Annotated in this window: 259 protein-coding genes, 6 tRNA genes, 2 pseudogenes and 3 riboswitches (1 of these 270 only partly in view); of the genes and pseudogenes, 58 read left to right on the top strand and 209 right to left on the bottom strand. The window is 45.4% G+C overall.

Translation table 11 applies throughout. The annotated features are described in order from the left end of the window. Window positions 1-440, bottom strand: the beginning of a protein-coding gene (locus HFE01_RS02595) for a hypothetical protein (RefSeq protein WP_017426617.1). The gene continues 1,579 nt to the left of window position 1, outside the view; 440 of the gene's 2,019 nt are visible here — the first part of the coding sequence; the start codon lies at window positions 438-440; its stop codon lies off the left edge, out of view. A 359-nt stretch (window positions 441-799) separates the two neighbouring features. On the opposite strand from HFE01_RS02595, the gene HFE01_RS02590 reads away from it, so the two are divergent. Continuing rightward, a complete protein-coding gene (locus HFE01_RS02590; protein ID WP_017426616.1) occupies window positions 800-1,558 on the top strand; it encodes a DUF2087 domain-containing protein in 759 nt (252 codons plus the stop codon). 155 nt (window positions 1,559-1,713) lie between these two features. Next, window positions 1,714-2,055, top strand: a complete 342-nt coding sequence (locus HFE01_RS02585; protein ID WP_016820599.1) for a GIY-YIG nuclease family protein — start codon at window positions 1,714-1,716, stop codon at window positions 2,053-2,055. 2 nt (window positions 2,056-2,057) lie between these two features. Here the strand turns inward: HFE01_RS02585 and HFE01_RS02580 are convergent, their stop codons facing one another. From HFE01_RS02580 to HFE01_RS02525, 12 genes and pseudogenes are all read right to left on the bottom strand, one after another. After that, window positions 2,058-2,618: a GNAT family N-acetyltransferase gene (locus HFE01_RS02580; protein WP_025364380.1), complete on the bottom strand. Its 561-nt coding sequence runs from the start codon at window positions 2,616-2,618 to the stop codon at window positions 2,058-2,060. A 30-nt stretch (window positions 2,619-2,648) separates the two neighbouring features. Continuing rightward, complete coding sequence (locus HFE01_RS02575; RefSeq protein ID WP_019686628.1) at window positions 2,649-3,206, bottom strand: hypothetical protein; 558 nt, start codon at window positions 3,204-3,206, stop codon at window positions 2,649-2,651. Window positions 3,207-3,485: 279 nt separating this feature from the next. Next, a complete protein-coding gene (locus HFE01_RS02570) occupies window positions 3,486-4,430 on the bottom strand; it encodes a class I SAM-dependent methyltransferase (protein ID WP_107733944.1) in 945 nt (314 codons plus the stop codon). A gap of 114 nt (window positions 4,431-4,544) precedes the next feature. Next, complete coding sequence (locus HFE01_RS02565; protein ID WP_107733945.1) at window positions 4,545-5,756, bottom strand: rhamnogalacturonan acetylesterase; 1,212 nt, start codon at window positions 5,754-5,756, stop codon at window positions 4,545-4,547. 60 nt (window positions 5,757-5,816) lie between these two features. Then, window positions 5,817-6,298: pseudogene (locus tag HFE01_RS02560) on the bottom strand (ribosomal maturation YjgA family protein). Window positions 6,299-6,490: 192 nt separating this feature from the next. Continuing rightward, the gene (locus HFE01_RS02555; protein ID WP_107733947.1) at window positions 6,491-7,078 is read right to left on the bottom strand and encodes a GNAT family N-acetyltransferase; all 588 of its coding nucleotides are present in this window, start codon (window positions 7,076-7,078) and stop codon (window positions 6,491-6,493) included. Further along, the gene (locus tag HFE01_RS02550; protein WP_107734135.1) at window positions 7,075-7,788 is read right to left on the bottom strand and encodes an HAD family hydrolase; all 714 of its coding nucleotides are present in this window, start codon (window positions 7,786-7,788) and stop codon (window positions 7,075-7,077) included. The genes HFE01_RS02555 and HFE01_RS02550 overlap by 4 nt, the downstream gene beginning before the upstream one ends. 34 nt (window positions 7,789-7,822) lie before the next feature. Beyond that, window positions 7,823-7,993, bottom strand: a complete 171-nt coding sequence (locus HFE01_RS02545) for a hypothetical protein (RefSeq protein WP_016820608.1) — start codon at window positions 7,991-7,993, stop codon at window positions 7,823-7,825. A 55-nt stretch (window positions 7,994-8,048) separates the two neighbouring features. Continuing rightward, entirely contained in the window at window positions 8,049-8,606 is a 558-nt protein-coding gene (locus tag HFE01_RS02540; protein WP_107733948.1) for an SMI1/KNR4 family protein, read from the bottom strand. A gap of 58 nt (window positions 8,607-8,664) precedes the next feature. Continuing rightward, complete coding sequence (locus HFE01_RS02535; RefSeq protein ID WP_013370043.1) at window positions 8,665-9,060, bottom strand: hypothetical protein; 396 nt, start codon at window positions 9,058-9,060, stop codon at window positions 8,665-8,667. Window positions 9,061-9,206: 146 nt separating this feature from the next. Further along, a complete protein-coding gene (locus tag HFE01_RS02530; protein WP_107733949.1) occupies window positions 9,207-10,292 on the bottom strand; it encodes a saccharopine dehydrogenase family protein in 1,086 nt (361 codons plus the stop codon). Further along, a complete protein-coding gene (locus HFE01_RS02525; protein WP_107733950.1) occupies window positions 10,279-11,094 on the bottom strand; it encodes a class I SAM-dependent methyltransferase in 816 nt (271 codons plus the stop codon). The genes HFE01_RS02530 and HFE01_RS02525 overlap by 14 nt, the downstream gene beginning before the upstream one ends. Window positions 11,095-11,268: 174 nt before the next feature. Between HFE01_RS02525 and HFE01_RS02520 the strand changes: the two genes are divergently transcribed. After that, window positions 11,269-12,360, top strand: coding sequence for a LuxR C-terminal-related transcriptional regulator (locus HFE01_RS02520; RefSeq protein ID WP_107733951.1), 1,092 nt, complete (start codon window positions 11,269-11,271; stop codon window positions 12,358-12,360). A 75-nt stretch (window positions 12,361-12,435) separates the two neighbouring features. Here the strand turns inward: HFE01_RS02520 and HFE01_RS02515 are convergent, their stop codons facing one another. The 18 genes from HFE01_RS02515 to HFE01_RS02430 form a co-directional block, all read right to left on the bottom strand. Further along, complete coding sequence (locus HFE01_RS02515; protein WP_013370039.1) at window positions 12,436-12,615, bottom strand: hypothetical protein; 180 nt, start codon at window positions 12,613-12,615, stop codon at window positions 12,436-12,438. A 77-nt stretch (window positions 12,616-12,692) separates the two neighbouring features. Next, window positions 12,693-13,694, bottom strand: a complete 1,002-nt coding sequence (locus tag HFE01_RS02510; RefSeq protein ID WP_167438206.1) for a diacylglycerol kinase catalytic domain-containing protein — start codon at window positions 13,692-13,694, stop codon at window positions 12,693-12,695. After that, window positions 13,691-14,752 carry an SPFH domain-containing protein gene (locus HFE01_RS02505; RefSeq protein WP_090887899.1) on the bottom strand — a complete coding sequence of 354 codons (1,062 nt, stop codon included), beginning with the start codon at window positions 14,750-14,752 and terminating at the stop codon, window positions 13,691-13,693. The genes HFE01_RS02510 and HFE01_RS02505 overlap by 4 nt, the downstream gene beginning before the upstream one ends. 233 nt (window positions 14,753-14,985) lie before the next feature. Beyond that, complete coding sequence (locus HFE01_RS02500) at window positions 14,986-15,756, bottom strand: alpha/beta hydrolase (RefSeq protein ID WP_045243999.1); 771 nt, start codon at window positions 15,754-15,756, stop codon at window positions 14,986-14,988. Between the two features lie 118 nt (window positions 15,757-15,874). Further along, on the bottom strand, window positions 15,875-16,897 hold the full coding sequence (locus tag HFE01_RS02495) for a FecCD family ABC transporter permease (protein ID WP_107733953.1): 1,023 nt from the start codon (window positions 16,895-16,897) through the stop codon (window positions 15,875-15,877). After that, window positions 16,890-17,897: a FecCD family ABC transporter permease gene (locus HFE01_RS02490; RefSeq protein WP_107733954.1), complete on the bottom strand. Its 1,008-nt coding sequence runs from the start codon at window positions 17,895-17,897 to the stop codon at window positions 16,890-16,892. Before HFE01_RS02490 ends, HFE01_RS02495 begins: the two co-directional genes overlap by 8 nt. Window positions 17,898-17,907: 10 nt before the next feature. Next, a complete protein-coding gene (locus HFE01_RS02485) occupies window positions 17,908-18,888 on the bottom strand; it encodes an ABC transporter substrate-binding protein (protein ID WP_107733955.1) in 981 nt (326 codons plus the stop codon). 167 nt (window positions 18,889-19,055) lie between these two features. Next, the gene (locus HFE01_RS02480) at window positions 19,056-19,739 is read right to left on the bottom strand and encodes an HD domain-containing protein (protein WP_107733956.1); all 684 of its coding nucleotides are present in this window, start codon (window positions 19,737-19,739) and stop codon (window positions 19,056-19,058) included. A gap of 44 nt (window positions 19,740-19,783) precedes the next feature. Then, window positions 19,784-20,512: a HEAT repeat domain-containing protein gene (locus HFE01_RS02475; RefSeq protein WP_107733957.1), complete on the bottom strand. Its 729-nt coding sequence runs from the start codon at window positions 20,510-20,512 to the stop codon at window positions 19,784-19,786. Window positions 20,513-20,709: 197 nt separating this feature from the next. Further along, entirely contained in the window at window positions 20,710-21,744 is a 1,035-nt protein-coding gene (locus HFE01_RS02470) for an NAD(P)/FAD-dependent oxidoreductase (RefSeq protein WP_016820622.1), read from the bottom strand. A gap of 152 nt (window positions 21,745-21,896) precedes the next feature. After that, window positions 21,897-22,400: a DUF1572 family protein gene (locus HFE01_RS02465; RefSeq protein ID WP_107733958.1), complete on the bottom strand. Its 504-nt coding sequence runs from the start codon at window positions 22,398-22,400 to the stop codon at window positions 21,897-21,899. Window positions 22,401-22,424: 24 nt separating this feature from the next. After that, the gene (locus HFE01_RS02460; RefSeq protein WP_107733959.1) at window positions 22,425-22,874 is read right to left on the bottom strand and encodes a hypothetical protein; all 450 of its coding nucleotides are present in this window, start codon (window positions 22,872-22,874) and stop codon (window positions 22,425-22,427) included. 25 nt (window positions 22,875-22,899) lie between these two features. After that, window positions 22,900-23,421, bottom strand: coding sequence for a GNAT family N-acetyltransferase (locus HFE01_RS02455; RefSeq protein WP_107733960.1), 522 nt, complete (start codon window positions 23,419-23,421; stop codon window positions 22,900-22,902). Between the two features lie 57 nt (window positions 23,422-23,478). After that, complete coding sequence (locus tag HFE01_RS02450) at window positions 23,479-23,970, bottom strand: 8-oxo-dGTP diphosphatase (RefSeq protein WP_045244005.1); 492 nt, start codon at window positions 23,968-23,970, stop codon at window positions 23,479-23,481. Between the two features lie 88 nt (window positions 23,971-24,058). Continuing rightward, entirely contained in the window at window positions 24,059-24,520 is a 462-nt protein-coding gene (locus HFE01_RS02445; protein WP_044785840.1) for a hypothetical protein, read from the bottom strand. A gap of 11 nt (window positions 24,521-24,531) precedes the next feature. Next, window positions 24,532-24,960, bottom strand: coding sequence for a GNAT family N-acetyltransferase (locus HFE01_RS02440; protein WP_107733961.1), 429 nt, complete (start codon window positions 24,958-24,960; stop codon window positions 24,532-24,534). A 217-nt stretch (window positions 24,961-25,177) separates the two neighbouring features. Further along, entirely contained in the window at window positions 25,178-25,537 is a 360-nt protein-coding gene (locus HFE01_RS02435; protein WP_044785838.1) for a FlxA-like family protein, read from the bottom strand. A gap of 315 nt (window positions 25,538-25,852) precedes the next feature. Continuing rightward, window positions 25,853-26,461, bottom strand: coding sequence for a hypothetical protein (locus tag HFE01_RS02430; protein ID WP_243208119.1), 609 nt, complete (start codon window positions 26,459-26,461; stop codon window positions 25,853-25,855). Window positions 26,462-26,748: 287 nt separating this feature from the next. Between HFE01_RS02430 and HFE01_RS02425 the strand changes: the two genes are divergently transcribed. The 3 genes from HFE01_RS02425 to HFE01_RS27685 all read left to right on the top strand — a co-directional run bounded on the left by HFE01_RS02425 (window position 26,749) and on the right by HFE01_RS27685 (window position 28,173). Beyond that, entirely contained in the window at window positions 26,749-27,324 is a 576-nt protein-coding gene (locus tag HFE01_RS02425) for a class I SAM-dependent methyltransferase (RefSeq protein WP_107733962.1), read from the top strand. Between the two features lie 15 nt (window positions 27,325-27,339). Then, a complete protein-coding gene (locus HFE01_RS02420) occupies window positions 27,340-27,945 on the top strand; it encodes a DedA family protein (protein ID WP_016820632.1) in 606 nt (201 codons plus the stop codon). 138 nt (window positions 27,946-28,083) lie between these two features. After that, window positions 28,084-28,173, top strand: a complete 90-nt coding sequence (locus HFE01_RS27685) for a putative holin-like toxin (protein WP_305954445.1) — start codon at window positions 28,084-28,086, stop codon at window positions 28,171-28,173. Window positions 28,174-28,416: 243 nt separating this feature from the next. Here HFE01_RS27685 and HFE01_RS02415 read toward each other — a convergent pair whose 3' ends face one another. From HFE01_RS02415 to recQ, 3 genes are all read right to left on the bottom strand, one after another. Next, the gene (locus HFE01_RS02415) at window positions 28,417-29,727 is read right to left on the bottom strand and encodes an alkaline phosphatase (RefSeq protein ID WP_167438207.1); all 1,311 of its coding nucleotides are present in this window, start codon (window positions 29,725-29,727) and stop codon (window positions 28,417-28,419) included. Window positions 29,728-29,910: 183 nt separating this feature from the next. Beyond that, window positions 29,911-31,767, bottom strand: coding sequence for a B12-binding domain-containing radical SAM protein (locus HFE01_RS02410; protein ID WP_016820634.1), 1,857 nt, complete (start codon window positions 31,765-31,767; stop codon window positions 29,911-29,913). Window positions 31,768-31,817: 50 nt separating this feature from the next. Beyond that, window positions 31,818-33,716, bottom strand: a complete 1,899-nt coding sequence (recQ, locus tag HFE01_RS02405; RefSeq protein ID WP_025364353.1) for a DNA helicase RecQ — start codon at window positions 33,714-33,716, stop codon at window positions 31,818-31,820. A 224-nt stretch (window positions 33,717-33,940) separates the two neighbouring features. On the opposite strand from recQ, the gene HFE01_RS02400 reads away from it, so the two are divergent. Further along, window positions 33,941-34,954, top strand: a complete 1,014-nt coding sequence (locus HFE01_RS02400) for an RluA family pseudouridine synthase (protein ID WP_017426584.1) — start codon at window positions 33,941-33,943, stop codon at window positions 34,952-34,954. Between the two features lie 84 nt (window positions 34,955-35,038). On the opposite strand, the gene HFE01_RS02395 is transcribed toward HFE01_RS02400, so the two are convergent. After that, window positions 35,039-35,887 (bottom strand): hypothetical protein, encoded by an 849-nt coding sequence (locus HFE01_RS02395; protein WP_044785831.1) that lies wholly within the window; start codon window positions 35,885-35,887, stop codon window positions 35,039-35,041. Between the two features lie 573 nt (window positions 35,888-36,460). Here HFE01_RS02395 and speD point away from each other — a divergent pair. Both speD and HFE01_RS02385 read left to right on the top strand, forming a co-directional pair. Beyond that, window positions 36,461-37,267 carry an adenosylmethionine decarboxylase gene (gene speD, locus HFE01_RS02390; protein ID WP_058711818.1) on the top strand — a complete coding sequence of 269 codons (807 nt, stop codon included), beginning with the start codon at window positions 36,461-36,463 and terminating at the stop codon, window positions 37,265-37,267. Window positions 37,268-37,516: 249 nt separating this feature from the next. Continuing rightward, complete coding sequence (locus HFE01_RS02385) at window positions 37,517-38,935, top strand: NAD-dependent malic enzyme (RefSeq protein WP_107733964.1); 1,419 nt, start codon at window positions 37,517-37,519, stop codon at window positions 38,933-38,935. Window positions 38,936-39,017: 82 nt separating this feature from the next. Here HFE01_RS02385 and HFE01_RS02380 read toward each other — a convergent pair whose 3' ends face one another. Together HFE01_RS02380 and HFE01_RS02375 are read right to left on the bottom strand one after the other, a co-directional pair. Further along, window positions 39,018-39,698, bottom strand: coding sequence for a protein kinase family protein (locus HFE01_RS02380; protein ID WP_016820640.1), 681 nt, complete (start codon window positions 39,696-39,698; stop codon window positions 39,018-39,020). Between the two features lie 137 nt (window positions 39,699-39,835). Further along, the gene (locus HFE01_RS02375) at window positions 39,836-40,567 is read right to left on the bottom strand and encodes an HAD family hydrolase (protein WP_107733965.1); all 732 of its coding nucleotides are present in this window, start codon (window positions 40,565-40,567) and stop codon (window positions 39,836-39,838) included. Between the two features lie 360 nt (window positions 40,568-40,927). On the opposite strand from HFE01_RS02375, the gene HFE01_RS02370 reads away from it, so the two are divergent. The 3 genes from HFE01_RS02370 to HFE01_RS02360 all read left to right on the top strand — a co-directional run bounded on the left by HFE01_RS02370 (window position 40,928) and on the right by HFE01_RS02360 (window position 43,105). Next, complete coding sequence (locus HFE01_RS02370; RefSeq protein ID WP_025364351.1) at window positions 40,928-41,785, top strand: hypothetical protein; 858 nt, start codon at window positions 40,928-40,930, stop codon at window positions 41,783-41,785. A 109-nt stretch (window positions 41,786-41,894) separates the two neighbouring features. After that, a complete protein-coding gene (locus HFE01_RS02365; protein ID WP_013370006.1) occupies window positions 41,895-42,650 on the top strand; it encodes a threonine/serine exporter family protein in 756 nt (251 codons plus the stop codon). Between the two features lie 20 nt (window positions 42,651-42,670). After that, window positions 42,671-43,105, top strand: coding sequence for a threonine/serine exporter family protein (locus HFE01_RS02360; protein ID WP_017426578.1), 435 nt, complete (start codon window positions 42,671-42,673; stop codon window positions 43,103-43,105). Window positions 43,106-43,204: 99 nt separating this feature from the next. On the opposite strand, the gene HFE01_RS02355 is transcribed toward HFE01_RS02360, so the two are convergent. Then, window positions 43,205-43,714 (bottom strand): GNAT family N-acetyltransferase, encoded by a 510-nt coding sequence (locus HFE01_RS02355; protein WP_016820645.1) that lies wholly within the window; start codon window positions 43,712-43,714, stop codon window positions 43,205-43,207. 200 nt (window positions 43,715-43,914) lie between these two features. Between HFE01_RS02355 and HFE01_RS02350 the strand changes: the two genes are divergently transcribed. After that, window positions 43,915-44,643: an MBL fold metallo-hydrolase gene (locus HFE01_RS02350; RefSeq protein ID WP_459539966.1), complete on the top strand. Its 729-nt coding sequence runs from the start codon at window positions 43,915-43,917 to the stop codon at window positions 44,641-44,643. 64 nt (window positions 44,644-44,707) lie between these two features. Next, window positions 44,708-45,796: a M24 family metallopeptidase gene (locus HFE01_RS02345; RefSeq protein ID WP_167438208.1), complete on the top strand. Its 1,089-nt coding sequence runs from the start codon at window positions 44,708-44,710 to the stop codon at window positions 45,794-45,796. A gap of 66 nt (window positions 45,797-45,862) precedes the next feature. Here the strand turns inward: HFE01_RS02345 and HFE01_RS02340 are convergent, their stop codons facing one another. The 5 genes from HFE01_RS02340 to HFE01_RS02320 all read right to left on the bottom strand — a co-directional run bounded on the left by HFE01_RS02340 (window position 45,863) and on the right by HFE01_RS02320 (window position 52,808). After that, window positions 45,863-46,561, bottom strand: coding sequence for a queuosine precursor transporter (locus HFE01_RS02340; RefSeq protein WP_016820648.1), 699 nt, complete (start codon window positions 46,559-46,561; stop codon window positions 45,863-45,865). A gap of 254 nt (window positions 46,562-46,815) precedes the next feature. Next, entirely contained in the window at window positions 46,816-48,213 is a 1,398-nt protein-coding gene (locus HFE01_RS02335; protein ID WP_016820649.1) for an L-cystine transporter, read from the bottom strand. Window positions 48,214-48,454: 241 nt separating this feature from the next. Beyond that, window positions 48,455-50,356 (bottom strand): beta-glucoside-specific PTS transporter subunit IIABC, encoded by a 1,902-nt coding sequence (locus HFE01_RS02330; RefSeq protein ID WP_045244011.1) that lies wholly within the window; start codon window positions 50,354-50,356, stop codon window positions 48,455-48,457. A 166-nt stretch (window positions 50,357-50,522) separates the two neighbouring features. Further along, a complete protein-coding gene (gene licT, locus HFE01_RS02325; RefSeq protein WP_016820651.1) occupies window positions 50,523-51,356 on the bottom strand; it encodes a BglG family transcription antiterminator LicT in 834 nt (277 codons plus the stop codon). Window positions 51,357-51,560: 204 nt separating this feature from the next. Beyond that, a complete protein-coding gene (locus HFE01_RS02320) occupies window positions 51,561-52,808 on the bottom strand; it encodes a PTS transporter subunit EIIC (RefSeq protein WP_167438209.1) in 1,248 nt (415 codons plus the stop codon). Between the two features lie 502 nt (window positions 52,809-53,310). On the opposite strand from HFE01_RS02320, the gene HFE01_RS02315 reads away from it, so the two are divergent. After that, window positions 53,311-55,014, top strand: a complete 1,704-nt coding sequence (locus tag HFE01_RS02315; RefSeq protein WP_167438210.1) for a methyl-accepting chemotaxis protein — start codon at window positions 53,311-53,313, stop codon at window positions 55,012-55,014. Window positions 55,015-55,113: 99 nt separating this feature from the next. Here the strand turns inward: HFE01_RS02315 and HFE01_RS02310 are convergent, their stop codons facing one another. The 10 genes from HFE01_RS02310 to cobD form a co-directional block, all read right to left on the bottom strand. After that, window positions 55,114-56,733, bottom strand: coding sequence for a cobyric acid synthase (locus tag HFE01_RS02310; RefSeq protein WP_167438211.1), 1,620 nt, complete (start codon window positions 56,731-56,733; stop codon window positions 55,114-55,116). 38 nt (window positions 56,734-56,771) lie between these two features. After that, window positions 56,772-57,641, bottom strand: a complete 870-nt coding sequence (gene cobS / locus HFE01_RS02305; RefSeq protein WP_167438212.1) for an adenosylcobinamide-GDP ribazoletransferase — start codon at window positions 57,639-57,641, stop codon at window positions 56,772-56,774. Then, window positions 57,638-58,198 carry a bifunctional adenosylcobinamide kinase/adenosylcobinamide-phosphate guanylyltransferase gene (cobU, locus tag HFE01_RS02300; protein WP_164964818.1) on the bottom strand — a complete coding sequence of 187 codons (561 nt, stop codon included), beginning with the start codon at window positions 58,196-58,198 and terminating at the stop codon, window positions 57,638-57,640. Before cobU ends, cobS begins: the two co-directional genes overlap by 4 nt. Continuing rightward, window positions 58,195-59,265 carry a nicotinate-nucleotide--dimethylbenzimidazole phosphoribosyltransferase gene (cobT, locus tag HFE01_RS02295; RefSeq protein WP_167438213.1) on the bottom strand — a complete coding sequence of 357 codons (1,071 nt, stop codon included), beginning with the start codon at window positions 59,263-59,265 and terminating at the stop codon, window positions 58,195-58,197. The genes cobU and cobT overlap by 4 nt, the downstream gene beginning before the upstream one ends. A 40-nt stretch (window positions 59,266-59,305) precedes the next feature. Continuing rightward, on the bottom strand, window positions 59,306-60,142 hold the full coding sequence (locus HFE01_RS02290) for an ABC transporter ATP-binding protein (protein WP_167438214.1): 837 nt from the start codon (window positions 60,140-60,142) through the stop codon (window positions 59,306-59,308). Then, entirely contained in the window at window positions 60,139-61,185 is a 1,047-nt protein-coding gene (locus tag HFE01_RS02285) for a FecCD family ABC transporter permease (RefSeq protein WP_019686597.1), read from the bottom strand. Before HFE01_RS02285 ends, HFE01_RS02290 begins: the two co-directional genes overlap by 4 nt. Further along, window positions 61,182-62,189, bottom strand: a complete 1,008-nt coding sequence (locus HFE01_RS02280) for an ABC transporter substrate-binding protein (protein WP_019686596.1) — start codon at window positions 62,187-62,189, stop codon at window positions 61,182-61,184. Before HFE01_RS02280 ends, HFE01_RS02285 begins: the two co-directional genes overlap by 4 nt. Window positions 62,190-62,398: 209 nt before the next feature. Next, window positions 62,399-62,614, bottom strand: a riboswitch (cobalamin riboswitch). 95 nt (window positions 62,615-62,709) lie between these two features. Then, on the bottom strand, window positions 62,710-63,462 hold the full coding sequence (locus HFE01_RS02275) for a histidine phosphatase family protein (protein WP_019686595.1): 753 nt from the start codon (window positions 63,460-63,462) through the stop codon (window positions 62,710-62,712). A gap of 14 nt (window positions 63,463-63,476) precedes the next feature. Then, the gene (gene cbiB / locus HFE01_RS02270) at window positions 63,477-64,448 is read right to left on the bottom strand and encodes an adenosylcobinamide-phosphate synthase CbiB (protein ID WP_019686594.1); all 972 of its coding nucleotides are present in this window, start codon (window positions 64,446-64,448) and stop codon (window positions 63,477-63,479) included. Then, entirely contained in the window at window positions 64,438-65,538 is a 1,101-nt protein-coding gene (cobD, locus tag HFE01_RS02265; protein WP_029514925.1) for a threonine-phosphate decarboxylase CobD, read from the bottom strand. The genes cbiB and cobD overlap by 11 nt, the downstream gene beginning before the upstream one ends. A 161-nt stretch (window positions 65,539-65,699) precedes the next feature. Here cobD and lplA point away from each other — a divergent pair, with 161 nt between their 5' ends. Together lplA and HFE01_RS02255 are read left to right on the top strand one after the other, a co-directional pair. After that, complete coding sequence (gene lplA, locus HFE01_RS02260) at window positions 65,700-66,701, top strand: lipoate--protein ligase (RefSeq protein ID WP_016820664.1); 1,002 nt, start codon at window positions 65,700-65,702, stop codon at window positions 66,699-66,701. 162 nt (window positions 66,702-66,863) lie between these two features. Beyond that, window positions 66,864-67,664, top strand: coding sequence for a Cof-type HAD-IIB family hydrolase (locus tag HFE01_RS02255; protein WP_019686592.1), 801 nt, complete (start codon window positions 66,864-66,866; stop codon window positions 67,662-67,664). Between the two features lie 138 nt (window positions 67,665-67,802). Here HFE01_RS02255 and HFE01_RS02250 read toward each other — a convergent pair whose 3' ends face one another. Further along, window positions 67,803-68,714 carry a DMT family transporter gene (locus HFE01_RS02250; RefSeq protein WP_167438215.1) on the bottom strand — a complete coding sequence of 304 codons (912 nt, stop codon included), beginning with the start codon at window positions 68,712-68,714 and terminating at the stop codon, window positions 67,803-67,805. Between the two features lie 132 nt (window positions 68,715-68,846). Here HFE01_RS02250 and HFE01_RS02245 point away from each other — a divergent pair, with 132 nt between their 5' ends. Next, window positions 68,847-70,355, top strand: a complete 1,509-nt coding sequence (locus tag HFE01_RS02245) for an aminotransferase-like domain-containing protein (protein WP_016820667.1) — start codon at window positions 68,847-68,849, stop codon at window positions 70,353-70,355. A 14-nt stretch (window positions 70,356-70,369) separates the two neighbouring features. Here HFE01_RS02245 and HFE01_RS02240 read toward each other — a convergent pair whose 3' ends face one another. Beyond that, complete coding sequence (locus HFE01_RS02240; protein ID WP_019686590.1) at window positions 70,370-71,140, bottom strand: MBL fold metallo-hydrolase; 771 nt, start codon at window positions 71,138-71,140, stop codon at window positions 70,370-70,372. A gap of 150 nt (window positions 71,141-71,290) precedes the next feature. Beyond that, window positions 71,291-72,352: a sulfate/molybdate ABC transporter ATP-binding protein gene (locus tag HFE01_RS02235; RefSeq protein WP_013369979.1), complete on the bottom strand. Its 1,062-nt coding sequence runs from the start codon at window positions 72,350-72,352 to the stop codon at window positions 71,291-71,293. Window positions 72,353-72,571: 219 nt separating this feature from the next. On the opposite strand from HFE01_RS02235, the gene HFE01_RS02230 reads away from it, so the two are divergent. Further along, on the top strand, window positions 72,572-72,973 hold the full coding sequence (locus HFE01_RS02230) for a secondary thiamine-phosphate synthase enzyme YjbQ (protein ID WP_013369978.1): 402 nt from the start codon (window positions 72,572-72,574) through the stop codon (window positions 72,971-72,973). A 175-nt stretch (window positions 72,974-73,148) separates the two neighbouring features. On the opposite strand, the gene HFE01_RS02225 is transcribed toward HFE01_RS02230, so the two are convergent. The 3 genes from HFE01_RS02225 to HFE01_RS02215 all read right to left on the bottom strand — a co-directional run bounded on the left by HFE01_RS02225 (window position 73,149) and on the right by HFE01_RS02215 (window position 75,872). After that, window positions 73,149-73,730: a TetR/AcrR family transcriptional regulator gene (locus HFE01_RS02225; RefSeq protein WP_013369977.1), complete on the bottom strand. Its 582-nt coding sequence runs from the start codon at window positions 73,728-73,730 to the stop codon at window positions 73,149-73,151. 5 nt (window positions 73,731-73,735) lie between these two features. Further along, window positions 73,736-74,368: a YigZ family protein gene (locus tag HFE01_RS02220; protein WP_167438216.1), complete on the bottom strand. Its 633-nt coding sequence runs from the start codon at window positions 74,366-74,368 to the stop codon at window positions 73,736-73,738. A gap of 148 nt (window positions 74,369-74,516) precedes the next feature. Beyond that, the gene (locus HFE01_RS02215; protein WP_013369975.1) at window positions 74,517-75,872 is read right to left on the bottom strand and encodes a glucose-6-phosphate isomerase; all 1,356 of its coding nucleotides are present in this window, start codon (window positions 75,870-75,872) and stop codon (window positions 74,517-74,519) included. Window positions 75,873-76,123: 251 nt separating this feature from the next. On the opposite strand from HFE01_RS02215, the gene HFE01_RS02210 reads away from it, so the two are divergent. After that, window positions 76,124-77,023, top strand: a complete 900-nt coding sequence (locus HFE01_RS02210; protein WP_017426559.1) for an NAD(P)-dependent oxidoreductase — start codon at window positions 76,124-76,126, stop codon at window positions 77,021-77,023. 108 nt (window positions 77,024-77,131) lie between these two features. On the opposite strand, the gene ppnP is transcribed toward HFE01_RS02210, so the two are convergent. From ppnP to HFE01_RS02190, 4 genes are all read right to left on the bottom strand, one after another. Continuing rightward, window positions 77,132-77,446: a pyrimidine/purine nucleoside phosphorylase gene (gene ppnP, locus HFE01_RS02205; protein ID WP_016820673.1), complete on the bottom strand. Its 315-nt coding sequence runs from the start codon at window positions 77,444-77,446 to the stop codon at window positions 77,132-77,134. 290 nt (window positions 77,447-77,736) lie between these two features. Then, window positions 77,737-79,782, bottom strand: coding sequence for a transketolase (gene tkt / locus HFE01_RS02200; protein WP_016820674.1), 2,046 nt, complete (start codon window positions 79,780-79,782; stop codon window positions 77,737-77,739). A gap of 406 nt (window positions 79,783-80,188) precedes the next feature. After that, window positions 80,189-81,088, bottom strand: coding sequence for a formyltetrahydrofolate deformylase (purU, locus tag HFE01_RS02195; protein WP_025364333.1), 900 nt, complete (start codon window positions 81,086-81,088; stop codon window positions 80,189-80,191). A 22-nt stretch (window positions 81,089-81,110) separates the two neighbouring features. Continuing rightward, window positions 81,111-82,238 (bottom strand): deoxyribonuclease IV, encoded by a 1,128-nt coding sequence (locus HFE01_RS02190; RefSeq protein ID WP_016820676.1) that lies wholly within the window; start codon window positions 82,236-82,238, stop codon window positions 81,111-81,113. A 295-nt stretch (window positions 82,239-82,533) separates the two neighbouring features. Here HFE01_RS02190 and HFE01_RS02185 point away from each other — a divergent pair, with 295 nt between their 5' ends. Further along, entirely contained in the window at window positions 82,534-83,448 is a 915-nt protein-coding gene (locus HFE01_RS02185; protein ID WP_167438217.1) for a TIGR01777 family oxidoreductase, read from the top strand. 208 nt (window positions 83,449-83,656) lie between these two features. On the opposite strand, the gene HFE01_RS02180 is transcribed toward HFE01_RS02185, so the two are convergent. The 15 genes from HFE01_RS02180 to HFE01_RS02110 form a co-directional block, all read right to left on the bottom strand. Further along, on the bottom strand, window positions 83,657-85,441 hold the full coding sequence (locus tag HFE01_RS02180; protein ID WP_107733979.1) for a DUF6382 domain-containing protein: 1,785 nt from the start codon (window positions 85,439-85,441) through the stop codon (window positions 83,657-83,659). Between the two features lie 61 nt (window positions 85,442-85,502). Then, on the bottom strand, window positions 85,503-86,015 hold the full coding sequence (locus tag HFE01_RS02175) for an A24 family peptidase (protein WP_013369967.1): 513 nt from the start codon (window positions 86,013-86,015) through the stop codon (window positions 85,503-85,505). A gap of 87 nt (window positions 86,016-86,102) precedes the next feature. Continuing rightward, entirely contained in the window at window positions 86,103-87,098 is a 996-nt protein-coding gene (locus HFE01_RS02170; protein WP_107733980.1) for a TadE/TadG family type IV pilus assembly protein, read from the bottom strand. Next, on the bottom strand, window positions 87,067-89,283 hold the full coding sequence (locus HFE01_RS02165; RefSeq protein WP_107733981.1) for a DUF5702 domain-containing protein: 2,217 nt from the start codon (window positions 89,281-89,283) through the stop codon (window positions 87,067-87,069). Before HFE01_RS02165 ends, HFE01_RS02170 begins: the two co-directional genes overlap by 32 nt. Window positions 89,284-89,323: 40 nt before the next feature. Beyond that, window positions 89,324-89,992, bottom strand: coding sequence for a TadE/TadG family type IV pilus assembly protein (locus tag HFE01_RS02160; protein WP_107733982.1), 669 nt, complete (start codon window positions 89,990-89,992; stop codon window positions 89,324-89,326). After that, window positions 89,992-90,186, bottom strand: a complete 195-nt coding sequence (locus tag HFE01_RS02155; RefSeq protein WP_016820682.1) for a Flp1 family type IVb pilin — start codon at window positions 90,184-90,186, stop codon at window positions 89,992-89,994. Before HFE01_RS02155 ends, HFE01_RS02160 begins: the two co-directional genes overlap by 1 nt. Before the next feature lie 10 nt (window positions 90,187-90,196). After that, window positions 90,197-91,081: a type II secretion system F family protein gene (locus tag HFE01_RS02150; protein WP_107733983.1), complete on the bottom strand. Its 885-nt coding sequence runs from the start codon at window positions 91,079-91,081 to the stop codon at window positions 90,197-90,199. Between the two features lie 6 nt (window positions 91,082-91,087). After that, complete coding sequence (locus HFE01_RS02145; protein ID WP_016820684.1) at window positions 91,088-91,879, bottom strand: type II secretion system F family protein; 792 nt, start codon at window positions 91,877-91,879, stop codon at window positions 91,088-91,090. Beyond that, entirely contained in the window at window positions 91,876-93,123 is a 1,248-nt protein-coding gene (locus HFE01_RS02140; protein ID WP_107733984.1) for a TadA family conjugal transfer-associated ATPase, read from the bottom strand. Before HFE01_RS02140 ends, HFE01_RS02145 begins: the two co-directional genes overlap by 4 nt. A 13-nt stretch (window positions 93,124-93,136) precedes the next feature. Continuing rightward, entirely contained in the window at window positions 93,137-94,309 is a 1,173-nt protein-coding gene (locus tag HFE01_RS02135) for an AAA family ATPase (RefSeq protein WP_107734137.1), read from the bottom strand. A gap of 530 nt (window positions 94,310-94,839) precedes the next feature. Next, window positions 94,840-97,167 carry a histidine kinase gene (locus tag HFE01_RS02130; protein ID WP_167438218.1) on the bottom strand — a complete coding sequence of 776 codons (2,328 nt, stop codon included), beginning with the start codon at window positions 97,165-97,167 and terminating at the stop codon, window positions 94,840-94,842. A gap of 219 nt (window positions 97,168-97,386) precedes the next feature. Further along, window positions 97,387-98,274 (bottom strand): metal ABC transporter permease, encoded by an 888-nt coding sequence (locus tag HFE01_RS02125; protein WP_016820689.1) that lies wholly within the window; start codon window positions 98,272-98,274, stop codon window positions 97,387-97,389. Continuing rightward, entirely contained in the window at window positions 98,271-99,200 is a 930-nt protein-coding gene (locus tag HFE01_RS02120) for a metal ABC transporter permease (protein ID WP_025364323.1), read from the bottom strand. The genes HFE01_RS02125 and HFE01_RS02120 overlap by 4 nt, the downstream gene beginning before the upstream one ends. Before the next feature lie 5 nt (window positions 99,201-99,205). Next, window positions 99,206-99,970, bottom strand: a complete 765-nt coding sequence (locus HFE01_RS02115; protein WP_013369953.1) for a metal ABC transporter ATP-binding protein — start codon at window positions 99,968-99,970, stop codon at window positions 99,206-99,208. Between the two features lie 14 nt (window positions 99,971-99,984). Continuing rightward, entirely contained in the window at window positions 99,985-100,956 is a 972-nt protein-coding gene (locus tag HFE01_RS02110) for a metal ABC transporter solute-binding protein, Zn/Mn family (RefSeq protein WP_167438219.1), read from the bottom strand. Between the two features lie 236 nt (window positions 100,957-101,192). Between HFE01_RS02110 and HFE01_RS02105 the strand changes: the two genes are divergently transcribed. Beyond that, window positions 101,193-101,981, top strand: a complete 789-nt coding sequence (locus tag HFE01_RS02105) for a DUF3153 domain-containing protein (RefSeq protein WP_107733989.1) — start codon at window positions 101,193-101,195, stop codon at window positions 101,979-101,981. Here the strand turns inward: HFE01_RS02105 and HFE01_RS02100 are convergent. The 3 genes from HFE01_RS02100 to HFE01_RS02090 all read right to left on the bottom strand — a co-directional run bounded on the left by HFE01_RS02100 (window position 101,978) and on the right by HFE01_RS02090 (window position 103,398). Further along, entirely contained in the window at window positions 101,978-102,403 is a 426-nt protein-coding gene (locus tag HFE01_RS02100) for a thiol-disulfide oxidoreductase DCC family protein (RefSeq protein ID WP_031463118.1), read from the bottom strand. The genes HFE01_RS02105 and HFE01_RS02100 overlap by 4 nt on opposite strands. Before the next feature lie 125 nt (window positions 102,404-102,528). After that, the gene (locus HFE01_RS02095) at window positions 102,529-102,855 is read right to left on the bottom strand and encodes a hypothetical protein (protein ID WP_044785801.1); all 327 of its coding nucleotides are present in this window, start codon (window positions 102,853-102,855) and stop codon (window positions 102,529-102,531) included. 123 nt (window positions 102,856-102,978) lie between these two features. Further along, window positions 102,979-103,398 (bottom strand): organic hydroperoxide resistance protein, encoded by a 420-nt coding sequence (locus HFE01_RS02090; RefSeq protein WP_013369947.1) that lies wholly within the window; start codon window positions 103,396-103,398, stop codon window positions 102,979-102,981. Window positions 103,399-103,833: 435 nt separating this feature from the next. Between HFE01_RS02090 and HFE01_RS02085 the strand changes: the two genes are divergently transcribed. The 3 genes from HFE01_RS02085 (at window position 103,834) to HFE01_RS02075 (ending at window position 107,320) form a co-directional block, all read left to right on the top strand. Beyond that, window positions 103,834-105,153 (top strand): Nramp family divalent metal transporter, encoded by a 1,320-nt coding sequence (locus HFE01_RS02085; RefSeq protein WP_019686568.1) that lies wholly within the window; start codon window positions 103,834-103,836, stop codon window positions 105,151-105,153. A 402-nt stretch (window positions 105,154-105,555) separates the two neighbouring features. Then, on the top strand, window positions 105,556-106,098 hold the full coding sequence (locus tag HFE01_RS02080) for a PadR family transcriptional regulator (protein ID WP_016820697.1): 543 nt from the start codon (window positions 105,556-105,558) through the stop codon (window positions 106,096-106,098). Window positions 106,099-106,111: 13 nt separating this feature from the next. Beyond that, window positions 106,112-107,320 carry an MFS transporter gene (locus HFE01_RS02075; protein ID WP_107733990.1) on the top strand — a complete coding sequence of 403 codons (1,209 nt, stop codon included), beginning with the start codon at window positions 106,112-106,114 and terminating at the stop codon, window positions 107,318-107,320. A 131-nt stretch (window positions 107,321-107,451) separates the two neighbouring features. On the opposite strand, the gene kdpC is transcribed toward HFE01_RS02075, so the two are convergent. The 5 genes from kdpC to HFE01_RS02050 all read right to left on the bottom strand — a co-directional run bounded on the left by kdpC (window position 107,452) and on the right by HFE01_RS02050 (window position 112,761). Further along, a complete protein-coding gene (gene kdpC, locus HFE01_RS02070) occupies window positions 107,452-108,180 on the bottom strand; it encodes a potassium-transporting ATPase subunit KdpC (protein ID WP_107733991.1) in 729 nt (242 codons plus the stop codon). A 19-nt stretch (window positions 108,181-108,199) separates the two neighbouring features. Beyond that, window positions 108,200-110,230 carry a potassium-transporting ATPase subunit KdpB gene (kdpB, locus tag HFE01_RS02065; RefSeq protein ID WP_107733992.1) on the bottom strand — a complete coding sequence of 677 codons (2,031 nt, stop codon included), beginning with the start codon at window positions 110,228-110,230 and terminating at the stop codon, window positions 108,200-108,202. Window positions 110,231-110,282: 52 nt separating this feature from the next. Further along, complete coding sequence (gene kdpA / locus HFE01_RS02060) at window positions 110,283-111,959, bottom strand: potassium-transporting ATPase subunit KdpA (RefSeq protein WP_107733993.1); 1,677 nt, start codon at window positions 111,957-111,959, stop codon at window positions 110,283-110,285. Between the two features lie 145 nt (window positions 111,960-112,104). Further along, window positions 112,105-112,182 carry a K(+)-transporting ATPase subunit F gene (gene kdpF / locus HFE01_RS27735; protein ID WP_080561203.1) on the bottom strand — a complete coding sequence of 26 codons (78 nt, stop codon included), beginning with the start codon at window positions 112,180-112,182 and terminating at the stop codon, window positions 112,105-112,107. A 183-nt stretch (window positions 112,183-112,365) separates the two neighbouring features. Beyond that, window positions 112,366-112,761 (bottom strand): hypothetical protein, encoded by a 396-nt coding sequence (locus tag HFE01_RS02050; RefSeq protein WP_016820703.1) that lies wholly within the window; start codon window positions 112,759-112,761, stop codon window positions 112,366-112,368. 113 nt (window positions 112,762-112,874) lie between these two features. Beyond that, window positions 112,875-113,046: riboswitch (cyclic di-AMP (ydaO/yuaA leader) on the bottom strand. Between the two features lie 463 nt (window positions 113,047-113,509). On the opposite strand from HFE01_RS02050, the gene HFE01_RS02045 reads away from it, so the two are divergent. Continuing rightward, window positions 113,510-113,995, top strand: a complete 486-nt coding sequence (locus HFE01_RS02045; protein ID WP_016820704.1) for a glutathione peroxidase — start codon at window positions 113,510-113,512, stop codon at window positions 113,993-113,995. 149 nt (window positions 113,996-114,144) lie between these two features. On the opposite strand, the gene HFE01_RS02040 is transcribed toward HFE01_RS02045, so the two are convergent. Then, window positions 114,145-114,227 (bottom strand) — tRNA-Leu (locus tag HFE01_RS02040). A 263-nt stretch (window positions 114,228-114,490) separates the two neighbouring features. Between HFE01_RS02040 and HFE01_RS02035 the strand changes: the two genes are divergently transcribed. Both HFE01_RS02035 and HFE01_RS02030 read left to right on the top strand, forming a co-directional pair. After that, complete coding sequence (locus HFE01_RS02035) at window positions 114,491-115,228, top strand: urease accessory protein UreF (RefSeq protein WP_107733994.1); 738 nt, start codon at window positions 114,491-114,493, stop codon at window positions 115,226-115,228. Window positions 115,229-115,518: 290 nt separating this feature from the next. Beyond that, the gene (locus HFE01_RS02030) at window positions 115,519-115,740 is read left to right on the top strand and encodes a Rha family transcriptional regulator (RefSeq protein WP_013369935.1); all 222 of its coding nucleotides are present in this window, start codon (window positions 115,519-115,521) and stop codon (window positions 115,738-115,740) included. 116 nt (window positions 115,741-115,856) lie between these two features. On the opposite strand, the gene HFE01_RS02025 is transcribed toward HFE01_RS02030, so the two are convergent. From HFE01_RS02025 to HFE01_RS02000, 6 genes are all read right to left on the bottom strand, one after another. Continuing rightward, complete coding sequence (locus tag HFE01_RS02025) at window positions 115,857-116,240, bottom strand: helix-turn-helix domain-containing protein (protein ID WP_107733995.1); 384 nt, start codon at window positions 116,238-116,240, stop codon at window positions 115,857-115,859. Window positions 116,241-116,327: 87 nt separating this feature from the next. Beyond that, window positions 116,328-116,702, bottom strand: a complete 375-nt coding sequence (locus HFE01_RS02020) for a helix-turn-helix domain-containing protein (RefSeq protein ID WP_016818372.1) — start codon at window positions 116,700-116,702, stop codon at window positions 116,328-116,330. 186 nt (window positions 116,703-116,888) lie between these two features. Beyond that, window positions 116,889-117,344 carry a MarR family winged helix-turn-helix transcriptional regulator gene (locus HFE01_RS02015; RefSeq protein WP_017426529.1) on the bottom strand — a complete coding sequence of 152 codons (456 nt, stop codon included), beginning with the start codon at window positions 117,342-117,344 and terminating at the stop codon, window positions 116,889-116,891. A gap of 165 nt (window positions 117,345-117,509) precedes the next feature. Continuing rightward, window positions 117,510-117,592 (bottom strand) — tRNA-Leu (locus tag HFE01_RS02010). A gap of 15 nt (window positions 117,593-117,607) precedes the next feature. After that, window positions 117,608-117,683 (bottom strand) — tRNA-Lys (locus HFE01_RS02005). Between the two features lie 86 nt (window positions 117,684-117,769). Continuing rightward, window positions 117,770-117,841, bottom strand: a tRNA-Glu gene (locus HFE01_RS02000). Window positions 117,842-118,087: 246 nt separating this feature from the next. Between HFE01_RS02000 and HFE01_RS01995 the strand changes: the two genes are divergently transcribed. Then, the gene (locus HFE01_RS01995) at window positions 118,088-118,849 is read left to right on the top strand and encodes a DeoR/GlpR family DNA-binding transcription regulator (RefSeq protein ID WP_017426528.1); all 762 of its coding nucleotides are present in this window, start codon (window positions 118,088-118,090) and stop codon (window positions 118,847-118,849) included. A 72-nt stretch (window positions 118,850-118,921) separates the two neighbouring features. After that, the gene (locus tag HFE01_RS01990) at window positions 118,922-119,797 is read left to right on the top strand and encodes a Cof-type HAD-IIB family hydrolase (protein ID WP_019686561.1); all 876 of its coding nucleotides are present in this window, start codon (window positions 118,922-118,924) and stop codon (window positions 119,795-119,797) included. A gap of 168 nt (window positions 119,798-119,965) precedes the next feature. On the opposite strand, the gene HFE01_RS01985 is transcribed toward HFE01_RS01990, so the two are convergent. The 3 genes from HFE01_RS01985 to HFE01_RS01975 form a co-directional block, all read right to left on the bottom strand. Next, window positions 119,966-120,054: transfer RNA gene (locus tag HFE01_RS01985), tRNA-Ser, on the bottom strand. A gap of 1 nt (window position 120,055) precedes the next feature. Continuing rightward, a tRNA-Asn gene (locus HFE01_RS01980) sits at window positions 120,056-120,131 on the bottom strand. A gap of 44 nt (window positions 120,132-120,175) precedes the next feature. Further along, complete coding sequence (locus HFE01_RS01975) at window positions 120,176-120,688, bottom strand: SprT family protein (protein WP_016821162.1); 513 nt, start codon at window positions 120,686-120,688, stop codon at window positions 120,176-120,178. Window positions 120,689-120,830: 142 nt separating this feature from the next. On the opposite strand from HFE01_RS01975, the gene cmpA reads away from it, so the two are divergent. Further along, the gene (cmpA, locus tag HFE01_RS01970) at window positions 120,831-120,965 is read left to right on the top strand and encodes a cortex morphogenetic protein CmpA (protein WP_167438761.1); all 135 of its coding nucleotides are present in this window, start codon (window positions 120,831-120,833) and stop codon (window positions 120,963-120,965) included. Between the two features lie 102 nt (window positions 120,966-121,067). On the opposite strand, the gene HFE01_RS01965 is transcribed toward cmpA, so the two are convergent. From HFE01_RS01965 to HFE01_RS01940, 6 genes are all read right to left on the bottom strand, one after another. Next, on the bottom strand, window positions 121,068-123,275 hold the full coding sequence (locus tag HFE01_RS01965) for a Tex family protein (RefSeq protein WP_481856235.1): 2,208 nt from the start codon (window positions 123,273-123,275) through the stop codon (window positions 121,068-121,070). Window positions 123,276-123,468: 193 nt separating this feature from the next. Continuing rightward, entirely contained in the window at window positions 123,469-123,819 is a 351-nt protein-coding gene (locus tag HFE01_RS01960; RefSeq protein WP_007429335.1) for a type II toxin-antitoxin system PemK/MazF family toxin, read from the bottom strand. 6 nt (window positions 123,820-123,825) lie between these two features. Then, window positions 123,826-124,107 carry a CopG family ribbon-helix-helix protein gene (locus HFE01_RS01955; protein ID WP_007429334.1) on the bottom strand — a complete coding sequence of 94 codons (282 nt, stop codon included), beginning with the start codon at window positions 124,105-124,107 and terminating at the stop codon, window positions 123,826-123,828. Window positions 124,108-124,400: 293 nt separating this feature from the next. Next, window positions 124,401-125,597, bottom strand: a complete 1,197-nt coding sequence (gene alr / locus HFE01_RS01950) for an alanine racemase (protein WP_029514400.1) — start codon at window positions 125,595-125,597, stop codon at window positions 124,401-124,403. Window positions 125,598-125,864: 267 nt separating this feature from the next. Next, window positions 125,865-127,142 carry an outer membrane lipoprotein-sorting protein gene (locus HFE01_RS01945; protein WP_017426524.1) on the bottom strand — a complete coding sequence of 426 codons (1,278 nt, stop codon included), beginning with the start codon at window positions 127,140-127,142 and terminating at the stop codon, window positions 125,865-125,867. Window positions 127,143-127,252: 110 nt separating this feature from the next. Then, on the bottom strand, window positions 127,253-127,885 hold the full coding sequence (locus HFE01_RS01940; RefSeq protein WP_045244041.1) for a LysE family translocator: 633 nt from the start codon (window positions 127,883-127,885) through the stop codon (window positions 127,253-127,255). 234 nt (window positions 127,886-128,119) lie between these two features. Between HFE01_RS01940 and HFE01_RS01935 the strand changes: the two genes are divergently transcribed. Both HFE01_RS01935 and HFE01_RS01930 read left to right on the top strand, forming a co-directional pair. Then, entirely contained in the window at window positions 128,120-129,091 is a 972-nt protein-coding gene (locus HFE01_RS01935; RefSeq protein ID WP_107733997.1) for an ABC transporter substrate-binding protein, read from the top strand. Window positions 129,092-129,200: 109 nt separating this feature from the next. Further along, a complete protein-coding gene (locus HFE01_RS01930) occupies window positions 129,201-130,922 on the top strand; it encodes an ABC transporter substrate-binding protein (protein WP_107733998.1) in 1,722 nt (573 codons plus the stop codon). A 27-nt stretch (window positions 130,923-130,949) separates the two neighbouring features. Here HFE01_RS01930 and HFE01_RS01925 read toward each other — a convergent pair whose 3' ends face one another. Both HFE01_RS01925 and HFE01_RS01920 read right to left on the bottom strand, forming a co-directional pair. Next, a complete protein-coding gene (locus HFE01_RS01925; protein WP_107733999.1) occupies window positions 130,950-132,581 on the bottom strand; it encodes a formate--tetrahydrofolate ligase in 1,632 nt (543 codons plus the stop codon). Window positions 132,582-132,856: 275 nt separating this feature from the next. Continuing rightward, complete coding sequence (locus HFE01_RS01920; RefSeq protein WP_107734000.1) at window positions 132,857-133,345, bottom strand: DUF6933 domain-containing protein; 489 nt, start codon at window positions 133,343-133,345, stop codon at window positions 132,857-132,859. Between the two features lie 306 nt (window positions 133,346-133,651). On the opposite strand from HFE01_RS01920, the gene HFE01_RS01915 reads away from it, so the two are divergent. The 6 genes from HFE01_RS01915 to HFE01_RS01890 all read left to right on the top strand — a co-directional run bounded on the left by HFE01_RS01915 (window position 133,652) and on the right by HFE01_RS01890 (window position 140,661). Further along, window positions 133,652-134,359, top strand: coding sequence for a response regulator transcription factor (locus tag HFE01_RS01915; RefSeq protein ID WP_107734001.1), 708 nt, complete (start codon window positions 133,652-133,654; stop codon window positions 134,357-134,359). 1 nt (window position 134,360) lies between these two features. Then, window positions 134,361-135,305 carry a sensor histidine kinase gene (locus HFE01_RS01910; protein ID WP_107734002.1) on the top strand — a complete coding sequence of 315 codons (945 nt, stop codon included), beginning with the start codon at window positions 134,361-134,363 and terminating at the stop codon, window positions 135,303-135,305. A gap of 102 nt (window positions 135,306-135,407) precedes the next feature. Next, the gene (locus HFE01_RS01905) at window positions 135,408-136,331 is read left to right on the top strand and encodes an ABC transporter ATP-binding protein (protein WP_107734003.1); all 924 of its coding nucleotides are present in this window, start codon (window positions 135,408-135,410) and stop codon (window positions 136,329-136,331) included. Further along, on the top strand, window positions 136,324-137,016 hold the full coding sequence (locus HFE01_RS01900; RefSeq protein ID WP_016821175.1) for an ABC transporter permease: 693 nt from the start codon (window positions 136,324-136,326) through the stop codon (window positions 137,014-137,016). Before HFE01_RS01905 ends, HFE01_RS01900 begins: the two co-directional genes overlap by 8 nt. Window positions 137,017-137,140: 124 nt before the next feature. Continuing rightward, a riboswitch (FMN riboswitch) is annotated at window positions 137,141-137,285 on the top strand. 171 nt (window positions 137,286-137,456) lie between these two features. Then, window positions 137,457-138,404, top strand: a complete 948-nt coding sequence (locus HFE01_RS01895) for a DMT family transporter (RefSeq protein ID WP_107734004.1) — start codon at window positions 137,457-137,459, stop codon at window positions 138,402-138,404. 226 nt (window positions 138,405-138,630) lie between these two features. After that, on the top strand, window positions 138,631-140,661 hold the full coding sequence (locus HFE01_RS01890; RefSeq protein WP_107734005.1) for a methyl-accepting chemotaxis protein: 2,031 nt from the start codon (window positions 138,631-138,633) through the stop codon (window positions 140,659-140,661). A gap of 140 nt (window positions 140,662-140,801) precedes the next feature. Here HFE01_RS01890 and HFE01_RS01885 read toward each other — a convergent pair whose 3' ends face one another. Together HFE01_RS01885 and HFE01_RS01880 are read right to left on the bottom strand one after the other, a co-directional pair. Beyond that, window positions 140,802-142,283 (bottom strand): carboxylesterase/lipase family protein, encoded by a 1,482-nt coding sequence (locus HFE01_RS01885; RefSeq protein WP_167438786.1) that lies wholly within the window; start codon window positions 142,281-142,283, stop codon window positions 140,802-140,804. A gap of 152 nt (window positions 142,284-142,435) precedes the next feature. Then, window positions 142,436-142,999 (bottom strand): GbsR/MarR family transcriptional regulator, encoded by a 564-nt coding sequence (locus HFE01_RS01880; protein WP_019686546.1) that lies wholly within the window; start codon window positions 142,997-142,999, stop codon window positions 142,436-142,438. Between the two features lie 514 nt (window positions 143,000-143,513). Between HFE01_RS01880 and HFE01_RS01875 the strand changes: the two genes are divergently transcribed. Together HFE01_RS01875 and HFE01_RS01870 are read left to right on the top strand one after the other, a co-directional pair. After that, window positions 143,514-144,737, top strand: a complete 1,224-nt coding sequence (locus HFE01_RS01875) for a quaternary amine ABC transporter ATP-binding protein (RefSeq protein WP_017426515.1) — start codon at window positions 143,514-143,516, stop codon at window positions 144,735-144,737. Next, complete coding sequence (locus HFE01_RS01870; protein ID WP_167438763.1) at window positions 144,712-147,306, top strand: glycine betaine ABC transporter substrate-binding protein; 2,595 nt, start codon at window positions 144,712-144,714, stop codon at window positions 147,304-147,306. The genes HFE01_RS01875 and HFE01_RS01870 overlap by 26 nt, the downstream gene beginning before the upstream one ends. Before the next feature lie 89 nt (window positions 147,307-147,395). On the opposite strand, the gene HFE01_RS01865 is transcribed toward HFE01_RS01870, so the two are convergent. From HFE01_RS01865 to HFE01_RS01840, 6 genes are all read right to left on the bottom strand, one after another. Continuing rightward, window positions 147,396-148,619, bottom strand: a complete 1,224-nt coding sequence (locus HFE01_RS01865) for an ABC transporter permease (protein WP_167438764.1) — start codon at window positions 148,617-148,619, stop codon at window positions 147,396-147,398. Between the two features lies 1 nt (window position 148,620). Continuing rightward, on the bottom strand, window positions 148,621-149,985 hold the full coding sequence (locus HFE01_RS01860) for an HlyD family secretion protein (protein WP_167438765.1): 1,365 nt from the start codon (window positions 149,983-149,985) through the stop codon (window positions 148,621-148,623). Between the two features lie 24 nt (window positions 149,986-150,009). Next, window positions 150,010-150,594, bottom strand: a complete 585-nt coding sequence (locus HFE01_RS01855) for a TetR/AcrR family transcriptional regulator (RefSeq protein WP_016821184.1) — start codon at window positions 150,592-150,594, stop codon at window positions 150,010-150,012. Between the two features lie 255 nt (window positions 150,595-150,849). Further along, window positions 150,850-152,217, bottom strand: coding sequence for an ABC transporter substrate-binding protein (locus HFE01_RS01850; RefSeq protein WP_167438766.1), 1,368 nt, complete (start codon window positions 152,215-152,217; stop codon window positions 150,850-150,852). A gap of 117 nt (window positions 152,218-152,334) precedes the next feature. After that, complete coding sequence (locus HFE01_RS01845) at window positions 152,335-153,156, bottom strand: carbohydrate ABC transporter permease (protein WP_107734009.1); 822 nt, start codon at window positions 153,154-153,156, stop codon at window positions 152,335-152,337. Continuing rightward, window positions 153,153-154,118 (bottom strand): carbohydrate ABC transporter permease, encoded by a 966-nt coding sequence (locus HFE01_RS01840; RefSeq protein ID WP_016821187.1) that lies wholly within the window; start codon window positions 154,116-154,118, stop codon window positions 153,153-153,155. The genes HFE01_RS01845 and HFE01_RS01840 overlap by 4 nt, the downstream gene beginning before the upstream one ends. A gap of 193 nt (window positions 154,119-154,311) precedes the next feature. On the opposite strand from HFE01_RS01840, the gene HFE01_RS01835 reads away from it, so the two are divergent. After that, window positions 154,312-154,632 carry a hypothetical protein gene (locus HFE01_RS01835; protein WP_019686540.1) on the top strand — a complete coding sequence of 107 codons (321 nt, stop codon included), beginning with the start codon at window positions 154,312-154,314 and terminating at the stop codon, window positions 154,630-154,632. A gap of 117 nt (window positions 154,633-154,749) precedes the next feature. On the opposite strand, the gene HFE01_RS01830 is transcribed toward HFE01_RS01835, so the two are convergent. Next, window positions 154,750-155,124: a hypothetical protein gene (locus tag HFE01_RS01830; RefSeq protein WP_019686539.1), complete on the bottom strand. Its 375-nt coding sequence runs from the start codon at window positions 155,122-155,124 to the stop codon at window positions 154,750-154,752. 366 nt (window positions 155,125-155,490) lie between these two features. Here HFE01_RS01830 and HFE01_RS01825 point away from each other — a divergent pair, with 366 nt between their 5' ends. Beyond that, complete coding sequence (locus HFE01_RS01825) at window positions 155,491-156,279, top strand: polysaccharide deacetylase family protein (RefSeq protein WP_117288603.1); 789 nt, start codon at window positions 155,491-155,493, stop codon at window positions 156,277-156,279. Between the two features lie 201 nt (window positions 156,280-156,480). Here the strand turns inward: HFE01_RS01825 and HFE01_RS01820 are convergent, their stop codons facing one another. From HFE01_RS01820 to HFE01_RS01785, 8 genes and pseudogenes are all read right to left on the bottom strand, one after another. Beyond that, window positions 156,481-157,806: a prolyl oligopeptidase family serine peptidase gene (locus HFE01_RS01820; protein ID WP_113050690.1), complete on the bottom strand. Its 1,326-nt coding sequence runs from the start codon at window positions 157,804-157,806 to the stop codon at window positions 156,481-156,483. A 100-nt stretch (window positions 157,807-157,906) separates the two neighbouring features. Then, window positions 157,907-158,788 (bottom strand): AraC family transcriptional regulator, encoded by an 882-nt coding sequence (locus HFE01_RS01815; RefSeq protein ID WP_113050689.1) that lies wholly within the window; start codon window positions 158,786-158,788, stop codon window positions 157,907-157,909. A 268-nt stretch (window positions 158,789-159,056) separates the two neighbouring features. Next, a pseudogene (locus HFE01_RS01810) lies at window positions 159,057-159,131 on the bottom strand (phage terminase small subunit-related protein); the annotation flags it as partial. A gap of 64 nt (window positions 159,132-159,195) precedes the next feature. Next, the gene (locus HFE01_RS01805; RefSeq protein WP_113050688.1) at window positions 159,196-159,819 is read right to left on the bottom strand and encodes a LysE family translocator; all 624 of its coding nucleotides are present in this window, start codon (window positions 159,817-159,819) and stop codon (window positions 159,196-159,198) included. Between the two features lie 57 nt (window positions 159,820-159,876). Then, complete coding sequence (locus HFE01_RS26940; RefSeq protein ID WP_243208118.1) at window positions 159,877-160,104, bottom strand: hypothetical protein; 228 nt, start codon at window positions 160,102-160,104, stop codon at window positions 159,877-159,879. Between the two features lie 140 nt (window positions 160,105-160,244). After that, complete coding sequence (locus tag HFE01_RS27510) at window positions 160,245-160,952, bottom strand: BclA C-terminal domain-containing protein (RefSeq protein ID WP_167438767.1); 708 nt, start codon at window positions 160,950-160,952, stop codon at window positions 160,245-160,247. A 249-nt stretch (window positions 160,953-161,201) separates the two neighbouring features. Then, the gene (locus HFE01_RS01790; protein WP_016821195.1) at window positions 161,202-161,825 is read right to left on the bottom strand and encodes a LysE family translocator; all 624 of its coding nucleotides are present in this window, start codon (window positions 161,823-161,825) and stop codon (window positions 161,202-161,204) included. A 320-nt stretch (window positions 161,826-162,145) separates the two neighbouring features. Next, entirely contained in the window at window positions 162,146-162,400 is a 255-nt protein-coding gene (locus HFE01_RS01785; RefSeq protein WP_181955908.1) for an oxidoreductase, read from the bottom strand. Between the two features lie 71 nt (window positions 162,401-162,471). Between HFE01_RS01785 and HFE01_RS27730 the strand changes: the two genes are divergently transcribed. Beyond that, on the top strand, window positions 162,472-162,696 hold the full coding sequence (locus tag HFE01_RS27730; RefSeq protein WP_414004470.1) for a helix-turn-helix domain-containing protein: 225 nt from the start codon (window positions 162,472-162,474) through the stop codon (window positions 162,694-162,696). 260 nt (window positions 162,697-162,956) lie between these two features. On the opposite strand, the gene HFE01_RS01775 is transcribed toward HFE01_RS27730, so the two are convergent. The 5 genes from HFE01_RS01775 to HFE01_RS01755 all read right to left on the bottom strand — a co-directional run bounded on the left by HFE01_RS01775 (window position 162,957) and on the right by HFE01_RS01755 (window position 165,109). Further along, complete coding sequence (locus HFE01_RS01775; protein WP_167438768.1) at window positions 162,957-163,349, bottom strand: LytTR family transcriptional regulator DNA-binding domain-containing protein; 393 nt, start codon at window positions 163,347-163,349, stop codon at window positions 162,957-162,959. A gap of 14 nt (window positions 163,350-163,363) precedes the next feature. Beyond that, window positions 163,364-163,510 (bottom strand): cyclic lactone autoinducer peptide, encoded by a 147-nt coding sequence (locus HFE01_RS01770; RefSeq protein ID WP_167438769.1) that lies wholly within the window; start codon window positions 163,508-163,510, stop codon window positions 163,364-163,366. Continuing rightward, window positions 163,488-164,042, bottom strand: a complete 555-nt coding sequence (locus HFE01_RS01765) for an accessory gene regulator ArgB-like protein (protein WP_167438770.1) — start codon at window positions 164,040-164,042, stop codon at window positions 163,488-163,490. Before HFE01_RS01765 ends, HFE01_RS01770 begins: the two co-directional genes overlap by 23 nt. Next, window positions 164,020-164,652, bottom strand: coding sequence for a hypothetical protein (locus HFE01_RS01760; protein WP_181955907.1), 633 nt, complete (start codon window positions 164,650-164,652; stop codon window positions 164,020-164,022). Before HFE01_RS01760 ends, HFE01_RS01765 begins: the two co-directional genes overlap by 23 nt. Window positions 164,653-164,776: 124 nt before the next feature. After that, entirely contained in the window at window positions 164,777-165,109 is a 333-nt protein-coding gene (locus tag HFE01_RS01755) for a YolD-like family protein (RefSeq protein WP_167438772.1), read from the bottom strand. A gap of 161 nt (window positions 165,110-165,270) precedes the next feature. Here HFE01_RS01755 and HFE01_RS27140 point away from each other — a divergent pair, with 161 nt between their 5' ends. Further along, a complete protein-coding gene (locus HFE01_RS27140; protein ID WP_243208117.1) occupies window positions 165,271-166,155 on the top strand; it encodes a DUF3862 domain-containing protein in 885 nt (294 codons plus the stop codon). A gap of 27 nt (window positions 166,156-166,182) precedes the next feature. Here HFE01_RS27140 and HFE01_RS01745 read toward each other — a convergent pair whose 3' ends face one another. The 3 genes from HFE01_RS01745 to HFE01_RS01740 all read right to left on the bottom strand — a co-directional run bounded on the left by HFE01_RS01745 (window position 166,183) and on the right by HFE01_RS01740 (window position 167,122). Then, entirely contained in the window at window positions 166,183-166,455 is a 273-nt protein-coding gene (locus HFE01_RS01745) for a hypothetical protein (RefSeq protein ID WP_167438773.1), read from the bottom strand. Window positions 166,456-166,722: 267 nt separating this feature from the next. Then, window positions 166,723-166,836 carry a putative holin-like toxin gene (locus HFE01_RS27135; protein WP_010347020.1) on the bottom strand — a complete coding sequence of 38 codons (114 nt, stop codon included), beginning with the start codon at window positions 166,834-166,836 and terminating at the stop codon, window positions 166,723-166,725. Window positions 166,837-166,960: 124 nt separating this feature from the next. Beyond that, window positions 166,961-167,122, bottom strand: coding sequence for a hypothetical protein (locus tag HFE01_RS01740; protein WP_167438774.1), 162 nt, complete (start codon window positions 167,120-167,122; stop codon window positions 166,961-166,963). Window positions 167,123-167,246: 124 nt separating this feature from the next. On the opposite strand from HFE01_RS01740, the gene HFE01_RS27505 reads away from it, so the two are divergent. From HFE01_RS27505 to HFE01_RS01725, 5 genes are all read left to right on the top strand, one after another. After that, complete coding sequence (locus tag HFE01_RS27505; protein ID WP_256704534.1) at window positions 167,247-167,381, top strand: hypothetical protein; 135 nt, start codon at window positions 167,247-167,249, stop codon at window positions 167,379-167,381. A gap of 107 nt (window positions 167,382-167,488) precedes the next feature. Beyond that, window positions 167,489-167,614 carry a hypothetical protein gene (locus tag HFE01_RS27500; RefSeq protein ID WP_258012385.1) on the top strand — a complete coding sequence of 42 codons (126 nt, stop codon included), beginning with the start codon at window positions 167,489-167,491 and terminating at the stop codon, window positions 167,612-167,614. 261 nt (window positions 167,615-167,875) lie between these two features. Next, window positions 167,876-168,310 (top strand): hypothetical protein, encoded by a 435-nt coding sequence (locus HFE01_RS01735; RefSeq protein ID WP_167438775.1) that lies wholly within the window; start codon window positions 167,876-167,878, stop codon window positions 168,308-168,310. A gap of 133 nt (window positions 168,311-168,443) precedes the next feature. Next, window positions 168,444-168,647 carry a hypothetical protein gene (locus HFE01_RS01730; protein WP_167438776.1) on the top strand — a complete coding sequence of 68 codons (204 nt, stop codon included), beginning with the start codon at window positions 168,444-168,446 and terminating at the stop codon, window positions 168,645-168,647. Between the two features lie 12 nt (window positions 168,648-168,659). Continuing rightward, window positions 168,660-168,860, top strand: a complete 201-nt coding sequence (locus HFE01_RS01725) for a hypothetical protein (RefSeq protein WP_167438777.1) — start codon at window positions 168,660-168,662, stop codon at window positions 168,858-168,860. Window positions 168,861-168,906: 46 nt separating this feature from the next. Here the strand turns inward: HFE01_RS01725 and HFE01_RS01720 are convergent, their stop codons facing one another. Continuing rightward, window positions 168,907-169,332, bottom strand: a complete 426-nt coding sequence (locus HFE01_RS01720; RefSeq protein ID WP_279287971.1) for a NucA/NucB deoxyribonuclease domain-containing protein — start codon at window positions 169,330-169,332, stop codon at window positions 168,907-168,909. A 233-nt stretch (window positions 169,333-169,565) separates the two neighbouring features. Here HFE01_RS01720 and HFE01_RS01715 point away from each other — a divergent pair, with 233 nt between their 5' ends. Further along, on the top strand, window positions 169,566-170,447 hold the full coding sequence (locus tag HFE01_RS01715; RefSeq protein ID WP_167438778.1) for a hypothetical protein: 882 nt from the start codon (window positions 169,566-169,568) through the stop codon (window positions 170,445-170,447). A gap of 25 nt (window positions 170,448-170,472) precedes the next feature. Here HFE01_RS01715 and HFE01_RS01710 read toward each other — a convergent pair whose 3' ends face one another. Beyond that, on the bottom strand, window positions 170,473-170,706 hold the full coding sequence (locus tag HFE01_RS01710; protein WP_167438779.1) for a hypothetical protein: 234 nt from the start codon (window positions 170,704-170,706) through the stop codon (window positions 170,473-170,475). A 188-nt stretch (window positions 170,707-170,894) separates the two neighbouring features. After that, window positions 170,895-172,304 (bottom strand): helix-turn-helix domain-containing protein, encoded by a 1,410-nt coding sequence (locus HFE01_RS01705; protein WP_167438780.1) that lies wholly within the window; start codon window positions 172,302-172,304, stop codon window positions 170,895-170,897. A gap of 243 nt (window positions 172,305-172,547) precedes the next feature. Between HFE01_RS01705 and HFE01_RS01700 the strand changes: the two genes are divergently transcribed. Further along, the gene (locus HFE01_RS01700) at window positions 172,548-173,000 is read left to right on the top strand and encodes a hypothetical protein (RefSeq protein WP_167438781.1); all 453 of its coding nucleotides are present in this window, start codon (window positions 172,548-172,550) and stop codon (window positions 172,998-173,000) included. A gap of 119 nt (window positions 173,001-173,119) precedes the next feature. On the opposite strand, the gene HFE01_RS01695 is transcribed toward HFE01_RS01700, so the two are convergent. Continuing rightward, entirely contained in the window at window positions 173,120-173,566 is a 447-nt protein-coding gene (locus HFE01_RS01695) for a NucA/NucB deoxyribonuclease domain-containing protein (RefSeq protein WP_167438782.1), read from the bottom strand. 138 nt (window positions 173,567-173,704) lie between these two features. Beyond that, window positions 173,705-174,049 carry a hypothetical protein gene (locus tag HFE01_RS01690; RefSeq protein WP_167438783.1) on the bottom strand — a complete coding sequence of 115 codons (345 nt, stop codon included), beginning with the start codon at window positions 174,047-174,049 and terminating at the stop codon, window positions 173,705-173,707. A 298-nt stretch (window positions 174,050-174,347) separates the two neighbouring features. Here HFE01_RS01690 and HFE01_RS01685 point away from each other — a divergent pair, with 298 nt between their 5' ends. Continuing rightward, complete coding sequence (locus tag HFE01_RS01685) at window positions 174,348-175,043, top strand: hypothetical protein (protein ID WP_167438784.1); 696 nt, start codon at window positions 174,348-174,350, stop codon at window positions 175,041-175,043. A gap of 44 nt (window positions 175,044-175,087) precedes the next feature. Here HFE01_RS01685 and HFE01_RS01680 read toward each other — a convergent pair whose 3' ends face one another. The 30 genes from HFE01_RS01680 to HFE01_RS01535 all read right to left on the bottom strand — a co-directional run bounded on the left by HFE01_RS01680 (window position 175,088) and on the right by HFE01_RS01535 (window position 198,356). Next, entirely contained in the window at window positions 175,088-175,636 is a 549-nt protein-coding gene (locus HFE01_RS01680) for a phage holin, LLH family (RefSeq protein WP_167438785.1), read from the bottom strand. A gap of 2 nt (window positions 175,637-175,638) precedes the next feature. Beyond that, window positions 175,639-176,589: a GH25 family lysozyme gene (locus tag HFE01_RS01675; RefSeq protein WP_167442846.1), complete on the bottom strand. Its 951-nt coding sequence runs from the start codon at window positions 176,587-176,589 to the stop codon at window positions 175,639-175,641. Window positions 176,590-176,601: 12 nt separating this feature from the next. Further along, on the bottom strand, window positions 176,602-177,069 hold the full coding sequence (locus HFE01_RS01670) for a phage holin family protein (RefSeq protein ID WP_167438225.1): 468 nt from the start codon (window positions 177,067-177,069) through the stop codon (window positions 176,602-176,604). A gap of 158 nt (window positions 177,070-177,227) precedes the next feature. Further along, on the bottom strand, window positions 177,228-177,434 hold the full coding sequence (locus tag HFE01_RS01665; RefSeq protein WP_142611826.1) for a hypothetical protein: 207 nt from the start codon (window positions 177,432-177,434) through the stop codon (window positions 177,228-177,230). 16 nt (window positions 177,435-177,450) lie between these two features. Further along, window positions 177,451-177,936 carry a hypothetical protein gene (locus tag HFE01_RS01660; protein WP_167438226.1) on the bottom strand — a complete coding sequence of 162 codons (486 nt, stop codon included), beginning with the start codon at window positions 177,934-177,936 and terminating at the stop codon, window positions 177,451-177,453. Window positions 177,937-177,949: 13 nt separating this feature from the next. After that, entirely contained in the window at window positions 177,950-180,490 is a 2,541-nt protein-coding gene (locus HFE01_RS01655; RefSeq protein WP_167438227.1) for a hypothetical protein, read from the bottom strand. Between the two features lie 13 nt (window positions 180,491-180,503). After that, window positions 180,504-181,145: a hypothetical protein gene (locus tag HFE01_RS01650; protein ID WP_167438228.1), complete on the bottom strand. Its 642-nt coding sequence runs from the start codon at window positions 181,143-181,145 to the stop codon at window positions 180,504-180,506. Beyond that, entirely contained in the window at window positions 181,129-182,316 is a 1,188-nt protein-coding gene (locus HFE01_RS01645) for a baseplate J/gp47 family protein (protein ID WP_167438229.1), read from the bottom strand. Before HFE01_RS01645 ends, HFE01_RS01650 begins: the two co-directional genes overlap by 17 nt. Further along, window positions 182,306-182,674: a DUF2634 domain-containing protein gene (locus HFE01_RS01640; protein WP_167438230.1), complete on the bottom strand. Its 369-nt coding sequence runs from the start codon at window positions 182,672-182,674 to the stop codon at window positions 182,306-182,308. The genes HFE01_RS01645 and HFE01_RS01640 overlap by 11 nt, the downstream gene beginning before the upstream one ends. A gap of 11 nt (window positions 182,675-182,685) precedes the next feature. Beyond that, entirely contained in the window at window positions 182,686-183,084 is a 399-nt protein-coding gene (locus tag HFE01_RS01635) for a Gp138 family membrane-puncturing spike protein (protein ID WP_167438231.1), read from the bottom strand. Continuing rightward, a complete protein-coding gene (locus tag HFE01_RS01630) occupies window positions 183,081-183,869 on the bottom strand; it encodes a phage protein (protein WP_167438232.1) in 789 nt (262 codons plus the stop codon). The genes HFE01_RS01635 and HFE01_RS01630 overlap by 4 nt, the downstream gene beginning before the upstream one ends. Next, window positions 183,862-184,194, bottom strand: coding sequence for a phage baseplate plug family protein (locus HFE01_RS01625; protein ID WP_167438233.1), 333 nt, complete (start codon window positions 184,192-184,194; stop codon window positions 183,862-183,864). The genes HFE01_RS01630 and HFE01_RS01625 overlap by 8 nt, the downstream gene beginning before the upstream one ends. Window positions 184,195-184,206: 12 nt before the next feature. Further along, complete coding sequence (locus HFE01_RS01620) at window positions 184,207-184,746, bottom strand: phage baseplate protein (protein ID WP_167438234.1); 540 nt, start codon at window positions 184,744-184,746, stop codon at window positions 184,207-184,209. After that, window positions 184,746-187,325: a phage tail tape measure protein gene (locus HFE01_RS01615; RefSeq protein WP_167438235.1), complete on the bottom strand. Its 2,580-nt coding sequence runs from the start codon at window positions 187,323-187,325 to the stop codon at window positions 184,746-184,748. The genes HFE01_RS01620 and HFE01_RS01615 overlap by 1 nt, the downstream gene beginning before the upstream one ends. Window positions 187,326-187,365: 40 nt before the next feature. After that, window positions 187,366-187,557 (bottom strand): hypothetical protein, encoded by a 192-nt coding sequence (locus tag HFE01_RS01610; RefSeq protein ID WP_147288162.1) that lies wholly within the window; start codon window positions 187,555-187,557, stop codon window positions 187,366-187,368. Beyond that, on the bottom strand, window positions 187,520-187,831 hold the full coding sequence (locus HFE01_RS01605; RefSeq protein WP_019686502.1) for a hypothetical protein: 312 nt from the start codon (window positions 187,829-187,831) through the stop codon (window positions 187,520-187,522). The genes HFE01_RS01610 and HFE01_RS01605 overlap by 38 nt, the downstream gene beginning before the upstream one ends. Before the next feature lie 33 nt (window positions 187,832-187,864). Continuing rightward, entirely contained in the window at window positions 187,865-188,263 is a 399-nt protein-coding gene (locus tag HFE01_RS01600; RefSeq protein WP_019686501.1) for a phage structural protein, read from the bottom strand. A 14-nt stretch (window positions 188,264-188,277) separates the two neighbouring features. After that, complete coding sequence (locus HFE01_RS01595; RefSeq protein ID WP_167438236.1) at window positions 188,278-189,279, bottom strand: DUF3383 family protein; 1,002 nt, start codon at window positions 189,277-189,279, stop codon at window positions 188,278-188,280. A gap of 5 nt (window positions 189,280-189,284) precedes the next feature. Then, entirely contained in the window at window positions 189,285-189,761 is a 477-nt protein-coding gene (locus tag HFE01_RS01590; RefSeq protein ID WP_167438237.1) for a phage neck terminator protein, read from the bottom strand. Then, window positions 189,721-190,095 carry a hypothetical protein gene (locus HFE01_RS01585; RefSeq protein ID WP_167438238.1) on the bottom strand — a complete coding sequence of 125 codons (375 nt, stop codon included), beginning with the start codon at window positions 190,093-190,095 and terminating at the stop codon, window positions 189,721-189,723. Before HFE01_RS01585 ends, HFE01_RS01590 begins: the two co-directional genes overlap by 41 nt. 10 nt (window positions 190,096-190,105) lie before the next feature. Further along, entirely contained in the window at window positions 190,106-190,576 is a 471-nt protein-coding gene (locus tag HFE01_RS01580; RefSeq protein WP_167438239.1) for a phage virion morphogenesis protein, read from the bottom strand. Window positions 190,577-190,585: 9 nt separating this feature from the next. After that, window positions 190,586-191,128: a phage head-tail connector protein gene (locus HFE01_RS01575; RefSeq protein ID WP_167438240.1), complete on the bottom strand. Its 543-nt coding sequence runs from the start codon at window positions 191,126-191,128 to the stop codon at window positions 190,586-190,588. Then, on the bottom strand, window positions 191,103-191,435 hold the full coding sequence (locus tag HFE01_RS01570; RefSeq protein ID WP_167438241.1) for a hypothetical protein: 333 nt from the start codon (window positions 191,433-191,435) through the stop codon (window positions 191,103-191,105). The genes HFE01_RS01575 and HFE01_RS01570 overlap by 26 nt, the downstream gene beginning before the upstream one ends. Window positions 191,436-191,483: 48 nt before the next feature. After that, window positions 191,484-192,890, bottom strand: a complete 1,407-nt coding sequence (locus HFE01_RS01565; RefSeq protein WP_167438242.1) for a phage major capsid protein — start codon at window positions 192,888-192,890, stop codon at window positions 191,484-191,486. Then, the gene (locus HFE01_RS01560; protein WP_167438243.1) at window positions 192,891-193,742 is read right to left on the bottom strand and encodes a head maturation protease, ClpP-related; all 852 of its coding nucleotides are present in this window, start codon (window positions 193,740-193,742) and stop codon (window positions 192,891-192,893) included. Continuing rightward, window positions 193,739-194,995, bottom strand: coding sequence for a phage portal protein (locus HFE01_RS01555; RefSeq protein WP_167438244.1), 1,257 nt, complete (start codon window positions 194,993-194,995; stop codon window positions 193,739-193,741). The genes HFE01_RS01560 and HFE01_RS01555 overlap by 4 nt, the downstream gene beginning before the upstream one ends. Before the next feature lie 172 nt (window positions 194,996-195,167). After that, the gene (locus tag HFE01_RS01550) at window positions 195,168-196,931 is read right to left on the bottom strand and encodes a terminase large subunit (protein ID WP_167438245.1); all 1,764 of its coding nucleotides are present in this window, start codon (window positions 196,929-196,931) and stop codon (window positions 195,168-195,170) included. Further along, a complete protein-coding gene (locus tag HFE01_RS01545) occupies window positions 196,924-197,547 on the bottom strand; it encodes a P27 family phage terminase small subunit (RefSeq protein ID WP_090887593.1) in 624 nt (207 codons plus the stop codon). Before HFE01_RS01545 ends, HFE01_RS01550 begins: the two co-directional genes overlap by 8 nt. A gap of 114 nt (window positions 197,548-197,661) precedes the next feature. Beyond that, window positions 197,662-197,928: a hypothetical protein gene (locus tag HFE01_RS01540; RefSeq protein WP_167438246.1), complete on the bottom strand. Its 267-nt coding sequence runs from the start codon at window positions 197,926-197,928 to the stop codon at window positions 197,662-197,664. A 68-nt stretch (window positions 197,929-197,996) separates the two neighbouring features. Further along, window positions 197,997-198,356 carry an HNH endonuclease gene (locus tag HFE01_RS01535; protein ID WP_167438247.1) on the bottom strand — a complete coding sequence of 120 codons (360 nt, stop codon included), beginning with the start codon at window positions 198,354-198,356 and terminating at the stop codon, window positions 197,997-197,999. A gap of 103 nt (window positions 198,357-198,459) precedes the next feature. Here HFE01_RS01535 and HFE01_RS01530 point away from each other — a divergent pair, with 103 nt between their 5' ends. Further along, window positions 198,460-198,657: a hypothetical protein gene (locus HFE01_RS01530; RefSeq protein WP_167438248.1), complete on the top strand. Its 198-nt coding sequence runs from the start codon at window positions 198,460-198,462 to the stop codon at window positions 198,655-198,657. 184 nt (window positions 198,658-198,841) lie between these two features. Here HFE01_RS01530 and HFE01_RS01525 read toward each other — a convergent pair whose 3' ends face one another. The 34 genes from HFE01_RS01525 to HFE01_RS01360 all read right to left on the bottom strand — a co-directional run bounded on the left by HFE01_RS01525 (window position 198,842) and on the right by HFE01_RS01360 (window position 214,381). Further along, the gene (locus HFE01_RS01525) at window positions 198,842-199,708 is read right to left on the bottom strand and encodes a S1 family peptidase (protein ID WP_167438249.1); all 867 of its coding nucleotides are present in this window, start codon (window positions 199,706-199,708) and stop codon (window positions 198,842-198,844) included. A gap of 149 nt (window positions 199,709-199,857) precedes the next feature. After that, on the bottom strand, window positions 199,858-200,109 hold the full coding sequence (locus tag HFE01_RS01520) for a hypothetical protein (protein WP_167438250.1): 252 nt from the start codon (window positions 200,107-200,109) through the stop codon (window positions 199,858-199,860). A gap of 299 nt (window positions 200,110-200,408) precedes the next feature. Then, window positions 200,409-200,804, bottom strand: a complete 396-nt coding sequence (locus tag HFE01_RS01515) for a hypothetical protein (protein ID WP_167438251.1) — start codon at window positions 200,802-200,804, stop codon at window positions 200,409-200,411. A 12-nt stretch (window positions 200,805-200,816) separates the two neighbouring features. Beyond that, window positions 200,817-201,029: a hypothetical protein gene (locus tag HFE01_RS01510; RefSeq protein WP_167438252.1), complete on the bottom strand. Its 213-nt coding sequence runs from the start codon at window positions 201,027-201,029 to the stop codon at window positions 200,817-200,819. Window position 201,030: 1 nt separating this feature from the next. Beyond that, window positions 201,031-201,858, bottom strand: coding sequence for a BRO family protein (locus HFE01_RS01505; protein WP_167438253.1), 828 nt, complete (start codon window positions 201,856-201,858; stop codon window positions 201,031-201,033). A 142-nt stretch (window positions 201,859-202,000) separates the two neighbouring features. Next, window positions 202,001-202,468, bottom strand: a complete 468-nt coding sequence (locus HFE01_RS01500; RefSeq protein ID WP_181955906.1) for a hypothetical protein — start codon at window positions 202,466-202,468, stop codon at window positions 202,001-202,003. Continuing rightward, window positions 202,465-202,707 (bottom strand): hypothetical protein, encoded by a 243-nt coding sequence (locus HFE01_RS01495; RefSeq protein ID WP_167438254.1) that lies wholly within the window; start codon window positions 202,705-202,707, stop codon window positions 202,465-202,467. The genes HFE01_RS01500 and HFE01_RS01495 overlap by 4 nt, the downstream gene beginning before the upstream one ends. A 367-nt stretch (window positions 202,708-203,074) precedes the next feature. Further along, window positions 203,075-203,233 carry a hypothetical protein gene (locus HFE01_RS01490; RefSeq protein ID WP_167438255.1) on the bottom strand — a complete coding sequence of 53 codons (159 nt, stop codon included), beginning with the start codon at window positions 203,231-203,233 and terminating at the stop codon, window positions 203,075-203,077. 44 nt (window positions 203,234-203,277) lie between these two features. After that, complete coding sequence (locus HFE01_RS01485; RefSeq protein WP_167438256.1) at window positions 203,278-203,625, bottom strand: hypothetical protein; 348 nt, start codon at window positions 203,623-203,625, stop codon at window positions 203,278-203,280. Continuing rightward, the gene (locus HFE01_RS01480; protein ID WP_167438257.1) at window positions 203,618-203,803 is read right to left on the bottom strand and encodes a hypothetical protein; all 186 of its coding nucleotides are present in this window, start codon (window positions 203,801-203,803) and stop codon (window positions 203,618-203,620) included. Before HFE01_RS01480 ends, HFE01_RS01485 begins: the two co-directional genes overlap by 8 nt. Before the next feature lie 41 nt (window positions 203,804-203,844). Beyond that, window positions 203,845-204,099 carry a hypothetical protein gene (locus HFE01_RS01475; RefSeq protein ID WP_019686469.1) on the bottom strand — a complete coding sequence of 85 codons (255 nt, stop codon included), beginning with the start codon at window positions 204,097-204,099 and terminating at the stop codon, window positions 203,845-203,847. A 31-nt stretch (window positions 204,100-204,130) separates the two neighbouring features. Beyond that, window positions 204,131-204,298 carry a hypothetical protein gene (locus HFE01_RS01470; RefSeq protein ID WP_167438258.1) on the bottom strand — a complete coding sequence of 56 codons (168 nt, stop codon included), beginning with the start codon at window positions 204,296-204,298 and terminating at the stop codon, window positions 204,131-204,133. Window positions 204,299-204,341: 43 nt separating this feature from the next. Then, window positions 204,342-205,538 carry a phosphoadenosine phosphosulfate reductase domain-containing protein gene (locus tag HFE01_RS01465; RefSeq protein WP_167438259.1) on the bottom strand — a complete coding sequence of 399 codons (1,197 nt, stop codon included), beginning with the start codon at window positions 205,536-205,538 and terminating at the stop codon, window positions 204,342-204,344. Window positions 205,539-205,572: 34 nt separating this feature from the next. Then, on the bottom strand, window positions 205,573-205,908 hold the full coding sequence (locus HFE01_RS01460) for a hypothetical protein (protein WP_064963064.1): 336 nt from the start codon (window positions 205,906-205,908) through the stop codon (window positions 205,573-205,575). A 34-nt stretch (window positions 205,909-205,942) separates the two neighbouring features. Then, window positions 205,943-206,158 (bottom strand): hypothetical protein, encoded by a 216-nt coding sequence (locus HFE01_RS01455; RefSeq protein ID WP_167438260.1) that lies wholly within the window; start codon window positions 206,156-206,158, stop codon window positions 205,943-205,945. A 36-nt stretch (window positions 206,159-206,194) separates the two neighbouring features. Then, on the bottom strand, window positions 206,195-206,617 hold the full coding sequence (locus tag HFE01_RS01450; protein WP_167438261.1) for a RusA family crossover junction endodeoxyribonuclease: 423 nt from the start codon (window positions 206,615-206,617) through the stop codon (window positions 206,195-206,197). Beyond that, window positions 206,614-206,802, bottom strand: coding sequence for a hypothetical protein (locus HFE01_RS01445; RefSeq protein ID WP_144390575.1), 189 nt, complete (start codon window positions 206,800-206,802; stop codon window positions 206,614-206,616). The genes HFE01_RS01450 and HFE01_RS01445 overlap by 4 nt, the downstream gene beginning before the upstream one ends. A 25-nt stretch (window positions 206,803-206,827) precedes the next feature. Next, window positions 206,828-206,995 carry a hypothetical protein gene (locus HFE01_RS01440; RefSeq protein ID WP_167438262.1) on the bottom strand — a complete coding sequence of 56 codons (168 nt, stop codon included), beginning with the start codon at window positions 206,993-206,995 and terminating at the stop codon, window positions 206,828-206,830. Then, window positions 206,992-207,321 carry a hypothetical protein gene (locus HFE01_RS01435; protein ID WP_167438263.1) on the bottom strand — a complete coding sequence of 110 codons (330 nt, stop codon included), beginning with the start codon at window positions 207,319-207,321 and terminating at the stop codon, window positions 206,992-206,994. Before HFE01_RS01435 ends, HFE01_RS01440 begins: the two co-directional genes overlap by 4 nt. A 28-nt stretch (window positions 207,322-207,349) precedes the next feature. After that, entirely contained in the window at window positions 207,350-207,589 is a 240-nt protein-coding gene (locus tag HFE01_RS01430) for a hypothetical protein (RefSeq protein ID WP_167438264.1), read from the bottom strand. Between the two features lie 36 nt (window positions 207,590-207,625). Next, window positions 207,626-207,784 (bottom strand): hypothetical protein, encoded by a 159-nt coding sequence (locus HFE01_RS01425; protein WP_167438265.1) that lies wholly within the window; start codon window positions 207,782-207,784, stop codon window positions 207,626-207,628. Beyond that, entirely contained in the window at window positions 207,781-208,122 is a 342-nt protein-coding gene (locus HFE01_RS01420) for a BC1872 family protein (RefSeq protein ID WP_243208115.1), read from the bottom strand. Before HFE01_RS01420 ends, HFE01_RS01425 begins: the two co-directional genes overlap by 4 nt. 63 nt (window positions 208,123-208,185) lie before the next feature. Further along, complete coding sequence (locus HFE01_RS01415; protein ID WP_167442845.1) at window positions 208,186-208,983, bottom strand: ATP-binding protein; 798 nt, start codon at window positions 208,981-208,983, stop codon at window positions 208,186-208,188. Further along, on the bottom strand, window positions 208,970-209,929 hold the full coding sequence (locus HFE01_RS01410) for a DUF4373 domain-containing protein (RefSeq protein ID WP_167442844.1): 960 nt from the start codon (window positions 209,927-209,929) through the stop codon (window positions 208,970-208,972). The genes HFE01_RS01415 and HFE01_RS01410 overlap by 14 nt, the downstream gene beginning before the upstream one ends. Before the next feature lie 11 nt (window positions 209,930-209,940). Further along, complete coding sequence (locus HFE01_RS01405) at window positions 209,941-210,261, bottom strand: hypothetical protein (RefSeq protein ID WP_164964727.1); 321 nt, start codon at window positions 210,259-210,261, stop codon at window positions 209,941-209,943. Between the two features lie 18 nt (window positions 210,262-210,279). Continuing rightward, window positions 210,280-210,705 (bottom strand): single-stranded DNA-binding protein, encoded by a 426-nt coding sequence (ssb, locus tag HFE01_RS01400; RefSeq protein WP_167438268.1) that lies wholly within the window; start codon window positions 210,703-210,705, stop codon window positions 210,280-210,282. Window positions 210,706-210,718: 13 nt separating this feature from the next. Beyond that, window positions 210,719-211,519: a PD-(D/E)XK nuclease-like domain-containing protein gene (locus tag HFE01_RS01395; RefSeq protein WP_167438269.1), complete on the bottom strand. Its 801-nt coding sequence runs from the start codon at window positions 211,517-211,519 to the stop codon at window positions 210,719-210,721. Further along, the gene (locus HFE01_RS01390; RefSeq protein ID WP_167438270.1) at window positions 211,506-212,384 is read right to left on the bottom strand and encodes a hypothetical protein; all 879 of its coding nucleotides are present in this window, start codon (window positions 212,382-212,384) and stop codon (window positions 211,506-211,508) included. Before HFE01_RS01390 ends, HFE01_RS01395 begins: the two co-directional genes overlap by 14 nt. 23 nt (window positions 212,385-212,407) lie before the next feature. Then, window positions 212,408-212,644, bottom strand: a complete 237-nt coding sequence (locus HFE01_RS01385) for a hypothetical protein (RefSeq protein WP_167438271.1) — start codon at window positions 212,642-212,644, stop codon at window positions 212,408-212,410. After that, a complete protein-coding gene (locus HFE01_RS01380; RefSeq protein WP_207714825.1) occupies window positions 212,592-212,816 on the bottom strand; it encodes a hypothetical protein in 225 nt (74 codons plus the stop codon). The genes HFE01_RS01385 and HFE01_RS01380 overlap by 53 nt, the downstream gene beginning before the upstream one ends. A 129-nt stretch (window positions 212,817-212,945) precedes the next feature. Next, a complete protein-coding gene (locus HFE01_RS01375) occupies window positions 212,946-213,101 on the bottom strand; it encodes a hypothetical protein (RefSeq protein WP_167438273.1) in 156 nt (51 codons plus the stop codon). Between the two features lie 26 nt (window positions 213,102-213,127). Next, a complete protein-coding gene (locus HFE01_RS01370; RefSeq protein WP_167438274.1) occupies window positions 213,128-213,832 on the bottom strand; it encodes a Rha family transcriptional regulator in 705 nt (234 codons plus the stop codon). Between the two features lie 13 nt (window positions 213,833-213,845). Then, on the bottom strand, window positions 213,846-214,079 hold the full coding sequence (locus tag HFE01_RS01365; protein ID WP_152380804.1) for a helix-turn-helix domain-containing protein: 234 nt from the start codon (window positions 214,077-214,079) through the stop codon (window positions 213,846-213,848). A gap of 20 nt (window positions 214,080-214,099) precedes the next feature. Then, the gene (locus tag HFE01_RS01360) at window positions 214,100-214,381 is read right to left on the bottom strand and encodes a hypothetical protein (protein WP_019686451.1); all 282 of its coding nucleotides are present in this window, start codon (window positions 214,379-214,381) and stop codon (window positions 214,100-214,102) included. Window positions 214,382-214,558: 177 nt separating this feature from the next. Between HFE01_RS01360 and HFE01_RS01355 the strand changes: the two genes are divergently transcribed. Both HFE01_RS01355 and HFE01_RS01350 read left to right on the top strand, forming a co-directional pair. Continuing rightward, the gene (locus HFE01_RS01355) at window positions 214,559-215,485 is read left to right on the top strand and encodes a helix-turn-helix domain-containing protein (protein WP_167438275.1); all 927 of its coding nucleotides are present in this window, start codon (window positions 214,559-214,561) and stop codon (window positions 215,483-215,485) included. 15 nt (window positions 215,486-215,500) lie between these two features. Further along, window positions 215,501-216,697: a tyrosine-type recombinase/integrase gene (locus HFE01_RS01350; RefSeq protein ID WP_167438276.1), complete on the top strand. Its 1,197-nt coding sequence runs from the start codon at window positions 215,501-215,503 to the stop codon at window positions 216,695-216,697. Window positions 216,698-216,763: 66 nt separating this feature from the next. On the opposite strand, the gene groL is transcribed toward HFE01_RS01350, so the two are convergent. The 7 genes from groL to HFE01_RS01315 all read right to left on the bottom strand — a co-directional run bounded on the left by groL (window position 216,764) and on the right by HFE01_RS01315 (window position 222,046). After that, entirely contained in the window at window positions 216,764-218,392 is a 1,629-nt protein-coding gene (gene groL / locus HFE01_RS01345; RefSeq protein ID WP_016821196.1) for a chaperonin GroEL, read from the bottom strand. Between the two features lie 73 nt (window positions 218,393-218,465). After that, entirely contained in the window at window positions 218,466-218,747 is a 282-nt protein-coding gene (groES, locus tag HFE01_RS01340; protein WP_007429271.1) for a co-chaperone GroES, read from the bottom strand. 288 nt (window positions 218,748-219,035) lie between these two features. Continuing rightward, window positions 219,036-219,803: a twin-arginine translocase subunit TatC gene (gene tatC, locus HFE01_RS01335; RefSeq protein ID WP_016821197.1), complete on the bottom strand. Its 768-nt coding sequence runs from the start codon at window positions 219,801-219,803 to the stop codon at window positions 219,036-219,038. 112 nt (window positions 219,804-219,915) lie between these two features. Then, on the bottom strand, window positions 219,916-220,167 hold the full coding sequence (locus HFE01_RS01330) for a twin-arginine translocase TatA/TatE family subunit (protein WP_044785777.1): 252 nt from the start codon (window positions 220,165-220,167) through the stop codon (window positions 219,916-219,918). A 102-nt stretch (window positions 220,168-220,269) separates the two neighbouring features. After that, entirely contained in the window at window positions 220,270-220,752 is a 483-nt protein-coding gene (locus tag HFE01_RS01325; RefSeq protein WP_013369877.1) for a MogA/MoaB family molybdenum cofactor biosynthesis protein, read from the bottom strand. 113 nt (window positions 220,753-220,865) lie between these two features. Next, window positions 220,866-221,354, bottom strand: coding sequence for a cyclic pyranopterin monophosphate synthase MoaC (moaC, locus tag HFE01_RS01320; protein WP_017426496.1), 489 nt, complete (start codon window positions 221,352-221,354; stop codon window positions 220,866-220,868). A gap of 38 nt (window positions 221,355-221,392) precedes the next feature. Next, complete coding sequence (locus HFE01_RS01315) at window positions 221,393-222,046, bottom strand: 5-formyltetrahydrofolate cyclo-ligase (RefSeq protein WP_044785776.1); 654 nt, start codon at window positions 222,044-222,046, stop codon at window positions 221,393-221,395. Between the two features lie 269 nt (window positions 222,047-222,315). Here HFE01_RS01315 and HFE01_RS01310 point away from each other — a divergent pair, with 269 nt between their 5' ends. Then, window positions 222,316-224,280 (top strand): ABC-F family ATP-binding cassette domain-containing protein, encoded by a 1,965-nt coding sequence (locus HFE01_RS01310; protein WP_044785774.1) that lies wholly within the window; start codon window positions 222,316-222,318, stop codon window positions 224,278-224,280. A gap of 544 nt (window positions 224,281-224,824) precedes the next feature. On the opposite strand, the gene tsaD is transcribed toward HFE01_RS01310, so the two are convergent. Genes tsaD through tsaE form a run of 4 tightly spaced genes read right to left on the bottom strand, consistent with a single transcriptional unit; the run spans window position 224,825 to window position 227,737 of the window. Beyond that, window positions 224,825-225,889: a tRNA (adenosine(37)-N6)-threonylcarbamoyltransferase complex transferase subunit TsaD gene (gene tsaD, locus HFE01_RS01305; protein WP_019686444.1), complete on the bottom strand. Its 1,065-nt coding sequence runs from the start codon at window positions 225,887-225,889 to the stop codon at window positions 224,825-224,827. Continuing rightward, complete coding sequence (rimI, locus tag HFE01_RS01300) at window positions 225,886-226,401, bottom strand: ribosomal protein S18-alanine N-acetyltransferase (protein WP_013369872.1); 516 nt, start codon at window positions 226,399-226,401, stop codon at window positions 225,886-225,888. The genes tsaD and rimI overlap by 4 nt, the downstream gene beginning before the upstream one ends. Window positions 226,402-226,417: 16 nt before the next feature. Beyond that, entirely contained in the window at window positions 226,418-227,254 is an 837-nt protein-coding gene (tsaB, locus tag HFE01_RS01295) for a tRNA (adenosine(37)-N6)-threonylcarbamoyltransferase complex dimerization subunit type 1 TsaB (RefSeq protein ID WP_044785772.1), read from the bottom strand. A 3-nt stretch (window positions 227,255-227,257) separates the two neighbouring features. Then, window positions 227,258-227,737 carry a tRNA (adenosine(37)-N6)-threonylcarbamoyltransferase complex ATPase subunit type 1 TsaE gene (gene tsaE, locus HFE01_RS01290; RefSeq protein WP_107734015.1) on the bottom strand — a complete coding sequence of 160 codons (480 nt, stop codon included), beginning with the start codon at window positions 227,735-227,737 and terminating at the stop codon, window positions 227,258-227,260. Between the two features lie 135 nt (window positions 227,738-227,872). Here tsaE and HFE01_RS01285 point away from each other — a divergent pair, with 135 nt between their 5' ends. Continuing rightward, window positions 227,873-228,403 carry a cysteine hydrolase family protein gene (locus HFE01_RS01285; RefSeq protein ID WP_107734016.1) on the top strand — a complete coding sequence of 177 codons (531 nt, stop codon included), beginning with the start codon at window positions 227,873-227,875 and terminating at the stop codon, window positions 228,401-228,403. The last annotated feature ends 216 nt before the right edge of the window (window positions 228,404-228,619 follow it).

Raw genomic sequence — 228,619 nt, 5'->3', positions numbered from 1 at the left:
GCTCCATTATTCTCATTAATATAAAAGTAGTAGACTGTTATTGCATTATTGGAAGATGCAGAAGCACTGTAAAGTTTAGCCGATAATGCAGCCCCAAGATCCTTAGAATAGATGACAACATTGTTGCGAGTCAGGCTTATGTAATAAGAATTCGCCTGTACATGTACAATCGAACCATCCGACAACGTTACAGTTTCATGGGTAGATGATGGTTCTGAAGGCGTTGGCTTTTCTTCAGGAGGTCCAATTGATCCTCCCCGGTCTGGTGGTGGATAAAAGTCTGGTATCCCACCCGTAAATGCTGCTGACACTACTGCTTGAGGAAGCACAGCTACGCTCCATGGAGATAAAAAAACAAATAAACCAAGCATTGTTAAAATGAATGGCCTAGCAGTCTTTCCCTTCCCTCGCTGCCTCACTTCGTTTATAAAAAATTTCATTTTTAAAATCATCCCCTTGTATATAGTGATAATGCCTAGTTAGAAGAATATTAAAAATAAAAACAATTTATAAATAAACCACATTCCGCCTTCTTTCCAAAAAATATATTTTGATTTACATATGATAACAATGTCGTATTAAATTTGTATATAGCGAAGATTGTCGAAATTAAGAAAAGTATATAAATATTTATAAATTGCCATAAATTATGTTTAAAATAATAACCTTCTTTTTTATACATTATATAAATTTGAATAGTGAAAAACGTCCTCACACTCATCCCATCCATTGATTTAAAATAAACAAAATGTTATATTGTCTATAAAATAATCGTCATTCAATTGAGGTGTTTGCTAAAATGGACCATTCCGAACTATTCTGGAATGCTGGTATCGAAGAACTGAAGCGTGGATATATTCGCCAAGGGGAGCAGGTAATTTGCCTCTTGGACGGACAACGATATGAACAAGGCATCATATATCAGGATCAAGGGGTATTTTATGACGCGGAACGGTATATGCGTCTTCACATTGAGCGGACGTACGGTTCGGTCTTTGACTATTTGATCGGTCTGGACAAAAAGCTGACCGGACTGACGGATCACCAGAATCGGTTACTTCAGTTATTTTATCAAGGCATGGGCGATGCGGACATTCAAAAGGAAACCGGAATCGGCAGCGCATCCACCATACGCAATCATCGCTTTGGTCTCAAGGAAAAAGAACGACAGGCCAAAGTATTTCTCACATTAATGGAACTGTTAAAGGAGAAAGACCATCACGCTCCCGCCATGGTAGACGTACCCGTACGAGCACGGATGGTAGATGAACGCTACAACATTACGGAAGACGAGAGGCAAAAGGTACTCACGAAGTATTTTCCGAAGGGTACAGACGGGCGCCTAAAGACCTTTAAAATGCAAGAAAAGCACAAGCTGATTGTGCTGCGTGAAATTGCAGACCGTTTTGTAAAGGGACAAATATATCATGAGAAAGATATCAATGCGATTTTACAGGAAGTATATGACGATTATGTCACGGTGCGAAGATATATGATTGAATACGGTCTATTGGATCGCAAACCGGATGGCAGTGAATATTGGTTGAAGGAATCTTGAAGCTAGGCGCTTATAAAATCAGCATTTTGCATAATTCGATTCTCGACGCTCGTAGGTACAATATATAGACGAACTAAAGCGTTTCGATCTATACATTGCTGATTTGAAAACGCTCTTGGGATTTATGCAAAATGCTCAAATAGGAGGATTGGACAATGGATCGAAGAAAAGAACTAGTTCAGCAATACATGGAGATGAAGACAGAGGCAGGAATCTATTGTATTCGCAATACACGCAATGGGAAAATTTTTGTCGCTTCCACGCCGAATTTAAAGTCGCTGAATGGACGGCGTTTTGAGCTGCAAATGGGTGGATTTAAGAACAAACCACTACAACAGGAATGGAATGAATATGGCGAAGATTCGTTTGAATTTGAAGTGCTGGACGTTTTGAAGAAAAAAGATTCGGAATTCTTTGATGTCAAAGATGCACTGGCAAAGCTGGAGCAGACCTGGCTTGATCGACTCCAGCCTTACGGAGACAAAGGATATTTATAAACTTACTGCTTTACGGGAAACTCCGTCCGAAGATAGCCAAAAACAACAGCGTCAACAAACTGACCTTTTTCATAGAAGTAATCTCTCAGGTGACCCTCTTTAGTAAAGCCACTTTTGAGCAGCAGCCGTCTGGAGCCTTCGTTATCTGGATCAATGAAGGCTTCTATACGGTGAACCTGCGGCAATTGAAAGCCATAATCCACTACCGCTCTCAACGCTTCTGTCATCAGCCCTTGTTGCCAATATTCCGGCGCCAGCTCATAGCCAATTTCAATACGAGAGTGCTCCTTCTGCCAGTTATGAAATCCAATTGTACCCACCACCTGCTCAGGAGCTTCTTTTAACGTAATTCCCCAACGAAAACCCGCTTGCTTCTCGTATCTGGTTAGCATGGAACGAATAAATTTCTCAGCTTGCTCTACCTCCGTAAAACTTTCCAAATCATAATATTTTGTGACCTCATCTCTGGAAAAATAGGCAAATACATCCCTCGCGTCTCCTAATGTAAGCTGTCTTAAACGAAGCCGATCGGTTTCCAGAATCGGAAACGTTTCCATTGTCATCATTCATCTCCTCCTTCACATTCACAGAACCTACCTTGTCAACCACCAGCCGATCCCCACCATCAATCCATTGATGAAGAATAATGCGATACATGCTCTCCACTTGTTGATTTTACTTGTTTGAAAAAAGCTGGTTACCGTACTACGGCACATAAACAATGTAAACAATAAATTCCAAATAATACGCATACCATATTTAACGTAGTATAGAGCAGGGCTTAGCTGCACACCACCTAACATTGGGGAGACATCGGGAATAAACAGAATTGCACACGCATAACGCATGGTCTCATATGTAAAATAAAATAATGCCAGCCACCAAGCCCACTTCTTACCGAACAACATACCAATACCGGCAGCCGTTCCTGCCAAGCCAAGCAACGCGATAAACCCTTGAAACATGCCTCTGCACATGCCTAATAACGTAGAAGCCTCATTTAGTGCATTGAGCGTCAATAGCTGTGTCACCAACAGGAGTGCTCCATTAAAAATTAGTAAAATAGCTGCAATGCTTACACCTAAAGGTCGTTCGAAAACCACGTTCGTTACATAATCTTCTACTTCTTTTTTCGTATACAAATCGGACACTTCTTCTACTCTCCTAACCCAATTATATACCTCCATTTTGCGGCGGGCATAATAACAGTGTGTTCTCGCCTCATTTCCATATATCGGCTTTTAGGAAAATATGGTTTAATCTTCCCTGAAAAATTCCGTTATCTATACAATAATTTATTATTCAGGGCAACTATGCTATCAAATTAACGTCATGGGAATCCCGATCATTAACAGAATCCCAAATAGAGTAATATCTATCCTTATACTACCATTCCAAGAGTGAATCTGACAAATGATTGATACTAGCACTTATGAATGTATACGCGTTATTTTCGTAGCTCTGTAACCTTTAGAGGACTCGATATACTCTACTTGATACCCCATTCGGGCATCCAAAAGCTCTTCCATGAATAGGAGACATGGACTGTAAATAAAGCTCCCTCCTGGCCGAATGGCTCTAAGCAATTCCATATATTTATGAGCGTACTCATGAATATTACCGTCTGTCTTCAGATGATGATGTATAAAATGATTGGAGAATGCCATATGTGAAACGATCGTTCCCCATGTACTTTCTTCATAAGTAGTCGCTAACCAATCTCCTCGGGTGATACAACCGTCTGTTTCAGCCAGCCGATCTGTTCCGTATGCCTCAATTCCATAGGCACGTAAATAAGTAACCAACCGTGCCTCTGATCCGCAGCCAACATCTAGAACAGGCTCTTGCAAACGAGCAATGTCTAATCCTAGCAGATTCGCTTGCAACTCCGGTGTATATTCCTCACAAGGTACCCAAAAGGTATATTCATTCTCTGCATACTTAGCGAACACTTCACGTCCATTGGTACGAGTTAAAAAATCTCTCAAATGCCTATAATGCTGCTGGAGCAGTAAGTCCAGAGTTGCCCCTGCTATAGACTTCTTTTGGAACAGCTTTTCAATCCGGGTGAAGAATCGATCATACAGCTCCGTAAGCTCCCTCGCATGATCTGTGTGAAAATGTAGATACTGATTGGTATTTACAAACTGGGACAGTATTTGGGCCGCTACATCCTTCACAAAAACATGATACGTATGCTGGCGCTTCAAGCTTTGAAGCATGAGGATCAGTTCCGAGCTTCGCTGCGTCAGCCAGTACGTGATTTCCGTTGATGGTCCTAACAGAACAGAGCCCTCGCGCATATAAAATAAACTCCGATGCTGATTATGCAGGAGTTGACCGTTGATAAGATTATGAAGTTGAGCTACTGTCATACTACTTCCTCCTTAAAGTCCAGAACATTAAAGCCCCACCCAAGCCTAAATCATGCTGGGTTTGGGTAGGGCCAGCTTATTTTCTGAGTATATCATGGTTATGGAAATTCGGTGCTATTGCAGATTCTCCGTCTTTACATTTGAGGATAAAGGAATATTCAAGTCACGAACCCCTTGGGCTACCAAGCGGGCTATTTGCTCCGCACCATACTCCTGAAAATGTGTATCATCCTTCACGCCATCAGGAAATGCAGGATACACACCTGGCTCCAAATGTAAAAACAGTGGAAGTGTTCCTTCCAGGCCTAGTGTATCATAGTAGGCTACACTCAATTGACTAAGATCGACCAGTGCAACACCCGTCTCTGATGCTGTTTCCTTCATCGCCTGCACATATTCCGGGAAACTGATCCGAAACGATGCACCTGCTGCATCATAATCGCGGCGGCCTACAGGAGTAATTAGCACAGGGACCGCACCGCGTTGGGTGGCTCCTTGGATGTACGTTTTCAAGTAAACTTTATAATCGGCAGGTGAAACATAGCGCTCCTGATTATTGATCGCGGCATCATTATGCCCAAACTGTATGAACAGATAATCTCCTGGACGGATATTCCGTAAAATATCATCTAACCGCCCTTGAACCAAAAAGGTCTTCGTGCTACGTCCACCAATAGAACGGTTCACAAAAATAGTCTCATTTGTAAAAAACGGAGCAATCATTTGCCCCCAGCCCGCCTGAGGCTTCATCGAGGATTTGTAGGTTTGAACCGTAGAATCTCCCGCAAGGTATACGGAAGGATGTTCTCCAGCCGTTCGAGCTTTATTGGGAGTGATAACCAAGGCGTTAATCTTCGCTTCATCTCCCGAAAAATACAATTCGAGCTGACCGTCGATGAGTGCTAGCTCAAACCCAGCCTCGACAAATTGTCCTGCTGTTTTGGCGGTACGCTCTACTTTAACAATGGATTCGGCTTTAACCGTAATATCCGTGTTTCCGGCAGTATCTCCGGCAATTAGAGAAAGCGTGTAATCCGCAGGTGGTAAATTGACGACAAAGGATGAGCCTTGAACACGCACAAAATCTGAGCGGATAGCATCACTTCCACCACGGTTCTCTTCATTTACCTTGGAAAGATCGGTAAATCCATAGCCACGCTCAGGCGTGTAAGCATCCTTAGCAGTGACCTGGGTGTAGCCGTCTGCTACATCCCCAGGGCCAAAATCAAAACGAAGAGGCGCTGCAAGCTGCTTTTCGGCTAATGCCTGCCCTGGAATAAGTATGGTTGCAAACAACAAGCTGAACCCTGCGCATAACCCAACCATCTTACCGAACAACCTGTGACGCTTTCTCTTTTGTTTCAAGCGCAACCCTCGCTTCTCAGATTATTTGAGTGGTTTGTCATCGTCTAACGTTTATTGATCCCCGCCAGCCTTTGGCAGCCTTGGTCCAGTGCCCAGGATATCATAATACCAACCGTGTACCTGATCAGATCCACGGTCAGAAACCCTTTGCCCAGCACTAGGCCGCCCAGGGTCGTCGCCCGGATGTGGTTAATCCAGGGAGCTTGGTACATTTGACTGAACTCAATAGCAAAGCAAAACAGCAAACTGCCCCAAAGGGCTACAGACAACCGACGATTCACCCACAACATTCTCAGCCCAAAATAAATCATGCACGCCCACAAGGCATCCCCAAAGTGATTGGCAACGAATGCAGGTAACCGGGTGGAGAAAGCTCTGCTTCCCAAGCCCAACAAGATCATGACCAGCACGGCAACCAGATACGCAGCGCGGGTCTTCCAGTGGAACTTTCCCTTTATTTCCCGATTAATTTCCCAATTGCTGCTCTTACGAAGTTTTCTCATACTAAACTACCTTTCCTGACACTGGAAATCTCCGCAATACTGCTGTAAACTTTGTCAATCCTTCTTTTGGGATAGCGCTTGCAAGATTGCTGAACCTTAAGCTGCTGTCATATTGTATGCACACCAACTTGTCTGTATTTTTCGTCATATCATGAATCATAATAAGCCCCCGCAATATCATACAATCGCTTGCTAAAATTCAACACCACGCACCTTGGCAAAAACCATTTGGTGTGCCATGCTTCCCTCTTCATCATACTCGACGTTTCTTAAAATTCCCTCCAGTGTAAAACCTGCCCGTTCTGCTACCTTGGCGCTGCGCGTGTTTCTAGAATCACAACGAATCTCCACCCGATTGGCATGCAAATGCTGTATGGCAAAATCCGTAATACCGTGCACGGCCTCGGTTATAATACCTTTTCCGGTCCATGATGTTCTGAGCCAATATCCAATTTCAAATCTTCGTGCATCCCAATCAATACGATGCAGACCGCTGCTGGCTACAAATTGTCCCGAAGCCGTATCAAATATATACAGCACCATGTCGGATCGATCCAGGAATTTAAGTCTGGCTTGGCGTGAACGGATTTCAGATTCCTCTACCGTAGGGAGATTTCTCGCAAAAGGAAGCCAGGGCCGCAGTTCATGTACACTCTCGCGTATCGCCTCATTGACCGCCGCACCATCGCCCCATTGTGGAGCGCGTATGGTCAATCGCCCTGTCTGGAATTGTTCAGGGAACGATAATAGAATGGGATTCGGTTGCTGCTCCATACTCATGATGCCCCCTCCTCCATATTCGATGGATAGCTGAGACGATCCAGCCAGCCAGTGATTTCACGTAGACTCCCAATCTGATGATCCGGTACAATGTCCATTTCATTCCACGTCATAAAGCCTTCCAGCCAGATGGTATGCAGCCCTGCACTTTGCGCACCACGAATATCATTCGTCGGATGATCGCCTACGTAACAGGCATGACCAGGTTCGGCAATGTCCAGCTCTTTCAGTGCCAACTCGAAAATACGAGGATTAGGCTTCTCGACGTTGACTCCGCCTGATACAATAATGGAATCCACATAATCTCTCAGCATCACTCGGTCAATCTTCGCCTGCTGTGTACGGAGTGAACCGTTGGTAATCATACCAAGCTTCAAGCCCCGAGACCGCAGTTCAGACAGCACTTCCTTCGCTCCGTCCATCAGTACCGTAAATTTATGAAATTCACCATACCAAAAGCCCAGCATCTCCTGTACTGTCGTATCGGGATTTTTCAGTTTCAGGTCTGCATGCAGCTCCGTATACAGCTCCCTTTTATCCCGGTAGCCGTCCTGATCTGCCAGACGCATTCGTTCAACGACCGCCGCACGGCTGGCCTGTTCTTCTGCCACAATAAATCGTTCTATAAAGCGCTCCGTATATGCCGCGAATGCCTGTTTGCGGTGAATCAGTGTATTATCCAGATCAAAAATAATGGCTTCTATAGACATAACAAGTTCCTTTCTGTCCGTAAATTTATACCGATCAGCTCGAAACAAATTGAATAACTCCGATCATAATAAGCAAGAAAAAAATGGACAGGAAAATGATGATCATGTACTTTAAGATTTTGCTGGAAGTCGACTTTTGTTCCAGTTTGGTCTCGATCTGGGTCAACCTTTCTTTGATTTCTTCCAAATCCTGCTCCAACTTCACCTTAGTCTCTCCTTCCTTTATCTCGACTTATTTAATTTCCTAACGATTCGGCGATTCAGCTACATAAATCACTCCAAAAGCGAACTGTTTTTACCGCCTCAAAATTAATCTGTTCGTAAGTCTTCTCCCCAAATTCCAGCTTGAAATACTCCTGCAAACTTTCTCCATACACGATAATATCCGTTTGATACACTGAAAATACCGGATTTCCTTCTTCACATGGCTGCTCTGGGATATATCGGTGACCATAGACGGGGATCAGCTTGGGCACGCGCAAAAACTCACGTTTACATATGTCCACGGCTTCCTGCAAATCTGTTGGTCTTTCTCCCCATTCGGAAGGCCAGAACATATTCTGTTCTACATCAAAAATCATACCTTCAAGCGGCCAATTCAGCCTTTGCCGAATGACACCCATCCGCTGTGGTGACGTATCTCTCCATGGGATGAAGCTTTTACCGACTGGAAGAACGTTCATCAGCAGCTCTCTTAAGTCGGGCGGAAATTGAATATCATACCTGTCTTCGACCTCAGTAATCTCCTGGGTGGATAAGCCTGGGGTTAAGGTTACATCGTCTTTACGTAATAAATCGATAATATAAGCGATATCCATCTTGGCTTGAACACCTCCATTCGCTGTCTGACTGCACCTTCTGATTGATTTCTAGCAGTTAGTCTAGCGGATTGGTCAAGAGGCCTACCAGACTTGTAACTTCAACTTCACCGACTCGGCGTGGGCCTTCCATAAAATATCCCCTGGTTCCTACATGTATCCGGTGTCGGTGTACCTTTTCCCTCATTTCTCCAAACAAAATCCACATTCTTGCCTGACCTTCCCGGTGAACCGGGTGCCTGGTATCCATGATCAATTGACCCTCTTCATCTTCAAACTCAGGATGTATTGCATAAATTCCCGTTGTTGTAATATCGTCGCCCTCATAGGAAAAATCGCAGCGATAACCCTGAATAGGCAGTTGTTTCCTGCCTCCTTCTTCCGGTGTGTAAAATCGATATTCTACTATAAAATCGTGCGGATGCTGCCTACTATGTTCATAGGGATTCCACATTTCATATCATCCCCTCTGGTCTTTCCCAAAAATATGTACTTCTTTCTAGTGTAATCCAATAGGAAAAGAAATCCAAGACCTATCCGCAAGGCGTTGCTGAATAAGCTTGGATGATATGAGAGTCTTTTTTTCAGAATATATGACTTTTATACTTGCTGTCCGTTCACCTGAATATCTACGTCTACCTGCTCTCCCAGCCAAGCCCGCATGCGATCCCACGAAAAAACCTGCTCCATGTGAAAAACACCATATGGAAGTTCTGAGCGATACAGAGCAAGCGCTGCAAAGACGGCGGCTTTAGCAGTTAAATCAGACTGATGATGTCCCCTTAGCCTGCATTCGACCCTCGTCTCCTTACCATTAAGAGTTCCTTTGGCGTCTACCTTGACCGCTACAGCATTTCCTCCAAAATGCACCTTGCCAAAGCTGCGAACTACTGCCTCACGAACCGTTGGCTGTCGGAGCAGACCTGATATTCCTATTGTCCGAAGCCCTGCCAGAAGCCGGGTGGTCAAACGCGAATCGAAGCACAGGCGTGTGCTGACCGTAGGAACATCAAGTGTACGTGGAAGTGTCTGTTGATCCGAAAAGGGAAACCGATACGCCCGATGACGACCCACTCCTGCACCAAAGTCTGCCACTATGCCGTCGGTAAAGCTTCTTCGAGTCACTGGGCGTCCCTGTTCTATCACCTCCAAGTCGGTATGAATCTGATCTACAGTCCACTCAATCGCAGCCTGACCGTGTCGATCACCCAAACCCAGCATCAATGATATGTTCAGTTCATCCGTCTGATCCATGAGCTGTGTCGCTTGCAATGCCAATAGATTAGTGAGCCCTGGAGCTAATCCTACACTTAGCAGCGCAGTGGCCTGATAAGCTCGGGCCTCCTGATGACACTGCTCCACCTGACTCAAAAAGGCCGCATTCGCAGTAATATCCATGTAATGCACCCCATGCTGAAGACAGGTGCGTACCAAGGCTGTATTGTCCTGATCCAGACACATAATAACCATTTTGGCTTGCTTTAATATCGACGAGTCCATCGGCTCATGAATATTAAGCTGCAAGGGTCGTATCTTGCCATTCGATTGTTGGCTGAATGCAGTGGCACGTTCCAGACTGCGGCCTGCGGCAAATACCTTGCCGGGGAACATTTCACTTAACTCTGTACATACAATTTTTCCAACATGGCCATACCCGCCAATAATGATGATGTTATCCTTTGTCATAAGCCGTCTCTCCCTCTTTAACCGCAAACCATGCATTTACTAAAAAAGCACCATAATACCGGGTGATGTGGGTAAAGCCTGCATCTATCAACAGTTCCTGAATTGCTGCATTGGACACCGGGTTTGACTCGCGACCGATGGAAGCAGCGAATCGCTCCCAATCCTCCAGTGAAATGCCCTGACTCAGCATATGACCTTTCCATGCCTGCATTTGGATGGAAAAAGAAGGCTCCTGCGGATTCCCATTAATAGAAGCTAGACAAAAAGGTGCACCCGGCTTGAGTCGAGCGGATATCTGGCGCAGCAATGCCTGTTTACTTTCCAAGCTCTGAAGAAAATGAAGCACCAGCAGGCAGGTAGCAGCGTCATAGACTGGTTCATCGGATAATTCTTCGCAGTACTTTTCGTGCTGTTCTTCAGGCGATTCTCCAGACAACTCTTCCAACGTGCCTGTAACAAATGATATTTGTGAACCGATGCCCGCTTGTGTCACACGTTGACGTGCCAAGTCCAGCATGTGCTCAGAGGGATCAACTGCCGTAAAGGACCATGCCTCATGCCGCCCTCCGAGCGTAATCAATTCCTGACCGCCCCCAGCTCCGACAATCAGCACGTGCGGATCGATATTCCTGTTATGAGCCTGCGCTTCAAGCTGTGCGGTTATCAAACAATCTGTCATCTCATACAGATGGGTATATCCAGGTATTTTTAAAGAAATCATATCCGCATATTTATGTACATTCGGATGATTCCAGCTCATAGGTTGATTTGAGTCGGTATTTCCAATATGGGGTTGTTTCATATATGCTCTCCTCCAAACATTTAGCCTTGATCTTCAACGACCATTCATTTATTGTAGATTTAATTAAGAATCATTCTCAATTATAAAGACAATACGAATATCCACCATCCCATAAATAGGGGATTTAGGAAGAGGCACTTTAAGAATCTCCAGCTTTCACGATAGGAGTAAACGATGAACGCACATTATACTAAATTTGCACAGCTTAAGAATGATCAACAACCAATCATGGAAATGGGAAATAAATCACCCTCCTCTCCTACATACAAGCACACGCTAATCGACCGCTTGCGTACTCAGATTTCTTTTGATGCGGCATGCTGTACCTCAGTAGATCCGCGAACGCTGCTTTCCACGGGTGCATTTACGGAGTCGGGTGTAGAGGACATTCATAGCAAACTGCTAGAATACGAGTATCTGCACGATGATATCATGAAATACGATCAATTGGTGCGAGAAGGACAGCCTATCGCGACGCTTCATGGATCTACACAAGGCCAGCCGGATCGCAGCACACGTTTTAGAAATGTTTTGCAGCCCGCTGGATTCGGCGATGAGCTGCGTATTCCATTTATGTACAAAGGAAGCTGCTGGGGATTTCTTACGTTGTTCCGCCACTATGGAAAGCCTGTATTCAGCGCGGAAGAGCAACAACTGCTTGAAGCGTTAGCGCCATCCATAGCCTACCATCTGCGTCAAACCAGTGTCGGTGTATCTCCAGCCCCCGCTATGGCTATGGAACATGAACTTGAGCCAGGTGTTCTGACGCTTTCCGCTCAACTAGAACCCCTCTCGTCCAATATAGTAGCAGAACAGTGGCTAAAGCTGCTTCGGCAGCAGGAGGGAATCCATGAGGACGAGCTGCCGGCCTCTGTTCGGGCGGTAAGCTTGCGAGCGCTATCCACTTCTACTGCACCAGCCAGACTATGTATCCCTTCCGCAGACGCTGAAACTCCTTGGGTCACGATCAGAGCCACTCTCCTGCAAGGCGGACGCGAGCATATGGGCGAGAAGCAACTGGCCGTATGGTTTGAGCCTGCTAAAGCAACGGACATGTTGCCGCTTATGGCTGAGATCTACTCATGGACTGAACGAGAGAGACAGCTTGTCCGGCTCATTGTCCAAGGCTTTTCTACCAAGGAACTGGCAAGTGCACTTCATATTACGGCCTACACGGTGCAGGATCATCTGAAAGCCATTTTCTTGAAAACAGAGGTAAGCAGCCGTCGTGAGCTAGTATGGAAGGTATATTCCAGATTCAATTAATTATGTAAAAAAGACAGATGACCCGGTTAAGGATCATCTGTCTTTGCATCACTGCTCTATTGAGACGCAAGAGTCTTATTTCTGCGAAGAGGATTTCGTATCATCGTATGATACTGGTGAGGGCTTCGCAATCCATTCATCAGCCTCAGGCTCGATATCCACGCCATTGTCCAGCTTCGTTTTCTCCATCAAGGAATCTCCGTCCTCGTTCTTCTTGTTGCGGATTTTCGCTTCGTCTTGAGTGTGGTCGCTCATGTTGATTCCTCCTTTTTTAATTTCATCTGATGGTTGTACCTTACTCATAATTACCCATTGCCGTCCTGTACAAACCTCTACACCACCAGATGCCCTTTTTTATCCGCCGGTCCAATGGTCGCCTCAATGCCAGCATTAAACTCCAGAAAGTCGCTCTCTACTCCATCACTAAAAATAACTCCATTCTCCGGCATCTGCGAAGCAATTCGCAGCGGTCTTTCAACGGCCACCTGTCCAAACACCAGCTCCGCAGCAGTCGTCCGACTGGGGAATGGTTCTCTCACTGTAAAATAAAGCGAAGGCGAGCTCCAGGTTGCACGATGATCATGCCCCATTCCTTCTACTGTCCCTTCCTGGCTGAAAGCAGCATCTGACATCAGGTGATCTGGAGTCAGCGAGACCGGATGCCGTGTAGCACTGCCGACAATCCCGGCCGCTCCAGCCAGCACACTGGTCAGCCAGCCCGTCGCCCCCAACCCGGTAGAAACAATAATACCGCTGGACGATTGCTGCTCTACCTGATCCTCCAATCTCAGCTCATATCTCGCAGAAACATGAGTTTTGCGCCCGATGAACAAATCGTTCACAGCATATATGGATTGGCCATCATTTAGTTGGGCCTTAGCCAGTGTAACCTCCTTAATCGGCCGTCTGTGCACGAACACATCCGGCACCACCCAGCGCAGATCAGATACAGTAAACGGCAGCAATACCCCATCCCAGCGCAATGGATCTGGATTTACGCCGATTAGCGGCTGCTCGGTCAAATATTTTAACGTGTTGGCTACCAGCCCATCCTGACCCAGTACCACCACCGTATCCTGCTCACCAAAAATAAAGTTCGGCACATGTTCCCGCTCCACAATCTGGACACGCCCCAAGGCCGATAACTCGGACGTCGCCGTTGCCACCGCCCTGCGGTAATTTTCATCCTCCAGCACATAATCACTAAAATCCGCACCCAGCCGTTCCATAAAGAAGCGAGCCTGCTGCACCGTATTGTAACGAACAATCAGTTCCTCCAGTCGCGTTTTACGCTTCACCAAAATAATCTTCTGCTCAGTCATTCGGCTGCTCATCGTGATCTTCCTCCAGACCCTCTCGATCCTGCTGATCCACTTGTTCCCGTATCTGACATGAGACCTTGCAGCAGATCAGGCGTAATATTCAACTGACCAATTTTCCCTGCATTTTCTGCTAGCTCCTGAAAGGCGATCGCAATCAGCTTATCCGGGCTCATATCCATGTTGGCCATAGCTTGAAGTACGTTAGGCTCGACATCTTGCAACGATTTCATCACCGCTGTCAGCTCATAGGCCTTGGCATCAGCTTCGGCCTTTTTATTCGTTACGGTCAGCTCAATCAGTTCGCGCTTTTTCTCTTCCAAGGCCGTGTCAAACCGTAGCTGCTCCTCCTTCATCTCACTTTGCTTTTGCTTTACGGAACGCTCGGCATCCAGTTGGGTTTCGCGAATCTGTCTCTTTTTCGTCTCCACCGCAATTTCCGTATTCAGCTCATTTTCCTTCACACGCCGCTCCTGCTCTATGGATGCGTTACGACGCTCGTACAAAGCGTGATCCGCACTGCGAAGAATTTCCTCTCTCGCCTGCGCCTCCAGTGCTCTCATCGTCTCCTTATTGGGTAAAATTGCCAAAATGGACAGCCCCATGACCTCAATACCCAGTTTCTCCATTTCTGTATGCTGAGCAATATCCTTCGTCATATTTTGAGCCAGACGTTCACTGGACTGAACCGCTTCTTTGAGTGGGACACGTTCCAAATACTTTTTGGTAAGCACCTTGGCAATGTTAATCACCCGTTGGGCCAGCTTGCTTGGATCGTCCGAAATGTAGCGTCGTTCCTTCAAATCATACGTGTAGTTTAAAATCTGCGTCGTTCTGCGGTAATCCACGATCCGATAAGTCAGTTGCCCCTGCACGGTCACCGCCTGGAAATCATTTGTCATATCTTCAAACATAAACGGTACATCAATGGAAGAGACAGGCACGACAACGACCGAGGTGGTCGGCGCGTAGTAATAAAAAGATAACCCAACACCCTCTCGAACCACCTTCCCGTTCTTCACCTTCATGACATACTCACTGGGCTGAAATTTAACAAAATTAAATCCAAACATTAGCGCTTCCTCGCTTTCTTTACAGTATTTATTTTTTGTTATTTCTATATTGTTATTATCAATTTGTTATTAACAATAAAATAACACAGATAATCCATAATATCAATATGACATTTACAAAAAAAATAAAGGCCGCTTCCTCTCCGATACGCTCGGTTAAAGGAAACAGCCTCAGATTTCTTGCAATTTATTTTATAAGTACACTTTCAAAAATTTTATACCTAACTGCATATTTAAATGGAATCAGCAGCAAAACGAACCGCTCTGCTAACTAAAACAGGCAGCACGGATATATGACCTTCATCTGTAAATTCTCGGTACTCTACGTGTAGTCCTAGATCGTCCCTAGTCGTTAAACGCGTAGCTAAGTCCCTGGCCTTTTCCTGCATGCCAGTAAAATGTCCAGTCTCTAACTCCCCTACAGCAATCAGCAGCTTTTTATTCCAATGCTTCTGCGCAATGGAAGCTACAAACTGCTTCTCTTCAGCCATAATAACTTGTCCTCCCCAGTGTATAGACGGACTTCCCGCCACATACACCTGAAAAGAGTCTGGTCTTGTAAACAGGGTATGCAATACGAACAGTCCTCCAAGCGAATGCCCGAAGATCGTCTGTCGGTTGCGGTCGATAAGAAAATCACGCTCGATCATTGGCTTAAGCTCATCTTCAATAAATGACAAGAAATGCTCGGCGCCCCCGCTTTCTTTGGAGGCATCTTCATTTGGCTTTACCGGAAGCTCCACAGCCGTCCCGGGCAGTGTAAGATCGTAATATCGTGAAGGATGAAAGGGAGCCTCTGTTGGATAGCCTATTCCTACAATGATAGCTGGAACAACCCCCGTTTTGTCAGGTCGTCTCCCCTGAACGCGCACCGCTTCCACCATGGTTCCAAAAACAGAATTGGCATCCAGCACATAAATAACGGGATAGCCAGATACAGGAGGTTCCTCGGCAGGAATGGCAATATAAATATGGTACTCACGGTTTTCAGCCTGCGAGTACATTACTCGATGCTGACTGCGAGGAACATACACAGCTCCATGTGCATCGCTGGAATGATAAGCTTGCGTAGATAGATCTTTAATGGGAACAACCTCCTTTAGAGCCCGAATTCGAATGAAATTAGGCCGTTTTTTTCATAAGCAAGACTACAAAATAAGGGACCCCGATCACCGCAATAATCAGTCCAACGGGAATTTCCGCAGGCGCAACCACCGTTTTGGCAACAAAATCAGACAACAGCACCAGTACCATACCGACCATACCACATACGGGAATCACAAAACGATGATGAAGGCCAACAAGCCTTCTGGCGATATGAGGAGACAATAAGCCTACAAAGCCTATTCCTCCAGAAACAGACACACAGGCACTCACCAGTCCAATGCTGGACAGCAAGAGAATAGACTTTTCCTTTTCGGTCGCAACGCCAAGACTTTTAGCTGTATGTTCATGTAATTGAAATAGATCCAGCACATACGATTTCAACCAAATAACAGGAATTAATATGACAAGCCATGGAATTACGGCAGCAACCAGCTTCCAATCAGCACTCCAAATACTGCCCGACATCCATACTGTCGCCATCTCGAAATCCGAGGCTTTCATTTTCAGCGACAGATATAAGCTTAAGGAACCGAAGCCAGAGCCAATCGCGATACCTACAAGTAGCAGTCGCTGCGAATCCAGACGTCCTGCTTTCCAAGCAAATAAATAGATCAGCAGCGCAGCTACCAAACCTCCAATCAAGCCGAAAAAGGGCATAGCCAGCGCCGCAGTCCAGCCTGTCGTCTCCATCTGTCCCTGGTAAAAGAACATAAATATGACGATTGCTGCCCCTGCCCCTGCGTTAATGCCTAAAATGCCGGGATCGGCCAAACCATTCCGTGTAACTCCCTGTACCGCCGCCCCAGCTATCCCCAGACCTAAGCCGACCAAGGCCGCAATCACAATACGCGGTAGCCGAAAATCAAAAATCACCAAATCCAGCTGCGGAGTAGGGTGGATACGGAACAATGTCTGAATTACTTCCTGAAGGGTCATGTCGAACTCTCCATGGGTCAGACTAACATAGGAGGCTGCTAAAATAAGTGCAGCCCCACCTGAAAATACGAACCACAGCCGTTTCACACTAATTTTACGCATGCTCTCCCCCTCCTTTTCTACGTATTAAGTACAGAAAGAAAGGGATGCCAATGACCGAGGTAACCACTCCAATAGGCGTTTCAAACGGATAATTAAGAAAACGGCTCAACACATCAGACATGCCCAAAAAAATACCACCGATCAAACCAGAGCATGGAATGACCCAACGGTAATCTACTCCGATTAAATATCGGGTAATGTGCGGAATCAACAAGCCAACAAAAGCAATTTTCCCTGCCAGCGCAACAGAAACACCTGTCAGCAATGCTACACAGAGCATCGCCCCCAACTTGACTGGTAATGCCCGCTGTCCCAGACCTGTGGCCACGTCGTCGCCCAAAGACAGTAGTGTTATTGGCTTGGCCAGCAGCATTGCTCCTACAATTGCCACAAGAGCAAAGGGAATTGCCAATTGAATCATCCCGGGGTCCATTTGGTGCAGACGAGCGTTAAACCAGAAGCTTACATTTTGCGATACATTAAAATAAATGGAGAGAACGGCCGACAGGCTGCTTAAAAACGTGCCAATGATCGTTCCCAAAATGGCCATACGAACCGGGGCAAGACCGCCGGGAATCATCCAGGCTAAACCGAACACAATAGCCACCCCCAGAGCAGATCCCACAAAAGAACTTCCAATCAGGCCCATCGAAGTGGAATTCGGTGCAAGGATCATCATTAAGGTGATCACAAACGCCGCCCCATCCGACACCCCCATAATTGAGGGTGAAGCCAAGAAATTCCGCGTCATTCCTTGCATAATGGCTCCTGAAATCGCGAGAAAAGCACCGATTAATATAGAGCCGACCGCTCTAGGCAGACGCGAGTTTAGAACGACCTGATGGTCCACGTTTCCAGCATCAAAATGAAAAAAGGTAGCAGTTACCGTCTCCCATTCTATCGTCTTGGCTCCGTACATCACAGACAGCAGTAATGTTAGTACGATAAACAAGGGAGAGACGAAGATTACAAGGTAAGGAGAGATCAACTTTTTTCCCATGTTCCTACCTTTACTGCGAAAGTCGGTTCATAACCGCTTCCAAAAAGGCAAGTTTGCTCCATGAAGTACCACCTTGAGCATTGGGATCTACAATGTTGACGAAGGTTTTCCCATTCTTGACGGCATTGATGCTGCTCCAAATCGGATTCTTCTCCAAATCTGCCAATGCCTGCGGCTGGTCCTTGTTCTCTCCTTCGGAGAATTGCACGAACAGATAATCGGGGTTCATATCAGCCAATTTCTCCAGAGAAACCGCCTCTTGTGCTTTAACTGTATTTAACTCTTCCGGTACCTTAGCTCCTAGATCAGCATACAGCGAAGGATTGAAATATACATCCGCAGGGTATGCATACAGATTGCCTGTACGAATCCGTACCATGAGTACCTTTTTATTTCCCCATATTGGTTTGAGCTTCTGTTGGGCCGCCTCCGCATCTTGCTTGTACTTGTCGAGGATCTCCTTCGCCTTCGCCTCTTTGCCTGTAAGCTGTCCCAACATTAATAGATTCGCTTCCCAGTTCGTTGAAATATGGGATACTGGAACCAATGGAGCGACCTTCCCTAGCTGTTCTGCCACCGCAGGCCGAAATTTAGAACTCCCAAGAATCACATCTGCCTTCAGTTTCAGGATCGTTTCAGCGCTAGGTTGCATTCGGTCACCAACGTCTGCGGCTCCTTCCATCGCTTTTTCCATGAACTCAGGAAATTTTCCGCCCGAAGTAACCGCCCCAGTTGGTTTCACTCCCAGGACAGCTGCATCTTCCATCGCTTCCAGACTAGCTATAATAATATGATCCGTCTTGGCCAGCTTATAAGTCTTATCTAGATATGTAATCGTCTTGGCACTTTCTACGTCAGAAACAGACGTTTGTGTCGATGCATTGGTATTCTTTTGAGCTGAGCTATCCACCTCCTTCACCTTTCCACCACATGCCGTCAACAGCAAACTTGCCGATAATAAGGTACACATCCATACTGCAAACTTCTTCATAAACTGAAAGACTCCCCTCTACCTACTTGAATTTACAGATAATAATTATCATTATCATTGATAACTATTATCAATAGTAGGAGAGAAATCGGCGTATTGCAATATTTTTTCTAATATTTATTAAAAAGAGGGCTCTCTTCCCCTGGAATCATTGCAATTAGGAAGTATCAGCCTCCCCTGTTTTGTTGGATATCATTCACATTCCATTCTTTATAAAACTGCTCCAAATACATTTCCATCCATTGATGCCGAACCTTCGCCAGTTCTCGGGCATACGGGGTATTCATTAAATCCTTGAGCTTGAGCAGCTTTTCGTAAAAATGATATATGGCACTTTTACCTGCGGCGCGATAATCATATTGTGAATAGTCTTGATCCGGATCGTGCATGATACTGCCTTTTGAGCCTGCATACATAAAGGTTCTTGCAATCCCAATCGCTCCCAGAGCATCCAACCGATCTGCATCCTGCACAACCTGACCTTCCAGCGTTTCCATAGGCGGATTTTGTCCACCATTGTAGGACATTGTAGCAATAATGCTCATCACGTGTGTGATCACATCCGCATCGTTTACATGCAGATGCAGCCACTGATCAACTTTATCCAGCCCCGCTTGTTTGGATTCATTTAATTTTTCATCCGCTACATCATGCAGCAGTGCTGACAGCTCGCACACGAACGGATCTGCACCTTCTTTTGCAGCAATTTCAACAGACAGCTTCCTCACCCGGTCAATATGCCACCAATCATGACCACTGTGGTCATGCTCCAACTGCTGCTGCACATACGGCTCTGCCTTTTGAATAATATCTTCCATCATCGCTTCCTGCTGCTCTGTTCGTCTCTTCATAAGTCACCTTTCCATCCCGTCCATATTTGCTATGTGAGGTTGGTTTATTTTTTTATATGCTTGTCCATTTGCTTAGCGCGAATCATCGAGAGCGCCTTACGGGCTGCTAGCTTCCCATTAGGGCTTCCATGCTTCACTACTTCTTTTAACAATTCGGTCGCGGGTCCATACCCATGATATCCCAATAGAATACATGCACGTTCCTGTACATACATATCTTCATCATCCACATAAGGAAGCAATGAATCCACCTCACTAACAGGTGTAATCGCCATTAAGCTGTAAAGAAGCTGGCACCTCACATCATCCTCCATTGATGAATCCTTTTCTAGTATAGCCTGCATTTCATGCATACAGCGAATATCTTCTGCTAGTTGTTCGGTGCTTATGTCGTTGTCAGACGGGTAATCCTTACGCAGCTGTTCCCAATCCAGCTCTGGGTTTTGCTCCAACTCTGCAATCAGCGAAGCTGTACTTCGGTACCTGGGTGACAAATCTGTTTCCTCGTGATTGATGTAACATAATTTATATGCTAGTGGCCCCTCTACATATAGACCTACATAATTAGAATGTTCATCCGTCCATAGAGGAATGATATATTTGAATACCTCGATCTGCGCAATCCACTCGATACTCTCGGCAAGCTCCTGTTCACTTAGCAATCGTAGCTGAACCTTCTGCCCTTCCTGCTTCTTGCTATGGATTAGTAAAGCTTCCAGCGTATCGTCAGGTAGATCAATCGCTTGGCGTTCAAGCACCTCTTGTAAGCTCATTTTTCCACACTCCTAATCTTTTCTACTCCAAATCTATTATCTAATCCCTGAAAAGGACAGGCTATCTCCATTTTATTCTATATGTGTATGGTATCCAACCTTAGGTCGACAAGTCCGTAACTATGCAAAAAAAAGAACCCCCTTAACCACATCAGCTGTAGTTAACGGAAGTTCTTTATTAAACTGATCCCCTTATTTTATTCCACGACACCAAGCTCGCGGTTTTTTTCCTTGAAGCGGCTGTTGTGAGAAGATACATATGCGGCTTTATCAGCTGTCGGATCAATGTACAACTTGGCGCTGTTGAGGGCAAGAGCAGCATCTGTGAACGTACCTGCAATCAGATACAGCTTGCTTCCGTACTCGACAAAATCGCCTGCAGCAAAAATCCCCGGTAGATTCGTTTCCAGCTTGTCGCTTACGCGGGCATGCCACTCTCCCATATCCAGTCCCCAATCTCGCAGCGGGCCGAAATCGGATTTTAGGCCATGATTTACGATAACTGCATCAACATTCAGCATCTCTATTTCGCCCGTATCTACATGATTGATCGTCACCTGCTCAATCGTCTCTCCGTTGTTGCTATGTAACTGACTTACCGCATAAGGTGTGAGAACACGGACCGAAGAGGACTTCATACGGGCTACATTTTTCTCATGTCCGCCAAAATGATCCCGACGATGTACAACTGTCACACTCGCCGCAATAGATTCCAGCTCATTCGCCCAATCTACCGCTGAGTTGCCTCCACCGGAAATCAGGACATGCTTGTCCCGGAACGGCTCCAGCTCTTGTACGGTATAATGCAGGTTTGTAACCTCGTAACGGTCAGCACCTTCAATCTCCAGTTTAGCCATTTTGAGAATACCATAACCTACAGCCAGAACGATCGTACGCGTCCAATGCTGTTCCCCTGTGGCTGAAGTCAGCAGGAACGTACCATCTTCTTGCCGATCCATCCCTGTAATCTGTTGTCCCAATACAATGGTAGGCTCGAACGTTCGTGCCTGCTGCTCCAGCTGGTCAATCAGCTTTTCACATAAAATCGGAGTTACCCCGCCAACATCCCATATCATCTTCTCCGGGTATATGCGCATCCGTCCGCCTAGCTCATGCTTGGCTTCGATCAGCTTGGTTTTCATATCTCTCATGCCACTGTAAAACGCAGTATACATACCGGCAGGACCGCCGCCGATGATCGTTACATCATATAATTCCAAGGACTCTGTCAATCTGCAACTCTCCCTATCATAGCGTATTATGTCTGCTTCTATTATAAGTGATAATAATTATCAATATCAATTAAGAAATAAAAACATATCTGTGACAGAGGTATTAGTGACTTTGGAACTACGTTTATACAGTTATTTGGCTACTGCTTTCGTTAATCTTGTGGATTAGGCAGGGATTGCTGCACTATTGCACGCAATGCTTTTTCATTCAGCCCAGTCTGTACAAATTGAAAACGGTGACCTGCCAGCCTCTGAACTCGATCTATGATCTGACCCAGATGATAAGCCGTATGCTCCACCACATGGTAAACGTCATACATATTTATATCGCCTGTGTTGTCCAATGCTGCACAGAAGGAAGAAAAAGCATCTTCAACTTCCTCCATAAGCTGTTCTTTGTTTTGCACTGAAGGCTTGAAGCTATCCTCCATACCTTGCTTGTATGTAATCGTCGAATCCATGAGTTTGACTGCATTTCTACGCACATGCACCATTATATGATGGACAATTCCTCCAATACTGTTCTGTTCCGCTTCACCAGTGCCCCATAACATGGTTTCATCCAAAAGCTGGATGCATGCCCGCAGCTTAACCAAGTATTGATCGTACATTCTGTGCTTGGATATGATCTTAAATTCATGCATGGAAGAATTCATATGTTCATTTCCTCCTTTATCTTTTCAGGTGTATTTTTTGAAAAAGTCACTTCCGTGGATCATCCAATATCGTTCAGCAGGAGGGACCTCTTCCAAAAAGTTCAGATATTCCCCTTTCCACCCCACCGGGACATAGTGTTCGAAAGAAGCTGGCTCTGGAAATAGGGAGTAGAGAACTTTCTGGTCAAAATCAACATACAAAGCAGGACAGAATTCCAACACTTCATCCTTATGCTGGATTGCTTCATCTAGCATTTGGAGCATTGTAGTGAGTTCTCCCGCAGCCACCTTATATTCACAGATGTGTTCCAAAAATGCTCCGGCTGTGGTCTCATCCAAAATAGCGATGCCAAACCGTTCCTCCATCTCGGTATTCAAAAACCAATACTCTCTTTCCGTCACATACCAATTCCATTGTCCCTGAAACATGACACCGACAATGATATTTTGCGCATATTCAGGCCATATTTTCATGAGTTTTTGCGTTCCCCTCCCTCACTTACAGCTCGATCCAAAACCGGTTTACACAGTTGCCATCTTCCTCTATGTAATCCTTGTCCGGTATTCCGCCGTTTCGCAGAATCGTTCTTTTGGAACTGATATTATCGGAGTCGCATACGACGAGGGCTTTGGAAATACCCAACTCTTTTGCTTTCCCCAATGCTAAGGCCAGCATAGTCACAGCATACCTGTTCCCTCGTGCAGAAGGACGGATACCATAACCGATATGACCGCCAGCGTTTAACAGATGCTCATTAAGATCATGACGGATATTCACTGCTCCGACGACCTGATCATCTGCATCCACCAGCCAGTAGGTCGAACTTTTAATCCAGCCTTCAGACAAGCCAATTCCATTTTTCTGGTGACTTAAAAGCGTCAGCATACCTTCAAAATCATACGGTTCTATAGAAATCACCCAAGGCACCATATGCTCCTGGTTTTTTTTCCATTCCTCATAAAATGAAAGATAAGCATCCTTCCAGCGCCGATCCGGCTCAACCAATCTGATGGCCTGCATCCTACTCACCGCCCCCTCATTAAGCACTCCATGTATCTACTAATGGTCTCGTCATCTCTACACCCCATAGTTCTTCATCGTTGCTTCCAATGTTTCATCCGTCTCTGCCAGCCACACGGAACTAACCTCAAAGGTTCCCGGCTTGAAAAACAATGGGAATCTCCGCTTAAACCAATCCTGCATCGGCAAATGTAGTGCTTCCTTCATATCCACCCACAGTAGTTCTCCCTCAGGAGGATTTTTTAATAGCTCACCTTCCGTTGCTGTAGCCAAATAATTAAAGACCATATATCTCAGCCCTTGGTTTGGATCACAATATTCGTCGATTCCTTTAAAAACAATTTCCGTAACCGTTAAGCCTGTTTCCTCTTTTACTTCGCGAATGGCTCCATTCACAATGCTCTCTGGGAACTCTACTTTTCCTCCTGGAGCAATATAACCCGGAAACCCCTTTCGATTGGGTCTGTTCATTAGCAATACCTTGTTTCCATCTTGAATCATGCACATGGTATATATTTTGTGTGTCACTTCTGTACTCAATCCGATCATACCTTTCTTTATTCACATGCTCTATGATCTAGCTTTTAACTTTCTCACCGACATATCTTGGTTGAATATGGTATTCACCATAGAACGATTACAGTCCCTCGTCAAACAACTGTAGACCTATGATTTCAAAGGCGACACCGTCACCCGCTTTAACGTGGATATCACCATTCAATTCGTCAGAATCCAAAACAAACGTAGCCTCTCCTACAACAATCTCCAAACAGTCTATCCCGCCTGCTTCGCCTTGTATCACTTGTTGTATCATCCCTTGAATCCAATAGTCACCTAGCTTTGGTTGAGGTTGAACAATGCCTGTCTTTTCCGTAGGCCTCAGTCTTCTGAACCCTTCTATACTGGATGGAGAAGTCTCGACCGAAATGACACAGCCGGGAATTAACTTTTCCAAGCTTTGTTCATACGGAACAACATACGCATATCCCGAGGTCAGTTCATGCCGAAAATATGTCCAGTAGCCGTATATCTTTTCCTCGCCAATATTACGAATGATAATCTTTTCATCTTGATTTACTTCCTTGATCTGTACGCGCATTTATGAAGTCCTCAGTAGATATTTTTCTTATAATAATAATGTTTAAAGCCTCTAGGAGCCTCATCAATGACACCGACTACTTCATACCCCTGCTTTTCATAGAATTCAGGTGCTTGAAAAGAAAAGGTATTCAGTTGTATCAAAGTACATCCTTTATCTCTAGCGATTTGTTCAATTCCACTAAGTAATTGCGAACCGTAGCCCTTTCCTCTATGACCCTGATCTACCCACAAAATATCAATCTCCACCCAGTTCCAACAAAGTACACTTAGAAGACCACCGATGACCTGACCTTCTCCATTTTTGAGCGTGAGATTAATCTCTTCATATTGGGTTTGAATATCTGCCGGGACGTGTTTTGCATTAAACTCAATCAACTTGTTTCTGACGAAACGAGCTTCATCCCTACTACTTCGACTCCATTGAGGTTCCAATGTCATGACTTAAATCCTCCAATTAGAAAGTATAACAATCTATAAAATACTAAAGTTAAAAGCCTTCCATCTGCCCACTGTTATTTATTGTAATACTTTTTTAGGTTTAGTCACATGATTCATTTTGAACTACTATAAAACGCGAAAGCAGGCTCCCTATGTAACAGAGAGCCTGCTGTCTTTTCTATCCATCGTCTGTCTTGCAGGAGAAGAGATAGGATGACTAAATAGAAATATCCAGTGATTTTCCAACCCCAGTAATATCACTGCCATTCGAGCTGCTGGTACGAGTCATTTCCATATTGCTTGGAGCGGACTTTTCCATTTTTGGTGTTGACGTGCTGCTGGATTGAGAACTTTGCTGTGCAATCTGAGCTTCAATTTGCTTAATTTGCTGCTGAAGCTGCTTCATTTTCGTTTCTTTTGTATCCTTATTATCTTTGCTTTGCTGGACCTTATTGTACTCTGCTTCAAGCTGGGCTTTTTGCTTTTCCAAACTGGCTGTATCGTTGGTACTGGATGAAGATGAAGTTGAAGTATTGACAATAGATATAGAGCTACTAGATGTAGTTGAAATATTCACAGAAGGATTCTCCTTTTTAAAAGCTAAGTTTGAGTTACAAGTGTGGGCTAAGCGTTTTTAAGGTATGCTATGGCACCCTCAAGATTATGACGAAGACGATACAGATTGTTCAAAAATCTTAGCGATTTTATCGAATAAAACTGATACTTCTTCATCTGTCGCATTCGATTCATCTGTGTTTCCCCAAGCGTTTTTTAATGCAGAAATCAGGTCTGTTTGCGGGTCTGTTTCTAAAGATATGGAGCCGGATATAAGCTCGGAACTCAGGACGTTTTGCAAATCACTCAGTAAGGATCTTTTTTCATCTACGGTAAGCTATTTTTCAGATGTAGTGGTGTTATCCTCTTGATTGGTGGTCTCCTGAATATTCCATGCAAATGGGGGCATAATTCCACCCATCGCCTGCATCATTGGAGGCAGACCGCTGCTATCAACCTCAGGTCGGAATGAGTCACCTTCAGGCGACGGTGCAGGGCGGTTATTCTGGATCGTTTCAGCTACTTTATCGAATAAATCTGATACTTCCTCATCTGTTGCTGTCGAAAGATCCACCCCGGATAACAAGTCGCTGACTGTAGCCAAAGGATTGTTTGTACTGTTATTGATTTTATTCGTTTCAGATAAAGCACTTGAAGACGTCAAGTAACTTTGTAAATCTGACAATAACGCTTTCTGTTCGTCCATAGTCAGCGCCACAGTATCCTGGTCGTATTTGTAGCCATAACTGTAGTTTTCCGTAGGAAGCGGAGCCTGCATACCTCCGGCGTATTCCATAAATTCCGCACTTAATTCGAGTGAATCGCTGGATTTCTTGTGTGTGGTATGCCCCGCGTTATTTAGTCCATTCTCATTTGACTTCAGCGTATTCGAGTTTTCGTAGGAAGTCGAAGTCGTGATGAGATGCCTGTTGATGGATAATGACAAAGTAGATCCCCTCTCAGTGTACATAATGTTTTTAGCTGCCTACCTCTCTTTCATCGGTTGTAAAACTGAAGGCAGCCTGAGAGAATGCTGAATGATAACTGAATGAATTCGGACTGTCCCATACTGCACTCCTTTTCTTTCTTCCTAGACTATAGTCAAGGAAAATCCCCTCCGCAGGACGGGGAACCGAGCCCTACTCCAGACAGGAGCAAGTAAAGGGATAATTTGTTACTCTTAGCAGAGAATAAATGAACGCATTTTGAAATTTGAAGGTAGGGGAAAGAAGTATGATCCGTATTAGTCATTTAGTTCACGAGAGACTTATGTTCCTATTCAAATTTTTGTACTCGCCTGCATATGTGGGTAGCGTAACACCCAGTTCCAGATTTTTAGCTAAAAATATGATAGAATCCATTCCATGGAGTGATGTTCATGCCGTGGCTGAGCTTGGGGCTGGAACAGGCGCAATTACCCAATACATCCCGTCTACGACAAAAATTCAACCTAAGGTTTTGCTCTTTGAGAAGGACCCGACCATGCAGCAGAGTTTAAAAAGAAGATTCCCGAATTATCTGTGCTATTCCGACTCGCGCGAGCTTCAGCATGCTATGAAAAATGCTCAAATTGAACAGCTTGACTGTATAATCAGCGGGCTGCCATTCTTCAACTTTCCACAAGCGATGCGAGATCAAATCGTAGAACAAATTCATCGGTCACTCAGGGATGGAGGGATGTTTGTCGCCTTTCAATACTCTAAACAGATGAAACAGCAGTTAGGTGAATGGTTTGATATTGAAGAAATCAAGTTTGTACCTATGAATGTTCCACCCGCATTCGTGTATGTATGCCGAAAGAAAGCTTAAGAAAGGAGTATGGGGATGGATGTTGAATATTTGATTTCCATTATCGAACAATATGGCTATGCAGCATTATTCTTCTCTCTATGGCTCGGAATTGTGGGACTGCCCATTCCAGACGAAGTTATAGTGATGACTGGCGGGGCCGTAACAAGCATGGGGATACTTCATCCGTTACCTGCTTTTTTAATTGTATATCTCGGGGTTGTATCAGGCCTATCCTTAGGTTATGTGTTGGGGAGAAGCTTGGGTACACCCATTTTGGATCGTTTGCGCCGAAAGAAGAAAATGGACAAGTACATTACTTTTTCAGAAAATTTAGTACATAAGTATGGAAACTTCACGATATGCATCAGCTACTTGCTACCGATCGTTCGCCACATTGTCCCTTATATTGTGGGGATCAATAAAATGAGTTTTAAGCGCTACGCTCTATTCTCTTATTCAACGGGCTTGATTTGGACGCTGATCTTCTTTTTGCTCGGACGTCTCTTTGGCGATCATGTACAAGCAGCAGGAGAATTGATTCATCGTTATGGCTTGCAGGTGGCATTGCTTCTCATCATGCTGACAATTATATTTTTTATAATGAAATTTGTGTGGGGGAAGAAAACAACGGAGGATTAGTCTGAGATAAAGCTCACCAAAGTCAAAAAGACGTTTTTAAGTATTTTATCACTTTGATTATTCCTTATTTATGGTATACTTTTCTAATACAATATGCGGCTATAAAGGGCGGTCGGCTAGTCTCCCAGAAGGGAGGTGATGCCCATGGAGGTCAAAGATGCTATCTCCTTAATGATCATGTTTGGTATGTTCATTTTGGCGTTACTTACCTACATGAAAAAGAAATAGACCGCCCTGACCAAAGGTAAACGGTCTATTCTCGACCATATCTTACGCGGCCAACTGCTCTTTATGCAGTTTCTTTATGCAGTTATTGTATGGTGGAGTCGTGTTAGCGCACGGCTCCTTATTTATTCTTACCTTATTATAACCGATTTTATTACGTAATTACATGTCTTTGTTACTCGAATTTCTAAATTAATGGATTAATTAAGGGTTCATACTGCGATGAATAAGCCCTCTCACCCTAGGCTATTTTTTAAATTGAAGCAGCTTAACCAGCTTATCATGAATGGCCGTATTCGGGTAATTCCCGCTAAATTGGGAGGAACCCGGACCCATTGCGGTTAGCGCTACATCAACGGATGTATGCCCTCCTGTGGTCCAGTCGATATAAAACTTCTCATCAGAGCCTTTTACGGTAAAAGGACCGTCTTCTTTGGAAATACCTTCACCGGATTCATCCTCTGCATCTTCGCCTTCAATGGCCAAACCGCCTGTTTCATGGTCTGCCGTCACTAACACCAAAGTATCTGGATGCGCTTTGGCATAGTCCTTAGCTACTTTGACAGCCTTATCCAGCTGCTGCCCGGCTTTAATGGTTAATTCACCTTCATTGTCGTGCGCCATCTCATCCGTTCCTTCTTCCTCTACCATCAGGAAAAAGCCTTTTTTGTTTTTGGACAGAACATCAATCGCTTTCGCTGTCATATCCGGTAAAGAAACCGTTGGGTTGTAAGAATTGCCTAGTTTGTTGTGAGCTTGGAACATTTCTTCATTGGCGAACAGCCCTAGTAATTTAGAGCCTTTGGCTGCTTTCATTTCAGCCTGGTCTGTCACATAGCTATAGCCCAACTTCTTCGCTTGTTCCACCAAATTTCCTTGAGTTCCCTTACTAGCTTCCTCAGGATCTTCTGCCGGTGCATCTGGATGTTTGCCTGCTGTTCCTGCAGGGTACCAGAAATCCTCACCCCCGCCCAGAATCACATCCAGCTTGCTTTTCTCAATATACTGCTTGGCAATCTCGCTTTGAGCAGAACGCTTCTCAACATGCGCACCAAAGGCAGCGCCCGTCGCATCTGTCACTTGGCTTGTCGTCACTACTCCTGTAGACATGCCTGCTTTTTTAGCCAGCTCCATAATGGTTGTCACTGGTTTTTTATTCAAATCCATTCCGATCGCGCCGTTATACGTTTTCACACCTGTTGCAATGGCAGTCGCAGCGGCGGCAGAATCTGTAACCAGGTTGTCCCCTGAACTCGTGCTAACGAGGCCTGTTACAGGCATCTTGTCCATTTCAAGCAATCCTGATTTCCCAACCGTTGCTAAGCGAATCGCGTTGCGACTGGCTTCCCCCATACCATCACCGATAAAAAGAATGACGTTTTTAGGAGTATCCGCTTTAGCTGATACAGCCTTCTGTGCCTTGGACTCTGCGACAGTGGACTTCGTAGGAGCCGCGGCTGCAAAAGCTTTAGGGATATCAGCAGATAATAAGGGTACAGTCAAAACAGTCACAGCACTCAACGCAAGGATACTCTTTTTCATGGAACGCTTTTTCACAAGGTCACACTCCAATAAATTTAATATTCATATATGATAAATTCATCATATATTGGTTTTGTAAAAAATCGTAAAGCACTAGGTTTCCCGAATGTAAAAAATTGAAGTGGTCATCTATATTTTATAAAAAAAGAAGACATCGACTCCTGGTATTCCAAGAGTTGATGTCTTCTGGTGTTTATATTAAATCGCGGCGATATTTTTGCCGATGGGCATGGTGTAGTATAGCGGTTTTTGCTGTCCGTTTTGCTGATAAACTACAAGCAACAGTGTGCGGCCTTCGGCTGTTAATGGGCTACCACCACTCAGGATATGATCCAGACTGAACGGCAGGACATCCAGCACAGCGTGCTTTTGCAGTTCCTTTTCACCCAGCTTCAAGGAAGCAAAGGCTGGGATCATCTCGCGGTATGGCTGCGGCTGTTGGCTAGCCACATCCATCTCACCCGTGCTTTCCTCGCCCACATCTGCCACCGCAGGTGACAACAGCGCATCCGGGTGCTGAAGGGCCATTTTCATATAGCTGGACCAATCGTCCTTCTCCAGGGTATGTTCCCACCAGATTTTACGCGGCTTATATTTATGGTTTAAGAAATAATCAAGCTTCATCAGCCCAAGTACCATTTCCATTCGCTTGGTTCCCCGCGATTCCAAAAAGGACTGGAGACGCGTAAACAGGTCTTCGAGCTGATGTCCGATTTTTTGCCAGCCCTGTCCTTCCCAGTAGTCTCCAAATTCCTGAAAGAAATCAAAGGCGGACGAGAATTCACGCTCAATCAGGTAGCTCACCGTATGGTCCATACGATGAGAGTTCCAGTATTTCTCCAATACATCTTCCAAGCGTTTGAGCCTCACAATGTCGGCAAAGGAAAGGACGTCATTGCTCAACATTTCATACGGCGCAACATCCATATAGGTATAGTTATACTTATCGGCGTCAATGCGTAGACCTGTACCACGCAGCATTTTGAGGAAGCCAAGCTGAAGCTCTTCTGGACCAAGCGCAAAAACGTCATTAAATGTTTTACGGAATGTATTGTAGTCCTCCAATGGCAATCCAGCAATCAGATCCAGATGCTGGTCGATTTTCCCGCTTTGCTTGACCTTTGTAACGGTGCGGGAAAGCTTGGTAAAGTTCTGGCGGCGCTTAACCAGTTCATTGGTGGGATCATTCGTTGATTGGACACCGATCTCAAAGCGAAATACCCCCGGTGGTGCATTCTCCGCCAAATAATCCAACACCTCGGGACGCATAATATCTGCCGTAATCTCAAACTGGAAGACACAGCCACGGTGATTTTCAATCAAAAACTTGAACATTTCCAGCGCATAATCGCGTTTAATATTAAAGGTTCGGTCCACAAATTTAATCAATTTAGCCCCATTGTCAATCAGATACAGAATATCCGACTTAGTGCGCTCAATATCGTAATAACGCACCCCGACCTCAATGCTGGACAAACAAAATTGGCAACTGAACGGACAGCCCCGGCTCGTTTCAAAATAGACAACCCGTTTCCCGAGCTCCGGGATATCCTCTGCAAAACGATATGGAGACGGCAGCTCGTTCAAGTCCGCTTTTGGTCGACCCGGCATGATAATAACCTCTTCTCCCTTACGGTAAGCCAATCCATATACAAAATGAAACTTGCGATCTCCTTCCAGTTCCTGCAGCAGTTGATGGAAGGTTTCCTCTCCCTCACCAACAACAATAAAATCCACATTCGCCAAGCGCTTCATCCAGTGCTCCGTATCGTAAGATACCTCCGGGCCACCCAAAACAATTTTGACCTCGGGCATAATCTTTTTCAACACATCAATGACTTTAATCGTCTCTTCAATGTTCCAAATATAACAGGAAAAACCGATGACATCTGCTCCCCGTTGAAACAGATCAGATACGATGTTCATCACCGGGTCCTTAATTGTATACTCCGCCAGCTCGATATCAAAATCCTTTTCACTGTAGGCTTTGAGGCATCGGATGGCCAGCGAGGTATGAATGTATTTTGCGTTTAATGTTGATAAAATGACTTTCATAGGTCACAACCTTCTATAAATTTGCACGGACTTTTATATCCTTAGTATAGCTATTCAAAATCCTCGTACACATCGTCTACAAAAATCTCGTCCTCGCTCACCATTCCGCCGGTATTCCCCTGATTTTGAAAGAAATCAAGAAACGGCTTGCCATACTTGCGGAACTTCACTTCACCAACACCCTTGATCCGCAGCATGTCTGCTTCGGATTGCGGACTCGCTACGCTCATCTCTCGCAGCGTGGCATCATTGAAGATGATATAAGACGGTACATGCTCCTGAGCGGCCAGATCGCGACGGATTAAGCGCAATTGCTCAAACACAGTTTCGTTAACTGCGGCAGGATAGGTGTCGCGTCCCTTTCGTCCGCGTGAACCTGCTCCACCTGCAAATGCTGTGGCATGCCGCACCACACGCTGCATAACTTCGCGCTGCCCTCTCAGCACTTCAGCAGCAAGCTGTTGCAAGCGGACGACTGGATATTGCCCCTCGGACAGCATCAGATAGCCTTCCGAAACAAGAACATTGATAATTTCAGCAATTTCTTTCTCCGTTCGGTTGCCCATCACGCCATAGGTTGGCAGGCTGTCAAAACCATACTGCAGCACTTTTTTGTTACGCGAGCCTTTCAACACCGAGGCCACCATCGAAACCCCATACCTCTCCCGCATACGATGAATGCACGAAAAAATCTTTTGCGCATCTATAGTCATATCGACCAGTTCCCGCTCGTCAGTACATGAACTGCATATGCCGCAGGCTTCATGCTCCTCCGCTTCTCCGAAATACTCCAGCTGTGCTGAACGTAGGCAGCGAGTCGTGTAACAATAGTCAACCATCTGCTGGAGCTTGCGGTAGTCGTTGCGCTTACGGTCTTCATCCTGAGGATTTTGCTCAATCAGGAACTTCTGGGTCACAATATCTTGCGGTCCGAACAGCAAAATACATTGACTCGGGTCGCCATCACGTCCTGCGCGTCCCGCTTCTTGTACGTACGCCTCCATATTTTTAGGCATATTGTAATGAATGACATAGCGTACGTTTGATTTATCTATGCCCATACCGAAGGCATTGGTTGCGACAATGACACGGATATCGTCGTACAGAAACCCTTCCTGGCTATCTGCACGTTCCTGATCTGTCATTCCTGCATGATAACGTCCGGCTGCCATGCCAGCGTCGCGCAGGCGTTGATATAAATCATCCACGTCCTTACGTGTCGCCGCATAAATAATGCCCGATTCACCCTCATGTTCACGGGCATAATTCAGTAAAAAGCTGCGTTTGTCCTCCCCTCGCAGCACACTGAACGCCAAATTCGGCCTTCCAAGCCCCGTAACGAACGTTTCCGGTGAGCGCAGACGAAGCAGGCGTACGATGTCATCCATAACCTGTGGTGTAGCCGTCGCCGTAAACGCAGCTACGATTGGACGTTCATACAGCCCGTCCACGAATGGAGCCACAGCCAGATAGCTGGTACGAAAATCATGCCCCCACTGGGATACGCAGTGAGCCTCATCTACCGCAACGCAGGAAATCGGTAACTGAGCCATCTCATCACGGAACCAATCCAGTTCCAGTCGTTCAGGGGCGACATACAGCAACTTCAAATCTCCGTTCCGTGCGGCGCGTATACGGTCATTGACTTCTCGACCGCTCAACGTGCTATTAATGTAGGCAGCTGCAATCCCCATCGTGGTCAGCGCATCCACCTGGTCTTTCATTAACGAGATCAGTGGTGACACAACAATGGTCAGCCCCTCATGCAACAACGCGGGAATCTGGTAGCATATCGATTTTCCGCCACCTGTCGGCATGATGCCCAGCGTATCGTTGCCTTCCAGCATACTGGCCACAATTTTCTTTTGTCCCTCCCGGAAATCGGGATAGCCATAAAATTTTTGCAGCAAGTCCTGCGCCCGTTCCAATGTTGGTGCTTGTACACTCATAGTTTCAAAACTCCTCATATTTCTAGCGTCCTCGACGCATATCGGCTTTTCTTTCGTTACCTTATAGTTTACCGGGGTTAAGGGCAATGTTCAACCGCTGGAAGTCTGTCCATCGGGTTTTAGTCTCTTATGGCATTCGCTGTTTTCTCATGATATAGTGAACACGGTGCCGCAAATGGTCCACAACTATGAAGAGATACGGCTCCAAGAAGGAGAAAGAACCCATGAATAATCGGAAACCTCAAAGGAAAAATCATACAAAATCAACTTCAAACACAAGCCACTCCAGACGCAATCACAAACCCGCCGGAAAATCTGGCTCCTATAGACCGGAAGCTCAACGGAAAACCCATACTTTGGATAAATCCCCTGCCAAAACATACATCGTTCAGGAACCTGCAGAGCTATTGAGCTTTTTAGTTGAGCATGTGACTGGCATGGGTCGTAATTCCATTAAATCGGCATTGGCGCGTGGGCAAGTTTCCGTCAACGGTACTCCTCGTACTGTGCATAATTTTCCGCTGGAGCAAGGACAGACTGTCGCGCTCTCCAAGGAAAAGGTAGCTCCTGTGGTGCCGCTAACCGGGCTGCGTATTTTGCATGAGGACGAAGCTATTATCGTTATCCATAAAGATGCTGGGCTACTTTCTGTCGCTTCTGCGCAGGAACAGGAAGTCACAGCCTATCGCCAGCTTACAGCCCACGTACGACGCGAGCATCCGTATAACCGTATTTTTGTACTGCATCGTTTGGATCGTGATACATCAGGAGTGATGATGTTTGCGAAAAGCGAAGCCATACAGCAGGAAATGCAACAAGCGTGGAAGGAAGTTGTGTATGAACGAACATACATTGCTCTCGTAGAAGGACAGGTTAAAAAAGACGCGGGCACAATCACCTCATGGCTGAAAGAAAGCAAGACGCTGAAAATGTACTCCAGTCCTTATCCGAATGACGGCCAGCATGCAATCACTCACTACAAGCGGCTTCAGGCCAATCGGCATTTTTCTTTGCTGGAAGTACGTTTGGAGACCGGACGCAAAAATCAAATTCGCGTGCATATGGAGGATATCGGTCATCCGATTGTTGGAGATAAAAAATACGGTTCCAAGAGCAAGTCGATTGGGCGCCTTGGTCTGCATGCACAGGTATTGTCGTTTATTCATCCCGTCACCGGAGTATTGCTGCGTTTTGAATCCGACATTCCTAAAAGCTTTTTGAATCCGTTTCGGGAGTAGACTGGAGCAAAGCACACGAAGAAGAGTGTAAAAATACAAAGGGAAATTAGGGGGCTGTAAAAAAACAGCCCCTTTTTTTGTTGGTTAAGCGGTATGCCTCCGAACACCATCAGCCATTTTCATCAACTCATCCCATATGTATATGGGTGAATTACACACTGGACATTCTACCCAACCGTTTAAGTAAGGTAACTGGGCAAGAAGTAATTTCTCATCTATTTTTTGAGCATATTCGTATAGCCACTGTATATCGGCACCTCTATGGTCCAATGAACGGGGGCGAATCGGATAGGAGATTAGATTGCCTGAACTGACAGGGTCTTTATCATAGACAACGAGAGTGTCACCCTGTTCATCAGGCCAAATATAGAGCGGGGTACCGCAATGGGGACAATCCAGCATATATTCGTCACCTGTATCAAAAGTTTGTAGCATATAGGCTACGCAATGATCCCCCTCAAAGGCGGCAGCCGCAGCGAGAACATAGCGCTTGCCGACATCTTCTTCGTGTTCTTTCGCATAGAGCACCATTTCTTCCGTCAATTCTGCAAGGCGAACGATGGCACTTCGATATTGCGTATAAATATATTCTGCCAGGCTAGAATCCACTTCCACCTGATCCCTTGCAAATTCCAACGGGATTTTAGTATGTAAGGGATTATTATTTTTCGCTTCAAATATTCCACAAATGGTATATATATCTGCCCGAATCTCTATATCAGAACTTTTTAGCGCAATGTCTACTAGGTAAGGTACAGCCGCAAAAGTACAAGTATACAACGTATTTTGGTGATACAATTCCTCCCAATACAAGGTGTCAGCCATTTCGCCATCATATCCGGCTTGGAGCTGTTTTAACATTTCTGGAACGTATTGAGAAGAACCGTAGGGGCCTTGGAGCAGAGTCCAGGCCGGATCGGACAAAGCCAGCATCTTGATACTCCTTCCACCGTTTTTCTTACAGTCATGAGATAAGTTTATAAAATGAGTTTGCGATCAAAATTCATTTTAACTTCATAATTCTTAGCTTGTTACGTTTATTTCATTATACGCATAACAGTGGCTGAAGTTGCTTTTCTCATTTTATGCAATGTACAAAATCACTATTTTTCAGGGCCTATAATCATATTCGGTTAAGCTTTCAGCATTATGAAGGTAACATACATTAAATTCATGAATTACGAACCTAGATCTTTTGTTGTACTACGAACCTTCTGCCAATTCCGTTCCCTTCCTGTATACATATATACATAGTCCACATTATAAGCTCTGTTACTTAAAAATTGCTGAGTAAGAAATAAAGTATATTAACGTTTAATTCCCATACATGTAAAATCGAGAGGATCTCAAGTAAATCTGCCTGTTTTTAATGATACCAAACGGGTAAAACATACATGTTCAAGTCTTTATTTTATCCGCTACAAAGCTGATTTTATGAATCGGTATATGAAAAGGCGTACTGGGAATATTACGTATGAATACTGCGACTATAAGGGGAAATAGCCTATGACCATAACACCGGAACAGCGGATTACCCTGCACGGATTTAACAATTTGACCAAATCATTGAGCTTTAATATGTACGATATTTGTTACACCAAAACCAAAGAAGAACGCGAGGCCTATATTGAATATATTGATGAACAATATAACTCGGATCGACTGACAGCTATTTTAAAAAATGTATCCGATATTATCGGCGCCCATGTACTCAATGTTGCTCAGCAGGATTATGTCCCTCAAGGAGCGAGCGTGACAGTGCTTATATCAGAAGGGCCGATTGTGGAGGTACCGAATGAATCGTATGCAGAATCACCAGGTCCCCTACCTGAGTCTGTCGTGATACAGCTGGATAAAAGTCATATTACGGTTCACACCTACCCTGAATATCATCCAGACGAGGGGATCAGCACGTTTCGTGCAGATATTGATGTTTCTACCTGTGGGGAAATCTCCCCGCTCAAGGCACTTCACTATCTGACTCATTCTTTTGACACTGACATTATGACGATTGATTACCGGGTACGCGGCTTTACACGTGATACGAATGGTCATAAGCTTTTTATCGACCACGACATTGCCTCGATTCAAAACTATATTCCCGACGAAGTGCGCAATCAGTATGACATGATCGACGTAAACGTGTATCAGGAAAATATTTTCCATACCAAATGCAAGCTAAAACAATTTGATCTGGACAACTACCTGTTCGGCTACACAAAAGAAAGTCTGAGTGAAAAAGAGCAACAAAATATATCAACACGACTCAAAATCGAAATGGACGAAATTTACTACGGCAAAAATATGACGTAAACCAAAAATGGATCATTTCGTTATACAAAGGACGATTGCTTAGACTGGAATTCAGCCGGGCTTTCGTCTTTTTTGGATACAAGATCATATATATTACTCAGCTTGATCTGTACAAGTGGAAGAATGTTCACTATGATAGGGGAAGAAACCACTAATTTAAACTATCAGCCTAGATCTTAGACTTGCTCCCGATTGTAAGCGCAATCAATTGATCACTATTTTGTTTTAAAAGACAAAGGAGGAATTTGCATGCAAGGCGGTATTGGCGGTAAAAATATTATTTTACGACTGGAAATTTCCACCGAGCACATCCAGTTTGGTCAATTGATTACGTTGGTAAACGAACATGGCGGAGATGTCATCGCCATTGACGTCATCCGCACCTCTGAGAAGGCCACTGTGAGAGATATTACAGTCACCATTGCTGATCCAGCAGAAATCGACCGAATGATCGCCCGGATTAAAAAAGCACAAGGTGTAAAGGTACTGTCCATCTCTGATCGCACCTTCCTCTTACATCTCGGGGGCAAGATTGAAATGCAGCCTAAGGTCCCGATTCAAAACCGCGATGACTTATCCCGGGTATACACTCCTGATGTGGCACGCGTATGCATGGCAATTCATGAGGAGCCAGACAAAGCTTTCCGATTAACAATTAAGCGTAACACCGTCGCTGTCGTCTCTGACGGAAGCGCTGTCCTCGGACTCGGCAACATCGGCCCGTATGCAGCCATGCCGGTTATGGAAGGCAAAGCCATGCTGTTCAAGCAGCTTGGGGCCGTCGATGCCTTCCCCATCTGCCTGGATACGCAGGACACGGAAGAAATCATTAAGGCCATTAAGCAACTGGCCCCAGCCTTTGGCGGTATTAATCTGGAGGATATTTCATCGCCACGATGCTTTGAAATTGAACAGCGATTACGTGACGAGCTGGATATACCTGTTTTTCATGACGATCAGCATGGCACAGCTGTTGTTTTATACGCAGGGCTGATTAATGCGCTCAAGGTGGTCGGCAAAGCTCTGTCTGACGTCAAAATTGTCGTCTGCGGTATCGGGGCTGCAGGTGTCGCCTGTACCAAAATCTTGCTATCTGCAGGGGCAGTGAACATTATTGGTGTAGACCGTCACGGTGCGCTTACAGCTGATGAAACCTATGAGCATCCGATGTGGAACTGGTATGCGCAGCATACCAACCCTGAACGGCTGTCCGGCACGCTATCTGAGGTTCTGAAGGGCGCAGATGTGTTTATCGGTCTGTCGGCAGGCGGAATATTGCAACGAGAAGACGTGAAGCGTATGAAGGAAGCTCCTGTCCTGTTCACCATGGCGAACCCGGTTCCGGAAATTAACCCAGAGGATGTCGAGGATATTGCAGGGGTCATCGCCACCGGACGTTCGGACTATCCTAACCAGATTAACAATGTACTTTGCTTCCCTGGCATATTCCGAGCAGCACTGGACTGTCGCGCCCGTGAAATTAACGAAGAGATGAAGCTGGCAGCTGCAGAAGCCATCGCAAGCACAATCCGTCCCGATGAATTAAACAAACTGTATATTATCCCGGGTGTATTTAACGAGGGCGCCGTACAACAGGTGCGTAAAAAGGTGATTCAAGCTGCGATTGCGAGCGGTACAGCCAGAAGAGTTCCTAGAGATTTCAGATAGAAGAAAAGGATTGCTCCCGTAAAATGGGTGCAATCCTTTTGTATAGAAGGCTAGGTCTGTATTTCGATGCCCTTCACAGCAGTTATGACTTCCATTTAGAAAACAATTGACTGGCACGCTGGGCAAACTCCTCCAGGTTGATGCTGGAGTTGTCCAGCTTGTAATACCATTTTTTGATCGTATCTAAAATCCATGAAGGAACCTTAACCTCGGAGAAACCGGAATAGAACGTATGATACGCCCACACCAAATGCTCCCAACGCTTGTCATCGCCTTCTTTTACATATTCAGATACGTCTAATACCTTGGCGCGTCCGTCTTGCATGAGTACATTCTTGAGATGAATATCACGGGGATTCAGTCCCCTGGACCGAACAAATTCCCTCGCCTTTTCCACGTCCAAAATGACCTGCTCCGGCACCGGAATTCCTTGCAGCAGGCAATCTAGCAACGTAACACCAGATTCGTAACTAATGACAATATACTTATCGCCTTTTCCGTAATAATGAGGAAAAAAATCAGACCCTTGCAAACGCTCATATACATCGGCTTCTGCATCTTTTTTTTCGATCGCCATGTCTGAATACACCTTGAACGCGTAGCCTGGCAACGTATCGAGTGTAAATACAGCCGCATCTGTCCCAATGCCAATACAGCGTACGCCTTGGGTGGCTGTTTTAATGGTAACTGGGTCATTATCCTCCGTACTATATACGGTCACTTGACTTATGATGTCGTCTGCCTGCCTCCATGGTTCTACCATGCGCGGGTCCCTCCTTCTCTGTTCTACCCATTTCAAATGAAGTTAGATTTATAACAGATAAATAGTATTACGGACCAGCTTTTGAAATAGCTTCAAAATAGGTTAGATTCTTTTGGATAACACGATATGTACCGTGTCTAACGTGCGTCTGGCAGGAGCAGCCTTCTTAACTCTGTGTAACTTGCCGCGGTTTTATAAGCCCCCGACACATCAGATTCCGGGAAAGCGTTCCTGTGATTGAACCAAATGACCTGCCAATTTGCAGCCATAGCTCCCGCCACATCATTACGCCAGGAATCCCCAATGTAGCAGCAATGCTCTGCTAAAGTTCCTGTCCGTTCGTTCACTATTTCGAAAATGCGCGGATCAGGTTTAGCATAACCAACGGTCCCAGACACAAAAATATGCTCTGCTGCAACATGATTTTCCAGTGTCATGGCTTTAATTTTGCTCATCTGGTGTTCTTCAAGACCGTTCGTAATTAAACCAACCACATAGCCAGCCGAGCTCAATTCATCAATTAACGAAGTAGCCCCCTTAAAAGACTCAATTCGGTACTGACGATCCAAGTATTCTTGTTGGACATGCACTGCCTGCTCACGGGTAATATCTACCCCGAATTCTTGTAGAGCCAGAATAAAACGACCTTCCCTCATCTCATCCAGTTCTTCCTGCCCTGCTTTCCCCTCCAATAGTCCTCCTTTAGCCGATAGTAAATCGCTGTAATAGCGAATACGGTGGTAGACTTCCTCATATGGAAAACGCTCACTTAATCCTAATACTGTACGTAATGCATCACGTGTAGGGTGCAAATGATCGTACATCGTATCATCTACATCAAAAAAAACAGCCTTCTTTTGCAAGTTCATATGCCCACTTCTTTCTGTTAAATCTTTGGATGACACTCCTCTATACCTTGTCCTGATATTATACCCGTTGACCTATTACGTTGCACCCTGACCTACCCAGCCCGTATCTGTCATTCACCCTTCTCAGATAATAACATACACTGAAAAGACTGCATTTTGGCAAACTCACTTTACTTCACTACTGCGCTAACATAGGCATCTTGTCCTAATTTGAACGAAAGCGTTTTATTTTGATAGCACACGGGTAAAAGGTCACATTTTTGAAAATATTCGTCATACAGGTTTACATTTCGTGTAAAATCACGTACCTTTTAGGGATGAACGCTTTACAGATGTACTTGGATAAGGGAGGTATACACAATGGATTCCGGTTCTAACCTAGCCTATGGATCAGCCACACCTTTGATTGAGGCACTTATAGAGTTTGAACAGGAGCTTGAAGCGAACCGGCATTCTCTGAGTTTTGATTTGGGATTGATTATGGAACAAGGCCGCGCTCCGCGATATATGGCTACACCGCCTGATGTTATTCCTTTTGCCCACGCTGGAGTGGACGGGATACATTATGGCTTTTTAACCGATTTTGGTCTTGAAAAGGACCTTTCACAGGCTCCGATTGTATGCGTCTCTCCCGTCGATTGGACGGGGGTATGGGTGGTTGCCCGCCATTTGCAGGATTTTTTAAGCGTTGTTTATACAGAAAACAGTTCATTAAAACGATACTATGCCAGTGGAGCAGACTATTCTGGACATGCTGGTCAGCGTCCTCCGCAGGCTGTGGATGAACGTACCGCGTTTGTACGCGAATGCTTTCGGGAGCGCTTTGGCATTCTGCCGATTCAAGATATGGCCGCCTACATCGACAGCTTGCGAACAGAGCGTAAGCAAAATGAAGTTGCTCCTACACTGAATGGCTTGGGTATTCAGGCACCTTCTTCTTTGAAGCGTAGCTCTTCTATTGAGAGCGACTTCTTGAACGTAACGGAGCCATTCCTTTGGGAACAACAAGGTGAAGCTGTACGTGATTTGTTCCGCAGCGGTTCGCGTGAAGCCAGACTGGCCTTTATTCGGGATGCTCAGACACGGCATCTGTTCACCCATTCAGCCCTTCGAGCTTTTGTAACAGGACAGCTTAGGCTGATGGGCTTGTCTGAGGCCGCAACATACCTAGAGGAGTCCTACTATACCGTTATTCCCGATACGATAGAATCTCGATAAACTCCATAGATTCCCCCAATTTAACCGCCTCTGAAAAGGCGGCTTTTTGTGCTACAATAAATGAAAACAACAGGGTCGAACGACCTGGGGCGCATGAAAGAGAGCGAGCATGAATAATCATTCCTATCCTACTCCTGAAATCATTGAGGTTTGTCTGCTAGCAGGCAAACTGATGATGCAAAATGGAGCCGAGACCTATCGTGTTGAAGATACGATGTCCCGCATTGCTTCAGCCTATGGCATATCCCAGTCCCATAGCTATGTAACACCCACTGGAATTTTTTTTGCCATTAATGATTCGGAACCTGCCAAGCTAATCCGGATCGTAGAGCGGACTACAGATTTGCACAAGGTGACCGAGGTGAACTCCATTTCACGTAAAATCAGCGCAGGCACTTTGTCTCCCAGCGCAGCCGTAAAAGAGCTTTCGGAAATTGAACGTGGTCCCCTCCGCTATTCCAATCGTGTACAACTGATCGCTGCAGCGTTGGCCAGCGGTTGCTTTATGATCATGTTTGGTGGAGTGTGGCGAGATTTCCCCGGAGCTGTGTTGTGCGGCGGTATCGGATTTGCAGCCTTACAATATTTCCACAGGCTCGTTAAGGTTAAGTTTTTCTCAGAATTTTCTGCATCTTTTCTAATCGGCTTGCTGGCGGCTCTGTTAGTGATTGTTGGCGGGGGTCAGATGATGGATAAAATTATCATTGGCTCCGTTATGCCACTGGTGCCGGGCTTGTTAATTACAAATGCTCTTCGGGATTTAATGTCCGGGCACCTAGTCTCAGGGCTTTCCAAAGGTGCAGATGCTTGCTTGACGTCTTTCGCCATTGGTGCTGGTGTTGCAGTTATCATTTCTTATATGTAATTTGGAGGAGATTCAAGCTTATGCTTGCACAATTATTCACAAGCTTTATTGCCACCGCTGCTTTCGGTATACTGTTCCACGCTCCTCGGCGTTCGCTGCTGCAATGTGGTTTTGTCGGTATGCTGGGCTGGCTTGTCTATTATTCAACCACGGATAGCATGGGACCTGTGAGCGCCAGCCTTTTAGCCACGATCCTTATCGGCATCGTCAGTCAAGGTTTTGCTAGACTGTACAAAATGCCTGTGATTATTTTCAGCGTGGCAGGCATGATTCCCCTGGTGCCAGGAGGAATGGCTTATAATGCCATGCGCCAGTTCGTACAACAACATTATCCTCAGGCACTGGAGCTGGCCATGAGCACACTCATGATCGCCGGGGCAATAGCAGTCGGTTTGGTGATCTCTGAGGTGCTTAATCAAATCTTTCACAACGTACGTTTTAAACCTCAGCGTTAAAAACGAAGAAATAACAAAGTAAAAAAGGCTGCTCCCAAAATCGCCACACTGACAGTGTATGAGACGATGGTGGGGACAGCCTTTTTGTGTAGCTCAATATTAATCTACTCGCTTACCTAATATAGCCAGATCTCGCTCTATGCTGTCCAGCACGGCAACACGTGGATAGTATCCCCACTGCTCAAAGCCAAACTTCCGCAGCAGCGCAATACTCGGTTCATTATGACCAAATACAAACCCCAACAACGTTGTAATTCCTAGTCTAGGACATTCATTTAGCAAGTGCTGTACCAGACGGCTTCCAGTGCCGGTTCCACGAGAATCCTCATGGACATAAATGCTAATTTCCGCTGTACCGTTATAAGCTGGACGGCCATAAAAGGACTGAAGGCTGGCCCATCCGGCAATGTTCCCCTTTTGTCTTAGTACCCACAAAGGGCGGTGGTTTTCCTGATGAGCTTCAAACCATGTAATGCGGCTCTCCACTGTCACAGGCTCCAGGTCTGCCGTGACCATACGTCCTGCAATCGTAGAATTATAAATATCCACAATATCGGGAAGATCCTCCCTGCATGCAATTTCAATGGAAAAAGATTGGTCCTTGTTCATTATCGTATCTGCCCCCCTATTGTGGTGATTTATTTATTGTACAGGACAAGCGCTGGAACAGCCATATCGAGTTGTTTTGCGGATTAACCCCAAAGGGTCTTATAATAGAATTTGAAGATAAGCCAGCACTACATTAACCAATTTAACAACATGAGACGGGAGGTATGCTTCGGAATCAAAGGAATCCGAAGCAGCTTAATATGAATATTGGAACTCAAATTTTGATTTTGGAAGTGTCTATGGGACCTTTTTTTGGACATTCGATCATTCATCCTGTACTGCTCAAGGACGAGGATGGACTTACATTGATAGACTCGGGCATGCTTGGCCAATTGGAGCCTCTGCGCAAGGCTATTTCAGATGTGGGTGAGGATATAAGCCGTCTGAAAAGAATTATTATAACGCATCAGGATATTGACCATATCGGAAATGTTCAAGCACTGCTGGACTTGCTACCGAACACTGCCCTGCTGGCCCATAAGGATGACATTCCATATATGACAGGAGAACGACCATTTATAAAGCTGACGCCGGAACGCATCAATCTGATGGAGCCTGCACTCAAGCAACAAGCAGAGGATATGATTCGCCGCCTGCCAGATTTGCGCTTTGCTCATATGCTTGAGGACGGTGAACATCTGCCTTATGGTGGAGGCATACAGATTATTCATACACCTGGTCACACGCCCGGACATATCAGCTTGTATGTGCCTGCACACAAGCTGCTGTTGGCAGCAGATGAACTGCGTGTAGTCGAGGGTGAGCTGGTCGGTCCCGCTGAGTCGGCTACGCCGGATATGCCGTTGGCTCTGAAGAGCCTCGATAAACTGACCGTATTGGATGTAGATAAGGTACTCTGCTACCATGGTGGTTACTATGATCAGAATGTGCAGGCACGTCTGCAAGCATTAAGTCAGTCAAGAGAATAAGCCATATAAATTATGATGTAATAAGAGCTATAATGAATAAATGGACAGAAAGGAATGAGACTCTATGAATGATAAAATTACCAGATTGTATGATGAACTGAAGTCACAAGCTTGGGATGGCCTACTTGTGACCGATCCCAAACATATTTACTACCTGACAGGCTTCGCCAGTGATCCGCATGAGCGTTTTCTAGGGCTCGTGCTGCTTCGTGACCAAGAACCAGAACTAATTGTACCAGCCCTGGACGCAGAAGCTGCCCAAGCTTCTTCCTCGGTGACGCGTATATCCACCCACACCGATACGGACAATCCGTATGATCTGTTACGCCAACGCACAGGTACCGGAGTGAAAGCATTCGCACTGGAAAAGGAACACGTCTCCGTCCTCCGTTACGAACAACTACATACTGCCATTGGCGCTGCTCAATATGTTGACTTGGGTCCGGTGCTTCAAGACATGCGCGTGAGAAAAACTCCTGAGGAAGTACAACGTTTGAAGCATGCAGCTCGTTTGGTGGAAGATGCTCTTCGTCACGGCCTAACCCATGTTCGCGAAGGGGTGACCGAAGTCGAGTTGGTAGCCGAAATCGAATACCAGATGAAAAAACTCGGTGCAGATGGTCCATCCTTTGACACTACAGTGTTGTCTGGACCCAAAACAGCCTTGCCACATGGTGTCCCAGGGACCCGCAAGCTGCAACACGGCGATCTGCTCATGTTTGATATGGGTGTATATTCCGATGGTTATGCTTCGGATATTACACGCACTTTTGCCTTTGGCAAGCTTTCGACTGAGCTGGAAACGATATATAATACGGTTCTTCGCTCAAATGAAGCCGGAATTGCCGCCATTCGCCCGGGAGTTTCCTGCGCATCCGTAGACCAGGCAGCTCGAGCCGTTGTTGAAGCCGCTGGATATGGCCCTGCTTTTAACCATCGGGTTGGACACGGTCTTGGTATGAGTGTTCATGAATACCCATCTGTACATGGAGGCAATAGCGATCTGCTTCATGAAGGGTTTGTGTTCACGATCGAACCCGGCATCTACCTACCAGGTCTTGGGGGTGTGCGGATTGAAGATGACGTTCTGGTCACCTCTGAGGGTGTTGAAGTGCTGACTTCTTTTCCGAAGGAACTGACCGTGCTGGGGTAATCTATTGCTATTCTTTATATTGATATGTTAAAAGTACAAAAAAAAAGAGGGGCAACCCCAAGCCAATTAAGGCTTGAGGGTTTGCCCCTCCTCTTCTATCAAACGGAAATTACGTGCGATGTATAAAATCGGTGTACCTGCCGCAGTCAGTACAAATTTTAAGATGTAGGTGGTGAACAGCAGTTCGATCCATATCCCCCACGCATAGCCGTAAAAGGCAATGCTACAGAAAATGAGGGTGTCTATAAACGAGCTGATCATCGTGCTGCCATTGCCGCGAATCCAGAGCTGATGACGCTCCGGGAAAAACTTGCGAATCCAGGCATATAGACGCACGTCCAGCAATTGACTGACCGCATAGGCTGTCAAGCTGGCAAGCGCAAGCCTTGGCAACAATCCGAAGAGCTGTTGCATCGGTGTCTGGGCAAAATCGGTTGCAGTAGGCTCAAATAACAGCACCATCTGCATCGTGATCGTCGTCATAATCAGAGTAAAAAAGCCAAACCACACAGCTTTTCGCGCCTCTTTAGGCCCATATTTTTCATTTAGTAAATCGCTGGCCATATACATAGAAACATACATTGTATTTCCCAATGTCGTGGTAATGCCGAGCAGATCAATGGTTTTGGTTACCTGAATATTGGCCAAAACAGTAGCAACGCCAATCCAGGCGTATAGCCCTTTTTTACCAAACAACCGATAACATAGCAAAAAGAACATAAAATTGACGAGGACAAATGCTGCCCCCCATAACAGATTAAACATGAAATCCTCCTAGTTTTGATAGCGCGGGATGGTTGCGAACCGCGGTTCATCCGAACAAGCCGGAAAAACATTATTTTAATGTATCATAGATTAGGATTTGTGAACAGCTATAATTTACACTGCCACCAGCCCAAAATAAAGAGCCGACCTTAGGGTCGGCTCTGAGTATGGAGGCGCACACTGCATGTGTTACATATACATATGCGATAAATGCGATATGAGGCTGCAGTGTATACCATTCGTCTATCTTTTACTTAAGAGTGTGCCGCTGCATCCAGATCCGTGCCATGGTTGTTGAACACGTCTTGATCGTTCTCCTTGAGTACTTTGCCAGAGATAAGACCTGCGGTAATAGAATCATTAACATTCAACGCGGTACGGCCCATATCAATTAACGGTTCAACCGAAATGAGCAATCCTGCCAAGGCCACGGGAAGGTTCAGGGTAGAAAGCACGATCAGGGAAGCGAAAGTGGCACCCCCGCCTACACCTGCCACACCGAACGAGCTCACCGTAACAACCAGAATAAGTGTGAGGATAAAATCCCAGCTTGTAGGATCTATGCCCACCGTTGGAGCAATCATGACCGCCAGCATGGCAGGATAAATACCCGCACAGCCGTTTTGCCCAATGGTTGCACCCAGGGTCGCGGACAGATTTGCGATGCCGTCGGACACACCAAGCTTTTTCGTTTGTGTTTCAACATTTAATGGAATGGTCGCTGCACTGGAACGAGACGTAAAAGCAAAAACCAGCGTAGGCAATACCTTTTTCACATATGTCACTGGATTATAACCGAACAAGGCCAGCAAAATAAGATGAATAACGAACATGACCAATAAAGCCACATAAGAAGCAAGTACAAACTTGATCAGCTTCAAGATTTCATCCGGATTTGTCGTAGCTACAACTTTCGTGATCAGTGCTAAAATACCGTAAGGCGTCAATCTTAGCACCAGCGTTACAATCCGCATCACTACAGCGTACACTGCGTCGATCACTTTGCGGAAGGTTTGCGCCTGCTCCGGTTTTTTACGATCCAATCCGAGTACTGCCACCCCGATAAAGGCTGAGAAGATAACCACTGCCAACGTCGATGTACGGCGTGCCCCTGTCATATCTTCAAAAGGATTCGAAGGAATAAATTCCAGCACCTGCTGTGGAATAGTCATATCCTGAACTGTTCCCAGGCGTTCTTCCATCTTCAGTCCCTGCGCTTGCTCCTTTTCACCACTTTGAATCTCAATTGCTTTTAGATCAAAAGACAGGCTGGTTACAATACTTACTGAAGCTGCAATCGCCGTTGTAATCAGTAGCACTGCAATAATGGACACGCTTATTTTGCCTAGGTTCTGTCTTCCCTTCAAATTCATAATAGCCGAAATAATCGACACCATGATAAGCGGAATAACGACCATTTGCAGCAAACGGACATAACCATTACCTGCAAGGTTGAACCAATCGACCGATTTGGTAATGACCTCTGAGCCAGCCCCATAAGCGTACTGAAGAATAGCCCCGTAGATCAGTCCGAAGCCGAGCCCGGTAAAAACTCTTTTTGTAAAAGAGATGCGCTTTTTCTGCATCCAGACCAACACGCCGAGCAGTGCAAGCAGCACGATAACATTTAAAATAATAAAGAAGGTATCCATATATCTTTTCCTCCAAACTTAAACGTAAGATGTTTTCTAAAGTGACCCTTCAATCCGAAGATTACTATATCACAAAGCCAACTATTTTTGTAGGTTTTATTGAAATAAAAATAATAAAACTGCTTCAGCCTTAGATTTTATGAAAACGACAAACAGCAAGCCTTCGTAAGATGAAGGCTTGCTGTTTGTTATCCTGAACACAACAATTCGTTTTCAATTTATACGTAGATTTTTTTAGCTGTTAGACGATCACTGTATATAACAATTCCTGTTCCTTAACGACTTTATGCTGATTCCCTGCGGGCTCCAATTCGCTAAACTGATCTACATTTGTAACAATAACAGGCGTTATCGTTTCATATCCAGCCTTGCGGATTTCCACCAGATCAAACTCCAGTATAAGATCGCCTACCTTTACGCGATCTCCTGCTTTAAGATGAGGTGTAAAATGAAGTCCTTTTAGTTTAACAGTGTCCATCCCTACGTGAATGAGCATTTCAAGTCCTGAATCACTCACCAAACCTACAGCGTGCCCACTTTTGGAAATGGAGAACACTGTGCCCTCAACTGGGGAAACAACCCGACCTTCGGAGGGTTCAATAGCCCATCCTCTACCCATAATTTCTTGAGAAAATGCAGGATCATTGACTTCACTGAGCGGTTTAACTTCACCCACAATTGGGCTGAATACCGGGATTTTCTCACCTTTTGGCAGTGAGCTCATCGCAGATTGTGCTACTTCCTCAGTAGAGATCTCGCCAGCAGCATCTGCTGCTTGTGTCGCTTCTTCGTTCTTTTCATCTGTAAAACCGATCACATAGGTAACAATCGCAGCAACCACAAATGCAATAATAAGACCAAGAATTGCGTACAAGAAAGTCGGTCCAATAAACATAGCCAGACCAGGCAAACCAACGAGTCCCCCAACGACGTACGCTTTTGTACCAAACAAACTCATGAAGCCCCCACCGACAGCTCCGCCGATCAACGCTGCCGTAAACGGTTTTTTAAACCGCATATTCACACCATACATTGCAGGCTCGGTTACACCCATAATAGCTGTCAAGCTCGTGGAGAAGGCCACTGTTTTGACTTTGGCATTTTTGGATTTCAAGAATACGCCAAGTGTTGCACCAGCCTGAGCCAAGTTAGCTGCTCCCATAATTGGAATCATGTAATCATAGCCCAACGTTGCAATCGATCCGATCATAATAGGAACCAACGCGTAGTGCATGCCTGTCATAATGATCAGGGAAAAGGTACCGCCCAGCAGCAGACCTGCAAGCGCACCTGTATTTTCAAACAACCAAGATATCCCCCCTGACAGGCCATTACCAATAATGGAGCCGAGCGGCCCTACAGCAATCAACGTCAAAGGTACGATAATCAATAGAGTCAGTGTTGGAACAACAAGCAACTTCAGTGATGCATGAGTATACTTATCAATGAATTTTTCAACATAGGATGCCAGCCAGATCGCGATAACAATTGGAATAACGGTCGACGAATACGTGGCCGCTGTTACCGGAAGGCCAATAAAGCTAACCTTCACATTCGAAGCCAGTAATGCTGTAATGTCTGGATGTAAAATTGAAGCACCAATTGCCGCGCCAATAAACATATTGCTACCGAGTTTTCTAGCCGCACTCACAGCCAAAATAATCGGCAGGAAATAGAACGCACCGTCACCTATTGCGGCTAAAATCGTATAGGTTTGACTCTTGTCAGACATCCAGTGCATAGCTACCAGTAGGGCAATAATCCCTTTGATCATACCTGCCCCGGTGATCGCCGGCAAAATAGGTGTAAACATACCTGCAATAAAGTCGAACAGTTGGCTGATCGGGTTTTGTTTTTTCTTGGATGCAGTGCTTGCGCCTGTTTCACTTTGCGGTGCCTTGGACATGTTACTCACCAATGATTTATATACATTAGCTACATCATTTCCGATAATCACCTGAAACTGGCCGCCACTCTCCATGACTCCCATGACACCATCCGTTTTTTGCAACTGCTCTTTTTGAGCTTTCTTATCATCATGAAGGTTGAAGCGCAAGCGCGTCATGCAGTGAATGACCTGCTCTACATTTTCTTCTCCACCGACCAATGTAAGTATCTCTTTGGATAATTGATTTCGATCCATGAGGCATTCCTCTTTTCTATTTAAGGTATATAGTGTGAAATTTGGGAATAAAAAAAACCTGAATACAGAAAGCAGACAGCTTTATAAAAGCCAATCTTCTTTCAGCATTCAGGTTTTGCCTTCTTGTTTAGAAGTAGCAATCCTAAATCCCTGATCATCCGTAAAATCATTGATTCTTAATGATGCGTTCGATGTGAATCGTGAGATACAGCATCTCATCCTGGGATAAGCTTCGACCATAGATCTTAGACGTATAATCTCTTATTTTTTCCGCACAAGCATAAGCGTCCTTATATTGTACCTTAACCATATCATGAAGCGAATTATCTGTATTTTGTACAGGAGTTCCGTTCATAACCCGTTGGGCAAAAAATTTGAGATGTGTAATAAAGCGGTAATAGCTTAACGACTCTTCATCCAGCTCCATTACAAAAAAGCGGCTTACAATGTTTATGATATCCTTGACGATATTAGTCAGGGTTATCGTTTCGCGCATTTCACTGTTCAGCTGTGCATTCACCAAATGTAAGGCAATAAACGCCCCTTCATCATCTGGGAGTGTAACCCCCAACTTGTCCTGAATCATGTGCAATGCTTTGGTCCCAATCGCGAACTCCTTGCGGTACATTCGTTTGATTTCCCAGTAAAGTGCATTCTTGATGTCCATACCCAAACGGTAACGCTCTATGGCAAAATGGATATGATCTGTCAGCGAAATATAGATGCTGTCATGCAACTCTACACCAAGTATCGTTTTGGCATACTGGATGATTTCATCAGAAAGTTCAACATACTCAATAGGGATATCAGACATCAGGGTCATCAATTTACGGGAAACCTCGGTACTTTCAAGCTTGAAAATTTTCTCGATTTTCCCCTCTTCAATCTCATCGCCTGTGTTTTTTTTAAAAGCAATTCCTCTTCCCATAATGACTAATTCTTTCTGCTGTTCATCAATGACCGTTACGACGTTATTATTCAGCACCTTTGCTATCTTCATTCCATCACCTTAAGCCGCTTGGAGTAGTAAAAAAAGGCAATACCAAAACTGACACATAGTGTCTGTTTATGGTTTTGCCCGATATGGTAACAATCCATGATTGTGCAGTTTTGATTAACTGTCATCATAGTATCATATAAACACTGAGCTGACAAGATTTTTTTGTAAACACTTACATGAGGTAATTAGCCGTTGCGTTGCACCTTAATTGTTAGAGCTCTTTTCCACATTCAATTCCGAGGAAGCACGAATACGGGATGCGGATGCAATTTTTGATGGCTCCTCTTTATCGTCCACAAAGCCCATAAAATACGTAATTACACCAGCCGTAACAAACGAAATCAGCATGCTCAAAATGGCGTAAACAAATGTAGTGTCGGAAAACAGGGGTAAGCTAAGCAAGCCAGATAAGGCTGCAAAAGCAGTCAACTTCACTTCAAACAGACACATACACGCCCCACCAATAGCCCCGCCGACCAGTCCCGCGATAAGCGGTTTTTTGAAACGCACATTAACGCCGTATAATGCCGGTTCAATGATTCCAAACATAGCTAACAGGCCTGTGGAAGCAGCAAGTATTTTGACTTTGGCATTTTTGGATTTAACACATACACCGAAGGCCGCGCCTGCCTGAGCCATGACTGCCGCCGCAACAACAGGGGTAATAGAATCATAGCCAATCGTAGCCATGGATTCTATTATGTTCATCGACATCATATATTGCATACCCGCAAAGTGGAGCACAGGTATTGTCCCACCAAACAGCAGACCTGCAAATACGTCCGCATCGTCAAACAATGAAGCAAAACCATCCGACAAATGATGTGCCAGGGTCGTCCACAGCGGACCAAAAACAAACAGCAATAAAGGCACAATCAAGATAAGCGTCAATGTAGGAACGACCAGTAGTTGAATTGAATAACGGTCGAACCTACTCAATCCCTTTTCAATCTTCGATGCAAGCCAGACAACAATAAGAATCAGTATAAAAGAAGCAACATACTGTGGCTCCACCACGGGTAAATCGTCTGAATTCATTTTTAGGCCGGATTGCAGTAGTTCCATAATACCAGGATGAAATGAGCAGGCCCCAATTGCCGCCGCAATAAATAAATTGCTACCAAGCTTTCTTGCCGCATTTACCGCTATCATAATGGGCAAAAAATAAAATATGACACCACCAATGTACCCTAAAGCGGTAAAGACTTGAGTATCAAAAAAATCTAAGAACAAGAAAACAGTCGCAATCCCCTGAATGATTCCTCCAGCAATTAGCAATGGCAAGAGCGGAGTGAATACGCCTGAGATAAAATCAAACAGGCGGCTCAACGGATTCCCTCCTCTATTCGCTTTATCTTGATCTTGATCTTGATCTTGATCTATAGTCGGTTCCTGATTATCTTCTCCCTCTACCTCCAAATTTATTTCCTTAGAAAGCAATTCCCGATCCATAACTGCCTTTGCCCCTTTTATATGTATATTGAAGACCACATTCGAACTTATTAAAGCAAGCTTAAAAGAAGCTTGTAAAAAGTGGCATTCCTTATACTACTTATATTCCTTCTTTTTTACAATAGTTATAAAAGCACGGGTAAAGCTTTTTAATTTCCTACTCCTGATAATTTACATCAAACTTACATCTAAACACCCAAGACCATAGTTATATATTTTTTGTTTGTTTTTGGGCAAATATGACTATTCAACCGTCTGTTAATTATGTAAAATAGGTCTAACCTACTTTTTAGTAAATCATGGATTACTTCCCTTTCTCATATCTTGTGTCCTTGAATACAGCTGAAATATACATAGAATCCGAACATTTTCAGTCTTTTCTTCAAGCAAAGAAAGGAAAACAAGTAGATCATGGCGTGTCTAGTATCTCATTGGACAAGCGGCCTACATCAAGCAGGGCAATTCGTCTGTTTTATCACCATCATGTGAGAGGAGAATTTTCATGAAGCGTTTTAATCGTTCCCTTGGCGCAAAGCTACGAATTATGTTTTTGCTGATTCAGCTCTTTGCGTCTCTTCTGTTCAGCATCAGTTTTTATGCAGTTTCCATGAGTATCATTAATAGCAGTGTCATGCCTCAAGTAGACCAATTGCTAGAAACTGGGGCTAAAAATGTGTATCAGGATCTCAATATTTCCTTAGCCGTTCAAGCTGGGCAAGGAAGTGGGTCTGGTTCCAGCTCTGCTATGCAGATGGAAGCTTATCTTCAGGACAAGGTCGACACCCTCAAATTAGAATCCGCATATATTGCGGTGCTGAAGGATGATGGTAAGGCCGAAGTTGTCGCACGAAACGTAAAATCAGCATATAAGGTCAAGGATACCCTTGTTCCTGTTGAGGATATTAAAAAAGCCAAACAAGGCGAGATGAATATCAGTGACATTTACAGCGACTCGCATGGAGTACACAAAACCGCCTTCTTTGCCATATCAGGCAGTAATCTGATTCTTGGCGTGAACGAAGATGTTGGATTCGTACAGGAAAAATCCCAACAAATCCTATGGATTTGCATTGGTATTACACTGGTAACACTTATACTGGGCGGAGTTATTTCTACCCTTGTCATTCGTAAAGTTGTACAGCCCATTGCTGAATTGGTTCGTCATAGCGAAAAAATTGCCCAAGGGGATCTTTCGCAAGATACAAAGGTTCAAGGAGTTAATGAAATTGCTCAACTTGCCCGCAGCTTCCAATCTATGTCTCTTAACTTGAAAGAAATGATCGGCCATGTGCTTACTACATCAGGTGCAGTTGTTAAAGGGTCGGACGAGTTGCTTCGTCGAACTGAGGCTATGAGTGTAAAAGTCCAGGACTCTACAGCTGCCGCTGAAGAAGTAGCCAAGGGCAGCAACAGCATCGCTTCTGCTGCTGCTGAAAATGCACAGGCTATGGAGGAGATTGCTCAAGGTGTGCAGCATATCGCTTCCTCTGCCAATGATGTATCTGACCAAATCAGTGAAGCAACGAAAGAAACGGTTAACGGGAATACGCTTGCTCAAAAAGCTGTAGCTCAAATGTCACAGGTAGGACATGCTGCTGATGAGTCGCTTCGATACATACATAGTATGAATGAACGCTCAGAAGCTATTGGTAGCATCGTTTCTGCAATTTTCGATATTACAAAGCAGATTCAAATGTTGTCCCTGAATGCCTCCATTGAGGCTGCCCGCGCGGGCGAGCATGGACGGGGCTTCGCTGTAGTTGCCGGGGAAGTTCGCAAGCTCGCAGAGCAATCCAAAGCAGCAACACAGGAAATTTCGGACTATTTGGTTACCATTCAGGAAGTATCTCAGCAATCTGTGGACTCAGTGACTCAGGTTAGTCGTGAGATTCACTCGGGAACGGAAATGGTTCAACAGGCGAGTTTTGCTTTTAACCAGCTAAGTGAGCTCATGCAAAAGATCAACGCTACGATTCAAACCGTATCCGCAGCAACGGAGCAAGTATCCGCCAGCTCGGAGGAAGTATCTGCTTCCGTGGAGGAGACAGCTCTCATTGCTGCAAACGCACAACATACGATTCAGGAGATCGGTTTAAATGCCGATGAGCAACTGAATGAAATGGAAAGCCACAGTGAGGTTGTTCGTCAATTAAGCCAACAAGCAACTGAGCTCCAAAAGGCGGTTCAAAAATTTAAAATTAAGTAAGCTGATCTGCTAAAAAAGGTATCTCTCAGTCACAAAAATGACTGTAGAGATACCTCTTTATTTTTTAAAAGCTTTTTAAAGGATCTTCCATGAAGAAGTTTATGAATCCATCCCGAGAATGCGGTAAATTTGTCCCATATCCAAATGAGCGCGTACCACCTCTGCAACACGGTCAAATTCTTGTTCCTTGGCTTCACGTACAGTAAAAGTGCTATCCAAAGCTGGCAAGCCCTTGGCTTGTCTCAGTCCATCCAACCAGGACCGGCGAAAACGGTCATTATCAAACACACCATGCAAGTAGGTTCCCCATACCTTACCGTCTGTCGTACCCCAACCTTCCTCAAAGGCAGTCCCTTCCCCACGCTGAATCTGGAATAATGTTTTCATTTTCGTTGAGTCTGGAGTCCTGTCTATAGATACATGTGGTTCCGTGACATACTCTGTAACACCCATATGTATTTCATATCCTTCAATGACTGGCTTGGAGGTAGAACCCGAATCAAGTGCAGTGCTTAGCAAAAGTGGGCAATGATTAGACAGGGTTCCTTGAACGCGCACGGTTTGCTTTTCCTTTAAGAAGGTCGTGGATAGAGCTAGCCAACCTAACCCATCTGCCTGCTGCGGCAACCCAGATTCGACGGCATCGGGGTCAAATAACGCTGTACCCAGCATTTGATAGCCCCCACAAATACCAACCAGTTGCGTGCGTCCTATCTTCACGGCCTCTCGAATGTCATCCTCTAGCCCTCTTTCACGCAATTCCAGCAGATCTCCGATGGTGTCTTTGGTTCCCGGTAAGATAATGGCATCCGGTACGCCCAATTGTCCGGCCTCTGTGACATAACGCACGCTCACATCCGGCTCTGCGGCCAAAGCATCCGTGTCCGTAAAATTGGAAATACGCGGATAACGTATCACCGCAATGTCCAATTCTTTATCCTTTGCTGACCGCTTAGGCTTCTTGTCCAGTACGACCGAATCTTCTGCTTCAATGCGAATGTCCGGTAAATAGGGCAGTACACCGAGTACAGGAATGCCTGTCCGTTCTTCCAGCCAGTCCAATCCTGGTTGAAGCAGGGACAAATCGCCTCTGAATTTGTTAATGATAAATCCACGGATACGCTGTACTTCATGGGGTTCCAGCAACTCAATAGTCCCTACCAGAGAGGCAAAGACACCCCCCCGGTCAATATCCGAAATCAGCAATACTGGGGCATCCGCCCAGCCTGCAAGGTTCATATTTACAATATCGCGGTCCTTTAAATTAATTTCTGCCGGGCTGCCTGCCCCTTCCATAAGCACAATATCATAGGTATCGCGCAGCCGATTTAGCGCATCCATAACGGTGTGCTTGGCTTGTGGCAAAAAATCCTTTCGGTAATCGGAAGCGCTCATATAGGCATAAGGTACACCGTGTACAACAATTTGTGAGTGCATATCCTTGACCGGCTTAATCAGAATCGGATTCATGTCGGTCGTCGCCTCAATACCACAAGCTTCGGCCTGTACTCCCTGTGCACGTCCAATTTCCTTGCCGTCCTTGGTAACATAAGAGTTTAATGCCATATTTTGTGACTTAAACGGTGCGGGACGGTAGCCGTCCTGCAGAAAGATCCGGCACAGCGCGGTCGTCACCACGCTTTTGCCCACATCCGACGCTGTTCCTTGAAGCATTAAGATAGCTGCCGGGTTCGTGCGGGACGGTTCGAAAGTTGACAATTGCCTCTTCCCCTTTAACGAATTCATTTCAAATTTGATCACAACCCGTACAAAATGACAATAAACAGCAACAAAACAGTCTCCAGCAATTCGTTCAAAGCTCCGTATATATCTCCCGTAAGTCCCCCAAGACGGCGATTAATACGGTTTGCTGTAAAGGTTCCAACTCCGTAAGCCAAGAGCGGAAGCAACGCAAAGCCTATCCAGATTGAAAGGCTTTCAGAATACGAAAGGAGCGTCTGTAAGTGTGTCCCTGCTAACGACAGGTTTCCTGATCCCTCTGTTGCTGTAGCTGGTCCTGCAAGTATATACTGGCCTGCGGCAGCACCTAGAGTCACGACTACAGCCCAAAATACGGCCAGTCTGGTACGTCCACCACTCATATCAGCAAAACGCGCAGCCAGTCCATCATCGTTACGGGCTTTAGGCCAGCGCTTCATTGCATGTACCATAAACCAGCGGCTCCAAACCATCGGAAGCAACAACAAGCCAGACACATTTTGTTCAACCAGCACGGTATACAGCAAAGCAGCCTTGAGCATGAGTAGCAGCACACAAGCAATAACCCCCATTGCTCCTACACGGCTATCTTTCATAATCTCCAGCATCCGTTCACGGGACCGGTAGCTGAATAAGGCATCCGCAGCATCCATCCACCCGTCCAGATGCAGTCCGCCCGTCAACCAGACCCAGACTGCAAGGGTAAGAATCGCACACGGCAGCGGTGGCAGCACCATAGCCGTAAGCGCCGCAATGCCCCAGACGATAATACCAATAATCACTCCAACCAGCGGATAATAGCTTGCACTGCGTTTCAGCAGCTCCGGGGAAAAATCCAGCTCCGCCTTGACCGGTAGACGGGTTAAAAATTGAAAAGCCGCAGCAACAGCCTGACGTTCGCGGCTCATAGCTTATATTCCAACTGTTTAAGTTCTACGGGAATGCCCGCCGTCACTAAAAAAACTTCGTCACAAACACGGGCTATCCGCTGATTCATAATCCCGCTCAAATCCCGGTACAGCCTTCCAAGCGGATATTCTGGTACAATACCGTCACCGACCTCGTTGGTTACGATGACGAGCGATCCCGGATACTGCTCCACAGCTGCCGCCAGTTCATCCATGGCGGCTCTGGCCGCAGCTTCGCCGTCCTCACCTGCGGCCAGCAGCACGTTCGACAGCCACAGGGTCAGGCAGTCGACCAGCACCATAGGCGCAGGCTGCGACGCTTGATCGTCGCCAAGCCGCCGCAGCAGCTCCGGCAGCGCCTGCGCTTCCTCCAGCGTCTGCCAGTCATACCCGGCAGAATCGCGCTGGAGCCGATGAAGAGCGATGCGCTCCTTCATCTCCACGTCATAGGCTTGGGCCGTTGCAATATAGCAGGCGCGCGGAGCGCGCGCCATGCATAATCGCTCGGCAAAGCCGCTTTTTCCGCTGCGTGCCCCGCCGGTCACGAGCGCCTTCATCGCTGCGCGGCTCCCTGACCGTCCGATACGCCTGCATCGGCAAAGGTCGCCATTTCGCGCATAATGCGGCACGCCGCATCAATCAGGTGCAAGCTCAGCGCACCGCCCGTGCCCTCACCGAGCCGCATGTCCAGATGGAGCATGGGCTCCAGCTTAAGCTGGCGGAGCACCGCCGCGTGTCCACGCTCGTCCGAGGCGTGCGAAGCAAGCATGTACGCCGCGCTCGCAGGCGCAAGCGCGCGTGCAGCAAGGGCTGCCGCGCCGGAAATAAAGCCGTCCAGCACCACTGGACAGCGATGCGCGGCTGCGCCGAGGATGACGCCTGCCAGAGCGGCAATCTCCAGACCGCCGACCTTGGTCAGCACGTCCAGTGCGTCATTGGCATCCGGCTGATTCACATCCAATGCGCGGCAGACAACGGCTATTTTATGGGTAAGCCCCGCCACATCTACCCCTGTTCCCCGGCCCACGATCACTTCCGGATCAAGTCCGGTGAGCGCACATACAACCGCAGCGCTGGCTGTCGTATTCCCGATGCCCAGCTCTCCGGTAACAAATAGACGTGTGCCACCTTTAACCGCTTCTGCTACGGCTTCAGCTCCGGCCAAAACCGCTTGTTCCGCTTCCGTACGCAGCATGGCTGGCCCTTTAGCCATATTCGAAGTGCCCATACGCACCTTACGATTCACCAAATCCGGGTGAGCAACGTCCGCATTCACGCCAACATCTATTACCTGGACATCAGCGCCTGCATGACGTGCCAGCACATTAATTGCTGCGCCGCCTGACAGCATGTTATACAGCATTTGCTGCGTAACCTCAGCTGGAAAGGCGCTAACTCCCTCTTCACACACCCCATGATCCGCAGCCATGACCATCACCGTTTTATGATCAAATTCAGGCTTGTCCACGCCAGTAATTCCTGCTAGCTGGATGGCCAAACTCTCCAGTTTTCCAAGACTTCCAGGTGGCTTTGTTAATTGGTCCAAATGTGCTGACGCTGCCGAAGCCGCCACTCCATCCGGCTGGGCTATGCTATCGATCAGCTGACGCAGCTTGTCGTTCATACCTTCCACTCCCTGCTCTTTTTAGTATGTTCCCAATCTCCTATTGGTCTGCTGTAGACGCAGAGCTTCTGCGCAGCAAGAGTTGCGGTACGCCGCTATCGGGATGCGGAAGCATCGCAGGCTCCACACCATATACACGCCGAATCCGGTCCTCTGTTAGCAAATCCGATGAACTACCCAATCCTTCAACCATTCCATCCTTAAGTACAAGCAAACTATCGCAAAATTGTGCCGCCAAATTAAGATCATGCAGGACAGCAATGATCGTCACGCCCGTTTCTTGGCGCCATTCTGCCAGCAATTCCATAAATTCAAGCTGATAGCGCAAATCCAAATAGGTCGTGGGTTCATCCAGCAGCAATATTTGTGGCTCCTGCGCCATCACTTTCGCCAAAGCTACACGCTGTCGCTGTCCCCCACTCAAGCGATCCAATGTTCTGTCAGCTAGTGAAGTTAGACTCAATCGCGCTAGGACCCGATCCGTAATCGCCTCCACATCAACTCCCTTTTCCCTGCCTAGCCAGTCCTGATGAGGGAACCGTCCCATTTCTATAACTTCCCTGACCGTGTATCTTACTGGAGGAATCCCCTCCTGTTGGAGTACAGCTACAAGTCGGGAAAGCTCTTTTCTGCTGTAGCTATCGATCTTTTTACCATAGATATGAACACTTCCAGAGGTCGGCTGGTCTACACCAGAAAGCAGATGCAGCAACGTGGATTTACCACTCCCATTCGGACCAATGATCCCCCACCAAGCTCCTTCGTCTACGTTCCAGCTAACATTCTTTAGCACATGGAAATCCCCATAAGCACGGCTCAGGCCCGCTACCTCTAATGCTCGAGCACGCACCTTTAGTAATTCACTTGGTTCGGTCACAGCAGATCCCCCCTGCGCAGCTTCTTGTTCCGGTACAGGAGATATGCGAAGAACGGTGCTCCCACAAAGGCTGTCATCACGCCCAAAGGAATTTCCGTCGGGGCTAACAGCGTACGAGCTGCCGTATCTGCCCAAGCCATAAAAATAGCTCCACCCAGTGCAGACAACGGAACGATCATCCGGTAATCAGGACCTGTCACCAGACGAATGATATGTGGTACAACGAGTCCGACAAAGCCAATGACTCCGCATACTGAGACAGCGGCAGCTGTCAGCAAGGTAGATATGATCAGGACAGATAGCTTCGTCGCATCTACATGAACCCCCATATGAGCCGCTTGACGTTCACCCAAAGCCAGAATATTCAGCACCCGTGCCCGGTTCCATAGAAACACCAACCCAACGATCACGTAAGGTAAAAGAATTCCCGTATATGACCAACCTCGCAGACTAAGACTTCCCAACGTCCAGTACAATATTTCATTGACTGTTTCCTTCGACATGGCTGTCAGAAAAGAAACAATGGCTCCCCCAAAAAATTGCATCACCACACCTGATAAAATGAGGCTTTGGGTCGGAATTTTCCCACCTTCACGCGCCAACGTCAACACCATCCACAGCGTCAGCATGCCGGTTATAAATGCGACTAGCGGAAGGGTCCATATACCCACAAATGAAAATTGAAGCCCCCAATAAATCAGCACTGCCGCTCCTACCGAAGCTCCCGAAGACACTCCCAGTGTATACGGATCAGCCAAAGGATTACGCAGCACACCCTGAAATCCGGCTCCCGCCAGCGCCAGCGCTGCTCCAACCAACATTCCCAGTAACACCCGTGGCAGTCTCACCTTCAAAATAATCTGCTCTGCAGATGTATTCCAATCCGGTGTAAACGTATCACCTAACCACGGTAGGTGGTTGATCAAAATACCTGTGATCTGGCTGACCGGAAGACTGACCGAGCTGATGCCAAGACAGAGCAGCAGCGTCAGCAGCAGCAAGACAAGACCAGTCCCCCCAAAACCGATCAGTCTACGGTTCATTTGAAAATTTCAGGGTACACGCCCTTGGCTACTTCCTTGAGTCCTTCTGTTACGCGTGGACCTGGACGGCTAATCAAATTATCATCCACGGCAAATACACGATTGTTACGAACAGCCGATATTTGATCCCATCCACTACGAGCTTTTATGATATCGCCGAGGGACTGGCCTGTTTTGTCATCCTTCACACTTTTGCTGTATAAAATCACGTCAGGGTTGGCAGCTATAATATTTTCCTCACTGATTTGGTACCAGCCCTTCTGCGTGGCACCCACGTTTTCGCCGCCCGCCAATGTGATCAGTTCGTCCATAAACTCGCCTTTACCCACTGTCCAGCCTGGTGAAAATTCGACGTATACCCGTAGCTTCTGCCCTTTGCCGATATTTTTAACTCCTTCTTTCACTTCCGCTACATCTGCTCTCATCTTGTCGGTCACCGCTCTCGCTTCTTTCTGATGATCGGTGATTTTCCCATACAATTCGATGTTAGCTATGACATCTTCAACGGTCTTCGGTTCCGTTTTAAAAATCATAATTCCCATGTCACGCAGCTTAGTCGTAGCCTGTTCACTAAGTGAAATTCCTGCAAAAACGACATCAGGGTTCGCAGCAATGATCGCCTCTTCGTTCGGTTTCATAATACCGCCCACTTTAGGCTTTTTCGTAGCTGCCTCCGGGTAATCAGAGTAGTCGGATACACCAACAATTTCCTTATCCAATCCGATAGCGAACAACGCCTCGGTTTCTGCCGGGGAGACGGAAACGATCTTGTCCGGTGCCTTTTTAAATGTAAATTCCTGTCCTGTTGCATCCTTAACCGTTAGCGGGTAAACCGTTTTGCCCGGAGGCTCTTGTGCGGTCACGGTCTGTCCCGGCTGCTGTGAAGAAGCTTGGCCCTCTTTATTTTCTACATTTTTTCCATTCGCGCCACATGCACTCAGCACAACTGCCAATATCAGCGCCAATAGACCTGTTGTCCATACCTTTATTTTTTTGCCTGCCATGATTTGCACCCCTTCATACAAAAATCGTTAAGAGCGTTACTTGAACATCATCCGATATTTTCCTCATTCCAGCCTTCTTTTCCTATCAAAAACCCCCGCATCCTCATATCAGGATACAGGGGTCACGTTAGCACAGATCGTGCGCAGGCGGGCAGCTTCTTTCCGCATGGACAGTCACTGCGAACACGTCATCCTTTCCTCGAAGGATTATGGTGACAGGCGGACGGGCAGGTATCCTGACTTATGGAAGAGGCATGCCCTGATATTCTTTCACATGCTTGGCGGCACATGTAACAGGGCTAATGAGCATGTTTCCATTTACAGTGGCGGGACCGCGTCGGACTCACACCGACTTCCCTTTTAACAGCGCAATGAAGAAAAGCAAGTTCCCTCACACGGCGCCGACCTCGTCTGCTGGATATTTGATGTAGTGTAGTCAAGCCGTTCTTTTACTTGATGATTATAGGTTAAAAAGAGTTAGCTTACAACCCAAACAGCTGCTTGATTCGCCACAACTACCCTAGTGAAAAAGCAATTTTGCTATACAATTGTGCAGTCCTGCCAGCCTTAACTGAAGCCTAATCGCTTCTCCCGGTTTTGGATTCAGACTCCAAAAATCATGACCTGGTATCAGCATACAAACCAATTGGCGAATTACTCCACCATGCGTGACAACCAAAACAGAGGGCGGTGCAGCATTCGACTCTATTGGCTGAACCTTCAAAGCAATGCGCCACGCAAACAGAGAGTCAAGGAATTCACGCAGACGATTCACAAAATGGACCCAAGACTCTCCTCCAGGCGGGGTGATTCGTTGCGGCTCATCAATCCAAGCGCGATACAACGCCACATCCTTAAGCATGTCATACGTTTTTCCATCCCACTCGCCAAAGTGAAGTTCTCGCAGACGTGGTTCCATCATGGGAGGCATAGCAGATAGGGAACGTTCAGTCGTCAATGCTGACTCCGGCAAAATGATCTGCAAGGTCTGGCGACATCGCATCAAGTCACTGCAATAGATTTGAGCAAAGGACTGGCCCTGCAATTTTTCCCGCAAAGGCTTTAATTCCTGCTCTGCTCCAGACAGCAAACTCAAATCGGCATGTCCCAGATATCGACGTTCCTTATTCCATGAGGTTGTGCCATGACGAACTAGCACGAGCTCCATGTCCCACTGCAGATCTTCTTTAGCATCATTCGGCTCACTATCCTGTTGTGGGTTCGGACTTAGTGCACATTCTCGCACTCTTTTCCCTTCTGTATTTTGTTTCAAAATAATGTCACTCCTCACCGCATCCATCCCAAGGCAAAACACCCCGCAGCTCCCAACAAACACAACCCTACAAACATAGTGGATACGGCGAACATCAGCCGGATGGTATGCCGGATATCCTTCGACTCCAGTGGTCGTATCTCTTCGCCCATATATGCCCGAAAGGAGCGTACGCCGTGATACACGTTGTAGCCACCGAGACGAATCCCCAAGGCACCTGCCACTGCTGATTCGGGGAAGCCGCTGTTCGGGCTTGGGTGCAGACGGGCATCCCGCTTGACTGTGCGCCAGCTTCTTGCAGCATCCAGCCGATACAACCACGCCGCTATCACAAGCATAACTGCTGTCAGGCGAGCCGGAATGTAGTTAGCTACATCGTCCAGACGTGCCGAGGCCCAGCCTAAATGCAGGTACTTTTCATTTTTGTAGCCAACCATTGAGTCGAGCGTATTTACGGCACGATATGCCAGTGCCAAGGGGGCTCCCCCGATCAGGGCATAAAAAAGCGGGGAAATAATGGCGTCCACGATATTTTCAGCGACTGTTTCGACGGTACCGCGTACAATTTCAGGCTCGTCAAGCTGCTGCGTATCCCTCCCGACAATCATGCCTAGCTCCCGACGTGCCACAGTCAGGTCATTCGCCTGCAACGCTCGGTATACGGCCATCCCTGCGTCCTTTAGTCCTTTGGAAGCAATTGTGGTTGCAACCAGAACAATTTCTACGACGACAGACAACCATGGGTGAATCCAGGCAAGCACACACAATAGCCCCCAAGCAAGCCCAAAGGAGCCTCCTGCCACAATGAGTGGAAGCAGTATACCCGCACGTTTCAATCCCCGGTCACTGCGGACCTTACGACGAATCGCTTTTTCCAATGCTGAAATGGCATGTCCCATCCCGATGACTGGATGTGGCAACCATCTCGGATCGCCGATTAGCCTGTCCAGCAAATAGGCTGCCATGATAACCAAGCTAACGATCACGCCGCTCCTCCTCCAACACTTCACTGAGTGCAGACAGCAGCATATTATTGGCTTCGGCGTCCTTGACTGCAATTCGAAAATGGCTCGCCGACAGCCCCGGATACATGGCACAGCTACGTATAAGAATCCCACGTTGTCCAAGCGCCTGCTGAATAGCCGATGAACTCCACGTTCCCGGCGCCCTTGCTAGCACGTAATTGGCTTCGCCGGGAACGACACCGCAGCCCCATTCCGCTAAGGCAGTCAGCAAGCGACTGCGCTCCGTCGCAATCAGTTCCTGTGTGCGGCGCTCATAAGCTTGCCCACTTCTCAGACACGCCTCTCCAGCCAGCAACGCCAATCCATTAACACTCCAGGTCACCTGTTTGGCCGTCATTTGCCGGATATAGTCCGGATGAGCAATCGCATAGCCCAATCGCAAGCCAGGAATGGCATAAAATTTGGTCATCGATCGGATCAAAATCACATGAGGATAGCGATCCAGCACAGGCAATAATGAGACTTGTCGTTCCAGTGGGATAAAATCAATAAAGGCTTCATCCACCACCAGCACGGTACCCGTTCTGCCAGCCGCTTCTGCCAGTTCGTATAGCTCCTGCACGCCATATTGCACACCGTTCGGATTATTCGGTTGCCCAAGGAACAGTACATCTACCTGCTTCATGAGCTGAAGGATGTCCTCCACGTCTGCCTTCCATTGAAGCGAAGCCTTCCCGTATACCCGGTGGATCTCGGCTCCAAATTTGCCAGCCAGCTCGGCATATTCCGAAAAACACGGCTCCACTGTGCCCACACGCTTGGGAGCCAGGCCCAATAGCAGCAGCGCCATGCTTTCAGCAGCGCCGTTACCGATGCTCAGCGACTCCGGTGGAACGTGCAGCCGCCGTGCCAGCATATTTTTAAAGTGGCGGTGTCCAGGGTCTGGATAGCGAATCACCGTGTCCAATGAGCTTCGCAGTGCCTCAAGCACCTCCGGTGGCGGGCCGAGCGGATTAATATTCGCACTAAAATCCACAAAATCCGCCGCAGCTCCGCCAAATGTCGCGGCAGCCGTTTCCCTGTCCCCGCCATGACCGTAAACCTCTATCATTGCCTCATATCCTTTCCGCCCGTTTTCAATCATTTAGCTCCATTATGAGGCTGCTTTTCGCGTCCCGTCAATGCAAATGAGCTTTTGTACATGGCTCACTTGGGTTACAATAGGGGGAGGCACACATAAAATACACAGTTTGTATATACGGAGGAATGGACATGCTGTTCATCGACAACCAGGGCATACACGATCCAGCCATTAATCTTGCTATTGAGGAATACGCGCTCAAGCATTTACCGCTGGACGACAGCTATCTGCTGTTTTACATTAATCAGCCTTCTATTATTATAGGCAAGCATCAAAACACCGTTGAAGAAATCAATGCTGAGTTTGTGAGAGACAACAATATTCAAGTCGTTCGTCGCCTGTCCGGCGGCGGGGCTGTATATCATGATCTCGGTAACTTAAATTTCAGCTTCATTACCAAGGATAACGGGGAGTCCTTTCATAATTTCCTCAAATTTACGCAACCTGTGATTGACGCCCTCCACCAAATGGGAGTAGAAGCCGAAATGACGGGACGCAACGATCTGCAAGTCGGAGAACGTAAAATTTCAGGAAATGCTCAATTTGCCACACGTGGACGTATGTTCAGCCATGGTACATTGATGTTCAACCTGAATCTGGACAATGTGGCTGCATCGCTGCACGCCAATCCCGAAAAATTCAAATCCAAAAGCACAAAATCCGTCCGTAGCCGCGTGGCTAACATCAGCGAACTGATGGACCGTGAGATGACCATAGAACAATTTCGCGAGGAACTGCTGCGGTCCATCTTTGGTTCAGAATTGGATCAGGTGCCTCAATATAAGCTCACCGATGCGGATTGGGCTAAAATCCATGAAATTTCCAAAGAACGCTATCAATCGTGGGATTGGAACTATGGTCTATCCCCTGAGAGCAATATCAAGCACACACGTAAATTCCCGGTCGGTATTATAGATATCCGCATGGATCTGAAGGAAGGCTACATCCGTGATATTAAAATCTACGGGGATTTCTTCGGTGTAGGTGATGTCGCTGATATTGAAAATATCCTGCGTGGCAAGCGTTATGATGAAGGTGAGGTCCGTCAAGCCTTATCCTCTCTCGATTTGAAGCATTACTTTGGTAATATTGAACTGGACGACTTTGTTGGACTTGTATTTCTGGAAGACTAAGCGTTACTTTTTTCCATGGTTTCAAGCCAATACTTCAGTGGTTATAAGGGGACAGGCTCTTATGGGCGTCGTCCCTTTTTCAATGCGATATTGTCATTTTGAATATTATAAGATACAATTTTAATATTGCCCCATGATAGAGATAAAGGAGAGAATACCGATATGTATAAATTAATTGCCATTGATATTGATGATACTCTCATTAATGACCAGAAAGAAGTTACTCCAGCGACACAACAGGCATTGGAAGCTGCTGTAGCTAAAGGTGTGGTGGTTACTCTCGCTACTGGACGAGCTTATGCCTCCGCGCACAAAATTGCACGCCAAACGGGGTTGAACGTACCGATCATTACGTACCAAGGAGCTTTGGTTAAAAACCTGCTGGACGAAAACGTGCTGTATGAGCGTTATGTTCCACTCGTAGCTGCACGTCGTCTGTATGAATTCTGCGTGGAACGCAATCTGCATTTGCAAACGTATATAGATGACAAATTGTACACTCGTGAAGATAATCAAAAAATTAAAGATTACACCGAGCTGAACAACACGGAATATTTTGTAGAGCCTGTGTTCAGTAAAGTTATAGAGCAACCAGCTCCTAAATTGCTGATTATCGACGAGCCGGAAGTGTTGGACGAATTAATTCCCGAACTTCGCGAATTGCTTGGCAGTGAAGTGCATATTACAAAATCCAAGCCTCATTTCCTGGAAATTATGCATCATGAAGGCACCAAGGGCCACGCTCTTGCCTTCCTTGCAAACCATTTTGGCTGTGATCTGTCGGAGACCATTGCGATCGGCGACTCTTGGAATGACCATGAAATGCTGGAATGTGCCGGTCTTGGCATAGCGATGGAGAATGCGATTCCTGATTTAAAAAAGCTGGCTGATTACATTACTCGCAGTAATAACGAAGACGGTGTAAAGCATGCCATCGACAAATTTGTACTCAATATTGAATAAGCAGAAACTGACTGTACCCATAATACTTAAATAAAGTATTACAACAACAAAGCCTCCAAACGCCGCATGTTTAGTAATATACGGCAGTTTGGAGGCTTTTTCTATCATATTACATCATATTCTAACAACTTCGAAATATCAGGCAGCAGAGCGTACTTTGCGTCTGTTCACCAGACGGATGATTCCGTTATTCATACACATCAACCCGGTCACAATGAGCAGCACCCCTGCCAGCATCCACCAGCTTACATGTTCTCCATACAAAAAAGCACCCAGGCCTACAGCAATTGGTGGTGAAATGTAGAGCCATGTGGTCGGAAACAATGGATTCGTACGCGCCATAAGCCAGTAAAATAGTGTTTGCGCAATCATGGAGCCAAACAGGATCAAATAAAACAGAGAGCCTATGGCAGGCAGCAGATTCCATCCCTCAGAATTCCAAGGCTCAGTGAAAGCCGACAGTACTAGCAGCATCCAACCACCATGGAACATTTGAGCTGCATTTAAGGCAATCGGATTCGTATCACGAAATGCATCCATAACTCGCTTGGAATACAGGGCTCCACCCGAATAGCATAGCTCACCCAGCAAAATGGCTATGCAACCTGCCAACCACAGGCCGCTGATTTGAACCGCTAAGCCGGGCAATACCACCAGCACGACCCCGAGAAAGCTGATTATACAGCCCATGAGCGTAATTCTCGTCGTTTTTTGCCGCAGTATTGCAGACTGCATCAGTACAATCATCATCGGTCCGGTGGCTGACAAAATAGCGCCGATCCCCGAGCTGACATATTGCTCTGCCCAATACAGTGTTGAGAATGTGCCGAAGGTCGTTCCCGTGCCAATCAGCAGCATTTCCTTACTCCATAACAACGACCACCGAACCTTTCCCGACAGCCTCATCGCAATAAACAAGATCGCCCCTGCTGTCATAAAACGTGCTCCTGCCGATAAGAACGGCGGAAGTCCGGCCTCCACTCCCACTTTGATAGCCAAAAATGTGGTGCCAAAAATAAGACACATAACTGTAAAGGCGATGCCAATCATGATACTTCCCTCTCCCTTCTGTTACTCACAAGCATACAAGGAGACATACAGAACAGATGGGCAACCACAGAACAGTTGTATACGTTTTTGAAGTGCTGTATAGTACAATACACACAAAGGAGCGTGGACAGCATGGGCAAGGTTAACAGCGAATTATTGTTTTCAACAGAAAATAACTCGGCCGATCCGAGCTTAAAGCTGTATGAGCAGGTCGTCCATTACGTAAATGTGCGGATTGAGCGCGGGGACTGGCCAGCAGACGTTAAATTGCCGTCGGTGCGAAGTCTGGCTCAGGAGCTGGGTGTGCATCGGTTAACCGTATTCCGGGCATATCAGGAGTTAAAGCAACAAGGACGCATCTATGTAAAAGATAAATCGGGATATTACGCTCATGCTTCCCATGCAGCAGAATTGGGAATATGTACTGCCTATTCGGAACGATCATCCACAAAGCGGATCTTCCAATCGGAATCCACTTACATGGCAGACGACCCGTCTGTTTCCGTCTGGAGGGGGCTGGATGGACTCACCCAGGTTCATGCCGTGAACGCAGACTTCCAATTTTCCAAGGCCCTGATTGATCCCTCTCTCCTGCCTAACCGATACTGGAGAGAATTAATGATGCAGGTGTTTGAAAAGCATCCAAAAATCGCAGCTACCTATTCTTCTGTACAAGGAGACGCTGAGCTTCGTGATGCCATGGCGCAGCATTTTAGCACAGATAAGCATTTTGCAGTATCAACGGACGAAGTACTGATTACCTCCGGCGCACAGCAAGCCATCGATTTGGTTTCCCGATCTCTGATCCGTACAGGAGACCGTGTATTAATCGAACGTCCGGTCTATGGTCCCGCCATGGAAATATTCCGTAGACAAGGCGCCCGCCTAACTGTAACTGATATACGGCCAGAAGGTTATGATATGGATCAGATTGAATGGTGCCTGAAAACGGAAAAACCGCGTCTCTTTTATGTGAATCCGACCTTTCACAATCCGACCGGCTTTACGATCCCCGATGAGCAGCGCAAACGTCTGCCCGAACTGGCCGAGCGCTACGGCTGTCTTATTGTCGAGGATGACAGCACCTATGATATCAGCTTTGGGCAAAAGCCGCCTTCTCCGATTTTCTCCTATGATATCTCGGGGAGCGTCGTCTATATTCGCAGCTACAGCAAATATGTCGCACCCGGTCTGCGAATCGCAGCCGTAACCTGTAGGCCTCAGCTCATGGACAGTCTACTGAGCGTCAAAGCGCTAGTGGACAACGGATCGCCGCTGCTGAATCAAAAGCTGTTTTTACAATACTTTCAATCCCCACGTATGCAGCAGCATATTAAAAAGCTATGTATTGCGCTCCAGATTCGTAAGGAAACGATGGAGACCAGTCTCCGCGATTCCGGCTGGACATGGACCAGCCCGGCGGGAGGACTCAACCTGTGGCTCCAGCTACCTTCTACGATACAACCTAATGAGCTGCTTGCCAAAAGTATACAAGAGTCCGTTTCCTTTGTCCCAGGCAATGTATTTGATCCCATCGGTGCAGAGGGTAAAACGCATATACGGTTGTCCTATTCTTACGCCAATGAGCTGCAAATTAAAGAAGGGATCTCCACACTTCTACGCATCAGTCGAACGATGTAAAGGTAAAACCATCGTTATTCTAACGGCAAACTCATGCCTGTATGTGCCAAACTGATCCCTTCCAGCAACCCGTAGTTGTATGTGATATCCACATCATGGGACATATGTGTAAACACCGTGCTTCCGGGCTTCAGTCTTCCTACAAGTTCCTGAGCCTCCAGCATGTCATATACTGAGCGGGTGGTATACTCCGCTTCCTCATGGTAAAAGCTCGTCCCCAGCACGAGTAAATTCAGATTATGTAAAGGTAAAATTTCCGCCTCATTCAGTCCAATCGAATCCGAACAGTAGGCCCATGAGAAGCCGTCTTTTTCCAAACGATATGCGTAAGCATATCCGTTCTTCCCGTGATTCACACGCCATCCTCGGATGTTCCACCCGCCAAGTTGGACTCCCTGATCTACTGGAATAAGATCCAGGTTTCCAGGGAGCCAGGAAAATTGACGTAAGATCGTGTCGATCACTTCCTGTGGAGCGAACAAGCGCCCTCTATTACCGGTCCAGCGACAGGCATCCGCCCATTCTGGCAATCCTCCAATATGATCAAAATGTGCATGTGTCACGAGGATCGTAGGGATAAAACGCAAACTGCGCAATTCTAACTGTCTACGCCAGTCGGGGCCACAATCAATCATAAAATCCTCTGTCTCGCTTTCGATCAGCACAGACGATCTCAACCTTACATTCGTTCCTATCGTGCGGGCCTCTGTGCACACGAGACAATCACAATATACACGCGGAACCCCCATTGCATCCCCTGTGCCAAGAAAAATAAGCCGATTCATGATTTAACTCCTATCTATCTGGGTGTTTTTACTACTATTATAACGAACATATCAAGTCTGCGTAAATCACCCCAGCGACCAACGACAAAAGGGCATGTCCAAAGCCGTAAAACAGGCCAGACACCCCCCTTATATGTGATCGTTTTATTTTCAAATGATGATAGGCATCGGGTCTTCCTTCAGGCGATTTTCCACCATCCAGCTGGATTCCTCATTATATAGATAGGCCCGATGCACCAACACTCGCACCTGCTGACCAGGTTCCAGCGTAGACTTCTCCAATGAACGGTATGTCATGAGACGCTGGTCCCCAACCTGTACTTCAACCATCCATTCACTCCCGCGAAAATGTAAATGCTTCACAATGCCTTCCTCGGTCGCCGACAGCAACGCAAATTCCTCACTAGGTCCGACATCAATGTACTCCGGACGAATCAAGGCACGTGTTCCCACTCCGGCAGCTTCCTCAAAGCCTCTGAGACTACCCGCCTGTTCAATCACCGTGGATTCCCCAATAAAAGAAGCCACAAACGGGGTCCCCGGTTTTTTATAGATATCCCAAGGCGTTCCCTTCTGCTCCAGTCGACCTTGATTAATCACCATAATTTCATCGGCTACTTCAATCGCCTCATCCTGATCATGGGTGACGAAAATGGAGGTAATACCCACCCTCTCAATCAACTCTCGCAACCAGGTACGCAACTCCTGACGAATCTTGGCGTCAATAGCCGCAAATGGTTCATCCAGCAGCAGTAGTTGAGGCTCCGGTGCCAAAGCACGCGCGAAAGCAACCCGTTGTCGCTGTCCACCTGACAATTGATGCGGATAACGATGCTCAAAGCCTTTGAGCCCCGTGAGTTCGACCAGCTCAGTGACCCTTTCCTTGATGCGGGCTTTGGAGCTTTTTTTCACTTTCAAACCAAAGGCAATATTGTCGTACACGCTCATATGCTTGAACAAAGCATAGTTTTGAAATACAAATCCGATTCCACGCTCCTGTGGTGCCAGCTCGTTTACCCTTTTTCCATGAAAGTGAATCTCTCCTGCATCCGGTTGCTCCAGCCCTGCCAAAATACGAAGAATGGAGGTTTTTCCCCCGCCGCTTGGACCGAGCAAACCAATAAGATGGCCCGTCTGAATATCAAAAGATACGTCCTTTACCGCATGAAAATTACCGAAATGCTTGTTTAACCCTCTTACTTCCACATGCATATCCGTACACTTCCTTTCCGCTTCTGGACCAGTTCAGGAACAGCAGCAGCTTTGCTTACCACAAAGCACGCACCTCATTCGAAAGCATTCAATTATTCCAATAAACTTACTTTGTTTTTCTTATGTGATACTTTATCAAAGGAAAGTAATTTTCGTCAACTCTATATATTATCTTGAGAATGAAAAGGGTAAAGTAATACTTAGAAGGGAGATGGATTTATGTTGCATACTTTCGAATTATCTACTACACGGCGAGATGAAATGCGTGATATTACACGCGAAGTTGCAGCACTCATTGAAAAAAGCGGGGTGCAGCAAGGAACAGCTCTGATTTATTGTCCACACACGACTGCTGGCATCGCCATTAATGAAAATGCCGACCCAGACGTCAAACATGATGTCATTTTAAGGCTGGATGAGGTTTATCCCTGGGAACATCCCCAATATCGCCATATGGAGGGAAATACGGCGTCCCACCTTAAATCCATTACAACAGGCCCCTCACAAACGGTTATCATTCATGATGGAAAGCTGTTGCTTGGACGATGGCAGGGACTTTATTTTTGTGAATTCGACGGCCCACGCAGACGTCAATACCATGTAAAAATTATGAAGGGCTGACGGAGGCATGCAAAAAAAAACAGACGATGATGTTCCCCCGCTGGATACACCATCGTCTGTTAAATTCTTAGTCGCTTTCGCAAAGTACCGTAATGATAAGTCACCGTCATGAAGTGCAAACACCCAAAAAAGCGCCCTACATGTTCATGGCTGAAGCGTGTGAATGCAGGTACGCTCATAGTTGTCTGCACAGCAGCTTTACATGTGCTAAAGCAGCGGGCCTGATCTCTTCAAATGTTAAACCGTCCTGAATATAAAATGACACGAAGCCATGCATGGATAAAAACAGACTTTTCGGTACTCTTGAGCATTCTTCCTCCGAATGTCCCTGACCACTTAATTCCTGGCGAATCATAGACGCAAATAATTCCACACAACGGTTTTGCTCTGTACGACAGTATGCAAATAGTTCTTCATCATGCATCATGAACATAATTTCGTACTGATATGGATTTTCCAAGCCAAAACGGATATATTCCAACATCAGGTACTCCAATCTGCTCAAGCCATCATCAGGCGTGCCTGTTGCTGCTTGCAGTAGAATCCCACGCAATGTATTGAAATCTTCAATCACAATGGCATAGAACAGTTCAGCCTTCTCTTTAAAATGATAGTATAACGAACCATGACTGTAACCCAGATGCTGGCCAATGCTGCGCATTGAAATCGCACGGTAGCCTTTGGTGATAAATAAGTGCCTGGCCGCTTCCAGAATCCGCCCTCTTGACAACTCCTGTTCTACTGCTCTTCTAGCCATATTATTTATTCCCCTTCAATAAAGTAAAGCTGCTCTCCCTCCGACACAAGCGATTGTCCTTGTGTCAAGTCGGTTATCCAGTTGCAGAAGGATTCCGCATCACCAGCCAGCGGCAGACAGGTTAAGGTAACTTTATCCGTAAACATCGTTTCTCCAGTACGGATACTGCGATTACGTAATTCATTTTCCACTTTGCCCAACCAAGTATAATCCAACTCCACAAAAACTTCACGATGCAGCACACGCGTAATCGCATCCCCTGCTTCAATAGCTGCAACAGCACCATCTGAGTATGCACGAATCAGTCCGCCTGCTCCCAGCAAAATTCCACCAAAGTATCGAGTAACCACAATAGCGACATTTTTCAGCTTCTGATTGCGGATTACCTCCAAAATAGGCTTACCAGCCGTCCCACTCGGTTCTCCGTCATCCGATTGCTTTTGGATTTCATCTCTTTCCCCAATCATATAAGCCGAACAATTATGGGTAGCGTTCCAATGCTCTTTTTTGATGCGTTCTATAAAAGCAACTGCTTCTTCCTCATTTTGAACAGGCTGAATATGGCCGATAAAACGGGATTTTCGGATTACAATTTCCTTGTTGCCAGCACCGCGTACGGTTCGGTATTGTTCCAACATACACGTATAACCTTCCTTACTTCATTTTACAAGAAAGCAGTTCCCCGCTTCTGGCAGCTGGTGAACTGCTTTCCTGTACTTAATTGATGCTATACACTATAACGCTTCTGACCGAAAACCCTGTTTCGAATCAGAGATTATAGCTCCCTTATTCAGACAATCTTGCTTCAAGCTCAGCTTTTTCTTTTTCGAAGCCCGGTTTGCCAAGCAGCGCAAACATGTTCTTTTTGTAAGCTTCGACGCCGGGTTGATCGAACGGATTTACGCCCAACAGGTAGCCGCTGATGCCGCAAGCCTTTTCGAAGAAATAAGCAAGGTAGCCAAAAGAGTAAGGGCTCAAGTCAGGAATATTTACAATCAGGTTCGGTACTTGTCCGTCTGTGTGAGCCAGCAATGTACCTTGGAATGCTTTTTTGTTTACAAAATCCACCGTTTTGCCTGCCAGAAAATTCAGTCCATCCAGATCATCCTCATCTGCTTCGATGGTGATGTGACTAGGTACATTTTCTACTTGGATTACCGTTTCGAAAATGTTACGGCTACCTTCCTGAATGAATTGTCCCATAGAGTGCAGGTCTGTCGAGAAGTCAACAGAAGCAGGATAAATGCCTTTATAATCCTTACCTTCGCTTTCTCCGTACAGCTGTTTCCACCACTCGGATACGAAATGCAAAGACGGCTCATAGTTTACGAGAATTTCAATTGCTTTACCTTTGCGGTACAAAGCGTTACGAACGGCTGCATATTGGTAAGCCTCGTTCTCAGCTACATTCGGGTTGCTGTATTCTTTGGAAGCGTCTGCTGCACCTTGCATCATTTCCTCAATGTTGATGCCTGCTGTAGCAATCGGCAACAAGCCTACTGCTGTCAGCACGGAGTAACGGCCACCCACATCATCAGGAATAATGAAGGATTCATAGCCTTCCTCGTTAGCGAGCTTTTTCAGAGCACCACGTTCTTTATCCGTTGTAGCGTAAATACGTTTGCGCGCTTCTTCTTTACCATATTTTTTCTCAAGAGCCGCACGGAATACGCGGAAAGCGATAGCTGGCTCGGTTGTTGTACCTGATTTGGAGATGACATTCACAGAGAAGTCTTTTCCTTCAATCAGTTCCAACAGATGATTCACATATGTAGAGCTGATGTTGTTGCCTGCAAAATAGATAGCTGGACCCTTGCGTTGGTCTTTAGGCAGCGCATTGTAGAAAGAATGCGACAGCATTTCAATCGCAGCACGTGCTCCAAGGTAAGAACCGCCAATACCGATTACAATCAATACCTCGGAATCGCTTTGAATTTTAGCAGCAGCCTTTTGGATGCGCGCAAATTCTTCTTTATCATAATTGGTAGGCAGGTCAATCCAACCCAAGAAATCGGAACCTACACCTGTTTGATTGTGCAGTTGCTCATGAGCCAACTTGATGGGCTCTGCAAAATAATCAATTTCGTGCTGCCCTACAAAGGAGAGCGCTTTAGTGTAATCAAAAATAACTTTTTTAGACATGTTTGGAACCTCCTGTTTGGTATTACTAAGACCATGAATACGAACATAAGGACTTAGGAATAGGATACTTTAATTTGCTGAGCCTGACAAGCTTGCGTTACCTGTGTGTCCTGTGCCTCGACAGACCCTGCTGTAGATAGGGTAGCATGCCCATGCTACAATGAACTGAGAGCAATCTGTTTCAATATTCAATTCAAGCCGAACTCGCATCTGCATCGGACGGCAACTTCCAACAAGAAAGGTGATTAGCAATGAAAAACATCGGATTTATCGGACTGGGCACGATGGGCGCCCCGATGGCATCCAATCTGCTAAAGCAGGGATTCGGAGTCACAGTTTATAATCGTACCGCTTCGCGCTGCGAGCCCTTGGTAGAGCAAGGCGCACGTGCAGCTTCAACCCCTCGTGAAGCGGCCGAAGGGCAGCACCTGGTCATTACCATGGTCAGCGATGATCAATCAATACGTGACGTGTATTACGGTCAGGACGGTGTGTTTGCTGGTCTTACGGCTGGTATGACCGTGATGGACAACAGCACAATTTCACCTGAGCTGGTCAAACAATTGGCCGTCGAAGCGGACAAGCTGGGCTGCTCCTTCATTGATGCCCCCGTAACAGGCAGCAAGCCTGCCGCTGTAGATGGAACACTCGTGTTCATGGTCGGCGGTCATGCAGAAACGATTGCGGCACAATCAGATGTTTTTGATACCTTGGGCAAAAAGGTGCTCCATATGGGACCAAATGGTAGCGGGGCCGTGGCCAAGCTCGCTCACAATACGATGGTCGGTATAAATAACCTCGCTCTGGCTGAAGGCTTTGCCATCGCAGCTAAATCCGGCATTCCAGCAGACAGCTTCCTAGAATTGGTACAGCTCGGATCGGCAGGTAGCAAGGCCGCTGACCTGAAAGGGCGCAAAATCATCGAGCATGATTTTAGCAACCAATTCTCACTTGCCCTGATGCTCAAGGATTTGAAGCTCGCTGCCTCACTAACAGACAGCCTGTCCATCCCTACGCCTATGTTGTCCATTGCCAAAAGCTTGTTTCAAGCCGGACAAACACAAGGCTATGGCGACGAGGATCTATCTGCTGTTGTAAAGACATACGAAGCATGGATTGGCCGCACCATTGGTGGTCAGCCTCTTGAGTAAGCTGTACTTTTCTTTGTAACCATGCTGCTGTGTGTTTGTATTTATAACACAGCTTTAGGGTAAGAACACTCGGCTTGTAGCTTGAGTGCTCTTACCCTTTTCAGCTCATTATTCCGGATAAGAACAGCAATAATCCGTTACACTTCGTACTTCTAGCTTGAAGGAAGACTTCGCAGGTACATGGAAGGTCGATGTGCCATGTATCTCCAGCCATTCCTCAGTACCTGGAAGCATCACTCTCAGGTCCCCTGCCAAAATCTCCATAATCTCACGGGAATCCGTACCGAACTCGTATGTTCCCGGCAACATAATCCCCAGTGTTACCTTACTACCATCACCTAGGATAACTGTGCGGCTTGTAACCTGACCATCGTAATAAACATTTGCTTTTTTAACTACGCTTACTCCATCGAACTGTGTCATTCGTTATCCCCTCATCTGCTCTCAATGGTGAATGAATATGGTGCATCATAACATAATTTGGATTCCAGCTTCAGTATGAAAATACACACTGTATCTGCGTACTCTATCCACTGATAATTCAAAGACATTTTATCGCAAAAAACAAATGTATGAAACAAACAGCCGTAAGCCTTACTCAGGTTACGACTGTTTGTGATACATGGATTGCCACAGCAGGTAAGTCGTTTGCCAGCAATACACGATCATTGCTTTATGGACAAACTCTTTCTAATTGCTGATGCTCCAATGTTTTATTTCAACAAAGCTTTGACACGGCTAACAACATTCTCTACTGTAAAGCCGTATTCCTTAATTACACGGTCACCAGGTGCGGATGCGCCAAATGTGCTGATACCGAGAATGTCGCCTTGGTCGCCAACATATTTTTCCCATCCCAGTGGATACGCCATTTCTACAGCCAAACGAGCTTTAACTTCAGGCAGCAGAACGGAATCTTTGTAAGCTTTGTCTTGTTTTTCGAACAGATCCCAGCTTGGGAAGCTGATAACGCGTACTTGAATACCTTCTTCTGCCAGTGCTTCCTGTGCTTTAACAGCCAGTTGTACTTCGGAGCCTGTAGCCAGAATTTGAGCAACCGGTTTGCCGTCTGCTGCATCTGCAACCACATAAGCACCGCGTTTGATACCTTCGCGTGCATGCTCAGCAGTAGCAGCCAGGATTGGCAGGTTTTGACGAGTCAATACCAGTGCAACCGGGTTTTTCTTGTTTTCCAGCGTGTAAGCCCAAGCAGCAGAAGTTTCATTACCATCAGCCGGACGAATGACTGTTAGGTTCGGGATAATACGCAGAGAAGCCAATTGTTCGATCGGCTCATGAGTCGGACCATCTTCACCAACAGCAATACTGTCGTGAGTCAGAACGTAGGTTACAGGCAATCCCATCAGAGCTGCCAGACGAACGGCTGGACGCAGATAATCTGTAAATACGAAGAATGTACCGCCGAATACTTTTACGCCTTGGTGCAACGCCATACCGTTCATCGCAGCAGCCATACCGAACTCGCGGATACCGAAGTAAATGTTACGACCAGCGTAGTCTTCTGGCGTAAAGTTCGTCAGGTTGTTCAAGTGTGTCATTGTGGAGCTTTCCAAGTCAGCAGATCCGCCTGTCAGGAAAGGAACGTTTGGAGCCAATCCGTTCAGTGCATTACCAGAAGCTACACGAGTTGAAACCGCTTTGTCTTCTGTAGAGTATTTCGGAAGGTCACGATCCCAACCTTCTGGAAGATCGCCGTTTACAGCAGTTTCAAACTGAGCTGCCAAATCAGGGTGAGCCGCTTTGTATTTCGCAAATTGTTCATCCCATGCTTTGTTAGCTGCGATACCGCGCTCTTTTACTTTAGCAAAGTGCTCGCGAACCTCTTGTGGTACATGGAAATCCTCTTCGTATACCCATTTGTAGAATTCTTTAGTCAGTTTAGCTTCTTCTGATCCCAGCGGGGAACCATGAGTACCACCGTGTCCGCCTTTACCTTGTTTGTTCGGGCTTCCGTAACCAATGACTGTTTTTACTTCAATCAACGTAGGACGTGTCGAATCGGCTTGTGCTTCTTCAATTGCTTTTTGGATCGCTGGAAGATCATTACCATCTTCTACGCGCAACACTTGCCAGTTGTATGCTTCAAAGCGTTTGGCAACACTTTCGGAAGAGGACAGATTAAGCTTGCCATCCAGTGTAATATCATTGGAATCGAACAATACGATCAGCTTACCCAGTTGAAGGCGACCAGCCAGCGAAGCGGCTTCATGCGAAATACCTTCCATTAGATCGCCATCGCCGCAAATAGCATATGTGAAGTGATCCACAACTTTAAAGTCATCTTTATTATATGTTGCACCCAGTTGTGCTTCTGCCATAGCCATACCTACGGACATTGCCAAGCCTTGTCCCAGAGGTCCAGTTGTAGCATCTACACCAGCAGTGTGTCCAAACTCAGGGTGACCCGGTGTAAGGCTGCCCCATTGACGGAATTGCTTCAGCTCTTCCATAGGTAGATCATATCCGCTCAGGTGAAGAAGGCTGTATAGCAACATAGAACCGTGTCCTGCAGACAGTACAAAACGGTCACGGTTCACCCATGTTGGGTGATTTGGGTTATGGTTCATTGTTTTAGCAAAAAGTTGGTAGCCCATTGGCGCGGAGCCCATCGGCATACCAGGGTGTCCCGAATTCGCTTTCTCGATGGCATCAATTGCCAACGTACGGATCGTTGTGATGGACAAATTGTCAATGGTGGAGTTTTCATCCTTTTGAATCGCTTGATTCTGGTCAGTCATGGTTTGCCTCCTCATATTGTATAAAGTATGTCAATTGCATTCCGTCATACTCTCCAATGCTCCCGTCCGATATAGAAACAGGGCTATCGAAGTGAGTGAATCTGCTTGAATGTTTCAATATGACTTATACATTCTTAAGTATTGTACCATTTGCCGTGAAAGTTTGCCAGATCGTTTATAAAGATGATTGTCGAAATGGTCGAATTGTAGTACAGCCCTCATATCAATATACCCGTTATGTATTAACATCATTTAAAAAATAAAGAAATCGCAAAAAAAATTTTATAGGTTCCAGATATAATGCAAATACCTACCCCACACAAAAAAACAAAGCCCATTATGCAATGGGCTTTGTTTAATCTGACATGTAAACTCACAAGTTTTCATGAATTTGAAATTGTTAAGTTCAATTAAAAACGACCGTTTTGTTCTCATGAACCAATATACGATCCTCTGTATGCCACTTCACGGCTCTTGCCAGCACGACCCGTTCAATCGTGCGACCGATCCGTTTTAGCTCATTTACATCATCTCCGTGGCTCACCCGCTGCACGTCCTGCTCAATGATCGGACCACCATCCAATTCCTCGGTTACATAATGCGCAGTAGCACCAATAATTTTCACACCGCGATTATAAGCTTGGGCATACGGCTTGCCACCCACGAATGCAGGTAAAAAGGAATGATGGATATTGATAATCCGGTTGCGGTAATGCTCAATAAACTTAGGCGAAATAATCTGCATATACCGGGCCAAAATGATCACGTCAATCTCTTCGCCAATGACCTCTAGCTGACGACGCTCTGCCTCTGGCTTCGTGTCGGCTGTCACTGGTATATGGTGATACGGAATGCCAAAGGATTCCACATACTCCTTCATATCCGGATGATTACTAACCACCAGTGAAATATCCGCATCCAGGTCCCCTGCCTGCCACTGCCACAGCAATTCTACCAAACAGTGATCTTCTTTGGAAACGAAAATAGCCAATTTTTTCTTGCGGCTGACCGCAGAAATCGTCCACTCCATACGGAATTGCTCGGCAACAGCGACAAAGTCCTGCTCCAATTGCGACTGAGCTGCACTCAAATTAGGCAAATCAAATTCAATCCGCATAAAAAACATACCGCCGGACGGGTCCATTGTATATTGGTCAGATTGGACGATATTGGCCCCATGCTCGTACAAAAAGCGGGACACGGTCGCTACAATACCTGGCCCATCTGGACAAGATACAAGCATGCGCGCACGGTTTTCATGTGTAGATACAGTGCTGTTTGGCTGATGTTTTACGTGAATTTCCATGTGGCTATTAGTCCCCCTTATCTTATACTGTCACAGGCAGATGACTACCGGCAAACCAGGCAATCAACCGTTGATTAATGTGTTCTTCGCTCATCTCTGGAAAGAGTGCTGCTTCCATTATCATGTCATACAGACGCTCCAGCGGCTCACGTGGATCTGCTTTTCTTGCTTTAGCATCATTTTTCAGCAGAGTCCAGGTATCCAGTACAAATTCACGGACATCCACATCCTGTTTTTTGAAAAATGAATGCAACTGTTCCACCTGACTCAAAAACTCATCTCCAAAGCGTTCCTTTACATTTCCGCGAAGCAAGGCAATCTCAACCTCATACATTGGTCGTTGAGTTTTGGCTTCTTTCCCGATCCACGGCGTCTCCAAAATAAACGGACGTCCCTGAAGTGCTTCATGATGTACCACGTTATGAATAGTCTGATAACCAATCCAACCCGATCCAATCGGCGTATGGCGGTCTTTATGAGCGCCAACCGGGTTTTTGCTGTCATTAATGTGAACAACTGCGATGCGATCCAAGCCGACAATACGGTCAAATTGCTCCAGTACACCGTCCAAATCATTGACAATGTCATAACCCGCATCATGAATGTGACAGGTATCCATACAAACCGTTAGACGCTCGTTGCGCTCTACTTTATCTATAATGGAGGCAATTTCCTCAAAGCTACGACCCATTTCTGTGCCCTTGCCTGCCATCGTTTCAAGTGCAATATTGACATCTGTCTCCTTCACACCGTTCAGTACCTCGTTCAAACCATCAGCAATGCGTCCAATTCCGTACTCTGCATCTTTATCTGTAAAAGCCCCCGGATGCAGCACGATATTTTTCACACCAATCGCATGTGTGCGCCGAATTTCCTCCTGTAGAAAACTGACTGCAAGCTCATAGGTATTTTCTTTGTAGGAACCGAGATTGATGATATATGGAGCATGCACCACGATATCTTCCATTCCCTTTTCCGCCATTAGCTGCTTGCCTTCCTCTAAATACATGGACTCCATTGGCTTACGGCGCGTGTTTTGAGGTGCCCCCGTGTATATCATAAACGAGCTGGACCCGTAAGAAGACGCTTCTTTTGTAGCGCTGAGCAGACCCTTGTCCGAGAAGGACACATGAGAACCAATTTTCAGCATGATTTTGATTCATCCCCCTATCCTGTTATGCTTGTCTTATTTTAATTTAATCATTTTAACGTGATTATTGAAATCAAACAACATAGCGTTTATGGCAACTTTTTTAAATGACTCCCTTTATGGAACATACAGACATAGCACACATCAGAGTAGATGTTATTGAAATGTAGGTAGAATAAAGCGTGAATGGATCTTCTTAGCGTACACAGATATGTTCAATATGAAGCTTTTGTATCAAAAAGGGTTATATTTTATAACAGAACTATTTTTTCGAATTGGAAGGAGAACTGACTCCATGAACATCATCGTATGCGGAGGAACTGGATTGGTGGGGAGTGCGCTGGTCAAAAGCTTGCTAGATGACGGATATACGGTGAAAGTCATTACCCGCAAGCCGCTGGTTGGACACGAAGCGAGCCCCCGCTTGCAATATATGAGCTGGAACGAATTAAAACAAAAGCCTGAATTACTAGAAGGTACAGATACGGTCGTTAATTTAGCAGGTGAGACGCTGAATCAGCGCTGGACGGACAAGTCCAAACAAAGAATTCTTCAATCACGACTGCTTTCCGTTGCCCGGTTGGCTCAAGCGTTGAATGCTCTGCAAAAGAAACCGGAAGTTATCATTCAGGCTTCGGCTGTTGCCGCCTATGGTACCTCCTTGACCGAAACATTTGACGAAAAAAGTCCGCGCCGTTCGGAAGATTTTCTGTCTCAGGTGGTTGAGCAATGGGAGGAAGCTGCCAACGCCTACCCTGCCGATGTCCGTCTAATTAAGTTACGCATCAGCCTTGTGCTGGATAGAAAAAAAGGAGCATTCCCACTCATGAAGATGCCTTACGTCTTCGGATTCGGTGGAAAAATAGGTAGCGGCCATCAATGGATGAGTTGGATTCATATTGCCGATATCGTTCGTCTGATCTCGTATTGCATTCATACACCAGAGATTTCCGGGGCAGTGAACGCTTCATCACCACATCCTATGACGAACGGCCAATTTGGGAAAACAGTAGCTAAGGTATATCGTCGTCCACACTGGTTTCCCGTTCCTGGCTTTCTAGTTCAAAAGCTATTGGGTGAGATGAGCACGCTTGTATTAGACGGTCAAAAAGTAATACCGCGTAAAGCGCTGGAGCACGGATTTAAGTTTAAGTATTCTTCACTGAAGGAGGCGCTAGAGGAACTTCATTCTCCTTACAAGCAGCGTTGAATTAAAAAAAATGAACTCTATGGAGAATAGATAGTATTTTTGTATCTCTACTAGCTTAGGGTTCATTTTTGATTTAGACATAATCTATCAATTAAACTTGAGATCTTTGAGTTGCCTTGCTTCAGGCCTATGAATAATCTTCTATTTATAAAAAAGAAGCCCAGAATATAACAGGCCTCTTCTTAACATATATCCATTTAACGTTTACTCAAGATGCATTAGAGGATTTAAAAGAGTCCAATCGATAAGTATAAGAGACTCCAGCGATTTTAAAAGTGTCTCCATCCTGCATGGTATACTCCTTATAAGGCACCATAGGCTCTCCATTCAGCACAGTTCCGTTCGTCGAGGATAAATCCTTTACAATGTGGCTTTGCCCTCCTGTAGCTATACAAATCTCAATATGAGAACGGGAAACTCCATCCATATGCTCTACAAACTGGACCAATTGCGGATCTCTACCGATGATAAAGCTGCCTCCAATGAATTGGTCTGGCTGCAACCGTATGCGCTCGGTTTCTCCACTCCCAGGTAACTTACGATCCAAGCAAGCAATCGGCGAGTGCTGAACAGCTGGACTCTGTATGTCTTGATCTGGACGAAGCAGCACGGTTTCCTGCTTGGATACCGTATTGAGTAGCTCCGTTACCCCGGACAAGGACTTATAATAAGCCTCGCTGGTATCGCTGTCGTTCAATTCATTTCCCTGCATGGTACCTTTCCTCGAATGCTCGTGCAAGTCATAATTTGTACTTACTTTCCCTCTATCCTCCGTCGTTCGGCTTCCCATGCTTTTAGGTTCTGAGTCTGGAAAAGTCCAACGCCAGCTCTCCTGTCCTTGATCACTTGAATCGGATGATGGCTTGTCTTGATGATGGCGTCCCGCTACAAACCCAGTCAGCTTATCTACCTGATAACGGTCATTTTTTCGTTGTGCTGGAGGAGTAGTTCCTAACCATTCCGAATCCAATACAGGTACTGCTTCACTATAAAAATGAGATGAAGCTCGATTGCGCTCTAATTTCCCCGTCCAGCTTATATAAGCAACAGCGACAAGTACCGAAGTCAGCACAAATGAAATAAGCAAGGACACCGTCTCAGGATGATCCAAATAAATATAACGCCAAACAATGGCCGAAGCGAGCAGACATCCGAGAGCAATGTATGTTTTATATTTTTGTAATTTAGGCTCCGCCTGTTCATCTTCCATTTCGTTGTCGGCTCCTAACTCGACATTCTCCTCTGATTTTGTGGACTGCTTGAGTCGATTGACTCGCTTAAGCTCCTGAATTTCCTGCAGAGTCTCCCGATGTTCTTGCCCGTACGTTCTTCCTCCACGATCTGTATCGTTACCCTGTATGGTATGAGAGGAATGAACAGATGATCTACCTTTATCCTGACCGCCGACGCTCTGTTCACTGGCCGTCATCCCTTGCAACAGTAGTTCCTTCAACGCGCCCAACTCAAATTCACTTCTCTCGCATAGATCGAGTATGCGCTGTATAGATTCTCCCTCAGGGTGAGCCACACGAGTCATCAAGCGAATAACCATCTGCTTAAAATAACTACCTGTTTGTTCCGTATACTGTACACTGCACAAAGGAACATAGGTCAAACTGACGCTTTCCCTTGTACCTAAACCGCTTATAAAAATGTAATCCTCGTGCAAAATAAACTGGCGGATATTTAACATATATTGTGGGCTACGATGAAGAGCATCTACTATTTCAAAAAGAATCCGGTAGAAATCAGAAATCGACACATTCCCACCTTTCCATACTTGGGAAAGCATACGTCGCCCCGAAATATCGTAATGTAACTCGATCTGAAAATCGACTTCTTTGATTCTAAGTTCCAGTAGACCGGGAATCCGATTGCCAGTCATCATTCGGGTCTGTACAGAATTTAAATCATCGGTCTTGAGCCCGCCTTCCTTGTTTAGTATCATAAACGTTCCGCCATTACGAACAAAATCCCTACTTAAACCAAACAATTCATGACCTCCTTACAAATTCTTATTCCCTGAGGTAGCATGATCTCACGAATCGGACACGTCATGACAAGAAGTAAAGATAAGCACTGACCGCTCCCGGAATAACTGCTGTCATAAAAGGAAACCTGAGATGTGCTTCTCTCCCGCTTGTCAGCGCTTTGCCGCTGCGAAACAGGAAAAATCCTCCCAAATTAAACGCCACGCGTCGCAATCTCATGATGGTTTCCCTCCTCCATAGCAAAATCCCTATACCAATAATGCCTGCAAAAAAAATCGAATATAGAGCCGATTGCCATGCAAAAGCAGCTCCTGTCCATGCTCCAATTAAGCCGAACAGCTTTACATCTCCTGCACCAATTGCTCCCATCCAGTACAAAATCAGCATGAATCCAAAGCCGGTGCCAAGACCAGCAATAGCAAATAAAAAACCGTGCCAACCTCCGAACAGAGTATTGAACAGCAAGCCTACCGCTATGCCGGGCAATGTAAGCTTATTAGGTATTTTCATGCTTCGTAAATCTGTCACTAGCGCGATCGCCAGCAGAACTCCGCACACAATATACATCCACGTCAATGCGATCTTCCCCCTTATAACAATGAAAATTAACAGGCCTGCTAAATCATTTTTCATTGTAGTTATCTCTATACATCTATATCTAGCCTATCCATCAGTTGTCTTCTGCACAGAAAACGGAACCTCAATACGTTGGCCATCCTCCGTTTCAATTACAAAGCTCCATTGACCTGGTGTTGTGTTTGTTCCCACAAACCAGTTCCATTCAACAATCCCGTCTGCATCGGCCGAGGTCCAGCCCAAGTGCTGAGCTGTGCTTTCACCTGACTTATAGAGTACAGAAAGGGCAGCATTCGTCCCAGGTTCAACCTTGGCCTTGATCAAATTGTATACACCCTTCACAGCAGGTTCAGGCTTGACGAGCAACTGTATGGAATGCTGCGCATCCTTCTCCCCTGTTGCATCACCTGTACCTGCTCCCTCTCCTGTATCACCAATCCAAAGACGTTCCTCAGCTGCCGCTTGGAGCACAATGTTGCGATACAAAAAGGGAACCTTCATCGGCAGTTCATACGATAGCTCTACTCTAAAATAAGGGTCCTTAGTTTCTGTAAGAGAGGGTACATGTACGCTCGTTATGTGAATACGGTCATACTCCAGAATACTTTTCTCCATAAAAGGCTTTAGCATCGGCTTCAGAACAGGATCAAGTGCAGCCTCCGTCAAGCGTCCCTGTAACTCCTCCAGCGGCTTTTTGCCGCCTTGAATAGCAGTTTCTACCCAATCACCGATTGGAGGTGGCAGTTGGGCAGCGAATTGGCTTGCATATTCACTCACAGATAACTTAGGAAGTTCATCTAGCGGTTTGTGGACTGCATCTATTTTAGCGGACGCCGCCTCCACGGCTAGAGACACTGGGTAGATTTTAGCCGAAACCTGCTTAACTGTTTCTGAAGCAGTAGTCTGCAAAGCTGTGGAGACCAGTGTCATTTGGATCATATAAATGAGAAAGATAATAAAAAACAAAAACAATGGCAGCACCAATGACGCTTCTAAAACAATACTTCCTTGTTCACGCTGCTTCTGTCCACACACCTGTTGTAGATACTGATTAGTAGGAAAAATGCGCTGTTTTCGTGACATAGTACACACTTCCCTTAATACTCTCGCCTTCTTTGGAGGCGGTTCCGAGCATCTTCATTACTCCAGGTAGAAACCACAGCCTCATCCCATTCTTGACCTCACCCTTTGCATACGTCCGTCGCTCAGCGGGATTGACATCTGTATTCAAGCGAATCAAAGCAAGCATACGAGACATTTTTCGTTCATTATTGCTATGAAGCATCAGGAACAATCGCAAATGATCCTTGTAAGTCATTCGAAATTTCAGAAAGTCAGACAAAGGCACATCCCCTTTTTGTGCCAGCATGATCATATCTTCAATCGCCTTCTCTACTCCATATAACAAAGCTGCGGCCAAAACGACCAACGGGTTACCCTTTGAACTGTTTTTGACCAGTCCCTCCATCGTTCGAATGGCAAGCCTCATAGCAAAAATTTCCCCATAGGCAGATGCCAGGTTACCTGTCGGATTATGAAACCCATACAAAATGTACTCAACTTCCTGATTATTCACCTCCAACTGGTCCCCTAAAATCTGTGCAGCATTACCCACATTTCCACCTGATCCAGCCAAATTGCCAAATCGGCTGAAATCCACATGATGGAAGTAAGAAAGCGCATATTCATTCTGGTAAAACTCGTCTCCCAGTTGAGTCAGTAAGTTGGATGCCGCCTCGTATAGACCATCCATACTATCCATGGAATCCCCCGCTGCATCATAGGTGTCATAGGACAAATCAGCGGATACAGATGGACTGGATGAAGACTGATTAAAAGAAATACTTTCATTGTAATACTGCTCCACCACTCGGAATTGCTCAGCACTTTGTTTACCTTTAGAAAGAACCTCAATGATCCGATAAGCTTGCTTGAGCTTGTTTTTCGCCTCTTTTTCCATTTTCTTGCGTTCTTTGTCCGGTCCGCGTCGCGTATCCATTGTTCTAGCCTCACCGTCGAGAACATTGGCGGGTCCCGCCCAAGCATACGTATTTAAGTATTTATCTATCTCCTTGAGCGTTGAAGCAACTTCTTGCTTGAGCATGTCTGCATTCAAAAATGGATCTGTATAGAAAGATAGCGTACGCATCATACTCGTTACTATATTGTTAGCAGCATTTATTGCAGTCCGTTGCTTTTCGATTTCTGCTTCCCATTGCTCAAATTCATTGTTCGGAACCAACAAATCCTCTGCCCTTTGCCGGGCACTTCCTACAGACGGATCGGCGTTAGAGCCTGCTCCGCTTGGGGTGGGGGCTGCGGAAACCTCGTCATAACCTGCATTGGCCGCTCTCTGTTTATATTGGACAATGACTTTGCGCATTTCTTCATTAATTTGCCGAGCTTCATTCAAAGGTTCCTTGGCTTCCAGAAGCAGCTTATCATGCTCCGTTCCAGTCTGAACCATGACCTGTCGCAGGCGATCCAGCGCTATCCTTGCCCTTCTTGCATATTTCTCCATCTGCATGATTTTAACATCGTCCACACTCTTCTTGTTGTCCTCATATACATGCACGTAATGCTTATATTGAGCAGCAATGTCGGCTACAACTTCAAGTGGGTCCCATATATACTGATTAGGCATATATGTCCCACTCTGTTTAATAATCCGTTTACGAACCTCTTCCATATAAGCTCCTGCCTTACGCTGTTTCTCCAGCATGTCATCCAGTTTGGCCTCTCGTCTGTCGTACAGCTTTTGCAGCCGTTTCAGCAAATCTACCGTGTGTGAAGCCTCTTTCATATTTTGAGAGAGCGGCTTTAGCTTTTCTAGCACTTCCATCGTAAAATCGACAGGTGCTTTATACTTCATCTCTTCACGGATTTGCTCGTTAAATATGGCATATTTACCAAGCTCCCTTTCCATTTGCAGTGAACTGGAATCCAGCTTCATATTCATTAGCGGCAGCGTTTCCGCGCGCGCCGTACGCCGTGTACTGTCATTCAGCACTTTGACCATTATTTGTTCTCCGCCACCTTCACCATAAGCAAACAAACCGTATTCCTGCTGTAATGCCGGTTCATAAGCAGACATCACAGACCGAACCGCCGCATGGGTCAGACGTTCAGTCTGTACATGCAGTGCAGCAATTCTCGCATAATCAATAAATACAGCAATAAAACCAAACATGACCGCCAAAATCAGAATGAGGAAAACCGTGACAGCCCCTGATTCCCCGTCCTTTGTATTACGTCCCTTACCAAACACCCGCTTCCTCCTTTCCAGTTACATTCCCGTTACCTACTCCTTACTGACCGTTTTGCCCATATTGCATCAATACTTTCCCTACAATTGCCGGATCTACCTTTTCACCTGAGCCTCTCCCCATAAACTTCGCACCATAATGACGGACCAATTCCACTGTACGAATCCATTCCACAGGTTCCACCACACCCGAGCTCATTTTTCCTTGTAAATCTGTATGATCTAAAAACTGATTCAACAAAGGTACCTCCACGATTTTATTTAGCTCTGTGGTCACCTTACGGTGAATCATACTGTTCTCATATGTCATCTGTCCATGCATGCCCGCAGGCATTCTATTTTCTGCATTGGACAACTTCTGAGCAGGTAACGAGCCTCCTTCATTGCCGCCCGGTACCTGTACAGTTTCCTGATTATTGGCTCCGGCCCAGCCAAACAGGGCGCCTAACATAACATCATCCTTCAAGCGCCAATAGAGAGAATCCCGTTGCCCTTGCGCAAATGCTCCCGTACGTGGGTCCTTAAAGCTGTTATCCCAACTGTAAGCGGCTCTTTCCGAAGCAGTAGAAGCAACCTGCACCAATATAGATTTTTGATATATATACAGGCAAAAAAATAACATTATAAAAATGACCAACAGCAGAATGGGAAAGACGAGGGAAGCCTCCAAGGAGAAGCTCCCGTCCTCTTTTTGTACCAATTTGCGCAGCATTATGAATCCATAAAGTCGTTACTTTTTTTATCTGCCTTTTTCAACAGCCCTTCTACAATTTTCTTAATCTGATCTTTAAAAATAATCGCCACCGCAATCAGAATCGCAATGATCAAGATCATTTCTAACGTCCCCAAACCATCCTCATTCTTGTACAATTTACGAATACTACCTGCTACAATTGTCATCATCATTTTATTCCTCCTACATATTCATCATCATTAAAGCCGGAGCACCCACCAGCACAATGACCGTTAGCAAAATTAGTGCCATCGGGAAGACTAACTTTGAAGAAGCCTGTTCCCCTCTTGTGCGGCTAATTGAAGTCCGCTTGCTCCATAATGTCTGAGATAACTCACGTAAAGCCATTACAAAATCGCTCCCACCACGCCTCATATTCAATAAAACTGTCGTTGTAAATATCGTCACTTCTTGAATACCACAACGTTTGCTCAGATGTTCAAATGCCTGTTGAAAGGAATAGCCACTTTCCCATTCCCCCACTGTCTGCCGCAATTCCCGATACAATGGATGTACCGCATCCGCCCCTTTACGTTCCACGCAATGAAGCAAAGCCCGTTGTACCGTCTCTCCCGCACCAACTAGAAGCATCATTTTACTCAATAATTCAGGCAATTCCATTAAGATTTGCTGATCCCGCTTCTGTACTTTCCCATGTAAATCCTTGACCAGCGCAACTGGCACCAGAATACCGAGCCCCAAGCCAAGCACCAGCCCAGTCGCTTCCCCGCCCATCATAAGCGATATTAAAGCTCCACCAGCAGCCACCATATATCCGTAACCCAACATTTCTGCCAGAAAAAGTATCGTTTTTTCTCCGCTGTGGCGCATACCATACAGCTTCTGTATCGAACGCTGTAGCTTGAACATCAGCAAAGGCAGCCTATGAGTGGCACGTGAAACATGAAGCATGTGTACAAAAGGCACCGAAAGTTTTTGCAGCCGCAGTCCTTCCAGTTTCATATGGCGAAAATGTGCATACTTAGCAGCGTACATTTGGTTCAGCACCACCCAACCTCCCACTTGCAGAACCAGCATGACCAGACAAACCAACATCAACACACCCATCACTCCTTACACCTCAATCTTCATAATGTGGTTGATCCACACGAGACAGCCACCAAGCACCAGAAGACAAAAGGTTGATAAAATCCTACCTGTACCGCTGTATAACGGCATCATGTAGTCTCCCGCTGTCACTGTCATAAACAAAACAAACAAAAAAGGTGCTGCAAACATAACCCTTGATTCAAAGCGCTTCTGCGCAATCATTACACCGATCTCCTGCTGAATTTCCAGCTTCTCCCCAATGACACTTGAAGCCCGTCGTACGACTTCCACCAGATCACCTCCGGTTCGTTTGCAAGCCGCAAATACGTCCGCAAAATTCGTAATATCCTCCATCTGGGCCCGACGAGCCAAATCCTGCAAAGCAGCCTCTACAGGCTGTCCGATTTCAAGGCAGGCTGTAATAATGTTAAATTCAAAAATCAGATCGTGATCTCCATCCGGACTAAGCAACCTCAAATCCTCTACAGCCTCACGAAACCCATTCTCCACCGACCTTCCCGCTGAAAGAGAAGAAGAAAGCGAGTATAAAGCCTGCTTGAATTGAATGCTTAAAGCAGACCTACGTCGTTGCAGCAAAAACTTTCTAAAATAACGAGGCATCACCACAGCTCCAGCAGCACACAGCAACGATAATATCCATTGGTGATAAAATAGATATCCGATCATCGCGAACAACACTCCACTAAAGAGAATGCACATACTTTTTTGTACAGTCGATAAGGTATACACCGTATAATCCGGCAGAGAAGGGACCTCACGTGACACTTGCTTGCCAGTCGCCTTTTCTGTTCTCATACCGATTCTCCTTCTCTGTGCCAGCTTTCCGGCTTGATTCCGGCCATTTGCAGCTTCAATGTATGTTGCAGCCCCACACCACAACGCTCCAGTTCCCCTACGATTTGTCCTTTACTTTCTCCGCGTTCCTGGAAGCGATAAAGGGGATTCAATCTTACCTCACCATTTTCAAAGCCAATCACTTCGCTAATTTCCAGCACCCTTCTGGATTTGTCACGTAGTCGTGACAGATGAACGAATATATCAATGGCCGAGCTGATCTGCTGCCGTACTACTCCAAGCGGAAGCTCTGCTCCTCCGAGTACCATCGTTTCCAGCCGGCTGACCATATCGCGGATATTGTTCGCATGCCCAGTTGACAATGATCCATCGTGTCCTGTGTTCATCGCTTGCAGCATATCCAACGCCTCACTCCCTCTGACCTCACCCACCACGATGCGATTGGGCCGCATACGCAGGGAGGAACGGATCAGATCACGAATCGTGATTTCTCCCTTCCCCTCGGTGTTCGCGTTCCGTGTTTCCATGGAAACCAGGTTGGGGACAGTCACAATTTGCAACTCTGCCGAATCTTCAATCGTAATAATCCGTTCAGACGAAGGGATGAACTGGGATAATGCATTCAGAAAAGTTGTTTTACCAGAACCCGTTCCGCCGCTTATAAAAATGTTGTACTTGCTGCGTACCAAGTCTTTGAGCATAGCGGCGGATTCTGTATTGAGCGCACCTATTCGTATCAAATCATCCATCGTCATGGGACGCTCGGGAAACTTCCGTATAGTCATTGTCGGTCCCTTGAGAGCAACTGGCGGCAGCACAATATTTACACGTGATCCGTCCTTTAATCGGGCATCCACAATGGGAGAAGCCTCATTCACAATTCGGTTCACCCCGGCTACAATTGTCTGGATCAAATCCTCCAGTCGTTCGCGGGATTCGAATTGATCGGACACCTGAATCACCTCACCTGCCCGCTCTACAAAGATTTCCCGATGACTGTTGATCATGATTTCCGTAACGGTCGGGTCATCAATCAATGGCTGGAGCACATCCAACCCACGGAAAGAGTTGAAAATTTTGCGGACAAGTGCATGCTTCTCTCGGGAAGTTAAGCTCGCTAGCTCTACGTCGTGTAAAATTCGCTTTTCGATATGCCGTACTAGATCTGTATCTTTTACTGAGGACGTTACGTCCAGCCCGTTACGAATATCTGCGCGCAATGCCTTAAATTGTTCCTCATTCATGTTCATCATCCCCTTAAGACCAAGCAGCCGTCGACTGTGCAGCGCTCTCCATATCCAGCAGCTCGCGGCACAAATGGCGGATTTCCCGCTGATAAATCGGTGAACTTAGCAGCAGTTCACGATGCTGCATCTGTTTCCATGAAGGTATATAGGGTAACGCACCGTTCAGCTCCATAAAGTCACGAGGTAACGAGTTGATCATAGTTCCCATGTAGCGGTTCACCACAAAGCTGGTTTTGCATATCATGGCTTCAAGCCCCTCAGGCTGCGTAGTTTCTAAAATATCCAGCCATAATCCGCACTTGTGCATACTCATTAAATCGTCAGCGAGCAACCAGATTAGTTTATGACTAGCTTCAAGCACGGCTTGAGCCCGCTCACCATGTTCAGAATCGCTATCTACGATCACTACATCATACTGCCCGCTTTCACCAATCGTTCGAATGAGCTCTTTCGCTTCATCACAAGTCATATCCGTCAATTCCTTGCGATTATAGACAGGTTGAAACGTATCAGCCTGAATTTCAGGACGACGTATACAATAGGAAGCCACAGATAACGAAGTACCCTCATTTCCCTCCGACTTGAGATCATACAGTAGTCTGGACAGTCCTTCTCTTTCTCCTTGTGCTCCGCTAGAACTGTCTGAACCAGTAAACAACGAGCTTGAATCCGCCGTTTCCAGATTCAAATAAAATACCGAATATCCCTCATTCCCCAGTTGCTTGGACAGATTGAGCGCGGCCGTTGTCTTGCCCAATCCGCCTGAAGCTGCCACCATGCCGATAATCATTCCACCTTCCCGACTGTTTACGCTTTTCCGACCATTCGACCTCTGTCTCGCCGTTTCCAAAATAAAACCGACCAGTTCAGATAAAGGCTGATATTTTAATACAGGCTGCCCATATTCGCTTACTTGTTCTCCCTCATGTAATACCAAACAAGGAATATCTGCATCTTCCCGAGCTGTCCATAGACTCAGAAAAGACATTTCACCTACTACCACATCTGGTCTTTTCATTCCGCTGGTTTCCATCATGTATTGATGAAATGCCTCCGGCTGCGAAAAAGCCGTTATTCTGAGCCTTCTGGCGTACTCGCTTCCGTGAACATAATTCAGCAGAGGCTCAATATAATCCCGACCTTCTACGGCCAATACCACTTTTACCGGAACCAATACGCTCATCCCCTTTCCCAACACAACAACGCAAAAAAGCACCGTTCATCCATCCGTAAGTACATACGGTTGGTGAACGGTGCTTCCGTCACGTGCAATCTATTTACTGGTAGAATAGCATAGCACCTATGTTAGAGCAAGTATTTTTTGCGCACGTATTTTCCTAGAATCCTGGTACTAGGAGAAGGCGGGCAAGTCTAGCCCCGCCTCCTATGATCTTCAACTTAGTAGAATTTGTGGTGACGACGATGACAGTCATGATGGCGATGATGGCGATGATGACGACGTTTCCGGCAATGACATTTCTTATCAAAGTCTTCATGTTTCCAGTGATCACGTTTAAATTTTGGTTTAAACTTAATGACAGTCACCTTAATGATTTTCTTAAAAACACGTTTTTTTGGCTTTGGAAAATGACAATCATGTTTACGATGTTTATACATTCAAACTCGCCTCCATTTCTTTGAGATAGAATATACTATGGAAGCAGTGAACAACCGGTAACCAGCATATGACTATTTATGAATGGATTGGGCATTTTAATAATCTGTCTCCAGCTTAATATCCGGATCATAATCCGCCACGATAAGAACATCCATATGACGTGCTTGACGGAGAATCCTCGGCACGACCGCACTCTTCCCCCAACAGCTACTTCGGGAAGACTGCCCCACAATGAGCTGCGTGCCTGAATATCCTTCCACTGGAGCAATCAAAATGTCGGCAATCTCGCGTCGGCTGGAAACAAGCCGAATTTCAAAGGTTCCCCCCAGTCGGTGGGTCAGCAACTTTAGTTGTTCCAGACGAGGGAGTAACCTCTCCGGTATACGCTCACCAACATGAACATAAGTCACAATCCATACAGCCTTTAGGCGAAAGGCGATCCGAAAACCGCGGCGAATCAACCTTTCAGCATTTTCGCTTAGCGTCACGCCTACAAAAATCACTTCCTCCCTGCGCCACGGTCCCCGAAGTGACTCATGCCGATCCCAGGATTCCAGCCGCTCATCTACATCATCTGCCAATTCCCGCAAAGCAAGTTCACGCAGCGCAATTAGATTACCCAGCTTAAAAAAGTGGCTAAGTGCCTGCTCCACCTTCGCGCGATCGTAAATTTTGCCTTCACGCATACGCTGCTGTAACGATTTGGGAGCCACATCCACAAGCTGTACTTCATCGGCCAGACGCATCATATGGTCGGGGACAGTCTCTCTCACCCGAATGCCAGTAATTTGTTCTACGGCGTCATTCAAGCTCTCCAGGTGCTGCACATTCATTGTGGATATAACAGAAATACCTTGCTCCAAAATGGCCAGTACATCCTCATAACGTTTAGATTTCAGACTTCCCGGAACATTGGTATGTGCCAGCTCGTCAATTAGCACTACCTCAGGATTACGCCTGAGAATGGCTTCAGTGTCCATCTCTTCCAAATGTGCACCATGACGCTCGATGGACTGGCGGGGTATCATCTCCAGAGAGCCTACCTGGGCTAGTGTTTCTGCTCTTCCGTGCGTTTCCAGCAATCCGATCACCACATCAATCCCGCTTTCCAGCAGATCATTTCCCTCTCTCAGCATGGTGTATGTTTTGCCGACCCCCGGAGCAGCACCAATGTATACTTTGAGCTTGCCCCTCAGGATTTTGGCTTCCTCAGCCTGTACTTCCTCAACACTCAAACGATGATACGGGTCAGTATCTCCTTCCTCCTGTCTCATCGTTGGCAAAATCCGTTCACCCTCCTGCTCGGCTCGGTCCGCAATCAACAGCAGGTCCATATTTTTCATTCGTTTTAAAATTCCGTTCACCAGTGATCCTCTAACCAGTTCCTGCCATGGAGTCTGACGAGAATGACCCATAACAATTCGGGTAACATTGTGAGTCACCGCATAATGGATAAGTTGACGTGGTAGCCTTCTACGGGAAAGGAGCGGGATTTCTTCAAATGTCGATCCGATCTTGTCAGCCAACTGCTCAATGGAGCGCTTGAAGGCTGCTGATTCCTTGGACAACTTGCTTTTCGAGCTGACAAAGGAGACCACCAGCATATCTCCACCCAACCGCTTGGCCACCTGTTCCCCCCTGCGTACATAAATGGACCCATTCCAATGATACTGGACAGGCACTAAAATACGCTCTGCTGCTCCTGACGCCCCGTGTAAGCCTAGCTCCTCCCGGTGACGTTCCAGCGAATCATTCACATCCTCTGCCACCAATCGCAGAGCGAGCTCACGCAATTTACCCAGATTTCCCCGATGAAACATCTCAGGATTGGGCGTATGCATGTAACCTTTCGCCAGCCGTTCCAGAATCATCTCCGGGGTGGCATCAATTAAACGAATTTCATCCGCTAGCTCCAATGTATCAACCGGAACCGTATACTCCGCTTCAAAGCCTGTCAGCTGATATACCCACTCCGTGATCCCTTCGAGTTCATAAACATTGACCGTCGTAATGACACTAATTCCCATCTCCAGCAAATAGCGTATATCCTCCAACCTTGTTGGAAATGAGGCGTCTTTTCGGTTATGATGTGCCAAATGATCCACCAGCACCACCTCAGGATTTCGTGCCACCAAAGCTTCCACATTCAGATCCTTTTGCTCCTCGCCATCCTTCATCCAATGAGTACTGGGTACTCGCTCTAGGGAACCGACCTGTTCCACGGTCTCACGCCGCTGCAGAGTCGATACCGCACAAATTACAACATCAATCCCTTCATGCTGCAGCGATTGTCCCTCCTGCAGCATATGATACGTTTTGCCCGAGCCACTGACCGCACCAATGTATATTTTGAGTCTGCCTCGATGCAGTTTGTTAATGGAATCCAGTATTTCCTCTGGTGATTTACGTTTGAAGCTCTCCAATTTCGTTCCTCCCCGCAGCGTAACAGCTCGTTCCGAACCCTTTTGTGTGGTTGTAAAGAATGTACTCCCGTGTCCCGGTTAATTCAAGATGACCCAACAAGCTTGCTTCAAAAAAAGCAGCACAATTTAGCATAAGCGTAAAAAAGCGTGCATTCAGGCACTTTATGCCCGTCTGCACGCTATTTTGAGTAATTCATATAGGATCACTTCCTACGAGACTCACTTGCTATTTTCGCCAACGATTCCTCGCTGTTGAAATAACTTTCGCCATACTACACCATGAGACGGGGAAAATAGAAAAGCCAAAAGCAGCAACACACCCGACACACACAGCATACAAGCCGCAATAGAAGCATCCAATACAGTTGCTGTATAAAAGCCTACGATCGAGCTAATGGCTCCAACTCCCACGCTGTATGCAATCATACGGGACAGCTTCTCCGTCAGCAAATAAGCGGTAAGCGGCGGTACAACGAGCATGCCAACCACTAGAATTGCACCCACGCTCTCAAATGACGCCACTGTTGTTAACGATACGAGACTCATTAGCAGATAATGAAAAAAAACAACCGGAATGCCTAATGAAGCTGCCAATGCAGGATCAAAGGAAGTGACTTTAAATTGCTTGAAAAAGCCCCCTACCACGAGCAGATTGATCAAAAACATCGCGCCCGTAATCCACACAGCCCTCGGACCTATATCGAAGCCAGCAATCTCTATCGTATTCCACGGGACATAAGCAATTTCCCCATACAAAACGTGGTCCATATCCAGATGGGCATTGGAAGCAAACACGCTGATCAGCAGTACACCGATAGCAAACAATGTCGTAAACACCACGCCAATGGCAGCATCACTTTGCAGACCGCTTTGTTGGAATAGCTGAATCAGATACACTGTTAGAAGCCCCAGCACGGCTGCACCAAACATCATCCACACCGAATCCCTCGATCCACTGATTAGAAAGGCAATGACAATACCAGGCAGTACCGCATGACTGATTGCATCACCAATCATAGCCATTTTCCGAAGCACGAGAAAGCATCCGACGATACTACATCCCCCTGCCACTAACATTCCCGTCAGAATCACATAAAATGAACTCATAGGGCACGCTCCTCCCTTGGCTGTGCTCCGACTCCCTGCTCCAGACTTTTTCTGGCGTTCAACCGAACGATAGCCTTGGAAATCATTCCGCGCTGTGGTGCAAAGATCAGACTTACACCAAATACCACAGTCGCACACAACACGCACAATGGTCCTGTAGGCAGGTTTTGTCCCAGAGAGCTAATAACGGTCCCACCCAGACCCGCTATAGCACCAAACAAGCCTGAGAGGCATACCATAACACCCAGCTTCTCTGTCCAGTATCTTGCCGACACGGCCGGGGTAATTAGCAGAGCAGCCATCATAATGACGCCCACAGCTTGAATACCAGCCACCACCGCAATAACAATCAACAGCATCAATAACTTATCCAGTAAACCTGCCGGAAAACCAAGTCCACGGGCAAAGCCGGGATCAAAGCTAAGCAGCTTAAATTCCTTGAAAAATAATATACATATTCCGATGAGCACCACCGAAATTACCGCCATCGTATAGACATCAGACAACACCATTGCCGCAGCCTGGCCAAATAAAAATTTATCCAACCCACTTTGGTTGCCTGCACCACTATGCTGAATTTCGGTCAACAACATAATGCCGAAGCCAAAAAACACGGACAGCACCGCTGCAATCGCCGAATCGCTTTTAATTCGCGAATACCGGGTTAACGCACTGATGGCAAAGGTAGCAACAATCCCTGCAATGGCTGCCCCAATCATAAATCCAAACATGGATTTTGTGCCTGTGATCATAAATGCCACACATACCCCCGGCAAAGCCGCATGGGCCAAAGCATCTCCCATAAGCGATTGCTTACGCAAATACATGAAACTGCCAATCACCCCGCTGCTTAAACCGAGTAAAATGCATCCTAGCAGAATCCACTGCATGTTCGGGTCTGTCAAAAGCGCCACCAAGCTTGTCATACTGCTCACCTCACTCCGAGTATCGTGCCGGATTCCGAGCCTGTTTTGAGTATACTCAGACGTCCACCATACGTACGTTGCAGATTTCCCTCGGTAAAAATATCTGCGGTCTCTCCAAACGCCATCAGATGCCCGTTCAACAGCATAACCTGGTCAAAATAATCCGTAACTGTAGATAAATCATGATGAACGACAAGCACCGTTTTCCCCTGCTGTTTTAGATCGTTAAGTAATGAAATAATAGCTTTTTCTGTTGCAGCGTCCACACCGACAAACGGTTCATCCATAAAATAAAGCTGAGCGTCCTGCGCAAGTGCTCTCGCCAAAAAAACACGTTGCTGCTGCCCGCCTGACAATTGACTAATCTGCCGGTCTGCAAATTTGCTCATTCCAACCTTGTCCAAACTCTCCATCGCAGCCTGACGATCTGCTGCTCCCGGACGCTTAAACCAGCCTAGTCTGCCGTACCGTCCCATCATAACCACATCCAGGGCATTCGTGGGAAAATCCCAATCCACCGACTCCCGCTGCGGTACATATCCAACCTTGAGTAGCTGTTGCTTATAGGGCTTGCCGTAGACCAGCACCTCACCCCTGAGCTTTGGAATTAGCCCAAGCACGGCCTTGATCAGTGTAGATTTGCCAGCTCCGTTGGGACCAATAATACCAATCAGCTTGCCTTCCGGCACCTCAAAGGAAACATCGAACAAAACGGGCTTTTTTTGATATGCTACCGATAAATCACGAACAACAAGTGGTGAATGTCCCATGTGTCTACGCCTCCTTATTTAAGAGCTCTAACGATCGTATTCACGTTATGCTTGACCATTCCAATATATGTTCCATCTTCTGTACCCTCTTCACCCATAGCATCCGAATACAGCTCGCCGCCAACCTTTATGGTATGACCTTGCTGAGCTGCACCCTGGATAACGGCATCGATGGCCTTTCTCGGCACACTTGATTCTACAAATATGGCTTTAATTTTATGCTCCACCAGATAATCTCTCAGCTTGGTCACATCTTGTGAGCCTGCCTCTGACTCGGTACTCATACCTTGAAGGCCTCTTACTTGAATTTGGTAAGCGTCTCCGAAATAGCCAAAGGCATCATGTGCTGTGACAAGTACGCGCTGAGCCTTCGGTATACTGGCAATCTGCTCTCTCGTGTAATCGTCCAGTTCTCGTAGCTCAGCGAGATAAGCTTCGGCATTGGCCTTGTAATCCTCCGCATGAGCAGCATCCAGTTCCGACAATTCATCTCTGACCGTTTCTACCGCAGACATCCAGTTTTGTACATCAAACCAAATATGCGGATCATACTCAGACCCCATTTCTGGGCTAGCTGCACGCAATAGATTTTGAGCAATGTTTTTGGACACGGGAATAACGGGCTTTTGCTTGCTGATTTTCTCCAGAATGTCCTGCATTTTTCCTTCCAGATGCAACCCGTTATAAAAAATGATGTCGGCTTCATCCAGTTTGCGCATATCTCCCTGAGACGCCTTGTACAAATGTGGGTCAACACCTGACTTCATAATTCCCGTGACCTCCACATGAGCACCGCCGACCTTCCCGACAATGTCAGAGATCATACCGATGGTAGTTGTAGCCTTTATTTTTTGCCCAGCCTCCTTCGCAGCTCCCTGCTCTGTCTTCTTGGCATCTGTACATGCCGTCGCTAGAACCAGAACCAGAGACAACACTCCAACCGTCGCTGCCCATTGCGGCAAAGCCTTCTTAAACTGCTTGTTCATGTTTTAAAATCCTCCTCTTAATATTTGTTTTGGGACAAACTATTTCCTTGAGACAATTATTTTTTAACTACGCTATATTTTAGAGTATACACTAAAGTTTTTACCTAAGGAAACATTTTTGAGATATAAATCTTAACTATTCTTTTATATCGTTCGATTTTGGCTCTCCGAATGTGTAATATATAGAAGATATCCAGTCGTTATACCAAAGAAACCATACAAAGAAGGTGCAGGTCATGGACCCAACAGGATACAGCCCTTATCGGAACAAACGTCGGCAAATACAGTTACGAAAAATAATGCTCATTTTTATGCTGGTATGTTGTCTGCTTACCCTAACTTCCTGTGCTCGGGGTGACATTCATGTAGATGTTCATCTGGATCAAAGTGTAGATATGGATGCAACGTTCAGCGTAAACAACCAGACACTGATGATGTTGGACAATCCGGGGCTGCTCGATCGATTAATTCAACGTATACAAAGCAACAATGTAGACGTACAGCCGTTATCGGAGCAGGGGAGAAAGGGTTATCAAATAAAGGGGCATTATCAAGGGGATTGGAGTACAAACCAAAAAAATCCCGATCAGGGTTTAAATCTGCCTGAGGGATTAGAAATAAATCGCGCAGTGAGCCAGCATTTTTTCACAACCAATATGGATCTTACGCTTAAGCTCGATCTACCTCGGATGCTTCCTGAAGAAGCTCGTGGCCTGAGTGATAAATTAGAACAAATGAATGTGTTCGCACGTAAATTACTAGAGCGGCAACTGGATCTTAACTTTAGCCTTTCCCTACCCATCCAGCCTGCTTCCAGTAATGCGGACCGTGTGTCGGATGACGGAAAGACACTCTATTGGGACATTGCTCCATTAGAGTCTAACGAGCTAAAATTGTCGGTCAACGTACCCAATGTACGCCATATCGTGTATGTATCGGTTACGGGTCTTCTACTGATCGCAGTAGCTGTAATATTACTGATTCGTAATGATCGCCGCAAAAATAAACACAAAAAAAGCAACTAAAAAAATCGTTGCCTAATTTCTGGTGGGGGGATCTGACATTGATCCTCTTCATCCTTGCCAAACCAACGATATCGGTTACGAGCTACCCAGTTATAGACTGCGTTGCGCACAAAGCGGGGAATCAAGATGAATACATAAGCCAGCGGATATGGAAAACGAAGGCGTTTGGCAATCCGTAAAGCTGCGGTTGACTTTGTATAATACGTACCGTCTTCAATCAGCACGAATGTATCCAGTTGATCTGTAGACAGTCCACCTGCACGTAAAAGTTCTTGTCCTGCCTCGGATTGCAGGGAACCAAAATGGAATATTCCCTTAGGATCACGTTTGATAATGAAGCGGGTTGCTCCCTGACAAAAGTGGCATACCCCATCCACCAATACAATGGAATGTTCGATATGGATATGACTAGACTGGTTCATCAACGTACTTCACCTCCACAGAGAAATCAACGGCATGAAAACGCAACGATTCAATTATAAACAAAAAAACGTCGAAAATATCCGACGCTTGTCTAGAACTGTATAATCCTTACCTGTTCGAAAAACTAGCTCAATGCTTTCTCAAACAGCTGTTTAGCATTAATTTGCTCTAAAAACTCTTCATGGAACTGATCCATACACTTGCAGATAAAATCCTTATGGCATACCGGGCAAGGTGTCGTTAGCAGTCGACTAATATTCGTCAAAGTCCACTCCGGATTACGTTGAGAAAAAACGCGGCACTCCGTTCCATCGGCCAAACTCATTTTAAACTCATAAAGCCCTTCCTTTTCGTTGCTACCAGCCAGCGTGAAATTAACAATATTCGGTCTGTAAGACATCATATCACCCGTATTTTTCAAATTTGTTTCGTACCTGTTGACCAGAATCACCTAAGACATCTTAATGAATTTTGGCGGTGATGTCAAATGGTTGCACATATCAGCGGATCAAGATTTAGGTGCAAAAGCCGCCGATCCATCGGCGGCCGTGTGTGAAATCTTTAAAAAATGCGGTCAAATGACGTTGAGTTCAACATCAATATTACCGCGAGTGGCTTTGGAGTACGGACAAAAATCATGTGCTTGGCGTGCCAAATCTTCCGCCTGAGAACGCTCAATCCCCGGTATCTTTACATCCAGACGCACTGCCAACTGGAAGCCGCCGTCGCTTGGGTCCTTACCGATCGATACGTGGCTGGTGACCTCTACATTGTCCACCTTTACCTTGGCTTTGCGGGCCACATTCGCCAACGCACTCTCATAGCATGCGCCATAGCCTGCCGCAAACAATTGCTCCGGATTCGTAGCATCTCCACCTGCGCCACCCAGTTCCTTCGGTGTGCTCAGCTTATGCTTCAATACCCCGTCTGAAGAAGCCACTGAACCATCTCTTCCACCATGTACCGTTGCTGATGCTGTGTATAACGCTTCCATGATTTCATCTCTCCTTCTCCATCTTATTTGCATTCCGCAGGAATCCTCATCATGTTAATACATGATTTCCTTCTCGTATGTACTTTAAACGAGCCACGCAAAATGAATCATTTCAAAAGGGATAATAACCCTTTTATTTACCGTTTAGTTCCACTTCTTTTATGTTTACACTATATGTTATAAGCCCCTAACTTGATGAGCCGCCTACACTTAGAAAATTCAAAACGACCAAGCTGCCCCTTGAGAGCAATATAGCTTGGTTTTTTCCATTGTTTAGTTTTAATTAGGATGGCCAATTGCTTCAAAAATACGATAAATTTGCTTATCCACATAAAAGTTGCACTAGACAAAAACTATTGTGGGTGTACAATAGGGATAACGCAATCGCTATGTCATTAATAATATATTTCAATATGAACAAAGAAGGTGAAGCGTATGAAAAATTCAAAGGGCAACTTCGCGGAAATCGCTTCACTATCGGAAGTGAATCGTTCTTTGAGCGTCCCGAAGGATGGCACCTGGTTTCGGAAGTTTCTTGCCTTTGCTGGACCAGGCTATATGGTCGCTGTCGGCTATATGGACCCTGGCAACTGGGCTACAGACATCGCTGGGGGATCAAAATTCGGCTACACACTGCTTAGCGTCATTCTTATCTCCAACCTGATGGCCATTCTGCTGCAAGCCTTATCTGGCAAGCTCGGTATTGCTACAGGTAAAGATTTGGCTCAAATGTGCCGTGATGCTTACAGTCGTCCTGTCGCGATCGGCTTATGGCTTTTATGCGAAATTGCCATTGCAGCCATGGATTTGGCCGAGGTCATCGGTTCAGCCATTGCACTGAAGCTGCTGTTCGGTCTCCCGTTGCTATACGGAGTCATCATTACCGCATTTGATGTTATGCTCATTTTGCTGCTGCAAAATAAAGGTTTCCGGGCATTGGAAACACTCGTCATTGTATTAATGGCCACGATTGCCGGCTGTTTTGGCATTAATCTCATTTTGGCACAACCGGAATGGGGCGGCGTATTGGGTGGCTTTGTACCGGACTCACAAATATTGACGAATCCAAGCATGCTGTATATTGCCATCGGTATTATGGGAGCTACTGTAATGCCACATAACCTGTATCTGCATTCTTCTATTGTACAAACTCGCAAATATGAGCAGACATCAGCAGGTAAACGGGAAGCTATTACATTTGCAACTTGGGATTCCAGTATAGCGCTCATGTTCGCTCTATTCATTAATGCAGCCATCTTGATCGTAGCAGCTGCCGTGTTCCATACAGCAGGAAGAACAGATGTAGCAGAGATTAGTGATGCCTATTATCTGCTTTCGCCATTACTGGGAACCACACTTGCGAGCATACTGTTTGGAGTGGCATTACTCGCCTCAGGTCAAAACTCGACCGTGACAGGTACTTTAGCCGGACAAATCGTGATGGAGGGCTTCTTGAACCTTCGTCTCTCACCTTGGTTGCGTCGTTTGGTGACCCGCCTTATTGCAATTATTCCGGCAGTCATCGTCACTGCGATTGCAGGTGAAAAAGGTGCAGAAGAGCTACTTGTGCTAAGTCAGGTTATTTTATCCATCCAGCTCCCTTTTGCCATCATTCCATTACTGCTCTTTACCAGTGACAAAAAGATTATGGGTGAATTTGCAAATAAAATGTGGCAAAAAGTAATAACCTGGATCGTGACTGCTGTCATCATTATCTTGAATGTAGTCCTCATTATTCAGACAATTACAGGTTGACAGACTGTTTGCAAGTAACCAATAAAAAAAGAGGTATTCCTGGAGTCCAAAATAGCCATGGAATACCTCTTTTTATTCATGATCCCCGTATCCATTACAAAGAGAATACTCCACAATTGTCGAATGCTCCCACATTCGGATTCCCAGAATTCATTAAATTATCCAAATAAGCATCGTATCTTTGAATCTTCTCGCCAACATGGAGATGAAAAAGTTCTCCTTCCCTTTGCAAGTGTGAATATTTTTCTAACATAAGGTCTATCGTTTCTTTCGTATATTTACGGTTCTCTGTTTTTGTAAACCTATACATCATTGGATTGTAATGATATAATCCGACTATAATCCTTTACTAAATATTTAGTATAAAACATTTAGCAATAAAGTTATGGAGGAGATATCATCTTGAGTACGACACGTGTAATGGTTCTTGGGCTCTTGCTACAATACGGAGCAATGTCTGGATATGAAATACAACAGAAAATGCAATCAGCACAAACGGATAAATGGGCTTATGTGCAACCAGCTTCCATATATCACGCCTTAAAAAAACTGGACTCAGAAGGTATTGTGCGTTTAGAAACATTGGAACAGACAGGGAATCGGTCTAAAGCTATATATGCTATTACGGAGGCTGGGAAAAGCGAGTTTAGTCGGCTTTTAATCGAATCATTTAAAGAAACTTCTGTTGTATTTCCAACAGCCCTGTACACAGCTTTGACTTTTATGGATGAGGCTGGCCTCCATGAAATAGAAGAAGCTTTAAGTTTTCAGCATCAAGCCATTGAAAAAATCTATAAAGAAATGAAACTAGGGCAAGAGCAAAAAGCTGAACTTATGGATATCCCTGTAAACGTCATGCTAATTTTCAAAAATATTTATGATCAATGCGAGCTTCAATTAAAATTTGTTAAGCAAATTAAAGAGGAAATCAGAAGAAATTCATAAGGAGGATGTAGTAATGAAAATGAGTAAAGGGGTACACAATAAGCAAAAGGCTGCTCTAATCGTTGTGGGATTAGCTGTATTCATTGACATGTTAATCTATGGATTAGTCGTACCCATTTTGCCAAGATACGCAGATTCTCTCGGAGCCACTCAAACCGAAATCGGATTTTTGTTCAGTAGTTATGCAATTGCACTATTTATAGCTACTCCTATTTTTGGTCTGTTAACGGATCGAATTGGGAGAAAGACTCCTCTGTTATGGGGGTTAATTGGACTCATAGCTTCCACTTTAATGTTCGCCATAGCCCACACCTTCTGGCTGCTTGTACTGGCACGTGCTCTTCAAGGGGTCGCAGCCGCAATGACCTGGACAGCAGGGCTCGCTCTGCTGGCTGAGCTATACCCATCTGAAGAACGCGGCAAAGCCATGGGCTTGGCGTTATCTGGGCAAGCCGCTGGAACCCTTCTCGGACCGACAATTGGCGGTTGGTTGTATCAATGGGGGAGTTACCAACTCCCTTTTTACTTTGCCATCGCATTGGCTGTCGTTGATGCTATACTTCGATTAGTACTCCTGCACGATATTCCGGAAGAGAAAAATGAAAAGTACGTATCTCCTTTTTCGTTCATGAAAAATAAAGATTTGCTTTTGGTTATCGGGGTTGTAATTATCGGGGCATCTGTCCCAAGCGTACTTGAGCCAACATTACCGTTACACCTGCAGCACAATTTTAGCGCTAATCCAGGAGTTATCGGATTGTTATTTGCTATTCCCACACTTGCTTATGGCCTGGCAACACCCTTTATAGGTCAATTCTCCAGCAAGATCGGCTATAAAAATGGAATTCTCCTCGGTCTACTTTTGGTATCCATTGCTCTTCCTCTAACTGCACTTCCAGCAATATTATCACTTCAAGCTGTTATTTTAGCTGTTTTAGGAGTTAGCATGGGTATGGTTCTTGCTCCCTGCTTACCTCAACTTGCTGATATTTCTCAACGAAGTGGCATTCATTCTTATGGAATTACTTTTGCTCTCTATAACACGGCATACTCGATTGGTCTAATGATCGGCCCTATTTTGAGCAGTACTCTCACCGATTTAATGAATATTAAATTATCTTACTTAGTCATTGGTATGATTGTATTAATATACATGTTGGTACTCGCTTCAGCCTTAAGGAAAACCAAAAATTCATCAAACAATGTAAAGCTAAGTAAATAATTGAACAACAAATTTATATCACCTATAAGAAATAAAATACTTCCTTTGCAGCTATCCATCCCAGAGCATCCTAATCCATAGAAAAGGTATCCCTCCAAACTTATCGCTAGGGGGATACCTTTTTCATTCATCTATGGCTTAACTGGCTTCACCTTCATTAGTGCTTCAAGCGCAAGATTCAGCTTGAGCACGTTCACACGCGGATCGCCGAACACACCGGCGCTGCGGCCTTCTGTCTGCTCCTGCACCAGCGCCTTCAGCTGGTCCTGACTAATCCCCGTCAAGCCGCTAATACGTGGAATTTGAGCCTGTGCCGCCTGTGGCGAGATGTGCGGGTCCAGACCAGAGCCGGAGTTCGTAATCAGGTCCAATGGAACCTGACTGACGGGTACATCCGGGTTATGCTTCTGCCAATCCGCAATAGATTCCTTGATCCGCTTCACCAATGCCGGGTTCGAGGGTGCGTAGTTACTTGAGCCTGAACCAGCTCCATTATAATCGATACTTGATACCCGGCCTTGGAAAAACGCTGGATTGGTAAAGGACTGCCCAATCAGCTCAGAGCCGCTTACCCGCCCCTCCGTGTCACGAAGCATACTGCCGTTTGCTTGCTGCGGAAACAGGACTTGCGCCACTCCTGTGCTGACCAGCGGGTATGCCAATCCGCACAATAGGATCATTAGCACAGAAGTTCGCACAGCCACTCCAATAACCGCGCTTCCTCGCATCTCTTGTCTCTCTGGTTGTTTTTCCGATACTGCCTCCGTCCCTGTATGCATATTCTGGCCTTGTCCACCAGATCCGGCTTTTTCATGTGCAGCAAATCTGCGTCCAGACAACATCCGATAAAAACCACTCATGTCGCTCACCCTTTCTGCACTAAATCCACAAATGTACCAGCAAATCAATGGCCTTAATCCCGACAAACGGTACCACCATACCGCCCAGACCATAAATCAGTAAATTCCGTCCCAATAGCCGATCCGAGCTCATTGGCTTATACTTTACACCCTTCATTGCCAGCGGAATCAGAAGTGGAATAATGACTGCATTAAAAATAAGCGCCGATAAAATAGCCGATAACGGGGATCCCAGCCTCATGACGTTTAATGCACCCATTTGCGGAATAGCCAGCATGAACATCGCCGGGATAATGGCAAAATATTTAGCCACATCGTTCGCAATACTGAACGTTGTCAATGCCCCACGTGTCATAAGCAGCTGCTTGCCGATAGCGACCACCTCAATAATTTTGGACGGATCAGAATCCAGGTCCACCATATTAGCAGCTTCCTTGGCCGCGACTGTGCCGCTATTCATGGCAAGACCGACATCTGCCTGCGCCAGCGCTGGCGCATCATTGGTACCGTCCCCGGTCATAGCCACCAGCTTACCCTGCTCCTGCTCCCGGCGGATAACCGCAATTTTATCTTCCGGCTTGCTTTCAGCTACAAAATCGTCCACCCCTGCTTCACGTGCAATGGTAGCAGCGGTCAGCGGATTATCACCTGTACACATAATCGTGCGGATGCCCATTTCCCGGAGCTGATCAAAACGCTCCTTCATGCCCGGCTTCACCGTATCCTTCAAATAAATAATGCCGTATATCCGATCATCCAGCGCCACTGCTAGCGGTGTACCTCCTTCTGCGGCTACCTGATTCGCTTTTTCCTCCAAATCGGTCGGAACAATGCCTTTTTGCGATACAATCCACTGCCGGACAGAGTCCACGGCGCCTTTGCGTACTCTTCGTCCATCAGCGAGATCCAGACCACTCATCCGGGTTTCTGCCTTGAACTCGATAAAGGTTCCACCTGCTGCCAAGGATTCATCCAGCGTGTATTCCTGCTTACGCATCAATTCCAGTACCGAGCGTCCCTCAGGCGTCTCATCCTTTAGTGAACTCATCGCCGCCCATTTCGCTAGCTCTGCCTTTTCTATACCATCTACAACCACGAATTCACTCGCCATCCGGTTACCGAAGGTGATGGTACCCGTTTTATCTAGAATCATCGTATTGATGTCCCCGGATGCTTCTACCGCCTTGCCTGACATGGCCAGCACGTTAAACTGGGTAACTCGGTCCATACCAGCAATTCCAATGGCCGACAAAAGCCCGCCAATCGTGGTCGGAATCAGACAGACCAGCAACGAAATCAGCACGGGGACAGGCAAATCAATCTTAAAATGACGGGCTATCGGGGCCAGTGTCACCACCACAATGAGAAAAATAATCGTCAAGCTGATCAGCAATGTATTCAGCGCAATTTCATTTGGCGTTTTTTGCCGCTGTGCACCTTCCACGAGCGAAATCATTTTATCAATAAACGTTTCACCCGGCTCAGTCGTAATCCGCACCTTAATGCGGTCACTGACTACCCGCGTCCCGCCGGTTACCGAGCAAAAATCACCGCCCGATTCCTTAATGACCGGAGCTGATTCTCCCGTAATTGCAGATTCATCCACTGAGGCCAGGCCTTCAATAACCTCACCATCGCTTGGAATCATTTCGCCCTGAGAGACGATTACCACGTCACCTTTACGCAATGTTGTTGAGCTGACCACCTGAATCTCATTCCCGACGAGCTTATTAGCTTGTGAGTCCTGCTTGGATTTTTTCAAGGAAGCAGCTTGTGCTTTCCCCCGTCCCTCCGCGAGCGCTTCAGCAAAGTTAGCAAAAAGCAGCGTGAACAACAAAATAATAAATACAGCCAAGTTAAAGCCCATTTCCTTGCCGGTTCCAAAATAACCGGGAAGCAGTAGCATGAGCAGTACGACCAATGTACCGATCTCCACGACGAACATGACAGGATTTTTCATCATGATCATCGGATTTAATTTGATAAAGCTATCCTTGACCGCCTGCTTCAAGATGCTTCTATCCAGCATGCGTTTGCGTTGTTCCTTCATGATCAAGCACCCCGTTCATCCATTCTCATTTTCCTTCTATGCTCATTCTTCATCACATGGTCAAAAATTCAGCTACAGGACCCAGTACGATCACCGGCAAAAAGGTTAACGCACCAATCAACAGGACCACTCCGATTAGGATGGCTCCAAACAGCTTGTTGTCCGTGCGCAGTGTACCCATTGTCACCGGGGTCGGCGCTTTGGCATTCAACGAAGCCGCCACAGCCAGCAATGCAATCATGGATACATATCGTCCAAAGAACATAACCGCTCCTGTCGTAACGTTCCAAAACACGTTGTTATCCGAAAGACCTTCAAATCCCGAGCCGTTATTTGCCGCAGATGATGCATATTCATAGATCACCTGAGTCAACCCGTGATATCCGGGGTTAGAGACCGCATCGTATCCCCAATGACTCATAAATGCAAGCGCAGTTGGAGCAAGAATAAGAAACGGATGTACCAAAATGGCAATCGCAATCAGCTTCATTTCCTTGCCTTCAATTTTCCTACCCATAAATTCCGGGGTTCTTCCGACCATCAGTCCGCATATAAACACTCCCAGAATCGCATACATCAGCATATTCATCAGCCCGACGCCCTTGCCGCCAAAAATGACGTTTAGCATCATTTCTCCCAAAGCAGCCATACCACCTAGCGGGGTCAATGTATCATGCATATTATTGACCGAACCTGTCGTTGCCGCCGTTGTGACCGCAGTGAATAATGCCGATTGTCCAATGCCGAAACGAACCTCTTTCCCTTCCATGCTTCCCTGAGATGCATCCATACCCAGTGCCTGAATTAACGGATTACCTGTTTTCTCCGACACATACGTTATGGTTAGAAAAATAAGGAACAAGACCATCATCGAGCTGAAAATAATCCAGCCCTGCTTGCGATTACGGGCAAACAATCCAAATGTATACGGCAGCGAAGCCGGCATTACCCACATTGCCAAAATTTCCAGTACGTTCGTCCAAGGATTTGGATTTTCAAAAGGATGCGCAGAATTAGCTCCCGCAAAACCGCCCCCGTTCGTACCCAAATGCTTGATGGATTCCAATGAGGCAATGGGTCCCATAGCAATCTGCTGCTGTGTACCACTTAAAGTCGTAATATCCGCCGTGGGTTGTAGCGTCTGTGGTACTTTTAATCCCACCAGCACCAGCGTAAGTACAAAGGCAAGCGGCAGGAAAATCCGTATGTTGGCTTTAATAAAATCTTGAAAAAAATTACCCAGCCCTTCACCGCGCCGCGTCAATCCCCTCATAAAAGCCGCAGCAACCGAAAACCCCGAAGCAGCCGAAGTAAACATCATCATCGTGACGAACGCCATCTGTGTCAGATACGTAAGCCCGCTTTCTCCGCTATAATGTTGGAGATTCGTATTGGTCATAAAGCTGATTACCGTATTAAAGGCCAATGATGCTTCCATATTACTGTTCCCAACCGGATTGCCCGGGAGTATAGCCTGCAAGCGCAATAGCAGGTAGCTGATCCCCACAAGCACCACATTGGTTGCAATGAAACTCATAGCGTACGTCGTCCAATGCATGCTGTCCTGTTTCTTCAAGCCTACAGCCTTATAAATCAGCTTTTCCGTTCCACCAAAAATCCGATCCGTCCGATTCGGTTCATTCGAGAATACGTGATACATATAGGTGCCCATCGGCTTTACCAAGAGCAACAATATGATGATCACAATCCCAATTTGCAGTAGCTCCATCCTCTATTCCTCCTTAAAATGCTCCTGCATTTGGAACAACAGACCTGATTCAGACCATCCATTGAGTGCACACGTTTGCGAAAATCTGCATCTCTGATGCTGCATTCTTGATCTGCTGTTCCCGCCTGCTCGATCCTATAGTTGACTAGAATTTTTCAGGATTCAGGAGTGCGTAGATTAAATACACGAACACAATAGCCGTAAGTCCTAGCACAACGATCATCCTCTTCGCCCTCCTTTTGAGGTCTGCGCATCACACCAGCGTACAAACAGCAGTATCACTCCATAACTCACAGCCATTACGAGCAGCATGTATAAATCCATCATGTTCATACCCTCCGTATCGCTTTTCAGATTGCCCTTTTGATTCCATCATAAAATCATAAACCAGCTATGTTATAAGTGCTTATCCGTTCAGCAGGAAACCCACCTCTCCGTTCAATGTGTAGATCACATGGTCCGCTCCCAATCCCCGATAAATTCCTTGTGGATTACAGCCGTGCGTAATAACATAGATCAATTCTGATGTTAGTGGCCGACATATTTGCAGGAAACGGCAAGTTAGATTCAAGCTGTTTTCGAACAAATACACACTACCAATTTCTTTTTTAGGAAAATTCCATTTTCCCGCTTGCATCGTATTGATGCGCACAATGTGCTCCACACCCATTTTTTTGAGCTGTCGTTCCTCCTGGGTGCTATTTGTGAGAACTGCAAACGCCAATTTTTTGAACATAAGCAATTTCACAAAACTTCTGCCCGCTTCATTCGGTGCAGTGACAATAATTAACCGACCTTCCATCAGTAGCTCCTCTCCCGGTATAAAAAGACAACAAAAAGAAGCCGAAGGAAAAAGGCTTCCTCCGGCTTCATACATTCCATGATAAAATAAACCATGGCTGCACACGGCGGTTTGTTGCCTCTCCCTGTACGCTTACGAGGTTAGCTGTCGGATTCGGACGTGAGAGTCGCCCTATTTACGGCACTTGGCCGGAAAATTCACCCCATGAGACACACGGCTTGCAAAGCCGTATATACTCGTTGGTTCCCCCGCTTTTGCAACTGCAAAATTCAGCGCTTTAGACAATTCGTTGTTGCTTCATTGTTGTTAATTTGAAATTACGTCTTGAATCATACACCCGTGCAAGGAAGACTGTAAAGCTCAACGGCAAGGCTATAAATCACCCTTTAGAGCATAGAAGATTAAGGATAACGCTTACAACCAACCTATGCTTCTCGTATCTCTCTAAAACTCTGTATTTCGCCTCTTTTTGAAAATGAAAGGCATGTCAATATTGGCGTAGGGTATGGTACGGTTGCCCTTTATTTATAAAAAAGAAAGAAAATGCGCTATATGTACTAGATAATTATCGAATGAAGCCTTTTTTATGAGAAGAAACACCTCAATTTGCTCCATTTGAAGTGCGATTTACCGTTTTGAACAAAAGACGATTTTACAATGCACAATGTCTGTAGACTCTTCTGGACTTGCAACCCCTTGTTGAATTGTTCACAATTTAATTGTAGAATATTGAATTAGGAGGGATATCATGAGCGTATATAAATATGATGCACAGACCCTACAAGGGGCACAAATTCCGTTATCCACATACGAAGGGAAAGTTCTTCTTATCGTGAATACTGCCAGCAAATGTGGGTTAACCCCCCAGTACAAGGCGCTACAAGAGCTATATGACCAGTATCATGAACAGGGGCTCGAAATTTTGGGATTTCCCAGCAACCAGTTCGCCAAACAAGAGCCGGGTTCCAGCGAGGAGATCTCCGAGTTTTGCCAACTCAATTACGGAGTGACTTTTCCCATGTTCGCCAAGACAGATGTTAACGGTGATCAGGCACATCCTCTATTTCGCTACCTGACCCACACTGCTCCAGGCGTATTAGGCTCCAAAGCGATCAAATGGAATTTTACTAAATTCTTAATTACACGAGAAGGTAACGTATTTAAGCGTTATGCGCCGCAAACCACTCCAGACAAGCTTGTAGGAGATATTAAGAAGCTTTTGCAGAAAAACTGACAATCTTTATGCATTACAGTTAACGAGCGGTCCGTTGTCCATACGACCGCTTCTGTGACGGGAGGATATGACGAAAAGTATTTAACAAAAAAAGCATCCCTTCACGTAAAACGTGTCAGGATGCTTTTTCAACTGGGTATTGCATATAATGCGGTCGAGAGGACTCGAACCTCCACGGGCGTACGCCCACTACCCCCTCAAGATAGCGTGTCTGCCATTCCACCACGACCGCATGTCATAATGTATTGAGGCAACAGATTTATTATACTCTCTCAGCAACAATTTGTAAACAAGAATATTATAATTATTTTCAATGTAACTTTATATAACATATATAAGCAATAAAATTATTTAATTTGACATAACTGAGTTCGAAGTGTAAATATATATTACATAAATATTTGAATTATTATTATAAAAATAAGATTTGAGTCAAATAACATCACACAAATATTCACTTCAAGGAGGCGAACCGTCCTGCATAAAGGTAACCGGTTGCTAAACTACGCATTATTGTTGGACCCTTCCCTACCTATTGGTGGTTTCACCCGTTTCTACGGATTGGAGGAGCGTTTCCGCGCTGGACACCTGAACAGTCTACAGGATCTGAAACATTACATGCGAGACGATTGGTATCCTCAAATCACAACCCTTGACGGCATGGCCATTAAAAGTCTGTATGCAGCCATCCAGCAGAATGACGGTTGGCGGATCGCCCTTATTGATAAAATACTGCACACCCAACATCCTTCCTCGCAGCATGTAAAAGAGTCGCGACTTTCTGGCCAGCGACTGCTCAAGCTCACCAAGGCTCTCTATCCTTGGCTCGCATTTGACCAACTGGAAGACACACTCACTCAATACAATGCAATTGGCACACTCGCTACTGTCCACACTTGGATTAACTCCCTCCTCGGAAGCGATATAGAACAGACCATTCACGGCTATTTTGCCACAGCGGTATCCTTCTGTATCGAAGATGCCTTTAGACTGCTCAATCCTCCTTATGAGGAAAAAAATCCTCTTATCGATCATATGACCAGCGAGTTGCTTACCACCTGGAAGAAGATTAACAAACCTACGCCAAGCTCATATCAGCGCCATCTTTTCCACAGCCATCGGACCAGCTCCTACATCACTCAGCCACCCTATATGAGCCATAGCAGCCAATTGAATGCATCCAGACCCTTTTCCTCCTCCGTCCTATTTAAACACCTTCCAGCATCCCTCTGATGCGTCGTTTACCAATCTAGCAGTCACAATAAAAATACTCTGCCCTTTTCTCAAGCGGCAGAGTATTTTTATTCATGTATCCCAAATTCACACCAATAACAGACCATAGTCGGATTATTTTCACTTTTTGCACTTAATTAAGTAATTATTTTAATAAAATAACGTATTTAAGATTGTATAAACACGTATAAAAGTGTATCATAGTTTTAGATGGTTAATTCTAACATGTTTACTGATGATTATTATATCACACCAATTATTCCGCAAGAATCCGTAAGGGGCGATTTCTCTTGAACAACAAAATGCCTGTCACCTCCTTCGGGTGGGCCATCAAACAAAGGCTTGTCGAGCTTCGACTGGATCAGAAAACATTTTGCGAGACACACAACATTCCGCCTTCACGCTTGTCCAATCTGATTCACGGCACCCGCAAAGCACAAAGGTACAGAAAACAAGTTGCTGCAATTCTGAATATCGACGATAACGATTATAAGGAGGCGACACCACACTAAACCGAACAAACATTTTAGCAACCAATGCGTCGCCATATTATCAGGAAACCAAATAAACCCGTAAACCGAACCCTCAGTTCGTTTTACGGGTTATCACCCAGGCGTTTAGCCATAGATTATTCAAGTTTTGTTTTGTCCTTCTCTCTTTTTTGCTTACGGTACTTCGCAAATTCAACGTATTCTAAAATAAAGTTCTGTTCTTCTGTATCAAGATCTTCAGCCTGGCAATTCAGTGGCCCCATCACCCCAAAAAAATAAGCAGCCTTCTGCTCCTGAAGCACGCCTTCCCCCGGCTTAATCCCTTTCATCAACCAGTCGAGCGATACATTAAAAAAGTCCGAAATCTGAATCAAATGGGCGGTACCCGGCGTTGTTTTTCCCCTTCTCCAATCACCGAGATTCCCTGAGCTAATTTTAAGCTTTTCACAAAATGCCTTCTTGGTCATTCCTCGATCCTTAATTAAAGCTTCAATCCGCTGATAAATAGTTTGATCTCCCACAACGTTTCCCCTCCGACACTGTAGCTTTTTCTAATTAATTTTCAATTGTACATATTAGAATGTCCTTATCAAACCCCACAGCAAACATTAATCAGTAGTTGAATTGGGCTGGTTTTTCTCTTTACGAAAGCGGGTAAATTCAATATACTCAAGTATAAAATCTCTTTCCGCCTCACTTAGCGATCCCCCCTGGCAATTCAGTTGCCCTGAAGCTCCAAAAAAATAAGGGTCCTGCGACTCCTTCAGCACCTTACTCTGCACGTCTCGACCCAGCATAATCCAATCCAGACTAGCGTCAAAAAAAGAAGCAATTTCTATGAGTTTATTCGTGCCTGGTGTCGTTTTTCCTCTTTTCCAATCTCCAAAGTTCCCTGTACTAATGCCCAACTGCTGGCAAAACGCCTTTTTCGTCATACCTCGTTCCTTAATGAGCTCCTCAATGCGTTGGTAAATAGATTGCATAGAAGTTCCTTCCTCCCTAGCAGGCTCTCCAAATAACGATATCATGTCCCTTGTTCCCTTTTCAAAGATCACGTGTGCTAAAATTACCGAATTATGTATGTTGGTTTTCATTATACCACAATATGCAACAAAAACCGCCTGTTTTCCGAAGAAAGGGCGGTCTTTAAGTCAGTTCGATTACGCCAATCACGTAGCAGAGTTGTCGATTTTAAGTAAAATCCGCTTCAATTCGTTCAACGTTTCGCTTAAGTGCAATAAATCTTCTTCCGGCAGATACACCAGTCTCTCTTGAATTTTATTAGAGAAGGTATGAAACACCTGTTCACAAAAAGCGTCGCCTTCTTCTGTAATGGCTACGTTCACGACTCTACGATCCGAGTCGCACGATTGGCGGTCAGCCAACCCATGCTCCACCAGCTTATCCAGAAGAGGAGTCATGTTTGGACGAGAGACATTTAGTTGTTTGGACAAATCGGATACCGTAGACGAACGCACTTCACGCAGAAGCAAGAGTACCTGAAAGTTATTAGGCGACAAATGCAACGGAAAATCAAGCGGACCGTAGGTGAAAAATTTCTTCTTCACAATCGGAAACAAGCCCAAAATATTTTCTGATATATTTCCTAACAGTTGAGTGTCCATATTTTTCACCGTCACTTCATAAGTTTATATATTTATTATTCTATAACATTATGGCGTTATATTATACTATGGAATCATTATTTCATCATAATCATTGTTTAATTGCATCCATGCACAAATAAAAAAAGCCTCTAACGCGAGAGACTTTTCCGTTTATTCCATTGATGCGGTCGAGAGGACTCGAACCTCCACGAGCGTACGCTCACTACCCCCTCAAGATAGCGTGTCTGCCATTCCACCACGACCGCATAACAAAATATAAATGGTGAGCCATGAAGGACTCGAACCTTCGACACCCTGATTAAAAGTCAGGTGCTCTACCAACTGAGCTAATGGCTCATGCTGTTCATCCTAGCTGTCCGCCATTAGATCAGACCTCAGGAATTCCCCTTAAGCATGCAACATGTAGTCTGTAAAGACAACAATGACCCGTAGGGGATTCGAACCCCTGTTACCTCCGTGAAAGGGAGGTGTCTTAACCCCTTGACCAACGGGCCTTATGAATGTACACCAACTTGGCGACAAGAAAGAGTATATCAAATAGAATAGTAAATGGCAATACTTATTTTTTAAATTTTCAAAAAAGCTATTTTATATAATTGTAAAATGCATATTTACTTACATTAACTTATTTATTATCATCTAAACCCTGAATAATCACGATAAATGATTGCAATATCACTTACATTTACTTATAATCACTTACGAGATACCGAAATGATTATATATTAGAGGAGCTTTCTATGTATCAGGAAGAACGAATGTTAAAAATCGTTGATTACTTACAGCTTCACAAGCGTATTTCGGTGGATGATATTTGCGAAATTTTTAATGTTTCACGGGATACGGCCCGCCGAGACCTGGTAAAACTTGAGGAGCACCAAAAAATTATTCGTACCCGCGGCGGTGCCCTTCTCCCTAAACTGCATCACGATCCAATTGGAAATTATAACGAAAGACTGCTTACTGTATCTGAGGAGAAACAAGTGATCGGACAATTGGCTGCCAGTATGGTACGAGATAGGGATCGTATTATATTGGATTCCTCTACCACCGTACAGGCGTGTGCAGAAAGACTGAATGTGCAGGAATGTTCGGTTATCACCAATTCAATCAATCAGGCTGACGTACTATCTGGAAAAGACGGTGTCTCCATTCATCTATTGGGGGGCCGCCTCCAAAAAGAACACCGATATGTATACGGTTCGTCCGTAATCGCCACTTTGTCTCACTATTTTGTAGACAAAGCTTTTATCGGGATTGGAGGCATATCAGCTCACGGACTAAGCCTGATTCATGAAGAAGACGGTATGCTGAAGCATCAGATGATGAAACAGGCAGATCAGGTGATCATCCTTGCGGACCATTCGAAATTCGGAATCAATTTCCCGTATCGTTTTGCTGATTTGTCTGAGGTTAATATCGTGATCACCGATCGCTTACCAGAACCGGCGATGCTGGAAATTTTGCAACACCATGATATCGAAGTTGTTGTCCCCTCATAAACTTGAAGCCAATCGCTCTAACTAGACGCAATATGTATAACAGAGATATCAGAAGACAGGAGCTGGAGAGAAATGAAACTGTTTGCGATTGATATGGATGGAACGCTATTGAACGAGGAAGGAAAAATAAGCAAAGCCAACGCAGAGGCAATCCGCAAGGCACAGCAGCAAGGTGTTCAAGTGACGATTGCCACTGGCAGAGCCGCTTATGATGCCTGGACAAAGCTAGAGGAAGCAGAGCTGGTTACTCCCGTCATCGGGGCAAACGGCGCCACTGTGCACGATGTGCATCGGCGCCAGCTAACCTCTACTCCTATGGGCCGGAGCGAAACATTTGAAGTGCTAAGCTGGCTCGAGGGTAACGACTTCTACTATGAGGTCATGACAGACCGGGCTATTTATTCTCCACAAAAGGGGCATCAGCTACTTGCTGTTGAAATGGACCGCTTGCTGAGCGCCAACCCAGATATTTCGCTGGATACTTTATTACATGCAGCTGAAAAACAATATGAACAGACCGGGCATACCCGCATCGCTTCATATGAGCAGATTCCAATGGATGTAGAGATATATAATGTGCTCTGTTTCTCCTTTGATCATGCCAAATTGGAACGGGGGCGTAAACGTTACCGAGATTTTCAAGGTCTAAACATGGTCATCTCCTCAGATCGCAACTTTGAAGTCGAGCATAAGGATGCGTCTAAAGGTAATGCATTGCTTTATCTCGCGAATTATCTGAACATCCCTATGCAGGAAGCCGTAGCGATCGGTGACAGCTATAACGATATTTCCATGCTGACGATGGCCGGAAGAGGTATTGCCATGGGCAATGCAAATGACGACATTAAGGCTGTCTGCTCCGAAGTTACCCTGACCAATGTGGAAGATGGCGTTGCTCATGCTCTGTTGAACCTCCTCAACACCGTTGAGGCTGACACTGTGAAATAGAAGGGATTAGTTGCGTACTGCGTACAACTCAGGCTAACGCTGTTTCATGCTGTACGCAACATGTCCGTCTTACATATAACAATTCTTAAAAAGCAGATCTAGACGAAAAAGACGCTCGCAAGCATGGTTACCATGCATAGGAGCGTCCTTTTCTGTTTGAAATACCAACGGAGAGAGAGGGATTCGAACCCTCGCACCGCTTACGCAGTCTAACCCCTTAGCAGAGGGTCCCCTTATAGCCACTTGGGTATCTCTCCATGGCTCCCCGAACAGGACTCGAACCTGTGACAACTCGATTAACAGTCGAGTGCTCTACCAACTGAGCTATCAGGGAATATTACTGTAGATTATCATACAGTATGGTTAATTTACCATGAATCAGGGGGCCTCGTCAAGTGCCAACAAGCGAAGTTTACCTCCACATTTCCCACAGCGATATCGCTGTGGATTCATTTTACGCTTACGCATATACTCCTGTTGACAGGAAACACACACAAGCTTGTAACGATAAGGCTGAGGCTTTCTTCCCACTCTTCCCGGTAGGGTCTGACAATGCCTGCTTCCTCCTACGCGAGCCAGCCATGCTTTGAAATCAGCATCACGATGCTGGTAGCCCATTCCGCGCAGATGTAGATGATAATGGCACAGCTCATGCTTTATAATTTTTTCCACCTCAGAACGTCCATAAGCTGCGAGTTGATGTGGATTAATTTCAATATGATGACTTTTCATAAAATATCGACCGCCTGTAGAAGACAGCCGCGCATTAAAGGTGGCTTGATGTTGAAACGGCACGCCAAAGCTCTCCAGCGAGATGCGCTCTACCCATTCTTGAAGTTCTTTATTACTCATGGAAGGGTTCATTGAATTGCTCAGAGACTTGGACTCCATCCTTATGGTTTCCCTCCTTTGCTTCATACTGACAAGCATATTATAAAATGACGGCCGAAGTCTAACCCTGGTTCATAAGCACACTTTAGGTATCCACCCCATATGCTAAACATACAGATGTAACGCAGAGGAGGAGATCGGCTTGCCTCAATGGCTCAGCAACCAGCTCATGCAGGCCTTTTACAAGAAGGACCGACGCCAAATTAAACTGTTGAACGATTGTTGGTTTTTTTATCATAAAGCACCTGGTATAGAATTTGACGCCAACAACGGGTAGAAGCAGAAAAGTTCCAGAAATGAAAAACCGGAGTCTCCAATATGATTCGGAGATTCCGGCTTTTTTACTCTCACAAAAGGTTATACAGCTTTATTTAAAGCACTATGCCTGTGACTGCGCATCTGCGGGAGGTTTCATAGTCAGACCTACCCTGCCTTTTTTCAAATCAACATTCAACACCCACACGGTTACGTTATCACCAACAGATACAACATCCATCGGATGCTTAACAAAACCACTGCGCAGCTGTGAAATATGAACCAACCCGTCACTTTTAATACCGATATCCACAAATGCACCGAAATCAATGACATTGCGGACCGTTCCCTGAAGTTCCATACCCGGTGCCAGATCCTCGATCTTCAACACATCCTTGCGGAATACAGGCAATGGCAACTCGTCGCGCGGGTCACGACCTGGTCGCTGGAGGCTGTCCAAAATATCCCGCAATGTTGGTACACCAACTTCCAGCTTCGCAGCCAGCTGATCAATATTAGACACATTCAGCGCTTCTGTTGCAACTTTCGAACCCAGATCATGGGCACTGATACCTAGCTCCGCCAACAGACGGTCTACGACAGCATACGATTCAGGGTGAATCGGTGTGCGATCCAGTGGATTTTCTCCACCCGGTATACGGATAAAGCCAACGGATTGCTCGTAGGTTTTTGCGCCAAGTCGCGGCACCTTCTGCAACTGACGACGGCTGCTGAATTTACCGTTTTCCTCACGATACTTCACGATGTTTTTAGCAATAGTAGCGTTGATCCCTGCTACGTAGGACAACAGCGCCGAGGAAGCCGTGTTCACATCCACACCGACGTGGTTAACAGCCGATTCCACAACGTCCTTCAAGCTCTCATCCAGATGTTTCTGCGACACATCATGCTGGTATTGACCTACACCAATGGCCTTCGGCTCAATCTTGACCAGCTCAGCCAGCGGGTCCTGCACACGACGCGCGATTGACGCCGCACTGCGCTCAGCTACGTCCAAATCAGGAAATTCTTCCTGTGCCAGCTTGGAGGCAGAGTATACGCTCGCACCTGCCTCATTGACGATCAGATACGCGAGGCTGTTATCACCGATATCCGCGATGACTTCGGCTACGAATTGCTCTGTCTCGCGTGAGGCGGTTCCGTTACCAATGACAATCAACTCGATGCCATATTTGGCAATCAGCTGCTTGAACGTTTCGGCAGCCTCACGTTTCTTGTTGTTCGGCGGTGTTGGATATGTCACAGCCACTTCCAGCAGCTTGCCTGTGTCATCGACAACTGCCAGCTTGCAGCCTGTCCGATAGGCCGGATCGACTCCAAGCACACGACGCCCCTTGATCGGAGCCTGTAGCAACAGGCTGCGCAAATTGCCTGCAAAGATAGAGATGGCCTGCTGTTCACCCTTCTCTGTCATTTCAGCGCGCACTTCACGTTCGATAGATGGCGCGATAAGTCTTTTATACGCATCCTCAATGACACTGCGTAGCAGGTCTTCCACCACAGACGATCCTTTAATCACTTGACCTGCCACATAATTGTAGATGGAATCCGGTGCTACCTCCAAACCGACCTTAAGAATGCCTTCCCGCTCTCCGCGATTAATCGCCAGAATACGGTGAGGTGGCATTTTCTTAGCCAGCTCACGATAGCTGTAGTAATTCTCATACACAGACTCTTGCTCGGTATCCTTCGCTTCAGAGGTCAGCATCCCATGATCCAGCGTATAACGGCGCACCCATTGGCGAATAGCCGCATCATCAGCTATATTTTCGGCCAAAATATCCATGGCTCCTTGGATGGCTACCTCAGGGGTTTCGACTCCCAGTTCAGCATTCACATAGGATTCAGCTTCTTTCAAAACATCACCCTGCTTCGGCTGACCCCAAATCCAGATGGATAGCGGCTCCAACCCCCGTTCCTTTGCCACACTGGCGCGAGTCTTGCGCTTTTGCCGATATGGACGATACAGATCCTCCACTTCCTGAAGTTTAACCGCAGAGGTGATAGCTGCCTGCAGCTCTTCAGTCAGCTTGCCCTGTTCATCAATAATGCGGATGACCTCTACCTTACGATCCTCCAGATTACGTAAATACAGCACACGATCTTCAATTTCACGCAGCTGATTTTCATCCAGCTCTCCTGTCATTTCCTTACGATAACGCGCGATAAAAGGAATTGTATTTCCTTCATCCAATAAACTGATCGTTGTCCGGATTTGCTTGAGTGCCAGCGACAGCTCTCTCGCCACTTGTTTGACAATCCGTTCTTGGCGTTCTGCTTCGTTCGGCTCCTGCCCAATTTCCGTCTTCATTTCCTCGTTAGACAAACCTATCCCTTCTTCCTCACAGCTCTTGTCATACATCATGTCTTTTATTATCACAAAAAATGATTCAAAGCGCCAGCAGGTGACATAAAAGCAAGCCCTACCTGTATTTTTCTTCGGACATGCAAAAGGACAGCGCTAGAGCGCTGTCCTTTCCCGTTTCACTCGTCGTTCCATCATACTAAAAATCAATCAAACCGAGACTGATCTGTAGCGAATCGCTCACTTTGCGCATGGTTTCTTCATCCAAATGGGTGATTTTGTCGGTAAGCCTTTGCTTGTCGATCGTCCGGATTTGCTCCAGAAGAACAACAGAATCACGATCAAAGCCATGCGTCGCCGCGTCGATTTCCACGTGTGTAGGCAGCTTTGCCTTCTGAATCTGTGCTGTGATGGCTGCTACGATCACGGTAGGGCTAAACCGGTTGCCGATATCATTTTGAATGATCAGCACAGGTCTGACGCCACCTTGCTCGGAACCGACTACGGGTGAAAGGTCTGCAAAAAAAACGTCGCCGCGCTTTACGATCAATATGGATTACACCCCGCTAACTGTACGGCCCAAGGTGCTGTTTGCATCTTCCTCCGCGTGAAAGGCTTCAGATGCCATGGTCAGGTTAATTTTAGCCATTTCCATGTATCCACGCTGCATAGCTTCACGAATGTAACGTTTTTTACGTTCACCTACATAAAGCTTCATTGCCTGCCTGATAAATTCACTGCGGTTGGAATTCTCCATAGCTACGATCCCGTCCACTTCCTGCAAGAGATGATCTGGCAAACTGATCATTATTCTTTTGGTGTTCTGCAAATTGGCCAACTTCTCTTCCACCCCCAAAACCTTGTCGCCATTGTACCATTATAACGTTATTCCCGGTAATTTATTCAAACGGAATATAAGAGAATGTATATGATATGCGTATATCATCTATGCTGCATTCCATTATAAACTACGCAGTTCGTTTTCGTACAGGCGTTTGATCCCCGAAATACAAGTGTCAGCGGAGCCTAGTGCGTCTTTTGACAGTTATAGCGCTCTTTTCTTTCCTTTGTACATATTTCGGGACGTTCTACGAAAACTCCTGCTTTTATCCGGTAATTTGCGTTATGAAATTAATTCCAGTGGGTTGGAAGAAGCGAGTTCACCCGAACGACAGGAACATGATCTCGCATGTAAACACGCGGTACCCTGTCTGCGATCATGCAGATCACCTCGTAGTGGATTGTACCAAGCTTGGATGCCAGCTCATCCGCCGCAATGATTTCGCCGGACTGCTGGCCGATGAGAACAACCTCTTCGCCGGTTTGGATTTCTTCCGCATCCTCTGCGAAAGATTGTAAGGATACCATACACTGGTCCATGCAGATCGTACCGAGTACAGGGACGCGACGACCGCGTATCAACACTTCGACCTTCCCACTTAGCATGCGGGAGTATCCATCCGCATAACCAATTGGCAGTGTGCCGATCCGCTCTTCATCAGAGGTCACATACCGGGTGCCGTAGCTAACCCCCCAGCCGGGAGGAAGCGTCTTGGTATAAACCACCGCCGTCTTTAATGACAATACAGGCAACAGTTCAATGACTTGCCGGTTAACCTCATCAGACGGATACAGACCGTATATACTGATGCCAATCCGCACCATATTGGGGGAAAGGGAAGGGGTATCAATGGTGGCCGCGCTGTTGCCCGTATGTATAATGGGAATAGAAATACCTTGTTCCCTTAGCGCATCCGCCACGCCCCGAAACCGATCATATTGTAGCAGTGTATAGCTTTTATCTTCTTCATCCGCACGGGCAAAATGGGTGTACATGCCTTCCAGCAGCACCTGCTCTAATTCGTGAACCTGCCGGACAAAAGCCAAAGCTGCTTCTCCAGGCAGCAAACCGAGTCTTCCCATACCGCTGTCTATTTTGATGTGCACCTTCAGCTTGCGTTCGCTTCCTTGGCGGTCCAATCTGCGGATACCCTCCAGCACTTCCTCACTAAACACAGTCAATGAGATATCATGCTCCCAAGCTGTTTGGACAGCTTCAGGTGAGGTATAGCCGAGTACAAGGATCGGCAGTCCAACCCCCGCATGACGAAGCTCCAGAGCCTCATCCAGAAAAGCGACGCTCAAATAATCCGCACCAAGGCGTTCCATTTCCTTTGAAATTTCTACGGCACCGTGACCGTAGGCATTAGCCTTGACACAGACCAGCATCAGCTTATCCGCAGGCAATGCCTTGCGAAAGGCCTCATAGTTGGCGCCAAGGTGATCCAGGTTGATTTCGGCCCGGGTCGATCTGTATTGTGCTTGCAAAATCCAGTCACCTTCTTCAATTGTTAGCCTGTAACGTAACCTTTTACCATTTTGGATATAGCAAAATCCTTGCTTCCAAAGGTTAATGGTAATGTTCAGAGACGTGGCTGTCAATGGCAGGGGGCTCTGCCAGCCTCCTCTACCATCTTTACAATAGAACAAGATATACAAGCGATGCACATCTTAGACTGCGAATGAACAAAAGACGGATACGGGCGGTAGCAGAGCATTTTACACTCTAGACCGTCTGCATCCGTCTATAAAATTTTATTTACCCGATTGTTCCTGTATAGAAGCGGCAATTTGTATCATTTCGCTCACAGGCAGGTCAGCACTAGTGATTCTGAACTCTATTCCATCATTCATCCAGGTCATCGTCTGCTGTTCACTTCCTGTCAGCACGGCAAAGCTTCCTCCAATATCAACCAGTTCGCCTGCCGTCAATGCGACCGCCCGATCTTTTGGACGCGCCTCTACAATGGTATAGTTATACGTTCCGCTATACCGCAGCATCACTGCATGTGTACCATTATCCTCCAGCTCCGGCGTATCCTTGATTTGTACTCCGGCTGGCGTGTAGGACGGTTCAATCAAGCCGAACTCACCCAACACAGCTTCTGCGGCATCCGTTCCAGCTGACGTTCCAGTTGCAGCATCCGCTGTGCCCGGTGTCTGTTGCTGCTCCTCTGCGTTAGCTGCTGCTTGCGGCTTGGACGTATCGCCAGTGACAGCTCCGTCGCTCTTCGCTTCACCAGACGGTTGCTGGACATCGCCCCCTACGGTTCCCTGCTCTTGTCCGGCTTCACTGGACGTCACGCCAGTCGTCCCTTCTAACGTACCGGTCGTATCAAGCGGACCGCTGGAATCCACTGCCCCTGAAGATGGCGATCCCTCGTTACCTGCATTCGTTTTTCCGGAAGCCATATTTCGCTCCATATCAAAGGAATCCTTGTCAAACTTCGTATCAAAAGCAAATTGATCGAATTTCAGATCGACAACCACCTTGGCATTCGCATCAGATACTTGTACCTGAGTAGGGGCATAGTTGTTTTTGGATAGCCAAATCTTTTGCCTTACCAGCGCATGGCTGTTGTAGTTCGCGGCCACATCAAACACATACGATTTATCGTCGGTAGCCAACTGACGGGAGGCATCACCGATAATGCTGCGAACCAGCGTTTCATATAAATATACCTGACCCTGATTGTTTGGCCAGTCGCTTTTGAAACGGAAACTCTTGTTCAGGCTGGGGGTCAGTACAAATACACCCTCATCATTACGAAGCACGATTTGCGTAACATCCTTTTTCTCGTTCGTCATGGCAATTCGGTAATAGGACGGCTTGCGATAGGAAATATCCACCTTGTATTCCTGCGGCGTGTCGCCGGTATGCAGCGTCATCAAAGCTGTACCGTGGTAGCTGTTCAGGTCGCTCACCACGTCACTCAAATCTTTAACCACATCGTCTGCGCTCTTCTTGCCGCACCCGGCCAGCAGCAACGTTACACACATGACCATGGCAAGCATCCATGAAATCCGGCGCATGTCATCAACCCCTTCAGCACATGTTTTAAATGAATTAGTACATGTCTATGAAGGACTTGTTCGATTTATGCAGACTGGCATGACAAGCTTGAGCGTATCCTTGTGTAATGCTATAAAATCTTTTGAAGACTGATCATAAATTCATACAGGAAATAAACCGAAAAACCAACCAAAACCACACCGGCACAGATTGTAACCCACTTGATGGCGGTTCTGTTCATGGCTTTTCGTGTTGTCGCTACGAGGGTCATCAAGCCTAAATCATGGATAAGAATACCAAACAAAATACCTAAACCAACAATCAAAAATTGACTTGTATTTGACCGATCAAATGAACTTGCCAGCACAGTCCCAAAAACACTTACCCAGAACACTAAATTCCCTGGTGAAACAGCTACAAGCAGCCCATTTTTATAGGAAGAAAATAATGATTTCGTCTTTTTCTCTCCTTCTAGTGCAATATCATGATCCGCATTTTTAATGCTGTCGTACCCCACGTAGCACAGAAATATGGCTCCAACGAGCCACATGATCACCTGTACAACAGGTAAGGACAGAACAGAGGCCAGACCAAAATATAAACCAATGATTAATAACAAATCGATGGTCATCCCCCCGAGCCCCACAATCCATCCATGCATAAATCCATTCTTTAGCCCTTGCTTCGTCATTTCAACCGTAATGGTACCTACAGGTAGTGCTATGGAGAAACCTAGTAAAACATATGTAATGAACAATGCCATTTCAAAACCCCTTTCAAATGTATAAAAACGTTATTCTATACTATAAAAAATGACAAATCAATAAAATGTTGAAGCCTGTATGAGCTTAAAACACATGAGACTTATTTTGTACAAAATCGGATTCATTGACCAAGTTTGTCCATTGAGTATTGAGGTTCCAGCACTTATCATTGCTTTTGTGATAATAATTCTCATTCGCAAATTTATGAACTATCATATTATACGGAGGTTGCTATGACCAACAAAAAATCTACTCGACAATACACTGCTCTGATCTGTCTATTCTCTCTTATGGGGGCATTGCTGCTAGGATGCGGCGCATCTGATAAGCAGACTGCAAGCAGCAACACAACAGCATCTACAACCTCGAAAGCTGCCACAACTCGTGCCTACACAGACTACAAGGGTCATACAGTAAACATTCCCACGACTCCTGGGCGCATTGCTTACTTCGGAGAAAACTATGGGGATCTATTGGTTTTAGGCGTACAGGCTGTTGGTACATCGACTTCTATGATCGAGGGAAAGATATATGAGAAAAAAGTTCAGAATGTATCGGACCTAGGATTTCCCATTGATTTAGAAAAAACATTGGCTCTACAACCAGACCTAATCATCACCGCCGATACGGATGAAAAACAATACGCAGCGTTAACGATAATTGCACCTACAATTATGTTCGATACCTTCGCTCCACTGAACGATCGTTTGCTACATCTCGGAGACATTGTGAACAAGAAAAAGGCTGCTGAGGACTGGCTTGCCCAATATAAAATCAAGGAAGCAGAGATGTGGACCAAACTTCATGCGCAAGGTGTTAAGTCGGGTGAAACAGCTTCGGTCTTTACCTACTATCCCGGTGACCGTTTGTTCGTCATGGCACGGACAGGCCTGTCACAGATACTATATGAAGAGAATGGTCTCAAGCCTACTCCTCTTATTCAGAAAGCGCTGGATGAGGACAAAGGATTCGTGCAATTATCACAGGAAGTAATCGGACAATACGCTGGAGATCGGATTTTCATACTAAGCACTCCAAGTTCAGAAGCCCAGCAATCCACCGAACAATTAATGAAAAGCAAGCTGTGGCTTCAGCTCCCTGCTGTCAAGCAGGGACATGTGTACATGCAGGACATTGGCAAAACCGAAAGTGATGCATCTACTCGGGAATGGTTGCTGGAGGAATTGCCCAAGCTCATAAAATAAGATTGGAGAAGCCTATCGTCCTTGTTGATAGGCTTCTTTTTTGTTGAACCTAAAGGAGGTATACTTATGCATATATGATAACCATTCTCAGTAAAAGGAGCTTTACACCGTGAATCAGCCTTCGTCGTCTGTAAATTCACCTCCACCCAACACACTGCTTTTTCATTTTAAAGGAATTGTGTTGGTTAGTGAGCCTACCGTTGGACTAATATCTCAATCAAATTCCGATCACTGTCTGCTTATGTTCATCGGCGGGGCTGGTAGGATGGATGTGGGTCAAGAACAATATGTATTCCATTCAGGTCATGGGTATTGGTTAACTCCTGGCGAATCCTATCGCATCGCTCCCTTGGATGGAACTGTTCCTGAATACTACAAAATCACGTTCAAGGTCATTACCATGCCGTTGGAGCCACAATCGGACGCGACCTTGGTTGAAAACGCAACGGGCATGCCATCCATATATCATGGATCTGTCCTGCCAGAACCGCGTGAATACATCGTTTCCTCTTCCTTCAAGCCTATTCAGTTGGCCGAAGAGTTATTTTATAGCACCCAACAAACAATACAGCCGCATAGACAAACCACTGCATTGCGTCAGCAAATCATGTTTCAAGAGCTGCTCTTACTGTGGCAGGAAGCCCACGTCCCTATTAAGCATAACGAGGGCTTTAATCCGACATTGCCTGCATCGGTGGAAAGCACCCTTGCATATATGGAAAACCACTACGAAAAGCCTATTACCGTCAAGCAGCTTGCCGAACAGGCCAACGTTTCCATATGGCAATACTCCCAGCTGTTTCGCAAAATAACGGGCAAAAAGCCGTTGCATTACCTCACTGAGCTGCGCTTGAACCATGCCAAGCGGCTGCTGCTGGGATGCAAACGGCCTTTACGTGAAATTGCCCGTCAGGTGGGTTTCTCTGACGAATATTATTTTAATCGGCGTTTTAGGCAAATGACCGGGGTTCCGCCGGGTAAATATGCGCTTTCCGCTCCCGGTTCTGTGTGCGTTAAGGATTGGACTGGCCACCATATTCATATCCCTCGTCGAGCGAGCCGCATCATCTATCACGGAGAAACGATGGGCGATTTGCTCGCGTTAGGAGCCACAGCCATAGGCGGAAGCCTGCGGCTCAGTGAATACAGCGTCTATAAGCATCGTCTTGAGAACGTAACTGACGTGGGACTTCCGCTGGATACCCGCTTGACCAGCGCTCTTGATCCTGATCTGATTATCATCGCTAACTCGGATGAACAGGAATATGAGCGTATTGCAAGCATCGCGCCCACCCTCACCTTCAACACCTTTGCCGCCCTGGAGGAACGACTGCGTACACTTGGCGCATGGCTCGATAAGGAACAAGAGGCCGAACGCTGGTTAGCGACCTTCACCGCTCGTAATCTGGCGATGTGGCAGCAGCTCAGCACGCATATCACAGCCGGAGAAACCGCCTCTGTTTTTATCTTCGACCATGGCGATCGGCTCTTTGTCATGGGCATGTCCGGATTCTCATCGGCCCTCTACCACCCGCACGGCTTCCAGCCTGTCGAGCCAATTCAAAAGATGCTTGATGAGGGACTGGGCTTCGCAGAAATTAATCCAAACGAATTGCCTGATTACGCTGGAGATCGCATATTTATGCTCGTCCCTACGGCACCAGACTCCAAGCATACGCTGGAATGCATGCTCAACAGCCCTCTCTGGCATAGCCTCCCTGCTGTACGTCAAGGCCAGGTATATTTCGTAGAAGCAGACCGCTGGAACTGGAGCGATGCCATGACTCGGCAAAAGCTGCTCACTGCACTGCCCAAACTGCTCGTTCATTGATGCTGAAATGCTGCTATTTTTCAAAAGCTACATGAGTCCTTGAATAGTCCCATCTGCCTCCAGCGACATATGCTCAGCTGCTGGAGATTTGGGCAATCCTGGCATCGTCATGGTATTACCTGTTTCCACGACTACAAAGCCTGCGCCTGCGGACAATGATACGCTTGACACGTGAATGGTGAACCCCTCCGGCGCACCTAGCAAGGAAGGTTGATCTGAGAAAGAATACGGCGTTTTGGCCATACATACAGGCAGTTGTCCAAAACCAAGCTGCTCCATACCAGCCAACGCCCGTTTGGCTGCAGGCGTGTAAGCCACCTCTGCCGCACCGTAAATCTCCTTGGCAATGACACTAATTTTCGCTTGTAAATCAAGCGTATGATCATATAGCGGCGCAAAATGGGCTTTGTCCTTCTGAAGTAAGTTCAGCAGGCTTTGGGCCAATTTTTCTCCCCCTTGGCTTCCCTGCGCCCATACTTGTGAAAGCTCTGCAGGTACACCCAGCTTGCGGCATTCTGAGAAAATCAAATCCAACTCGGCTTCGCTATCTGTTACAAAATGGTTAATCGCTACCAATACAGGCACACCAAACTTTTGCAAATTCCGTACATGTCGGCTCATATTGGCTAATCCGAGTTGCAATTGCTCCAAATTTTCCGCATCCAGCTCATGTTTAGCTACACCGCCGTTATATTTCAGCGCTTTGGCGGTTACAACCAGCACAGCCGCATCTGGCTGCAAGCCGGACTGGCGGCACTTGATGTCAAAGAACTTTTCCGCTCCCAGCTCAGCCCCAAATCCCGCCTCTGTGACGACGACCTCTCCCAGCTTCAACGCCAGCTTTGTACCGATCAGACTGCTACATCCATGGGCAATATTAGCAAACGGTCCACCATGCACAATAACCGGAGTGCCTTCCAACGTCTGCACTAGATTAGGCTTTAATGCTTCCCGAAGCAGCACAGCCATTCCTTCCACCGCGTGCAGATCCTCTGCTGTTACCGCTTCACCGGATTCGTTATATCCAATCACCATCCGACCCAACCGTACTTTAAGATCGTTCATATTTTCACTTAAGCATAGCACCGCCATGACTTCCGATGCCGAGGTAATCAGAAAGCCGCTTTCTCTTACCGCTCCATTCCCCGTCCCCAATCCAGTCACAATACTTCGCAAGCTCCGGTCATTCATATCGACAGCCCGTTTCCACACGATTCGGTCTGGCTTCAGCCGCAAAGCATTTCCATGGAACAAATGGTTATCAATCATCGCTGCCAGCAAATTATGTGCTGCCGAAATCGCATGTATATCCCCTGTAAAATGCAGATTAATGTCTTCCGCCGGAACAATCTGGGCCTGTCCTCCCCCAGTGGCTCCACCTTTCATCCCAAAGCAAGGTCCAAGGGACGGCTCACGCAGCGCAGCAACGGTTTTATGCCCCATCGCGTTGAGTGCCTGGGACAGCCCGATGGTTGTCAGCGTTTTTCCTTCTCCAGCCGGAGTGGGATTCATCGCTGTAACCAGCACCAGCTTTCCATTCGGGCGATCCTTTAACTGTTCCCATAGAGATGGATTCAGCTTCGCTTTATACTTTCCATACGTCTCCAGATGCTCTTCTTCAATTCCTGCTTCTTTGGCTATATCAATAATCCTCTTCATCTTTCGTTATGTACCCCCCGTTTTATAAGTCTGACCCATGGTGTCGAACCCTTTATCATTTTATTCTACCAAAGTGTACGGTTTATTGCGCTATGATTCATTTCATCGCAAGCATGACTATCCTGTGAGTTATAAAAAAAGCATCCCCTGCCTGCATGAACTTTGAGGATACTCTTTTGGCATGTCCTAATCAGCAGAAATCCTTTAGAAATCAGGACAGCTTGGGACTACAAACCATCCATATGTAAGCAATTAAACTCTCAACTACTCTCTACTTAATAATGCTTTTCTAGCAGTTCCTTAAAAACATCAATCGGGTACTTGTATTGATCCGTTTTGAACACAATCCGGTTATTCCACTGGTTCTTTTCCAGCTCGCACCCATGCTCCATGTCCAGTTCCTTCATAATAAATATAATCTCATCTAAGGTTACCATCACACTATGTCTATTCGTCGTAGTCGCCAGCATCTGCTCGCCTTCCTGTATGTATGCCTTAACGATCTGTTCATCAAACCCTTCGCTGATCATTAATTCCTTCAAGGTTTGTACAAAAAGAGACGGCAGGTTTTTGTACTGCGATTTTTTAATCCCAAACAGCGTGACGCTTAAGCGGGAAATATCATGCATAAACACAATATTTTTTCTCCGGTTCAGTAAAAACAAGCTGGCATGCCAACTATTCAAAGGCGGATAAATATCAACTTGAAGTGGTTCAGTCTCCCATTCCTTCAGCAGTTTTTGGGTTCCCCGTATAACAAACATCATTGCTCTCCTTTATTGACGGTTCTGTACCGTAGCTCGTGATCTGACATCCCTAATCTCTCACATTAGGCTTGCCCCGGAAATTATAACACCGTATTCCAAACATCGGATTATAGACTATTTCAGTATAGGATAGGGGAATTATTAATTACCTGACACTGCTGAACGTAGCTCCTTCGGGACAATCCAGGGCATTTTCGTTTTCTTAGTGGATATTTTTTATGGAAATCCCCTTCACCGCTCTATATAATTCAGGTACAGTTCGTCACACGAGCTTAATCTAAAAATTAGGGGTGTTCCACACCTATGTCACAGCATATTTTACTTATTGAAGACGATCTATCCATTGCTGAAATGCTGCTCAAAGCACTCACCAAGGAGGGATACAATTTAACCACCGCCTATGACGGAGAAGAAGGACTTATTGCCTTTGAACGGCATAACTATGACCTCGTACTCGTGGATCTGATGATGCCAAAGGTTGATGGTATGGAGGTAATCCGCCGAATTCGTACCCGCAGCGCCGTGCCGATTTTGATTATGTCGGCTAAGGACAGTGATGTGGATAAAGCGCTTGGACTGGGCTTCGGGGCAGATGATTATGTTGCCAAACCTTTCTCAATGCTCGAAATGACGGCTCGTATTCAGTCCGCGATCCGCAGATCGACTACCTATGCCCGTCTGCAACAGCAGGAGGAACAGCCGCAAGCACAAGTGTTGACCTATGGAAATTTGCGCATTGATTTTGATCATTTTACAGTCATACGCGATGGAAATGAAATTCAGCTAACAGCCAAAGAATCCGATATTCTGAAGCTGTTTGCATCCAACCCGAATCGGGTATTTACGAAAGCTCAACTATACGGATTTATTTGGAAAGACGATTATATGGGTGATGAGAATGTGATTAATGTCCATATTCGTCGCCTGCGTGAGAAAATTGAAGAAGATCCCTCCCACCCTGTCCACATTAAGACGCTGTGGGGCATCGGCTACAAATGGGAGAATGGTTGATATGAGCATCGAAATCATTTTCGAATGGATTGTCGTCCTCATGATGTCCGTCGTTATTATATGGCTTTGGCAGGAACGTGTATCCCATAAGCGCAAAATAAAGGATATCCGAACCGCCCTAGAGCGGATCGTGACCGTGAATCATGCCGAAAAGCTGCTATATGTCACAGGTGATGTTGAACTGCAACGACTCATGACGGAAATTAACCGACTACTAGACTTAAATCTGAGAGTATCAGCCGATTACAACCGAGGCCAAATCGCTATGCGTAAAATGATTTCGAATATTTCCCACGACCTCAAGACCCCGCTTACCGTTGTGCTTGGATATGCCGAGATGCTGGATGGCGATCCAGATATTTCGTCAGAAGAACGTATAAAGCTGCTATCCAGAATTCATCAAAAGACAAGCGAAGCGATTGAGCTGATCGGAAGTTTTTTTAGTTTGGCGAAGCTGGAAGCCAACGATACGGATATTCCACTGACCCGACTGGAGATAGGAGAACTGTGCAGACGCAGCATTTTGGAGTTTTATGATCTGCTGACGGCTCAGGGTTTTACGGTACATATTGACATTCCGGAGCATCCCATTTATGCCTTGGGGAACGAAGGAGCCATTGGGCGGGTGCTGAGCAATCTGATTTCAAATGCCATTCGCTACGGGGCAGAGGGTCGAACGCTAGGCCTGACGCTGTCAGAACAGCAGGATACAGTGCGTATAGAAGTGTGGGATCGTGGAAAAGGCATACAGGAGCCGGAGCAGGATAAGGTTTTTGAACGCATGTACACACTTGAGGATTCCCGTAATAAGGCGGTACAGGGCAGTGGACTGGGTCTTACGATTGCCAAGCGCCTGGTTGAATGCATGAATGGAGAGATGCAATTGACCAGCAAACCTTATGAGCAGACCGTCTTCTCTTTTACCTTGAAGAAGATCAACTATTAAGCGAGCTGCTCAACTTAATAAATTTGTAAGGATTACGAAAGAAAAATGAACATTTCGCCCTGTATTCTTGAATTATCAACAGTATACGAAGGGAGAACACCCATGACTTACATAATACGTACACATCATCTGACCAAAGCCATGAAGGGCAATGAAATTATAGCAGGGGTCAGTATGAATGTGCGCAAGGGGGAAACCTATGGCTTTCTCGGTCCCAATGGGGCAGGCAAGACAACGATCATGAAAATGATTACCAACCTGCTCAAGCCGACATCGGGTGAGATTGAACTGTTCGGTGAAAAGCTAACGCCACAGTCTTATCATCTGCTCGGACGGATAGGTTCGATTATTGAATACCCGATTTTTTATGATAGACTGACGGCTCAGCAAAATCTCGAACTTCATTGTGAATACATGGGCTATTATAATAAACAGGCTGTCCGGGATGCGCTAGAATTAGTGAACTTGCGGAATGCGGGTGACAAGCCAGTAAAAGACTTTTCACTAGGAATGAAGCAGCGTCTCGGGATTGCCCGAGCCATTGCGACCAAGCCAGAGCTACTCATTTTGGATGAACCAATTAATGGTCTGGACCCAGTGGGAATTAAGGAAATTCGGCAGTTATTCCACATGTTATGCAAGGAATATGGGATGACGCTGCTCGTATCCAGTCATATTTTAGCGGAAATAGAGCAGATTGCGGATACAATAGGTGTGATTAATCACGGACGGCTGATTGAGGAAGTTTCGATGGAACAGGTACGGGATACCAATACAGAATACATCGAATTTACGACCAACGATTGTAAAAAAGCGGCCTACGTCCTCTCCCATCATCTGAGTCTGAATAATATAAAGGTACTCAATGAACAGAGTATACGTATTTACGATATGAGTGTACCGCAGAAGCAAATTACGAAAACGCTCATTTTAAATGATGTAGAAGTCGATTCCATTCATCAGAAAAGCAGTACGCTGGAAGACTACTTTTTACGTCTGTTACATGGAGGTGAGCCCCATGCTTAGATTAATACAGTTGGAGATGAAAAAGCTTCATCTGGCGGGTTATATCCGTTCAGCACTGATCGCCAACGCCTGTATTTTGGGGTTGCTCTGTATTATTGCGCTGGATAGCCAAAATGAAGGAGTACCCGAATTTACACAGTACGCTCAGCTTCTTGATCTCATGGACAATATGGTGAGAGCCACATTTATTGTATTTGCCTCCGTTCTGCTATGCCGTTTTATCGTAGGAGAATTTAAGTCCAAATCGATTACAATCTTGTTCATGTATCCGATTCATCGTCAAAAGCTGATGATCGCCAAACTCTTGATTGTGCTGCTGTTTACGTTCTTGTCTGTTGTTATATCGGAAATCATCATTACGGCTGCGATTCATTTGCTCAACCAGTTTGTCATGATTGTACCGGATAAGCTTACTCTTTCCATACTGGCCGAACAATCCGCGCGGACGCTAATCAATGCCGTGGCCGCCAGTTTTATGGGATTGGTTCCGCTGTATATGGGAATGCGAAGATACTCAGTACCCACGACTATTGTGACCTCGATTCTGGTTGTAGCCTTGCTTTTCTCCAATAATAACGGCGCTACACTTAGCTCCATTGCCCCCGTGCAAATCAGCTTCTCTGTGCTGGGAATGATTGTAGCTTATGCGGCAATTCGGCGCATTGAGTATAAGGATATTGCTTAGTAATATAGATTTTAGTGGAACGCTTTCAAAAAAAGATGAAAATCCTTGTTAGATATACACACATTTTTCACTGGACTTCATTCTAAAACAGGTATATCCTATAGGAGAAATTAAAAAACGGAATAAGGATCTTCGGGGTAGGGTGAGATTCCCAACCGGCGGTATGGCTCATGGAGCTAAGCCCGCGACTCTGTATCTGGCAACAGGATACGGACTGATTTGGTGAGATGCCAAAGCCGACGGTAAAGTCCGGATGGAAGAAGATCGAAGTATGAACATGCCGCAAAGTGAATGAATGCTGCGCTATTGTTTTTGCAGTAACTTCATTTAACTTGTATCAAACGGCAAGTTTATTTGATCACCCCCCGTCTTGCATGGCTTTCGCCATGGACGGGGGTTTTTGTGCCACCGGTCCTGTATTCGCAAGGAGCTAAATAAGTATGAGTCAATCATCAACTGTACTATCATCCAAAGGTTTTGATCGTAGCTCCCACATGAAAAGCGGTTTTTGGCTAGTCGCGATCGGAGCGGCCTTGTGGGGTGCAGACCCGTTGTTTCGTATTATTTTGTTAAAGTCATTTACCTCAGCACAAATCGTACTGATGGAGCATGTGCTGCTCTTTATCGCTCTGACGCCGATGCTGTGGAAGCATCGCGAGGAGCTCAAAACGATACGATTTCGTCAGGTTTTCGCTATTTTGTTCGTCTCGTGGGGCGGCTCGGCACTGGCCAGTGTGATTTTCACCATGGCACTCAGCAACGGTGATCTGAATGCAGTTCTTTTGCTCCAGAAGCTTCAGCCTTTGGTTGCTATTATTCTGGCCCGCGTTATATTGAAGGAAATGCTACCGCGTCATTTTGGAATATTAATTGTCATCGCTCTGTTCGGAACGTATCTTTTGACCTTCGGTTGGTCGCTTCCCTTTGGGCATGTTCATGATTTTGTTCACGTTGGTAGTCTGCTCGCACTAGGTGCAGCGGTTCTGTGGGGCGGTTCGACCGTTATGGGTAGCTACTTGCTTCGTTCGATGAAATATGAGACGGTAACCTCCCTCCGCTTCATGGTGGCGCTCCCTCTGCTCATTGTTCTCACCTCGGTGGAGCATGCTCCGTGGAATATGCCTACAGGTACATGGGCGGCCGCAGCTGTAATGATCAACTTGCTGCTGCAAGCATTGCTTCCGGGTCTTCTGAGTTTATTACTGTATTACAAAGGCTTAAGTACAACCAAAGCTTCTTATGCTACGATGGCAGAATTGAGCTTCCCCATGGTTGGTGTCGTAATTAACTGGATCGCTTTCCAGCAAATCGTTACCGTAGCGCAATTGACTGGTTTTATGCTGATCTGGATTACACTCTTTATGATTTCTCGTCAGCAGAAAAATTAATAGCTTAATCTTCTTTCATGCTCATCCAAGCCAAATCGTGAAGATGCTTTTGCATCTCTGATTTGGCTTTTTATGTATTCATATTCATATTAATATTAGTTCCTAAGACCTATTTTCTCAAAAAAAGTGTACTATTCCTCGTTTTTAAAGATTACATCTATAAAATTAGTCGATTTATGTCGAATAAAACTATGTAGTGATCATCTGACACAGAGGAGAAAAAACGATGACTAAAGCAAAACAAACAGTTCCGTGGTGGAACAGGTTTCTCAAGCAGTTTTATTTAATGAGGACAAAATTAATAATATCTTTTTTGGCTGTGTTATTGATTCCAAGCGTACTTATTGGATACTTTTCTTATCAGGGGGCCACGACACAGCTCAGTCAGCAAATGGCTAGTTCCGTATACACGAATCTGTATCTGATCCAAAGCAATGTCAATCAGTATGTATCCCCGATCATGAAGGACGTGGACGTTCTTACCAGTGAAATCCAGGCTGACTCCATTGGTTCCGATCAAGAAGCCCTTCAGAAAAAGTTGGATGACATCGTCAAAGCTCATCCTGAGTTAGATGCCGCGCTCCTCGGCAATGCGAAAGGAGAATATATCCGTTCTCCGATAAAAAAGGAGGCTGATTATGATCCTAGGGAGAGAAAATGGTACAAAAACGCGATGCTACATAAGGGCAACATATTTGTCGGTGTTCCAGTTGCCAGCGTTACGACAGGGAACCTAGTAGTTAATGTATCGGCAACGCTGAAGAACGGTGAAGGGGCTGTTGCATTGGCTTTGAATCTGGACAAGATGGGGGACAGTCTGCAGTCTGTTAAGATAGGCGAACGCGGAGGACTCATCATTGTTGATTCTGATCATAAAATTGTATCTGGGACTGGAACAGCCTTTACCAAGACAGGCAAAAAACCGGCTGACACCATGGAGGGCCTTCCCGAAGTGGCGGCAACCGGTGAAAATGATACTCCTTCCGTGTCGCAAATTCAATTTATGAATCGGGACGTACTGGCCTTTACACTTAAGGACCCTCTCACTGGCTGGAACATTGTTGCACTATCGGATCTGGAGGATTACAGTGATGCAGCCCAACCGATTCTGAAGCAAAGCCTGATTGTAATTGTTATTTCCATACTGGCCGCTGCGATCATCATAGTGCTTATGGTCCGCTCATTCCTGATCCCACTCAAAAAGCTGCAAGCAGGAACACGGATCGTCCGTGATGGAAATCTGACCGAACGTGTTAATCTGTCTAGAAAGGACGAGTTCGGCGAGCTGGCACAGAATTTTGACCAGATGACGCATTCCTTGCATTCAATGGTCTCCGAAGTCAACCAAACCTCCTCCCGTCTTGCTTCCTCTTCTCTGATAATCAAGGAGAGCACAGAGCAAACGACGGAGTCCGTACAACACGTAGCGGAAACAGTTATGGAATCCGCGGAAAATGCAGTGACCAGCGCCGAGGCATCCGAGCAAACCGCCAATGCTGTTGAAGAAATGGCGAAGGGTGTCAGCACGATTGCCGAATCGGCAAGCTCCATCGTGGATTCAGCAGGACAAACCGAGCAGGACGTAGCTCAAGGCAGTCAAATGATCAGCCATGTGCGGACACAAATGGACCGCATTTTGGAAGCTGTAAGCCAAACGGCTAGCCTGATGGATGAGCTATCCCAGCTCTCGGACGATGCGAAGCAAATGAACGCAGCTATAGCTGCCATTGCCAAGCAAACTAACTTATTGTCCCTGAATGCATCTATTGAAGCCTCCAGAGCAGGCGAAGCTGGACGTGGATTTGCCGTAGTCGCTGTAGAGGTACGCAAGCTGTCGGAACAGTCCAAGGCAAGCGCCGATTCCATCAGTCAGATCATTACGCAGATGCTCGATTTGATTCAACGCTCTACCGCTACGATGAACGGTAATGTTCGTAATCAGGTAGGTGAAGGATTACGAATCAGCCAAGATGCAGAAGGTGCTTTTACGAATATTGAACGCTCTACTTCTCATATCGTGGAACAAATTCAAAGTGTGTCCGCTGCTGCTGAACAAATCTCTGCCAGTACAGAGGAAGTTTCCGCCACTGTCACCCATTTGGCAAGCCTATCCCGCAATTCGGCAGACAGTTCGCAGACAACCTCTGCTGCCGCTCAAGAGCAAATGGCAGCCATGGAGGAAATCGCCTCTTCCTCACAGGAGTTGTCCAACATGGCACAGGATCTGCAAGAGCTTGTTAAGCGATTTAAGATTTAGCTTCCACAGCTATTATTGAAATTTTCACCAACGAAAGCTCAGCAGTACTGTATCTGTTTACTAACAAAAGCCTTCGCCCGCATACAAAATACGGGCGAAGGCTTTTTCGTTGATTCCTTTAGACGATGCCTCGTACTTACCTATATGCTCATCTGCCCCGTTAGCTGGCGGCGTCTATCCCCTTCTGGATCATGTTCCACCATAATATCCTGATGAAAAATGGCTGTAGCTCGCTGTTGCCTGTCGTACATCGGCCATGCTCGCTCAGGTAGCATAGGCTCCCCATCACGTGCAAAAGCAACCCATGCCTGCTGCATATCATGAGCAAGCTTCTCCATGGAAGGTTGAATCTCTAATCCCAGTTTACCCAGCAGCTTCAGATTATCGAAAACAAAAGCAATTTCTGCACCGTGAACCGCTTGTCCAAAGGTAGGATGGCCCGGCAGTGTCCAATCAAAACGGTACATCCATACCGATGCATACACCGACTGTGCAGCGGCAAGAGCCAACGCCGGACGCCAAAAAATGAGATCGGTCAACATTTGTGCCTGTCCCTCAATAGTAACTGGAAAAGGTTCTATCAGGTCGCCAATGTCGGACATGCCTGTCATCATTTCCAATGCCTGACATGCTGTTGGCTTGTTCATTAGATGGGATTCTTTGCGGATGAAATAGTTCCCTTCATGCAAGTTCGTTCCAATCATAACAGATACCTGTTTTGCTGAACCTTGGGCGATTGCCGACAGGGGTAGATCCGGCAAGGTCACCCCGTCTACAACGGGTTGATAAATCATCGCCATTCCTGGTCCGATGACTTCATGTGTTTTGGCCATAGCGAGCATCAACGCATCTGTCGGCAGCGTAAACAATCGCTCAGGATGCTGAGTGTCCACACCCAGTTGCTGCAAATACACAGCCGCCACTTGCTCAGCCTGTGCAGCTGGCAACACCTGCGATGCTCCACTTTGCAAAATTGCACGCTGGAACAGCCCCTCAGCGGCTGGCATCGCCAATAGAGCGGCAATACTCATCGCGCCTGCCGATTCACCGAACACCGTTACTTCGTCCGGGTTGCCGCCAAAGGCAGAAATATGATCCCGAACCCATTGCAGCGCAGCGATTTGATCCAACAGTCCGGCATTTGAGGTCAGCCCATTTCCCTTTGGAGTCAAATGCAAAAATCCTAACGGTCCTAACCGATAATTGATCGTAACTACAACAACATTGCCATTCTTCGCCATGCGCTCCCCGTCATATAAAGGTATAATCCCAGACCCGGTGACAAAGGCACCGCCGTGAATCCACACCAGCACCGGACGTCCCTTCTCAGGAGCCTTCGAAGCCGGTGTCCAAATGTTCAGATACAAGCAATCCTCGGACTGCTCCGGCGGTTCCACCAGATTTCCGGTCATACTTTCAGCGGAGGGCATGGGTTGCGGACAAATGGGTCCGAAACTCGTCGCAGCCCGTACACCCTCCCAAGGCTCCAAAGGCTGTGGTCCGTGAAAACGAAGTTTTCCAACAGGAGGCTGCGCATATGGAATACCTTTCCACACATGATATCCATTCCCCGTTTCTCCACGTAATTGACCTAGACGAGTATGTACTGTATTACTCTCCATCATGAACCCTCCTTTATTTTGTATGTTCAACATAACGGTATACTATCAATCTTTACATATCTCTATTATACCCTTTGCGCAGGACCAAACCAAAAAATACCGGAAGCGCTTTTGCGCTCCGGCATTTTGTAGACAGAATGAGTGGATCTTGCTTAATCCCGAACCTCTTCTTTCGGAATCAGCTTGTAAATTTCTTCGCTTTCCATCGAATCAATCAATCGGTCTAGCCACTTGTAATAAGCCACGGCCTGCTTCATTTTCATACGGTCTTGCTGAAGAATGGTCTTAAATTCCTCGTATTCTTCACCCTGTGCCATCAATTTGTCCAGTTCCTCAATGGCTTTGCGCAGTACGAGTAAATTTGTTTCTACTGCTTTTCTCCATTTAATAGCGAAGAAGTCAGTAAAGGTTTGATACCAGTCATACTCGACTTCATACAAGTCCTTGCGTGAGCCTTTGCTCCATACCTTGTTCACCATTTTCAGATCCAACAACGTTCGAACTCCTGTACTCATGCTCGTTTTGCTCATTTCCATTTCACGGCCCATCTCGTCCAGCGTCATCGGTTTATCCGCAAAAAAAAGCAAACCGTACAAATGCCCCGCAGACAGAGTGATCCCATATAGGTCCATGTTTTTACCTATAGCTTCTATGACACGTTTGCGAATTTTTTGCAGCGACGCCTGCTGCTCATCACCTAACTGGTACAAGCTCATGCTTGCAACCTCCTAATTTTAGAGCATTTTGCACAACCTAGTATGAACGACTTACCCGTAAAGGATTAGCTTTGACGCAATATATGAAATCTTTCAATACTGAATGAAATGTTTCAAAAGCAAAGCTTCTGTCTATATTACAACAGCATGATCGTTCAAAATCATAATTCGCAAAATTGCTAATGATAGTAAACTTTTAAAATTATGGATATACATAAATCTTTTTGTTATGGTCATATTTCATTGTCTATTTTAAAAAAAGCACTATCGGTTGTAAAGTTCCGAATGTTTGAGCATTCTAAAGAACGAAGGAGCATATCAAAGGAAAGTTTGTACAGTTTTTTCTGTATGTACTTTACGAACAGTTTTTTTGTTTGAAATGTAAGTGATGCTTCTGTTACAATTAATTTTGTCATTAACCGTTCAGGATGTACAGAATTATGATTTTTATACTCAATCCATCATGCAACATGGGGTTAATACCAAGCAAAGTATAGAAAGAAGAGGTGTATGTATGACGATTTTGGAAGTCAAAAATGTCAGCAAACTCTTTGGTCCTCACGCAGAGCAAGGTGTTCCGCTCCTGGAGCAAGGCTGGGGCAAAGAAAAGCTGGCCAAAGAAAAACAGATTACTGTTGGTGTTAACAAGGCCAACATGCAAATTAAGCAAGGTGAAATTTTCGTAATTATGGGGTTATCAGGTAGCGGCAAGTCCACTTTGGTGCGAATGCTAAATCGCTTGATTGAGCCTACCTCCGGTGAAATTCTGGTCCACGGCAAAGATCTCCGTAAGATGAACAAAGAACAACTCCGCGAGGTTCGTCGTAAAACCATCAGCATGGTTTTTCAAAAGTTCGCCCTGTTCCCACATCGGACTGTATTGGAAAATGTAGAATACGGTCTTGAAATTCAAAAGGTAGATAAAGCACAACGCCAGGAAAAGGCACAAACAGCGCTGGAACTGGTTGGTCTTAAAAACTGGGGCGATAAAATGCCCGATGAGCTGAGTGGCGGTATGCAGCAGCGTGTCGGGCTGGCACGGGCACTGGCGAATGACCCTGAAGTTCTCCTGATGGATGAAGCATTCAGCGCATTGGACCCTCTCATTCGCCGTGACATGCAAGATGAGCTGCTGGAGCTTCAAGATAAAATGAAGAAAACGATTGTCTTTATCACCCATGATCTGGATGAAGCGCTGCGGATTGGTGACCGGATTGCATTGATGCGGGACGGAGTGGTCGTACAAATTGGTACACCGGAAGAAATTATGATCCAACCAGCTAACTCTTATGTAGCCCGCTTCGTCGAGGATGTGGATCTGTCCAAAGTGTTGACGGCTGCTCATGTCATGCTTCGTCCAGAAACCATCACTATGGACCGCGGTCCGCGTGTAGCTCTGGAATTGATGCGGGAGCGTGGGATTTCCAATCTATTCGTCATTGACCGCACCAAAAAGCTACTGGGTGTTATTAATGCCGAGGATGCTGTCCATGCACTGCGCAACAATTTGAAGATTGAAGATATTTTGATCACGGACGGACCGCAGGTTCCTGCTGAAACTGTTATTAATGATTTGTTTGAAATTACAAGCTCGTCCAAGGTGCCACTGGCTGTCGTCGATGACAAGCAGAAATTGCTGGGCGTTATCGTCCGTGGAGCTTTATTGGGTGCACTAAGTGGAGATGTACCTACTACAAAGGAGGTGAATGCCCATGATACCGAAACTGCCAATCGCTGAGTGGATTCAATCCATTGTAGACTGGATGGGTATTCATCTGGCTGGATTGTTTAATGTTATTTCTTCGGTAATTGAAGCGGTAGTAGGCTTTTTCTCTGGCTTGTTCATGCTTCCGCACCCTCTGGTGTTCATCGTGATCATCGGGATTATCGCCTTTATGATCGGGCGGGTGCAGCTTACACTGTTCACTGTCATCGGCTTCCTGCTGATTGATAATCTCGGCTATTGGAGTGAAACGATGAACACGCTCGGACTGGTCATCACGTCTGCGCTTGTATCCATTGTTATCGGGATTCCGATCGGAATCTGGTGTGCATACAGTAAGTCAGCATCACGCATTATCACGCCTTTACTTGATTTTATGCAGACGATGCCTGCGTTCGTGTACTTGCTCCCGGCGGTTACCTTTTTCAGCTTGGGTGTTGTACCAGGTGTTATCGCCTCTGTAATCTTTGCGATTCCCCCAACCATTCGCATGACCAACCTGGGGATTATGCAAGTATCGGATGAGCTGATTGAAGCCTCTGATGCTTTTGGTTCAACATCGGCGCAAAAGCTGTTTAAAGTACAGCTGCCACTGGCATTGCCTACCTTAATGGCTGGTATTAATCAGACGATTATGCTGTCACTGTCCATGGTTGTTATTGCTTCCATGATCGGTGCGGAAGGTATCGGTGCGGTTGTGTATCGTGCTGTGACCCAGCTGCAAATTGGTAAAGGCTTTGAAGCCGGCTTGGCTGTGGTCGTTCTGGCTATTGTACTTGACCGCTTTACACAAAACCTGTTCAAACCGACAAAAAAAAGCAAAAGTCGTGTATCCAGCAAGCAAAAAGTATGGATCACCTCTGCAGTTACAGCGGTTATTCTGATCGCTGGCGCATCTCAATATTTTGTTGGAACAGATCATTCCGCTGCTGGTAAAGGTAGTGCTGCTGCCAATCCGATTGGCGCAGAGGTTGATTATAAAATTATTGGTATTGATGCCGGGGCAGGCATTATGAAGTCGACGGCTAAAGCAATTCAAGACTACAATTTGTCTGATTGGAAGCTAGTCGAGGGTTCCGGTGCAGCCATGACGGCCACATTGGACAAAGCCATCAAAGCGAAAAAACCGATCATTATTACCGGTTGGACTCCTCACTGGATGTTCAACAAGTATGATCTCAAATATTTGGAAGACCCTAAAAAGTCTTATGGTGAAGCCGAGGGTATTCATACGATTGCCCGCAAAGGTTTGCAGCAGGACGCTCCTACTGCTTATGAGTTTCTAAAACGTTTCAAATGGACTGCTGAAGATATGGGTGAAATGATGGTTGCTATCCAAGAAGGGACCAGCCCTGAGCAAGCTGCTAAGGATTGGGCAGAGAAACATGCCGACAAGGTTCAGGAATGGACTCAAGGACTGCAAACTGTCAATGGCGACACCTTCAAGCTAAGCTATGTAGCTTGGGATTCGGAAATTGCGAGTACGAATTTGCTGAAATATATTATGGAAAACAAACTGGGTTACAAAGTAACCGCACTGCAAGTTGAAGCAGGTCCTATGTGGACGGGTGTCGCTAGTGGCGATGTAGATGCCTCACCGGCTGCATGGCTGCCGTTAACGCATGCGGATTACTGGGCTAAATACAAAGATAAACTCGACGACCTAGGTGCAAATATGACTGGTGTTAAAACCGGGTTGGTCGTTCCAGCTTACATGAATGTTAAATCAATTACTGAATTGCAGGGAAACGGAGCCGAAGCGGCTCCAGCCTCCGCCGCTACTGGGGACTTTGGCAAGGAGGTCGGCTACCGCATTGTCGGTACCGACCCTGGTGCCGGACTGATGAAGCTGACTGCAAAAGCTATCAGTGACTATGGATTGTCCGACTGGAAACTGCTTGAAAGCTCTGGAGCTGCAATGACCGCTACACTGGATAAAGCTATCAAAGCCAAGCAGCCTATCGTTGTAACCGGTTGGACTCCTCACTGGATGTTTAACAAGTATGATTTGAAATACTTAAAAGATCCTAAAAAGGCTTATGGTGATAAAGAAGAAATTCATACCATTGCCCGCAAAGGGTTGAAACAGGATGCTCCTGTGGCTTATGCATTTCTAAGCCGTTTCAAGTGGACTGCTGAAGATATGGGTGAAGTGATGATCGCAATTCAAGATGGTACTCCCCCACAGCAGGCTGCCAAGAACTGGGCTGATAAGCATCCTGATAAAGTACAGGAATGGATCAAGGGCTTGCAGCCCGTCAATAGCAATCCTTTGAAGCTGAGCTACGCTGCTTGGGATTCGGAAATTGCCAGTACGAACGTATTGAAATATGTATTAGAACAAAAATTGGGCTATAAAGTAACCGCGCTGCAAGTGGAGATCGGCCCAATGTGGACAGGCGTGGCTGGCGGAAGTGTAGATGCTACCGCAGCCGCTTGGCTTCCATTGACGCATGCTGATTATTGGGCTCAATACAAGGATAAAGTAGATGACATCGGAACCAGCATGACTGGCGTTATGTCCGGACTTGTCGTTCCATCCTATGTACCCATTGATTCTATTGAGGATCTCAAAACGCAATAATACTTCACTTTTAAACCATACTAATAAATAAAAGGCAGATCAGGGTTACATCTGATCTGCCTTTTGAATATCCATATTTATAATTGCTCTCAGCCTTTAAGTGTGAACCCTTCTTGAGCGGGCACATCGGCATGCTGTGCTGTCGTCTGATGTTGTCTAAAGAATAACGGATAGATCACGAAGGCCACCAGCAGACTCACACAACCAATGACGCCCAGAGCAATCAAATCCTTAAAGATGTATGTGATATCCAGACCCTTGAGCGTAATGTTCCGTACTGCATCCAGATAATACGTCAGCGGCAATATTTCAGCAAGCCCTCGCAAGAAGCCGGGCATTGCTTCTAATGGCCACGTATAACCTGACAGCATAAAGGAAGGAACAGCAATGAGCATCAGAGTTTGTGTTGCATCCACTCTGGTCTTGGAAAAGAGACTGAACAGGAACCCTAATCCACACAAAGCAAAGTTAAAGACCAGCGAAACCAAAATCAATGGCAGTATCTGTCCCCTAAACGGAATATCGAAGCATAAAGCGCTAATACTGAATACAGTCAGCACATTAAAAGCTCCCGCTGCATAATAGGGTGATAGCTTGGCAATAGCCAAGCGCCAAGGGGTGTTTTTCCATGCGCCAAATCTTCCCCAAGTCCCAGCTTCCTTATCACGCGTGCAAGACAACGCAATACCTAGCAGCAAACACTGCTGGAGAGCCGCAGAAATAACCCCCAACGGCATGAAAAGCTTATAATCATATACCGGGTTAAATAGCACTCTGGATCGGAACGGGATGGTAGTCAGCGTCGAAGCGGCCTGATCGGCGTTCATTCCCTTTTGCTTCATGGAATTGAGCGATACTCCGGCACTCACGCTACTAATGACCTGATTGGCAATCCGACTGGCACTATTGGAATACATCATATTACTGCCGTCAATCAGCGTAAGCACAGGTGGATTTTCCCCATGCTTAAGCCGAGTGGTAAAGTTATCTGGAATGACAATTCCGACCTTGGCTTCCCCAGTCTCCACCTGGCGGACTACATCATCCTGATTGGTCACCTGCCGTGTAACGGCAAATGAATCAGTCGCGTCGAACGCCTGAATGATTTGGCGACTAAGCTGCGAGTTATCTCCGTCATACACCGTAACAGGCATCTCGGTAATCCGCTGATGCGAATACAGGAAGCCGAACAGTATTGTATACACAATTGGCGTAATCAGCAGAATAGCCATAAAGCGGCGGTCCCGGAAGATACTCAGCCATTCCTCGCGAAACACATCGCGGATACGAAGTCTTTCCTGTGAACCCTGCATATTACTGCGCCCCTTTGCCTGTAAACAGAACCGTGGAGCCTGTTGGAACGGAAGCCGCAAGATCCGGTAATGCTACCTTCACACCAAAGGAACGGACATCCTTATCACCTGAGCTTTGGCTCGGTTTTTGAATGGCAAAGTCCGCAGCCGATTCTAACAGAATGACTTTGCCCTTCAGCTCCTTACCGCCTGACAGTAATTTAACTTGAACTGTATCCCCTGCTTGAAGACCGTTCAGAGACGTTTCCGGTACATAGAATTTAGCCCAACGCTGTGTGGATGTTTCAATAGTATAGACAGGAAATCCTGCGCTAGCCATCTCACCAAAGCTAAGCGACTTGGATTTTACGACCCCATCCTCAGGCGCACGCAGCGTAGTATAGCCCAAATAGGTCTGAGCCTCCTGAAGTGCAGCTTCCGCTTGGGCTACCTGTGCATTGGCACCTTCAACCGCAGATTGTGCCTGCTCTACCGTCGATTGCGCCGCCTTCACAGCGGATTGCGCTTGCTCTACCGAAGCCTGAGCAGCTTTGACATCTTCCTGTTGCACAGCCACTTTGCCCGCTCCTGCCTGTGCTTCCTTCACTGCAGCCAAGGCTTGACGGTATTGGGCTTCAGCCGCCGTAATTTCCTCCTTACGGCTTCCCTCCCGCGCCATATCCAATTTTTGCGACTCAGCATTATACTTGGCCACTGCCTGTTGATGTTCCAATGTCGCTTGATCCAGTGAGGCCTGAGTTGCTGCACCGGCTTCTTGAAGCTTTTTGGCACGCTCCAGATTTTTAACAGTCAGATCCAGCGTTTCCTTCGCTACCTTCACAGATGCTTGCAATTGCTCAATCTCCTGCGGTCTTGCCCCGCTCTTGAGGGCATCCAATTTCGCTTTGGCGGCGTTCGCAGCCGCTTGGGCCTGTTCTATCTGGCTGGAGGAAGCCTCAGCAGTCACACTGACCGCTGTCGTACCTTGGCTCTTCTTGGCCTGAGCGGCGCTCACGGTAGCCTGTGCCTGGCCTACGCCTGCTTGAGCCTGCAATACGCTGGCTTTCGCTTTGGACACATTGCTCTTGGCTGCCAGCAAAGCAGCCTGTGCTTGCTTCACCTTATCTTCCAGCTCACGGCTTTCCAGATGGGCTATCACCTGCCCTTTTTTTACCTTGTCGCCCTCATTCACCAGCATCTGATCAATTCGTCCCGCCATCTTAAAGCTGGCATTGAGCGTATCGGATTCTACATAAGCCGTAGGGATAGAAGAAGACTCATCTGCGGATAAGCTGCTGCTCCCTCGTGGGAAAGCAGTCAAAGCATAGATTCCTACAGCGATTAAAATAATAAGTATGATGTAAATCGCATATTTTTTGGCTTTCATGTTCTCATCACTCCACTTGTCTATTTAATGTTGCATACCCAGCGCGTTACATACAAATACTTCGGTACTTTCGCGAACTTCCTGCAGATTCATCGTTTCGCCCCATACCATCGACCGCATTGGAGTAAAAATGTAAATGCCGAATAAACAATTTGCAGTCGTTTTTGCATCCAGCTTACTCGAAATTTTTCCATAGAACTTGCCGGAATCAATCTCTGCCTCCATAAAATCAAAATAGTCTGCCAGCACCTGCCTAATATTAAAATGCTGTTCCTGCGAGACCCACCCCTTACTGACCAGTAGACGGCAAAAATCCGGCTCTCTTCCAATGAACTCAATATGTACTTGGATCAGCTTGCGAACCCTCACTTCTACCTGATCCATAGGAATTTGAGCCATCGCTTCATGGATATCCTGGACAAAACGTTCCATTCCCATCTTCAAAATGTAAATGTACAATTCTTGCTTGTTTTTAAAATTGTAGTACAGGGTTCCTTTAGCTATGCCACATACCTTAGCAATTTCCTCCATATTTGTATCATTAAATCCTCGTTCGGAAAAAGCCTTGAGTGCGCCGTTAAAAATAATTTCCTTCGTTTGCTGTTTCATGCTTCCTCCTTTTTTGAACTGACCGTCCAGTACAAAAATTATGTATTTATTATAAGCCCATTTTCAGTTATCCAGCAATAGGAAATGTGCAAAAATGACCATTTTAGACACTTCGTCTAAACGATTATTCTAAAATAAAAATGCAAAAACGGATCGAATAAGTGAGGGGGTCACTCATTCGATCCGTTATTTCATAAAATCGGCTAATAAGGAGGCACATCTACGAATTATCAGCCGATTTTAAGGGAGGGCCGGCTATTTCTTCACCGTTTGATTGTATTGCGCGATTTTGCCTGTAATTTCTTGTGCAGCTTGATCCAGAGCCTGTTTTGGCTCTTGCTGGCCACTCAGAACAGCCTCAATCGCACCTTCGACGATCTGACGCGCTTCTGGGAATACGCCCATCACTGCGCCTTGTGTAGCAGTAGATTGTGCCGATGCATGCAATTGGTCAACAGCTGTCTGGAATTGCGGATATTTTACCATGTTATCTTTGAGTACCTTCTCGTCATAGGCCGCTTTCGTGATTGGGAAGTACCCAGTATTCACACTCCATTGTGCCTGTACTGCTGGGGAGGCGACGAATTTAATGAACTCCCATGCTGCCTTTTGCTGGGCTTCAGGTTTGTTGTTCATGATGTATAAGCTCGCGCCGCCTACAACTACGCCGCCTTCTTTTGCTTCATTGGCTCTTGGCAGAAACCCTGTGCCTACTTCGAATTTATCGCCAACCTGCTCCACAATATTACGCAGCGAAGCGGTAGAATCCAGCGTCATCGCAATTTGTCCTGCGGAAAAGGCTTTCGCTGTATCGTCCGAGTTACGTCCCAAATTGGATACGACCTTTTCATCGATCATTTTCTTCCACCATGTCAGCGTTTTTACACCGGCATCCGAATTCAGCAACGATTCCGTAGCTGCTTGCTCGCGTCCATTGCCATTATTCACATAGTCCGCGTTCTGATTGGCAAACAGTTGCTCCATAAACCAGCCGTAAATGGCAATGGATGCACCAGATTTACCATCCTTACTTAAGGCTTTGGCAGCTTTTTCGAATTCATCATACGTTTTCGGAGGATTAGCTGGGTCAAGTCCTGCGGCTTTGAAAGCATCCTTGTTGTAATACAAAATCGGGTTTGACGTATTGAACGGCATGGCGTTCAACTTGCCATCAATCGTGTAGTATCGTGTAATATTCGGTTCAAGCTGCGACAAATCGAACTTATCCGCATCAATAAATTGTTGTACAGGCGTGATCATTTTGGAGTCGATCATGAATTTACTGCCGATTTCGTATACTTGAATGATGTCCGGTCCGCTATTAGAACCAAGCGACGCCTTCAGCTTGTTCAAGCTGTCATCATATTTACCTTGATATACTGGCTCTACCTGAATGTCCTTATGACTAGCGTTAAAGTCAGCAGCAATCTGCTTGATCGCTTTTTCACCGTTGCCGGACATTGAATGCCACCAAGTCAGCTTTACAGGTGAAGTTGCTGCTGCCCCTGTATCATTACCATTACTCGGCTTCTCCGCCGCTGTATTGTTGCTACAGCCTGCTGCAACCACCATAGCAGTCAGAATAAGCAGGGTCAAAGCACTTTTCAAACGAAAAAATCTCATAATCTCTCTTCTCTCCCTTTGATTAAATGATTCTTGAATGAAATGTTTGTACTCTTGTGTGTTAAAGCTTTGTATATAGGCTGCTTGCGCAGGTGTTGCTGTCTTTTGCTTCTATAATTAGCCTTTAAGCGCACCCGCTGCCATTCCACGCACCAGCTGTTTTAATCCAAAGATCAGCAGGAGCAGAGACGGTAAAATGACAAGTGCCGTACCCGCAAACACCAGATTCCATGAAGTCGATTCCTGAAACTCCAGCATAGATATGCCGATCTGTACGGTACGCATATTCTCGCTATTTGTGACCAGTAAAGGCCAGAGATATGAATTGTACATGTTCAGGAACGAATACACAGCCAGTGTTCCGAGCGCAGGGCGCGATAACGGAAGCACATGAAACAGGAAATATCGGATATGTCCGCACCCATCCATACGAGCAGCCTCGAACAGTTCCTTGGGAAGCTGGAGAAAAAATTGTCTTAACAGGAACGTTCCGAACGCCGTCGCCAGAAATGGAACCGTCAACCCTTGATATGTATCAAGCCAGTTCCAGCTTCGTACCGTCAGATAGTTGGGAATAATAGTAACTTCCCAAGGGATCATCATCGTCGCGACAAACATGCTAAAAATGAAATTTTTTCCCTTGAATTCCATTTTGGCAAAGGCATAGGCCGCCAAGCTGGCTGTAATCAGTTGTCCGATCATTGTCAGACCCGAAATGAGAAAGGTGTTGCCGATAAAGGCTGCAATCGGAACGATTTCAAACACTTCAGAAAAATTGGCCATATGAAGGGAATTCGGGAAAAAGCTTGGTGGGTAAGCGCTCGCTTCCTCCGGTGACATGACCGCCATAAAAAATGTATAAATAACTGGGTACAAAATCAGAGCGGCTGCAATCGTAAGCAGCACATACAATAATGTTGAATTCAGGTGTTGTTTCATTGGTAATGCACCTTTCTTTCCACCCACTTAAACTGAATCATCGTAAGCAGCAAAATGACAGCAAACAAGACAATGGCCTGCGCACTCCCTGTTCCGAACCGGAAATTAACGAAAGCTTCCTGATAAATGGAATATACAAATACATTCGTACTGTTCACCGGACCACCTTTGGTCAAGATATTAATTTGAGCGAAAGACTGGAAGGCACCAATGATGGAAACTACGGTCACAAAAAAGATCGTCGGTGATAGCAGCGGCATAGAGATACGCCAGAACGTGACCAACGGTCCGGCTCCGTCCATTTTGGCACTTTCGTACATGTCATCTGGAATCCCTTGAAGTCCGCTTGATAAGATAATGTAATTGAAGCCAAGATTCATCCAGATGGTCATTATGGCTACGGAGAACAACGCCCAATCTGGGCTGGTCAACCACGGAACTGGATTGATATGTAATAGGGAAAGCACATAGTTGAACATCCCCAGTGTAGGATGGAAAAGGAATTTCCAAATGACCGCAGATGAACCCACCGATAACACCATCGGTAGTGAGAAGGCAAACTGGAAGATACGCATTCCACGTAATTTACTGTGTGTAAGGGCAGCGAGTACCAGCGCCAGTAAAATACCCACAGGTACCGTCAATAGTGCAAAAAGCAGCGTGACCTTAATCCCCTGTAGAAACTGACCTGAGCTGAACAGCATAGCAAAGTTATCTAACCCCACATAATCTGCAACGTTTCCTGCGGGATCTGTAGAATGCAAGCTGAGATAAACGGACTTTATCATCGGATAAAACATAAATACAGCAAACAAAATAAGCGATGGAGCCAAAAAGGTATACGCCAGCGCGTTTTCGCGCAGTCTTTGAATTTTTAGCGAACCCGTGCGTATGCGAGCTTTAGACGATGTCCGTTGCTGGCTCCTCGTCCCCAATCCCAAAGATTTGTTAAGTTCACCCAAAACGGAACGCCCCTTTCTTTTCAAACCAACCTCAGTAAGTGTATCGTTTTGATGTAAAGGGAACATCAAGTGAACTGGAGTAAAATGTTAATGTTTTGACACTTTGTAAAACCTGTCTTACTTGGGTATTTGCACAAGGGCACAGGCTTCTGCATACGATATATCATTATATGAGTATGGAGGTCAGAGGCGAATGTCGTACAACACCGTCAGTCCGCAAACTTTATATCAAGCTAGACCGGAATTCCAACAAGAACTCAAAAAAGTCCACGATCATTTGCATTATCACTTGAGTCCCTACATGAACCACACGGTTAGGGTACAAACGATGGATCATCAGGTGTATGAAGGAACGATTGCGCATATGGATGCGGATCATTTGTATTTGAGAGTGCCTCAGCAGTATCACTCATCCTCCTTAGGAACCCCGACCCCTGATCGTTCCTATGCCTACAACAATGTCATTCTGCCGCTGGTGCTATTTAATTTGTTGGTTATAGTCCTGTTGAGCTAGCGCTCGATCCATGCAGTCTGTCTAACTAAAAGACAAAAAAACCTCCAAATCCGTAAGGAGCCTACCCTTGGCACATTACGAAGTTGGAGGTTTTATTTATTTGTGTTCTTATAATCATTAGTTCTCACAGGAGATGCCTGCTTCCTGCTCTAGTATAGCTATAAAACGCTCTATACGTTCTTTATTCGGCAGGTGGCAGAACACCTCATTTACCCCCTGATTGATCAGTAGGATGCTCCCCTTAGTATCCGACAATTCCTTTTCCAGCTTAGCCAGCGAAATATGGTGATAATTAATGAATTTGATCCAAGGAATACCCATATTGCAGGAATAAAAGATGATTCGTTGGGACGTTACTGCCAGCATTCCACAAAGCGGTATCTTCTCGGAGCTTTGCTGCAAATCATACGTACACCTAATAAAGGATCGGATGTGTTCGCCGGCTTCTAACGTCAGATTAATGGCTCGTAGCTCTTTTTCATCTGTTTTCATCCCGTCTCATCTCCTGTTCGAAGTTCAGGAACGAGTCGCAGCTCCATGACCTCAAATCAGCTTTTGCGGCTTGCCCCGTCGACCTCTTCCATTTTTCGTCAGAATAAGAACTGGACAATGACTGATCTCCACTACACATTAAAACCAAGGATGGATATGTACAACTTAACATGGGCACAGGATGTTATCAACAAGCAAGCGAGCACTGTTATTGAGCAAAAATGAGCAATCTGTACCTTATACACTAGATAGTATTTTGGTGATTTATTTAGGTGATTGGTAATGTGAATTTCAGAAATGAGGAATGGTATACGCTTCTTCTTGGCAAGCTAATGTGAGAATACGTCAGAACGGAGAAGAAGCCTGATGAAATATAACCGTTTGCTATGCGCTGGAATCGCTGTTTCTTTGCTGAGTATTAGTCCTTGCCCCATTCCATATACGAATGCACAAGACACATCATACGCCTCTCCCGCTCCTACAAAGGGAAGAGCCTATTACGAAGAACGGGGCGACATTGTATGGGAAGTTCCTACCCATCGTAAGCTTATCGCTCTCACATTCGATGACGGACCGGACGAAAGCAATACGCCTGCCATTCTTGATTTACTTCAGAAATATGATGCGAAAGCGACCTTTTTTGTCGTCGGCAGCCGCGTAGAAAAGCTGCCACACCTTGTAAAACGGGAACGAGAGGAAGGACATGAAGTTGGCAACCATACCTTCCTTCATTCATCCTTTCAATATATTTCCCGCAATAAAGCTCTGTCCGAATTGAATCAAGGTCAGGCCAGTATCGTTCAGGCAACTGGAGCAGGGACCCATCTATTTAGACCACCAGGCGGCTCCTATAACGATACACTGGTCAAGCTATCCAAAGAGAAGGGACTGAAAATTATTTTATGGTCCTGGCATCAGGACACCCTAGATTGGCGAAAGCCCGGTGTACACCGTATCGCTGATAAGGTGCTTCGCAATGCCCGTAACGGTGATATTGTCCTCATGCACGATTATGTACATCACAGTACACAAACCGTTGATGCCTTGAAGATTATTCTCCCTGAGCTCAAGAAAAGAGGTTATTCCTTCGTCACTGTATCTGAATTACTCTCTAATCGAGAAAAGCCGGATGGGCTGATTGAGGTAAATAAGTGAAAGAGCAAAATAACATGAACTAAACACAAATATTTCAAGAAGAATTAAAGTGGACTCGCCGTTGACTATGCAAAAAATATGCAGGATCGACATGGGAATTAGATAATACAAGAGACCTCTCACAAGTTTATTTAACTCGTGAGAGGAGAAATCGCAACCTCAATAGTGAGTACCGCATCTTATTTTACATAGCTATACTTCTCAGTCCAATGTTTTGGAGGCCAGCCATTGCATCATTGTTGTTTTCTTTCCGTTAATCAGCTTTGATACTTCATTGTTATACACGTAAATCCAGGACCAGTGACCATTATATTCATACGGTGTTTTGTCGCTCTTCTTGTACAAACCAGAAGTATCCACTACATTATCAAACAACGACATATGGATATCCTTTGCTCCCGCATTCACCAAACGGTTATAGGTCGGAATCATGTAATCGTTGGGTGGAACTACGGTGTCGGTTTTGGCGGCGACAAACCAGATCGGCAGGTCCTTCATGTCATTAATTTGTTCATCGGTGATAAGGCTATCCTTCAGAGCTTCACACGCTACCACAGCTGCTGCAAAATAGTCTTTATAATCACGGATCAGCAGCATAGTCATGTATCCACCGTTGGAGTCTCCGCCAATATAGATTCGGTCTGTATCAATGTCTTTGTTTTGGGCCACGTATTCCTTAATTAAGGACATCAGTGCTTGCTCGTACTTTGAGGTTCCGTCTCCAAAGCCTGTAAAACCATCCATCCAGTAGGTTGGGGTCTGAGGTGCCAGCACATAAGCCCCGCCAAAATAAGATTGAATATCCTTAGAAGCAAAATTCGCTGCCTTATTTCCCGAAATTGGAATCGTCGGATCTGTACCTCCCTCTCCCATACCATGCAGCCAGATCACCAAAGGGTTCTTCACTTTGTCTTTTGCTGGTGCGTAGTTCGCGTAAGTTAAAGCAACCCCATCAAATGTAGCTTTGCCAGTTGTAAACTGATCAACAAGCTTCCGGATTTCACCTGAGGAAGTATCAATCTTCAATCCGGAAATTGTTCCTGATTGGGTTTTAATAGCCTTTTGCTGCGTGATCGTATATTTGTTATCATTCCATCCGTTAAACCCGGAACCTGCATCATAATGAATAGCGGAACCCAATGTTAAGGACGGACCGATTTCCATTTCCAGCACAACGTAGCTTCCGGTTTTCTTTACAGGGTTGCCGCTTTTGTCCGATACATAGGCCTTGGTGACCTTCCTGTTACCTTTTTCAATAAAGGAATTTACCAACCTATTGTCGCTTCTTTCCACATGTACCTTAAATATATCGTTTGTTATCGCATCTTTGGGTACCGGCTTACCCAGGTTAACAATGATCTTCGTAATGGCTGCTCCCCAATCCTTCACCTCCGCAACCGTCCGGTATGAGGTGGGCTGTATCTTGGCATCCTTGGCCCATGCACCGGAGCTGAAAGCAAAGGTCGTACTGACAGCTAAAGTGAATAACATAGATGTTTTAGCAACCTTTTTAAACTGTTTAAACATGATGTCTTACCTCCTAGATCCAATAATAAAACGCTTACATTATTAATTTTAACGATTTTTTTATTTGCATCCTGCCTTTTATTAGCCTAATTCAGGTCAATTACTGACTCCTTGCTTCAGAAAGCCTCTTGTGCTTTTTACGATATTGATGAGGCGTCACGTGATAAACCTTTTTAAATACCCTGGCAAAAGACTTCTCGTTCGGAAATCCGTGTTCCAGCGCAATTTGTATAATAGAATGGTCTGTATTCATAAGAACACGGAAAGATTTCTCCAGACGGATGGCGTTGATATATTGAAAGAGCGTCAACCCTACATGCTTTACAAAAAAACGGGACAAATATTCGGGAGACAATCCAAAAACCTGAGCGATGGAATCCAGGGATAGGCTCTGATCGTAATTATCTTTGATATAATCAGTTATCAATGTCAGCCGCTCCAAATATTTATTCGTGTTAAAGCCAGGGAGCGATTCGTTGTCAATTTTAAAATGCATTAATAAAAGGTACACCAATCTATAAGATAGGGACGTTAAGTGAATATGTACTAAAGGGTCATTGTGCTGGTTGAGGTAAGCCACAAATAATGTGTTTAACAGATCACGCAGCTCCTCAAAATGCTGTAATCTCTGCTCGTTGGTTTCGAAAATGGATATACAATCAAATAAAATGGGATTACTATCCTTTATATTTTCTCGAATAAATCCTGAAGGAATCAGAACGGTTATAGCCTGTCTACCTTGGCCCTTAGCCACAGAAAAGGAATGAATAGCATTCGAATTAATGAGCACAATATCTCCTTCTTTGGAGCTATAATTCATGCCATCTATATAGATATTGTCGATTCTTCCTGAGAGTACATAGGATATTTCGATGCTGTCGTGCCAATGCCTAGGTATGTATGCTGGTTCATTGGAGGAATGAGCTATAATTTTTAATGGAAAATGATTGTCTGCCTGGACTAGCTCATATTTGTATTCCAAGTTTGTCGCTCCTCTCAGATGTGAACATCATAATAGAAGAAACGGCTTCGACAGGTTGTCTAAACCGCCATATTTAACCTTCCTGTCTCTATAAACAAAAAAACCTAAGATAACCAAATACATAAGATCCTTGGATCTTAGCATTTGGTTCCTTAGGTTTTGCCTGCGTAACAGTAACAATCCCAGTGCTATTCATTTTCAATTAACTAAGCTAAGTATATAGAGGCTTGAAATTTATGTCAACGCTTTCACTTAAGGCGTCTAACCCTCAACTAGCGGCGATGTCCTTTAGCTTCATATGCCCGTAGCTCTCCAGCCACATCTGTTTTGCCTTATGCCGCTCGGTATCTCTTTCTGGTCGTCTCCCCTAACAAAAAAGAACGAGCTTCCATAGCCCGTTCCTTTATTTATGATCCTGTTTTTTGAACTTTGAAGATCATATTTAAACCAAAACCAATCAGCACGAGTCCCGTGACCTTATCGATCATATTTTGAACTTTGGGTGACATTAACCATCTTCTTATGTAACTTAACAATAATACGATTGTAGTAAACCATATAATCGAAAGTAGAGCATAAAGAGAGCCCATCAGTAAAAACTGCAAACTGGGATTATAGCCCGGTAGAACAAATTGCGGTAAGAACGTGAGAAAAAAAATAGCAACCTTCGGATTGAGTGCATTGGAAACCAATCCTTGTGTAAACGCTGATTTTCTAGAATTCTCTTGCTTCTCTTGAACCAAATTACTCTTTCCTTTTTTTATAAAGGAAGACAGCCCCATATATATCAAGTAAACTGCCCCTGCATATTTGACTACCTCAAATGCTACAGCCGACTTCATTAATATGATAGAAAGCCCCAATGCGGCTGCCAATGTATGAACGAGAGCTCCGCTAGTTAAACCTAGTGCAATTTTGAAACCATCCTTCTTGCCATCAGTGAGAGTTCTTTTCGTTATTAATGCAAAATCAATCCCTGGTGACATGACAATAAAGATGAGCAGTATCGTAAATGCCAATATATCATTCATAATGTGCCTCCAGATGAAATTTCAGATACACAATACTAACGCGTTATCAGCTATATTTCAATACCTAACATTCATCCTTTTGAAGCTAATGCGCCACTCGTACGATTTTAAGAATCTTCTGAAAATAAGATTTTTTTGTAAATAATGTTTTTTTGAAAACAGAAAATAATCAAAGTATCCTACCAGCGGTTCATAGACTTCCCTTTGTGAACCAGACTTTTCAGGAACAGAAAGAGCAGCGGCGATGTCCTTAAGTCGCATCGCCCCGCTGCTCTCCAACCACATCTGTCTGGCTTTGTCCCGTTCAGGGATTCTCTCTCTAGGCATTTCCATATCTCAGGTCTCTGAATAATTAGACAAACTGACCGGATAAAAGACATAAACCTTAAACCTTTTACTGAATAAGCTACTACTAAGCAACAATATTAAGGCGTCAACTTTAATATTGTCATAGTTGTATTAATATTATTGTGCAACTGAGCAGGAGTTGCATTGGCATTTACCAGTTGTATTGTAGTTGGAACTGTTGTAACGGTTATTATAACCTCAGCTGCGATAGGTCCCCCACCATTACCTGAGAAAGGTAATGGTGTTACAGGAGTTCCGTTAACAGTGAGATTGAAGTCCGCATTACCTTGGTTGTGGATAGAAAATGAGATGAAATAGCTCCCCGTCTCGTTAATTGTTATCGTTGGAGATGGAGGAGTGAAAGTAAATGCACCTCCAACATTCGCTAAAACCCCAGTAAAGGTAATGGGTGAGTTACCCGGAACTGTGTCAGTCCCCGTACCAGGATCTGCTCTGAAAACACTTAAGAAGTCTGATATCCCGACGCCTGCAGGCCCTGCTGGCCCCGTAGCTCCTGCTGGTCCTGCTGGCCCTATTGCTCCTGCCGGTCCCGTTGCTCCTACTGGCCCTGCAGGGCCAGGAATTCCTTGGAAACCTTGTAGCCCTTGCTGACCTTGAGCACCTGGAACTCCCTGTGGACCTGGCAGTCCCTGGGGTCCCTGCGGTCCTTGAGGCCCTTGAATTCCTTTAACAATGACCTTCGGCAAAACTTTGAATTTTTTAACTGAACATCTTCTAAATTTTCTCCGATGCATTTTCTTTTGCCAACAATAATGTCTAAACATAATTAATGGTCACCTCCAAAGTCTAGTCAAATTAGCTTATTGTGCAATTAACCAAAAAGATTGGGCTGTTGACTTCATCTAGGAAAAGATAGGCATAGGCCTGTCCGTATGCTCCAACTCGTTGGTCATGATCTTAAACCTCTGTGACCGCCCACCTGTTCTCGGCGTGTGTTGTATGCTTTTCCAACAAAAAAAGGACTAGCTCAACAGCTAGTCCTTAATGATTGGGTTGAAAAGTACTACCTTCTATTATTTTTGGGTAAATGCGATTTTTAAGCCGATGAGTGTAAATAACGAGCCTTGAATATAATTGATTTTTTTAGAAAAGGATGGATTTCTCCGTAGAAAGGAGCCTACTTTTCCAGCAAAAATACTTATCAAAATAAAAAGCACTAAAGTTTGTATTAAAAATACCACTCCAAGAACTAGCATTTGAATAGAAACATTACCGCTTTCTTGGTTTACGAACTGAGGAAGAAAAGCCAAGAAAAAAAGTGATATTTTTGGATTCAACACATTCATGATGACACCTTTTTTATACAATGATTTGTAATTCAAGGTATCACCACTCTTGAGTTCAAAACTCGTATCTTTTGCTCTAAATGACTTATACGCCAAAAATAATAGATAAGCTGCTCCAGCGTATTTGATTACTGCAAATGCCAAGGAAGATTGATAAATTATTGCTGCGAGGCCGAAGGTTGCTGCAAAAATATGAACCAACAATCCCGTGCAAAGGCCTAAAGTAGTAAATATCCCTGCATTCCTACCTTTTGCTATGCTCTGTGTCAGAGTGAACACGTTGTCGGGACCCGGCATAATGGTGAGAACAATTGCTGCTCCCAGAAAAGCTAATATAGTTTGAAGCTCCACACAACTTCCCCCTTTGGATAATTTGCATATATACTACACCACAATATGTATAGAAGCTATTAGAGCAAATGATTGATGTAAACTGCCGAATTACAGAAACTCCGCTGCAAGCTACATGAGCACTCATGGTGTAGCAATGGTATAGAAAAGGGCTCCCTCTCGTGAGCCCTTTAAATAGCGGGATTACAGGGTTTTGAGGCCCTTATTACATCATGCCGCCCATGCTGCTTTTACCTGTGTTATTTATGAAAACATATGAATACAAAGGGTTTATACTGTGCTATTTATGAACTAATAAGAACCGAAAATACTACATTGCGTTAACATTCGGTTAACGTGTTAACATCCCCTCTTGTTCTTGAAGCATCCTTGAATCCCTGTCGGTAACCTGTTCTGCAATAAATATCCCCTTTTACAATGTACAAGTTCTCAATCTCTTCAATAATTTCATCACTAACATTATAGTCATCGTGTAGATCGTTTAAGATAACCGCAAGTCTCTTGTGTAATAAATCTTCACTACGTTCACATGTCTCCATAATCGCTTCAATTCTTCTTTCACCAAGTTCAGTCATCAAACCACTCTCCCGATGTATTTATTTACTGGCAACCTTTTTTCCTGTATACTCACTGTGAATCATTATCAATGAGGTGTAACATGGCTCTCCGTCCAGGGAGAAGCCGTTTGCCGCGTCTTCTTAAAGAACACAAGATGAAGCGGATTGACCTCGCCAACTACTTAGGCGTATCCCCATCCTTTATAACAAGAATAATTGATGGGGATAGATTTTTTTCCTACCCTTTAGCAGCTCGCGCAGCACAAAAATTTGGGTGTACCATGGAAGAACTGCATGAGTGGATAGACGATTAACGGCAAGCGGCGGTGGCTTAGGCCCTCCCGTCGTCGTTAAATTTGCCTAAGAGTCAAATTAATTGTTATTCTCTCCCCTCCTCCAATTGATTTTATATGTAGTTACAACCATATGACTAACTTCAACTATCTTGAGAAAGACATATCCCTCTTTTATATTAAATCCCAATATTAGGGGCTTGGCAACAAAAATTCGGGCGCTGAACGTCTCTTAATATTCGACATTTTAAGACACTTATTTTCGACAAAAAAAAGAGTCGCTATTTCGTAGCAACTCCTGTGAAGATTATTTTGGAATTCATGAAGCCCATTTCTTCAACCTCATCAAATCGGTGATAAGCGATGGGACACCTTTTTGATGTTTTTGTTATTTCATCTTCAAAGTAAGCATCTTTAAAGATACCATTAACAATCTTTACTTTTTCTACATTAAGAGTGTTACTTCTATCCACATTCAAAAAGCGAAATCCGTTACTATTCAAAAAGTTCTCCCAATGTCTCAAGGTGCCTACCATATAGTATGTTTTATCAAATGTGTGAACCAGTATCTGGTCTCGCTTTCTTCCTTTAGAAATAAAAAGAACTTTGTCCACTTGAACATTTTCGCCTTTTTCTATTCCTCCAGGATCTGCTGATACGGTTAAACTTAGCATTTAACATTCCCCGCTTACTTTAACAATTCTTTCGGTGGTTCGGGACTGTGAATCCATGACAGACTTGCCGTACTCACAGATGCAACCGCAAGTGTTGTCAACATTGCAGCAATATTGTAATACATACTAGCCTTCACTTTACTCGGTTTGATTTTTTTCATTTTTCACACCTCCTTCTATTAGTGTTAAACTCTGAACGAAAAAACTGGCAGCTACTACTGGAAAAGCCAACCACAGGTTTAGAGCAACAATTGCAACTCCCATAAACTTTAGCAACGGATAGTGCTGTTTTGATATACGCGTCTTCCCCTCTACCCTCGATGGCGCATAAACCAAGATAAGTACAATACTTATTATCGACGTAATAACGACCCAATTGTAATTAAAGCTTGCGAAAGATAAAGCAGTAAGTAGAACTGTAGATACAACAATACACACTATATTGCTCTTTAAATGTATTCCTCCTACTATTTGACGCAACATTGAAAAAGATACCATCGCTAGCAAAGCTTCCTGCATTCTGTCTGTAAAAAATGAAATACCAATAGTCAGCAAAATAATTGAAACTGTATTGATCGCAACGGATATCCCGTGTTTTAGAACATCTATAGATGAAGGATGATCAGGGACAACTGTTTTGATGTGAGTCGCAATATTAAGAGCGATGGTGTCAAGACTTTTTATAGTAATCACGCTCCGTTTTTAATGCATAATACAAAAACATGGCAGATGCTAAGGCAATAAAGAGAATACTCAAAAAGAAATTATTGACGTAAAACATAAATGCACAAGCTGCTAATACTCCTATTATTATGATAATAACGAGTACATACTCCCACTTAAAACGTAGATTTTCATAATCTGCTGTAAAGCCTATTTTAAATTTATACAAGAACCACGAAATAGCTAACACCCATGCACTGGTTACCGCTTGTGCTAACGATCCTTCTGCTGAAGTCTGCATTTCTGTTGTCAAGGTTCCGAAAAGCATTAATATAATCGCCGCTTGGAATAATGTATACAAAAATGTGCCTGTAATGGATATGATAGCTGCCCAGATAATCGGCATCCTAACAACAGTTGTTATCAACAATGTGAACAATATAATGTTTATGGTTGGAGCAAAGAAAGCTAATGACGTTTCTTCCCTTAAAATGAAACTTTGCAAATTCATTATCAATCCAATAAACAATGCAGGCCATACGTAGTCTAAAGCCCTAACTCTAAAAATAGTTAACATTAAAACGAATGCTGCGAATGTTTCCACAGTCGAGAAAAGCAAGAACCTAATAGGCTCCCACATAACACATAACCCCTTCACATAATTGGTAACAAATATGCTTTAATTCTATATTTGTTACTTGTTAGAGGCAATCCAATTACCATGTTAAATGGAAGTATTTATGTATTATGTGAGGTAATTATTTTCAGCCTGCGGATATAATATCCTCCAGCTTAATCCAACTAAAATCATCCTCACCCCGGAACAGTTTTACCTCCCTGCGCGCGGTGTTAATTGACGTAACTACACCAGTCATAACCGTATCATCAAACGGGCTAAATACGGTCACTGTGACGACTGTACGTGTATTGTAAGACTCTATTAAAGCCTGTTCGATCAATTGTACCTCTTGATCGTCTAGCTCTGGCTTTCCTCTCCGTTGTCGGTCCTTCATGAGCTTCAGATAAGCCTCTTTATGTTCTGGTATGATAATCCGGCTGCTTTCCCAAAAACCGTTACCTTCTAATTTTTTAGACATGTATGTAGCCTCCTGATGTATTATGTAACGATTATATTACGAACGTTTGTTCCTAACAAGATATTTTATTTGCCATCTATAAAACTTTTGTACTAGAAAAATATTCCTAGGTCATATATACTATTTTTATAATAATATTACCAATAGATAGGGGTTATGTAATGACTGCAATAGCTGTGATTGCTTTGCTGGCTTTTTTTGTGTTTTTTGTTTTGTGGGCTATAGCTTTAATAAAAAAGAATGGCAAGGCTAAGAAGATGTTTCTCTTTGGGTTAGCTACTTTCATAATATTTGTTATTGGAATATCAGTCGCAGACACACAGAAACCAACCGAAACTAATTCCAAACCAGTAGCTACTACGCCTGTTAAAGAGAAAGAAGTTACTACTGCGCAAAAGGAACAGACTGATGCTAAAAAGCCATTGATTGACACGTCGCTTCCTTTTGATAAGTTTTCATCTACTCTCTTTGCAATGCCAGTTTCCAAGCAGGGAGAAACATTCGACAGTGTAAGAAATCAAGTTGTGAAATGGTCAGGTGTGGTCATTGAAGCTGGCTCAAGCAGTCTTTATGTTTACGGTAAACCAGCAGATTACAACGGCGAATCATGGTCAGATATTAGCGCTGAAAAGAAAAAACTCGGAGATGTTGTTATCGTAAAAGTTTCAGACCGTTCAGAATTAAACGGTCTGAACCAAGGGGATATTGTTTCTTTCAGTGGTGAACTCGGTTCGCGTGGCGTTAAGGGTGAATCTAACTGGAAACTATATAACGGAAAAATTGAGGGTCGTACAGTAGCAGAGCCGCAAAATTCCGGAACTATTACCAAAGCTAAATATAACAAAATTAAAAATGGAATGACTTATGAGGAAGTTTCTAAAATTATTGGTGGTCCCGGTGAAGCTCTTTCAGAGGTTGGTGAAAAGGGAGACAAATACTATACTGTAATGTATTCATATCAAGGCGAGGGCGGACTTGGTGCAAATGCCAATTTCACGTTCCAAGGTAACAAACTACAAGCAAAAGCCCAATTTGGTCTTGAATAAAAACATGCCCCGGAGCAATCCGGGGTTTTAATATTCCGTGAAGTATCTAGTCGCATCTCCCGGTGACATAGGCCTGATCTGCCCACGCTCCCAGCCCTCTATAATAACGATATCCCGCAAAGAGGATTTATCATCCCACAGAATATAATTGTCCTTCTCAAGGGCCAGCAGTCCGGCTCGTATGTCCTCTGTACGCCTTCCTGTCTTAATCTCCAATTCCTGCATTGTAGGCATACGCCGCTGTTGTGCAAAAAAATTATAAAGTATTCGTAACAACTTACGTTCGATGTCTGATAACATATATGATCACTCCTCTGCAAATATTATATGCAAACAAGCGTTCGTTATTCAAGGCAAAAAAAGAGCACGAAGGGTCATCCCTCATGCTCTATATTTCATATAGTCAACGAAGGCAATCCCATTGCCTGAATAAAATGGATATGCTAACATAAGAATAGAAAAAGGGATCGGCCACAACCGATCCCGACTGCACGACTAACCGCTATAAGAGCGGTCGGCAGTGTTTTGGTTCAACGAAATAGACCGTTTACCTTTCCACGGGGCGGTCTATTTCTTTTTGTTTTGGTTCAACGCAATAACAATCGTAACGATTAATCCGATCAGCGCTACTAATAGCGTACCGAACATCATCATTAATGTCAGAGCATCCTTAACCTCCACAGGCATCACCTCCTTTACAGGAGACTAGCCGACCGCCCTTTATAGCCGTTTTGTCGCACAATCCAGATTATACCACAAGTCCTCATGTCGAGGGCTTTTTTTTATTTAAAAGAGCAGTGAGGCCTTATCCCTCCTGCTCTTTTGCTTGTGCAGTCATCCTATTTACCAACACGCTTACTGTACATTTCTCTTGCTCTGCCTTCTCTTGGAGCCATTCCAACAATTCCGGCTCAAAATAGATAGCCTCTCTAATCTTCTTATCTTTTTTCGGTGGTCTTCCAGCCATAAAATCACACTCCTGTTATGCGAATTTTAAAGCATTTAAAATATTTTTGCAACACTCAATAAAACTATTTACAAAGCATTTTAAATGCCGTAAAATAGAATATGTAAGGAGGTGAACAAAGCATATGAAAGATTGGGTAAACCTTATTACGGCAATCATCCAACTAGCTACAGCATTGGCTGTACTCCATGTACACAACGCCAGCCGTAAGAAGACAAAGAAAAAAGGAACCAAACGACGCGGTCGGCGCAGACGTTAAGGATTCCTTCCGAGGTGGCGGCTAGTACAGCGCCATCTCCACCCAATCTTAACATAACGGTTTGATATATACAATTGGCGGCGGTCTTACGCGGGAGGTAGGAAGGCATGAATAACGAACAATTTATCATTTGGCTTCGTGCTAAATTTGCGGAAAGAGTAAAAACCGGATGTACACCAATGGAGAAGGCTGTTAGATGCATGAAGACGGCTCGTGAGTTTGTGGGTCTGTAAAATGCGGGGCTTCGGCCCCTCTAATACAGGGAGGTAATTTCATGGAGACAGTGACAATGGCAATAAGCATTGTGGCGTTGGTTGTATCTATGTACGTGGCGGTTAAGGTGTTCAGAAATAAATAATTGTAGAATAGCCAATTCACATAACAAGCTTTGGCACATACAATCGGCTGAAGGCCTGATTTCTGAATGCGTTAGATAATTTGGGAACGGACATGTGGTAAAATTAGATTATATTTTTAAAAGGAGAGTATTATAGATGGGATACAATATTGGAATTGGCGAAGCGATATTACATGTAGATAAGAATGATGGGCAAATAACTGTCGAAATTGAACGTGTGGAGGTGGCTGAAGCACCAGTGTGGGAACTTCCAGAAAATGATCCGTTTCCCGACTTACTTGGGAAGGGCAATTTCACGTATCCAAGCAGTTCGGGGCTTGCGAGGTTCGCGAATGCGACTGGTCTGAAAGATGTGCTTTTCAACTTCGACAGCACGGCCACAACTTTAATCAAAGAAGATGACCTAAAGATAATCCAGCGAGCGAAGGAACAATGGATTACGGAGCACCCTAAAAGTATTGCGGGATGGCGCGAGAACGAGGACGATATTTTGGCCAAATTGACTTGGTATGAATTTTGGTTTGAATGGGCTCTAAATAACTGTAAAGTTCCTGCAATTCAATATAGTTAGTATCCACCTGAGATATATTTCAATCCAATTTTCTAAAAGGAGGTAACCGTATGGCAACGTTGAGTATGGTGGTCAGTGTAGCTGCGGTCCTCGTATCGGTATACGTGGCTGTAAAGGTATGGAGGGACAGAGAATGAAATATGGCCCACGTAAACCCAGCCTAAACAAGCGTATAGCAGCTCGTACCAGCCTCAAACGGCAGATTGTACACCGTGCAGGACTAAAGATGCCTCGGGGCTGGGGATGGCTCCGCAACCCACGTAAGGCGGCATACAATAAGGTGTACAATCGCAAAACTTTTGATATATTTAAAGCGATTGGTAAGTTGTTCAAGTAGGAAGGTGCGGTTATGGGGCCCTATAATTTAGAGTTAACACCTTGGGAAATGCTCATTTTGAGGGATGATTTACGAGATCGTCTGAAATATCATCGTGGGTTTTCTCCAGAAGAACTATCCATTTGGAGGAAAATTGAAGAATTACACTCTTTATACGAAATGGAAGCAGCGGATCAAAATAAATCTGAGTCTGACGATATGAAAACGCCATAAAGTTAAAAAAGCTCTGCCGACCAATTAAGGTTAGCAGAGCTTTTTACTATTTAACAATAAACTTCACTTTAGTCCCATCAGCATACTTATCTAACTGATGACTTACCCATGATCCTGCTCCCCGGTTATCACTAGGGGTTATGTATCTGATATCAGCACCTGTGCCACCTTCGGCGCACATTGCCATTGGCCACTCGTCACGGTCATATCCCTTTTTAGTTGGATAGCCCTTTAGAGACTCCTTTCTATTCTCCTCTGCCCCATCTCGATCAATGGTACATACAGCAGAATGTCCAGCTGCGATTGCATCTCTAATGTGTGCTCCGGTTTCAGGGTAACGTGAACTTGGGAACTCCAACGTATACCCAGCTGCTTGTTGGCTGATTACCGCCGGTTCAGCATAAACACCCTGAACGGAAAAAATAGCAGCTAATAAAAATATGATTAATCCTTTTGCGATCACTTTTATCATACGACACCTCCATAGTATTTAAATCTTCTTTATACTAATTGGAGAGTCATGTCGAAGTATCGCATAGCTTGTCGCAAAACAAAAAAACCTTTCAAATATATAGTGAACTTAGAGAGCGTGAAAATTAAAATCCACTATTAAACTTTATTTTGAATATATAGACATTAATGTTTGGACATACCTTTTGTTCTTCTGTATTCTTGGTAAGTAAATTAACTCAAAGGAGAATATAAATGAAAAAGATTTTTATCCCACTCTTACTTTCCATGTTTTTCGCATTATTTATCGTTTCACCCACTTTTGCTGCTACAAGTATTGGGACAGTATTAGTGCAACCCGAGCAAGGTTGGACAAGATATAATTACGACTCAAGTGAGATAACATATTTAGGTGGAAAATGGACGCTAGATTCAAGTTCAAAATCTTATAATTCTACACTCGGTAATAAGGATACGGGTATTAAATTTAATTTTACTGGTTCTAAAATCCGATATATATCCACTACATGGTCATCTGGATCATCTAGTAATGATGTTATAATCGACGGTCAAGTTGTTGGTAAAATTAACCTTTCTGGTCCTGAAGTATACCAGAAAAAAATGATGTTTGAAAAAACGGATTTAAGTCCAGGTGAACACTCATTCGAATTAAAAAATAACGGTACCAACTATATTTTCTTCTATGGTGTGGATATTGAAGGAACTTTAAAACCATTCAATCTTATAAATCCGACTCCTGTGGACCCTGTGCCTGTAGATCCAACTCCAAATCCTGATCCGACACCAAATCCAACACCAAATCCAACACCAAGTCCTAATCCTGATCCGTCTAAACCTACAGAACCAACTGAACCAACCGAACCATCACAACCAACTGGTGACCGCGCTATTCTGACTGTAACAATGGACAATGGATTTGATAAAGAATTCGATCTAAGTAAAAAAGAACTCAGTGCATTCATCGCTTGGTATGACGCTAAAGATGCTGGTAGAGGTCCTTCATTCTTTGCCATTGATAAGCACAATAACAACAAAGGTCCATTCAGCAACCGCAAAGACTACGTAATCTTCAACAAAATCCTTACGTTTGAAGTAAGTGAGTATTCAACTAAATAAAAGACAACAAAGGACTCCATACTGGTTACATACCAGCGGAGTCCTTTTTCACATCTACTCTAAATTCAAACTGATTACGGAAGAAATAAATTCCGTTAATTCTAATCGACTCCGGTGTAATTTTCTCAACTGCTCCACCGTAATCCACGATATCAATCAAATCCTCACCTAACGACTGAACAACGTATACCTTTACCTGGCTTAATGCAGCTGCAAATAGTTCGATATCCGACTTTAACACTTTATATGTATGGTTCATGCTGATCACCTCAGGATAGGTAATTAATGGATTGTGTAGAAACCCCTTAATTGTATAAACCCGCCGACCAGTTAAGGTTAGCGGGTATTTGCTTTACTTACGTTTAAGCACCGCCAACTTGGTCAAACAATTGTACGAATTGGCTATGGTTATTCGACTGAACAGGTATAGTACCAATAAACAAAAAGCTAGCCGCAATGATTAGCAGTACCATTTTCTTTAACATTATCTAACCACACCTTTTCAATGAATTTTGAGAGTTTTTGCATTGTTTCAGGAACCGCATGAGTACGGAAATGCTCAAACAGCCCCATACAGTTTATATAATTACTCTCATTATTTAGTGTATGATAACTTACCATTGAATACATCAAGTATTTGAAGCCATCGTCGTATGTACCTCGATGTAAATGATAATACGCTAACTCATAACTCAAACGTGCATACTGTTCTGGTATAACTTGTTTCGTATACATATCAGATGACGACTGCTGCACAAAAGAATCAATAATCATTTCAAACCGTTTAAGTATATCATTCACGTCTAACTGGTACCGATTAGCAGCAAGTATTAAGTTCAACAATTTAGTAACCATTTCATTATCGACCTTTGAGGCAGCAATGTATTCTACATAATCCGAAAGTACACTTATATCCCCAGACAGGAGTGTATTAACATAAATATTGCATTCTTCCCAGTTTTGGAACAATCCAATCCAGTGTTGGGTGGTCTCATCCGTCTCTTTAACCCAACCTAAATCAGCGTAGGCATATGTATATTGTAGAGCTTGTTGATAATCGCCTTGGGCTTCACATACACTTGCACACAACAAGTCAGCATAGGAAATATATACAAACAACGGGCGACTTAGCTTATTGACAGACTCATCCCACTCTCGACTCCGTTGTTCATGTTTCATTGAATATTGGATTTCTGCCTTGGCTCTCATTTTCCTCGCCATTTCGTCAACCTTGTCCCATTTACGCAAAGACCTGTATACATTAGCCAAATCCTTCAATGCGTCAAGCTGGTCTATTTCATCCAGTCGTTCGACAAAAGCTTCAAAAACAGCTGCTGCCCTAACATTTTGGCTTTGATCATCACCAATTTTGATTGTGAATATACGATATTGGCAGATTGCCAAACGTTCAGAATGTTGATATCTCTCTGTTTCAGATACTCCCTCATAGAGTATCAAAGCAGCCTCATTTTTCCCCTGCGACAATAATTCTTCTGCAATTTCAAATAGTTTAGGCGAATACAGTAGATTGTCCATGATGGCTCCCACCACTCGACGGATTGCATCCAACTTGTCCAACTCCGCACAGCGAAACAAAAACGGCTCGATACGCCTCATATTCGGAGGATGGTCGATAATGAAGTTTTCTATAAACAGATCGTAAAACTCTCCCTCTGGCAAACACATAGCCTCAGTGATTCGGTCAAGCTGGTTAACAGACATTGACTTATTCCCTGTCACAATAGCACTTATTATTCCCCTATTCATGCCTGCAAGTTGTCCAAATTGCGCTAAACTCAAACCCTTTTGTTGTAGGTAACTATCTAATTCTGCTCGAATCGTAGGTGTATGCTTCATGCCATATCCACCCTTCATACAGAAATTCCAAAACTTTTATATTATTGCAATCTATTGTTGTCGATAATTTAACAGTTGTCAATAAGTTTTGAAATATTTGTCATGCAATATTCAAATGAAATATGCATTTTCGAATATTAATATTTTTTTACCATTTTGTTAATATGAAAGTACATTTTATTCCTTTTTATGTGCTATGATTGGTCAGTAGTACAAATTATACCATTCGGGAGGACGGTTTTGATGAAGTTTAAAAACACAGCAATCATTCTTACAGGTCTGTTGGCTCTTACGGCAGTAGCTCCGCTGGCTGCTTCCGCCACACCATTTATGGGGGTTGAATTACCAAAGGGGCATGGAGGTATAGTTATCCAGTCGACTGGTCAAGAAGTACATGAGGTTCTTGGCGGGACAAGTCCGACGATGGAGTTTACTGTCAAAAAAGGTTATGGACATGTAAAGATTAAAGTGAAGAATACAGGAAGCAACACAATTTCGTGGAGCTTGCAGGGTAACGGGAGAGAATACCTTAATAAAACTGTTGGCAAAGGTGATACATTAACGTGGACTAGTCTTAATTCATACCCTAACGGGATGCCATCAGGGGATTACGTAATTCAATTCCGAGCTGGCGGTAACAGAGTTGAAGGCGAAGCTTGGGGTACTACCGGTCAGTACCCATCAGACATTAACTAACCAACCTCAAGCAGGGAGCATCTTGGAGTTATATCCGAGACTCTGTATGAATACAATGTTGCCATACTTAGTGTCTAGCAAAAGCCCAGCTAACCTTAGTGGAATAGCTGGGCTTTTCATTATTTAATGATAAATTCAACTTTTGTTCCATCCTCATACTTATCTAATTTGTGACCGACCCACGATCCAGCTCCACGGTTATCCTTTGGACTTATGTACTTAATGTCTGCACCCTCTCCACCTTCGGAGCACATCGCCATAGGCCATTCATCTCGATCTTTGCCCTTCTTGGTAGGCACACCCTTTAGGGACAGCTCGCGATTACGGTCGGCTCCCTCGCGGTCTATGGTGCATACTGGTGATTTTCCCGCCTGAATGGCTTCCTTGATGTGCTGGGCCGTTTCTGGGTACTTGGCTGACGGAAACTCCAGCTTGACCGTATCGGCAGATACCTGCGTTACCGGAACGGCTACAGGGTCGCTCTTAGCGGTCTTTACAACTTCCTGTTGTACGCTGCAGCCAGCTAATAGGATTGTAATTAGTACGGTAAATATCCACCTAAACATATGTAAACCTCCCTAAACGTAAAAACACCCCACCGGCTTGAGCCAGCAGAGTGCTACCGATGCTTTCGGATTGAAGAGCGTTGTTTTCTTACGTGTGAAATTGTTTATAAACGAAAATAAGACTTATTAGATACAATATTAGTATTTAATTCTAATCGTTACTGTTTCCACTTCACCACCAAATCTATCAACAGTCGATATCTCACCAGCATATGCTCCATCTCCAACAGAAATATTTTCTGGGTCTGGATATATTTTAATAAGCCCTCTTGGGGATACTGTAAAATCATTTGATTTTCCACTCCCCATGTAGTACCAATAACCTGGACCATATCCTAATTGATAAGTCTCATTCGGATGAAGAGTAACTGTATACCTAAGCGGTTTTGCATCAGCAACTGATGCAAAAGAAGAGAAGCTTGATACAGCTAAACCAGTTGTTATAAGCACTCCTAAAAATAATGAAATAAACATTTTCTTCATAATAAGTCCCCTTTTCTCAGATATAGGCTTACTATAATTTACCACATATGAATTTGTCAAGAATTTTCTGGAAAATAAATTTAAGGCTTCATAAATAAAAGACACCTCACCAACTTGAGTCAGTAAAGTGCCCCTATGGGTTTGGATTGCACAACGGTGCTTCCGTATGTGTTGTTATCAGTATAATTCGTTTGGTTGGTTCTGTAAAGTTAGAAGGAAAAATCAGTGTTTCTGTCGAATTGCTTGTAAAATACATCTTAATTTAATTCATTTTTAATCCATGTGAGGGGCTCGGATAATGATTTTTTCAAATTTAGGAACGATAATTAAGGCCGTAAATTTTTTAGATACAAACATAAGTATGATTGAGAAAATGGAGAATAAATATAAACTAAAACGAAAACTAAGTAGTTGGACATTAATTCCCTTTTTTTTGCTATTGATAATTACAGCATCGTTTATGTTATCAAAATACGTAAATTCTTATTTAGCAACAACATTGGTATTTCTTATTCATGTCGCTATGATAATTTTTTATAAAAATAAGAATAAAAAAGAGGATAGAAATAACGAGGAGGATAAAGTAGTATTCAACAGACGATCCAACTTAATTGTTATAGTTTTATGGTTGATAATGATGTATTTTTATTTAATTAATCTTTCGCTGGAATTTTATCAAAACCCAAAATCTATTTTTTCTCATTCACTTTTGTTTATTCTTATGGTAATTTACATAGGATATGCTCTTTCATACTTGTTTATTTTTATGTTAAACAAAATACTAGAAGAAAAAATTAGGTCATTTTTTGAAAATGTATACTTAAACATTGAGATGATAAATGAGGAATTATTAAAAGTCAGATTAATTACCATTACGAAAAAAGGTGACTATATAGTAAGTATGGATGACCTTAATAATACTGAAATATTATTAAATCGTAGACATATAGTAAAAATAACTTACTTTATAGAAGAACGCCCTTCTACTAATTAGGGCGTTCTTCTTGCTCCTATTTGCTTACTGTTGCCGTATTAGTCTTATTCAGCAGCAGGCGCATGTACTGACTCTGGTGCCGGAACAGGCTCTGGTTCAGGGTGAACTAGAACACCTGGCGTTACCTCTGCCGTAGCCTGAACCAAGAAATCATTAAGCTTTGCAGCCAGACCCGATACAGCCTCCTTAGCTGCTACCTGTGCCTCCTCCTCATTTGGCTGTGCTTCAGTAGCGAGTACTGCTTTTGTTTTGGTCTTATACTCCAGATATGCCTTCTCAATCGCTGCTTGCAACTCCGTAGGCGATACCACAATCCCTTGTTCTGTCAGTCGCAAGGATGCATATTGTAAAGCCTCTTGCATCTTTCGAACCCCGCCAGCATCTTTAAACGTAGTCTGAGCTAGTGCGAATGCCTCCCCTGCTACTTTATGGATTACCTCACGTTGTGCTGCCGTTGTACGCGCCTCTAACCACACGTTAACCTTAGTCTTGAGTTTGTTCAGACCTCCTAAAACAAATGCTGTAAGCACACCCACAGCGGCTGTGACAATGGTATTTACATAAGGCTGTACAGTTTCGATAATTGTTTGCATGATTATTTATCCCCTTTCGTTTTCAACGATGCGATTTTGTTCTTTGAATCCCAGGACACTACTGCGCCGTAAGCCTCTGCAATAGGTTTGAGTTGTACGTATGCGGTACCCTGTACAAGTTGGACCATTTGCAGCTTGGCTCCGTTTAGATAAGCTTCCTTGTGGGCATTATCCCAGTGATATGACACCCCCATAGCATTAGCAAGCACCCTCAGCGGTACATATGTCCTGCCATCAAAGAGCAGCATCTTCCCTGTCTGTTTGCCATTTACGACTAATGAACCGAACGCGACTGTCTCCGGCTGCTCAGACCCTTTTGTGAACCGTTCGCGCAGTTCGTCCGCTGTACCATCATACTCATTCATATCCACGTTCCCTTTTATCCCTGCTACCTTGCCGCTGTCGCTGTATTGCCAAATATCCCAACGTTTCCACGTCACTGTATCGCTTGGGACGCGAGTATCACTATACCGGGCTATCCATAGTGGGTAACCGCCCAATGAGGCGTTAAAATTAGCTGCGAATGCATTGCCTGTATAGATAATGGGCTTGCGTCCTGTAAGTCTCTCCAGCTCAAGCAGGAAGGCCAAAGCTACAGCACTAATAAGTGTTTTAGACAAGTTCCCGGGATTGTTTTCATAGTCCATCACAGGAGGTAAGTCCAGTGATTTCCCACCCCCTACCTGTTCCAATACCTCTGCAAAATGCCGCGCTTCCGCTTTGGCTGCCTCAACGCTGATTGCGTCTACAAAGTGGTATGCTCCCAACAATACCCCGGCCGCTCTGGCTCCTTTTGCATTCGTGGTGAATGTAGGATCAACATAACGCTGCCCCTGGCTGGCCTTGATGAAGGCAAATGAAATACCGTCAGCCTTGACCGCCTTCCAATCAATCTTTCCTTGATAACGGGATACGTCGATCCCCTTTGCATTACCATTTTTCCTCGCTTGCATCTTGTTCTCCCCTTATACAGCAGGTTTCTGCTGGTCTTTGTCTTCCGGATTTGGCTCTGGCATATTTGGATTAGGTGGCACTTGTGAACGTGACTCAAAAATCTTGACCGCATTCCTGAGTACATCCGGCATCGGCACACCCATGCGCCCTACATTTTCAATAATGGATAGTAGTTCGTTGGCTAGGTAAAAAAAGATAACGGCGTTTTGAAAATAGTTGAGGTTGCCTAACGCTACATCAATAAAATGGGCCACTACAACAATGAGAAAGATGGCCACCTTTCGGGCAATTCCGTAATAACCCTTTCTACTTTTCAATTCCCCGTTAATCCATGCTGCCGCCCATCCACTCAACCAGTCAGCAATTACGAAAATAAAAAGCAAATGTGTCATGACGCTCCACTCTCCAAATAGGTAGCCAGCAACCGCCCCAAACCCCGCCGCCGCCCCTTTTATGATTTGTGTTAATCTGTCGTCCATCGTTCTCCCCCGTCTCTCTGTTCAGGAAAAGTTTCCTGACCTTTGTCAAAATCCGTGTAAATTATTCCGTTAAATATTCTCTTAATTATTCCGGTGCAGAGAAAAGCCCTCGACCACTCCGAGGGCACAAAAATAGCGCAACCCTTTGGGTGCGCTGGTTACACTTGTTCTTTCGGTTGCTCAGGTACTGGATCGGCTGCAAGGTCTGGACGCTTGGAATAAATCTCAGCCAACACTAAGTTACGATTTTCATCGTCCATTTGATAACTATCAACGACATTTTCAATTCCTCGTTCTCCACGCTCATACCGGGTAATACAAGCATTGGCGCAAATACGAACACGCGGCATAGACATAGCTGCCATATTCATTCACCTCCCCTCATTTACCTAGCATGATTTCCGTAAGCACTAATTCCAGATCGGACAGGCGTTGACGGAGCAAATCAGTTTCACTTTGTTCCGGCGTAGCTGGCTTTGTTAGCTCTGCTATTTGCTCCGGTGTAAGCCCCTCAATCCATAGCTTGTTTGGCTGCTTAGGAGCAACATATACAGGCTGTTCCCCTTCTGCCCTTCCCTTAGCCTGCCAGTCATCCAATGCTGATATATACGCTTCCTGTGCCTCGTATACGGCACTCTCGTAAGTCTTCCATGCAGCAAGATCAAACTTCGGCTTGTACAGACCCGGCGTTGTAATCGGTACACCCACCGTATAGCCTACAAGCTCCGGCTTTTTTGGTTCGGCACCCTCGTCCTGATCAGTGTTATCTGGCTGAGCATAAAAAGGGACGACACCGGAAAAGGCATCGTCCACTTCTACCACCTCTATGTAGAGGCCGTCTATATTTACTTTAGGAACTACTTTCATGGTGTTCCCTCCCTTATTGTTCTGCTAAAAACGGCGGTATCTGTAAAGACGCATACGTCCCATCCACGCCTGTTTCCATAATCACTGCACCATCTGCCCCGATTCTCATTGCCCCAAATTTATTCGTTGCGTTAATCGTAAACCTCAATGTTGCTTTAGGTCTATACCCTACAGGCAAGGTGAATACAGGAACATTGAGCGCTCCAAGTTTTATTGTACCCTTAATGTGAACATAACCCTGGGAATCCTTTAAAAACCCCGCCGTTTCATCGTTCACACCATAGTTAATCCAAGCATTAAGCAAAATAGGCGTAATCCATGCAGGATTATCTTTGTCAGCCTTCTTGTTCTCCACCACCGAAAGCCTCGCCGTGTTCTGCTGTACACTGTCCACCAAGTCTGCAAGCAGCGTTTTTTCATTAGCTGCATAGTTACCTGTAAATGGTACGACTGGCGAACGATCAAGCATAAGGTACGTAACACTGTAGGCTGCTGCTTGGTCATAGTTAGCGGCGGATGCCTCGGCTGTCACGCCGTTAGTGCTGCCACTCCCTACATAAAGCGCCCATCTTGGCGTATCAAGCCTTAACCCGTTGTATACTCCCAAAACCTTGCTGACAGAATACACAAGGTTAGTCCCAGCAACGTTGGAATTATTGATATAATAAAATCCATTAGTATGCAGTTTTGGCCTAGCTGGTTCTCGCAATACGATCCCCGTACCTACTTCAACCTGATTATCACCCTCAACAAAACTTAGTTGTCCCTCGGATACGATAGGCTCCACAGTAGGCGTTGCAAGCTGGTATACGAGTTGGTACGGTGTGTATCCTGCATATGCTTGTGTCGGTACGGATTGCGTGAAGTTAGGCGCGCCCACACGCTGAACCCAATATTTAGTGCCTGTACCATTCCACGTAGCTGTTGTCGCTGCCTGCGCTTGCGCTGGCGTTATGGTATTAGCATCATAGACTTTGTAGCCGTAGAAGTAGGCTTTGATGTCGTCTTGCGATGGTCCGTAGCTGTCTGCCCATCCACTGTCTGCAATCGGTATACCCAGGTAAATTTCTCCAGCTGCTGTGACAGCGTTTGAATCAGGTGTGTTGCCTGTACTTCCTTGCGGCAATATCTTACCATCGAACTTTGTACCAATGCCGCTACCCGCAACCGCTCCAGCCGATAGACCCGACACTTTAACCTGTCTATTCCCGTTAGTAGCGCCGCCCTCGCCTTGTACCCATGCTAAACTCCCGTCTAACGTAACCCCATGCCACTTCTTGGACTTAAAGTATTGTCCGTCACGCTCAAAAACTGTATCTGCATTAGCCCCTGTAACCGGATCGGCGTACAGGTCTGCTTGCAACGCTAACATTGAGTCTTCGCGCGGCTTAAAAGGCTTGGCTGTGCTGCCGATGTTAAGCATGGGGTTTGACATTGTAACGGCTGTCGATGACGTGCCTAGTAAACGGATATTAGCAGCTCGGCTCGTTGCCGTGAATGTGGCACTCAACAACCCTGAGCCTGACGCTTCAACAACAATAGCAGATTCTGGTTCATCCGTTACTGTAATTCTACCAGTCGCCCCGCCGGATTGAACTGATACAGTGTACTTTTGTCCAGGCACTAACGGCGATACGGTGTGTACTATTTTGTTATCAACCGTTACCGAAACACTTTTTTCATTCGCTATGGTTGGTGTTCCTTGTTTTGCCGACCACTCGTAAAAACTCGGCAAAAGATTCTCACCGTACCGAATAGCATATGGATTCCGTACAGGCATTACGCTGTCTACGTAAGGCCATTTAGCAGCTACCTGAGCGGGCGTAAGTGTTGCCGCTGCTGCATAGTCTGCGTCACTTATCTCGTAGACGCGGACAGAATCCATATTAAACGTGCTTCCGCTGTTGCCTGTGCCTGTAATAGTTAGGATGTGAAAATAATCCGTTGCCGCAAATCTCAAAACAGACGGTGCAAAAACAGAGGACGATGTAACCTCATTTCCAACTGCACCAGCAATACCGTTTATGGATATGGCTACTTTGCTGGTATTACCGTTTTTCACATCGGCAACAACAATATATTTTCGTCCTGGCATGGTTAAAAAGCTTGCTGAAGCTGTAGCAGGTACAGAACCAAGAGTAATTTTAAATGAGCTGGTCCCGCTGGTTTTATTGGCTGTATCAACTGCTATAGTCGTGTTAGAGGACCACAGCCCCACGCTTTCACAGTTTCCCATACGGCCCAGCAAGTTCACCAACATCCGCCCGGTTACGCCGGACAATGAAAACGGAGCTGCCTTCACAGCGTTAAGTATCTGTACACCTGCATTCAGCGTAACCGTTTTGGTATTTATTGTGTTAAAGCGCGATTCTATTTCTTCTTTATGGACTGCGTTTTCTTGTAGCTCTTTAAGAGCAAGATATGATGTGTTCAAATGCCAATTAAACCACTGTGCCGGAGGCTTAATACCTACTTGATATCCGGTTAATTTCTGTGAAGCGTTCGGCTCAAGACCAGTGGCAAACCATTCAGGCAATTTACTGGAAAATGACATGATTATCTCCTTTCTATATAGGCAAGTCTGTTGACGTTCCCGGTTCAAACACTGCACCCATTTTTCCGCCTATATTTGGGTCGTCCACGCTACCCCAGCCGCGTTCCGGGTCTACTTCCTCCGGTAAACCACCAAACTCAAATGACCCTGCCAATTCAATACTCTGGACGCTTACGCCAGCAGCAACCGTTTTTTGGATTATCTGTACGAATTGCGACAACTCTATGCCGGATTCATTAAGCTTCTCTAAAGGCAGACGCATGAGAGATAATGCCGCTGGTTCCGGGTCTAACGGATCACTAAATTTCTGTTGAATCTTAATTTCGCTGTAATCTGCGCCAACTGCAAGAGCAATAACCCGTATAATCGTGTTTACATCCCCTTTGGACAGGTTACGGGCTATCTTGCTCTTTATCATAATTCGGTAAATTTCATCAGAAGCAGCTCCGCGAAGTTGTCCCACATTTCCGCCGATAAGATCCAATGTAGTTCCCTTTGCAGTGTCGATATCTCGCCATTCTTCGATTGTTTTGAACGTAGTTTCTAAGTCGTTTATCGGGCCAGCTACAATTGTAAAAAGCTTTCCTATATTGCTGTTAGGATTTTTGGTAAACACATCCGTCAGCTTTTTAATAAGGTCAACCGGAGAAGTCATGATGTGTCACCTCGATCCACGCCGCAGACGTTTGAGCCACTTGTTGCACGTCCACATCCAAATTATGCGGTCCGTAGCTCACCCCATTTGTGGAAAGTTCTATAATGACATCTTCCACGCCTGCAATAGCATAAGCCGCAGATGCAAGGCGCATCATTACAACGTCCTCACCCATGGACAAGCCAGCGTACACCGTACCGTCCAAATCCGCGCCGCCGATGAACCGGACCAACTTGGATTTAACTTGATCGTCCCCGTCTGAAGGGTAGGCCGTACTTTTATAAACCTGAATTTTGATGTGTACTGGCACAACCTCAGCCCGGCTAAATTTAATCGGCTGAAGGTTACCACTCAAGTCTTTGACCTGCATAAATATGTCGCCGTGAGATTCGATACCAGCAGCTCCAACGGATAAAATCGCGTTGGCTATGTCGGCATCTGATCCACCAAGAGCGTATACCTGGTATGATTTCGCTGGACGGCCAGCAGCATCAGAAATGATTTTATTATTTATAATCACAGCCGCTGCACGTACTCCAGTTACACGCAACACCGCCCCGCGTATCGCATCGCCTGTTGCACTTCCCCCACCAGCTACGGATAAGCTGAATTTGTCCCTAAATTCCGGGTCTGTTTCTTTGTCCCTGCCGCCAAGGATCGCTGTTGTATTATTTACTGCTGTCACTTCTGGTACTGGATTAACGATGATTGTAACCGTGCCTTCCGGCACATTACCAGACAGCCCTGCCTCCATCGCTTCTACGGGAACCGTCATACTACCGGAAGCTGGGAAAGTGGCATCGGATGTGGTTTCATACTGTATATCTGTATCTGTTGACACTAAAAAACCCGCCGACACTGTGTAACCGGGGGTGCCTGTAAGGATTACGTTGCCTGTTGCATATTGCGAAAGAGCACGTGATACACCGACATGAGGACCGAGACGGTCTAAACTGCTTCCCTCTGCGGTGTTTACGTAGGCACTATAATATACCTTTTCAGCAAGCCCCCAAACCGTGGCAAGAAACCACGCAAAAATCCGCAAGATAATACCCAGCGGAGAGAGGGCGGATGTATTGATTTTGTCCCCATACACCTCTTTGGCCTTGTCTTCCATCTCGTCTATCAAATCGTCGAATCTCTTGCGCTTGAACCCTTTTTCATCCAGCATTAATACTCACCCCTTCCTGCTGGATTATCTCGCCATTGGTTCCGGTTGCCTTGAACGTAACTGTTAGCAGCCGGGCCGCACGGTCAACGGAAAATGTAACATCGTCCACGCTCTCTATTCGTTCCTCTTGGAGTAACGCGCGGGTAAGCTCATTCCGCATTTCTTCCTCGCTGGCGAGCTTCCCGAGAAACAAACGAAAAGCAAGACCGATATCAGGATTCAGAAACCATTCCCCCGCGTTGGTCCCAATAGCAATTCGACAACACTGTGCTAGTTCTTCGTCACCTTCGATCATGACCAGGTTCCCACTTGAATCAAATTCAAGGTCACCATCTGTAGTAAGTCTGAAAGACTGCAAACCGTCACCCCCTAACTAAAAGAAGCCGGGAAGATCCCGACTATAACCGCGTCATTACTATCATGTTGCCTTGCCGTATCAGGCGCAGCCACCGCACCAGCAAGCCCGTTCCGTATTTCCCTGTCTGCAACGACCACATAAACCACGTCACCCTGCTTATAAACGGGTAGGTATTCTTGTTCACTACCTCCATCCTTCGGCTTTAGGCGAAAGCCCAGCCCTGGAGCCGCTTGAATCATGGCTGGCTGATCGTTGCCCGTGCGGATAAGTGGCTGCACGCTGGCGACCATTTTCACAGGATCGAATTTTACGACCTTGCACGGGAAGGCCACATTAAAATCTGTATACAGCTTCGACAAAAATCCATCCAACAAGGCAGACATAGCGGCGGCAGGATCGACCTTACTCATAAAATCGCCTCCACTTCCGTTGTAAAGTCTCCCGTTCGGGTAAACGTATGGGAACCACTGCGGACATGGGCTTTCCCAGTAAAACGGGAATAGGACAGGTTAAGTACACTTGCGGTGGTTACTCGGTGCTGAAGTTGCATCTTTATGTTAAAGCCCTTGGCCCCATCCTTCTCAAATCGCCCAGGCGTTCCAATTAACCCGGTTTTGGTATTAACAGCAAAAACATTGTCGCCACCACTCCGCAAATTCCGCACATACAATTTATTTTTATTTATATAAACGCTGGTCCCGCAGTCTTTGGCGACCTTGGCTATAATGTCCGTTACCTTGCCTTTGGCTGTATACCCATCCTGGTACCTATAATCTTGATTGAGGCTGAATTGAGCAATGGGTAAGCCGATATAGCTTGCCATCTGTTTAATAATCTTGCTTGCGAGTGTATTTTCCGCAAAAGCAATTTCTTTAACCTCACGTTTGTCCAGGTCTTCGCTATCCAGAACGTGGATAGTTGTGATTTTGTCCACGCCCTCCCAAACGGTATCTACGTTGGATATGTAGCCGTGGAGCAGCAGACCCACATCACCCTTATACCCAGCATTCAGCATTAGCGCCTTGCCGCGTTTGATATTGTTTATAGTTGTCTCCGCTAGATTCCAAATTTTAATTTCTGATTCGTTGGGAAGAGTATCATTGTCAAACGGAACCTTGCCCTCGATGTTGTACTTATCGCTGGAAAACTTCATACCAGCGGTCAAGACCTCTATCACACGTCCAAAATTACGCATCGTCCTCATCCTCTTCCTCTATAACATAAAGAAACACGCTCACACCGAGCGTGTCCCATGTTACGGCTGTACTGTTTTCGGATTCGTCGTAAGGCACGACAGGAACCTTGGGGAACCTATCATCCTGGACATCGTAGAACAGCGGTATGCCGTATACGATCTTTTCCCCGTAAACTAGCACTTCCCCATCCAATTCTAAATCAATGGTGAAATAGTCGTTTTCAGCATTATAGTGAACCTCGAAGGTGTACATTTGTTCAGCCAGTTCAATATCGAAACGATAAGGAATGTTTTCCTTTTCAATTTCTATATATTCATAGTCCATCCGTATTCACTCCTAAGCCCACGGGCTACCCTTCTTGAATTTAACCTTTTGGACTTTTTCCTTCTCCTTTTTTCCCTCGCCCTTACTCTTTTTACCTTTCTTGGTCTTGTCCTTTTTGCCTGATTTCTTCTTGTCCTTCTTCTGCTTCACGCCACTATTAACGATCTTAGCGGCCTGAGATTTAACAGGAAGTGGCAGTTTGCCCACGTATGAAGATTGAGCGACAATAACCTCAGTAAGAGTAAATGAAACGGCGTAACCGTCTGCGTTTGTATAATCGTGGTCAGTCGCTAGGCCGGATATAATCCCGGTGAAAGCTGTCCGACCAACATATTTTACAATCTGTCCGGTGTCACTTGCTTTTTTAAGATACGTAAGCACACGCGCCGCATCCGGCCCGGATATAACCCCACTAAGGGGCATTGTCCGGGCTTTGCGCTGCACATGGTCAACCATATCTATTCCTTTTTCCACGGGCTGGCTTGTTATGTCTACATCGAACGTGGGGCTTTCCTTTTCTATCCATACATAGTGGCTGTCGATCATTGCCATTATATGTTCACCTCCGGTGAAACAAATCCCTCACGCCGGAATGTTTCTTCTAAGATCTTTTGAACTTGGCGGCGTACCTCGGCAGCTACATCCCCAGCAACCGTAGCGCTTGAAGCATCTGCCCGAAGGTCGATATTTACACTAATGTTCATCGCCCCGCCTGCGCTGCCTCCTCCACCAACACGAGCCGGGGCTAATTTGCGGGCTGGTGCAGTTATCGGGCTATTTGTGGATGGTACAATCTCGTCCGTCACGCCGGTTGCAGCAGCCGCCACGCGATCCTGTGTCCCTTCAATACCTTGGGCAAGACCTTCACCCGTGAAGAAACCGACTTCCATCATTACGCGAGAAGGTGAGTGAATACCTAAGATATCTTTGATTTTTTGCGTAATACTGGAACCAATATCTTTAACCTTTTGAACCACAGAGTCAGCCATTGAGCTAATACCGTTTATCATACCTTCGATTATGTTTCTGCCGATATCAAAGAGGTTGATCCCCTTTAAATATCCTGTTATCTGATTCCAGATACTCGTGATTTTGTTCCAGATATTTGTAACAGTTGCTGAAATGGTAGAAAGAATATTATTCCATACGCTTGACAGGAAAGACTTCACACCATTGAATACATTGGACGTGGTGGTCTTTACGTTGTTCCATGCCCCTGTTATCCGGCTCCAAATTGACGATACAGCCCCGCTAATACTTCCGGTTATTCCAGCCCAGACAGATACAAGCCACGCCCACACAGCCATAAAAACAGCCACAGTAAACGCCTTTATCTGGCTCCAGTAAGTTATCACCAACCCAGTTACCAGTACCAATGGACCAGCAACAACCATTAGCAGTTTTGGCCCCCACTGTACGATGAAATTCACAACAGAATTGAACAAGTTAGTAATCCAGTTCCATACCGCTGTTAACTTGGAAACCGTAGCATTCTTGATCTTGTCCCATGTCTGAGGAATGGTAACCGTAATAAAATTCATTACGGCCGAAAACCCGACTTTGATAGCCGCCCACACTCCATTTACAAAATTGCGGAATGTTTCAGACTTTTTATAAGCTACTACCAACGCCACTCCTAATGCCACCAATGCGATAACAATCAGCATAACCGGGTTAAGACTCATAACCACGTTAAATGCAGTCTGAACAGCCGTCCACACCCTGGTCAAGGAAGTTATCGCTGTTACAGATGCATTATAAGCAACAATCGCTGCCGTTTGTATCTTCTGCCACGTAGCCCATGCCTTCATAGCAATAGTAATCGTAGTGACTACTGTCCGATATGTGACTAGCGCCGCGACAATACCTATAAGCGTAGGTTTAAACCCACTCCATCCGACCATTGCTGATCCTACATTTTTGATTGTATTACCAACATTTTGTAGAGTAGGCCATAACTCTTGTGCCTTGACTGTAATCCAATTTATCCCGGCCGCTACCTTATCGCCTATCGCTGCCCCGAAAGCCTTTATTTGTGGCGTGTTGTCCGTTAGCCATTGTCCAAACTTATTTAAGTAAGGCAACAGCTTTTGCCCAACAGGTATTAATATTCCGGTTTCAATCTGCCTGCCAAACATCCCAAACGCTTCGGCTGGGTCTTTAAATCGAACCTTGTTTAATTCCTCCATAGTGTCAGCAGCAGAATTGAATTGTGATTTAGTCGTACCCATTGCGGTAATCGTCTTTGCTTCAAGGTCCTCGAATTGGCTCCCCATCAAAGCAACTCCGACAGTATTACGCTGTACAGGGTCCTCTATGTCGCCAATCATCCGCATTATCTGCTGAAAACTATTTTTAGCTTCTGGACCGCCGGCAGCAAATGTATGCATCATCTTATCTGCATTTAGTCCCAACATTTCAAAGGCCTGTATACTCGTCTTGCTACCGTCTTTAGAACGGATGTTAAATTCCTTTACGGCATCCCCAACCTTATCAAGGTTGAATGCCCCGTTCTGACTACCAGCAGCCAAAGTATCAAACATTTCTGTCGCACTGAATCCTAAGCTTTTGAATTGGTTAGAATACTCATTCGCCGTATCTAGTAACTCCCCCGACTTGTCCAACCCTTTTTGCGCTCCTTGCGCCAACAGTGTCATAGCCTGATCGGAAGTAATACCAAATTGCCGCATCATGGTATCAGTGGTTTTAACTGACTCACCTACTTCAAAACCAAAGGCTTTTCCAAGCAACATAGCGTTCTTGGTGGTGTTTTCCAGTGCGGCTCCAGTCTGTCCGGTTATTTGTGCCGTAGTAGATATTTGTTGTCCAAGGTCCTGCCAATTTTCGCCAAAGTTTTGGCTGTATAGGTTTTGGGCTATATCCTTTGTCGCCTGCATCTGCTGATCCGTCTGACCTGTCGCCATTTGAACTTGGGACATACTCTTTTCAAAGTCGCTGGCCGCTTTTATAGATGCAACAGCAAAAGCACCCATTGCAGCAGCAGCCGCAGCACCAAAAGCGAATACGCCACCACGTAAACTGTTAAGTTGGTCCTCAGCCCGGCGCAAAGGACCCTCAGCGACCTTAAACCCTACGGCAAACATTAAGTTACCTATTACGCCTCCGGCCATACAATCACCTCACAACAAAAAGAGCGCCCTTTATAGGCGCTCACTTAGGTTTATTTGCAGCACGTTCCTGCTGTTTTATATGGATATCTAAAGCGGCGTTTGCTTCTGCTAGATCATCGTCATCCATCAAGAAAAGATCCCCGTAGGTGACACCCATATCCGATAACAAAAGCCGCCATTGATTCCAACGTTCATTAGCCCTCCGATTCGCTTCCTGCTTGCTTATCGTCATTTTTTTCACCCTTGTCTTGGCCTGTGATAAATGCATAAGCTGCATTAATTACTTCGCTATATTCGTCATATTCCTCGAAGTCGTCAATTTTAAGCTTTGGACTTACAATTACATGCTTGAGCATTTCTTCCGATAGTCGTTCTTCCTGCAAAACGCCAAATTTATTTTTGGACGCATCATTAATTTTAGAAACTGCACGGACACCTGGATGCTGGAACAGATATTCCTTTCCTTCAATATTGGAAGTGTATTGTTTTTGTTTGAAATTCGCCATGATTTATCGTCTCCTTAAATTTATGTTGTTTGATTACAGAATTTCATGGTTAGTCAATTGGATTTCATACTCTCTATCGTCTGCCTCATTGCCATATTTACGGGCAGCAGGCTTTTTGACCACCCCAGCCGTACTGGTGATAGTCTCTTTTGGTGTGCCGTTGTAAATTACACTGACATCCACGACCTGACCAGTAACGGCCAGTTTGTCCATGTATGCCACTTGCGGACTTGTTGCAAGCAATGTGATTTTGAGTGTGGCGAGCGGGTTATTCACCTTGGTTACGAGTACATCACCCTGCGCCCCGACTTTGAAAGTATTAGAATCTTCGTCTTTTTCCCACTCTACCAAGTCCTCGCTAAACCCCGTAAGAAAAACCCCTCCAATTGATACGGAGAGGTCCATAGGATCATATGTGGTTGTAGTAGCCAATTAAATCAACTCCTTTACAGCTTGATCAAGCCAGTTATTTTGGTTTGGTGAATCGCTCCGGCCAGTTCAAAATGAAACTTACCGCCGTTATACACCCGTTGTTCACGGTCTGCCGGATCGGTCTGCGACCGAGTCTGAAATGTAGTTCCATAAAGCGGAAGATTATCATCGTCATGCGCGATCATCCCCTGTTTATCTGCCCTCATAAGGTTGGTTTTTACCACTGCCTCTATTTGAGAGATACCGCCGTTATCGTAAGAGACTTTATCAGTTCGATAAAACAATTTTTGGACACCCAGCTCAATATTCAGGGTGAGCCAATCTTTGGACTGTACAATGTCGATGTACTCCCCGCTGACTGTTTTACCCTCAGACGTTTGATCGTCGCCTGCCTTGGTTACATAGGTATTTGCCCCAAGAGCGTGTATAGCTTCGCGTTCCGTCCGTGTGATATCCATAGCTGCAATTCCTTTAAGCCCTTTGAATTTCCATGTTGCGCTTCCCGCTTCTTTTGAACCAACTGCACCGACCCAAGCAGCATCAGGGAAATTTGTTATATCCTCATGATACATAACTGCTGTCCGAGAATACTTTTTTGCTTTAATGGCTGCTAAGTCTGTTTTACTACTGGAAGCAGTAAAAAATATCCGTGAATTGTCCAAATCCACTGCATCAGCAATTGCCGTAACATCTGCCAATGTACGGTTGGTAGAAAGGAGATAATACCAATCCTTCGTGAAAATCTTTGGTAGAAAATCAGCAATAGGATCACCCGTTTTGTACTGCATTACTGCAATTGACTCAGGAGAATTATCTTCCTGGTTAAAAAGAGCGTAAGCAGCTTTATAAATTGGTGTCGTATTTGCAAAATCCTCCAAAATAGCGTTCAAATCGTAATAAATTTTAAAGTCTGTTGCCGCAGCAGCAGCCCCGATAACAAGCGGCCTGCCCAAACCTGTTTTCGGCGTAGGACGTTGTATATCAATGGTTACATCAACATCTCCATTTACTGCCAAAATAATTACCCCCTTTGAATATTAGCTTTTTCAATCCATTGCAAATCCTGATCGGCAACGGCGGTGGTGCTAAAATCTACATCAAACCCGTAGCGTCGTTCCCACTCGTCTGCAATGAGAATGTCCCGGTTGTCCACGCTGCCGATATTGAAAACAACCACGTCCAAATCCTTGAGAACATCCCGGCCAATGGTTTTAAGCCAGTCCTGCGTTCTAAGCGCGTTTGTAATGCTGTCCGCGCTATCCGAAGCATAGGACAAAAAAGAGACGGTAAATTCCACCGTCTCCCGCTGCACTAATTTTCCGTTTTCCTGTGTTACTACCGGGAAGCCCCGCCCCTCTGCCGGGCCTTCTGTGAATGAGTAGGTCAGGAACGCACCTTTCGGCATGTCACCCCCGCCGTTCAGCTCCACCACCTTGATACCTAAATGGGTCGATAGATTACGGACTATCGCTGACCGGATCGCCTTGAACGGAATCATTTCTGATCACCTTTTTCAACATATATTTATTAATATCGCTGTACTTTCGGACCTCAGCGGTATCCACTGTGTAATGTTTGCCCTGGTACTCTATCCGGTCGCCCGTAGAGTGCATAGAAGCCGTGTACAGCGTCCTATCTTCCTCGGTATAGTTACCGCCTTCCTCTTGCTGAAGCTTGGCGGAGACAGGCTGAAAATGCCCCTGTAACGAAACACGTTCTTCCTTTGCAGGAACCCAAACGCCGTCCTCATCCCAATAGCCCGAAGCAGACCGTACAAATACGTAAGGCACGTTATATTTACGCATGATCCCCCCGAAAGCAAACTTACGCATAACCAACCTCCTACTTGTCCACTATCATATGAGTAATGCTGTCCCGTAAGTCCGCATCTGCAATGAGGATTTTTTTCCCTTTTTTTCGACGTGCATACAACGGGGAAAGCGGCGGCTGCTTGATCCGATTAAAATTAGCAAGCGTCTTCGTTTCCCCTATTACTCCGATTTCCTCCAAGAAGGCCATAACATCCATGTTCCCCATGGCAACAGGGGTTATGTTTGTTCGCACCCATTTGGAAATACCAGCAGCCGATTTTTTCTTTCCTGTCCCGATAAATGAACGAGCTGGTATTTTCATTTTGGCAGATCCATATTCATGAACACCCGCAATCATCGCCAGATCCGCATCACCTTGCATACCTATATGAACCTCTTTTTTGGCAAGCTTGTTTAAGTTGGCCATGATTGCCGGAAGGAAACTCGTTTCATCCAGTTCCACGTTAGCACGGCGAGTGCGTGTCCGTCTTGCGCCAGCCATACAATCACCTCACAACTGAATAAGGGCCTTGACTGCACCCGGCAGGCTTCGGCCCTCATCTTTGTATGTTACGGATATGTCGCCTACCCTTTCACTGGTTACGCCCTGTTCACGCATTAACGTTTGGGCAAGCAATACGCAAGCCCATTCATATTTACACGGTAATGTAGGCGCAGGCGCGTCCTCTGCATCGCTCGGGAGAATGTAACCAGCCAGATATTCCACCTCGATTAAACGCGCCCCAAACGGCCAACCAGACCGCCGAAACAGCATCCCGTTTTCGGACTCAATAGTGAATGATTCTCCCAACTTATCCACACCATCAACATGTAGCAGAGAAACGGAGTGGATAGGGAAGTTTCTGAGTCGAAGGAACTTAGTTCCAGGACCGTCTAGCGTCTGCCGATATGTCTTGTATTCGAAGCTTCGATTACATTCCCGTTCAATCCATTCCGAAGCTGCTCCTAAAGCGGTGAGAAGTGTAAAATCTTGTGACGTATCATCCAAGGGAATGGACAGATAACTTTTAGCCCTCTGTAGGGTTGTCAGCATTCGTATCACCACCAGCGTCCGGTACATCAGGTACATTAGGTGCATCGGATGTGACAGGTACATCTGGGGTATCCGTCTTAGTTGTTTTAGGTTTAGTTTGCTTTTTATCCGCATCAGGCGCAGGATTCGTTGGGTCAGTTCCAAGTGGTGCCCCTGTATCGTCGTCTGCAATTACTCCGGCCGCTTGCAAACGGCGTGCACGTTGTTCCGTGGCTGCAAAGTAGGAGCCGGGCAACACGACATCACCCGTTTCCTTATCCGTAAAAGTGGATGTTACTAGATATTGTAGTTTATCTCCCTTAGGCATTGGGTTTCCTCCTTAGAAGACCCGGCGTGATCCGGGTCTATTGTTTTTTTAGGCTGTTGGTACGTCTAACAGCACATAAGGACTAACTTTTGTTACTCCATCCTCCAACGTGAGCGGGGAAATTACCCACGGCTTGCCATCCACATTCCAAAATGCCTTGATTACCGTTTTGTTACTGCGGAACAAGACATGTTCAGACGCATCAATGAAAGGGCCGCTACCGTCTTTAATGAGGTAGTAGTAGAAATCCACCAATTGCAGGTCGCCTTTTGTGCCGAGCGCTCTCGTGCGACCTGTAAAGCGAATTGGGATACCAGCAAGTGTGGACGGAATACCTTTAGTTGCGTCGCCTTGAATAAAGATGTATCGCCCAGCAGGATCTTGCATGGTCATCAGCTGTGGTAATGTAGACTGGTGAGCAACGAATACCGCGCTACCAACCGATTCCGGCAGAAGATTCGCAAGCATATTTACCACATCAATATAGCTTATTTGGTTTGCTGCTTTACGTTTAACTGTTAATGCACCCGTTGCATTCAGCACCCCGAGCGGTTTACCTGTGCCATTACCAGTCAGGAATGCCACATCTTCCGCAGCCAGCATTGCGCGAGACAACAAATTACGGATAAAAGTGTCTGCGGCTTTCCAATTGCGAAGCAACTTGTCCGTTACAACAGTAGTAGCCGCTACTTCATGCGGCTCAAGGGAAACTTCACTCATTTTCCCTCCTGTTTCTGGTTTTTCGGCGCCCTCTTCGATCCAGTCCACTTCAACCCCGGCATACACTCCGTTTGTGCCTTGATCTAAGGCAGGGATTGTAATTTTGGAATCTGGTGGGTCTCCAGCAGGAATTACTGTGGCGCGTGGGCGTACAATAGCCGCTTGTGGGTTCAATTGTAGGATGTTATCAGGCATAAACTGCGTTGGCAAGAATTGTCCAGCCCCTGCACCGCCCCCAATAGTCCATTCATTCCGGAACCCAAGCAATTGGGAAGCAAAAGCATCTGGAACCTGGCGACCACCGCCTTGTCCCGGATTGGATGCTAAAGCAAACTGGCGGCCTTTTTCATCCCCAAAACGCATGGCATGAATAAACTCACCAAGTCCTTTAAAACCAGCGTCGTCCTTCTTCTCTTCTTGAGTAGGGTTACCACCAAGAACTGAAGCGGATGGACGATATGGTTTTGTTGCTTCATCCAACTGTTTTTCACGGGAAGCGACGGCCTCTTCGCGGACAATTTGCTTGTCCAATGCCACAATTTTGGCTTCGAACGAGTTGAATTCTTTATCTTCATCCTCAGTAAAATCACGTTTTTCCTTTTTCGCCGAGTCCAATAGAGCCCGTTGGCGCGTTATCAAATCAGCTCGGTCTTGCAACATCTCCTGCATAGTAGGAGTTCCAGTTTCCGCAAACAGCTGAAGGTTCATAGGGTGCTTGATAGTTTTATTTTTCATTTATAATTTCCTCCTAGATTCGTTGTATAGGGTTATTCGTTCGTATAATGCCATCGGCGAAGTTGTTGCATTGCTCACGTCTTCTGGATCAGTATTGGGTAACTCTTTTTTCTGTTCTGGTTCCTGCGGAATAACTTTTTCGCTGGTATACTCAGCCTCTGTCTCCACAATCATGGGAGCATTCTTGAAACGATCCAAATTCATGGTTTGTCCATTAATCATCAAGGCCCCATTGCGAACAGCCGCAGCTATTTGCTTGGAATTTTCAATCTGATCTGCAAACCCTAATTCAATCGCCCTTTCTGCGGATAGCCATGTCTCCGCTTCAAGCAAAGTTATTAACTCCTCGCGCTCCATTCCTGATTTATCCTGGTATGCAGCTATCATGCTTTCACGTGCAGCATCCAAATCGTCTGCCAACTTTCGAAAATCTGTTGCATTCCCCATCGCAACTGTCCACGGACTGTGAATCATAATCATGGAATTTCGAGGCATAAACACCGTATCTCCGGCCATCGCAATAACAGAGGCGATACTTGCAGCAATTCCGTCGATGTAAACATTCACATGGGCCTTGTGACGCTTCAACATACTATGGATAGCTTGACCAGCAAAAACGTCGCCACCATCGCTGTTGATATAAACGTTGAGTTTGGATATATCGCCCAAACTGTCCAATTCATCCTTAAAGGTTTGAGGTGTAACTTCATCCCCCCACCATGTCTGCGCCTCAATAATTCCGTAAAGCATCAACTCACCTACACCTTGGTCGGCAGCACGAAAAGACCAAAACTTTTTACGCTCTTTGGCGTTCTTTTTGGCCTCTGCTCTAAAGTATTTGATTTTTGTCATTTTGTCGTATCACCTCCTTCCGGTGCAGCTTGTGTTGTTTGTCCGTTTACAGCCCTAGAAATAGGAATCATGTTTCCATTCACTAGGTATTCTTTACCGCTACCATCTGGAGCCGGGTTGCGATCTTCGATAATGTTCCAGTCATCCCCGTTAATAATGCCGTTTTGCCGTTGTATAGCAAGTCCTTCCTGGCGACTCTTGTAGTCACCGCGCAGAAGCGCATCAACGTTAAATTTAACGTAGTAACCAGCTGCACGCTCAGCCGGAGTGAACAACTTCCAATTAGCTGCCGCTTCAATCCTTGTTAAATACGGCATGAGCGTATGCATAACAAACTCAATTCCTTGATGCTCAATATTATTGTTAGTGCTGCGCTCCAAGTTGGCAATCATATGGGGTGGCACCCTGAACAAACCACATATCTCATCACGGTTAAGTTTGCGAGTTTCGATAAATTGGGCATCCACAAAGGGCATTGGTATCCGGCTGTACTTCATCCCTTCTTCCAAAATAAGAGGTTTCCACGAATTGCCCAGCCCAACACCTTTTTCATTGATCCATTCTTGCAACCGATCAAATGCCACATCACTCAAGCCACCTGGATGCTCAAGCACACCACCTACATTCATTCCGTTTTTGTAAAAGTGTGAAGTGAATTGTGCAGATGCCATCCCCAAACCAACTGCTTCAGCAGCCATTCGGATAGGGGAATAACCAACAATACCGTCACCTCCGAACCCGGGGATGTGCAACATTTTTTCCGCTGGCAGGATTTCTTGCTTTCCTCGATCACTGATACGATATTCTATTTTTCCGCTCTCTGTATTACGGTAAGGGTGGACTGTCGTCCAATCCAGAGGGTAAATGTCAAATACCTGTCCACGCCTATTGTGTGTCAGCACTGAATAGCAATTACCGGACGTTGAAAGGTGTCCCACCATAGCTTCACGCCAACTTTGAGACGTCATTTCCGTGTTTGGCAGGTCATGAAGAAGCCCATACACTGGATGATCGGTTGCCTTTTCCTTTCTTCCATCCGATTGTTGCTTATAAACGAACAAAGGCAGGGCTCCTACAGCTTCTGATAGGACCCGAACACAGCTAAATACCGTGATAAAGCGCATTGCTGAGTCCTCATTTACCTGATTGCCAGACGATGTACGACCACCATACAGCCGTTTTCGGATGTCATTCGTGAAATCATTCATCGAATATTCCGACTTTTGAGCCGCTATATTAGTCAAAATCCCCAATTAAATTAGCCTCCTTTCTGCCGTTTTGACGGAAATCCAAGCCACATCAACAGCAGTCCCCCTATAATCAGCGATGCCGGAGGGTAGATAAGCCATATTCCGGTGCAAAACGTCAAAAAACCCGCCGATAGTAACATCTCGCGGATTGTATCTTCCTTGATTTTTAATTTTTTCACAGTGAACGTGGTCCCCTCTCTTCGTAGACTGATTTTCTTGGCTTGACCGCCAAGGACAGAGTTAGTTTGTGACTGTCTATGACAGCGTCCACGGGGTCGATACGTTTTGTTTTGGCGTTAGGGTCCTTGTCTATCTTTATTTCCCCAAAACTGTTACTGGTGGTCTTAGCGTTCGCCATAGACCATGTTAGCAACTTATTGCGACGATCATAAATGACATTGCCCGCCTCAACCTCCAGCCTAAAATCAACCGTTGCGTCATTTAGGCTCTTGGCACTTTGAACTATCTCAACCAGGTCGACGCCAAATTCTTCAAGGTCAGACAAAAAGGCATCCGCATTATGAGGGTCATAAGCGATGCCTTTTAATTTGAAGTTATGTTTTTTGATTAGGTCGCGGTAATAAGCAAGGATATACTTATAATCTGTCTTCACGCCGCCCATTGTCTCTGTAGGAGTAAGTAACCCCTCCATGATCCACATGTCATATGGCGCATGGTCAGACTGCACATGCTCATGTACCCGCGCCGCTGGTATCCAGCTATGAGAATGGATGTAGTATTTGCGTTGACCATCCACATCCAAAGGGAATTCTAGGCTTCCGCTTGTCAAGTCTCCCCCGGAAGAAAGATCAAGCCCTAAGTAACATTCCTTGCCTTCCATATCTTCGATAGTTGTGTCAGATTCGCAGGCTTGCCAATGCTCCATGTTCATATACTGTGTATCGGAGAACTGAACCCAACGATTTAAGGACTTGGTAAGGAAGTTTCGCAGCTCTTCCCCCTGCTGAACCTTAGCCTTTATCGCTTCCGACCTTAAACTATCCAAGGTTTCAGGAGTCCATAACGGGTTAGCTTTCGGCCAGTTGGCTTCATCCCATACATCGTCGTCTTTGTCCAACTCGCAGATGAAAACGAACTGAGTTTCGTCGGCATGTGCGCCAGATAGAATTAACTTGCAATATTTGTACAACTCATAGCACGGACCGTTGATATTAAAGCCTGCGGTTGTAATAACGGAAATAAGGCATTGCTTTAATTTTTTGGTTCCATCAGCAAGCAGCTTGTACATTTGATTGTCTTTGTGTAAATGATATTCGTCGACGCTCGCAAAATATGGACGGAATCCATCTATCGTTTTCGTATCTCGACCAAGCGCCCTGATTTCACCCTTGGTCAGAGAACAAAGGATAGTGCTCTTATAGTCTTTAACGTCAAATAGCCCCGACTCATAATCTGAACCACCAAGCTCTGGGTCTGCATCAATGAATTTGATACATTCCTTTAGGACAATTCTTGCCTGAGCTTCTTTTGTAGCGGTGCAGTATACTTGGGGATAATTATAGCCGTCAAAGTTTCCATAAAAGAGGGCTGGGACCGCGTTGCCCAAAGATTTACCGTTTTGCCGGGCCACCTGAACATATGAGGTGCGGAATCGACGGTAACCATCCAACGTAACCCAGCCATTCCAACTCCCAAACATAAAGTCTTGAAAGCCCCATAGTTCAAGCGGCAAAGGTTCCTCGCCTTCTGCCAGCGTGAGGGATTCGGCAAACTCTATAATCTCATGGGCCTTATCTGGATCGAACACGTAAGGAAAATCTTCCGTACCCTGTCGATCCAAGTCTCGAAGGTGGCGCTCACACGCCTGTCGCTGTGCCTGACCAGCGATAATCCTGCCGGACACCACTTCCAGTGCATAGGCGGTTACCCGGTCCGTCTCTCCGACAGTGTTGTAAGGATAAATCTGCGGGTTAGCCACTTCGGTTTCCCCCGAACTTTCCGAACTTGCTCGAGGTCTTCTCCGGTTCCTTCGGCTTCGGAACATTCTTCACTTTGGACAAAGGGTTTAAGAACAAACGGTCCTGCATTTTGAGAAGCATGTCCATCTTCTTGTTGATTGCCGTTTCGATTTTTAATACACCTTCTAAGGAAGCGAGTTGGGAAAGGTACTTTTGTGCCCTCAAACCATACTCATTCAGATCCTCTCCCGTTTCCTCAGCTTTGCGTGTTAATTCATCAAAATATTCATCAAATACGTAATCTTCAATAGAAATTCGCTCGATTTTCTGATACTGTTTCAGCAGCTTTTCATACTCCGAATACGTCCGGCAGTACATACCCAACAGCCCTATATCAGAGCTTGAAAGCAAATTAACACCTTCAGCAGCAGCGGCTTTATAATCTTTCATGCACTGTTTCCAGTGAGCGAAAGCCACTGTATCATCCTTTACAAACACAGGCGGTTTCAGCTTTTCCAGCTCAGTTTTTCCGAGCTTAACCTCACCTTCTTTACGCGCCTGAATCTGTGCTTTGGTTAATCGGTTCGGATTGCCTCCCGCGATGTGAAGGTCAATCGGTTTTGCATTTCTCCCCATCCGGGTGCACCTCCAGATCCCGAAAAATTTATAAAACGAGTTTTTACGCGAAAAAAGTCCGGCGCGGTCTATTTCAAAAAAAGTTTTTAGAAATTTGACCCCCCTTCCCCTTTTCTAAGAAATAATCTTAAATTTATTCTTTTCAAAAAATTCATTCAGTACCTGCCTAACCTTCTCTTGCACGTCCTGCGTTGTACACGTCTGGTCAAGGTCTATCTCCACTCGCATGTAGTGTCTACCGTGTAGCTGTGCATTCACTGACACATCCTTGGTGGCTGCCGCTAACCGCTTCGCTTCCTCGTACTCATCACTCAGTCGGTCATACTCTACTAATTCCTGCGGTGTACCTTCCAACTCATAGATTCCCATTCTAATGATCATGTGTTATCCCTCCACTCTATTTAAGAGAACAACAGCCATACAGACAGCCTATGAACTCTCCCATCTTCTTAGCGATTCCCAAAGCCTCCATCCTCCTTAGCTGTCTTGGTATCGTGACATTGCTTACACAGTGGTTGCCAGTTATCTCTATCCCAAAACAGTTGCTTGTCTCCCCTATGCGGTACGATATGATCGACTACTGTTGCAGCAGCCAAGTACCCACGTTGGAAGCAAGACGTACATAACGGGTGCTTACGTAGATATCCTTCACGCGCCTTCCGCCATTTGCTATCATAACCGCGCTCTGCTGCTGTACCTCTCTCCTGGTCATAGCTGCGTACTTGGTCTTGGTGAGCCTCACAGTATCGCTCATTGCCCATAACCAATTCCTTGCATCCCTGCTTGTTGCAGAATCGCTTTAACGACATACCAGTATTGCTCCTCCTTGTTATCACCCTTACTAGACTTTTCCTTTTTGTGTATGATAGTAATTGTCTAAAATTTCAAACTCATAGAAAGGAGGGTTATACAATGTCCAATCTAAAAGCTTCTGATTTTCAAGAGATAGAGCACGCTGCTGTTGAGCGTTATCTAGAAATGTCTGATGAAAATTTGTCTAATGAGGAAACATCTAAAGTGGTAAAACATATAGCTATGATTTCAGCGCAAGTAGCCACTTTTGCTATCCAAGAATATCACCGCAAGCTACAGCAGAAGAGTGAACAATGACGTTTCCGATTTACCTATATTCTAGAATAACAAATAGACCCGTGTATCCTACTTAGCTGTCGCCTCTCAGCTATTTTCAGATGTATATTACGGGTCTATATTTTCCACAATCAACAGTATTCTAGTTCTGCTCTGTGCACAAAAAAACAACGCAAGCAAAAGTGCGTTGTTTGTGATAGTCATTTTATTTTTCGCCTTGATTCTTAATTATCTCAGAAAGTATTGGTTCAAAATCAATTAACTTTTTAGCCTTAATTATTATGCCAAGATTATTAGGTATGCTGGAGACCGATATTGCTTGTTGTCTAGTCGGAACATCGACGATCCTAACTTCTCCGGTTGTCGTATACTGAGGCCCACCATATAGGATTCCCAACAATGCTACTCTATTACCAAGGATTACATCACCAGATTTATTTGCATAACTCCCCTGATTCAATAACAATACCGGGGACCCACTTGATCCCGGGAAACATGCAGCATCTATCAAAAACTCTTCTTTACCATTATAGTCATATCCAGGATGGGTGGCCGTTATTCCTCTTCTGATTATCGGATGATTATTCACCTTGTCCCATATTCCATTTGGATAACCTACCATAACAATATCTTCAATGGCGGTAAGATCGCTTAATTGTTCATCTGAGTATACCAATTTTTCGTCTAGCATAACAAAAGCCAATTTTAAGCCTCTCGCTTCTGCTTCTCGTATAATAGGAACAAAAGGCATTATACACAAGTCCACATCAGGGTCAGGATGTTTAATCCACATGCTCTCAAAGTTATCGAAAGAGAATACTTCTTGATCATTACCGGAAAGTCTCCCTTCTTCAGAGGCTAAATTAATAACAAATCTTCCCCTAGAACCTCCCTCAACCACGTGTTTGTTGGTAACTATTACCGAAACATGCGACTCCCCGTTATCTAACATACGATAATAGAAGCCTGTGCCTGTGCTTACATTTCCGTATACGTCCATACTCTCAATTCTAACTGTGCTATACATCAATTGCTCTGATATAGATAATCCAGAAGAAGAGGAAGAAGTCATTCATATCACCCTTTTATATGTTTTGTTTAAAATATATCACGAAACTGCAGGGTTATATGAATTTTTTTCCTCTGTTAAGACACACAGCGGAATCGAACCGCTATAATCCTGTATGTGTCATATCCCCGGACTAAGCCGGGAAAAAGGTGTTACTTGAGCTGCTCTGCCAGTTGCTTAATTTCAGCAGGCGTAGCTACTCGTTCGCCGTCTTTACGGTTACCACGGATGTATGCTGCGTCTTCTTGGCTGTAATAAACAACGCCTTCGCCGTCTACGACCGGATAGCCGCTTTCGTCTGCTTGCAGCTCAGTAGCAACATGTTTGCCGTGCTGTTTGGCATGCTCTTCATCGTGTAGATGCAGGATGCCGTATTGATCGAGATACGCATAATTCTGTGCCATCGTTTGTTTCCTCCTGTACATAGCAAAAAGGACACCGTATACCGATGCCCTTATGCTTGCTTATTTGATATTGCCCGTAGTTCTATAGCGCCCGGGTGGAGCGCTTGGGAAGGAATCTAACCTTCTGACCATCCCCGCTTCCACACCACCGCGACTAGCGCTACAGTTAATCCCCTGTATTAGCGGGCTCAACCTTTTGTCATGGACGAGTCCTGCCATGGTAAGGGACAGCAGGGACACCCGGGCGTTAACCCTATGTCCCTACTTTAAAATGGTTTCTCCCCCAAATTGCCCCCACGTTACCCCCAACTTACCCCCAAAATTCCGCATAGCTTCAAGGTTTCTGCTATACTTTTGACTCCTTCGTCTATTCGACGGTCTATGGTGTTAACGCTCATGCCATGGTTCTGGAATTGAATCACAGTAAATTTATATTTACGCCCCTTAATGAAGCGGTGCTCAATGATCTTTTTGACCTCATCGTCTAAGATTAAATTGATTGCCATGTCTAATTCGGTGATCAATTTGCTCCACTCCTGATACACTTGCCTTTCTTCCGCCGTTAGAGACTCCTTACGGCCTAATGATTCGACGGTAAGGCGCATCTTAGGGTAATTGCCCAGCAACTTGCGTACGGCCTTCTTATCGGCTTCTGTGATGCTCGGGTATAGTTCCATTTGCTCTATCGCCCCCATCTTGTCGCTCCTTTATAGAAAATCAAATATTGTTGTCTGCCCCTCACGCGGCGAATCTGCCGAGTCCTGTATAAGCCCATCGTCCAGCATAAACTTAGGAGCCTCATAGAGATATCTTTCATGGACTGGATCTCCTTCACGTGAATGCGCTGGATTCTTAACCTCTGCTTTCTTCGTCCACACCCAAAAGCTCTTTGCTTTCACCATTGCGTTGTTATCTGCCATATCAAAACCTTGCTCCATACTCTAACCCCACTCGTTTCAGTAAGTCATAAAATTTATTAGGGTAGTAGTGCGGCGCTGTTTCTCTTGGATTATTCGGGCTAATGATGTTTTTCCCAAATTGAAGCCCCTCCTCTGTCAGCGACTTGAATTTCTTAATGTCGCTCTTTTTAGAGGGTCGTTCCCTTATCTCCAACAATCCGTGATTTATAAGCAGATTATTGAACTTCTCCGTAGCTAGCCTTATCCCGTTCTCTTTTAGTAATGTTGTAGCTGATTTCGTGTGTCCTTCATCTGCATATGCTGGTAGAGGAACATTCAATCCATGTTGCTTATTAAAATCCCCCAAAAGCTTCAAACGGCCAGAGTCAGGTAAGCGAAGTACATCTGCAGAAACGCTCAACATGTAGGCTTCTTTCTTAAAGTGAATTAGTTCCGGTTCTGATGATCCTGGCATCTCATATTTTCCGGTTTTCTGTACTGACGGCATTACGTCTTCATATAACCAATCTTGAAACGCTTCTGCTTTCGTCTGCCCTGATTGTCCCATTACACGATTTAGAGAAAAGTTAGAAATAAATTTTTCTCCAGTGCTATGCAACTTCCTAACATGGCGATTCACCATGTTTGAATTTTTAACAAGGTAGACATGGCTTTCCTTACAGAACTTCAAAACTTCGCTTGTAGCTGAGTTACCTTGATAATCTAAAGCATCCGCAACGCTCTTTGCGTTGATTATGAAGTCCCCTTTGAACTGAAAATTTACGTCCTCTGGCATTAATACCATTACTGGATGTTTCCCCTCAAAAAACATTAGTTGATTGTTACTCATTTCTTCTCTCCTTTCTAGTCACCCATTATCTTTCCTTCGCTCAAAGTGTTCGGCTCAATATGCTCAATCAACATATACCTATCTATACTGACTACACCCACATATAACAGTAATGCGCATAATATAGAGGTATAGGCTCTTATCATTGGGTGTCTCCTTTATCTTGCAGGAGAGACGCTTGTTTAGGTTGAACATGCGTATAGAGTATTTGCCACATACACTCTGCTGCAGCTCCTGGATTTTCATGAAGCTCATATTCAGCAATAGAAAAAGCTATTGCACTGCGTAACTTAGTAATCTCTGCATCCTTTTGTTCTATTTCTGCCTCTGCCTTCGTTAAATCATCATTCCAGCCCATTGCAGCTTTCTGGAACCGTTCGTATTCCCTTTCAAGTGCTGCATATTGTTGGAGCCAGTAAGGAAGGGCTTCAAGTCCATCTAATATAATCTCAGCGTTGCTCATGCCTACATCCCCAGCAATAACCTGCGCAAATGTATAATTAGCATCCTTTGCTACAATATTTCCTTCACCATTAAAAGTGATTTCATAAATCCAGCCCTTGGCTTGTTCTGACAGTTTCATATCCTCTTGCCAGTTACGTTCTGTCATGAAATCACATCCCCCGGTGTATTAATGACTGCATAATGAGACACATAATCACGAAATCCCTCTTTACCAAACTCTGTTTCAACATAAAACATATTATCTATAGCGTCATATACAGCCCAAACCATAGCCGCTGTTGATAAATAGCGAGTGGCTAGATTAATGAGATAGTGTTCTTCTTCCAGGTCGCCCGGGTTTTTGGGATCATATTTAATCCATTGGATACTTTGTTTATCTGGCATCTATATATCCTCCCTTAGTGGGTGTAGGTCCTACACCCTGTAGCGTATTTTTAACTCTCCAAGCAAGTCCCACGACATTTACTCTTAGAAAGAGAGCATTTATAATGGGTTCACACCGCTTTCCTATGGAGTGGTGGTTCATATCTCTCCCTCCATATTTAACGTTCCTAGCGACAATATGGGGGGGCCACTATCTACATTGATCCTGACTGGATAATGTCATATAAGCAGCCTCTGCCCTCTCTCGGGGGCTGGCATTAATAAGCTCTGCAATCCGCACAAGTAAGGTTTCAGTAAATATGTGTCCCCACTTGATTTCCTGTAAGTTTTGAACGATGGTCTGTCATGTCCAACATATCTATATTTTTCATTTTTTTCTCAGCTCCACATTGGGTTTATATTTTTGTTTGACCAGTGAATAAGCAGAATTAGCAACTTTTCTTATCCATTCCTGGTTGATTGCTATTTCCTCATCTGACATTTCAGTTATCTCATCCAGTGCTTTGAGCACTTCATATTTTTTCACATCTATCATCCTTCCAACGCTCCAGGAGCGTATTGTATTGGTGGTTACTCACTTAATGCTGTACCAATAATTCCTTCGATCCTATCTAAATCGCCCCACCGTGCAGCGTTATGAACATCGCTTAATGCTTTGCGAAATTTATCTCTTTCCTCTCTCAATGTGTGCAAGTCCTCGGTAAGCTGTTTTGCCCCTGAAGTATGGAGTTTATCCATTTCTTGTAGCTGGGCTACCTGCTGCTGGAGTGAGTCTACCAGGGCAAGCAGATTCATATATTCAGCATTTGGGTCTGTCGTAATCTCTGGGAAGTCCGGTTCCAAACGGTGACTCAGAATTCCTTCTTCCGAACAAATTAACTCTGACCCATCCAACAATTTATATGTCCGTTCACTCACCTTTACCGCCTCCCACCTTTTCGTATTTCAATTCCTCTCCCCGGAATTTTTGAATTTTTCCGTTATGATCCAGCTTGATGGAGTAGTACATTTTCGTGTAAATCTTCTCAGCGTTAACGACTGTGCCGGACTTGCCATATACTGTTACTCGATCGTTTTTTTTAGGACGAATACTCATCACTTATCGCTCCTTATATAGGGGTATAGGGTAAGAGGCTGTTATGCCTCTCCCTCACTTGCCTTCAATCTTGCCATCTCCACTTTGTATCTATCTTTAATAAAGTTAATATGTCTGTCATTCCTCGTATTCGGGTGACGATGAGATTGTTTTAGGTATTCAGTTCCAACATGATCTATGCTTAATTGAGGACTGTCCCACCATGAATCGGTACTGATGCCGCGTCCATCCGTAAAACGTGACATGTAGCCTCGTTTCGTCTGACATTTCCACATTTCAAATTTTAGTCTCGGCATAATGTATTTCTCTCCTTTATAGGTAGTAGGCTCATAAACTGTATTCTTTGATCCACAATCCGTCTTTGTACACTGCTGCACATGGGTGAGTAGCGGAAAGTAATTCCCGTGCCTGTTTCAAGACGCCGCGCAAACCGTTGTCAGAACGAATTGTTTGGACATGGTTTCCGTCCGGATTATATAGCTTTATTTCAAACATGCTCTTAGCTCCTTTGGTATAGGTAGTAGGGGGTGTATCCCCCTTATATCTGTTCTGCCGTTTCTGGCATGTCGTGATAGACATTCCATACAAGCTGGTAGCCTTCCCTGATCCCTTTGATCTTAGTTTCGTAAAAACGACCAACCTCCGCAGCATCTTCCACCCATGGGCATTCTCTCAAATCCTCTTCCCACTGTCGGTGGATCAGGTCATCCAGCTCCTGCGAATAGATAAGCTTTTGCGGTTCCACTCCATGCATCCGGGCCAGTTCCTCATTCTCACGTTCTGCCTGTCTGACAGCCTCATAGAGCTGCATACGGGCCTTAACCGTAAATGTACCTTTGCCATACTCCAGCACCGTACCGTCTCGCTTGCGGCCTGCCTTATTGCATGGGTCCTTGTACATCTCGATCATCAAGTTACGTAATCCTACATACGGCTGAAGCCATGGGTTATGCTTGGCAAACTCTTGCGAACTCTTGTCGATCTTTACGACCGGGCAGATAATGCACCCGGTACGCGCTCCGCACGGATCGTCTGTTTTTTCATCCGCACCAGCCTTATGCTGTCTCAGTCCACATTCCCCAGTAGCCTCCTTGTAGAGCTGGCCTAACTGCTCTGCATCGCCCCATGCCATGCCTTCACGAACCAAGTAGCTCCATACATCGTCCAACGTAAAATTTACGATTGGCATAAACTCTGTATCTGAAAAGAACTCGGACACTTGACGGTTCTTAATGTTCTCCTGCCGGGCTGCCGACTCGCTCATGCGGACCCCTGTTACCGTAAGAGCTGGAGCAATAGCTTTGTGCTCTTTTTGGGATGGCTCAATTTTGAGCCGCTCCGTACACCAGCGGTTCATGCGGCTCTTAGGTAGCGGATATCCGCGTCCCACTGTCAGATACATAAAACTCTTTACAATAGGTGCAGCAACTTCAACGATCTTCACGGGCAGTCCCTGTTCCTCAACTAGCCGCTTGATCTTTGCCAGCTCCGATTGCTTGAGTGGGTCCGTAACAAAATCCAAGTTGGTATTGGCTGTAGTAAGATACACATCCCTCGTAAGCGCGTCAGGCTTGTACGTTTTAAGCTGCATCAGCGACCGGACAACAATGTCAAAAGCTACTGTGCTGTCTTTGCCGCCGCTGTATGCCACCACCCATGGTCCTGGCTTACTCTCATCTGTATATGCTTTAAGCATCTCCGCCATAGCGATCAAGCGCTTTTGCTTATAGTCCAATGTGCTGTTCCCTCCTTCTTATCCCCTATGGGGCTTAATCGTTAATGCCAGGTACCTTAATACCTGCTATTTCAAGAGCCTTTGCCATACCTTTTCGATATATTACGTTCTCCGTGTCATATTCAGCTAAATAACCTTTTGGTTCTTTGAAATGTGCAAGCATCCGTTCTTCCATCGTTAATTCAACTTCATAACCGTTATAAAGAGCACGTATAAGCAAATCCAATTCCATGCCGTTTGCACCTTCAAAGTCTTTCGACCATTTTTCGGGATACTCAACATGCATTCTTACAATGGACGACTCAGAATGTACTTTCCTAAGCAGATCAACAGCCTGCGCCTGAGCCTTCGTAATCTTCACTTTATCCATGTGTTTGTCCTCTCTGCCCTTGGGGGCTATATATTTAATCCTCTGGAAGCAGCTTGTTAAATGCTCTACGGTATAGCTCCGATACTTTTACTTTCTTAGGTCGCCCATCTTGACGAACGTTTACCATCCGGTTGCTCTCTTTCACCAAAACCGGGAATCCTGTTTTCGGATGTGATGCAAATACTTTTTCGTCTTCGTCGATACGATATGGATAATAGCCAGGGATATATTTAAGAGTTTTGTTCTCCATTTACAACACTCCTTTATACGTTGTTATATGAATTATTTATATTATTTCTTGCGTTTCCTCACCGATCTGCCATACCTTTACCTCAATCTCTGGATGGTCAGAATAATATTTGCGCGTTACCAGCGCCACTACCTGAGAATCATCGTTCCACGCTATCTTATTTAAGGCATCGAATATACCTTTTACACAGTTGTCAATATCAGGTTTGATTGTCGGCAGTTCTTGGGACTCTAGCGCCTCTTTTAATCGCTTTTTAGTCCACGACTTAGGAAACGGGTATCTGAATCCTACTTCGACCGCTACGGGCCCTTCTAGCGGCTCTAAGAACTGTTTCCGTGCTACAAATCCGATCATTTGTTTGTAAGACAGATACCTTTGAGCGCTCTTGCTTGTCCATTTGCTCCGTTGCGTCATTCTTACTGCTCCCATAGGAGGTTCGTTTATCACAAAAGTAATCATGCCATCGCCCCCAATGCTCCGCCTGGACGCTTACCTATACAGCGTTTTTTAATACGGTCTACTGCTAACATCATTACTTCGTCTGGGTCACGCCCAAGTTCTTCCCCAATTTGCTGCAAACTAATTCCCGATGACCACATTTCGTCAAATTGTTGTACTTGGTGCTGATCCCATGTAAAGTCCATTTCTTCACACGCCAGATAAATGCTCCTACGCTTGTTTTTCAGCTTGTTGTATTCTTCTCGTGCCATCCGTTACACCTGCCCTCCGGTAGATTTCTTTAGCCAGTTCTTGACGATAATCCGTACAAAGTGTGTTGTCATAAAAGTTTATGATTAAATCCGCATCGTCCAATTGTTTGGGGTCTATTGGATTCATGGGGTATCCTCTCCTTTCAAAGCTGCACGTGCACGTTCGCCTTTGTCGAATACGATTGGGGCGGAATTGGTTCGATAACTTGGCATTCCTTTAGGAGAAAATACATTTTGAATCTCTTCCATCGTTTCGGTGTATGTGGATGTATCCTCATAAAACTCTAGTGCCTTATCCTTAATCTCTATCTGTTGTAGGAGGTAGCCGATTATGTCGTATGCTTTCTGAGAAGGTTCATTTGGATATCTCACTTGTTTGGATTCTGGGTATTTTTTAATACGTCGTTCTTCTCTCTCATGCCATTCTCGTATCTCTTGTATCTTCTTATCCATGGTTTAGACCTCCTTGATTGATAATGATTTAAGCGTCATACACACCTAGTTGATTTAGCTCATATCCAGCGCTAACTCGACCGCCAGACGTTATTTCTGATTCTTCATAATCTACGTGAAACACTTTTCCGTCCAAGTTGATTTGCCAAGCTTCTGGCAGTATCAAGATGCTGTCTACCAGCAATAGAGAAAAATCATCATTTGTTTCAACGAAAAACCGTTGTTCTGGTTCAAGTTTAATTTCGATTTCCTTGGTCACTCTTTTCATATCCCTTATTCCTCTCCTTGCCCTTTAGGGGCTGAATTAATAGCTATCCTCGTAAGCAACAAACTCTTGTCCGACCAAATCACAAAGCTTTTCTAGCGCACTGTCATAGGCATGGGATAAGGATACGATTCGTTCTCCGTACTCTTCCCGTTCTTGTTTCAGGTCTTCGATTATTTTTTCTATATCCTTTTTCATTCCTCTATCCCCTCTCCTTGGGTTAATACGGCTATTAGAGCTGCTAAACATACCGCTTCCTGCGCCGTTGTGGCAGGCACTTCAATTGGACCCGAATCTGCATCATTCCAAAACGTGCAGATGTACTCCGCTAGGCTTATTTCAAAGATTTTTGTTCTGGTCAGTTTCATGATCGGATATTTTTGTGATACTTCCCATGCTGCGCCTATGTCAGTGCTGTACATTGCTGGTGACGTTGAATAACCTTTACTGTTAATGATCATCCCCGGTCTGATTCGATCCGCCTTATATCCCATCACAGCCGTAGCAACCCATATATCTCGCTCTTGTGGTTTCATACTATTCCATTTAGCTATTACTTCATCCCTGGTCATAGGGTATCTTCTTCCCTTCTTATTGGACTATGAGCCTTGCTGTATGCGTTTCATAGCGTCTTCACGCCGTTTTGATGTTCCGGTATTGTGGTAGATATCCAAGCTTTTCAAGATGCGGTCAAATAGTCGGCCTTTCTTATCAATGACGTTCCCCCACTTATCTTTAAATAGCCATTGCTCCAATTCGTCTAAGTCAAGATTGGATGTAATATTAGTCTTTTTACCTTGTCTGCCGTTAAGAATAGGGAACAGTACGTCCTTATATTCATCCGCCAGCAAGTCCCCAGCTCCTAATTCATCTAACGTCAACAAATCGCACGATACAGCGCCATTGATTACGTCAGTTAAGTTTATTTTTGAATCGAATCTAGTAGCTGTTTTTGCTAGTTTCATGAGCTGAGGTACGTCCAAAAACAAGCAAACATAACCTTGTCGATTCAACTCATGGTGTATAGCCGCCATCAAATGGCTTTTCCCGTTCCCAGGATCCCCGTAGAACAACAATCCGGTCTCTCGGGTCTCGTAGGTATCAATAAAGTCTAACGCCGCTTTATACACCTGTTCCGTGCCTGTACGTGGCAAGAAACTTTCAAAGGACGCTCGTTTAAGCTCTTCGTTCATTATGCTTCTCGCAAATACACGTTCCATTTGCCCTCTGCGGTGCCTTCGGTCACTTTCTAACTGTGCCTTTTCGCTTTCTTCCTGTACGCATTTACATGCCCGATTAAGGCCCCATTGTTTCTTAGGTGGGAAATAGGTTCGTTTAATCTGCTGGCGACACTTGATGCAGCAGTACACACCCTCAAACTCGCTATCTGCGAACAAACATGTCGTACTTCGAACCGGCGCCCGTGGATCCGTGGGAATCTCCTTCCGCTCCGAGCCGATCTTGTTGATTGCTTCCGCTATCGGTGAACGACCAACTGTCCTGGCCGGCTTGTGCTTGACCGTTTGCATCATGTTTTGCAGGAGTTGCTTGTCCTCCGCTGAAAGGTTGAGATTGTTGATGTCCAAATGCTGAACCTCCTTCCAGGTAATCTTTGTATCTATCCTCGTTTAAAAAGGTTTTAGGATGCTTGATAAACTGAGATTCTGTTTTGAGTTGCAGACATTGAACACAGTAATTAATTGCACATTGAATAATAGTCTCCGGTCGCTCTCCTGCCTTAATGATTTTCTGCCATGTTTTATAGCAATCTTTCTTTCCGATCTTTTTCGGGTATTCATTCCAGAATGATTCAAATTCATCAGAGTACATATCTTTTAAATCATTTTTATTTCTTTTACTTTCCTTTACTTTACTTTCCTTTAAAGCATCGTTTTTTGATTCGTCCGCATATGCGTTCGCATCCAAATCGCATTTATCATTTTCGGTCGATTCGGAAGAACCCTTATCTGGCGCGGCTTTTTTGCCCCATCGTGCTTCTGCTGATTTTCTAGCTTTTTCCGATTTCCGTTCCCGTTCCTGCATTCTTCGAAGCAATGAAGCACTCCAAAAGTGCGTTGCATCTGCTGCAAAAAGGTCAAATTCAGTTATGCAATCTTGTATGAATTTATGCGCCGTTTCAGAATCGCATTGCATTTGTGATGCGAACGCATAGTAAGCGTATTTCGATCGCATATCCAATTTGTATCCGTTAGATTCCCTCATCATTTCTACTAGAATCCAGTACCACCCGTACCCTTCCGATCCATAGACACCTCGCATGGCGGTAATCTTAGGATCGTGACGGGCGTTACTGTCATGAGAGAAGTAATATGCCTCTTTCATTTCACCACCCGCTATTCTTTTGCTGATTTAACCAGCGTTGCCATCGCCCTTCTAGCCCGTATTCCTTCTGGCGTTTCATCAAGCCAGTCGTGGCATGCCGTGCATAAATGTAATAAGTCCGTTACTCTCGTTTTATGGTTAATATGCTTCCTACCGATCAAGTGAGCTCGTTCGGTAGCCAGTGCGTTGTCACAAAGCTCACAGAGCCCATGTGACCGCGCTTTAAGCTGCTTATCTACCTGCTGGCTTATATCGCCTTTCTGCTTCTGTGTGAGCTTCACACGTTTGCTTTTGGCTGGTTTAGGAGCTGGATGAAATCCGTACTGTATCATGCTGCATGCCTCCAATCTCTAAAAAGGAAGATCTTCGTCTGCGATATCAATTGGTTTTCCATCATCGGAAAATGGATCATTGTTATTTTTGGACCCGGCCTGCTGTCTACCAGCACTATCATTCTTGCTTGATTCAAGGAACCGGACGTTATCAGCCACAATTTCAGTGACGTAAACACGCTTTCCCTCACTGTTTTCATAGTTCCTCACTTGAACCCGACCTTCTACAGCGGTTAGGCGCCCTTTTTTCAGATAATTAGCGCACGTCTCGGCAAGCTGCCGCCAAGTTACGACCTGCAAGAAATCCGCTTCCCGTTCGCCATCCTGATTTGTGAAAGGTCTGTCCACTGCTAGGGTGTATGTGCAATTCGCCACACCAGACGGTGTATATCGTAATTCAGGATCTTTGGTCAAACGCCCAATCAATATCACTCGATTTAACAATGTGGTATCCCCTTTATCTATTAATCAAATCCGAATAGTGGATTATTTGGTTAAGTTGTTTCGTCTCCCGGCAATAACGGCAGCGTTCGCAACGGTGTGGTTTTACTAAGCCCGCTTTGACTTCGATCAAGTGCGGCATGTTCGCCGCTATACCTTCAAGTTCACGTTTTATGTCAAAACCATTTATCCCTATAACCGCTTTGTCTGGCGGGTCCTGCTTGGATACCGCGACAATAATAGGTTCAATCCATCCGTCGCGCCCTTGAACAATTCGCTCAATCTCCGCATACAAAGCCATTTGAGTTACATAATGATTCTGCTGAACAAATGACACATAACCATTCTCTGAATCCCAGGATTCCTTATGAATTTCTTGAACTGTTTTGATATCTGAAAATCGGTTGCGCTCCAGCGCGTAATTATCCATCTTGATTTTCCAATTAGCTCCCGCAAAATTGGCAGTCATAATGACCTCTTTTTTTCCTTGCAGAACAAACATACAAAGCGCATCATTCTCTATGGTTTCTATCATTTTGTTAGCATATTGGAACTGCGATTTTAGTTTTCCCTTAGTCCCACCACGAGAGGAAATTATTTCAGGGTTACTATCTTTGAATCTTTGAAAAGCTTCTGGTCCCTCAAAATAGGCATGCACATAGGAGCCGACTAGAAGCGCATCTGTAGCTGGTTCTGTCCAGCCTTGAAGCCTAGCCATAGCTCGCGCTTCACAGTCCCGGAACTCCTTATACTGGCTGTTACTCCAATAGGCTAGGTTGGCTTCCTGAGAATAATAGTTTTCTTCATTCAGCAGCATCAGGATCACCGTCCGCCTTTGCTTTTTCCGCTTCTTGTTGCGCCTTAAACTCCAATTCAGCAGCGCTAGGAACATGGACCGCCCCAAAGTCAAAATAGTCTTCGCGCTTCGCCATGTTGTCCCTTAGGGACCGCCATACATTACCGATACGCAAATAGTCATTTTCCGTAAAAGCATCTTGAGAGCAACCAATATACTTTTCAATCATTTCCTTGCTCACGCCGTATTTTTCTTGAAATTGTTGGAACGCCTTTCGTACACGATCCGCAAGCGGTTCTGTATAAGCGTTAACAAGCGTTTCACGGCATTTTGCCAGTGCTGCATCTACTATATCTCCCGGGATTACCCCAAGGATGCATGCACGCATCCTACGGCTTCCCATATTAGCTACAACCTCGTAAACGTCACGTGCTTCAGTGAGCTGCTTTGTGGTGCTGCCCGCCTTGCGCTCGTGCTTGACTGTAAAAACGATTTGACGGCGTGTATTCGTTTCAATGTCCCATGCATAGGCCATAGCCTTTGACTCACCGTTCCGTTGCTCCAGCTCAATCAACCCATAGTCAATGTTCCCCCAGGACTGCGCCAAAACCTCAGCCAGTCGGATAGATGGACCAGAAACCTTGCTACCACCTTTCGGATATTCATATTCCGCTTCTTCTGCAAGCTTCTTCCGCTGACAAGAGAGCATGATACGGTTAAAAGATGCCTGTTGATCCCGTGGGAACTGCTTAGCCATGAAAATAGCAGCTTTTACTTCTTCTGTTTGGCGTGTCACTGCCATTTCTGTAGTTGTCGATCTAAAGGAAGGCGGCGCCTCTGGTAAGTAATTTTGGTAGTCAATTGGTTGTTGATCGTCAAAACTCATATTTACATCCTCCTAAAATTTTGTTATAGTGACCGTGAAATGTTTATTAATTCGTTCGATTCGACTCTGGTTGCACCCAGGGTCGTTTCACTTTCTATGGCATTACGCACGTCATACAGAGCTTCAAGCACATATTGTAACTTTCCGTCCCTGAAGATAAGCAAAGGCTCTACGATGTTATTGAGCGATTTACCACGTATCTCCGTATCAGCTTGAAGCTCCTCCAGAACCCGGATAGCTTGTTCTAACGGCGTTTTCACGTTTGGCCCCCTCCTTCTGCTCACGTCTAATTCGACGATATTCCTGATATGTTACATCGCTGCTGAATTTGAAAATCACAGTTCCGTTCGGATGCTCTATAGCTTGTCCGCCTACTTGGGATAAAGCGCACAGATCCGCGTAACTACTACTGCCTTTGCACCTTACTTGCATATGCATCATCCATCACCCTCACTAGGACCTGATTTTTACATTCAACGGCATCTAGCATGCATTCCTTACAATGTGGTTCCTCATGTTCGTATACCAGATACTTTGCCTCAGTTCCGCATCCGCAAGTAATCATGAGACACCCAATACAACGCGCAAGTCCAAAATCTCTTTAAGCATCCAGCCAAAAGATGCTTGAGATACTTCTGGATGAACCCAACTCGGGTTATTTGCTAATGTATCGTACATATTTTCAAGTTCGTTTAACCGTTTTTGTGCGTCGTGCATAATCATTCTCCTTTCTTAATAGGGAATTAAAATAACTTCTGACCATTCGTTTCTTCAATCTCGATCATTAGATTGTTAGGCGGCGTCCAACTGGCTACATACTTTAAGCCCCGCTCACAATCTTTCTTCAATGTGTTGTTATAAGAGTTAATGCCAAAGTATTCTTGGTAGTCGTTCCACAAAGCAGAATATGCGCTAGAACGAATGCCGCTGTGCTTGTAAGCTGCTGATTTTCTTCCTCCAAGAAACCCAACCACCCTTGAACTACCAGCTTTTTTAAGGGCTCGCTGTTGTCCATAGTCAATCGTTGTAGTGTTTTCGATCCTATCCATACGGCTTTCAATCTGTGGAAGCTTGTCCATTACATCAGCAGTCTGGCGAAGTGCTATGGCGATAGCAGCGTTGGAATCAAGTACAGGCGGCTTACTCATCGTTTCCTTCATCCGATTGAACTCTGTGATGTACATTTCTTTGAAGCGTGCAGCTTCTTTTCCTGTGTAGCCCATTGCCAAGAACGAGAAACCGTCTTGAGAGATAATGTATTTTTGTTGTGTACGATTGCGTGAATCAGTGTAATCAATGAGTCCAAAATTGGACTCTATAAATTCCTCGCTGCACTCAAGTGATTTGATATCCCGTAGCACATGTTTGTGTTCCTTTTTAAATACCTCCGCTACTGTGAGGCTGTCTGTGACGGTTTGTCCATTTTCAATGAATACTAATTGAGTCATACTGTTTCTCCCCTCAAGCAAAATTTTTAAGGTGTTTTTGTTTTAAGTTATCTTTCCACGCTCTTACATCTTCTTTATCCGCGCGACGGGAAGTGCCTATGAAATAATTCGGGATGCCACCATGTGAAGGACTAAGGTCGAATATGTCATAAACAGTACGCCGGGTTAGTCCAAAAAAATCAGCAATGTCTTGAGCAGTCAAACTGTCTGGGAGTTCATCCCAATGCTTTTTTTTCGTCTTTGTCATTACATACACCTCGTTTCTACTTAGGTTAATGCTGGAACGCTCTTCTTTTTCTTTTTCACATCTTCAACTTCTTCAATGTAAAAATAGTCTTCGAATCTCCCGCCAAAGACTTCCATCACACCAGCTATGAACTGGTTACCAGGTGCATTATGGCGTTCATCATCTACAGGAAGTTTAGTTCTCCAAATTTGAGTAAGATTCACATTCATCAGATCAGCAAGTTCTCTATCCGTAGTGATATCCTTATCAATTTGAGCTTTCATTAGCTCTTTAACTTTTAGTCGGACGACGAATTTTTTCATTGTATCACCCCTTGAATTGCGTCCTCGCAATTTATTATTTTGTAATTTCGTCCTCGCAATTTAAGTATATTACAGCGATTACGAGCGCGCAATATGTTTTGGGTAAATAATTGCGTGCACGCAATATTTATGTTATAGTTTCTTTAGCCATTAGATGAAGGGAGATTTTTGAAGGCAATGAGCGAAAAAACAATAGGTGAAATTATTAAAGAAAAAAGACTTGCAAGCGGTTATAAAACAAAGAAAGATTTTGCTGACAAGAGTGGAATCTCGGCTGCCACTCTCACTCGAATTGAAAAGAATGCGCAGTTACCTTTGCCTAACACTCTTATGCAAATTTCTCGTCATCTGGATGGGGTTACATACGGTGAACTAATGAAAGTGGCGGGTTATCTCGAGGGGTTAGAAGAAAATCATGAGACGTTTCTTGCTAATTTCATGAACGAAAACGAGGAACTCGACAACCGAATTTATGCCCTTATTGATAAAGTGTTCTTATTTACAAATGTTGATAAAGACTTACATAGAGAAATTGTTAGCTTATTCGTCGATCCACAGACTGCGGATTTGTTTTCCCATGCTACTTTAGACGATATTAAATCTGAGTATCTGCGTGGCGATCTTAACATTGAACAAAAGAATGACGTAATTAATACTCTTGAAAATATATTGAATAAGTATTCTCCAAAACTAGGAGAGTATTTGACTCTAGTCAAATACGCAAAACCGATACCTCTGATCGGATCAATCTGTGCTGGTGACGGGATAATTGCAGAAAACAATATTGAAGAATACATAAACTATCCTTTTATGAAACAAAAACAACCAGACTATGCTCTAAGAGTAAAAGGTGATTCTATGGTCAATGCAGGCATTAATGATGGCGACATTGTTTTCATGAGGAGAGAAAACTGGGCGGAATTCAATGGACAAATCGTTGCTGTTATCGTTAACGGCGAAGAAGGCATTTTAAAGAGAATGAAATGGTCTGAAGGTTCTGCAAAATTTAACCTTGTTCCAGAGAATGATTCTTATCAGTCCATGGAGGTGACACCAAATGAATTTATAGTTTGTGGAGTTTATGTAGGGCATTTCAGACAATAAAAGGAGTGTTAGAAATTGGAAGGAAGTTTCTATAAAAGAGGGTCAACCTGGTCATTTATGATTAGCATAGGTACTGATCCGAAAACAGGTAAAAGAAAGCAAAAGGGAAAAGGCGGGTTTAAGACTAAAAAAGAAGCGCAAGCTGCCGCCGCGGATATGCTGTCCGAGATAAATCGAGGCGTATTCAAAGAAGAAACCAAAGCGACTTTTGAAGAATTAGCGGACAAGTGGTTGAAATATTATAGTTCTCATGGTAAACCAAAAAAAGATGGTACGATCCGAATCAGAACTAATGAAAAAGAAAACTTGTCACCATTCTTTGCAAAGCTCAATGCAGCTTCAATCACTGAACAAATGTATCAGGATGCACTCATAAGTCTACAGAATAAACTAGCAGACAATACGTTATCAGGTGTACACTCAACCGGCAGAATGATATTTTCATACGGTTTAAAAATTGGGGCTTTGAAAACAGATCCTACATCAACTGCTTTTGTGCCTAAGCGTCAGAAAACAGTCCAAGAGCTTGAAGAAAATAACGAGCTACCTAAGTATTTAGAAAGGGATGAACTCGTCCATTTTCTACAGATCGCTCAAGACCATGGATTGGATAATGATTTTGAAACCTTTAATACATTGGCCTATACAGGCGTGAGAGTCGGTGAGTTATGTGCATTAAAAAGACTGGATGTCAACTTCGAAGATGACAAGATAAGAATAACGAAAACTCTATATAACCCAAATAATAATTACGCTCTTTACAAACTCAACACACCTAAAACTGTATCATCGGTTCGCGAAATAGATGTTGATCACGAAATCATTATAGGATTCCAAAACTTGTTAACCATTCAACAAATAGAGAAATCAAAAAGACCAAAAACTTATCACGACCAAGGTTTCATATTCGCAAGAATCGGTAAATTCGCTGGATATCCTCAAGTAATAAAAATGGTTGAACTTCGGATGAAGCGATTACTAAAACTAGCTGGCCTAAATCCCGATCTTACCCCCCACTCACTTCGCCACACTCATACATCACTATTAGCTGAAGCCGGAGCCACTCTTGAACAAATCATGCAGCGGTTAGGACATGCAAACGATGAGATAACACGCAGAATATATCTTCATATAACTAAGCCAAAAAGAAAAGAGGCTGCTCAAAAGTTCAGCGAACTAATGAGAGCCTCAAAAAAATCTGATCAGAGTTAACAAAATGTTAACAAATCAATATAGCAATCCATCAAACCCTTGGTGCAACAAGGGTTTTTTGGTTTATTACATCATGCCGCCCATTCCGCCCATGCCGCCCATGTCAGGCATTGCAGCCTTTTCTGGTTCTGGCTTGTCAGCGATCACTGCTTCAGTAGTCAGGAACATAGCCGCTACGGAAGCAGCGTTTTGCAATGCATAACGAGTTACTTTCGCAGGGTCAACGATACCTGCGTCAATCATGTTTACCCACTCGCCAGTAGCTGCGTTGAAACCAACGCCTACTTCTTCGCGTTTCAGACGCTCAACGATAACAGAGCCTTCTTCGCCTGCATTAGCAGCAATTGTACGGATTGGAGCTTCCAGAGCGCGCAACACGATGTTGACGCCTGTTTGCTCGTCGCCTTGCAGCTCAACAGCAGCAACTGCATTGTATACGTTCAGGAGCGCTACACCACCACCGGATACGATACCTTCTTCAACCGCAGCACGGGTTGCGTTCAGAGCATCTTCGATGCGCAGTTTGCGTTCTTTCAATTCTGTTTCAGTAGCCGCACCGACTTTGATTACTGCTACGCCGCCGGACAATTTAGCCAGACGCTCTTGCAGTTTCTCTTTGTCGAACTCGGAAGTAGTTTCTTCCAATTGCGTACGGATTTGGCTAACACGAGCGTCGATGTCGGCTTTGTTTCCAGCACCGTCAACCACAATCGTGTTTTCCTTTGTAATACGCACTTGACGTGCTGTACCCAATTGGTCCACAGAAGCTGTTTTCAGGTCCAGACCGAGTTCTTCTGTGATTACTTGGCCGCCTGTCAGGGCAGCGATATCTTGCAGCATTGCTTTACGACGGTCACCAAAGCCAGGAGCTTTAACAGCTACAGCATTGAATGTACCACGCAGCTTGTTGACAACGAGCATAGCCAGCGCTTCGCCTTCGATGTCTTCAGCGATCAGAACGAGTGGCTTGCCTTGTTGTACGATTTTTTCAAGCAATGGCAGGATTTCTTGTGTGTTTGTGATTTTCTTGTCAGTAATCAAGATATATGGATTGTCCAGTACAGCTTCCATTTTGTCCGTATCTGTAATCATGTACGGAGAAATGTAGCCACGGTCAAACTGCATACCTTCAACTACTTCCAGTTCTGTTGCAAAACCGCGGGATTCTTCAACAGTGATGACACCGTCTTTGCCCACTTTTTCCATAGCTTCAGCGATCAGTTCGCCTACTTCATCATCAGCAGCGGAAATACCAGCTACTTGAGCAATGGATTGTTTGCTTTCGATTGGTTTGGAGATAGCTTGCAGTTCAGCAACTGCTGCTTTAACCGCTTTGTCGATCCCTTTACGGATACCGATTGGGCTTGCGCCAGCAGTTACGTTTTTCAAACCTTCAGTGATGAGGGCTTGAGCCAAAACAGTAGCCGTAGTCGTACCGTCACCAGCTACATCGTTTGTTTTGGTTGCTACTTCTTTAACCAGTTGAGCGCCCATGTTTTCGAACGCGTCTTCCAGCTCGATTTCTTTTGCAATCGTTACACCGTCATTAGTGATGAGCGGGCTACCGAATTTTTTCTCCAGTACAACGTTACGGCCTTTCGGTCCGAGTGTTACTTTAACAGCGTTAGCCAATGCATCTACCCCGCGCAGCATGGAGCGGCGAGCGTCTTCACTGAATTTAATGTCTTTAGCCATTTGTGATAAACCTCCCTATGGATTATGAATGATTTGTTTCAATTCCTATATTTAGGTCTTGTCCGGGTTCCGGTTAACCGATGATCGCGTGAATATCGCTTTCTTTCATAATCAAATATTCTTTACCTTCATATTTGATTTCCGTTCCAGCGTATTTGGAGAAAATGACACGGTCGCCTTCTTTTACTTCCAGAGGAATACGGGCACCGTCTTTCAATGCGCCTGCGCCAACCGCGATAATTTTGCCTTCTTGCGGCTTTTCCTTGGCAGAGTCAGGAAGTACGATTCCGAAGGAAGTCGTTGTTTCTTGCTCAATTGCTTCCACCAATACGCGTTCACCCAAAGGTTTGATCATGAAAAATAGCCTCCTTATTAAGTGTTTATCCTGTAATTTGGTTGTTATGTTGTATGTATTAGCACTCAACAGTCGTCAGTGCTAACAACCAACTTTATGATACTCAACTTGAGATTGAATTTCAAGTCCCTAATGTATTTTTTATGGGAATTTTTATGGGCAGCCATTCTCGATTATATCCACCTATCCTAAAAATAACCGTTAACTCAAGGCTAATGGTTATTTTTAAGACAGCTATGTTGATCAATTTTAGAGAAATTAGTTATTGAGCCGTTCAGGCCCTGCTTATTATTCCGCAGCTACACGCAATTGGGCCTCCCGTTCCTCCTGTGCACGCAGTTGCTTGCGGTACACGACTGATGACAAGTATACACTCGCTTCATACAGCACCAGCAACGGAATCGCCACCAAAAAATCGGATATAAAATCCGGCGGAGTGATAACAACAGCGACAAAAACAAGCAGGAAATAAGAAATCTTCCGCCATTTGCGAAGCCTCATCGGGGTTAATACACGAATCCCTGTCAGAAACATGATCAGCAGGGGGAGTTCAAACAGCAACGCTACAGGCAACACAATATTAAACATAAAGGTGAAATATTGTGCAATACCGTACGTTTCCTGCAATCCCATACTTTTGGTGACGGACGATGTAAACTGAATCGCCATCGGGAAAATAATGAAATAAGCAAAAGCTGCACCAATAATGAACAAAAGCAGCACATAAGGCACATATCGCAAGGTTGCACTCCGTTCTTGCGGCCTTAATCCCGGGCTGACAAACTTCCACAATTGGTAGCATGCAAATGGTAACGCCACTGCAATCCCAATGATCATGGCGATCTTCATGTAGATACCGATTCCGTCCCAAAAGGAAAATGCATTTAACTGAAAAGCTTGCGCCGAACCGGAGCGAATAAGCCAGTTATAGACAGAACCCGCCGCGAACAATCCACCAACCAGCGCCAATACAAATACAATCAGCACATAAATTATTCGTCGACGAAGCTCACCCAGATGTTCCATTAGCGGCATTTCATGCTCTGATGGGGTCAAGCCTATTCCTCCTTTCTGAACGGAACGCAGCAGCGCCTCCTAAAAAATAAAGCCCTTCACTGAAGAAGAGGCTCATGTATATTATACAAGCAGCAAAAATGAATAACTAAATCTATGACAAGCGTTTATCCTCAGGCTGAGGTTGAACTTCTGAAGACGTCGTCTGTGTTGCTTGGACCACACTATCTTTGCTTTCTTTACGCCCAGTCCGTTCATCTTCAGATAAGATATCGCGTGCCCCGTTTTTAAATTCACGGAATGTACGCCCTACAGCTCGGCCCAGCTCAGGCAGCTTGTTCGGACCAAAAAGCAGCAGCGCCAGAATAATTAACAAAATATAACCCGGTGCTCCAATATTGGGCATGTGTAGTAATCCTCCTTATGTTGACGGACAAAATGAGAACCTCTGTCCATATACGGCCATATAAATTCTTACAGGTATCATACCACACACACGGGCTGCCTTCTACCGGAACTGACCTGTCACCATGAGCAGCGCTTCCGGGAGCTGATCCATAATTGCTGCCAAGTTTTCATGCACGCCTTTGGGCGTTCCTGGCAAATTAACAATCAATGTACGTCCGCGTATCCCCACGATTCCACGAAAAAGCATGGCCGCCGGATTTTTCTGCATCACGATCATTCTCATGGCTTCCGCCATACCTGGCACTTCCCGCTCCACGACCCGTCTGGTCGCCTCAGGTGTCACATCACGGATCGCCAGTTCGGTTCCGCCCGTAGTTAGCACCAAGTCTGCATGAAAATAATCGGTCATTTCGATTAAAGCCGCAATAATCTCATCCGGTTCATCGGGAACGATCCGGTATTCCACAATCTCTCCGCCCAGTTCTTCTTCGACGAGTTCCCGGATGACCTGTGCGCTTGTATCCTCACGCTCTCCCCTTGCCCCTTTATCACTGGCTGTTAGGATCGCCGTTTTCCACACCATAAGATCACCCTTCTCCTATCATGAAAGAATACTTTCTCTTCTGAAAATCAGAAACAGCCACGCTGCATCCTCCATCACATCACAGTACCCTCTCGGCGACAATGTTGTCTATGTCAAGGTTTCCGGTGGTCCTCCCTTTGAAAATCCCCATGCTTGCCACCCGTTTTGGATTGCAGCATGGTAGGGCCGATGATCATATCTTTTTGCAGCGCCTTGCACATATCATACACGGTTAACGCTGCGGCTGAAGCCGCTGTCAAAGCTTCCATTTCTACACCCGTCTTACCCTCGGTCTTCACTTCAACTTCAATATGAAGCACATCATGTCCATTATCGGAAAAAGTAATGTTCACGCCTGTCAGAGCCAGCGGATGACACATCGGTATCCAGTCTGACGTTTTTTTCGCGCCTTGAATCCCCGCGACCTGGGCCACAGCAAGAACATCACCCTTGCCGATTCTGCCTTCTTTTACAGCCGTCAATGTAGCCGGGTTCATCGTAATCTGAGTCACGGCGACTGCTGTACGAACCGTAGACGTTTTGCCCGAAATATCTACCATACGAGCTCGTCCCTGTTCGTTAAAATGAGTAAAGGAATCCACGACTCCCTCACAGCTCCTTTCACATACCCAACTTTACTTCATTCATCATTTGTCGATTTTGCATGGTTACAATCTAAGCGTCCTTCAGGTGTAAACAGCACGTCCACTCGCAAATCTCCTGGCTCCATGGGTACTTGTGCCAACAATTGTCCCGGCAGCAGCAGCGAGACATAAAGCGGACCTAAAGAGCCGTTTTTACGCTTCTCTGCTTCTACCTGTGCGGTAAAGCGATCATAGTAGCCTCCGCCATAGCCGATTCTGCCTCCACGACGATCAAAGGCCAAGCCGGGCACAACAACCCAGTCGATTCCCGTCCACATTTCAGGCAACCATTTCTTGCATGTCAATGCAGGCTCAGGGATGTTCCATACGCCGGGCACCATATTTTCATACTGATCCATCTCCCTCAGCTCCATGGTTCGGGTTACCGAATCCACTCTCGGGGCCAAGACACGATCTCCCTGTGACCAGCAATGCTCAATGAGGGGAGTCGTAGAAATCTCGCTGCCAAAAGAGAGATAACTAAATAATGTTAGCTTATCCCCGTTTCTGTCTATTCTAAGCTGCTCCCATGCCTCGATTGCATGCCGACAGGCCACAGCCGATGCCTTCTGCCTTGTCAGCGGGTCCATGGAGTCACGCGCTTCCCGTTGCTGTACACGCAGCGCGTTCTTCACATTACAGACATCCACACATCCGCCCTCCCGCACAATCGTCGATAATCATCAAAACGTTACAATTGTCCCATTTGTCAGTAAGTGCTGTACGTTGCAAGTTTTTTTCATTCTTTTTCACTTCTCGTTTAAGTTTATCATTGTTTATACAAATTGACTATACGAGGCTCAAGGGTTTCGGGGGTGAAAGCAGTGCAATAGTGGGTAATTTCATGTAAACTGGAAAGAAGGTACCTGCGAAAAAGGCAGGAAGAACTGTGCAAAATGTAATGGAGGAACGATACGCTATGCTATTGCAAGTAACCGGAATTACTAAATCCTATGGAATTGAGCCCGTTCTGGACGGGATTAACCTTCAAATATTGGAACGTGAACGTATTGGGCTGGTAGGTGTGAACGGTGCAGGCAAATCGACCCTGCTCAAAATCATTGCTGGTGAAATATCCTATGACAGTGGACAAATCTTTAAAGCGAAGGAAACCAGCATCGGTTATTTGGCGCAAAACAGTGGCTTAAATTCTGACCGTTCGATCTGGGATGAAATGATGCTGGTGTTCACACCGCTGATTGAAGCAGAACGAGAACTCCGGCAAATGGAGCAGGAAATCGCCGATCCGGCCAATGCGCAGAACGAAAAGCGTTATGCCGATCTGCTCGAACGCTATGCACGACGCTCAGATTGGTTCAAGGATCACGGTGGTTATGAAATGGAGACCCGTATTCGCAGCGTGCTGCACGGCATGGGCTTTGGTTCATTTGCACCCGAAACGCCTGTAGCCACCCTAAGCGGAGGTCAAAAAACCAGACTTGCGCTAGCGCGCATCCTACTGCTCGCTCCAGATGTCCTTATGCTCGATGAGCCTACCAACTATCTGGATATTCAAACACTGACCTGGCTGGAAGACTATTTGCGCGGCTACTCCGGCTCGCTGCTGGTCGTATCACATGACCGATATTTTCTGGATCGACTAGTGACGACGATTATTGAAATTGAGCGCCATCGCTCCACCCGCTATACAGGCAACTACAGCCGCTATATGGAACTAAAGGCTGCCGAGTATGAAACAAACATCAAGCATTACGAAAAGCAACAAGAGGAAATCGCACGGATGGAGGCATTTATACAACGCAATATCGTGCGAGCCTCTACAACCAAACGTGCCCAGAGCCGCCGCAAGCAGCTGGACAAAATGGAGCGCATGGATCGACCTATGGGCGATTTAAAAAAAGCCCACTTTTCTTTTGAAACTGCCTATATGTCGGGTAAGGAAGTATTAGAGGTGCGTGACCTTTCCGTAGCGTATGAGGGGAAAAAGCCTTTATTTCAGCATGCATCCTTTGACTTAAAACGTGGAGATACGGTGGCACTGATCGGTCCGAACGGGATCGGAAAATCGACTTTGCTCAAATGCCTGACTGGCTCACTTAAACCTGCTGCTGGGTCCATCCACTGGGGTACGAAAATCAAAATCGGTCTGTATGACCAGGAGCAGACAAACCTGAACCCCGCCAATACTGTACTGGAGGAGTTGTGGAGCGAATACCCTCATATGGAAGAAGCACGGATTCGGACAGTGCTGGGTAATTTCCTATTTAGCGGTGACGATGTACTAAAAAAGGTAGCTTCATTAAGCGGAGGAGAAAAAGCCCGCGTATCCCTGGCCAAGCTAATGCTGCGCGAAGCCAACGTATTAATTCTCGATGAGCCTACCAACCATCTGGATCTATTTAGCAAGGAAGTCCTGGAAGCGGCTTTGATGGACTATGACGGTACGCTCTTGTTCATCTCCCATGACCGTTATTTCCTTAACAAAATGGCTGAACGTGTCATTGAGCTTCATCCTGAAGGAATAGAACATTTCCTGGGGAATTATGATGACTATGTAGCCAAGAAACAAGAGTTGGAGGAAATCGCACAGGAGGCGCTCGAGGCAAATCAGAGCAATCGTGGCAAGGCCCCATCTGCCTCTGCGTCCGTAGCAGACGAGACCACTCCAAAATCACGCGCGGCCACCTATGCGGCAGACAAACAAGCCAAAAGCGAGGAACGTAGTCGTCAACGCAAGCTGGAGGCATTGGAAAACAAGATTAAAACGCTGGAAGAACAAATTGTAGGCTTGGAGGAACAAATGACCATGCCTGAAATTTATCAGGATTACACGGCACTTCAGGATATTCAGGCACAACTCGACACCCATAAACAGGAATTGACTGAAACCTATGCATCCTGGGAGGAACTGCTTGAGGCATAAAGCTGCTGCATAAAATCTTAGCCATAAAAATTTCACATTTCCCTCTTCTATTTTTTGTACACAAGAATATCCACAACTTTTGTGTATGGACGATATTGAAAAATGGCCTTTTAGGCCATTTTTTTATTGATAAAACGCCACCTTCAAATGAAAACCAAATTTATCCACTCTTTTATCCACATTATCCACAGATTTCACAATCAATATAGCTATGAAATATCCCCCATCCTACTATCACCTAAAAGTCTTAGCCTGCTTGCTTCGAGCCTGTTTATCCACATTTTGAACGGTATATGTGGATAACTTTGTTCACAACTTGACAAATCACATCATTATTCGGGCAGTATAAAATTTTCATGTTTTTTTGGTGGAACATGAAAAATCGTGAACAATTGTGACGAATCATGCGAGGAAATAAGATGCTGGCAATCATTCGCTCAAACTCCTGTATTTTATCCTCTTGAAATTCTATTTATATATATGTATAGCGCGGAATAAAAAAAGACACGACCCTGAATGTGTCGTGTCCTTCCTATTCGCTCAATTAAGTTTGAACAGACCACTCTTCCAGAGACAGCCCTGGATCAGCTTTCATGTCCAATGAGGTGAATTCTCCGCGCTTCCACTTGGCGTATGCCGCGGCACCGATCATCGCTGCGTTATCTGTACAGTATTTCATGGAGGGTACAAGCAGTTCGATGCCTTCACGCTCACAGCGTTCCCGCAATGCTGTACGTAGTCCACGATTAGCAGCAACACCGCCGCAAAGCAGCAGCTGCTTCGCACCGTATTCACGCATAGCACGAATCGCTTTTTCCACCAGCACCTCTACGACCGACTCTTGAAAGCCTCTTGCAATCGCTCCCGCATGAACGGTTTCTCCGCGCATTTTCGTCTGGTTAATTACATTCAGCACCGCCGATTTCAAGCCGCTAAAGCTAAAATCATAAGAATCCGGCTCCAGCCATGCACGCGGCAAAGTAACCACTTCCTCCGATTCATGGGCTACACGATCCACATGCGGACCGCCGGGATATGGAAATCCGATGGCTCGCGCTACTTTATCGTAGGCTTCTCCAACCGCATCATCCCTTGTACGACCAATAAGTTGAAAATGACCTTCGGACTCCATCAGCACTAGCTCGGTATGCCCTCCTGACACCACGAGAGCAATGCACGGATATACAATATCATGCTCCAACTGATTTGCATAAATATGTCCCGCAATATGATGCGTTCCGATTAACGGTTTGCCGAACGCCATAGCAGCGCTCTTGGCGGCGACTATACCAACCAGCAATGCGCCAACCAGTCCTGGTCCTTGCGTCACGGCAACCGCTGAAATCTCACGGGGGCTGATTCCCGATGTTTGCATAGCCTCGTCCAGCATATAGGTAATGCTTTCTACATGTTTGCGCGACGCTACCTCTGGCACAACACCGCCAAAGGCTTTGTGTGTTTCAATCTGACTGGAGATCAGATTCGAAAGCACCTCTGTGCCATTTTTCACGACAGAAACAGCCGTTTCATCACAACTCGTTTCCACTGCCAGTATATAGCAAGGCTCGCTAGAGGCAGAGCCTGTACCTGCTTTTTCCGCTTGCGTCATTGCTCCTGCACGCTTCCTTCCTGTTCACCGGATGCCCCGTGTGCGGGAAGATCCGCCCACATAATCACGGCATCCTCGTTATTATCCGAATAATAGCCCTTGCGTACACCTGCAGGCTTAAAGCCCTTTTTCTCATACAAGCCCTGAGCGATCCGGTTCGTTACCCGGACCTCTAGGGTCATACGCTCCATCCCTAAATAAGAGGCAGTCTGCATCAGCTCATCCAACAGCTTGTCTCCAAGCTTGCGTCCACGATAAGCCTCACGAACCGCAATATTTGTAATATGCGCCTCATCCATAATCGTCCACATGCCTGCGTAACCAATAGCTCGTCCATTAAGCTCCATAATCATATATTTAGCGAAATGATTCATCGTCAGCTCATTGCGGAAGGCTTCCTCCGTCCACGGCAGCGTGAACGCTTCATGCTCAATCTCCAGCACATCGGGGATGTCATCCAGTTGCATTAAGCGAAACTCAAGTTTCTCTTCCCGCTGTATGTTCTTTGCCATGTTGCTCACCGCCTCTTCAGCGCTGACGAAGCAGATTGGCTTCCGCCTCCGCCAGCTGGGTATAATTCGGAACCAGCGTATGTAGCTCGTCATATTCCTGACGAAGCAGCTTATCCGCCCCAAGGCGGCCAACCCATTTTCCTTCCAGCTCATACGGTACAATACGAAGCTCGCTCCATGCACGCAAGCGCTCCGCTGTTTCGGCGTGAATCGTCGTTTCACCGACGAGCCAAATCACCGCAGGACGCTCTTCGACAGACAAAACCTCCAAACGTTGCAGCAGATCATCGGTCCACGCAGTCATCAACCGGATAGCATCCGCCTCTAACCGCTGCGGGCTACCGCTGTCGTTAACTGAATTCGCAGTGAACAGCCCCGTGTACACTTGACCACGGCGGGCATCCAGCACAGGCACAATCCAATCTGCTGCCTGCGTCCCAGACGAGTCGTTATTCGCAGACTCATGTTTACCTTCTTGCCCCTTCATTTCGATACCATGATTCCATCCACCCCAAGCCAAAGCCTGCAAAGTGGAAATGGATGTCACCGGAACTCCCCAGGCCCAAGCTAGCGTCTTGGCTGCGGTCACCGCGATTCGGATGCCAGTGTAAGATCCCGGTCCAACACCTACTGCAAGACCGTCCACATCATCGCGTGTCAGTCCTGCTTCGCTCAAAAGCCGTTCCAGCTCAGTAATGACATGCACCGAGTGATTGCGTTCGCCATAAACATTACTTTCTCCCAGCAGCTCTTTTCCGTTCATCAGGGCGGCCGCCATTACAGTCGTCGCTGTATCTAATGTCAAAAACCGCTCACGCGGCTTTTCATTTACATCTGTATGCTCTCTTTGCATGGTTCAAACTCCATTCTCCCGCAAGCTGCGGCACCATTGTTCATAAGGCGCGCCGTACCCGGTCAGGTGAATCAAGCGCTCCCCTACATCCGTTGTTTCTATATACATGTGAAGCCGCTGATTCGGCAATATATCCGGTATAATACTACCCCATTCCACCAGACATACTCCTGTCCCGTAAAAGTATTCGTCCAGCCCCAGATCCTCCGCCTCGTCCTGAGAGATACGGTATACATCCATATGATACAAAGGCAATCGGCCCTCGTACTCCTTAATGAGGGTGAAGGTTGGACTATTTACGATACCCGGCACCCCTAAATGGCTGGCAAAAGCCTTGGAAAAAGCAGTCTTGCCCGCTCCCAGATCTCCATCCAGCACAATCACGGTTCCGGGAACTGCTTGGGCTGCCAAAAAGCCTGCTAATGTCCCGGTCTGTGCCTCTGAGACAGAACGGAATACAAACTGTTCCTGCGAAATTGTCATCTCTTTTAATCACCTTTCGTCCGAATCGGACCGTTCCAACTTGTTCTTTATTATATAGTTCACCTTATGTCGCCGCAAGGCATGAAGACATGCTATTGTAAGTTAAGTGTTACACATAGGGAGGGAATCGAACTGATGGGACAAACCGTTTTACTCTTGATTGATGTTCAGCAGGCTATGTTCATGTATGATGAGAAGCTGTATCGTGAACAGGAAGTTGTAGCGCATTTGCAGCAGCTTTTAACCGAAGCCAGAGCTTCTGGTACACCGGTCATTTTCGTGCAGCATACCGATGAAGCGGATGAGGATTTCCGGGAAAACAGTCTAGGCTGGGCCATCGCAGACGTGGTGCGTCCTCTTCCTCAGGAACGAATTGTCCGAAAATCATCCTGGGACAGCTTCTACCAAACTGAATTGCGTGATGTGCTCCAGGGATTGGGGGCAAGCCAGCTGATTATTGCCGGAATGCAGAGTGAATTTTGTCTCGACACGACTTGCCGAAGTGCCTATAGTCTGGGATACCAGAACAACGTGCTCGTATCGGATGCGCATAGTACATTTGATAGCAAGGTACTAAGCGGCGAACAAATCGTAGCTCATCACAATGCAGTGCTAGGTAATCGTTTTGCGCGTTTGCTCACGACGGCAGACGTACATTTTTCGTGAGCTGTTGAAGTAAAATTTTTACGTTCCAAGCCGATTGCTTTCAAGCAGTCGGCTTCTTTTTTGTTCACCCGAGCAAATAAAAAAACACTGACGTTATAACGTCAATGCTATAGGTGGCCCAGACATATATGGATTGATATTTATCCGAATTCCAAATGTATTCATTTGGATTGGCAACCTGCTTTGCTCTTTTAGATGCTATAAGTCGGTTGCGAA

This window comes from Paenibacillus sp. EKM10P, assembly GCF_011800655.1.
GTDB lineage: Bacteria > Bacillota > Bacilli > Paenibacillales > Paenibacillaceae > Paenibacillus > Paenibacillus polymyxa.
The sequence above is the reverse complement of the archived record's forward strand: the minus strand, read 5'-3'. Positions and strand labels throughout refer to the sequence as shown.

Coding starts and splice junctions, on each gene's coding strand:
- HFE01_RS01965 (WP_481856235.1), bottom strand. CDS start 123,275: ATGAAGACGGAAATTGGGCAGGAGCCGAACGAAGCAGAACGCCAAGAA.
- HFE01_RS01660 (WP_167438226.1), bottom strand. CDS start 177,936: ATGAAAGTAGTTCCTAAAGTAAATATAGACGGCCTCTACATAGAGGTG.
- HFE01_RS01360 (WP_019686451.1), bottom strand. CDS start 214,381: ATGAAAAAATTCGTCGTCCGACTAAAAGTTAAAGAGCTAATGAAAGCT.
- HFE01_RS02515 (WP_013370039.1), bottom strand. CDS start 12,615: ATGAGCGACCACACTCAAGACGAAGCGAAAATCCGCAACAAGAAGAAC.
- HFE01_RS02540 (WP_107733948.1), bottom strand. CDS start 8,606: ATGGATATCGCTTATATTATCGATTTATTACGTAAAGACGATGTAACC.
- HFE01_RS27140 (WP_243208117.1), top strand. CDS start 165,271: ATGACTGCAATAGCTGTGATTGCTTTGCTGGCTTTTTTTGTGTTTTTT.
- HFE01_RS01720 (WP_279287971.1), bottom strand. CDS start 169,332: ATGATAAAAGTGATCGCAAAAGGATTAATCATATTTTTATTAGCTGCT.
- HFE01_RS01560 (WP_167438243.1), bottom strand. CDS start 193,742: ATGACAAAAATCAAATACTTTAGAGCAGAGGCCAAAAAGAACGCCAAA.
- HFE01_RS02050 (WP_016820703.1), bottom strand. CDS start 112,761: ATGGAAGGTCGGTTAATTATTGTCACTGCACCGAATGAAGCGGGCAGA.
- tsaE (WP_107734015.1), bottom strand. CDS start 227,737: ATGACAATTTCGCAGGAACAGTTTGTATTCCGTTCTGTCTCAGAGGCA.
- kdpA (WP_107733993.1), bottom strand. CDS start 111,959: ATGGAGCTACTGCAAATTGGGATTGTGATCATCATATTGTTGCTCTTG.
- HFE01_RS02250 (WP_167438215.1), bottom strand. CDS start 68,714: ATGATTGGCATCGCCTTTACAGTTATGTGTCTTATTTTTGGCACCACA.
- HFE01_RS01325 (WP_013369877.1), bottom strand. CDS start 220,752: ATGGTGTGGAAAACGGCGATCCTAACAGCCAGTGATAAAGGGGCAAGG.
- cobS (WP_167438212.1), bottom strand. CDS start 57,641: ATGAGCCGCGAACGTCAGGCTGTTGCTGCGGCTTTTCAATTTTTAACC.
- HFE01_RS02230 (WP_013369978.1), top strand. CDS start 72,572: ATGTTGCATACTTTCGAATTATCTACTACACGGCGAGATGAAATGCGT.
- kdpB (WP_107733992.1), bottom strand. CDS start 110,230: ATGAAGGAACAACGCAAACGCATGCTGGATAGAAGCATCTTGAAGCAG.
- purU (WP_025364333.1), bottom strand. CDS start 81,088: ATGGAAATTCACGTAAAACATCAGCCAAACAGCACTGTATCTACACAT.
- HFE01_RS02355 (WP_016820645.1), bottom strand. CDS start 43,714: ATGAACAAGGACCAATCTTTTTCCATTGAAATTGCATGCAGGGAGGAT.
- kdpF (WP_080561203.1), bottom strand. CDS start 112,182: ATGATCGTTGTGCTAGGACTTACGGCTATTGTGTTCGTGTATTTAATC.
- HFE01_RS02075 (WP_107733990.1), top strand. CDS start 106,112: ATGAAAATGAGTAAAGGGGTACACAATAAGCAAAAGGCTGCTCTAATC.
- HFE01_RS02505 (WP_090887899.1), bottom strand. CDS start 14,752: ATGTTTGGATTTAATTTTGTTAAATTTCAGCCCAGTGAGTATGTCATG.
- ppnP (WP_016820673.1), bottom strand. CDS start 77,446: ATGACACAGTTCGATGGAGTAAGCGTAGTTAAAAAAGCAAATGTTTAT.
- HFE01_RS01900 (WP_016821175.1), top strand. CDS start 136,324: ATGCTTAGATTAATACAGTTGGAGATGAAAAAGCTTCATCTGGCGGGT.
- HFE01_RS01575 (WP_167438240.1), bottom strand. CDS start 191,128: ATGCTGACAACCCTACAGAGGGCTAAAAGTTATCTGTCCATTCCCTTG.
- HFE01_RS01585 (WP_167438238.1), bottom strand. CDS start 190,095: ATGCGTAAGTTTGCTTTCGGGGGGATCATGCGTAAATATAACGTGCCT.
- HFE01_RS01505 (WP_167438253.1), bottom strand. CDS start 201,858: ATGAGTAACAATCAACTAATGTTTTTTGAGGGGAAACATCCAGTAATG.
- HFE01_RS02240 (WP_019686590.1), bottom strand. CDS start 71,140: ATGAATCGGCTTATTTTTCTTGGCACAGGGGATGCAATGGGGGTTCCG.
- HFE01_RS02125 (WP_016820689.1), bottom strand. CDS start 98,274: ATGAGTTCATTTTATGTGATTCTGACGGGAATGTTAGTGGCAGGGGGA.
- HFE01_RS01935 (WP_107733997.1), top strand. CDS start 128,120: ATGACCAACAAAAAATCTACTCGACAATACACTGCTCTGATCTGTCTA.
- HFE01_RS01540 (WP_167438246.1), bottom strand. CDS start 197,928: ATGATCATTAGAATGGGAATCTATGAGTTGGAAGGTACACCGCAGGAA.
- HFE01_RS02490 (WP_107733954.1), bottom strand. CDS start 17,897: ATGGGAAAAAAGTTGATCTCTCCTTACCTTGTAATCTTCGTCTCTCCC.
- HFE01_RS02590 (WP_017426616.1), top strand. CDS start 800: ATGGACCATTCCGAACTATTCTGGAATGCTGGTATCGAAGAACTGAAG.
- HFE01_RS01620 (WP_167438234.1), bottom strand. CDS start 184,746: ATGGCAATGATCGACAGCCACTATGTATGGATAGAAAAGGAAAGCCCC.
- HFE01_RS01570 (WP_167438241.1), bottom strand. CDS start 191,435: ATGCCTAAGGGAGATAAACTACAATATCTAGTAACATCCACTTTTACG.
- HFE01_RS01730 (WP_167438776.1), top strand. CDS start 168,444: ATGAAATATGGCCCACGTAAACCCAGCCTAAACAAGCGTATAGCAGCT.
- HFE01_RS01625 (WP_167438233.1), bottom strand. CDS start 184,194: ATGGACTATGAATATATAGAAATTGAAAAGGAAAACATTCCTTATCGT.
- HFE01_RS01380 (WP_207714825.1), bottom strand. CDS start 212,816: ATGCAAGTAAGGTGCAAAGGCAGTAGTAGTTACGCGGATCTGTGCGCT.
- HFE01_RS02445 (WP_044785840.1), bottom strand. CDS start 24,520: ATGCGCGTACAGATCAAGGAAGTAAATCAAGATGAAAAGATTATCATT.
- HFE01_RS02420 (WP_016820632.1), top strand. CDS start 27,340: ATGGATGTTGAATATTTGATTTCCATTATCGAACAATATGGCTATGCA.
- HFE01_RS01590 (WP_167438237.1), bottom strand. CDS start 189,761: ATGATTCCGTTCAAGGCGATCCGGTCAGCGATAGTCCGTAATCTATCG.
- HFE01_RS01630 (WP_167438232.1), bottom strand. CDS start 183,869: ATGCGTAATTTTGGACGTGTGATAGAGGTCTTGACCGCTGGTATGAAG.
- HFE01_RS01635 (WP_167438231.1), bottom strand. CDS start 183,084: ATGAGTAAGGTCGATCCTGCCGCCGCTATGTCTGCCTTGTTGGATGGA.
- HFE01_RS01455 (WP_167438260.1), bottom strand. CDS start 206,158: ATGGAGAACAAAACTCTTAAATATATCCCTGGCTATTATCCATATCGT.
- lplA (WP_016820664.1), top strand. CDS start 65,700: ATGCTGTTCATCGACAACCAGGGCATACACGATCCAGCCATTAATCTT.
- HFE01_RS02350 (WP_459539966.1), top strand. CDS start 43,915: ATGAATATTGGAACTCAAATTTTGATTTTGGAAGTGTCTATGGGACCT.
- HFE01_RS01975 (WP_016821162.1), bottom strand. CDS start 120,688: ATGGAGTCCAAGTCTCTGAGCAATTCAATGAACCCTTCCATGAGTAAT.
- HFE01_RS01470 (WP_167438258.1), bottom strand. CDS start 204,298: ATGTTTGAAATAAAGCTATATAATCCGGACGGAAACCATGTCCAAACA.
- tsaB (WP_044785772.1), bottom strand. CDS start 227,254: ATGCAAAGAGAGCATACAGATGTAAATGAAAAGCCGCGTGAGCGGTTT.
- HFE01_RS02465 (WP_107733958.1), bottom strand. CDS start 22,400: ATGAATTCTTCCATGCATGAATTTAAGATCATATCCAAGCACAGAATG.
- HFE01_RS02450 (WP_045244005.1), bottom strand. CDS start 23,970: ATGATCGGATTGAGTACAGAAGTGACACACAAAATATATACCATGTGC.
- HFE01_RS01885 (WP_167438786.1), bottom strand. CDS start 142,283: ATGGAGAGTAATACAGTACATACTCGTCTAGGTCAATTACGTGGAGAA.
- HFE01_RS01925 (WP_107733999.1), bottom strand. CDS start 132,581: ATGAAGAGGATTATTGATATAGCCAAAGAAGCAGGAATTGAAGAAGAG.
- HFE01_RS01610 (WP_147288162.1), bottom strand. CDS start 187,557: ATGACGATAAGCAAGCAGGAAGCGAATCGGAGGGCTAATGAACGTTGG.
- HFE01_RS02255 (WP_019686592.1), top strand. CDS start 66,864: ATGTATAAATTAATTGCCATTGATATTGATGATACTCTCATTAATGAC.
- HFE01_RS02485 (WP_107733955.1), bottom strand. CDS start 18,888: ATGAAGAAGTTTGCAGTATGGATGTGTACCTTATTATCGGCAAGTTTG.
- HFE01_RS01890 (WP_107734005.1), top strand. CDS start 138,631: ATGACTAAAGCAAAACAAACAGTTCCGTGGTGGAACAGGTTTCTCAAG.
- HFE01_RS02210 (WP_017426559.1), top strand. CDS start 76,124: ATGAAAAACATCGGATTTATCGGACTGGGCACGATGGGCGCCCCGATG.
- HFE01_RS02530 (WP_107733949.1), bottom strand. CDS start 10,292: ATGACAAAGGATAACATCATCATTATTGGCGGGTATGGCCATGTTGGA.
- HFE01_RS02215 (WP_013369975.1), bottom strand. CDS start 75,872: ATGTCTAAAAAAGTTATTTTTGATTACACTAAAGCGCTCTCCTTTGTA.
- HFE01_RS02120 (WP_025364323.1), bottom strand. CDS start 99,200: ATGACAAGCTTGGTGGCGCTTTTGACAGACCCGAACATGCAGTGGATT.
- HFE01_RS01775 (WP_167438768.1), bottom strand. CDS start 163,349: ATGCTAAGTTTAACCGTATCAGCAGATCCTGGAGGAATAGAAAAAGGC.
- HFE01_RS02580 (WP_025364380.1), bottom strand. CDS start 2,618: ATGACAATGGAAACGTTTCCGATTCTGGAAACCGATCGGCTTCGTTTA.
- HFE01_RS02110 (WP_167438219.1), bottom strand. CDS start 100,956: ATGAACAAGCAGTTTAAGAAGGCTTTGCCGCAATGGGCAGCGACGGTT.
- HFE01_RS02365 (WP_013370006.1), top strand. CDS start 41,895: ATGAATAATCATTCCTATCCTACTCCTGAAATCATTGAGGTTTGTCTG.
- HFE01_RS01760 (WP_181955907.1), bottom strand. CDS start 164,652: ATGTGGGAGCCTATTAGGTTCTTGCTTTTCTCGACTGTGGAAACATTC.
- cobD (WP_029514925.1), bottom strand. CDS start 65,538: ATGATAGAGGTTTACGGTCATGGCGGGGACAGGGAAACGGCTGCCGCG.
- HFE01_RS01710 (WP_167438779.1), bottom strand. CDS start 170,706: ATGAACCATACATATAAAGTGTTAAAGTCGGATATCGAACTATTTGCA.
- HFE01_RS02320 (WP_167438209.1), bottom strand. CDS start 52,808: ATGGATCGGGAATTGCTTTCTAAGGAAATAAATTTGGAGGTAGAGGGA.
- HFE01_RS02105 (WP_107733989.1), top strand. CDS start 101,193: ATGGACCCAACAGGATACAGCCCTTATCGGAACAAACGTCGGCAAATA.
- HFE01_RS01915 (WP_107734001.1), top strand. CDS start 133,652: ATGTCACAGCATATTTTACTTATTGAAGACGATCTATCCATTGCTGAA.
- HFE01_RS01445 (WP_144390575.1), bottom strand. CDS start 206,802: ATGGACTTTACATGGGATCAGCACCAAGTACAACAATTTGACGAAATG.
- HFE01_RS01825 (WP_117288603.1), top strand. CDS start 155,491: ATGAAATATAACCGTTTGCTATGCGCTGGAATCGCTGTTTCTTTGCTG.
- HFE01_RS02245 (WP_016820667.1), top strand. CDS start 68,847: ATGGGCAAGGTTAACAGCGAATTATTGTTTTCAACAGAAAATAACTCG.
- HFE01_RS02550 (WP_107734135.1), bottom strand. CDS start 7,788: ATGTCTATAGAAGCCATTATTTTTGATCTGGATAATACACTGATTCAC.
- HFE01_RS01995 (WP_017426528.1), top strand. CDS start 118,088: ATGTATCAGGAAGAACGAATGTTAAAAATCGTTGATTACTTACAGCTT.
- groES (WP_007429271.1), bottom strand. CDS start 218,747: ATGATCAAACCTTTGGGTGAACGCGTATTGGTGGAAGCAATTGAGCAA.
- HFE01_RS01725 (WP_167438777.1), top strand. CDS start 168,660: ATGGGGCCCTATAATTTAGAGTTAACACCTTGGGAAATGCTCATTTTG.
- HFE01_RS02345 (WP_167438208.1), top strand. CDS start 44,708: ATGAATGATAAAATTACCAGATTGTATGATGAACTGAAGTCACAAGCT.
- HFE01_RS01990 (WP_019686561.1), top strand. CDS start 118,922: ATGAAACTGTTTGCGATTGATATGGATGGAACGCTATTGAACGAGGAA.
- HFE01_RS02145 (WP_016820684.1), bottom strand. CDS start 91,879: ATGAGAACAGAAAAGGCGACTGGCAAGCAAGTGTCACGTGAGGTCCCT.
- HFE01_RS01605 (WP_019686502.1), bottom strand. CDS start 187,831: ATGGCGAATTTCAAACAAAAACAATACACTTCCAATATTGAAGGAAAG.
- HFE01_RS02330 (WP_045244011.1), bottom strand. CDS start 50,356: ATGGATCGAAATCAATTATCCAAAGAGATACTTACATTGGTCGGTGGA.
- HFE01_RS01880 (WP_019686546.1), bottom strand. CDS start 142,999: ATGAGCTTGTACCAGTTAGGTGATGAGCAGCAGGCGTCGCTGCAAAAA.
- HFE01_RS02525 (WP_107733950.1), bottom strand. CDS start 11,094: ATGAAACAACCCCATATTGGAAATACCGACTCAAATCAACCTATGAGC.
- HFE01_RS02460 (WP_107733959.1), bottom strand. CDS start 22,874: ATGAAAATATGGCCTGAATATGCGCAAAATATCATTGTCGGTGTCATG.
- HFE01_RS01875 (WP_017426515.1), top strand. CDS start 143,514: ATGACGATTTTGGAAGTCAAAAATGTCAGCAAACTCTTTGGTCCTCAC.
- HFE01_RS02360 (WP_017426578.1), top strand. CDS start 42,671: ATGCTTGCACAATTATTCACAAGCTTTATTGCCACCGCTGCTTTCGGT.
- HFE01_RS01330 (WP_044785777.1), bottom strand. CDS start 220,167: ATGCCCAATATTGGAGCACCGGGTTATATTTTGTTAATTATTCTGGCG.
- HFE01_RS01685 (WP_167438784.1), top strand. CDS start 174,348: ATGATTTTTTCAAATTTAGGAACGATAATTAAGGCCGTAAATTTTTTA.
- HFE01_RS01370 (WP_167438274.1), bottom strand. CDS start 213,832: ATGACTCAATTAGTATTCATTGAAAATGGACAAACCGTCACAGACAGC.
- HFE01_RS01390 (WP_167438270.1), bottom strand. CDS start 212,384: ATGAGTTTTGACGATCAACAACCAATTGACTACCAAAATTACTTACCA.
- HFE01_RS02395 (WP_044785831.1), bottom strand. CDS start 35,887: ATGCTGGCTTTGTCCGATCCGGCCTGGACTCTGCTCCAAGGCCCCTAC.
- HFE01_RS01530 (WP_167438248.1), top strand. CDS start 198,460: ATGTCCAATCTAAAAGCTTCTGATTTTCAAGAGATAGAGCACGCTGCT.
- HFE01_RS01375 (WP_167438273.1), bottom strand. CDS start 213,101: ATGCACGACGCACAAAAACGGTTAAACGAACTTGAAAATATGTACGAT.
- HFE01_RS01855 (WP_016821184.1), bottom strand. CDS start 150,594: ATGAAACAGCAAACGAAGGAAATTATTTTTAACGGCGCACTCAAGGCT.
- HFE01_RS01480 (WP_167438257.1), bottom strand. CDS start 203,803: ATGAGTATTCGTCCTAAAAAAAACGATCGAGTAACAGTATATGGCAAG.
- HFE01_RS01845 (WP_107734009.1), bottom strand. CDS start 153,156: ATGAAACAACACCTGAATTCAACATTATTGTATGTGCTGCTTACGATT.
- HFE01_RS02455 (WP_107733960.1), bottom strand. CDS start 23,421: ATGCAGGCCATCAGATTGGTTGAGCCGGATCGGCGCTGGAAGGATGCT.
- HFE01_RS02220 (WP_167438216.1), bottom strand. CDS start 74,368: ATGTTGGAACAATACCGAACCGTACGCGGTGCTGGCAACAAGGAAATT.
- HFE01_RS02225 (WP_013369977.1), bottom strand. CDS start 73,730: ATGGCTAGAAGAGCAGTAGAACAGGAGTTGTCAAGAGGGCGGATTCTG.
- HFE01_RS27685 (WP_305954445.1), top strand. CDS start 28,084: ATGCCCATGGAGGTCAAAGATGCTATCTCCTTAATGATCATGTTTGGT.
- HFE01_RS01430 (WP_167438264.1), bottom strand. CDS start 207,589: ATGAAAAGAGTGACCAAGGAAATCGAAATTAAACTTGAACCAGAACAA.
- HFE01_RS02520 (WP_107733951.1), top strand. CDS start 11,269: ATGAACGCACATTATACTAAATTTGCACAGCTTAAGAATGATCAACAA.
- HFE01_RS01535 (WP_167438247.1), bottom strand. CDS start 198,356: ATGTCGTTAAAGCGATTCTGCAACAAGCAGGGATGCAAGGAATTGGTT.
- HFE01_RS01860 (WP_167438765.1), bottom strand. CDS start 149,985: ATGAAAGCCAAAAAATATGCGATTTACATCATACTTATTATTTTAATC.
- HFE01_RS01700 (WP_167438781.1), top strand. CDS start 172,548: ATGAAGTTTAAAAACACAGCAATCATTCTTACAGGTCTGTTGGCTCTT.
- HFE01_RS27730 (WP_414004470.1), top strand. CDS start 162,472: ATGAGGTGTAACATGGCTCTCCGTCCAGGGAGAAGCCGTTTGCCGCGT.
- HFE01_RS01785 (WP_181955908.1), bottom strand. CDS start 162,400: ATGACTGAACTTGGTGAAAGAAGAATTGAAGCGATTATGGAGACATGT.
- cobT (WP_167438213.1), bottom strand. CDS start 59,265: ATGAACGACAAGCTGCGTCAGCTGATCGATAGCATAGCCCAGCCGGAT.
- tsaD (WP_019686444.1), bottom strand. CDS start 225,889: ATGACGCAAGCGGAAAAAGCAGGTACAGGCTCTGCCTCTAGCGAGCCT.
- HFE01_RS02100 (WP_031463118.1), bottom strand. CDS start 102,403: ATGAACCAGTCTAGTCATATCCATATCGAACATTCCATTGTATTGGTG.
- HFE01_RS01475 (WP_019686469.1), bottom strand. CDS start 204,099: ATGCCGAGACTAAAATTTGAAATGTGGAAATGTCAGACGAAACGAGGC.
- HFE01_RS02440 (WP_107733961.1), bottom strand. CDS start 24,960: ATGACATTGGAACCTCAATGGAGTCGAAGTAGTAGGGATGAAGCTCGT.
- HFE01_RS01905 (WP_107734003.1), top strand. CDS start 135,408: ATGACTTACATAATACGTACACATCATCTGACCAAAGCCATGAAGGGC.
- HFE01_RS02555 (WP_107733947.1), bottom strand. CDS start 7,078: ATGAGTATGGAGCAGCAACCGAATCCCATTCTATTATCGTTCCCTGAA.
- HFE01_RS01755 (WP_167438772.1), bottom strand. CDS start 165,109: ATGTCTAAAAAATTAGAAGGTAACGGTTTTTGGGAAAGCAGCCGGATT.
- HFE01_RS01460 (WP_064963064.1), bottom strand. CDS start 205,908: ATGGATAAAGTGAAGATTACGAAGGCTCAGGCGCAGGCTGTTGATCTG.
- HFE01_RS01645 (WP_167438229.1), bottom strand. CDS start 182,316: ATGCTGGATGAAAAAGGGTTCAAGCGCAAGAGATTCGACGATTTGATA.
- HFE01_RS02475 (WP_107733957.1), bottom strand. CDS start 20,512: ATGAGCTTACAAGAGGTGCTTGAACGCCAAGCGATTGATCTACCTGAC.
- HFE01_RS02015 (WP_017426529.1), bottom strand. CDS start 117,344: ATGGACACTCAACTGTTAGGAAATATATCAGAAAATATTTTGGGCTTG.
- HFE01_RS01705 (WP_167438780.1), bottom strand. CDS start 172,304: ATGAAGCATACACCTACGATTCGAGCAGAATTAGATAGTTACCTACAA.
- HFE01_RS01655 (WP_167438227.1), bottom strand. CDS start 180,490: ATGTCATTTTCCAGTAAATTGCCTGAATGGTTTGCCACTGGTCTTGAG.
- HFE01_RS01650 (WP_167438228.1), bottom strand. CDS start 181,145: ATGACTTCTCCGGTTGACCTTATTAAAAAGCTGACGGATGTGTTTACC.
- HFE01_RS02115 (WP_013369953.1), bottom strand. CDS start 99,970: ATGGGACATTCACCACTTGTTGTTCGTGATTTATCGGTAGCATATCAA.
- HFE01_RS02400 (WP_017426584.1), top strand. CDS start 33,941: ATGAATAATCGGAAACCTCAAAGGAAAAATCATACAAAATCAACTTCA.
- HFE01_RS01770 (WP_167438769.1), bottom strand. CDS start 163,510: ATGAAAAAAATCAAACCGAGTAAAGTGAAGGCTAGTATGTATTACAAT.
- HFE01_RS02170 (WP_107733980.1), bottom strand. CDS start 87,098: ATGTCACGAAAACAGCGCATTTTTCCTACTAATCAGTATCTACAACAG.
- HFE01_RS01395 (WP_167438269.1), bottom strand. CDS start 211,519: ATGCTGCTGAATGAAGAAAACTATTATTCTCAGGAAGCCAACCTAGCC.
- licT (WP_016820651.1), bottom strand. CDS start 51,356: ATGAAGATAGCAAAGGTGCTGAATAATAACGTCGTAACGGTCATTGAT.
- HFE01_RS27500 (WP_258012385.1), top strand. CDS start 167,489: ATGAATAACGAACAATTTATCATTTGGCTTCGTGCTAAATTTGCGGAA.
- HFE01_RS02495 (WP_107733953.1), bottom strand. CDS start 16,897: ATGCGTAAAATTAGTGTGAAACGGCTGTGGTTCGTATTTTCAGGTGGG.
- kdpC (WP_107733991.1), bottom strand. CDS start 108,180: ATGAGTGGTTTTTATCGGATGTTGTCTGGACGCAGATTTGCTGCACAT.
- HFE01_RS01715 (WP_167438778.1), top strand. CDS start 169,566: ATGAAAAAGATTTTTATCCCACTCTTACTTTCCATGTTTTTCGCATTA.
- HFE01_RS01805 (WP_113050688.1), bottom strand. CDS start 159,819: ATGAATGATATATTGGCATTTACGATACTGCTCATCTTTATTGTCATG.
- HFE01_RS02190 (WP_016820676.1), bottom strand. CDS start 82,238: ATGCTGAAAATTGGTTCTCATGTGTCCTTCTCGGACAAGGGTCTGCTC.
- HFE01_RS02155 (WP_016820682.1), bottom strand. CDS start 90,186: ATGATGATGACAATTGTAGCAGGTAGTATTCGTAAATTGTACAAGAAT.
- HFE01_RS02185 (WP_167438217.1), top strand. CDS start 82,534: ATGAACATCATCGTATGCGGAGGAACTGGATTGGTGGGGAGTGCGCTG.
- HFE01_RS01850 (WP_167438766.1), bottom strand. CDS start 152,217: ATGAGATTTTTTCGTTTGAAAAGTGCTTTGACCCTGCTTATTCTGACT.
- HFE01_RS02235 (WP_013369979.1), bottom strand. CDS start 72,352: ATGCATGTGGAAGTAAGAGGGTTAAACAAGCATTTCGGTAATTTTCAT.
- HFE01_RS02535 (WP_013370043.1), bottom strand. CDS start 9,060: ATGTGGAATCCCTATGAACATAGTAGGCAGCATCCGCACGATTTTATA.
- cobU (WP_164964818.1), bottom strand. CDS start 58,198: ATGAAGGCGCTCGTGACCGGCGGGGCACGCAGCGGAAAAAGCGGCTTT.
- HFE01_RS01920 (WP_107734000.1), bottom strand. CDS start 133,345: ATGTTTGTTATACGGGGAACCCAAAAACTGCTGAAGGAATGGGAGACT.
- HFE01_RS02425 (WP_107733962.1), top strand. CDS start 26,749: ATGATCCGTATTAGTCATTTAGTTCACGAGAGACTTATGTTCCTATTC.
- HFE01_RS02500 (WP_045243999.1), bottom strand. CDS start 15,756: ATGTACTCGCAGGCTGAAAACCGTGAGTACCATATTTATATTGCCATT.
- HFE01_RS02340 (WP_016820648.1), bottom strand. CDS start 46,561: ATGTTTAATCTGTTATGGGGGGCAGCATTTGTCCTCGTCAATTTTATG.
- HFE01_RS01510 (WP_167438252.1), bottom strand. CDS start 201,029: ATGGCAGATAACAACGCAATGGTGAAAGCAAAGAGCTTTTGGGTGTGG.
- HFE01_RS01515 (WP_167438251.1), bottom strand. CDS start 200,804: ATGGGGGCGATAGAGCAAATGGAACTATACCCGAGCATCACAGAAGCC.
- HFE01_RS01865 (WP_167438764.1), bottom strand. CDS start 148,619: ATGCAGGGTTCACAGGAAAGACTTCGTATCCGCGATGTGTTTCGCGAG.
- tkt (WP_016820674.1), bottom strand. CDS start 79,782: ATGACTGACCAGAATCAAGCGATTCAAAAGGATGAAAACTCCACCATT.
- HFE01_RS01665 (WP_142611826.1), bottom strand. CDS start 177,434: ATGGCAGCTATGTCTATGCCGCGTGTTCGTATTTGCGCCAATGCTTGT.
- HFE01_RS01835 (WP_019686540.1), top strand. CDS start 154,312: ATGTCGTACAACACCGTCAGTCCGCAAACTTTATATCAAGCTAGACCG.
- HFE01_RS01500 (WP_181955906.1), bottom strand. CDS start 202,468: ATGACAGAACGTAACTGGCAAGAGGATATGAAACTGTCAGAACAAGCC.
- HFE01_RS27505 (WP_256704534.1), top strand. CDS start 167,247: ATGAAAGATTGGGTAAACCTTATTACGGCAATCATCCAACTAGCTACA.
- HFE01_RS02280 (WP_019686596.1), bottom strand. CDS start 62,189: ATGGCAGGCAAAAAAATAAAGGTATGGACAACAGGTCTATTGGCGCTG.
- HFE01_RS01450 (WP_167438261.1), bottom strand. CDS start 206,617: ATGATTACTTTTGTGATAAACGAACCTCCTATGGGAGCAGTAAGAATG.
- HFE01_RS01740 (WP_167438774.1), bottom strand. CDS start 167,122: ATGGCTGGAAGACCACCGAAAAAAGATAAGAAGATTAGAGAGGCTATC.
- HFE01_RS01565 (WP_167438242.1), bottom strand. CDS start 192,890: ATGAAAAATAAAACTATCAAGCACCCTATGAACCTTCAGCTGTTTGCG.
- HFE01_RS02085 (WP_019686568.1), top strand. CDS start 103,834: ATGAAAAATTCAAAGGGCAACTTCGCGGAAATCGCTTCACTATCGGAA.
- HFE01_RS01545 (WP_090887593.1), bottom strand. CDS start 197,547: ATGGGGAGAAATGCAAAACCGATTGACCTTCACATCGCGGGAGGCAAT.
- HFE01_RS01365 (WP_152380804.1), bottom strand. CDS start 214,079: ATGACAAAGACGAAAAAAAAGCATTGGGATGAACTCCCAGACAGTTTG.
- HFE01_RS02380 (WP_016820640.1), bottom strand. CDS start 39,698: ATGGTAGAACCATGGAGGCAGGCAGACGACATCATAAGTCAAGTGACC.
- HFE01_RS01420 (WP_243208115.1), bottom strand. CDS start 208,122: ATGAAACCACAAGAGCGAGATATATGGGTTGCTACGGCTGTGATGGGA.
- HFE01_RS02135 (WP_107734137.1), bottom strand. CDS start 94,309: ATGAGCGTATTGGTTCCGGTAAAAGTGGTATTGGCCGTAGAAGGTCGG.
- HFE01_RS01690 (WP_167438783.1), bottom strand. CDS start 174,049: ATGAAGAAAATGTTTATTTCATTATTTTTAGGAGTGCTTATAACAACT.
- HFE01_RS02045 (WP_016820704.1), top strand. CDS start 113,510: ATGAGCGTATATAAATATGATGCACAGACCCTACAAGGGGCACAAATT.
- HFE01_RS01940 (WP_045244041.1), bottom strand. CDS start 127,885: ATGGCATTGTTCATTACATATGTTTTACTAGGTTTCTCCATAGCACTA.
- HFE01_RS02480 (WP_107733956.1), bottom strand. CDS start 19,739: ATGAAGAGACGAACAGAGCAGCAGGAAGCGATGATGGAAGATATTATT.
- HFE01_RS02150 (WP_107733983.1), bottom strand. CDS start 91,081: ATGGGTGTGTTGATGTTGGTTTGTCTGGTCATGCTGGTTCTGCAAGTG.
- HFE01_RS02410 (WP_016820634.1), bottom strand. CDS start 31,767: ATGAAAGTCATTTTATCAACATTAAACGCAAAATACATTCATACCTCG.
- recQ (WP_025364353.1), bottom strand. CDS start 33,716: ATGAGTGTACAAGCACCAACATTGGAACGGGCGCAGGACTTGCTGCAA.
- HFE01_RS01820 (WP_113050690.1), bottom strand. CDS start 157,806: ATGTTTAAACAGTTTAAAAAGGTTGCTAAAACATCTATGTTATTCACT.
- HFE01_RS02370 (WP_025364351.1), top strand. CDS start 40,928: ATGGATTCCGGTTCTAACCTAGCCTATGGATCAGCCACACCTTTGATT.
- HFE01_RS01580 (WP_167438239.1), bottom strand. CDS start 190,576: ATGGCTGGCGCAAGACGGACACGCACTCGCCGTGCTAACGTGGAACTG.
- HFE01_RS26940 (WP_243208118.1), bottom strand. CDS start 160,104: ATGTGGTTGGAGAGCAGCGGGGCGATGCGACTTAAGGACATCGCCGCT.
- speD (WP_058711818.1), top strand. CDS start 36,461: ATGACCATAACACCGGAACAGCGGATTACCCTGCACGGATTTAACAAT.
- HFE01_RS01355 (WP_167438275.1), top strand. CDS start 214,559: ATGAGCGAAAAAACAATAGGTGAAATTATTAAAGAAAAAAGACTTGCA.
- HFE01_RS01735 (WP_167438775.1), top strand. CDS start 167,876: ATGGGATACAATATTGGAATTGGCGAAGCGATATTACATGTAGATAAG.
- HFE01_RS01435 (WP_167438263.1), bottom strand. CDS start 207,321: ATGGATAAGAAGATACAAGAGATACGAGAATGGCATGAGAGAGAAGAA.
- HFE01_RS02160 (WP_107733982.1), bottom strand. CDS start 89,992: ATGCTGCGCAAATTGGTACAAAAAGAGGACGGGAGCTTCTCCTTGGAG.
- rimI (WP_013369872.1), bottom strand. CDS start 226,401: ATGGCAAAGAACATACAGCGGGAAGAGAAACTTGAGTTTCGCTTAATG.
- HFE01_RS02090 (WP_013369947.1), bottom strand. CDS start 103,398: ATGGAAGCGTTATACACAGCATCAGCAACGGTACATGGTGGAAGAGAT.
- HFE01_RS01405 (WP_164964727.1), bottom strand. CDS start 210,261: ATGATACAGTACGGATTTCATCCAGCTCCTAAACCAGCCAAAAGCAAA.
- HFE01_RS01520 (WP_167438250.1), bottom strand. CDS start 200,109: ATGGCACAGAATTATGCGTATCTCGATCAATACGGCATCCTGCATCTA.
- HFE01_RS02570 (WP_107733944.1), bottom strand. CDS start 4,430: ATGACAGTAGCTCAACTTCATAATCTTATCAACGGTCAACTCCTGCAT.
- HFE01_RS01910 (WP_107734002.1), top strand. CDS start 134,361: ATGAGCATCGAAATCATTTTCGAATGGATTGTCGTCCTCATGATGTCC.
- HFE01_RS01745 (WP_167438773.1), bottom strand. CDS start 166,455: ATGTTATCAGACATCGAACGTAAGTTGTTACGAATACTTTATAATTTT.
- HFE01_RS01525 (WP_167438249.1), bottom strand. CDS start 199,708: ATGACTTCTTCCTCTTCTTCTGGATTATCTATATCAGAGCAATTGATG.
- HFE01_RS01895 (WP_107734004.1), top strand. CDS start 137,457: ATGAGTCAATCATCAACTGTACTATCATCCAAAGGTTTTGATCGTAGC.
- HFE01_RS02020 (WP_016818372.1), bottom strand. CDS start 116,702: ATGCAATCTATTTACCAACGCATTGAGGAGCTCATTAAGGAACGAGGT.
- HFE01_RS01495 (WP_167438254.1), bottom strand. CDS start 202,707: ATGCCAGATAAACAAAGTATCCAATGGATTAAATATGATCCCAAAAAC.
- groL (WP_016821196.1), bottom strand. CDS start 218,392: ATGGCTAAAGACATTAAATTCAGTGAAGACGCTCGCCGCTCCATGCTG.
- HFE01_RS01830 (WP_019686539.1), bottom strand. CDS start 155,124: ATGAAAACAGATGAAAAAGAGCTACGAGCCATTAATCTGACGTTAGAA.
- HFE01_RS02315 (WP_167438210.1), top strand. CDS start 53,311: ATGAAGCGTTTTAATCGTTCCCTTGGCGCAAAGCTACGAATTATGTTT.
- HFE01_RS01310 (WP_044785774.1), top strand. CDS start 222,316: ATGCTATTGCAAGTAACCGGAATTACTAAATCCTATGGAATTGAGCCC.
- HFE01_RS02565 (WP_107733945.1), bottom strand. CDS start 5,756: ATGGTTGGGTTATGCGCAGGGTTCAGCTTGTTGTTTGCAACCATACTT.
- HFE01_RS02140 (WP_107733984.1), bottom strand. CDS start 93,123: ATGAATGAGGAACAATTTAAGGCATTGCGCGCAGATATTCGTAACGGG.
- HFE01_RS01695 (WP_167438782.1), bottom strand. CDS start 173,566: ATGTTTAGGTGGATATTTACCGTACTAATTACAATCCTATTAGCTGGC.
- HFE01_RS01440 (WP_167438262.1), bottom strand. CDS start 206,995: ATGAATCCAATAGACCCCAAACAATTGGACGATGCGGATTTAATCATA.
- HFE01_RS02335 (WP_016820649.1), bottom strand. CDS start 48,213: ATGGATACCTTCTTTATTATTTTAAATGTTATCGTGCTGCTTGCACTG.
- HFE01_RS02385 (WP_107733964.1), top strand. CDS start 37,517: ATGCAAGGCGGTATTGGCGGTAAAAATATTATTTTACGACTGGAAATT.
- HFE01_RS01870 (WP_167438763.1), top strand. CDS start 144,712: ATGATACCGAAACTGCCAATCGCTGAGTGGATTCAATCCATTGTAGAC.
- HFE01_RS01675 (WP_167442846.1), bottom strand. CDS start 176,589: ATGCAAGCGAGGAAAAATGGTAATGCAAAGGGGATCGACGTATCCCGT.
- HFE01_RS02285 (WP_019686597.1), bottom strand. CDS start 61,185: ATGAACCGTAGACTGATCGGTTTTGGGGGGACTGGTCTTGTCTTGCTG.
- HFE01_RS02375 (WP_107733965.1), bottom strand. CDS start 40,567: ATGAACTTGCAAAAGAAGGCTGTTTTTTTTGATGTAGATGATACGATG.
- HFE01_RS01680 (WP_167438785.1), bottom strand. CDS start 175,636: ATGCAAACAATTATCGAAACTGTACAGCCTTATGTAAATACCATTGTC.
- HFE01_RS02585 (WP_016820599.1), top strand. CDS start 1,714: ATGGATCGAAGAAAAGAACTAGTTCAGCAATACATGGAGATGAAGACA.
- HFE01_RS01670 (WP_167438225.1), bottom strand. CDS start 177,069: ATGGACGACAGATTAACACAAATCATAAAAGGGGCGGCGGCGGGGTTT.
- HFE01_RS27510 (WP_167438767.1), bottom strand. CDS start 160,952: ATGTTTAGACATTATTGTTGGCAAAAGAAAATGCATCGGAGAAAATTT.
- HFE01_RS01285 (WP_107734016.1), top strand. CDS start 227,873: ATGGGACAAACCGTTTTACTCTTGATTGATGTTCAGCAGGCTATGTTC.
- HFE01_RS01615 (WP_167438235.1), bottom strand. CDS start 187,325: ATGGCCGGAGGCGTAATAGGTAACTTAATGTTTGCCGTAGGGTTTAAG.
- HFE01_RS01945 (WP_017426524.1), bottom strand. CDS start 127,142: ATGCGCCGGATTTCATGGATGCTTGCCATGGTCATGTGTGTAACGTTG.
- HFE01_RS02510 (WP_167438206.1), bottom strand. CDS start 13,694: ATGAGCAGCCGAATGACTGAGCAGAAGATTATTTTGGTGAAGCGTAAA.
- HFE01_RS01410 (WP_167442844.1), bottom strand. CDS start 209,929: ATGAAAGAGGCATATTACTTCTCTCATGACAGTAACGCCCGTCACGAT.
- HFE01_RS01425 (WP_167438265.1), bottom strand. CDS start 207,784: ATGAAAAAGGATATAGAAAAAATAATCGAAGACCTGAAACAAGAACGG.